The organism is Pedobacter psychrodurus (assembly GCF_032678585.1).
Taxonomy (GTDB): domain Bacteria; phylum Bacteroidota; class Bacteroidia; order Sphingobacteriales; family Sphingobacteriaceae; genus Pedobacter; species Pedobacter psychrodurus_A.
The window spans coordinates 1-230,686 of the sequence record NZ_JAVTSN010000001.1; the positions used below are offsets into that span (position 1 = coordinate 1).

Annotated in this window: 213 protein-coding genes, 4 tRNA genes and 1 riboswitch (1 of these 218 cut by a window edge); of the genes, 112 read left to right on the top strand and 105 right to left on the bottom strand. The window is 39.3% G+C overall.

The window, feature by feature from the left end; translation table 11 throughout:
* Positions 1-542 precede the first annotated feature (542 nt).
* Complete coding sequence (gene ltrA / locus R2S57_RS00005) at positions 543-1,790, top strand: group II intron reverse transcriptase/maturase (protein WP_316843074.1); 1,248 nt, start codon at positions 543-545, stop codon at positions 1,788-1,790.
* A 331-nt stretch (positions 1,791-2,121) separates the two neighbouring features.
* Entirely contained in the window at positions 2,122-3,408 is a 1,287-nt protein-coding gene (locus R2S57_RS00010; RefSeq protein ID WP_316843075.1) for an MFS transporter, read from the top strand.
* A 355-nt stretch (positions 3,409-3,763) separates the two neighbouring features.
* Here R2S57_RS00010 and R2S57_RS00015 read toward each other — a convergent pair whose 3' ends face one another.
* The 3 genes from R2S57_RS00015 to R2S57_RS00025 all read right to left on the bottom strand — a co-directional run bounded on the left by R2S57_RS00015 (position 3,764) and on the right by R2S57_RS00025 (position 9,036).
* Positions 3,764-3,979 (bottom strand): PLDc N-terminal domain-containing protein, encoded by a 216-nt coding sequence (locus R2S57_RS00015; RefSeq protein ID WP_316843076.1) that lies wholly within the window; start codon positions 3,977-3,979, stop codon positions 3,764-3,766.
* Between the two features lie 18 nt (positions 3,980-3,997).
* Positions 3,998-5,752 (bottom strand): ABC transporter ATP-binding protein, encoded by a 1,755-nt coding sequence (locus tag R2S57_RS00020; RefSeq protein WP_316843077.1) that lies wholly within the window; start codon positions 5,750-5,752, stop codon positions 3,998-4,000.
* 101 nt (positions 5,753-5,853) lie between these two features.
* On the bottom strand, positions 5,854-9,036 hold the full coding sequence (locus R2S57_RS00025; protein WP_316843078.1) for a TonB-dependent receptor: 3,183 nt from the start codon (positions 9,034-9,036) through the stop codon (positions 5,854-5,856).
* A gap of 804 nt (positions 9,037-9,840) precedes the next feature.
* Between R2S57_RS00025 and R2S57_RS00030 the strand changes: the two genes are divergently transcribed.
* The 5 genes from R2S57_RS00030 (at position 9,841) to R2S57_RS00050 (ending at position 12,977) form a co-directional block, all read left to right on the top strand.
* A complete protein-coding gene (locus R2S57_RS00030) occupies positions 9,841-10,515 on the top strand; it encodes a hypothetical protein (RefSeq protein ID WP_316843079.1) in 675 nt (224 codons plus the stop codon).
* Positions 10,516-10,633: 118 nt separating this feature from the next.
* A complete protein-coding gene (locus tag R2S57_RS00035; RefSeq protein WP_316843080.1) occupies positions 10,634-11,062 on the top strand; it encodes a KilA-N domain-containing protein in 429 nt (142 codons plus the stop codon).
* Between the two features lie 17 nt (positions 11,063-11,079).
* Positions 11,080-11,583 carry a hypothetical protein gene (locus R2S57_RS00040; RefSeq protein WP_316843081.1) on the top strand — a complete coding sequence of 168 codons (504 nt, stop codon included), beginning with the start codon at positions 11,080-11,082 and terminating at the stop codon, positions 11,581-11,583.
* Positions 11,584-11,653: 70 nt separating this feature from the next.
* Positions 11,654-12,322 carry a hypothetical protein gene (locus tag R2S57_RS00045; protein ID WP_316843082.1) on the top strand — a complete coding sequence of 223 codons (669 nt, stop codon included), beginning with the start codon at positions 11,654-11,656 and terminating at the stop codon, positions 12,320-12,322.
* Between the two features lie 109 nt (positions 12,323-12,431).
* Positions 12,432-12,977, top strand: coding sequence for a hypothetical protein (locus tag R2S57_RS00050; RefSeq protein ID WP_316843083.1), 546 nt, complete (start codon positions 12,432-12,434; stop codon positions 12,975-12,977).
* Between the two features lie 66 nt (positions 12,978-13,043).
* Here the strand turns inward: R2S57_RS00050 and R2S57_RS00055 are convergent, their stop codons facing one another.
* The 4 genes from R2S57_RS00055 to R2S57_RS00070 form a co-directional block, all read right to left on the bottom strand.
* Positions 13,044-13,193 carry a hypothetical protein gene (locus R2S57_RS00055; protein WP_316843084.1) on the bottom strand — a complete coding sequence of 50 codons (150 nt, stop codon included), beginning with the start codon at positions 13,191-13,193 and terminating at the stop codon, positions 13,044-13,046.
* A 77-nt stretch (positions 13,194-13,270) separates the two neighbouring features.
* A complete protein-coding gene (locus R2S57_RS00060; protein WP_316843085.1) occupies positions 13,271-13,816 on the bottom strand; it encodes a transposase in 546 nt (181 codons plus the stop codon).
* A 121-nt stretch (positions 13,817-13,937) separates the two neighbouring features.
* Entirely contained in the window at positions 13,938-15,248 is a 1,311-nt protein-coding gene (locus R2S57_RS00065; RefSeq protein WP_316843086.1) for an amidohydrolase family protein, read from the bottom strand.
* Position 15,249: 1 nt separating this feature from the next.
* Positions 15,250-18,270 (bottom strand): amidohydrolase family protein, encoded by a 3,021-nt coding sequence (locus R2S57_RS00070; RefSeq protein WP_316843087.1) that lies wholly within the window; start codon positions 18,268-18,270, stop codon positions 15,250-15,252.
* A 112-nt stretch (positions 18,271-18,382) separates the two neighbouring features.
* Between R2S57_RS00070 and R2S57_RS00075 the strand changes: the two genes are divergently transcribed.
* The 10 genes from R2S57_RS00075 to R2S57_RS00120 all read left to right on the top strand — a co-directional run bounded on the left by R2S57_RS00075 (position 18,383) and on the right by R2S57_RS00120 (position 26,443).
* Complete coding sequence (locus R2S57_RS00075) at positions 18,383-18,829, top strand: cytochrome B (protein WP_316843088.1); 447 nt, start codon at positions 18,383-18,385, stop codon at positions 18,827-18,829.
* Between the two features lie 428 nt (positions 18,830-19,257).
* The gene (locus R2S57_RS00080) at positions 19,258-20,655 is read left to right on the top strand and encodes an anthranilate synthase component I family protein (protein WP_316843322.1); all 1,398 of its coding nucleotides are present in this window, start codon (positions 19,258-19,260) and stop codon (positions 20,653-20,655) included.
* A gap of 52 nt (positions 20,656-20,707) precedes the next feature.
* Positions 20,708-21,292: an aminodeoxychorismate/anthranilate synthase component II gene (locus R2S57_RS00085; RefSeq protein WP_316843089.1), complete on the top strand. Its 585-nt coding sequence runs from the start codon at positions 20,708-20,710 to the stop codon at positions 21,290-21,292.
* An 82-nt stretch (positions 21,293-21,374) separates the two neighbouring features.
* Positions 21,375-22,157, top strand: a complete 783-nt coding sequence (gene trpC / locus R2S57_RS00090) for an indole-3-glycerol phosphate synthase TrpC (protein ID WP_316843090.1) — start codon at positions 21,375-21,377, stop codon at positions 22,155-22,157.
* Between the two features lie 62 nt (positions 22,158-22,219).
* A complete protein-coding gene (gene hflX / locus R2S57_RS00095) occupies positions 22,220-23,410 on the top strand; it encodes a GTPase HflX (protein ID WP_316843091.1) in 1,191 nt (396 codons plus the stop codon).
* Between the two features lie 91 nt (positions 23,411-23,501).
* On the top strand, positions 23,502-23,879 hold the full coding sequence (gene rbfA, locus R2S57_RS00100; protein WP_029274533.1) for a 30S ribosome-binding factor RbfA: 378 nt from the start codon (positions 23,502-23,504) through the stop codon (positions 23,877-23,879).
* A gap of 5 nt (positions 23,880-23,884) precedes the next feature.
* A complete protein-coding gene (gene trhA, locus R2S57_RS00105; RefSeq protein WP_316843092.1) occupies positions 23,885-24,514 on the top strand; it encodes a PAQR family membrane homeostasis protein TrhA in 630 nt (209 codons plus the stop codon).
* Positions 24,515-24,521: 7 nt separating this feature from the next.
* Positions 24,522-25,208 carry a peptidoglycan DD-metalloendopeptidase family protein gene (locus R2S57_RS00110; RefSeq protein WP_316843093.1) on the top strand — a complete coding sequence of 229 codons (687 nt, stop codon included), beginning with the start codon at positions 24,522-24,524 and terminating at the stop codon, positions 25,206-25,208.
* A gap of 170 nt (positions 25,209-25,378) precedes the next feature.
* Positions 25,379-26,032 carry an energy transducer TonB gene (locus R2S57_RS00115; RefSeq protein ID WP_316843094.1) on the top strand — a complete coding sequence of 218 codons (654 nt, stop codon included), beginning with the start codon at positions 25,379-25,381 and terminating at the stop codon, positions 26,030-26,032.
* 6 nt (positions 26,033-26,038) lie between these two features.
* Complete coding sequence (locus R2S57_RS00120) at positions 26,039-26,443, top strand: hypothetical protein (RefSeq protein WP_316843095.1); 405 nt, start codon at positions 26,039-26,041, stop codon at positions 26,441-26,443.
* On the opposite strand, the gene R2S57_RS00125 is transcribed toward R2S57_RS00120, so the two are convergent.
* Complete coding sequence (locus R2S57_RS00125; RefSeq protein ID WP_316843096.1) at positions 26,420-27,304, bottom strand: diacylglycerol/lipid kinase family protein; 885 nt, start codon at positions 27,302-27,304, stop codon at positions 26,420-26,422. The genes R2S57_RS00120 and R2S57_RS00125 overlap by 24 nt on opposite strands.
* Positions 27,305-27,360: 56 nt before the next feature.
* Between R2S57_RS00125 and R2S57_RS00130 the strand changes: the two genes are divergently transcribed.
* Complete coding sequence (locus R2S57_RS00130; protein WP_316843097.1) at positions 27,361-28,335, top strand: App1 family protein; 975 nt, start codon at positions 27,361-27,363, stop codon at positions 28,333-28,335.
* 303 nt (positions 28,336-28,638) lie between these two features.
* Here R2S57_RS00130 and R2S57_RS00135 read toward each other — a convergent pair whose 3' ends face one another.
* The gene (locus R2S57_RS00135; protein WP_113949056.1) at positions 28,639-29,007 is read right to left on the bottom strand and encodes a YccF domain-containing protein; all 369 of its coding nucleotides are present in this window, start codon (positions 29,005-29,007) and stop codon (positions 28,639-28,641) included.
* 62 nt (positions 29,008-29,069) lie between these two features.
* A complete protein-coding gene (locus R2S57_RS00140; RefSeq protein ID WP_316843098.1) occupies positions 29,070-29,606 on the bottom strand; it encodes a hypothetical protein in 537 nt (178 codons plus the stop codon).
* A gap of 110 nt (positions 29,607-29,716) precedes the next feature.
* On the opposite strand from R2S57_RS00140, the gene R2S57_RS00145 reads away from it, so the two are divergent.
* Positions 29,717-30,070, top strand: coding sequence for a hypothetical protein (locus R2S57_RS00145; RefSeq protein ID WP_316843099.1), 354 nt, complete (start codon positions 29,717-29,719; stop codon positions 30,068-30,070).
* A 59-nt stretch (positions 30,071-30,129) separates the two neighbouring features.
* Here the strand turns inward: R2S57_RS00145 and R2S57_RS00150 are convergent, their stop codons facing one another.
* Together R2S57_RS00150 and R2S57_RS00155 are read right to left on the bottom strand one after the other, a co-directional pair.
* The gene (locus R2S57_RS00150) at positions 30,130-31,329 is read right to left on the bottom strand and encodes a DUF1501 domain-containing protein (RefSeq protein ID WP_316843100.1); all 1,200 of its coding nucleotides are present in this window, start codon (positions 31,327-31,329) and stop codon (positions 30,130-30,132) included.
* A gap of 119 nt (positions 31,330-31,448) precedes the next feature.
* A complete protein-coding gene (locus tag R2S57_RS00155; RefSeq protein WP_316843101.1) occupies positions 31,449-32,891 on the bottom strand; it encodes a DUF1800 domain-containing protein in 1,443 nt (480 codons plus the stop codon).
* Between the two features lie 72 nt (positions 32,892-32,963).
* Between R2S57_RS00155 and aat the strand changes: the two genes are divergently transcribed.
* Positions 32,964-33,596, top strand: a complete 633-nt coding sequence (gene aat, locus R2S57_RS00160; RefSeq protein WP_316843102.1) for a leucyl/phenylalanyl-tRNA--protein transferase — start codon at positions 32,964-32,966, stop codon at positions 33,594-33,596.
* A gap of 2 nt (positions 33,597-33,598) precedes the next feature.
* Here the strand turns inward: aat and R2S57_RS00165 are convergent, their stop codons facing one another.
* The 4 genes from R2S57_RS00165 to R2S57_RS00180 form a co-directional block, all read right to left on the bottom strand.
* Positions 33,599-34,207, bottom strand: coding sequence for a TMEM175 family protein (locus R2S57_RS00165; RefSeq protein WP_316843103.1), 609 nt, complete (start codon positions 34,205-34,207; stop codon positions 33,599-33,601).
* A gap of 106 nt (positions 34,208-34,313) precedes the next feature.
* Positions 34,314-35,096, bottom strand: coding sequence for a DUF1080 domain-containing protein (locus tag R2S57_RS00170; protein WP_316843104.1), 783 nt, complete (start codon positions 35,094-35,096; stop codon positions 34,314-34,316).
* Between the two features lie 65 nt (positions 35,097-35,161).
* Positions 35,162-35,479, bottom strand: a complete 318-nt coding sequence (locus R2S57_RS00175) for a DUF2892 domain-containing protein (protein WP_316843105.1) — start codon at positions 35,477-35,479, stop codon at positions 35,162-35,164.
* 139 nt (positions 35,480-35,618) lie between these two features.
* Complete coding sequence (locus R2S57_RS00180) at positions 35,619-38,510, bottom strand: DEAD/DEAH box helicase (protein ID WP_316843106.1); 2,892 nt, start codon at positions 38,508-38,510, stop codon at positions 35,619-35,621.
* 340 nt (positions 38,511-38,850) lie between these two features.
* Here R2S57_RS00180 and R2S57_RS00185 point away from each other — a divergent pair, with 340 nt between their 5' ends.
* Positions 38,851-39,861, top strand: coding sequence for a type IX secretion system membrane protein PorP/SprF (locus R2S57_RS00185; protein WP_316843107.1), 1,011 nt, complete (start codon positions 38,851-38,853; stop codon positions 39,859-39,861).
* Here the strand turns inward: R2S57_RS00185 and R2S57_RS00190 are convergent.
* The 5 genes from R2S57_RS00190 to dapF all read right to left on the bottom strand — a co-directional run bounded on the left by R2S57_RS00190 (position 39,858) and on the right by dapF (position 51,264).
* Entirely contained in the window at positions 39,858-43,391 is a 3,534-nt protein-coding gene (locus tag R2S57_RS00190) for a gliding motility-associated C-terminal domain-containing protein (protein WP_316843108.1), read from the bottom strand. The two genes, R2S57_RS00185 and R2S57_RS00190, sit on opposite strands and share 4 nt — an antisense overlap.
* A gap of 831 nt (positions 43,392-44,222) precedes the next feature.
* Entirely contained in the window at positions 44,223-45,623 is a 1,401-nt protein-coding gene (locus tag R2S57_RS00195; protein ID WP_316843109.1) for an efflux transporter outer membrane subunit, read from the bottom strand.
* Positions 45,624-45,633: 10 nt separating this feature from the next.
* Complete coding sequence (locus tag R2S57_RS00200; protein WP_316843110.1) at positions 45,634-48,813, bottom strand: efflux RND transporter permease subunit; 3,180 nt, start codon at positions 48,811-48,813, stop codon at positions 45,634-45,636.
* 49 nt (positions 48,814-48,862) lie between these two features.
* Positions 48,863-50,032: an efflux RND transporter periplasmic adaptor subunit gene (locus R2S57_RS00205; RefSeq protein ID WP_316843111.1), complete on the bottom strand. Its 1,170-nt coding sequence runs from the start codon at positions 50,030-50,032 to the stop codon at positions 48,863-48,865.
* Positions 50,033-50,481: 449 nt separating this feature from the next.
* On the bottom strand, positions 50,482-51,264 hold the full coding sequence (gene dapF / locus R2S57_RS00210) for a diaminopimelate epimerase (protein WP_316843112.1): 783 nt from the start codon (positions 51,262-51,264) through the stop codon (positions 50,482-50,484).
* 402 nt (positions 51,265-51,666) lie between these two features.
* Between dapF and R2S57_RS00215 the strand changes: the two genes are divergently transcribed.
* The 4 genes from R2S57_RS00215 (at position 51,667) to R2S57_RS00230 (ending at position 54,793) form a co-directional block, all read left to right on the top strand.
* The gene (locus R2S57_RS00215) at positions 51,667-53,217 is read left to right on the top strand and encodes a trypsin-like peptidase domain-containing protein (RefSeq protein ID WP_316843113.1); all 1,551 of its coding nucleotides are present in this window, start codon (positions 51,667-51,669) and stop codon (positions 53,215-53,217) included.
* Between the two features lie 462 nt (positions 53,218-53,679).
* Entirely contained in the window at positions 53,680-54,180 is a 501-nt protein-coding gene (locus tag R2S57_RS00220) for a hypothetical protein (RefSeq protein WP_316843114.1), read from the top strand.
* 54 nt (positions 54,181-54,234) lie between these two features.
* Positions 54,235-54,456: a hypothetical protein gene (locus R2S57_RS00225; protein ID WP_316843115.1), complete on the top strand. Its 222-nt coding sequence runs from the start codon at positions 54,235-54,237 to the stop codon at positions 54,454-54,456.
* A 145-nt stretch (positions 54,457-54,601) separates the two neighbouring features.
* Positions 54,602-54,793: a cold-shock protein gene (locus R2S57_RS00230; RefSeq protein WP_010599638.1), complete on the top strand. Its 192-nt coding sequence runs from the start codon at positions 54,602-54,604 to the stop codon at positions 54,791-54,793.
* An 88-nt stretch (positions 54,794-54,881) separates the two neighbouring features.
* Here the strand turns inward: R2S57_RS00230 and R2S57_RS00235 are convergent, their stop codons facing one another.
* Together R2S57_RS00235 and R2S57_RS00240 are read right to left on the bottom strand one after the other, a co-directional pair.
* Positions 54,882-56,000, bottom strand: a complete 1,119-nt coding sequence (locus R2S57_RS00235) for a TlpA disulfide reductase family protein (RefSeq protein WP_316843116.1) — start codon at positions 55,998-56,000, stop codon at positions 54,882-54,884.
* A gap of 81 nt (positions 56,001-56,081) precedes the next feature.
* Entirely contained in the window at positions 56,082-56,717 is a 636-nt protein-coding gene (locus R2S57_RS00240; RefSeq protein ID WP_316843117.1) for a hypothetical protein, read from the bottom strand.
* A 339-nt stretch (positions 56,718-57,056) separates the two neighbouring features.
* On the opposite strand from R2S57_RS00240, the gene R2S57_RS00245 reads away from it, so the two are divergent.
* The 3 genes from R2S57_RS00245 (at position 57,057) to R2S57_RS00255 (ending at position 60,616) form a co-directional block, all read left to right on the top strand.
* Positions 57,057-57,737 (top strand): succinate dehydrogenase cytochrome b subunit, encoded by a 681-nt coding sequence (locus R2S57_RS00245; protein ID WP_316843118.1) that lies wholly within the window; start codon positions 57,057-57,059, stop codon positions 57,735-57,737.
* Positions 57,738-57,754: 17 nt separating this feature from the next.
* Entirely contained in the window at positions 57,755-59,734 is a 1,980-nt protein-coding gene (locus R2S57_RS00250; protein WP_316843119.1) for a fumarate reductase/succinate dehydrogenase flavoprotein subunit, read from the top strand.
* A gap of 111 nt (positions 59,735-59,845) precedes the next feature.
* Positions 59,846-60,616 (top strand): succinate dehydrogenase/fumarate reductase iron-sulfur subunit, encoded by a 771-nt coding sequence (locus R2S57_RS00255; RefSeq protein WP_109929539.1) that lies wholly within the window; start codon positions 59,846-59,848, stop codon positions 60,614-60,616.
* Between the two features lie 457 nt (positions 60,617-61,073).
* On the opposite strand, the gene R2S57_RS00260 is transcribed toward R2S57_RS00255, so the two are convergent.
* The 8 genes from R2S57_RS00260 to R2S57_RS00295 all read right to left on the bottom strand — a co-directional run bounded on the left by R2S57_RS00260 (position 61,074) and on the right by R2S57_RS00295 (position 67,279).
* Entirely contained in the window at positions 61,074-61,472 is a 399-nt protein-coding gene (locus R2S57_RS00260) for an energy transducer TonB (RefSeq protein ID WP_316843120.1), read from the bottom strand.
* Between the two features lie 26 nt (positions 61,473-61,498).
* Positions 61,499-62,122, bottom strand: coding sequence for a TonB-dependent receptor (locus R2S57_RS00265; protein WP_316843121.1), 624 nt, complete (start codon positions 62,120-62,122; stop codon positions 61,499-61,501).
* A gap of 12 nt (positions 62,123-62,134) precedes the next feature.
* The gene (locus R2S57_RS00270) at positions 62,135-64,120 is read right to left on the bottom strand and encodes a TonB family protein (protein ID WP_316843122.1); all 1,986 of its coding nucleotides are present in this window, start codon (positions 64,118-64,120) and stop codon (positions 62,135-62,137) included.
* The gene (locus tag R2S57_RS00275; protein WP_316843123.1) at positions 64,117-64,494 is read right to left on the bottom strand and encodes a BlaI/MecI/CopY family transcriptional regulator; all 378 of its coding nucleotides are present in this window, start codon (positions 64,492-64,494) and stop codon (positions 64,117-64,119) included. The genes R2S57_RS00270 and R2S57_RS00275 overlap by 4 nt, the downstream gene beginning before the upstream one ends.
* Before the next feature lie 220 nt (positions 64,495-64,714).
* Entirely contained in the window at positions 64,715-65,356 is a 642-nt protein-coding gene (locus R2S57_RS00280) for a response regulator transcription factor (protein ID WP_316843124.1), read from the bottom strand.
* A gap of 3 nt (positions 65,357-65,359) precedes the next feature.
* A complete protein-coding gene (locus R2S57_RS00285) occupies positions 65,360-66,127 on the bottom strand; it encodes a sensor histidine kinase (protein WP_316843125.1) in 768 nt (255 codons plus the stop codon).
* Positions 66,127-66,813, bottom strand: a complete 687-nt coding sequence (locus tag R2S57_RS00290; protein ID WP_316843126.1) for a hypothetical protein — start codon at positions 66,811-66,813, stop codon at positions 66,127-66,129. Before R2S57_RS00290 ends, R2S57_RS00285 begins: the two co-directional genes overlap by 1 nt.
* A gap of 10 nt (positions 66,814-66,823) precedes the next feature.
* On the bottom strand, positions 66,824-67,279 hold the full coding sequence (locus R2S57_RS00295; protein ID WP_316843127.1) for a hypothetical protein: 456 nt from the start codon (positions 67,277-67,279) through the stop codon (positions 66,824-66,826).
* 314 nt (positions 67,280-67,593) lie between these two features.
* Here R2S57_RS00295 and R2S57_RS00300 point away from each other — a divergent pair, with 314 nt between their 5' ends.
* Positions 67,594-67,824: a helix-turn-helix transcriptional regulator gene (locus R2S57_RS00300; RefSeq protein WP_316843128.1), complete on the top strand. Its 231-nt coding sequence runs from the start codon at positions 67,594-67,596 to the stop codon at positions 67,822-67,824.
* A gap of 101 nt (positions 67,825-67,925) precedes the next feature.
* On the opposite strand, the gene R2S57_RS00305 is transcribed toward R2S57_RS00300, so the two are convergent.
* From R2S57_RS00305 to R2S57_RS00325, 5 genes are all read right to left on the bottom strand, one after another.
* Positions 67,926-68,657, bottom strand: coding sequence for a M28 family metallopeptidase (locus R2S57_RS00305; RefSeq protein WP_316843129.1), 732 nt, complete (start codon positions 68,655-68,657; stop codon positions 67,926-67,928).
* An 89-nt stretch (positions 68,658-68,746) separates the two neighbouring features.
* Positions 68,747-69,493: a hypothetical protein gene (locus R2S57_RS00310; protein ID WP_316843130.1), complete on the bottom strand. Its 747-nt coding sequence runs from the start codon at positions 69,491-69,493 to the stop codon at positions 68,747-68,749.
* 115 nt (positions 69,494-69,608) lie between these two features.
* On the bottom strand, positions 69,609-70,406 hold the full coding sequence (locus R2S57_RS00315; protein ID WP_316843131.1) for an ABC transporter permease: 798 nt from the start codon (positions 70,404-70,406) through the stop codon (positions 69,609-69,611).
* A 1-nt stretch (position 70,407) separates the two neighbouring features.
* On the bottom strand, positions 70,408-71,316 hold the full coding sequence (locus R2S57_RS00320) for an ABC transporter ATP-binding protein (protein ID WP_316843132.1): 909 nt from the start codon (positions 71,314-71,316) through the stop codon (positions 70,408-70,410).
* Between the two features lie 5 nt (positions 71,317-71,321).
* On the bottom strand, positions 71,322-71,579 hold the full coding sequence (locus tag R2S57_RS00325; protein ID WP_316843133.1) for a hypothetical protein: 258 nt from the start codon (positions 71,577-71,579) through the stop codon (positions 71,322-71,324).
* A 337-nt stretch (positions 71,580-71,916) separates the two neighbouring features.
* Between R2S57_RS00325 and R2S57_RS00330 the strand changes: the two genes are divergently transcribed.
* Positions 71,917-72,873, top strand: a complete 957-nt coding sequence (locus R2S57_RS00330; protein ID WP_316843134.1) for a sensor histidine kinase — start codon at positions 71,917-71,919, stop codon at positions 72,871-72,873.
* 51 nt (positions 72,874-72,924) lie between these two features.
* Positions 72,925-73,674 (top strand): LytTR family DNA-binding domain-containing protein, encoded by a 750-nt coding sequence (locus R2S57_RS00335; protein WP_316843135.1) that lies wholly within the window; start codon positions 72,925-72,927, stop codon positions 73,672-73,674.
* 205 nt (positions 73,675-73,879) lie between these two features.
* Here the strand turns inward: R2S57_RS00335 and R2S57_RS00340 are convergent, their stop codons facing one another.
* The 4 genes from R2S57_RS00340 to R2S57_RS00355 all read right to left on the bottom strand — a co-directional run bounded on the left by R2S57_RS00340 (position 73,880) and on the right by R2S57_RS00355 (position 78,802).
* Positions 73,880-74,638 (bottom strand): lysophospholipid acyltransferase family protein, encoded by a 759-nt coding sequence (locus R2S57_RS00340; RefSeq protein ID WP_316843136.1) that lies wholly within the window; start codon positions 74,636-74,638, stop codon positions 73,880-73,882.
* 36 nt (positions 74,639-74,674) lie between these two features.
* Positions 74,675-75,136 carry an IS200/IS605 family transposase gene (gene tnpA / locus R2S57_RS00345; protein WP_316843137.1) on the bottom strand — a complete coding sequence of 154 codons (462 nt, stop codon included), beginning with the start codon at positions 75,134-75,136 and terminating at the stop codon, positions 74,675-74,677.
* 409 nt (positions 75,137-75,545) lie between these two features.
* The gene (locus tag R2S57_RS00350) at positions 75,546-76,100 is read right to left on the bottom strand and encodes an NUDIX hydrolase (RefSeq protein ID WP_316843138.1); all 555 of its coding nucleotides are present in this window, start codon (positions 76,098-76,100) and stop codon (positions 75,546-75,548) included.
* A gap of 215 nt (positions 76,101-76,315) precedes the next feature.
* Positions 76,316-78,802 (bottom strand): outer membrane beta-barrel family protein, encoded by a 2,487-nt coding sequence (locus R2S57_RS00355; RefSeq protein WP_316843139.1) that lies wholly within the window; start codon positions 78,800-78,802, stop codon positions 76,316-76,318.
* A 216-nt stretch (positions 78,803-79,018) separates the two neighbouring features.
* On the opposite strand from R2S57_RS00355, the gene R2S57_RS00360 reads away from it, so the two are divergent.
* From R2S57_RS00360 to R2S57_RS00370, 3 genes are all read left to right on the top strand, one after another.
* Positions 79,019-79,939 (top strand): 2-hydroxyacid dehydrogenase, encoded by a 921-nt coding sequence (locus R2S57_RS00360; RefSeq protein ID WP_316843140.1) that lies wholly within the window; start codon positions 79,019-79,021, stop codon positions 79,937-79,939.
* A 7-nt stretch (positions 79,940-79,946) separates the two neighbouring features.
* On the top strand, positions 79,947-80,405 hold the full coding sequence (locus tag R2S57_RS00365) for a hypothetical protein (protein WP_316843141.1): 459 nt from the start codon (positions 79,947-79,949) through the stop codon (positions 80,403-80,405).
* A 421-nt stretch (positions 80,406-80,826) separates the two neighbouring features.
* Positions 80,827-81,294: an OsmC family protein gene (locus R2S57_RS00370; RefSeq protein ID WP_316843142.1), complete on the top strand. Its 468-nt coding sequence runs from the start codon at positions 80,827-80,829 to the stop codon at positions 81,292-81,294.
* 435 nt (positions 81,295-81,729) lie between these two features.
* Here the strand turns inward: R2S57_RS00370 and R2S57_RS00375 are convergent, their stop codons facing one another.
* Entirely contained in the window at positions 81,730-83,610 is a 1,881-nt protein-coding gene (locus R2S57_RS00375; RefSeq protein WP_316843143.1) for a M1 family metallopeptidase, read from the bottom strand.
* A 364-nt stretch (positions 83,611-83,974) separates the two neighbouring features.
* Between R2S57_RS00375 and greA the strand changes: the two genes are divergently transcribed.
* Both greA and R2S57_RS00385 read left to right on the top strand, forming a co-directional pair.
* Positions 83,975-84,448 (top strand): transcription elongation factor GreA, encoded by a 474-nt coding sequence (greA, locus tag R2S57_RS00380; protein WP_025146397.1) that lies wholly within the window; start codon positions 83,975-83,977, stop codon positions 84,446-84,448.
* Positions 84,449-84,531: 83 nt separating this feature from the next.
* A complete protein-coding gene (locus R2S57_RS00385; protein ID WP_316843144.1) occupies positions 84,532-84,930 on the top strand; it encodes an HIT family protein in 399 nt (132 codons plus the stop codon).
* Positions 84,931-85,147: 217 nt separating this feature from the next.
* On the opposite strand, the gene R2S57_RS00390 is transcribed toward R2S57_RS00385, so the two are convergent.
* Positions 85,148-86,011 (bottom strand): hypothetical protein, encoded by an 864-nt coding sequence (locus tag R2S57_RS00390; protein WP_316843145.1) that lies wholly within the window; start codon positions 86,009-86,011, stop codon positions 85,148-85,150.
* A gap of 173 nt (positions 86,012-86,184) precedes the next feature.
* Here R2S57_RS00390 and R2S57_RS00395 point away from each other — a divergent pair, with 173 nt between their 5' ends.
* Positions 86,185-86,823 (top strand): sigma-70 family RNA polymerase sigma factor, encoded by a 639-nt coding sequence (locus R2S57_RS00395; protein WP_316843146.1) that lies wholly within the window; start codon positions 86,185-86,187, stop codon positions 86,821-86,823.
* Positions 86,820-87,992, top strand: a complete 1,173-nt coding sequence (locus tag R2S57_RS00400; RefSeq protein WP_316843147.1) for a hypothetical protein — start codon at positions 86,820-86,822, stop codon at positions 87,990-87,992. The genes R2S57_RS00395 and R2S57_RS00400 overlap by 4 nt, the downstream gene beginning before the upstream one ends.
* On the opposite strand, the gene R2S57_RS00405 is transcribed toward R2S57_RS00400, so the two are convergent.
* From R2S57_RS00405 to R2S57_RS00425, 5 genes are all read right to left on the bottom strand, one after another.
* Complete coding sequence (locus R2S57_RS00405) at positions 87,989-88,879, bottom strand: pirin family protein (RefSeq protein WP_316843148.1); 891 nt, start codon at positions 88,877-88,879, stop codon at positions 87,989-87,991. The genes R2S57_RS00400 and R2S57_RS00405 overlap by 4 nt on opposite strands.
* A gap of 519 nt (positions 88,880-89,398) precedes the next feature.
* Positions 89,399-90,499, bottom strand: a complete 1,101-nt coding sequence (locus R2S57_RS00410; RefSeq protein WP_316843149.1) for an NADH:flavin oxidoreductase — start codon at positions 90,497-90,499, stop codon at positions 89,399-89,401.
* A 12-nt stretch (positions 90,500-90,511) separates the two neighbouring features.
* Entirely contained in the window at positions 90,512-90,814 is a 303-nt protein-coding gene (locus tag R2S57_RS00415; protein WP_316843150.1) for a metalloregulator ArsR/SmtB family transcription factor, read from the bottom strand.
* 454 nt (positions 90,815-91,268) lie between these two features.
* Entirely contained in the window at positions 91,269-91,835 is a 567-nt protein-coding gene (locus R2S57_RS00420) for a hypothetical protein (RefSeq protein ID WP_316843151.1), read from the bottom strand.
* A gap of 81 nt (positions 91,836-91,916) precedes the next feature.
* Positions 91,917-92,309, bottom strand: a complete 393-nt coding sequence (locus R2S57_RS00425; RefSeq protein WP_316843152.1) for a helix-turn-helix domain-containing protein — start codon at positions 92,307-92,309, stop codon at positions 91,917-91,919.
* A 98-nt stretch (positions 92,310-92,407) separates the two neighbouring features.
* On the opposite strand from R2S57_RS00425, the gene R2S57_RS00430 reads away from it, so the two are divergent.
* Both R2S57_RS00430 and R2S57_RS00435 read left to right on the top strand, forming a co-directional pair.
* The gene (locus R2S57_RS00430) at positions 92,408-92,782 is read left to right on the top strand and encodes a DoxX family protein (protein ID WP_316843153.1); all 375 of its coding nucleotides are present in this window, start codon (positions 92,408-92,410) and stop codon (positions 92,780-92,782) included.
* A gap of 109 nt (positions 92,783-92,891) precedes the next feature.
* Complete coding sequence (locus R2S57_RS00435) at positions 92,892-94,580, top strand: arylsulfatase (RefSeq protein WP_316843154.1); 1,689 nt, start codon at positions 92,892-92,894, stop codon at positions 94,578-94,580.
* A gap of 122 nt (positions 94,581-94,702) precedes the next feature.
* Here R2S57_RS00435 and R2S57_RS00440 read toward each other — a convergent pair whose 3' ends face one another.
* The 4 genes from R2S57_RS00440 to R2S57_RS00455 form a co-directional block, all read right to left on the bottom strand.
* Entirely contained in the window at positions 94,703-95,269 is a 567-nt protein-coding gene (locus tag R2S57_RS00440) for an isochorismatase family protein (RefSeq protein WP_316843155.1), read from the bottom strand.
* A gap of 17 nt (positions 95,270-95,286) precedes the next feature.
* Positions 95,287-96,543 carry an MFS transporter gene (locus tag R2S57_RS00445; RefSeq protein ID WP_316843156.1) on the bottom strand — a complete coding sequence of 419 codons (1,257 nt, stop codon included), beginning with the start codon at positions 96,541-96,543 and terminating at the stop codon, positions 95,287-95,289.
* Positions 96,544-96,549: 6 nt separating this feature from the next.
* Positions 96,550-96,981: a MarR family winged helix-turn-helix transcriptional regulator gene (locus R2S57_RS00450; protein ID WP_316843157.1), complete on the bottom strand. Its 432-nt coding sequence runs from the start codon at positions 96,979-96,981 to the stop codon at positions 96,550-96,552.
* 108 nt (positions 96,982-97,089) lie between these two features.
* A complete protein-coding gene (locus tag R2S57_RS00455) occupies positions 97,090-97,281 on the bottom strand; it encodes a hypothetical protein (RefSeq protein ID WP_316843158.1) in 192 nt (63 codons plus the stop codon).
* A 152-nt stretch (positions 97,282-97,433) separates the two neighbouring features.
* Between R2S57_RS00455 and R2S57_RS00460 the strand changes: the two genes are divergently transcribed.
* The 3 genes from R2S57_RS00460 to R2S57_RS00470 all read left to right on the top strand — a co-directional run bounded on the left by R2S57_RS00460 (position 97,434) and on the right by R2S57_RS00470 (position 99,488).
* Complete coding sequence (locus R2S57_RS00460; protein WP_316843159.1) at positions 97,434-98,312, top strand: oxidoreductase; 879 nt, start codon at positions 97,434-97,436, stop codon at positions 98,310-98,312.
* Positions 98,313-98,439: 127 nt separating this feature from the next.
* Positions 98,440-99,243 carry an AraC family transcriptional regulator gene (locus R2S57_RS00465; RefSeq protein WP_316843160.1) on the top strand — a complete coding sequence of 268 codons (804 nt, stop codon included), beginning with the start codon at positions 98,440-98,442 and terminating at the stop codon, positions 99,241-99,243.
* Between the two features lie 95 nt (positions 99,244-99,338).
* Positions 99,339-99,488 (top strand): hypothetical protein, encoded by a 150-nt coding sequence (locus R2S57_RS00470; protein WP_316843161.1) that lies wholly within the window; start codon positions 99,339-99,341, stop codon positions 99,486-99,488.
* Positions 99,489-100,092: 604 nt separating this feature from the next.
* Here R2S57_RS00470 and R2S57_RS00475 read toward each other — a convergent pair.
* The 4 genes from R2S57_RS00475 to R2S57_RS00490 all read right to left on the bottom strand — a co-directional run bounded on the left by R2S57_RS00475 (position 100,093) and on the right by R2S57_RS00490 (position 103,282).
* Complete coding sequence (locus tag R2S57_RS00475) at positions 100,093-100,317, bottom strand: CDGSH iron-sulfur domain-containing protein (RefSeq protein ID WP_057931468.1); 225 nt, start codon at positions 100,315-100,317, stop codon at positions 100,093-100,095.
* 84 nt (positions 100,318-100,401) lie between these two features.
* The gene (locus tag R2S57_RS00480; protein WP_316843162.1) at positions 100,402-101,085 is read right to left on the bottom strand and encodes a GNAT family N-acetyltransferase; all 684 of its coding nucleotides are present in this window, start codon (positions 101,083-101,085) and stop codon (positions 100,402-100,404) included.
* A gap of 64 nt (positions 101,086-101,149) precedes the next feature.
* Positions 101,150-101,932, bottom strand: coding sequence for an alpha/beta hydrolase (locus R2S57_RS00485; RefSeq protein WP_316843163.1), 783 nt, complete (start codon positions 101,930-101,932; stop codon positions 101,150-101,152).
* A gap of 96 nt (positions 101,933-102,028) precedes the next feature.
* Positions 102,029-103,282, bottom strand: coding sequence for an ROK family protein (locus R2S57_RS00490; RefSeq protein WP_316843164.1), 1,254 nt, complete (start codon positions 103,280-103,282; stop codon positions 102,029-102,031).
* A 250-nt stretch (positions 103,283-103,532) separates the two neighbouring features.
* Here R2S57_RS00490 and R2S57_RS00495 point away from each other — a divergent pair, with 250 nt between their 5' ends.
* The 8 genes from R2S57_RS00495 to R2S57_RS00525 all read left to right on the top strand — a co-directional run bounded on the left by R2S57_RS00495 (position 103,533) and on the right by R2S57_RS00525 (position 112,870).
* The gene (locus R2S57_RS00495) at positions 103,533-104,819 is read left to right on the top strand and encodes a Gfo/Idh/MocA family oxidoreductase (protein ID WP_316843165.1); all 1,287 of its coding nucleotides are present in this window, start codon (positions 103,533-103,535) and stop codon (positions 104,817-104,819) included.
* A gap of 23 nt (positions 104,820-104,842) precedes the next feature.
* The gene (locus R2S57_RS00500; protein WP_316843166.1) at positions 104,843-108,316 is read left to right on the top strand and encodes a DUF1080 domain-containing protein; all 3,474 of its coding nucleotides are present in this window, start codon (positions 104,843-104,845) and stop codon (positions 108,314-108,316) included.
* Positions 108,317-108,345: 29 nt separating this feature from the next.
* On the top strand, positions 108,346-109,800 hold the full coding sequence (locus R2S57_RS00505) for a Gfo/Idh/MocA family oxidoreductase (RefSeq protein WP_316843167.1): 1,455 nt from the start codon (positions 108,346-108,348) through the stop codon (positions 109,798-109,800).
* 8 nt (positions 109,801-109,808) lie between these two features.
* Positions 109,809-110,894, top strand: a complete 1,086-nt coding sequence (locus R2S57_RS00510; protein WP_316843168.1) for a Gfo/Idh/MocA family oxidoreductase — start codon at positions 109,809-109,811, stop codon at positions 110,892-110,894.
* Between the two features lie 170 nt (positions 110,895-111,064).
* The gene (locus R2S57_RS00515) at positions 111,065-111,757 is read left to right on the top strand and encodes a YafY family protein (protein ID WP_316843169.1); all 693 of its coding nucleotides are present in this window, start codon (positions 111,065-111,067) and stop codon (positions 111,755-111,757) included.
* A gap of 75 nt (positions 111,758-111,832) precedes the next feature.
* Complete coding sequence (locus R2S57_RS00520; protein WP_316843170.1) at positions 111,833-112,216, top strand: hypothetical protein; 384 nt, start codon at positions 111,833-111,835, stop codon at positions 112,214-112,216.
* On the top strand, positions 112,156-112,284 hold the full coding sequence (locus tag R2S57_RS30450; protein ID WP_410479057.1) for a DUF1569 domain-containing protein: 129 nt from the start codon (positions 112,156-112,158) through the stop codon (positions 112,282-112,284). The genes R2S57_RS00520 and R2S57_RS30450 overlap by 61 nt, the downstream gene beginning before the upstream one ends.
* Positions 112,285-112,507: 223 nt before the next feature.
* Positions 112,508-112,870: a YdeI/OmpD-associated family protein gene (locus R2S57_RS00525; RefSeq protein ID WP_316843171.1), complete on the top strand. Its 363-nt coding sequence runs from the start codon at positions 112,508-112,510 to the stop codon at positions 112,868-112,870.
* 80 nt (positions 112,871-112,950) lie between these two features.
* Here R2S57_RS00525 and R2S57_RS00530 read toward each other — a convergent pair whose 3' ends face one another.
* From R2S57_RS00530 to R2S57_RS00545, 4 genes are all read right to left on the bottom strand, one after another.
* Positions 112,951-113,703, bottom strand: a complete 753-nt coding sequence (locus tag R2S57_RS00530; protein ID WP_316843172.1) for an SDR family oxidoreductase — start codon at positions 113,701-113,703, stop codon at positions 112,951-112,953.
* A 51-nt stretch (positions 113,704-113,754) separates the two neighbouring features.
* Positions 113,755-114,645 (bottom strand): helix-turn-helix domain-containing protein, encoded by an 891-nt coding sequence (locus tag R2S57_RS00535; RefSeq protein WP_316843173.1) that lies wholly within the window; start codon positions 114,643-114,645, stop codon positions 113,755-113,757.
* A 142-nt stretch (positions 114,646-114,787) separates the two neighbouring features.
* Complete coding sequence (locus R2S57_RS00540) at positions 114,788-115,705, bottom strand: helix-turn-helix transcriptional regulator (protein ID WP_316843174.1); 918 nt, start codon at positions 115,703-115,705, stop codon at positions 114,788-114,790.
* Between the two features lie 67 nt (positions 115,706-115,772).
* A complete protein-coding gene (locus R2S57_RS00545; protein WP_316843175.1) occupies positions 115,773-116,531 on the bottom strand; it encodes an alpha/beta fold hydrolase in 759 nt (252 codons plus the stop codon).
* Positions 116,532-116,755: 224 nt separating this feature from the next.
* Between R2S57_RS00545 and R2S57_RS00550 the strand changes: the two genes are divergently transcribed.
* Positions 116,756-117,493 carry a hypothetical protein gene (locus R2S57_RS00550; RefSeq protein WP_316843176.1) on the top strand — a complete coding sequence of 246 codons (738 nt, stop codon included), beginning with the start codon at positions 116,756-116,758 and terminating at the stop codon, positions 117,491-117,493.
* Between the two features lie 107 nt (positions 117,494-117,600).
* Here the strand turns inward: R2S57_RS00550 and R2S57_RS00555 are convergent, their stop codons facing one another.
* The gene (locus R2S57_RS00555; protein WP_316843178.1) at positions 117,601-118,203 is read right to left on the bottom strand and encodes an FMN-dependent NADH-azoreductase; all 603 of its coding nucleotides are present in this window, start codon (positions 118,201-118,203) and stop codon (positions 117,601-117,603) included.
* Between the two features lie 109 nt (positions 118,204-118,312).
* Between R2S57_RS00555 and R2S57_RS00560 the strand changes: the two genes are divergently transcribed.
* The gene (locus tag R2S57_RS00560) at positions 118,313-118,690 is read left to right on the top strand and encodes a helix-turn-helix domain-containing protein (RefSeq protein WP_316843179.1); all 378 of its coding nucleotides are present in this window, start codon (positions 118,313-118,315) and stop codon (positions 118,688-118,690) included.
* 66 nt (positions 118,691-118,756) lie between these two features.
* On the opposite strand, the gene R2S57_RS00565 is transcribed toward R2S57_RS00560, so the two are convergent.
* From R2S57_RS00565 to R2S57_RS00610, 10 genes are all read right to left on the bottom strand, one after another.
* Entirely contained in the window at positions 118,757-120,808 is a 2,052-nt protein-coding gene (locus R2S57_RS00565; protein ID WP_316843180.1) for a gliding motility-associated C-terminal domain-containing protein, read from the bottom strand.
* Between the two features lie 192 nt (positions 120,809-121,000).
* Positions 121,001-122,089 (bottom strand): PepSY-associated TM helix domain-containing protein, encoded by a 1,089-nt coding sequence (locus R2S57_RS00570; RefSeq protein WP_316843181.1) that lies wholly within the window; start codon positions 122,087-122,089, stop codon positions 121,001-121,003.
* Positions 122,070-124,733: a TonB-dependent siderophore receptor gene (locus tag R2S57_RS00575; protein WP_316843182.1), complete on the bottom strand. Its 2,664-nt coding sequence runs from the start codon at positions 124,731-124,733 to the stop codon at positions 122,070-122,072. The genes R2S57_RS00570 and R2S57_RS00575 overlap by 20 nt, the downstream gene beginning before the upstream one ends.
* A gap of 90 nt (positions 124,734-124,823) precedes the next feature.
* A complete protein-coding gene (locus tag R2S57_RS00580) occupies positions 124,824-125,744 on the bottom strand; it encodes a FecR family protein (RefSeq protein ID WP_316843183.1) in 921 nt (306 codons plus the stop codon).
* A gap of 75 nt (positions 125,745-125,819) precedes the next feature.
* The gene (locus tag R2S57_RS00585) at positions 125,820-126,320 is read right to left on the bottom strand and encodes an RNA polymerase sigma factor (protein WP_316843184.1); all 501 of its coding nucleotides are present in this window, start codon (positions 126,318-126,320) and stop codon (positions 125,820-125,822) included.
* 231 nt (positions 126,321-126,551) lie between these two features.
* Positions 126,552-126,623, bottom strand: a tRNA-Glu gene (locus R2S57_RS00590).
* Between the two features lie 30 nt (positions 126,624-126,653).
* Positions 126,654-126,729, bottom strand: a tRNA-Met gene (locus R2S57_RS00595).
* Positions 126,730-127,187: 458 nt separating this feature from the next.
* The gene (locus R2S57_RS00600) at positions 127,188-127,748 is read right to left on the bottom strand and encodes a hypothetical protein (RefSeq protein ID WP_316843185.1); all 561 of its coding nucleotides are present in this window, start codon (positions 127,746-127,748) and stop codon (positions 127,188-127,190) included.
* A 294-nt stretch (positions 127,749-128,042) separates the two neighbouring features.
* Positions 128,043-128,114 (bottom strand) — tRNA-Glu (locus R2S57_RS00605).
* 70 nt (positions 128,115-128,184) lie between these two features.
* Positions 128,185-128,260: transfer RNA gene (locus tag R2S57_RS00610), tRNA-Met, on the bottom strand.
* Positions 128,261-128,375: 115 nt separating this feature from the next.
* Here R2S57_RS00610 and era point away from each other — a divergent pair.
* The 4 genes from era (at position 128,376) to R2S57_RS00630 (ending at position 132,049) form a co-directional block, all read left to right on the top strand.
* On the top strand, positions 128,376-129,272 hold the full coding sequence (gene era, locus R2S57_RS00615) for a GTPase Era (protein ID WP_316843186.1): 897 nt from the start codon (positions 128,376-128,378) through the stop codon (positions 129,270-129,272).
* Between the two features lie 16 nt (positions 129,273-129,288).
* Positions 129,289-129,795 (top strand): TlpA family protein disulfide reductase, encoded by a 507-nt coding sequence (locus tag R2S57_RS00620; protein WP_316843187.1) that lies wholly within the window; start codon positions 129,289-129,291, stop codon positions 129,793-129,795.
* 155 nt (positions 129,796-129,950) lie between these two features.
* Positions 129,951-131,252, top strand: coding sequence for a ribosome biogenesis GTPase Der (der, locus tag R2S57_RS00625; protein ID WP_029274791.1), 1,302 nt, complete (start codon positions 129,951-129,953; stop codon positions 131,250-131,252).
* 287 nt (positions 131,253-131,539) lie between these two features.
* The gene (locus R2S57_RS00630) at positions 131,540-132,049 is read left to right on the top strand and encodes a GNAT family N-acetyltransferase (protein WP_316843188.1); all 510 of its coding nucleotides are present in this window, start codon (positions 131,540-131,542) and stop codon (positions 132,047-132,049) included.
* Positions 132,050-132,272: 223 nt separating this feature from the next.
* Here R2S57_RS00630 and R2S57_RS00635 read toward each other — a convergent pair whose 3' ends face one another.
* The 4 genes from R2S57_RS00635 to R2S57_RS00650 form a co-directional block, all read right to left on the bottom strand.
* Complete coding sequence (locus R2S57_RS00635) at positions 132,273-132,779, bottom strand: GNAT family N-acetyltransferase (RefSeq protein ID WP_316843189.1); 507 nt, start codon at positions 132,777-132,779, stop codon at positions 132,273-132,275.
* A 274-nt stretch (positions 132,780-133,053) separates the two neighbouring features.
* On the bottom strand, positions 133,054-133,650 hold the full coding sequence (locus R2S57_RS00640; protein ID WP_316843190.1) for a short chain dehydrogenase: 597 nt from the start codon (positions 133,648-133,650) through the stop codon (positions 133,054-133,056).
* 69 nt (positions 133,651-133,719) lie between these two features.
* Positions 133,720-134,853, bottom strand: a complete 1,134-nt coding sequence (locus R2S57_RS00645; RefSeq protein ID WP_316843191.1) for a histidine decarboxylase — start codon at positions 134,851-134,853, stop codon at positions 133,720-133,722.
* Between the two features lie 151 nt (positions 134,854-135,004).
* Positions 135,005-136,612, bottom strand: coding sequence for a S41 family peptidase (locus R2S57_RS00650; protein WP_316843192.1), 1,608 nt, complete (start codon positions 136,610-136,612; stop codon positions 135,005-135,007).
* Positions 136,613-136,801: 189 nt separating this feature from the next.
* Here R2S57_RS00650 and murQ point away from each other — a divergent pair, with 189 nt between their 5' ends.
* From murQ to R2S57_RS00695, 9 genes are all read left to right on the top strand, one after another.
* A complete protein-coding gene (gene murQ / locus R2S57_RS00655; protein ID WP_316843193.1) occupies positions 136,802-137,605 on the top strand; it encodes an N-acetylmuramic acid 6-phosphate etherase in 804 nt (267 codons plus the stop codon).
* Between the two features lie 169 nt (positions 137,606-137,774).
* Positions 137,775-138,341 (top strand): hypothetical protein, encoded by a 567-nt coding sequence (locus tag R2S57_RS00660; RefSeq protein WP_316843194.1) that lies wholly within the window; start codon positions 137,775-137,777, stop codon positions 138,339-138,341.
* A 38-nt stretch (positions 138,342-138,379) separates the two neighbouring features.
* A complete protein-coding gene (locus R2S57_RS00665) occupies positions 138,380-139,135 on the top strand; it encodes a Bax inhibitor-1/YccA family protein (protein ID WP_316843195.1) in 756 nt (251 codons plus the stop codon).
* Between the two features lie 113 nt (positions 139,136-139,248).
* A riboswitch (SAM riboswitch) is annotated at positions 139,249-139,354 on the top strand.
* Positions 139,355-139,492: 138 nt separating this feature from the next.
* Positions 139,493-143,209, top strand: a complete 3,717-nt coding sequence (metH, locus tag R2S57_RS00670; protein ID WP_316843196.1) for a methionine synthase — start codon at positions 139,493-139,495, stop codon at positions 143,207-143,209.
* 143 nt (positions 143,210-143,352) lie between these two features.
* Positions 143,353-144,306, top strand: coding sequence for a methylenetetrahydrofolate reductase [NAD(P)H] (gene metF / locus R2S57_RS00675; RefSeq protein ID WP_316843197.1), 954 nt, complete (start codon positions 143,353-143,355; stop codon positions 144,304-144,306).
* A 256-nt stretch (positions 144,307-144,562) separates the two neighbouring features.
* On the top strand, positions 144,563-145,954 hold the full coding sequence (locus R2S57_RS00680) for a pyridoxal phosphate-dependent decarboxylase family protein (protein ID WP_316843198.1): 1,392 nt from the start codon (positions 144,563-144,565) through the stop codon (positions 145,952-145,954).
* Positions 145,955-145,999: 45 nt separating this feature from the next.
* Positions 146,000-146,302, top strand: coding sequence for a hypothetical protein (locus R2S57_RS00685; protein WP_316843199.1), 303 nt, complete (start codon positions 146,000-146,002; stop codon positions 146,300-146,302).
* 74 nt (positions 146,303-146,376) lie between these two features.
* Positions 146,377-146,790 (top strand): tail fiber domain-containing protein, encoded by a 414-nt coding sequence (locus R2S57_RS00690; protein ID WP_316843200.1) that lies wholly within the window; start codon positions 146,377-146,379, stop codon positions 146,788-146,790.
* A 139-nt stretch (positions 146,791-146,929) separates the two neighbouring features.
* Positions 146,930-148,354 (top strand): sugar MFS transporter, encoded by a 1,425-nt coding sequence (locus tag R2S57_RS00695; RefSeq protein WP_316843201.1) that lies wholly within the window; start codon positions 146,930-146,932, stop codon positions 148,352-148,354.
* A 57-nt stretch (positions 148,355-148,411) separates the two neighbouring features.
* Here R2S57_RS00695 and thrC read toward each other — a convergent pair whose 3' ends face one another.
* From thrC to thrA, 4 genes are all read right to left on the bottom strand, one after another.
* Positions 148,412-149,722: a threonine synthase gene (gene thrC / locus R2S57_RS00700; RefSeq protein ID WP_316843202.1), complete on the bottom strand. Its 1,311-nt coding sequence runs from the start codon at positions 149,720-149,722 to the stop codon at positions 148,412-148,414.
* An 88-nt stretch (positions 149,723-149,810) separates the two neighbouring features.
* Positions 149,811-150,743: a homoserine kinase gene (locus R2S57_RS00705; RefSeq protein WP_316843203.1), complete on the bottom strand. Its 933-nt coding sequence runs from the start codon at positions 150,741-150,743 to the stop codon at positions 149,811-149,813.
* Between the two features lie 21 nt (positions 150,744-150,764).
* Complete coding sequence (locus R2S57_RS00710; RefSeq protein ID WP_316843204.1) at positions 150,765-151,163, bottom strand: DinB family protein; 399 nt, start codon at positions 151,161-151,163, stop codon at positions 150,765-150,767.
* A 58-nt stretch (positions 151,164-151,221) separates the two neighbouring features.
* The gene (gene thrA / locus R2S57_RS00715; RefSeq protein ID WP_316843205.1) at positions 151,222-153,675 is read right to left on the bottom strand and encodes a bifunctional aspartate kinase/homoserine dehydrogenase I; all 2,454 of its coding nucleotides are present in this window, start codon (positions 153,673-153,675) and stop codon (positions 151,222-151,224) included.
* Positions 153,676-154,665: 990 nt separating this feature from the next.
* Here thrA and pckA point away from each other — a divergent pair.
* The 28 genes from pckA (at position 154,666) to R2S57_RS00855 (ending at position 180,869) form a co-directional block, all read left to right on the top strand.
* Positions 154,666-156,261, top strand: coding sequence for a phosphoenolpyruvate carboxykinase (ATP) (gene pckA / locus R2S57_RS00720; RefSeq protein WP_316843206.1), 1,596 nt, complete (start codon positions 154,666-154,668; stop codon positions 156,259-156,261).
* Positions 156,262-156,561: 300 nt separating this feature from the next.
* Positions 156,562-157,392 carry a MotA/TolQ/ExbB proton channel family protein gene (locus R2S57_RS00725; protein ID WP_316843207.1) on the top strand — a complete coding sequence of 277 codons (831 nt, stop codon included), beginning with the start codon at positions 156,562-156,564 and terminating at the stop codon, positions 157,390-157,392.
* A gap of 78 nt (positions 157,393-157,470) precedes the next feature.
* Positions 157,471-158,085, top strand: a complete 615-nt coding sequence (locus R2S57_RS00730) for a biopolymer transporter ExbD (protein ID WP_316843208.1) — start codon at positions 157,471-157,473, stop codon at positions 158,083-158,085.
* A gap of 3 nt (positions 158,086-158,088) precedes the next feature.
* A complete protein-coding gene (locus R2S57_RS00735; RefSeq protein ID WP_316843209.1) occupies positions 158,089-158,595 on the top strand; it encodes a biopolymer transporter ExbD in 507 nt (168 codons plus the stop codon).
* Positions 158,596-158,613: 18 nt separating this feature from the next.
* A complete protein-coding gene (locus R2S57_RS00740; RefSeq protein WP_316843210.1) occupies positions 158,614-159,432 on the top strand; it encodes a TonB family protein in 819 nt (272 codons plus the stop codon).
* A 237-nt stretch (positions 159,433-159,669) separates the two neighbouring features.
* Complete coding sequence (locus tag R2S57_RS00745) at positions 159,670-160,572, top strand: substrate-binding domain-containing protein (RefSeq protein ID WP_316843211.1); 903 nt, start codon at positions 159,670-159,672, stop codon at positions 160,570-160,572.
* A gap of 77 nt (positions 160,573-160,649) precedes the next feature.
* The gene (locus R2S57_RS00750) at positions 160,650-162,368 is read left to right on the top strand and encodes a hypothetical protein (RefSeq protein WP_316843212.1); all 1,719 of its coding nucleotides are present in this window, start codon (positions 160,650-160,652) and stop codon (positions 162,366-162,368) included.
* Positions 162,369-162,450: 82 nt separating this feature from the next.
* Entirely contained in the window at positions 162,451-162,822 is a 372-nt protein-coding gene (locus R2S57_RS00755) for an NADH-quinone oxidoreductase subunit A (RefSeq protein WP_316843213.1), read from the top strand.
* A gap of 229 nt (positions 162,823-163,051) precedes the next feature.
* Complete coding sequence (locus R2S57_RS00760) at positions 163,052-163,594, top strand: NADH-quinone oxidoreductase subunit B (RefSeq protein ID WP_057931427.1); 543 nt, start codon at positions 163,052-163,054, stop codon at positions 163,592-163,594.
* Entirely contained in the window at positions 163,594-164,094 is a 501-nt protein-coding gene (locus R2S57_RS00765; protein ID WP_316843214.1) for an NADH-quinone oxidoreductase subunit C, read from the top strand. Before R2S57_RS00760 ends, R2S57_RS00765 begins: the two co-directional genes overlap by 1 nt.
* 3 nt (positions 164,095-164,097) lie before the next feature.
* Positions 164,098-165,312: an NADH-quinone oxidoreductase subunit D gene (locus R2S57_RS00770; RefSeq protein WP_316843215.1), complete on the top strand. Its 1,215-nt coding sequence runs from the start codon at positions 164,098-164,100 to the stop codon at positions 165,310-165,312.
* On the top strand, positions 165,305-165,820 hold the full coding sequence (locus R2S57_RS00775) for an NAD(P)H-dependent oxidoreductase subunit E (protein WP_316843216.1): 516 nt from the start codon (positions 165,305-165,307) through the stop codon (positions 165,818-165,820). The genes R2S57_RS00770 and R2S57_RS00775 overlap by 8 nt, the downstream gene beginning before the upstream one ends.
* Positions 165,821-165,895: 75 nt before the next feature.
* Positions 165,896-167,263: an NADH-quinone oxidoreductase subunit NuoF gene (nuoF, locus tag R2S57_RS00780; protein ID WP_316843217.1), complete on the top strand. Its 1,368-nt coding sequence runs from the start codon at positions 165,896-165,898 to the stop codon at positions 167,261-167,263.
* Positions 167,264-167,354: 91 nt separating this feature from the next.
* Positions 167,355-167,894 carry an ORF6N domain-containing protein gene (locus tag R2S57_RS00785; protein ID WP_316843218.1) on the top strand — a complete coding sequence of 180 codons (540 nt, stop codon included), beginning with the start codon at positions 167,355-167,357 and terminating at the stop codon, positions 167,892-167,894.
* Positions 167,895-167,965: 71 nt separating this feature from the next.
* Positions 167,966-168,976 (top strand): 2Fe-2S iron-sulfur cluster-binding protein, encoded by a 1,011-nt coding sequence (locus R2S57_RS00790; RefSeq protein WP_025146330.1) that lies wholly within the window; start codon positions 167,966-167,968, stop codon positions 168,974-168,976.
* The gene (nuoH, locus tag R2S57_RS00795) at positions 168,976-170,013 is read left to right on the top strand and encodes an NADH-quinone oxidoreductase subunit NuoH (protein WP_316843219.1); all 1,038 of its coding nucleotides are present in this window, start codon (positions 168,976-168,978) and stop codon (positions 170,011-170,013) included. Before R2S57_RS00790 ends, nuoH begins: the two co-directional genes overlap by 1 nt.
* Positions 170,014-170,015: 2 nt before the next feature.
* Entirely contained in the window at positions 170,016-170,519 is a 504-nt protein-coding gene (locus R2S57_RS00800; RefSeq protein ID WP_188416075.1) for a NuoI/complex I 23 kDa subunit family protein, read from the top strand.
* A gap of 135 nt (positions 170,520-170,654) precedes the next feature.
* On the top strand, positions 170,655-171,158 hold the full coding sequence (locus R2S57_RS00805) for an NADH-quinone oxidoreductase subunit J (protein ID WP_108197414.1): 504 nt from the start codon (positions 170,655-170,657) through the stop codon (positions 171,156-171,158).
* Positions 171,158-171,487: an NADH-quinone oxidoreductase subunit NuoK gene (gene nuoK / locus R2S57_RS00810; RefSeq protein WP_316843221.1), complete on the top strand. Its 330-nt coding sequence runs from the start codon at positions 171,158-171,160 to the stop codon at positions 171,485-171,487. Before R2S57_RS00805 ends, nuoK begins: the two co-directional genes overlap by 1 nt.
* A gap of 13 nt (positions 171,488-171,500) precedes the next feature.
* The gene (nuoL, locus tag R2S57_RS00815) at positions 171,501-173,402 is read left to right on the top strand and encodes an NADH-quinone oxidoreductase subunit L (protein ID WP_410479056.1); all 1,902 of its coding nucleotides are present in this window, start codon (positions 171,501-171,503) and stop codon (positions 173,400-173,402) included.
* A gap of 20 nt (positions 173,403-173,422) precedes the next feature.
* Positions 173,423-174,886, top strand: coding sequence for an NADH-quinone oxidoreductase subunit M (locus R2S57_RS00820; RefSeq protein ID WP_316843222.1), 1,464 nt, complete (start codon positions 173,423-173,425; stop codon positions 174,884-174,886).
* A gap of 3 nt (positions 174,887-174,889) precedes the next feature.
* Entirely contained in the window at positions 174,890-176,263 is a 1,374-nt protein-coding gene (locus tag R2S57_RS00825; protein WP_316843223.1) for an NADH-quinone oxidoreductase subunit N, read from the top strand.
* Positions 176,264-176,310: 47 nt separating this feature from the next.
* Complete coding sequence (locus R2S57_RS00830) at positions 176,311-176,964, top strand: DedA family protein (RefSeq protein WP_316843224.1); 654 nt, start codon at positions 176,311-176,313, stop codon at positions 176,962-176,964.
* Between the two features lie 8 nt (positions 176,965-176,972).
* Positions 176,973-177,524, top strand: a complete 552-nt coding sequence (locus tag R2S57_RS00835; protein WP_055908779.1) for an inorganic diphosphatase — start codon at positions 176,973-176,975, stop codon at positions 177,522-177,524.
* Positions 177,524-178,948, top strand: a complete 1,425-nt coding sequence (locus R2S57_RS00840) for a hemolysin family protein (RefSeq protein WP_316843225.1) — start codon at positions 177,524-177,526, stop codon at positions 178,946-178,948. The genes R2S57_RS00835 and R2S57_RS00840 overlap by 1 nt, the downstream gene beginning before the upstream one ends.
* An 8-nt stretch (positions 178,949-178,956) precedes the next feature.
* On the top strand, positions 178,957-179,661 hold the full coding sequence (locus R2S57_RS00845; RefSeq protein WP_316843226.1) for a 16S rRNA (uracil(1498)-N(3))-methyltransferase: 705 nt from the start codon (positions 178,957-178,959) through the stop codon (positions 179,659-179,661).
* 119 nt (positions 179,662-179,780) lie between these two features.
* On the top strand, positions 179,781-180,365 hold the full coding sequence (locus R2S57_RS00850) for a DUF4159 domain-containing protein (protein WP_316843227.1): 585 nt from the start codon (positions 179,781-179,783) through the stop codon (positions 180,363-180,365).
* 3 nt (positions 180,366-180,368) lie between these two features.
* On the top strand, positions 180,369-180,869 hold the full coding sequence (locus R2S57_RS00855) for an acetyl-CoA carboxylase biotin carboxyl carrier protein subunit (protein ID WP_316843228.1): 501 nt from the start codon (positions 180,369-180,371) through the stop codon (positions 180,867-180,869).
* A 100-nt stretch (positions 180,870-180,969) separates the two neighbouring features.
* Here R2S57_RS00855 and R2S57_RS00860 read toward each other — a convergent pair whose 3' ends face one another.
* Positions 180,970-182,664, bottom strand: coding sequence for an SUMF1/EgtB/PvdO family nonheme iron enzyme (locus tag R2S57_RS00860; protein ID WP_316843229.1), 1,695 nt, complete (start codon positions 182,662-182,664; stop codon positions 180,970-180,972).
* Positions 182,665-183,328: 664 nt separating this feature from the next.
* On the opposite strand from R2S57_RS00860, the gene porV reads away from it, so the two are divergent.
* Both porV and ispF read left to right on the top strand, forming a co-directional pair.
* Positions 183,329-184,516 (top strand): type IX secretion system outer membrane channel protein PorV, encoded by a 1,188-nt coding sequence (gene porV, locus R2S57_RS00865; RefSeq protein WP_316843230.1) that lies wholly within the window; start codon positions 183,329-183,331, stop codon positions 184,514-184,516.
* 22 nt (positions 184,517-184,538) lie between these two features.
* Positions 184,539-185,018 carry a 2-C-methyl-D-erythritol 2,4-cyclodiphosphate synthase gene (gene ispF / locus R2S57_RS00870; RefSeq protein WP_316843231.1) on the top strand — a complete coding sequence of 160 codons (480 nt, stop codon included), beginning with the start codon at positions 184,539-184,541 and terminating at the stop codon, positions 185,016-185,018.
* Positions 185,019-185,023: 5 nt separating this feature from the next.
* Here the strand turns inward: ispF and R2S57_RS00875 are convergent, their stop codons facing one another.
* The 12 genes from R2S57_RS00875 to R2S57_RS00930 form a co-directional block, all read right to left on the bottom strand.
* Positions 185,024-185,482, bottom strand: a complete 459-nt coding sequence (locus R2S57_RS00875) for a hypothetical protein (protein ID WP_316843232.1) — start codon at positions 185,480-185,482, stop codon at positions 185,024-185,026.
* Positions 185,483-185,626: 144 nt separating this feature from the next.
* Complete coding sequence (locus R2S57_RS00880; RefSeq protein WP_316843233.1) at positions 185,627-189,031, bottom strand: glycosyltransferase; 3,405 nt, start codon at positions 189,029-189,031, stop codon at positions 185,627-185,629.
* Positions 189,032-189,267: 236 nt separating this feature from the next.
* Positions 189,268-190,137, bottom strand: a complete 870-nt coding sequence (locus R2S57_RS00885) for a pirin family protein (protein ID WP_316843234.1) — start codon at positions 190,135-190,137, stop codon at positions 189,268-189,270.
* 68 nt (positions 190,138-190,205) lie between these two features.
* The gene (locus tag R2S57_RS00890) at positions 190,206-190,736 is read right to left on the bottom strand and encodes a YceI family protein (RefSeq protein WP_316843235.1); all 531 of its coding nucleotides are present in this window, start codon (positions 190,734-190,736) and stop codon (positions 190,206-190,208) included.
* A 229-nt stretch (positions 190,737-190,965) separates the two neighbouring features.
* Positions 190,966-191,553, bottom strand: a complete 588-nt coding sequence (locus tag R2S57_RS00895; RefSeq protein ID WP_316843236.1) for a Crp/Fnr family transcriptional regulator — start codon at positions 191,551-191,553, stop codon at positions 190,966-190,968.
* A gap of 11 nt (positions 191,554-191,564) precedes the next feature.
* On the bottom strand, positions 191,565-191,723 hold the full coding sequence (locus R2S57_RS00900) for a FeoB-associated Cys-rich membrane protein (RefSeq protein WP_230142220.1): 159 nt from the start codon (positions 191,721-191,723) through the stop codon (positions 191,565-191,567).
* Between the two features lie 438 nt (positions 191,724-192,161).
* A complete protein-coding gene (locus R2S57_RS00905; protein ID WP_316843237.1) occupies positions 192,162-193,349 on the bottom strand; it encodes a hypothetical protein in 1,188 nt (395 codons plus the stop codon).
* Between the two features lie 15 nt (positions 193,350-193,364).
* Positions 193,365-194,051 carry a hypothetical protein gene (locus R2S57_RS00910; RefSeq protein ID WP_316843238.1) on the bottom strand — a complete coding sequence of 229 codons (687 nt, stop codon included), beginning with the start codon at positions 194,049-194,051 and terminating at the stop codon, positions 193,365-193,367.
* An 8-nt stretch (positions 194,052-194,059) separates the two neighbouring features.
* Positions 194,060-194,887: a glutamine amidotransferase-related protein gene (locus R2S57_RS00915; RefSeq protein ID WP_316843239.1), complete on the bottom strand. Its 828-nt coding sequence runs from the start codon at positions 194,885-194,887 to the stop codon at positions 194,060-194,062.
* A 7-nt stretch (positions 194,888-194,894) separates the two neighbouring features.
* The gene (locus R2S57_RS00920; RefSeq protein WP_316843240.1) at positions 194,895-195,995 is read right to left on the bottom strand and encodes a carboxylate-amine ligase; all 1,101 of its coding nucleotides are present in this window, start codon (positions 195,993-195,995) and stop codon (positions 194,895-194,897) included.
* Positions 195,996-196,024: 29 nt separating this feature from the next.
* A complete protein-coding gene (locus R2S57_RS00925; protein WP_316843241.1) occupies positions 196,025-197,080 on the bottom strand; it encodes a hypothetical protein in 1,056 nt (351 codons plus the stop codon).
* 111 nt (positions 197,081-197,191) lie between these two features.
* A complete protein-coding gene (locus R2S57_RS00930) occupies positions 197,192-197,899 on the bottom strand; it encodes an esterase family protein (RefSeq protein WP_316843242.1) in 708 nt (235 codons plus the stop codon).
* Between the two features lie 181 nt (positions 197,900-198,080).
* Between R2S57_RS00930 and R2S57_RS00935 the strand changes: the two genes are divergently transcribed.
* Complete coding sequence (locus tag R2S57_RS00935; RefSeq protein WP_316843243.1) at positions 198,081-198,893, top strand: alpha/beta hydrolase; 813 nt, start codon at positions 198,081-198,083, stop codon at positions 198,891-198,893.
* Between the two features lie 373 nt (positions 198,894-199,266).
* Here the strand turns inward: R2S57_RS00935 and R2S57_RS00940 are convergent, their stop codons facing one another.
* The 7 genes from R2S57_RS00940 to R2S57_RS00970 all read right to left on the bottom strand — a co-directional run bounded on the left by R2S57_RS00940 (position 199,267) and on the right by R2S57_RS00970 (position 208,328).
* Complete coding sequence (locus R2S57_RS00940; RefSeq protein ID WP_316843244.1) at positions 199,267-199,944, bottom strand: TIGR02117 family protein; 678 nt, start codon at positions 199,942-199,944, stop codon at positions 199,267-199,269.
* 107 nt (positions 199,945-200,051) lie between these two features.
* Entirely contained in the window at positions 200,052-201,854 is a 1,803-nt protein-coding gene (gene uvrC, locus R2S57_RS00945; protein ID WP_316843245.1) for an excinuclease ABC subunit UvrC, read from the bottom strand.
* Positions 201,855-201,884: 30 nt separating this feature from the next.
* Positions 201,885-202,253: a type II toxin-antitoxin system VapC family toxin gene (locus tag R2S57_RS00950; protein WP_316843246.1), complete on the bottom strand. Its 369-nt coding sequence runs from the start codon at positions 202,251-202,253 to the stop codon at positions 201,885-201,887.
* Positions 202,254-202,256: 3 nt separating this feature from the next.
* On the bottom strand, positions 202,257-202,487 hold the full coding sequence (locus R2S57_RS00955; protein WP_316843247.1) for a hypothetical protein: 231 nt from the start codon (positions 202,485-202,487) through the stop codon (positions 202,257-202,259).
* A 76-nt stretch (positions 202,488-202,563) separates the two neighbouring features.
* Positions 202,564-204,783 (bottom strand): transglycosylase domain-containing protein, encoded by a 2,220-nt coding sequence (locus tag R2S57_RS00960; RefSeq protein ID WP_316843248.1) that lies wholly within the window; start codon positions 204,781-204,783, stop codon positions 202,564-202,566.
* Between the two features lie 44 nt (positions 204,784-204,827).
* Complete coding sequence (locus R2S57_RS00965) at positions 204,828-205,556, bottom strand: hypothetical protein (RefSeq protein WP_316843249.1); 729 nt, start codon at positions 205,554-205,556, stop codon at positions 204,828-204,830.
* Positions 205,557-205,565: 9 nt separating this feature from the next.
* A complete protein-coding gene (locus tag R2S57_RS00970) occupies positions 205,566-208,328 on the bottom strand; it encodes a gliding motility protein (RefSeq protein ID WP_316843250.1) in 2,763 nt (920 codons plus the stop codon).
* A gap of 110 nt (positions 208,329-208,438) precedes the next feature.
* Here R2S57_RS00970 and R2S57_RS00975 point away from each other — a divergent pair, with 110 nt between their 5' ends.
* The 9 genes from R2S57_RS00975 (at position 208,439) to R2S57_RS01015 (ending at position 215,995) form a co-directional block, all read left to right on the top strand.
* Complete coding sequence (locus R2S57_RS00975; RefSeq protein ID WP_316843251.1) at positions 208,439-208,663, top strand: AtpZ/AtpI family protein; 225 nt, start codon at positions 208,439-208,441, stop codon at positions 208,661-208,663.
* 321 nt (positions 208,664-208,984) lie between these two features.
* Positions 208,985-209,374, top strand: a complete 390-nt coding sequence (locus R2S57_RS00980; RefSeq protein ID WP_316843252.1) for a hypothetical protein — start codon at positions 208,985-208,987, stop codon at positions 209,372-209,374.
* A 14-nt stretch (positions 209,375-209,388) separates the two neighbouring features.
* Positions 209,389-210,519, top strand: a complete 1,131-nt coding sequence (gene atpB, locus R2S57_RS00985; RefSeq protein ID WP_316843253.1) for a F0F1 ATP synthase subunit A — start codon at positions 209,389-209,391, stop codon at positions 210,517-210,519.
* Positions 210,520-210,560: 41 nt separating this feature from the next.
* The gene (gene atpE / locus R2S57_RS00990) at positions 210,561-210,776 is read left to right on the top strand and encodes an ATP synthase F0 subunit C (RefSeq protein WP_055912908.1); all 216 of its coding nucleotides are present in this window, start codon (positions 210,561-210,563) and stop codon (positions 210,774-210,776) included.
* 89 nt (positions 210,777-210,865) lie between these two features.
* A complete protein-coding gene (locus R2S57_RS00995) occupies positions 210,866-211,360 on the top strand; it encodes a F0F1 ATP synthase subunit B (RefSeq protein WP_316843254.1) in 495 nt (164 codons plus the stop codon).
* A gap of 61 nt (positions 211,361-211,421) precedes the next feature.
* Positions 211,422-211,961 carry an ATP synthase F1 subunit delta gene (gene atpH, locus R2S57_RS01000; RefSeq protein ID WP_316843255.1) on the top strand — a complete coding sequence of 180 codons (540 nt, stop codon included), beginning with the start codon at positions 211,422-211,424 and terminating at the stop codon, positions 211,959-211,961.
* Positions 211,962-212,119: 158 nt separating this feature from the next.
* A complete protein-coding gene (atpA, locus tag R2S57_RS01005) occupies positions 212,120-213,694 on the top strand; it encodes a F0F1 ATP synthase subunit alpha (RefSeq protein ID WP_108197969.1) in 1,575 nt (524 codons plus the stop codon).
* Between the two features lie 87 nt (positions 213,695-213,781).
* The gene (gene atpG / locus R2S57_RS01010) at positions 213,782-214,666 is read left to right on the top strand and encodes an ATP synthase F1 subunit gamma (protein ID WP_316843256.1); all 885 of its coding nucleotides are present in this window, start codon (positions 213,782-213,784) and stop codon (positions 214,664-214,666) included.
* A gap of 201 nt (positions 214,667-214,867) precedes the next feature.
* Positions 214,868-215,995, top strand: a complete 1,128-nt coding sequence (locus R2S57_RS01015) for an ATP-binding protein (RefSeq protein WP_316843257.1) — start codon at positions 214,868-214,870, stop codon at positions 215,993-215,995.
* A 52-nt stretch (positions 215,996-216,047) separates the two neighbouring features.
* On the opposite strand, the gene R2S57_RS01020 is transcribed toward R2S57_RS01015, so the two are convergent.
* Positions 216,048-216,788: a hypothetical protein gene (locus R2S57_RS01020; protein ID WP_316843258.1), complete on the bottom strand. Its 741-nt coding sequence runs from the start codon at positions 216,786-216,788 to the stop codon at positions 216,048-216,050.
* Between the two features lie 190 nt (positions 216,789-216,978).
* On the opposite strand from R2S57_RS01020, the gene R2S57_RS01025 reads away from it, so the two are divergent.
* The 3 genes from R2S57_RS01025 (at position 216,979) to R2S57_RS01035 (ending at position 219,398) form a co-directional block, all read left to right on the top strand.
* A complete protein-coding gene (locus R2S57_RS01025) occupies positions 216,979-217,743 on the top strand; it encodes a 5'-nucleotidase, lipoprotein e(P4) family (protein ID WP_316843259.1) in 765 nt (254 codons plus the stop codon).
* A 57-nt stretch (positions 217,744-217,800) separates the two neighbouring features.
* Positions 217,801-218,019 (top strand): hypothetical protein, encoded by a 219-nt coding sequence (locus tag R2S57_RS01030; protein ID WP_316843260.1) that lies wholly within the window; start codon positions 217,801-217,803, stop codon positions 218,017-218,019.
* A gap of 485 nt (positions 218,020-218,504) precedes the next feature.
* On the top strand, positions 218,505-219,398 hold the full coding sequence (locus R2S57_RS01035) for a DUF4349 domain-containing protein (protein ID WP_316843261.1): 894 nt from the start codon (positions 218,505-218,507) through the stop codon (positions 219,396-219,398).
* 118 nt (positions 219,399-219,516) lie between these two features.
* On the opposite strand, the gene ruvC is transcribed toward R2S57_RS01035, so the two are convergent.
* On the bottom strand, positions 219,517-220,104 hold the full coding sequence (gene ruvC, locus R2S57_RS01040; protein WP_316843262.1) for a crossover junction endodeoxyribonuclease RuvC: 588 nt from the start codon (positions 220,102-220,104) through the stop codon (positions 219,517-219,519).
* 41 nt (positions 220,105-220,145) lie between these two features.
* Between ruvC and R2S57_RS01045 the strand changes: the two genes are divergently transcribed.
* Genes R2S57_RS01045 through R2S57_RS01055 form a run of 3 tightly spaced genes read left to right on the top strand, consistent with a single transcriptional unit; the run spans position 220,146 to position 223,379 of the window.
* Entirely contained in the window at positions 220,146-221,123 is a 978-nt protein-coding gene (locus R2S57_RS01045; RefSeq protein ID WP_316843263.1) for a lysylphosphatidylglycerol synthase domain-containing protein, read from the top strand.
* On the top strand, positions 221,101-222,237 hold the full coding sequence (locus tag R2S57_RS01050; RefSeq protein ID WP_316843264.1) for a glycosyltransferase family 2 protein: 1,137 nt from the start codon (positions 221,101-221,103) through the stop codon (positions 222,235-222,237). The genes R2S57_RS01045 and R2S57_RS01050 overlap by 23 nt, the downstream gene beginning before the upstream one ends.
* Positions 222,237-223,379, top strand: a complete 1,143-nt coding sequence (locus R2S57_RS01055) for an ABC transporter permease (protein WP_316843265.1) — start codon at positions 222,237-222,239, stop codon at positions 223,377-223,379. The genes R2S57_RS01050 and R2S57_RS01055 overlap by 1 nt, the downstream gene beginning before the upstream one ends.
* On the opposite strand, the gene R2S57_RS01060 is transcribed toward R2S57_RS01055, so the two are convergent.
* The 5 genes from R2S57_RS01060 to R2S57_RS01080 form a co-directional block, all read right to left on the bottom strand.
* Positions 223,376-224,728 carry a proprotein convertase P-domain-containing protein gene (locus tag R2S57_RS01060; RefSeq protein ID WP_316843266.1) on the bottom strand — a complete coding sequence of 451 codons (1,353 nt, stop codon included), beginning with the start codon at positions 224,726-224,728 and terminating at the stop codon, positions 223,376-223,378. The genes R2S57_RS01055 and R2S57_RS01060 overlap by 4 nt on opposite strands.
* Positions 224,718-226,964 carry a hypothetical protein gene (locus R2S57_RS01065; protein ID WP_316843267.1) on the bottom strand — a complete coding sequence of 749 codons (2,247 nt, stop codon included), beginning with the start codon at positions 226,962-226,964 and terminating at the stop codon, positions 224,718-224,720. Before R2S57_RS01065 ends, R2S57_RS01060 begins: the two co-directional genes overlap by 11 nt.
* A gap of 23 nt (positions 226,965-226,987) precedes the next feature.
* Positions 226,988-229,282, bottom strand: a complete 2,295-nt coding sequence (locus R2S57_RS01070; protein WP_316843268.1) for a hypothetical protein — start codon at positions 229,280-229,282, stop codon at positions 226,988-226,990.
* 96 nt (positions 229,283-229,378) lie between these two features.
* Positions 229,379-230,002 (bottom strand): response regulator transcription factor, encoded by a 624-nt coding sequence (locus R2S57_RS01075; protein ID WP_316843269.1) that lies wholly within the window; start codon positions 230,000-230,002, stop codon positions 229,379-229,381.
* A 42-nt stretch (positions 230,003-230,044) separates the two neighbouring features.
* Positions 230,045-230,686: the 3' portion of a two-component regulator propeller domain-containing protein gene (locus R2S57_RS01080; protein ID WP_316843270.1), read on the bottom strand. Its footprint extends 2,244 nt past the window's final position; 642 of the gene's 2,886 nt are visible here — the last part of the coding sequence; the start codon falls outside the window, past its right edge; it ends in the stop codon at positions 230,045-230,047.

A 230,686-nucleotide genomic window follows, 5' to 3' on the forward strand; every position in this document is an offset into this window, starting at 1 on the left:
GAGTGGCACGAATGCTAGTTGTGAAATAAGCAATGCTGTAGTGAAGATGAGGGCAGGCCCCTCGGCTCGGCATACAGGTGCCGAAGCCAAACCACCACTAAGTTGCTGTGGTAAAGAGCCATGGTGGCGAGCGTTAGTGGAAAAGGCATCGTAAGAGGTGCCAGGTGAGTGTTAAGAAGACGAGCGAAAGCGAACCGATCGATGAGGTGTCGAAAGGATTGGACGATGTCAGAACCGGGAACCAGTAGCTCCCCGGGATAAGTAAGGAAGTTACCTGTTTACTGACCTTACGGCATCCGGCATATAGACGGCGTGATCTCAACACAGGCTTTAATGCGGAACGTGCGAACCTGTCGTAGCGATGCCAAGGGAAAACCTCAAGCCGGAGTGCCAGCAAGAGGGAAAGTACCGATGCGCTTCACGGGGGCGGAACTCCTCGTACTACTGTTGAAGGCTCTGTAATGGGGCTGGAGGGAAGGGGGAGTATTATTCAAGTTTTAGAAAACATAGAAGGAAACTGCTTAACAGCAGGAGGTACAGAAATGAAGAAAACAAAACCATTTACAATTGGAAAACTAGAAGTAATGAATGCTTACAACAAGGTTAAAGCGAACAAAGGAAGCGGAGGCGTGGATCAGATGAGTTTACAAGACTTTGAGCTAGACAAAGCAAACCGTCTGTATAAACTGTGGAACCAGATGAGTTCTGGCAGTTACATTCCCAGTGCGGTGAAGTTGGTTGAAATCCCGAAGAAAGGTGGCGGTAAAAGGCCGCTGGGCATTCCTACTATAGTAGACCGAGTGGGTCAGACCGTAGTAAAAGACCTGCTGGGAAAAGATATGGACAAGATCTTCCATGAAGACAGTTACGGCTACCGTGCAAACAAATCAGCCCATCAGGCAATCGAGCAAGCCCGTAAGCGTTGCTGGAAATTTGACTGGGTGATAGACATGGATATCCGTGGCTACTTTGACAACATTCCGCACGATCTGCTGATGAAAGCTGTGAGAAAACACACGGACATCAAATGGGTGCTGCTATACATTGAGAGATGGTTAGTGGCACCATTGCAACTGGAGGATGGAACCATAGTGGCAAGAACGAAAGGCGTTCCGCAAGGATCGGTAATCGGGCCATTATTGGCTAACCTTTACTTGCACTACGTCATGGACTTATGGCTAAGCAGGAACCATCCTGACTGCCCGTTTGAGCGTTATGCAGATGACAGTGTGATCCATTGCGCAAGTAGGCCGAAGGCTGAAAGAGTACAGCAATTATTGGGAGAAAGAATGCAGGAATGTGGACTAGAAATGCATTCTGAGAAAACGAAGATCGTGTATTGCAAGGACAGCAACAGAAGAAGGAAGTTTGAACCCTACGGCGAGTTTGACTTTCTTGGCCATACATTCAGGCCAAGACAAGCTCAACACAGTGGCCGTAAAGAAACTTTCAGCAACTGGCTGCCTGCAGTAAGCATGAAATCGAAACAGTCTATGACTGAGAAGATGAAAAGCTGGACGATACTTCGGGCATCAGATGTACAGATCGAGGATATAGCGAAAGCAATAAACCCTGTTTTAAGAGGCTGGATCAATTACTACGGTAAGTTTTACCGAACAGAATTAAAGGACTTTATGCAAAATGTAAATCGAATGATTGCCCGCTGGGCACGTCGCAAGTACAAGAAGCTCCGAACGAGCTTGCTAAAAGCCATCATGTGGCTAAAGGGAATATCAGTTAGACAACCAGCCTTATTTCCGCATTGGGAGTTCGGTTCAAAACCTTTTTAAGAAATGGGAAATAACAGAGAAATCCAAGTCCAACCTTCGCACGCGGGATGCTTGACATGAAGTCGATGGTTGGATAATAAGAGCCGTATGAAGGGAAACCTTCACGTACGGATCTATGAGAATCTCGGGTTGAAATACCCGGGTTTACTTAACAAGTTAACCATGCTATATACCCGATGGATCATATGATTCATCGGGTTTTTTATGTCATAATATTTCGGCTGAGCAATCCGGTATTTTTACTTTTCAATAGAAAAAGAAATCACCTTAAATGTTTATCCGTTCCCGTTTTTAAATTTCATAACGTAGTTTTGCAGATAAACTTTTTTCTGTGGCAGATTCAGACCCCAATTCGGTTATCGTAAAACCAGATGCATTCGCCGCTTTGCGGTATAAAGAATTCAGATCATTCCTCGGCATGCGGTTCTTTTTTACACTTGCTTACCAAATGCAGGCTGTTGTTATCGGCTTTCATATTTACGATTTAACACACGATCCATTAAAATTAGGCCTGGTAGGTTTATGTGAAGCTATTCCTGCCATTGGGATTGCATTATATGGTGGTTACATTGCCGATAAGAGTGAAAAAAGAGGTTTATTGATCAAAATCTTTTCTGGCGTGTGGCTGGCTTCGGTTCTGATGCTCATTATTACCAGTAAATACCTTCATCTTAAAGAGGATCTGATTGTACTCATTATGTACGGACTGGTATTTTGTATTGGTATCGCCCGTGGTTTTTTTGGCCCCGCTACATTTTCACTAATGGCTAAAATTGTACCGAAAGAGTTGTACCCAAATTCGAGTACATGGAATAGCAGCAGCTGGCAATTTGCAACTATTATCGGCCCGGTTGCAGGAGGTTTCGTAAACTGGTGGTGGGGTATTACCGCCGCATATGCATTTATTGTTGTACTGGTTTCTATCTCACTGATCTGCATTTTCAATTTCAAGAAACACCCTTCTACCTATGTGCCGAAAGAGAATATATTTCACAGTTTAAAAGAAGGAATCCAGTTTGTTTTCAAAACCAAAATGATGGTTTGGGCGATGAGCCTCGATCTCTTCTCGGTATTCTTTGGCGGTGCCGTAGCTTTGTTGCCCATGTTTGCAAAAGATGTTTTTCATTTGGGTTCCTATGGGTTGGGCATGATGAGGGGAGCGGCATCACTAGGTGCTGTGCTAACTATGCTGGCCATGACACGCTTTTCGCCAATGGGGAAACCCTGGCGTAACTTATTAATTGCGGTAACGGGCTTTGGGTTGAGCATAATCTGTTATGGCTTATCTAAAAACTTCTATTTAACATTATTCTTTTTGTTTTTAGAAGGGTCTTTCGATAGTGTAAGCGTAATTATCCGTCAAACCATCATGCAATTGCTTACCCCTGATGATATGCGCGGACGGGTTTCGGCAGTAAACAGCATGTTTATCGGATCGTCTAATGAAATCGGCGAATTTGAATCAGGACTATCGGCGAAGTTATTAACGTTGGTACCTGCGGTGGTTTTCGGAGGAAGTATGACAATAGCCATTGCTGGCATTACCTGGTTAAAAACAAAATCGCTGACCAAATTGAGTTTGCAGGATATTAACGAGCAGACGACTAAAACTGTTTAAAGAGTTGTCAACTTTAATAACGCGGTTGTTAGAAAGTTGACAACTCTGAGATCTACGTTTTAACCACTCTTTTAATTTCAAATGACTTGGGCATGCCCCAAGCTGCGCAAGGGTCGGGCTATCCGTTCCAATCTTTTTTGATGAAGAATCAAAAAAGGATTTCCACTGCTATCCCTCATGCAAAAAAAAGTTGTGCCTTTGTTCCTTGGTGGTAAAAAATAAATGGTTCGTAAGGATACAGACCATTGCGATAAGAGTTGTCAACTTTAATAACGCGGTTGCCAGAAAGTTGACAACTCTGAAATACCTGGTGGTGAAAAACAAATGGTCCGTGAAGACACGGACCATCGCTACATTAAAACTTCTTATTCTTACCCCACATCAGATAAATGATTGAGCCTAAAAACGGCGCCAAGAGGATAATGATAAACCACAGTACTTTTACCGGGAAAACCATACTGCTGTTTCTCGATATATGGTACAATGCCGCCAATATCAATGCGAGCCAAAGTATGGCAGCGATAATGATGATAATTGCAATCTGATTGCTTTCTACTTGAGCTAGTAACATGATAAAATCTTTTTGTTCCTAAGCTTCAACAACTCTTTCGCCAATTTGTTGGCGCCACATGGCCTGATATAAACCATTTTGTGCAATTAGCTCTTCATGGCGTCCCTGCTCTATGATATGGCCTTTCTCTAACACATATATTTTGTCGGCGTGTTTGATAGTTGATAAACGGTGCGCAATTAAAATCGTAATGTGGTCGGTTAAATCTGAAACAGAGCGGATGGTTTTGGTAATTTCTTCTTCGGTAATCGAATCTAAAGAAGAAGTTGCCTCATCAAAAACCAGGATATCCGGTTGGCGGAGTAATGCCCTTGCAATGGATAAACGTTGTTTTTCGCCTCCCGAAACTTTAACACCACCCTCACCGATTAACGAATCTAAACCTTTATCGGCGCGGGCCAGTAAAGTCTGACAAGCAGCCTGGTTTAATACCTTATAACATTCTTCGTCGGTTGCATTTGGATTAACAAACAATAAGTTTTCCCTTATTGTACCAGAGAACAACTGCGTATCCTGTGTTACGAAACCGATTTTCTCGCGTAAGGCATCCAGATCAATATCGTTGCTTGCAATGCCGTTGTATAAAATCTCGCCATCTTTTGCAGGGTACAAACCAACCAGTAGCTTAACCAATGTAGTTTTTCCAGAGCCAGATGGACCAACAAAAGCAATCGTCTGTCCGTTGTGGGTTTTGAACGAAATATTTTCTAAGGCATTTCTATTGGCCGTTTGGTGTTTAAAACCCACGTTGCTAAAAGTTAAATCCTTAATTTTTGCAATTGAGGTTGGATTTTCTGGTTTCTTGTCGATTGGCGTGCTCAGGATCTTTTTAAAATTACCTAACGAAACTTCAGCCTCGCGCCAGGCCAATATTACATTCCCCAATTCCTGTAAAGGACCAAAAAGGAAGAAGGAATAAAATAAGAAAGAGAAATACTGTCCCGGGGAGATGGTGTTGTCGAATATTAACAATAACAATACAACAATCATCGAACTTCTAACCAGGTTTACCGTAGTGCCCTGAACAAAACTCATGCTACGCACATACTTTACTTTTTTAAGTTCTAAACCTAAAATTTTGTAGGTGGTTTTGTTTAACCTTTCTATTTCCTGATCGGCCAGACCTAAACTTTTAACCAGTTCGATGTTTCTTAGCGATTCGGTTGTAGAACCTGCCAGAGCAGTGGTTTCGCCAACAATAGAACGTTGGATGGTTTTGATTTTGCGGCTTAAAAACCAGCTCACAAAACTGATGATCGGGATTGCAGCAAAATACACCAATGTTACCTTATAACTGATCGAAACCGAATAAACGATTACGAAAACCATCCCAATTAAACTTACAAAAAGCACACTGATAAAAGAAGTGATAAACTTTTCGGAGTCTAAACGTACTTTTTGAAGAATGCCCAATGTTTCGCCACTGCGCTGATCTTCGAAAACCTGATAAGGTAATTTTAAAGAGTGCTGTAAACCATCAGCATACATTTTTGCACCAACTTTTTGAACAATTACGCTGGTAAAGTAATCCTGAAAGTTCTTCGCGATACGCGATACCATTGCCGCACCGATGGCAAGGCCAATGAAGCCTAAAGCACCCCAGATATAGGTGCTTTTATCACTGAAAGATGCTCTTTTGTTGATATATAAATCCAGAATCCTTCCGGTAAAGTAAGGATCCATTAAAGAAAAGCCAATATTTATACCTGCAAGCAATAGTGCCAAAGCCACAATCCACTTGTGGTTTTTGAGGTAGTTGATTAATAATCCCATTAAGTTTTGTTGTTTGTGAATGCAAACATAAAAAAAGGGAACGGATAAAAATCCATTCCCCTTTTTTATGACTTTAAGCTAAGATACTTAGCTAACATTTGTTAAAATCCATAACGTAAACCGATTTGCGCTTGCCAAGGGTTACCCGTTGGAATTACAATTCCTGTATTGTTTAAACGGTAGTTGTAGTTGGCGCTTGCAGCATCATATCCCGTAACCGCATATAGTGCTTGCGTACCCAAAGTTTCTGATGTACCCCAGGTTTTCTTAAATAAGTTGGCTACGTTAAACAAATCGCCTGAAATTTCAATGCTTTGTTTTTTACCCTGGCCAAATTTAAACTGATAGGCTAACCTTAAATCAACTGTTCCATAAAAGCCGTTAATACCGCCATTACGTTCAGCAAAAGTACCTTCGTATTTTGTAATGTAATCTTTTAAACTTTGGCTTGCATCACCATTTGCCAACAATGCCTGTAAAGAAGTTCTAAGCGCTGCCGGTACATTTGTATTTGATGGATTAAAGATATATGCCAAATCGTTTGTTGCAACAAAATCACCATTGGTATTGCCACCAGATAATAAACTATATCTGGTACCACCAATACCCGAATAGCGAATACCAGCTTTAATGCCATGGAATGATGGTAATGTTCCATAAATAATTACCTTATTCCGGAACTGACCATTAGAATAAGTCATTTTACTTAAATTCCTTGGATCATCAACTACTGGCAGCGATAGCGTTGCAGAGTTGGCTACGTTACCGTTGAATGAGGTATTGTCTTTGGCATCGTTCCAGGTATAACTTGCCGAAATTTCCCCATCTTTAAAGTATTTCCAGGAAGCATCTACAACAACAGCAAATTGATTTACTTTACCTTTACTATTCAATTCTAATACACGGCCAAACTGGTTGGTTAAGCGGCCCAGTTTCCAGTCTGTATTTCCGTTACCTGTATTAATCGAGTTTGCGGGTACATATACACCCCTGTTTCCTTCATTCGATAAGGTGAAGAAAGGATTGGCCACCATATTTCTATCCACATACATATAGTTATTACGGGCTAAAGTTGCATAACCGGTAATGCCGATACGTATTTTATCGTTGATTAATTTGTTATACGATAAGTTCGCTTTGTAAACCACTGGTACTTTGGCATCCTCAGCGTAAGTATTTATGGTTGGGATTTGTAATGCTGGTAGCGTTGGTGCGGTAGCGGTTCCGTTCCTGTAACCGATAAAATCTGGCTTTGGTACACCTGTACCTGTAACATCAACAGTAGCCAGGTGTTTACCATCAAACGTTAAGTTGTTAATGGTTACATAATTGTTTACATCTGATCCGAAAATCCCGGCGCCCAAACGTAAGTAATCGGTATGGTTTTCATTAACATCCCAGTTAAACTGGATGCGGGGCTGAATTAAAAATTGCTTTAATTCATGATCTGTTCTTACACCAATGGCATCAAACAGTTGTTGATTAAGCGGCGATGTTGGATATTGGCTATAATCTAAGCGTAAACCGCCTGTAAAGTCTAAACCTTTACCGAGTTTGGTTTGCATTTGGCCATAAATAGCAGAATTCCATAACTTGCCCACAACACTTGGGTCGGCAACTAAAGGTACTTCCCTGTAATAGCTTATCGGTATCAGGTTATCAAAATTTTGTAAAGCCTTTTGTTCGTTTCCTGCCGCAGCGGTACCCGATCTGTTAAATGTAAAACGTCCGTTCACCTCACTGCCGTATAATGATAGGGCATGGGTATACATAATATCTACCCCAAATGTGTATTTAATTTTGTCGGTATTATAGTATAAATTATCTACCAATTGGAAAACGTTATTGGTAAAACCTTCCTGCCCAAAGCGATGCCCACCAATTTGAACTGCAGTAGTTAATATACTTCCAGTTGGCAAAGTAGATTCTAAGTTAGAAACAACAGCCCTGGGGATAGCAAAACCCAGCTCATCGTTTTGTGTACTGGCCTGATAGGTGTATAAATGTTGCACCTTTAGCTCGTTGGTAACCTTACTGCTCACGGTAGAACGCAATGTAGCCAACAAACTGTTGTCGACATTTTTATCGGTGCCATAACTTTCGTAAAAGTTTATCGCAGTATTATCGGCCAAACCAAGTGGGTTTCTATCGTTGGTATAGTTATCACGTACGGTTAATAAGTTTTTATCGTTAATCTGCCAATCTAAACGTAAAAAGCCTGCATCTGTTCCTCTTTTCTTATCGAAAGAACCAAATTGAGGTGTATTGGCTACACCATATTTGCTTCTGGCAACCGCTAAAAAGTTATTTAGTGTAGCGTTTGTCACATTAAAACGGGCCTCATCTGCTGAAGAGTTGATATCGGCAATAATTAATGGTCGCGAATCTCTCTGATGATCCCAGGCAGCAAAATAATGTAATTTATCCTTAATAATTGGTCCGCCTAAACTAAATCCGTACTGGTATGTAGAGAAATCGTTTACTCTTTTATTTCCTCTAATGTCGTAGGTGCTGGCTAAAAAATCGGCCCTGTTATAAGCAAAAGCACTACCTGTAACTTCGTTGGTACCCGATTTTGTTACGGCACTGATTGTACCACCACCGGCACGGCCTAAACTTACATCATATTGGTTGGTAACCACTTTAAATTCCCGAACACTTTCGATAGAGATAGAGTATGGCGCACCGCTTCGACTAGTTGTACTGCCAGAAGATGTTGGGTTTTTTGCTGTCATACCATCAATAGTGAAGTTGGTAGAAGAGCCCAGCTGACCAGATATACCACCTGGGCCAGATAAAGGAGATAAATCTGTTAAACTAGAGAAATTACGGCCGTTTACCGGTAATAAGTTCATTGTTTTTGACGAAATTTCGGTAGATGCACCAAACTGTTGCACTTTGTTTCTTAACGAAGATCCATTAACCTCTACACCATCGAGGTTTTGAGCAGTTTCCTGCATGTTAATGGCCACCCTTACAGCATCGCCCTGGTTTAACATATAACCTGTTCTGTTTTGCTCTGCATAACCGATGTAAATGGCTTTAACCGTATAAGGGCCACCTAAAGGAAGCTCTTTAAAGGTGAACTCGCCCTGGGCATTGGTTGATGTTCTGGTGGTAAAACCAGTTGAGTTGTTCCGGATCTGTATGGAAACGCCAGGAATTCCTTTCTTTTGTTCATCCGTTACAATACCGGAGATTGATGCCTGGGTTGTTTGTGCCAGTACCCGGTTTGGGACAAGACAAAACAGCAGCAACACTGCAATAAGTAAATTTTTCATCATCGTTTGTGTTTTTTAGGGGTGAGGAAGCTTGCTTGAGTGTATTTATTTTTTTGCCGCTCAAGCAGGTTTCATCATGATTAGTTTTTTGGTTTTTTATGATCACAAAGATGTTACTATGCTGTTAACTGAATTCTGATTTAATATTAATAATAGGTTTACTCCTTGGCGGTTTTTAGTGCCGATGTTAAAATAAATGCCGCAGATAAATTAATATTTGGCCTTTCGTGTTAAGATAATGTTAGCTGTTTCTCTTTGGCAACATATTGATTAATAAATTTTTGATAAAATTATTTCCACTTTTATCAATAATGATTAATTTAGTTATACCATTACCAGCCAACAGGTCTGTTTCGCTGGCAATATTTCCCTAATAAGGTGTTTGAACACCGAATCTCATCCCAAAAAGGCGAAAGCCGAATTATCCCACATTAAACGTGCTTAGGCGTAAAGCCTGATGGTACGTTGTTTTAATAATTTTTTATGCTGGAAGCTGACCAAACGTCAGTTGAGGCGAAACATATGATGCTGTATGCTGACCAATTGACTGTGTAAACAAAGCAATTGAAGGTGGAAGTGTAACAATTGATAGTGGAAGCAGAGCATTGCGCACTGTAAGTGAAACAATCGGCACTTGCTGCTCAGCAAAGCACATTGTATAGTAAACAATTGAGTATGGCAATGAAACATACCGCTGTTATTGCCAAACATTGGAGACTGTTAATAAAGTACAGTGCTATGATAAGCAAGCGATACCAAAAGAGATAAAAGAAAACAGTTTATAACATATACCTAAAAACAAAAACAATGACACAAAAAGAAGAGAATTATCTAACCATGGCGAATGTAACGCTTCAGATATTGAATGCGAATAAATCCATCTGGTCTGATCAGGCCGCATTCGGTAAAATTGTAGGCGAAATTGAAGAAGATGTAAAAAGTATAAATTTAGCGATTAACCGCAGTGGTGTAAAAAGCACCGGAGCTACGGCAACCAAATACCAGGCTGCGGATGCCGCCATTAGCCGTGCGGTTAAATACGCTGGTTTGGCACAGATTCATGCACTGGAAATTGGGGATACCATTTTGTTCGATGCATTGAGTACATCGGTAACCCAATTCGAACGTTTGCCCGATCAACAATTGATACCGGCATTGGAAAATATTTATGCCCGCATTGAAGCTTTAGCAGAAGAACTAAAACCCTATGGCGTTTCGAAAGATGATCTTGAAATATTCCAGAAACATATTGAGAATTTTAAAAAGCATAAAGATAACCCGAGGGTAGTAATAGCCGAACGTAAAGGATTTAACAATGCCATTCCAACATTGCTGGTGGAGCTTAAAACCTCTTTTTTTAAGTTAGACCGGTTGATCAAAATCTGGGAAAGCACCCATGAAAAGTTTGTTGCCGATTATGAGAATGGGAGGATTGTGATTCCGCTGGGCGCGAGGCATAAAAAGGATGGAACTATATCCTAGCGTACGCGGGACACTTGCGCCAGCCAGAAAAAAGAGGTTAATTCATCAAAATCACTATCTCATTTGGGTTGATGCGATGGGCTCTTTTTTTGTAAAATTATAGGGTACAGAATTTATTATGGCAAAAACTAAAAAGATAAACGTTCAGGGAGTTGATATTATCTTGTATGAAGATAATGAGCATGATTTCATCTCGCTGACTGATATAGCACGACATAAAGACCCGGAAAATACTGATACCATCGTTCAGAATTGGATGAGAAACCGAAACACCATTGAACTTTTGGGCTTTTGGGAAACCATTTATAATCCAGGTTTTAAACCCCTCGAATTCGAGGGGTTTAGAAAAAAAGCAGGGCTGAATAGCTTTGTAATGACACCAAAACGGTGGATAGAAAAAACTAACGCTATTGGTATTGTTTCAAAATCGGGAAGGTACGGAGGAACTTTTGCCCCATTTCAAAAATCAACTACCAAATCCATACCGATCGATAAAAGAAAACCTGATACCAAAAACAATTACCAAGTAACAAGCGAGTTTTGTTAATCACTTTAGCCAGAGTCATGATTGAAGATTCAATAATACAATTAGAAGAAAACATTCCTTTAACAGATGCGGATCTAAAACACATCCAAACCCAGGAAGAAGGAATTAAAAGTGTTTTACCGGCTATTTTAGGCGGGTGTACACTCTTTATTATGGTGTTTATTACTTTTTTAATTTGGGATCACTTTGTAAATTTCAGGTACTACGAATATATCTTATTTGTAGGTGCTGGCTTTGCGATGTATGGTTTTTGTTATTTCTTCGCCTTGCTGGTGATGCGGTACGATAGTGCCAATTGGAAAAAGGATAAAGCCCAGGGTAAAAACAAATTGACAAGTGTAGTGATCAACCGCGATAAAACAGAACATGCGGAATATTTAACTTTTGCGGGGCCTGCTAAAAATGATAAAATCAGGATTAGGGTAAAGCCAGAAGATTATTCGCGTTACCCGGTAGGTGCAAAACTAACTGTTACCTATTTAAAGTTTAGCAAAGAAGCGCTTGAGCTTGTTGAACGATAAAATTACAGCCGCTGGCGCAGGCAAGCTCGGTGTTGGCTTAAACATAAACAGAATTTATTGGCAACAAAACATGAAGCTATTTAAAAATACACGTGACTTTAATTTAGAAGAGATGCAGATTTTAAATCTGCGTTTAGCCGGAGAGCAAAAGAAGTTGAAAGAAATATTAAAGTATAAGAAAATCCTGATCCATGGTATAATTGCATTGATATGCATTGCTTTAATTAAAATAACGGGGAATGAACTTTTGCTTATTGGTTTGGGTACCATCGCGATGATTTCTCTTGGTTATGTCCTTTTTACTCCAATATGTATTTATTACGACCAGAAATACTTGAGAGCTGAAATAAAAAAATTAAATGGCTACATTAATAATGGAAAGGCAACTGTTTTTGGTATACATTCGAAAAGGATTGCAGAAGTAGCGGCAGTTGTAGATGAATTTACAGGAGGAACACCGGCTTACTTTCTGGTAGAACTTGATGTTGAAAGCGTGCTGTTTTACCGGGATACTCAATACATATTTATAGCAGGCTTTCCTTGTTTAGATTTCGATATTTATGCCACCCATGATGCTTTTTTTCTGGGAAAACCAATATGTCCACTCAGCAAAATTATCGACCCAATTATTCTTGATGAAAAAGCTAGATGCTGTTATGAGAAAAAATTTGGAACGCCGACATTTGGTATTAAAGATATCAACTTCGATAAACTTATCGGCCAGTATAATAATTGCTAGCATTGGTTGATACATTAATTGAATAGGAAGTAACTCCATGGAAACAATTTTGATTATCGTAATAATTGCTGTAGTAATTGGTTTAATATACTATTTTCTAAATAGGCATATGGGAAACGCGTACACCAGAGAGATGATCAATCAGCTTGAACAGATGCCTGATGAGGAATGGACAAAACAGGTAAACGATAGACAGTCACAACTTGAAAAAACCAGATTTAAAAATATAGTAACAAAGGAATCTTTTGTTTATTTCGGACAGGGTAATTTTATACAGTCGGGAAGTAATGTCGCGCAGGCTAAATTTTTGAAAGTTGGCGAAAACCAAACTTATATAGAAGAGTTTTACACCGAGCCCCGCTACTCAGTTGTAGGAAGATACGATAACGAATACTATATTATATATTTCGATGGAAAAGCTTATGTATCGTTGTCGCTGCTACAGACTTTCTACCTTTTTGATGAATCGAAGTGGCGTAAGGTATTATATCCGGTTGAATATGTTGATGGCTTTGGCTATAATTTTATCGAATTTCTAAAGCTTTCACTTCCTGAACGACAGGCAGATCAAAAATGGTTGGAAGATACCAGTACTGAAACCTGTAATAGGTTTTACTTTAAAGACTTAACTGTTGAAGAAATTTTAAATATATAATTATGTTACCCGTAACCAGGGCTTAACTTAATGACTTTGCGAGTGCACCAGCAGAGTAGGTAGTAACTATTTTGCTGGGGTTAATTGGTTTTTCGACAAATATTCCTGAAACTGTTCAAAAGTCATCTTTTCAGTTTCTTTCGCAATTTTCTCTTTTATTTCTCTAAAAACTTTTACTGTATCGAACTTTTTTTCTGTTTTATTCTTCGTTTTCATTGTATACTATTTCTTTTGGTGAACGAATGTCATCGTTAGCACAAGCGGAACGCGTGCGCTAGAATAGCTAGGTAATATTACAGTTCGTCCAACGCTATCAGTCCTTTGCCTCCGCTATAATCTATTGCACTGCTATATTTCCAATGCCAGGCCTCATCAACATAGCCAGCAACAACCGGATTTTTGTGTAAGTAATTGACCTTTTGTTCAATAACTGCTGTACTCCACAATTCTATTGGTTGATTGTTATGCTGCCAAAATTGATATTCTGTAACATTACTGCTTTTTGAACCGGCCCGCTTAAACATCCACAGCAGCCATTCTCTTCTACTTTCCTTTTTGTTCTCTTTAATTGCTTTTACAATTTCTTTAGAAGTATACGATTTTATCCTGCCCAATAGAACGTCGGGATTATTATTCTTTGCACTGAATATTAAATGTAAATGACTTGACATGATGCACCAGCAATAAAGCTCTAAACCGAGGTTTTTTCTACAGTGAGTTAAGCTATCAACCATAATATCGCAATATAAACGCCTCACAAAAACATCTATCCAATATACCGTTGCAAAACTGACAAAGTATAATCCTTCCTTATTATGAAATTTGTATTTACGGCTCATTTACAAATTTTACATAAAGTATCAGAACTATAAAACAACTAATCGTTCAATGGTACAAATGGTACCATGGATCTGGCATTTCATTCCATAAAGCTGGCTGGCCCAGCCAGCTTTTAAAAATCTATTTCTTCTCAGCGGTATATTTATCACTGAACTTTTTATCCAACTGTTTATGCAGGTTATCTAAATTAATATCTCTGCCCTGTATAAAAGCTTGCTCTACCTTGTTGGTACGCATATCCAAAGCATCGCCTGCAGAAATAAAGAAAGTAGCATCTTTACCGGTTTCGATACTGCCCGTGCTTTTATCAACGCCCATGGCTTTAGCTGCATTTAAGGTAATGGTTGATAAAGCCTTTTCTTTATCTAAACCCCAGGCTGTAACCGTACCCGCCATAAAAGGCAGGTTGCGCTGTTGCCAGTAACCATCAATACTCAATACCACATTTAAACCTGCATTGGCCAAAACAGCAGCATTTTTGTAAGGCATATTTACATCATCATCATTGTTGTTGGGCAAGGCATGAGGTTGCTTTACTACCAAAGTGATGTTGTTCTCTTTTAAGAAATCGATAATCAGATAAGCTTCATCGGCCCCCGTGATTACCGGGGTAATGCCGAATTTCTTAGCGAAGTTAACCGCAGCAACAATATCCTTCTGACTTTCGGCTGCGATAAACAATTTCTCATTGCCTGCAAATACTTTCTTCATCGCTTCGAAACGGGTGTTAATTACTTCTGGTTTGCCCATTTCTGAATAGGCTTTGGCCTCTGCAAAGAAAGATGTGAGCTGTGCAATAGCCGCCTGTGTTCTTTCGGCCAGGCTTTCCGGCGATTGTTGTGGACGGCCGAAACCTCCAAAACCACCTCTAAAACGTGGCGTAACTGGCCAGGTCATATGCATGGCATCGTCGGTTTTAATTGCTGCATCTTCCCAGTTCCAGGCATCGAGCTGCACAACTGATGAGCTGCCCGAAACGGTACCACCCTGTGGGGTAGGTTGCGCCATCAATACGCCATTGCTACGCAATGTTGCCGGTACTTTCGAATCGGTATTGTATGCCACGATGGAGCGGATGTGCGAATTAAAATCGCCGATTTCCTGAAAATCAAGGGTAGCTTTTACCGCTTCAATTTCTGTTAAACCCAAATTGGTAGTGGCGGCAATAAAACCAGGGTAAATGTGTTTACCCGTGGCCACAATACGCATTACATCATCCTGAGGAACCTGGCCGTTGGCAGTAACCGAAATGATTTTTCCGTTGCCAAAAAGGATGGTGCCGTTTTCGATCACTGTTCCGTTACCAACATGTACGGTTGCACCCGTAATGGCGATGGTTTTGCTCTGTTTTTTAGCTGGCGAAATGTTTGCCTGTGCAAAACACATCAGGCTTGATGCCGAAAAAGCCAGACTGAATAAATATGTTTTCATGTTAGTGTGCATGTTCTTTCTCGGTTAATTCTGCTGAATAGTTTTCTAAAGTTTCGCAATTGTAAAGGCGTGGGGCATCACCCATCGGGCGTTGTGTACGGCCACCTTTGCTTTTGCTGTCTAACATTTTTTGAATCAGCCGTGCTTTTTCTGCCTGCTGTGTTTTGATTACCTGTGCATCTTTATCAATATCCCAGTAAGCAATACCATCAACAAAAGTTTTCTCTGCCCTGGCATAAATAGAAAGTGGGTTGGCTGTCCAGATCACCACATCGGCATCTTTACCCGCTTTTAAACTGCCCACCTTATCGTCGATATGCAACATTTTGGCCGGGTTTAAGGTTACAAATTTCAGTGCATCTTCTTCAGGAACGTTACCGTATAAAACTGATTTACCAGCTTCCTGGTTTAAGTGACGGGCCATTTCGGCATCATCAGAGTTGAAGGCTGTGGTAATGCCTACGTTGTGCATAATTTTTCCGTTGTAAGGGATGGCTTCGGCTACTTCATTTTTGTAGGCCCACCAATCGGAGAAGGTAGAACCTGCAATACCATGTGCTTTCATTTTGTCGGCCACTTTATAACCTTCTAAAATGTGGGTAAAGGTGTTGATCTTAAAGCCTAAACTATCCGCCACATGGATGAGCATGTTAATTTCACTCTGCACGTATGAGTGGCAGGTAATGAAACGTTTATTGTTCAGGATTTCTACAATGGCATCTAATTCTAAATCTTTACGTACACTGTTGCCTTTAATCGAAATTGCTTTTGCGTATTCTTTTGCACGGGTAAACTCATCTACGAATGTTTGTTCGACCCCCATACGTGTAACCGGGAAACGGGCACCTGAACCGAAGTTACTCTGTTTCACATTTTCGCCCAGGGCAAATTTGATGAAACCATCTGCGCCAACAAATTTTAGTTCTTCTGGCGATTTCCCCCAACGGAGTTTAATCAACTGCGACTGACCGCCAATCGGGTTTGCCGAACCGTGTAAAATATGTGATGTAGTAACCCCGCCGGCCAATTGGCGGTAAATGTTAACATCTTCTGAGTTGATGATGTCGGCAACACGAACTTCAGCTGAAACTGACTGCGCACCTTCATTAATGCCACCAGATCCTGCAATGTGCGAGTGCTCATCAATAATACCAGCGGTAACGTGTTTGCCGGTAGCGTCGATTACTTTCGCGCCACCTGCCGAAAGGTTTTTACCAACGGCTTTAATCTTGCCGTTTTCTAATAGCACATCAGCATTTTGCAGGATACCATCTTTCTCGTTCGTCCAAACCGTAGCATTTTTAATCAATACCGTTTCCTGTTTAGGAAGTTCGGTACTGCCAAAAGCAGAGAAAGGATAAATTACAGGCCCCAATGCTAGAGTGGCTTTTGGTTCTTCTTTTTTAGGTGTTTCTTTTGCTGCTTCTTTATAAGTAGCCGTAAATTTTCCGGTAGTACCATCTGCCAATGCTGATTCGCCTTTTAACGTAACCGGATTTGCCGAAATAATGTAACCGCTTAAACGGATATCACCTTTCGGGTTTTTCTTTAAATTAAAATTAATGCTTACCCAATCGCCGTTTCTGGTAAAAGTGGCCGTAGTTTTTACGCTATCTGCACCAACTCTTTCTATTGAAGCGGTAGAGCCACCACCGGTGCCTGTTATCTTTAACATTAAAGCGCCAACACCATCAACATTTAGGTTATAAGTACCGCGAACATCGCTCACATCCATTTTGTTTACAATGAAACGTTTGCCCTGTACCCAGTTTTCGAAAATAATGTTTCCGTTTTTAAAGAGGTTGTCTGAAGAGATCAGAAAGTTGGCTACTTTTCCTTTTTCTAAGGAACCTACTTTATCGCAAATGCCCAATAAAGAAGCCGGAATTTCGGTAACTGATAGTAAAGCCTGTTTTTCTGTCAGCCCGTTTTCGATTGCCGTGCGGATGTTTGCCCAGAAATCGCGGCTGTTTTCCAAACCGAAAGCGGTTAAAGCAAATTTAATCCCAGCTTTTTCTAAACTTGCCGGATTGGTTGGCGCCAGTTCCCAGCCTTTCATTTGTGATAAACTTAGGTTTCTGGCTTCCGCAGGATCTTCCACATCGTAAGCTTTAGGGAAAGTTAAAGGAATAATTAAACTTGCTCCAGTAGCTTTTACTTCATTAATGCGTTGGTATTCATCACCTGTTGATTTGATAATGTATTTCTTGCCAAACTCCTTGCCGATTTTATCCGCGCGGAGGATGTTCTGCCATCCATCCACTTCAAATAGCTGGGGCATGGTTTGCTGTTTGCCGAATTCATCCAAAGAGATATTGTACTCCTCTTTTTGTTTGCCATACCATTGCGCATCGTAATAGGTTTGGCGCAATAAAGCAATCGAGCCCATTAACGAAGTTGGGTAATCGTTTGATGAAGTGCCTTTGTTAAAAGAATAATTGGCTGCGGTTTGGTCTTTCAAAATCACGCTGTTATCTGCACCTTCATTTAAAGTTACGGCAGCAGAAACACCACGTGCAATGCCATCGCGACTGATTACATTCACGCTTCCGAAACCCACTTTGCGTAATTCGTCTGCCTTTTTAGTATCGGTAGAAAAAATATTTTTTACATAAGTTTCAGGTCTGATGGATTCATTCCAGCCATAAGCACCTTTTTTGGTCGATACAAAAATAGATTGCCGCTGACCACCAAAGCCACGTTGTTGTGCGGGTGCTTCAGCCAGGCCATAGCTGGTAAAAGCATCAACTAAAGATGGATACACAAATTTCCCTTTCAGGTCGATTACCACATAACCTTTAGGTACGGCTAAGCTGGCTCCAACGCCCTGAATAGTTTGTCCTTTGATTAAAAGTGTGGCATTTGTAAGGGTTTGGTTGGCATTAACTACTATTGTTGCATTGGTAAAGGCAAACATTCCTGGCCGGGTATCAAAAGAACCGTTAACAGGGAAGGTGGTTTGCTGTGCAAACAGAAATGTAGTAGAAATTACCAGCCCAATGGCGAGTAAAATTTTCTTCATAATAAGTTTTAGGTTTAATTTGTTTAAAACTAATATAAATTAGCGTTCATTCTGCTGAATATCCTATATTTTACAATTAATGTCTATTTTTGAAACATAGAAATTTATTGATATGAACGATATTTTAAAAAGTGCCCACTCTGGATGGCGCTATGTAGTGTTTCTTTTGTTAATTATTGCTGTTGTTAAGGCTTTATCTGGCTGGTTTGGCAATAAAACGTATACAGAAGGCGACAGAAAGCTAAATGTTTTTACATTGATTAGTGCACACATTCAGTTGCTGATCGGTTTGGTGTTGTATTTCAGCGAAGGATGGTATAAACTGAGCAGTGCAGGGGCGCCAGCAGTACGCTATTTTAAAATGGAGCACATTACAATGATGGTTGTTGCAATTATTTTAATCACGGTAGGTAATGCTAAATCGAAAAAAGTAGCCGATGCCGTTGCAAAACACCGTACCATTGCTGTTTTCTTCGGATTAGCTTTAATTTTGATTATTGTTTCGATCTTATTAATGACGAAAAGTGTACCTGGAAGAACGTTTTTCGGGATTTCATAATAAGTTTAGAAGCATAGGGCCCGGCGCATGGCGAAAAGCGTAGGTAATCAAGGTTAATCTTGTGTGCAATCGACTTCGGACTGCCGACTCCAGACTTCGGACTAAATTTATTTTCATAAATATTTCCATTTTTCAAAATTCTTTATATTTTTGTTGCTCATGATCAACAATATACATACATGGCTTTGGCAAAGTAATTCGAATGAATTGCGCTGGCTGCGTATGAAAAAAATATAGTTTATCAACCTAAACCTTATAAAAGAACCATTAAAGCCCGGCGTAGAACCACACGCCGGGTTTTTTATTGTTTAAAAAATAATTAATTCGTCATTGCGAGGCACGAAGCAATCCTACAACGATAGCAGGCGTTTCAACCCACCGCATTAAGATTGCTTCGTACCTCGCAATGACGACAACACAGTAAAATGATGTATAAAATAAATACCACTTACAAAAAAATGCTTGCCGATACCACCACACCAGTGAGCATTTATTTACGCTTACGTGATGTGTACCCCAACAGCATCTTATTAGAAAGTTCTGATTACCACAGTAGGGAAAACTCAATGAGTTTTGTTTGTGCAGATCCTGTTGCCGGGATTATTTTAAAGGGATCGCGGTTGGAAACCTATTTCCCTGATGGAACGGTAGAAATTACCGAAAGTAAAAACCTGATTGAAGAAATTGCCGATTTTAAGGATAAATTCAGAGAAACGGAATTGCCTGAGATCAAGTTTATTTCGAGCGGTTTGTTCGGTTACTTTACCTGGAATGCCGTGCAGCATTTCGAGGATATCAAGTTTACTTCCGAAACACCCGAAGGGGAAGAGATTCCGGAAATGCAGTACCATTTGTACCGCTACCTCATTGCCATCGATCACTTCAAAAATGAAATCACACTTTTCAAAAACACTTTTGAAGGAGAAGAAGAGGGCGGACTGGAAAAAATGGAATACCTGATCCAGAATAAAAATTATCCTGAATATAAGTTTCAATTGCGTGGTGAAGAGAGTTCGAACCTCACCGATCAGGGTTTTATGGATCTGGTAGAGAAACTGCAAAAGCACATTTACCGGGGCGATGTTTTTCAAATTGTACCTTCAAGAGCTTATAAACAAGCTTTCTCTGGTGATGAATTTAATGTGTACCGTTGCCTGCGTTCGATAAATCCGTCGCCTTACCTGTTTTATTACGATTACGGAAACTTTAAATTATTCGGTTCGTCGCCGGAAGCGCAGATCACCATCAAAAACAATTCGGCCAATATCTTCCCGATCGCCGGCACATTTAAACGCAGTGGAAACGATATTGAAGATGCTGAACAGGCACGTAAATTAGAGCAGGATCCAAAAGAAAGTGCCGAACACGTCATGCTGGTCGATCTGGCCAGAAACGATTTAAGCAGGCACTGTAACCGCGTTGAAGTAAAGTCGTTTAAAGAGGTGCAATATTATTCGCATTTGATCCACCTGGTAAGTAAAGTAAGCGGGCATTTGCAGGAAGATGTAAGCGCTTTTAAAGTAGTTGCCGATACCTACCCAGCGGGTACTTTAAGTGGTGCACCAAAATACAAAGCCATGCAACTGATTGATGAAAACGAAAAACTGGGTAGAAATTTCTACGCAGGAGCAATTGGTTTTATGGGTTTTAACGAAGATTTTAACCATGCCATCATGATCAGGACTTTTATGAGCAAGAATAACGAATTACATTACCGAGCAGGTGCGGGTATTGTGGCCAATTCTGTGCCTGAAACCGAAATGCAGGAGGTAAACAATAAAATTGCAGCATTGCGTAAAGCGGTGCAGATGGCAGAAGAAATATAGTTGGGAGTGATGAGTTTTTAGTTTGGAGTAAAATCCACTAGTAAGAAATACAATGAAAGATATAAATAAGAAAACAGTTCTGGTTATCGATAACTACGACAGCTTTACGTACAATCTGGTGCATTTGATTAATGAGGTAGGTTACGAAGCTGTAGTTTGGAGAAACGATAAATTCGACTTGGCCGATGTAGATCAATACGATAAAATTTTACTTTCTCCCGGCCCGGGTATCCCTGAAGAAGCAGGCTTATTACTGGATGTAATTAGGACCTATGCACCAACCAAAAGTATTTTTGGTGTATGTTTAGGTCAGCAGGCCATTGCAGAAGTTTTTGGCGGTACTTTGTTGAATTTAGGCAGACCCATGCATGGAATTGCCACTCCTGTGACGGTTGTAGATGGCGATGAGCCATTGTTCTGGGAATGTCCGCAAACCATAAATGTTGGCCGTTACCACAGTTGGGTAGTGAGTAAAGAAAACTTTCCTTCGTGTTTAAAAATCACAGCAAGAGATCATAAGAGTGAGATTATGGCCTTAAGACACGAAACATTGGACGTGCGGGGTGTACAGTTCCACCCTGAAAGTGTGCTTACTGAGTACGGCAAGCAAATGATGGAGAATTGGTTGACAACTTAAAAGAAATTCCGTCATTGCGAGGCACGAAGCAATCTGTTTGTGAGATTGCTTCGTGCCCCGCAATGACGATTAATCTAATAGAATGAACATTTTAGATAAAATCGTATTACGTAAGAAGGAAGAAATCGCAGATGCAAAAGCTTTGGTTTCGGTTCGGGATTTAGAAAATTCGGTGCACTTTAACAGAACACCTTATTCTTTTAAAGAGTTTCTTTTGGCAGAAGACCGTACTGGTATTATTGCTGAGTTTAAGCGCCGTTCCCCGTCGAAAGGTTTAATTAATGGCATTGCAGATGTTGCTGAGGTAACACAAGCCTATAATGCTGCAGGCGCATCTGCACTTTCGGTATTAACGGATGTAGATTTCTTTGGGGGTAAAACAGAGGATATTCTGGCGGCAAGGGCGGCAAATAATATTCCGATCTTAAGAAAGGATTTTATGATCGATGAATATCAGATCCTGGAAGCAAAAGCCTGGGGTGCTGATATTATTTTATTGATTGCATCCATATTAACGCCACAACAAATCAAAGATTTTGGGAAATTTGCAAAAGATTTAGGTTTAAACGTGCTGTTAGAAGTGCATAATCTGGAAGAGTTAGCGCGGAGCATCTGCCCGAACCTGGATGCCATTGGTGTTAACAATAGGAACCTGGGCGATTTCACAGTAGATATTCAGACCTCTTTTGATCTGGTGAATAAAATCCCCAATGAATTTTTAAAGATCTCAGAAAGTGCAATCAGCAACCCACAAACGATTAAGGAATTAAAAGCAGCTGGCTTTAACGGATTTTTGATCGGTGAGAATTTTATGAAAACAGATCATCCGGGTGCTGCAATAAAAGAATTTGTAGCGCAGATATAACCTGTAAAAACCTTTAAGGTTTGAAAGGTCGTTGGCAAATTTCGTATATTTGCCTCAATTACATGGGAAAACAAAAAACGTACGATACTGCCGTAGTGCAGGAGCGGGCAATTTTAGTTGGGGTAGTTACTCCAGGCGAAAAAGAAGCCCAAACAAAAGAATATTTAGATGAGCTGGCCTTTTTGGTGGATACAGCTGGTGGGAAGGTGGAAAAGATTTTTACACAGAAAATGCTTAAACCAGAACGTGCAACATTTGTGGGTACGGGAAAACTGGAAGAGATTAAGGCTTATGTAAAATCGGAAGAAATTGATGTGGTGGTTTTCGATGATGAATTATCGCCATCGCAGCTGCGCAATATCGACCGCGAACTTGGTGTAAAGGTTTTGGATAGAAGTAATCTGATCCTTGATATTTTTGCCAACAGGGCCCAAACTGCACAGGCAAAAACACAGGTAGAGTTGGCGCAATTGCAATATGTTTTACCGCGCCTTACCGGTATGTGGACCCACCTGGAACGCCAGAAGGGTGGTATCGGGATGCGTGGTCCGGGTGAAACGCAGATTGAAAGTGATAGAAGGATTATTTTAAACAAAATCTCTTTGTTAAAAGAGCGTTTAAGAAATATCGACCGTCAGAACGAAACACAGCGTAAAAACCGCGGTCAGTTGATTCGGGTAGCTCTGGTTGGTTATACCAACGTAGGTAAATCTACTATTATGAATATGCTGTCGAAATCGGAAGTATTTGCAGAGAATAAGCTGTTTGCAACCTTAGATACGACTGTTCGTAAAGTGGTGATCGAAAATTTACCTTTTTTACTTTCTGATACCGTTGGATTTATCCGTAAACTGCCTCACCATTTGGTAGAGTGTTTTAAATCTACCCTTGATGAAGTGCGTGAGGCTGATTTGTTGATCCACGTGGTTGATGTTTCGCATCCTAACTTCGAAGATCAGATTAATACGGTTAACGAAACATTAAAAGATATCGGCGCGATTGATAAAGACATGATTTTGGTTTTTAATAAAATTGATGCCTATGTTTCGCCAGAGCTTAATGATGAAGAGGATGATGGCAAACTCACTTTAGAAGACTTTAAGAAAAGCTGGATGAGCCATGATAAAGTGCCTGTATTGTTTATATCGGCCACAGAAAAGGAAAACTTAGAAGAGTTTAAAACACTTTTATACGATAAGGTTAAAGCTGCGCATGTGGCAAGATACCCGTATGATAGTAATTTGTTATATTAGATTAAATTCCGTCATTGGGGTGCAGAAATAAACCTCGCAGGTTTTAAAAACCTGCGAGGTTTCCATCACAATAACGATAGATAAATACATTATGGAAAGTAAACGTCAGCAGAAATTTGCAGGAGTATTACAGGAGGAGTTGGCACAGGTTTTTCAGCGTGAAGGTGCTGCATTTTTGCCTAATACATTGGTAACCATTACCCGGGTTAGGGTGTCGCCGGATCTGGCAGTGGCTAAAGTTTACCTGAGCTTTTTTAATACCAATAACACCACACTTTCTATCAATACGGTTAACGCACATTCGGGCGAGATCAGGTATAAACTGGGTAGCAGAATCCGCCATCAGGTTAGAGTGGTGCCAGAGCTTACTTTTTTTGTAGATGATACAAACGAATATGTAGAGCGTATGGACCATCTTTTCGATAAGATTGCAAAAGAACCAAGACAAAAAGACGAAGACAGCGAATAATCTTTGTGAGGAAGCTAAGGGAACCCGTTAATTTCTTCACTCATTTTATACCGGCATTAATCGCGATTCCGGCAGGGTATATATTGCTTCAAAAGTGCGATACCCCAATCGAATATACCGCCGCATGGATTTACAGCATCGGTACATTTATCCTTTTTGGTGTAAGTGCCATGTATCACGGCTATCCCGCTACCGATTATGGCGTGCGTTTTTGGCAAAAATTCGATCACTGTTGCATTTATCTGATGATTGCAGGCTCTTATACACCTACTGCTTTATTGGTTTTCGATGGGTGGTTGCGCTGGAGCTTGTTCGCCATAGTATGGATCATCGCTATTGTGGGTTGTTTGCTTAAAATCTTTAACCGGTTAAAAAGCACCGCTATATCCTTGTCTATTTATATTTTAATGGGCTGTTTAATTGTTCCTTTGTTACAGAAAATGCTGGGTACCTTACCAATTGGTGCTATTTTCTGGTTACTCTTCGGTGGTGTTTTTTATATTGCCGGCACCTATTATTATGCAAAGGACAAACAAATGTTCAGGTGGATGCACAGTCACGAACTTTGGCACCTGTTTGTAATTGGAGGAGCTTTATCTCATTATATTTACAACTTCGTTTATATTTTTAAGTAAATTATAGATGCAAACTTTCGAGCAGATTATCCGATCAAACATTTCATCGATTCAAAAAGTTGTTGATTTTGATGTAAAAAACGATCAGCTTCTGCCTTTGGATTTTACGGCGGCTAATAAGGAGTTAACAGCTGAAATTTTGGATGATACCGATCTGTTCTCCGATTGGGTGAATGAAAAGCTGGCAAAAAACAATACCCGTTATGGAATTGGCGGATACAACGAACACCGCACCATTTATGCCCGAAGTGCGCATTTTGATACGGGAGAAGAACCGCGCAGGTTACATTTAGGTGTAGATATCTGGGGGCCGGCAGGTACACCGATCTACAACTTTTACGATGCAACCGTGCAAAGTTTTGCCTATAACGATCACCCTGGCGATTATGGCGCTACCATCCTTCTAACCTACAATATAGATGGGTTTAAATTTAACGCCTTATACGGGCATTTAAGTCTTGCTTCGTTAAATGGTCTTGAAGAGGGTAAATTTATCCCTGCAGGAACAAAAATTGCTGAACTAGGTGCAAAAGAAGAAAACGGATCATGGCCACCGCATCTTCATTTTCAATTAATTGAAGATATGAGAGGGTTAAAAGGCGATTACCCAGGGGTGTGTAAGTTTAGTGAAAGGGGAAAATACCTGAACAACTGCCCCGATCCGAATTTTATTTTAGAGGCTACGTTTTCCTAGCTTTACCACCGAGAACACCGAAGGAAGGCACCGAGAACATGGAGATGTTTTTTTATTAGCCACGGACACAGATTAACACGGAATAATTTCTGTGCTTCCGTGACAAACTACTTCTCTTCCCTCTGCGAAAAACTTTGCGTGCTCTGCGGTTAAAACCGTAAATTAGTATTATGAAAAAGCTATTCACCATCTGTTTACTTTTCTGCTGTTCATTAGCTATGGCTCAGGTTCAGTTTAAATCAGGTAAAAGTGGTTTTACTAATTTCTTAAGAGAGAATATCATTTATCCCCGGTTCTCTAAAGATAATTGTATCCAGGGAACGGTGAATGTGAGTTTTAAACTTGATGAGCAGGGAAAAGTCTATTTTTCAAAAGTGAGCAAAGGCATATTATCTGATCTTGATGAAGAAGCACTACGTTTGGTTCGGATGAGCAGTGGCAAATGGCAGGTTCCGGCTGGTTATGATACCACGGTTTCGATCGTCGCACCAGTAAATTTTGTGCTTTCGGGTTACAATTGTGAAGGAAAATCGAGCGAATCCATGCAAGAATCCATCCGCAGTTATCAGGCCGAAGAAGCTTTAACCAATTCTGTGATTAATTTTTATAAAAATATTGATCAGGCAAAACCCGGGCAGGAAATTCAGATTATTCGAATCAAGAACCAGCTTGGTATTGATGATGAATATCTTGGCGACAGAATAAAAATGGGCTTAAAAAAGATAAAACAGGGCGATAAGCAGGGAGCTTGCGAAGATTTTACTTTTGTTAAATACATGGGCAGTAAACTGGCGGATGATTATTTAGCAAAGTATTGTAAGTAACTATTAATGAAAAACACCACCAAATTTTTTGCCTTACTAGATGTCATCAGCATTGTATTACTCGCCAGGCAGTTTTGGCAGATATTAACACATTTAAATGAAATTCCCGATCAAATCCTTTCACAGGCCAAGGTGATTTTGTTATTGCCTTTATTTGTGTCGTTGTTTATTTCGGCAATTGGTTTAGCCTTATTTAAGAAATTTGGCTTTATCACCTATTACATTCAATTCCCCTTCCGCTTAGTGGTGTGGGTATTTTCTATCGGTTTTATCACCTACCTGCCAGAAGTATTAAACCTTGGCGATCGGTGGTTTGATATCTTATTCCGTGTTTGTTTTATCGGCGAATTCTTTCGGCTGTATTTTACGATTAGGATTCACCGGGCATTACCCGAGGGCTATCGGGCCTGATCCGTTAGGTAAAACCACGGTAATGGCGGCGGGAAGAATGCTTGCCTCAACGGTATTTACCCGGCCGATATATTCTCCATCAACCTGAAAATGCGCTTTGTGTTTCGAAGAAATCTTTACTTCTGCCGTTTGGAAGACTTCAATTTTCTTCGGATTAAAAGGTAGTTTGGTGATCCAGATTTTTAATATTTCGAGGTAAGAATAGTCCTTTACCAAAACCACTTCAAAAAGTTCATCATCCAGTTTTCCGTCCGGGTTTATTTTTAAGCCAGAGCCGTACATGGTTGCATTGGCTATGGCTACCATTGCTGCTTTAGAAGTGATCGTTTCATCTTTAAGCTTTAACTGTACTTCCATTCTGCTATGGTTCCACAGGGCATGCCAGGTGGCTTTCGCATAACCCCACATGCCACGCTCGGGCAGGGTATCAAATTTCTTAACCAAATAGGCATTAAAACCTAAATCGGATAAGTGGATGCAGATTTCATCATTCAATTTAACCACATGGATTTTCTGAAGTTTACCTGCGTCTAAAATGGCCAATGCCAGTTCAATATCAGTGGGTATACCCAGTTCCTTAGCCATGCCATTGGCCGAACCTGCAGGGATAATTCCGATTGGAGTTTCGGTATTCAGCAAACATTCGGCTACCAGTTTCAAGGTTCCATCCCCACCCACGGCTACCACACGGTCTGCCTTCGAGCTGGTAATCTTTGCCTTTATTTTCTCTAAGGAACAATCTTTTGGCAATTCGAAAAGATCGACCTCGGTTTTTTTTGCACTAAAATGTGTAGAAATTACTTCCTTTAAATTAATATCGTGACTGCCAGAGCCTGGATTGATGATGAATAGTAATTTCATGTGGTGGCCTTATGTTTAATCACAAACAACTTTTAATAAACTCTGTTTTAATAACGATGAATAAATCTGTTAGTGTAAAAGTATATCACGGTTATGGCCATACCCAAAATTTGGTAGTTTATGGTCATGTTTTTAAACGCAAGGCAAAAACGCAGCAGATTTACAGCAACAACATCTTTGTAAATATTGTACATCTGTTTAAGCTTTTTATCTTAAAACCTTATGCTTTTGTTCGTGTACGGTTAAGGTTTTTTGAACAGGTTATTGATAACAAAACTGAAGCCGATGGTTTTTTTAAGTTCGAATGGAAAGCAGATTATGATATTCCGGCAGGCTGGCATGATGTAAAAGTGGAGGCGCTTGATGAGCATGGGGAGATTTTAAATGTTGGGGAGGGGAAAATTTATGTGCCACACATTACCCAATATGCTTTTATTTCGGATGTGGATGATACGGTGATGATTTCGCATTCGGCAACCATCGGGAGACGACTGAGAGAGTTGTTTATCAAAAATCCACACACCCGGAAGACCTTTCCTGAAGCCGCCAGTCATTACCAGCAATTGGCGCTTTCTCATACCGAATCCAATCAACCCAATCCTTTTTTTTATGTGAGCAGCAGCGAATGGAATCTGTACGATTATCTGATCGAAACTTTTAAGTTTAATAAGTTGCCGGATGGTGCGTTTCTGTTAAATACGCTAAAACGGTGGAAGGATTTAATCAGAACCGGCAAAACCGGTCACGAGGGTAAATTATTGAGGGTAATGCGCATTCTGGATGCTTTTCCCAATCAGAAGTTTATCTTTTTTGGCGATAACTCGCAACAAGATCCTGAGATCTACTCATCTATAGTAGAAAAGTATCCCGAAAATATTGAAGCAGTATATATCAGGAATATTCGTCCGGAGAAAGAAGTAGAAAGCCGCGGCTTGCTTAAGAAAGTTGAAGATAAAGGCGTGAGCGCTTGTTTATTTAATAGTAGTGAAGAGGCGATTGAACATTCTAAGGCAATAGGGTTGATCCAATAATTTTTGGAGCGCAATGCCTGTGCGCATCGGTTTCGATAGTTCCGCTTTCCTTCCTCCCGCCTTTGTCGGAGTCCATTCAATCGGGGCTAGGCACAAAGTTTTTGCTCATGGGACCAGACCACCGTGCAATAAACCCGACAGGAGCGACAGCCCCGTCCCGATTTTTCATCGGGATCATGAGGGCTACAGCAAATGGCGGGATTGCAGCGGCTATGGGATACTGGCTTTCATTTTCAAAAAAAATATTAAATTCTGATTAAAAAACGGATGCTCTTAGCTGAAGATATTTCGGTTCCTTTCGGTTTAAGAAATCGACTTCCCAAAAGGAGTAAATGCCAAATTCATTAACTTAAAATGCTGGCGGCCAAACGGAATACCAATAATGGTTATACAAAGCAGGATACCAAAAAATAGGTGGGTTAAGGCAATCCAGAAACCACCACAAAAAATCCAGATCAGGTTCATGATGGTAGAAAGGCAACCTGTATTGGATGAAGTATCGGTAATTTTAACGCCAAATGGTGCCAGACCAACAATGGCAAATTTAAAACACTGAATACCAAAAGGAATACCTACAATGGTTAGGCAAAGGATTAAACCTCCGATGATGTATTCGAAGAAAATAAAGATGCCGCCAAAAATAATCCAGATAATATTGCCTAAAAAGTTCATTGTGTTTTTAAGTTAAGATTTCATAATTGGTGTTTTGTTACAGTAAACATATTATTGACCTGCTAATTTCTTATTGCCGACCAGTTCGCCTTTTTGAAATACATATTGCCAAACTTTTCTGAATGGAATATCAATATAAAGTCCCAGTTACTTCTATAAATGGTAGGATCGCTTGCTAAAATATGATGGCTTTGATCTTTCATCTCAATCATTAAACTTTCCGAATTATAAGGTTTAATGGTAGCAATGGAACCTTTTAAAGTTTTATTAATCTTTTCTCCATCTGTGATCTGAAAATATATTGAATCGTTAGGTTTAATTTCGAAGCGAAAATTATTGTATTGCCAATCAGCCTGTCTTCCCTTAAAGTAAGATCTATCAATAACATACGTTCCATAAAAATCGTGCTTTTTGAGTTTCTTTTTACTCGTTAGAAATCTTATTGTATAGGATAAAAACACAATTCCGATGGTAAAGATCCATAACCCAGCTAATATTCTGATTGCGTATTTATTGCCTTTTACGAGATAGAAAACAAAAAGAATAATGCTTAAGGGAGTCAGTAAAAATGCAAAGAACAGATTGAAGCCAAATCCCATTTTATCGTTCCCTCATAGTGATATTATTAAAATCTAATTTTCTCGATTATACATCTTAAAAGTATAAATCATTCTTCGTAATTTAGAATCACACACAAAAGAAACTCAATATGAAAAAATTAATTCTTGCAGCGGCATTCGTCGCTTGCTTTGGTCTGTCGCGCGCCAAAGCCCAAAATGTAAATGGTGTAAAACTGACTGATATACATGCAGATTATATCCAGGTCCGTGCAGCGAAAAGTTTTTTAGCCGATAGGCAATGGATCGCGCTGGAGTATGGACAAAAGGTAGATGATTATAGCGAACTCTACATCAGGGATGATAATGGCAAAAAACTAGAATTTAATTCAGCCATTGATGCCGTAAACAAAATGAAAGCTTACGGTTATGAACTGTTTAATGTTTATACGGAGCAGGTGGCCTCAGATTCCAATCGGCCAGTGTATGTATTGAAAAGGAAATAAATATAAAAGAAGTCAAGTTTAAATGGACAACGTGCTATGAAACTTGACTTCTTAAATAACTATATAAAATCAAGCATGTTAAATTTCTTGTTTAGGATGTCCGCATTATTCACATCCAGCCATTTATCTAAAATGGTACCATAAACCTGCCTAAAATCCAGTTGATATTTTAGATCCCCGGTATCTAAATCACTTAGATTTGGCGCAGCATTAAAAATGCCCTGTTTCTTCAGTTTTCCGCCGAAAACAAACATATTATTTGCTGTTCCATGGTCGGTGCCGTTACTGGCATTTTGTTCCACTCTACGACCAAATTCAGAGAAGGTAATCACCAAAGTATCTTCGAGTTTATTGTTCGATTTTAGGTCTTTCAGAAAAGCGGCCATGCCTTCACTATATTGTTTAAGCAAGTTTCCTTGTTGGCCGATTTGATTTACGTGCGTATCGAAACCGCTTAACGAAACATAATACACCCTTGTTTTTAATCCCGAAGAAATAAATTTGGAAACCGTTTTCAATTGGTTGGCAAATCCAGAAGTTGGGTAGGTAGATTTCGACCGGTAGATTTTAGAGGTATTTTGGATATAGTTGGCAGAAGATGAAGTTTCGATCATGGTTTTATATAAATAACCCAGATTGTCTTCATCTAAATGTTCTTTGTCGTTCTGCAACATCGATTTAAAAAAGGGATCGTTGGTATTGCGGAACAAAGCTGCGGGATCTTTCAGGGCAATACCTTTTTTGGTCTGCCCCTTCATGGCTAAAGAAAGCGAATCATCTACCTCAATTGCAGTGTAAGGAAATTTGCAGGTTTGGCAGTTGCTATCTAAGTAGCGGCCAATCCACCCGGTTGAAAGGAATTGATTGCTATCGCTACCGGTTTGCCAGATATCCATTGAACGGAAATGCGAACGGTCTGGATTCGGGTAACCCACATCGTTGATGATGGTCATCCAGCCTTGATCGTATATTTCTTGCAGGGCAGCCATATTTGGGTTTAAGCCCTGCATATCATTCAGTTTAATTACCTCTTCGGGTTTAATGGCTATGCTCTTTCTTTTTTGATAATAGATGTCGTTTCCAAATGGGACAACTGTATTTAAACCATCATTTCCCCCAGAAAGCTGTACCACAACCAGATTTTTATAAAGGCTCAGTTCATCAAGCGCCATAGCCTCCAGAGGCTTCATAAAAGCGGGAACGAATAGCGAACCTGCTGCAACAAATCCTGTATTTCTTAAAAAGTTTCTTCTGTTCATCTTGTTAGTTTTAGCTGATTGCTTATGGTTAATGGTTTATAGTCAATGGTTCATTGGTTGGGTGTTTAACTAACCGGCTATCAACTATGAGCCATCATACCATCAACCAAAATAAGCGACTAGCACAGTTGATACTCGGGCATGCTGGTAATTTCGACTGCTGTACTGCGCAATCCTTTATTATCGCTAACCATTGTTGTTATTTTAGCGTTTAATTTTGGTTGTAATAAAAATTGGGTGAGTTGCAACGGTGTTAATCCTTTTGGTAAAGTATCCAAAAATTTAGGCCAGTCGGCATTTGCATTTACATACGATTTTGGTTTCATATTGGCATTTGCGTTGTTAGTGGCGGTACGGCTTAATGCAATTACGGCTTCATCTTCAGGATCGGCTTTACCACTAAAATCGATTTCCCCATCATTTAAAACCAGTGAAGGAATGCGCATCCTCAACATTAAAGAGGAACTATCGATCCAGTTTTGTCCACCTGGCCAGCCCGCTACGTTTGGTGGGTTAAACAGGTACTGCCCTAAACTGCTCTGCAACTGAATTAAAACCTGAGGTTTGTTATAGGTAACGTAAAATTCGCGACTTAAGCCCACCAGAAATTCGGCGGGTGATTTAATTTTGGTGCCTACATTCTCAGGACTATAAAACCAATCGGAAGTAAACATTTTTTTCATCATCGAGGCGATGTCGTATTTCGAGTTGTAAAAATGTGTGGCGAGTTCTTTAACGTGAGCCTCATCTGGGTTATCGTTTACAAAGAATTTATATACTTTACGGGCGATAAACTGTGAAGTTTCTGGTTTCTCTAAAATAATATCAATAATGTTTTCGCCTTCGAAATTTCCGATTTTACCAAAGAACGTTTTTGTTCCGGTATCGTGCAGGTTCTGTCTGAAAATAAATGAGCCATCTTTATCATACATCCAACCGGTAAAAGAACGGGCAGATTCTTTAATATCCTGTTCCGAATAATTTCCTCTCCCCAAGGTAAAAAGCTCCATGAGTTCGCGGGCGAAGTTCTCATTGGGTTTGCCTTTTTTGTTTTGCTGGTTATTTAGGTATTGCAACATTGCGGGCGACTTAGAAACTTCAACCAATAAAGTTTTAAAGCTCCCCAGTGCATTTTCTCTCTGGATATTGTTTAACTGTTGCGCGTAAAAAGGATTGTTGCTGCGGCAGGCAAAATGGCCATGCCAAAATAGCGTCATCTTTTCTCTTAATGGCGCATCTGTATTGATCATTTTATTCACGAAGGCGATGTTCAGGTCGCGGCTCACTTCGTTTTGCTCGCGGATAATCTGCTGGCGCATTTTCTTCTCCTCATCGTTCAGGTCTTTTTTCGAATATAAACCCGCCTGTACCAAAAGCTGCCGTTTCGATTCAAAATCATTCACTAAAGCGATGGGATCTTTTTTTTGACCTTCTTTAAGCATGTTATCTACAACCTTCTCGAGGCTTTTTCTGCTTAATTTTTCCAGGTCTGTATAGGAAATCCCGAAGCCTGCCCGGTTATAAAGATGTTTTACTTTTAAGAAATTATCTTTTGCGCTCATAGTAACCTGTTTTACTTAAGACATCTTTAAAACGCAAGGGTTTAATCTTTGTTTTCTTTCTTATTTTTGTTGATGTTTTTTCAATTACTAGATGATAACCCTGGCTTCCCAGATCCGGCTTTGGCAGAAGAGGACGGTTTATTGGCCATTGGTGGCGATTTGAGTACGGAAAGACTATTAATTGCTTACTCAAACGGCATATTTCCATGGTTTAGCGAGGGTGAACCGATCCTCTGGTATTCGCCACATGAGCGTTGCGTTATTTATCCGGATAAAATCAAAATCAGCAAGAGCATGCGAAAGGTTTTAAAAGAGGAGATTTTTAAAGTCACCTTTAACGAAGCTTTTTCTGATGTAATTTTGAACTGCGCAAATACCGAAAGAAAGGGACAAGACGGTACCTGGATCACCAACGAAATGCAGGAAGCTTATATTAATCTACACCAACAAGGTTACGCACACAGTGTAGAGGTTTGGCTTAATGACCAATTGGTAGGCGGTTTATATGGTTTAAAGGTTAACCGCGTTTTTTGTGGCGAAAGTATGTTTAGCCATGTAAGCAATGCCTCGAAAGCCGCACTCATTTTTTTAAGTAAAATGAATATCGATTTAATAGATTGCCAGTTACCCAACGATCATTTAATGAGTTTGGGCGCAGAGATGATCAGCAGGGAATTGTATATGGAAACGCTTCAGATGGCTTGATACTAATGTGAGTTATCCCCATCAATCAAACCCTGTTCGCGCATGGCTTTTTCGATCCTTCTGTCTGGAATAAACCAAATGCAGGCCACGGTGGAGTAAAGCGCTACCCCAATCCATGGATTTATAAAACTGAAGCCAATACCGGCAATATAAAAAAGGAGTGAGTATTTGCCTTTTGCATCATTCCCGATGGCATTTACGACCAGTGAATGTTGCCCTTCTGTCTTTTTGATTACGATCACCAATAGGGTGTAAGCAAGTGCAGCCAAGAAAAGTACCACACCATACATAATAACCGGCCATAAGGCAAAATGATGTTCGCCCATCCAACCGGCAGCTACAGGGAAAAGTGATAGCCAGAACAGGAAATTAAGATTGGCCCAAAGCATTGATCCATTTACTTTTTTAACCGCATGCAATAAATGGTGGTGGTTGTTCCAGTAAATGCCTACATAAATGAAACTTAAAATGTAGCTGATGAATTTCGGGATAAGCGGTTTTAAGCTGGCTAAAATATCGCCATGTTCGGGTACCTTAATCTCTAAAACCATAATGGTGATGATAATTGCAATTACACCATCGCTAAATGCTTCTAATCTGCCTTTGTTCATAAAATCCGACCTTAAATAATCCATTACAATTATCAGTCAAATTATATTATAAAACAAAACCTGCAAGTTTTTGGCCTGCAGGTTCCTTATTGTTGTTTTGTTGAAATTATAATTCCCTAACCCAAATGTTTCTAAAGCTAATGGCCGGACTTGGGTCGCCATGATCTTGTAACTTGATTGAAGCCGGGCCATGTTTTTTATATTCAGGGGCTCCGATATACCTGGTTTCGCCTTTTAGTACATAACCGTTCTGCAAAAGCACACCATTTAAAAACAGGGTAACGCTTGCTGGTTTTTGTACTGTTCCATCTTCATTAAAACGTGGTGCGTTCCAAATGATATCATAATATTGCCACTCACCTGGTTTCTTGTTGGCATTTGCCAATGGAATAGCTTGTTTGTAAACACTACCCGTTTGTCCGTTAACATAGGTTTTGTTGTTATAAGCATCCATAATCTGGATTTCGTAACCGTCATCACCTCCACCTGTTGAAGCTAAAAATACACCGCTATTTCCGCGCGCCTGGCCTTCGCCAGATATGTTTTCAGGAATTTTCCACTCCATGTGTAATTGATAATCGGTAAATTTTTTATTTGTTTCGATATTTCCGGTGCCTTTTTTTACCGTGAAAAATCCGTCGTCGATTGTCCACGCAGCTGGTTTTGATGGATCTTTAACCGAATGCCATGCATCTAAATTTCTACCATTAAAAAGAATGGTTGCATCAGATGGTGCATCCTGAGGCAATTTACCTGGTGTAACGATGCTTGGAACGGGTTCCCAAACCTCGGTTGTTTTTGGGTCTTTGGCAGGATCTGGTTTTTTATCTTGTGCCATAGCTTGCCCTGCAAATAAAACAGGAATAAATAATAGTGTGTACTTGTTCATAATTGTGGTTTAACTTTTTAAAGTTAACCAGTTTATTAAGAAATGGAAATTTAGTATTTAAAATTTTACCCCAAATCGTCAACAACGTAGGTTTCACTTATAATTACTTCATCAGGGGCGAGTTCTTCTCTTCTCTGTTCGGCTAAATCGCGCATAGGGCAATAACCTGTAATGCCACGGTATAATAGTCCCGCGCCAATTGCTGCGCCTGTTAAGCCAATAACCGGATGTGAAAAAATACTGGTGATGCCTTTAAAAAGGAGATAGGTACCGGCTGCACCAGATAACCAACGTTCAGATTTTGAAACGTTTTCGAATAATTCAGGGTATTTCCAGGCCTCTTTAACATTATTAACTGCTCTATTAAAATCTTGATTTGTCATGATGGTAGAATTTATGTACTACAGTATAACAAGTAAGAGAGGAATGAGTTTTGAAAAGAAAATTAAATGTGAGATCCATTAAGATAGATCTCTCCATTCCACTGTGTTTCAGTCGAGATGACGAGCTAATATTGAATGCCTAGTTCAATATATCCCTTATATCGTCTTTACTCAGTGATTTAAAGAAACTTTCCTCAGTCGTAATTAAAGAATTTGCCAGCGACTTTTTCCGGTTTTGCAAAGCAAGGATTTTCTCCTCTACTGTATCTTTGGCAATAAATTTATAGATAAAAACCTTTTTATCCTGACCAATGCGGTGTGTTCTGTCGATCGCCTGCTGTTCTACCGCTGGGTTCCACCATGGGTCGAGGATAAAAACATAATCGGCCTGTGTTAAGTTTAAACCTACACCACCAGCTTTTATCGAAATAAGGAAAACCTTTAGATCGGTATTCTGCTGAAATTCGGAAACAATTTCGCCACGGTTACGGGTTGAGCCATCTAAATAAGCAAAAGGAATATTTTCAGCTTCAAAATGTTTTTTGAAGATATCAAGGTGTTTTACAAACTGAGAAAAAACCAAAACCTTATGTCCGCCTTTAAGCACGTTATCTAAAGTGTGGATCACGTTTTCAAACTTTCCCGAATCGGAGATATATTCTCCATCAATCATTACCGGATGGTTGGCCAATTGACGTAAAGCCGTTAATCCCTGTAAAAGCTGAACCTGTTTTTGGGCAAAAGTTCCATCATCCATACTTTGCAACAAATCGTTGCGGTATGCAGATTTAGTTTTTTCGTAATAAGCCGCCTGATCTTCGCTCATGTCGCAATAAATTACCTGCTCCGTTTTAGGCGGTAATTCTGCGGCCACCTGTTCTTTCGTTCTGCGGAGAACAAAAGGTTTGATGATCGATTGCAGTTTGCGCGCTTTTTCTTCGTCTTTTTTCTTTTCTATTGCCTGCACATATTCTTCATAGAAAAATGCCTGGGTACCCAATAAACCTGGATTTAAGAAAGTTAACTGCGACCATAAATCGCTTACCGAATTTTCTACAGGCGTACCGCTCAAAATCAGTTTATGTTTCGATTTTAAACTTCTAACGGCTTTAAAAGATTTAGATGCCGGGTTTTTAATGTTCTGACTTTCATCGAGAATAATGTAGTTGAAATAAAAGTTCTTTAATTCATCTACATCTACCCTGGTTACACCGTATGTGGTGATGATAATGTCGTAATTGGCAAAATTGGCCACATCCTTATTTCGGTTGGTACCCGTATGGGCCAGTATTTTAAGCTTTGGAGTAAATTTTTTTGCTTCCGTTAACCAGTTGTAAATTAAGGAAGTTGGCATCACAATCAGTGAGGTGGATTGCGTTTCCAGCAACTGATCATCTTCCTTCACTTTTTGGAGCATGGCTAAGGTCTGGATGGTTTTACCCAAACCCATATCATCAGCCAAACAACCACCAAAATTGTATTCGCGCAAAAAGCTAAACCAGTTATAGCCGGCTTTCTGGTAATCGCGCAAACTGCCTTTAAAATGAACAGGCATCTGTGTATCGGCAATATCTTCAAAGTCTGATAGACGCTGAAGCTTGCGCTCCAGGGTTATATTTGCCAAACTATCTTCAGCCAGATCATTGATTAAACCAATATGGTGTTTCTTTAATTTTAGCGTTTTTCCGGCTTCTGCCAGACTGAATAAACTGCCGTATTGGGTAAACCATTTGTCAGGAATAATGGCCACTTCACCATCGGGCAATAAAAACTCACGCTTTTTATGTAAAATATGTTGTTTTAACGATAGAAAAGGGATCTGGTATTTACCAAACCATACTACAGCATTAATATCAAACCAATCGTTTCCTTCTTTAACTTCGAGATCGATTTTACTGGCGCCGAATACGAATTTTTTCTGCCCGGTAGCCTGTTCAATCTCAAAACCTGAGGCCTCTAATATTTCGATGTGCTCGTTTACCCAGTTAATAGCCCCATAACTTGGATTTTCATCAGCAGCAGCCACTTCTAAGTTGCTAAACAGAGAACTTGTTTTTTTAAGTCCTAAAGATAACAACAGATTGAATTGTTTTTTCTCCCATTCTGCCGAGCGTTTTACCCGGTGGAAAATATAGTTATCGGCCGTTTTTTCTAAACGTACGGTAACTTTATGTGCATTTTCTACCGGGAAAGTATATTCGCCGTATTTGAAATAAAGTTGGATCTGAGAAAGACCGCCATCAACATATAAAACTTTAATTACGGGTATGGCCTCAAATTGTTCGGTCCTGATTTCGAAACCCTCTGCATACACATGGTGTTTCTCGATTAGGGGTGCTACAAATTTTTCGAAATAGGTTGCTTCGGTAGTTTTAGGTATGGCAATGAAACGTTTATTTAAAAAGGGCTGTAATTTCTTGCCTTCTATATCCTGATCGAAAAAGTACAATACATCGTTGAGCAATAACCAGGCAGGTTTGTTGCTAATAATCTGTGCCTCTTTGAACATAAATTCGATGCGCAGATTCTGATATTTGATGGTCGGGAAATAACGTGTTTCGGTTTCATTCCTGCGGAAATGGAAAAGAATAGACGCAGGTTCATCGGCGAGTTCGATCTTGCGTTCTACCGGCCAACCATCTTTGTCCATCACATATAACTCGTTTTTAACCTTTAAAATTTCTAAAGCTTCGGCAAGTTTCTTTTCAATTTTAGGACGTACATTTTCATAAAACTTATCGTCGAAAATTTTGGTAAAGAACTCTGTAGGCCTGATTAATTTTTTATAATACTTTTTAATCAGCGAGTCTTGCTCTATATCATCTAAAATTTTGATCAGCTTATAATCAATTTCGCTCAAACAGGCATTAAATTCTTCTGCAGTATGGGTAAAAACTCGCTGGTAGGTAAAGGAGAAATCGCCCTGTGGATTAAGCTGAACTACATGTGGTTCAATTAAATAGCCCAAGTACTCATGTTTGCACAAAGAGTACACCACTTTACAAGCTTTAGAACTATCGACACGTAACATTGATTGGAATTGAAATTTTTATAAGCTAAGCGCTTAAAAAACTTTAAACTTACAATATTTTGAGGTCACATCAAAAGAACTGGTCTTTTTTGGGATAAAAATTATAGTTTTTTTATCAATATGAAAAAAGACAATTGAAATGCAGGTATTTAAGTCTTAATCTTGATTAAGAATGGTACTTCCTTGAGAAGTTATTCCATAATATCATGTTGAGTAAATACGAGGGGCCAATTAACAGATAAATATTAAATACTTTAGAATTGGCTACAACTTATTATCTTAGCCCTTGCATTGATAGGCTTTTTATTATCAATCAATTAACGCATCACTATAAGTTTAAATGAGATTTTTTTACGCGCTCTCTCTGCTCGCTTGTCTTTCTTTTTCTGGCTATGGACAAGAAATTCCCCGAAGCACCCAATATATTTTTAATAACATCCTGTTAAATCCTGCATTATCAGCAATTGATAACTATACCGATTTGAAAATTGGTTTACGTAAACAATGGAGTGGTTTAGAAGGTGCGCCAAGTACACAGTACCTCTCTTTAAGTACGGCAATTGGCGAAGACTTTGTGCGGAGTAATGTAAATTCATTTGCTGGGAATGGAGAAAACCCGATGAGCAGGAGTTATGTAAATAATTACATGGCGGCCGAACCGCATCATGGTATAGGATTAGTGGCCATGACAGATAAGGCGGGTTTGGTGCGACAAACTAATGTAAACATAACGTATGCCTATCATCTTGGCCTTACCAACGAAGTCAATTTATCGCTGGGCATATCAGGCGGTTTTAAGTCGATTAGTGTTGATGTGCGTGAAATTGTTGCAGACGAATCTGGTGATCCATTATTTTCTGCCGACTATAACAACAAAATACGACCAGATATTGGTGCGGGTGTTTGGTTATATAGCCCAAGGTTTTTTGCAGGTATTTCTGCAAAGCAACTTGTGGGTAGTAAAAGTACCATCGTAAATGATAAGATTAAAACTGATGCTTATCAGGCTGCTACCTTTTATGGAACGGCAGGTTACAAAATATTTCTGGATGAAGATATTGCCATGATCCCTTCGGCTTTGATTACCTATTGGGCCAATTCGCCTGCTACATTCGATGCCAACTTAAAATTTGCCTATCAGGATAAATTTTGGGTAGGTACAAGCTTTAGAAACAACGATTCTTTTTCTCTTTTGGCCGGATTTAACATTGCATCATTGGTAAACCTGAGTTATTCTTATGATGTAAATACTTCAGGTTTACGCTCGGTAAATAATGGTACGCACGAAATTGTACTGGGCATTTTGTTGAATAACCGTTATCAGGTAGCTTGTCCGAGCAGGCAATTCTAACGTAAAAGTGTTATACTGCCGCCTAGCGGTTTACATTCGGCCCTTAAATCGATCACATAATAATAAACCCCGGCAGGTAATTCCTTACCCCTAAATAAGCCATCGAATGGTTTAGTATAATTGCCGATTGATTCGAACACCAGTTGGCCGCCACGTGTGTAAATTTTAATGTTTGTACCCTTGAAATCTGGTAAGCCCCTTACTTGCCAAACATCATTCATCCCATCACCATTTGGTGTCATGGTATTGGTGATTTCCAGATTATCATGCGTTACTTCCACGTGTACTTTGGCAAATTCGCTGGTACAAGACCCTAATTTCCTTCTTACGAGATAATCGGCTGTTTTGGCTACCTTAAATTTGAATACACCTGTAGTACTTTCTAAAAATGGCTTGGAATCGTCGATTTTTTCAAATAACTGATACGTTCCTTCTTCGGGTGCAATTACAGGTAAAACAATATCGGAAACATAACAAACACGGAGATCGTTAATGATTGGTGTTAGAATTTTGAAGGGTTCATCAATAATGGTATACGCCTCGCTAATGGCATAGCCACAAGATGTTTTATCGCGAACTTCTAAACGGTAAGTACCCGCACCGACATTGATCAGTTCTTGGGTATACTGAACGGCTTCACCAGCTTCATTTATCCATTTAAAATCGTAGGCCGGAATGCCCCCGATTACTTGTATGCCTTTAACGGAACCTCTCTGTAAGGTGCAGCCATCTTTAATTACGGTTGCAGTATTGGATACGATGTTTAGTTTTGGCGTAACATTGATTGGATACGGGCCTAAAATAGTTTCGCAATTGTTAACGTCGTAAGCGAACATTCTGTAATTCCCGCCGGGTAAATTTTTAAGCTCGATGATATTTCCAACCTTGGTTGCACCAGTAATCATGGTGCCCGATTCATCTCTCCATTCGAACCGTGAAGGCAACGTAGAGCTAAAATTAAGGTTAATACTGCCATTGATCAACTCGCAAGTGGTATTATTTACTGTAGGTGTTAAGGTGTAAATTGTTGGTTGTAAAGCCTCAACTCTAAAATACCTGTCTAAAGTGCAGATATATAGCGAATTGCTGGCCCTGAGCGTGTAAGTCCCGGGAGCAAGGTCTGTCATTTTTAACGACATGCCCGGCGAGTATGGTCCTTTTTTTATGCTCTGCAAATCCGGCCCTATCCATTCGTATGTATCGGCATTGCTAATTGAAATACCATCAATACTACCATTGTTAATGCCACATCTGGCTGGGGTAATCGTACCGCCGTTAATCGCAACATCGCTATAAGTGGGAATAAAAAATGATTGTGAAGGAACAGGAGAACATTGGCCTTGATCATAAACGTATAAGGTATAACTACCACCGCCAACATTTTCGAGTTCCAATGATGTCGATATTACATCAGTGCCTAAAATTCCGGTCAACGGATTATATTTAAACCATTTATAACTTAATGTTCCTGTTGCATCTGTGATGGTAATGCCGGTAATGGAACCGTTTTCCTTGCCGCATGCAGCAGGATTTGTATTGGCTGGCCAACCTATTTTCGGTTGAGGTTTTCTTTTAACCGTAATCGGATCAGAATTTAATGCACAACTAGCTTCATCTGATACTTTTACATAATAAGTGCCTTCAGGTAAGCTAGCTGGATTTGTATTGCTTACCACAGCACTTGTCGCTGAATTTATCCATTCATATTTTAATTCACCTTTTCCCCTTAAAACTTCTGCTGTAAACGTAAAGGAGGTTTGTCCGCATAAAGGAGAAACTGGTAGAATTGTTGGTTTGGTTAACTTTTGGTCTTTGATAATGAATACTGTTGGGAATGCTTTACAGCCGTCGTTAACGGTTACCTCATAAGTGCCTACATCTAAATTGGAAATACTTTGGGTATTGCCTTTAGGTATGCGGCTGCCATTGATTTCTATTTTAACCCAGGTAAATGTAAAACCTTCGCGCACTTCGGGGATGGTGATCGATCCATTGGCATTACAGGTTACGGGCTCCACTATCGCTTCATTTGGTAACAGTTCTGCCGTAGAAAAAGGAGAGGTGGTGGCGTTTAATAAACTGGCAGTGGCGGTAACCATCCCGCTAAGACTTCCATTGTATTCCCATCGCCCATCACTACCTGCCTGTACCGTGGCGATGTAGGTTTTGCCTTCGCAGATGCCCTGGCAGTTCACAGTATAAAATAATTCTACTTCCGAGTTTGGTGTGGCCTTACCAGAAACATAATTATTTCTTTTTTTGAGCACTTGAATATAAGGCTGTAGGATAGTCAAGGTTTTCCCAATTCCAAATGTTTTGTTGCAAAAGAAACTGTTCCTGGTAATTTTTACGGGTTTTGACGATACTGTTTCCACCCCGTAATCATTGTTCGCAATTAAGTTCGCTTCTGCAGGAGTTGCACCACCGATAGTTCCACCAGCTCCAGATTCTATTTTCACACCGACACCATTGCCCATTACTACTGTTCCGGTAGCATCGGTACCAATAGCATTTCCGGTTAAAATGAAATCTGAATTGCTGATCAAAATACCTGTGGTTCGGTTACCACTGATAATGTTGTTACGGACGTATAGCGCCGTATTTACAGCATTCACTTTTAAACCTGCAATTTCCAGAGAAGATGAGGATAGAAAGATGGGTAACTCATGGAAATCTTTCTTTCCTGTATAATCGACCCCAATTTTATTCTTGATCACATTGATATCAAATCGCGCATTAGTAGAGTAAGATGATCTGGTAATGTCTACATTGATGCGGTTTGCGGCAATTACGTTCCCCTCGCCTGCATTATCACCCCCAACATCTAATGCGCAATCATAAAGACTGGCCGAAATCCCGTTTACGTTCGTATTGGGTGTAACCCCATCATAAATTACGCCGATTAAATTCGATTGAATTTTAATTTTGGTCGATACCGGGTTGCTGTAGAAATAACTGTTCTGGATGACAATCCCATTGATATTGCCACCAATTACGTTTCCTCTTCCGGGTGCGCCAATGGTGACATTGTTTGCACGGTAATCGAGTACAATACCCGATCCCTGGCTCATATTTACATTTTGCAGGTTGGTGATGTTTGCGAAATTGCGGATATATAAACCATAAATTTCAACTCCTGTGGTTTGGACCTGAGTACTTGCGTACTGACCGATAACTAATCCTGAGAATGTAGTGTTGGTGTATTCTGGTTCCAAAATTACTTTCGCCCCCGAAACACCGAGTGCCGGCCATGCTGCCTGAGAGCTGCCATCTATTACAACGTTAGAAGATACTACCGGAAGTGCTGTGCGTAACCTGATGGTTCGGTTGGCATTATCGCTGGGATTTCCCGGTAAGTTAAAGTTGATGGTAAAAGTAGCAGTCCGGTTGGCTGCAGCTGCCTGTGTTAATCCCTCTCTTAATGTTCCAGGGCCACTGTCGGCATTACTGGTTACCAGGTAAGTTTGAGCGTAGATATTATTGAAGAAAAATAAGCCCATAAACAGGGCCAGAAGTTTTGAGAGACGCATAAATTTGTTTGGTTCAGCCAAAATACAAATAAACTGTGTAGTGGCTAACGTTTTAGTGAACAAACCTACATTATTTTTTTTGAAATAATTGTTCGTTTTTTAACCACTGAGCTCACAAAGTAGCGGCACAAAGAACATGGAGTGGGGATTTGCATGGATTAATAAAAAGAATTTAATTACAGACACATTAGTTGTTTTACTTTGATTTGTCGCCACCCAAGGTGGGAAGGTTTCAAAGTAACTAATGATTTGCCGCCACCCATGGTGGGAAGGTTTCAAAGTAACTTTGATTTGTCGCCACCCATGGTGGGAAGGTTTCAAATTAAAATGCGATTATACATCTGTTTGGAGTGAACGCCCATTGAAACGTGTTAATCAACTGCCCTATTAAAATCTTTCTAAATCTGCGTTGTTTATCTGCGACCTCAGCGGGAAAGAATAAATATGGGTTTAGGTTTTTCCCGCAGATTTAAAATTGATCAGCGACGCAGATTAAACAGATTTAGATACATCAGGCGCTCGATCGCTAAGATTTTCGCTAGATGGTGATGCAGCACGATTTCCTCCCCTGAACTTATTTCCGGATTTATCCAAATTTTAAAGATCCTTCGTTGCACTCAGGATGACAAACCACAAAATCTTCCGTGATTTCTGTGTTTCCCTGCCTGGTCGATCGGGCAGGCGTGGCAAAATGGTTAGGCCGATATGGCAAAATAACCCTAAAAATTTATATGAAATGCCCTTCGACTCCGCTCAGGATGACAATCCGATACTATATAAAAAAGGCATCCTGAAAATCAGAATGCCTTTTTTATGCTTGTTAATTGTAATCTATTTCCAGCCACCACCTAATGCGCGGTAAAGGTTCACTACCGATTGCAGTTTCTGCAGTCTATCGTTTATGCCGCTTAATTGAGCGGTTAACAAACTCTGCTCTGAAGTTAATACATCAGTATAGTTTGTTGCCGAACTGTAACGTAATAATTCTTTGGTAAAATCGACTGCCTTGGTAAGTGAAGCAATCTGTTTTGTCCTTGTTTCTTCTTTTTCAGTAGCCGTTTGATAGGCATATAAAGCATTTGATACTTCCTGGCCACCGGTTAAAAGAGTTTGCTGGAAAGCATAAAATGCGATCTGCTGATTGGCTTCAGCTGTTTTTAAACGGGCCTTATTTGCACCTTTGGCAAAAATAGGTTGCGTTAATCCACCAACTAAATTATAGAAGATCGATTTGCTAAAGAAATCCTGCAATTGCAGACTCGATAATCCACCAGCTGCGGTAATGGTTAAGGCAGGGTAAAAATAAGCCTTAGCTACATTGGTGTTTTCGAAAGCGGATCTGAACCCAAATTCAGCAGCAATTACATCAGGACGGTTTTTTAACAATTGCGCAGAAACACCAGTTTTTAAATCGGCATAAGGCGTTTGTTGATCTAAAGTGGTGCGGTTAATCGCATTTGGTGCTTTTGCAACCAATACGCTTAATGCATTTTCAGCTTCTTTAATGCTTCTCTTTAAGTCGGGCAAGGTTACCTGTGCAGCATATAAATTGGCCTCACTTTGTACAACGGCAGCACCATTTACCACTGCACCTTCTTTTAAGGCTTTCATGGTTTCTACATCCTGCGTTCTCACCTTAATGGTTTGCTCGGTAATGGTCAGTTGCTTATCAAGCGCCAATAACGTATAATAGTTGTTGGCAATGGTTGCGATCAACTGGGTCTGCACGGCTCTTTTTGCGGCATCACTTTGCAGTAAAGTGGCATAAGCGCCACGTTTTGCACTGCTTAACTTTCCCCAAATATCGGCTTCCCAACTTGTGCTCAGCTGTGCCTTGTAGGTTTGGGTTTCCAGATTGATGTTAATCCCTGCCGGAAAGTTTTGCGCTGCTGCCGAAGCCTTGTTATCGGTTACGTTTACATCAGCCTGTAGGCTTGGCAATAATGCGCCGCGACTTTGGATTAAAGTAGCTTCAGCGATTTTGATCCGCTCAATGGCCTGTTTCAGGTCTAAATTTTCATTTATACCCTGTTGGATGAGCGATTGTAAAGTAGTATCCGAAAACAAGGTTTTCCATTGCAGATCCGCAATGGTGGTGGTATCGGTTGTATTGTCGTCCCGGTATAAACCTTCGTTCTTCACCTGAGGGCGCTCGTATTTTTTAGTTACGCAGGCACTAAGGGTTAAGATGGCTAAACCGATTAAAATGGAATGTTTATATCTAAAATTCATTTTCTTAATATTAATGTTTGCTGTTAGCAGTAGCCAATTCGTATTCTTCTGGTGTTTGCTCATGCTCAATTCCTTCGTTAAAAGGTGATTTATTGCTTACACGTTCTTGCAAAGATTGGAATATGATAAACAAAGCCGGAATTACGAAAACGCCAAACAAGGTTCCAATTAACATCCCGCCAACGGCACCTGTTCCGATTGATTTATTTCCTGATGCACCTACTCCTGAAGATAACATCAAAGGCAATAAACCTAAGATAAAAGCGAAAGAGGTCATTAAGATCGGGCGTAAACGGGCGGTTGCACCATCAATAGCAGCATTAACAATGCTCATGCCTTTTCTTCTTCTATCTACTGCATACTCTACAATCAGAATCGCATTCTTCGCGAGCAGTCCCACAAGCATAATCAAGGTAATCTGGGTATAGATGTTATTATCTACACCGAAGATTTTATCGAAAACGAATACACCAGCCAAACCGATTGGTAGCGAGAATAAAACCGCTAACGGTAAAATATAACTTTCGTATTGGGCTGCAAGTAAGAAATAAACAAAGATTACGCAAAGTAAAAAGATGAAAACGGTTTGACTTCCTCCAGCCATCTCCTCACGCGATAAACCTGAAAATTCATAACCATAACCTGTAGGTAAATGGATTGCTGCTTCTTCCTGTACTGCTTTTAATGCATCACCTGAGCTATATCCTGCATTTGGGTTACCGGTTACCGCTATTGAAGTAAACAAGTTGAAACGCGAAATAGCCTGCGGTCCGTACACTTTTTCCAAATTGATAAACTCAGAAATAGGTGCCATTTTTCCACTTGCGTTACGGACATAAATGCTCGTTAAACTTTGTTGGTTGGCACGGTATTGGGCATCTGCCTGGTAAATTACCCTGAACTGTTTTCCGAATTTGTTAAAGTTTGAAGCATAAACACCACCATAATAACCCTGAAGTGTAGCCAGTACATCACTAACGGTCAAACCCGCTTGTTTAACCTTTGCCACGTTCACATCAATTTGGTATTGTGGGAAATTAGGGTTAAATGAAGTTGATGCATACTGGATTTCTGGGCGTTTACTCAAGGCCGCCAAAAATGAGTTACCCACATCGTTGAATTTTTTAATATCGCCACCGGTTTTATCCTGTAACTGGAACTCAAAACCACCACTGGTACCAAAACCCTGAATGGTTGGCGGAGCAAAGAAAATAATTTTTGCACCTTTTATACTTGCTGCCTTGGCAAAAAGCTCACCAATAATGGCTTTAACATCGCGTTTACGCTCATCCCATGGGATTAACCTACCGATTACCATCCCGTATGAACTTCCTGAACCGCTGATTAAACTCCGGCCAACAACTCTTAACGAGTTTTTAATTTCTGGAACGGTGTGCGCAATACTGTCGATCCTTTTGATTACAAGATCAGTTTCTTCTAACGATGTTCCTGCTGGTAATGAAATATCAGAGAATACTGTTCCTAAATCTTCATTTGGTACAAAACCTTTAGGCGTGGTATTCATCGTCCAGATTAACAATCCAGTAAAAAACAGAATCCCTACCCCAACAATCCACTTCGTTCTCGAAAGGAAACCGACCGATTTTTTATATTTTCCGGTTACCGCATCAAAAGAAGTGTTAAAGGCATCGTAAAAACGGTTTAAAAAGTTTTTAGATTTTTCGTGTTCTTCTTTATGTGGTTTTAAGAAAATCGCACACAATGCCGGACTTAACGTTAATGCGTTAATCGCTGATAGAATAATGGAAATAGCCAGTGTTAAACCAAACTGTTTGTAAAATACCCCAGATGAACCTGAGATAAAACTCACGGGAATAAATACCGCCGCCATAACCAATGTGATCGAAATAATCGCACCGCTGATGTCGTCCATCGCGTCTATAGTTGCCTTTCTGGCATCGGTATACCCCTCATCCAGTTTAGCGTGCACCGCTTCTACCACCACAATCGCATCATCTACCACAATACCAATGGCGAGCACGAGCGCAAATAAAGTTAATAAGTTGATGGTAAATCCAAATAAACTCAGGAAAAAGAAGGTACCGATAATCGCTACCGGAACACTGATGGCTGGAATTAATGTTGAACGGAAATCCTGTAAGAAGATAAACACTACCAAAAACACCAGGATAAAGGCCTCGATTAAAGTGTGGATTACTTTTTCAATTGAAGCATCAAGGAAATCGTTTACGTTTACCAAAGTGGTATAGTGAACACCTTTAGGAAAAGATTTTTGCGCTTCATCTAAAGTTTTGATCGAGTTTTCGATAACCTCTTTCGCATTCGATCCTGCCGTTTGGTTAATCGCTATACCTAAAGCTTGTTTACCGTTAAATTTAACCGTACTGGCATAACTCTGCGCACCCAATTCGATCCTTGCTACATCTTTTAAGCGGAGAATCTGTCCATTAGCGTCAGCTTTAATAATGATGTTGCTAAATTCAGACTCATCTTTTAAACGACCGGTATATTTTAACGTATATTGAAATGCCTGATTGCCCTGCTCTCCAAACTGACCTGGGGCAGCCTCTACGTTTTGTTCCGCTAAAGCAGCATTAACATCACTAGGGATCAAACCGTAAACAGCCATCACATCTGGCTTAAGCCAAACACGCATGGTATAATCCATTTGTCCGAAAGCACTTGCATCACCCACACCGTTGATACGTTTAATCTGCGGGATGATATTGATGTTTGCATAATTCTGTAAGAATTTTTGATCGTAAGAAGGATCGTCGCTATAAATACCAAAAATCAATACGTTACTCGCTTGTCTTTTTGCGGTAATTACACCCGATTTTGTTACCTCTGCAGGCAATAAACTCGTTGCACGGGCCACCCTGTTCTGTACGTTTACAGCAGCAAGATCGGGATTGGTTCCCAACTTAAAGTTTACGGTAATGGTTGCAGTACCATCATTACTGGCACTCGAAGTCATGTAGGTCATGTCTTCCACACCATTTATTTGTTCTTCGAGCGGAACAACAACGCTATTCATTACCACATCTGCGTTGGCACCCTGGTAGGAGGTAGAAACCTGAACCGTAGGAGGCGCAATTTCTGGATATTGTGAAACCGGCAACGTAGCTAAACCTAAAACACCGAGAATTACGATGATGATGGATATAACCGTTGATAAAACCGGTCTTTCTATAAATTTCTTAAACATAATTAATATTGATTACACTGATACAGTGTGATTGTCACTGATTATATTGTTATTTTTTGATATCAGCATATACTGAGTCGGCACTTTTTTCTTCAGGTTTGATTTTTGTTCCATCTTTTAAAGATTGAAAACCCTCCAGAACAACTTTGTCGCCAGTTTTAAGCCCTTTGGTTACCACGTAGAATTTGCCTTTGGCCAATTCCATGATCTGAATTTCTGTACTGATTGTTTTTGCCGAATCGCCTAAAACGTAAACGAATTTCTTGCCCTGTAAATCGATAGTTGATTTTTGGGGAATTAAAATGGCATTTTCTACATGTTGAGGAATCCTAACTGAAGCACTTGCGCCATTTTTTAACAATGAAACCGGGTTGGGGAAGGTTGCCCTTAAACTTGCCGAACCAGTGCTGGTGTTGATCTGACCATTAATGGATTCGATTTTACCGTTCTGTGCGTAAATGGTACCATCTGCCAAAACCAGGCTCACGGCAGGAATATTTTTCATTTGTTGTGCAAGGGTATTTCCTTTATAAATGTTGGCAAAATCTAAAAGCTGTTTCTCATTTAAAGAAAAATATGCATAAACTTTAGACGTATTGGAAACAGTTGTTAGCGGTTCTGTGCTCGAGCTGCTTACCAAACTTCCATTTCTGAATGGGATACTGCCAACTACTCCATCCACCGGACTGGTAATCGAGGTATAACCCAGGTTAACCTGCGCATTTGCCAGTTCTGCTTTAGCCTGAGCCAATGCAGCTCTTCTGCTTTGAAGTGTTAACTGCGCAGCATCCAGATCATATTTACTGATAATATCTTTATCTACCAATGGCTTGGTTTTGTTTACCGTTAACTGAGCGGCATTAACATCAGCTTCTGCGCTACTAATGGCTGCTCTTGCTGTTCTAACCTGTTGCTCGTATTGAGGGGCGTTAATCGTGAAAAGTAACTGGCCCTTTTTAACCACTGCACCTTCATCTACCAATATCTTTTCGATAAAACCATCAACCTTTGGGCGGATATCAATGTTTTGAATCCCTTCAATAGTTGCTGGGTAGTCAGAATCTAAGGTCGTATTTTGTGTGCTTACGGTAAAAACCGGATAGGCTTGTGGGCCCGCGGCAGCAGCTGCGGCAGCTTTTTTAGCTTCGTCGTTATTTCCGCAGGACGCTAAAAGCATACCAATGCTTACGCTAAAAAAGAGAGTTGTTACTTTTCTCATGGGGTATTTCTGTGTGTTTAAATTTAAATTTCCGGGATTAAGGGCGTTGTCAAAATATGGGACTTTGATTTTCGCCAATAATTGCCCAAAAATAGAGCCTAAAAAAAAATAAATCTGTCCGAGTTCTGTCATTTAATCAATCGATTGATTTATTTTTTGATTGAAAACAGGTCTGGACAGCTTTAAAATATTGTTTTATAGTACTTTAATGTGGTTTTTGACATAAAAATAAGAGTGTAAATATCTTGCGACAGATGTTAAAAGCTGTTAAATTCAAAGGAAATATACGATTTTTAACACAACAAATGTTGTGTGTTTTAGCCAACAGCCCTTATTGGTTTTGTATGTTTTACTCGATATATTTAAACGTACATCCCGTTAACAGATATCCTATTTTCATGATAGTTAAACCTCGCAGGTTTCGAAAACCAGCGAGGTTTATATATAAATTATCCCACTTCTCCCTCAAAAACCAGTTTCGCAGGGCCGCATAAAAATACGTTGGTAAATGTTTTGCCATCGTAATCGAACTCGATCTTGATATCACCGCCTAAAACTTTAATATCAGTTTTAATATGACCGGTTTGGTTGTTATGTTTTGCCATAGCCATGGCCACTGCAGTTACGCCTGTACCACAAGCGTATGTTTCATCTTCAACACCACGTTCGTAGGTGCGTACAAACAAATGATCGCCTTTATCTTCTACAAAGTTTACGTTGATGCCTTTTTCTGCATAAGTTGCATTATACCGGATGCTTTTTCCTGCAGTAAAAACATCAAAATCTTTTAATTCGCTTTGTAAAGCAACATAATGTGGCGAACCTGTATTCAATATATAAGCGTCATCATCTTTGGTAATGGTGTCTACATCAATCATTTGTAAATCAACCCACTCGCCATTTTCTGAAATTCTGGCGTAATGCGGTCCATCAACTGCCAAAAAGTTGGTTTCGCGATCAATAATGCCAAGCTGTTTGGCAAAGGCTACGATACATCTGCCGCCGTTTCCGCACATGCTGCCCAGTTTACCATCGGCATTAAAGTAATGCATCTCAAAATCGTAATCATCGTGCTTCGTAATGAACATTAATCCATCAGCACCCACGCCAAAACGTCTATGGCATAGTTGTTCAACTAATTGATTATCAATATTTTTTAATGGATTCATGGTATGATCTATCAAAATAAAATCATTTCCTGCGCCCTGGTATTTATAAAAATTAATTTTCATGAAAGCTTCATTTTTTAATGCAATATTTGAGTTGCAAAAGGCAATAAGGGGTTTGTGTTTTTTAATTTAACATTTTTTAACACAAAACTAAGTGCTTTGAGGATACAAATATCGTTTATATGGTATTAAATTTGAATAAACTTACGAAAGAAAATTTGAGCAGATAAAAACTGCCGGAGCATTCTGCTTAAATCAAAGTGAATACGCTCCTGCAAATAATTACATTTAACAAAATGAAATATTATAGGCTAACCAAACAATTCGCTAGCAAACCAGCTTATAATAAATCATGGCTTTAAAAAACAATATATAAACACATGAAACCATTAAAAGCTATCAAAAAAAAAAGCAACATTCAGCTTTTAATAGCTTCATGACCATTAAAAAACAATATATAAACACATGAAAAAAATATTAGGAATTACCGTGTTGGCTGCTTTTATAGGTGGGGCAGCTGCAATAGGGGGTTACAAACTATTTGAGCGTAACCAAACAGGCAGTACAATTTCTGAAAAACAGAATTTATACTTTGCGAACAATCCACTTAAAGTTACATCCGCAGGAGCAACCGATTTTACTCAGGCAGCAGCGGCAGTTGCTCCAGGTGTGGTTCACATCAAAACAACTTACGCGGCATCAAAAGGCCAGGGTTCTTCCTCTCCATTTGATATGATGGAAGACTTTTTCGGTGGTGGCGGCGGTCGCCAGATGCAACGTCAGCCAAGGGCAGCATCAGGATCTGGTGTAATTATCAGTCAGGATGGTTATATCGTAACCAACAATCACGTAGTAGAAAATGCCGAGAAGGTTGAGGTTGTTTTAACCGATAGACGTAAAGTAGAGGCAAAAGTGATTGGCCGTGATCCAAATACTGATTTGGCTTTGATTAAAGTAAATGCAACTGGTTTACCTGTAGTGAAAATGGGCAACTCGGATAACGTTCAGGTGGGCGAGTGGGTTTTGGCTGTTGGTTTCCCTTTAGATTTAAATACAACAGTAACTGCTGGTATTGTAAGTGCTAAAAACCGCAGTATCGGTATCATTGGCCGTGAGCAACAAGGCAATGAAATTACGGAAGAAGAATACCGCGAATACCAACGTACTGGTAAAAGACCAGATCGTCCGGCAAATACCAGCATCGAGTCGTTTATCCAAACAGATGCAGCCATTAACCCAGGTAACAGCGGTGGCGCATTAGTAAACGCAAATGGCGAATTGGTGGGTATCAACTCTGCTATTGCTTCACAAAGTGGGTATAACCAAGGTTATGGTTTTGCAATCCCTGTTAATTTAGCCCGTAAAATTGTTGACGATTTTATGAAATATGGTTCTGTTAAACGTGGTTATATTGGTGTTAACTTTGTGCCTCTAAGTGGCGAGGAAAAACCAGAAGGCATTAAAACCAACGAAATTAGCGGTTTATATGTGAATGATGTGGTTGCTGGTGGCGGTGCTGCTGCTGCAGGTATCAAATCGGGCGATGTAATCAAAAAAGTGGATGGAGTGGTGATTAACGATTCACCCGATCTTCAGGAAAGAGTTGGCCGTTTAAACCCAGGTGATAAGGTTAAATTGACGGTGTTACGTGATGGTGCGCTTAAAGATTATAGCGTAACGTTAAAAGGCGAAGCAAGTGTTGGTTTAACAGCGAAAAATACAACAAGCAAAGGTGCTGAGGTTTCTAAACTAGGTGCAACTTTTGCGCCTGCAACTCAGGCACAAAAGTCAAAATATGGTATTAATAGCGGCGTGGTCGTAACCTCGGTTACCACTGGAAAAGCTTTCGATAACATTGGTGTAGAGAAAGGTTTAATCATCACTAAAGTGAATGGGCAGCCAGTAAATTCTGTGGCTGATGTACAAAAAGCATTGCCTTTAGGCAGAAACAATATGGTGAGTATTGCTGGCGTTGGCGAGCAAGGTTCGTATAACTACAGTTTCCCTGCGCAATAATTAATTGGAATAAAATAGTTTAAGAAAGCTTTCTGAGTCTAACTCAGGAAGCTTTTTTTTTAGCCTTTTTGCCGTGGAATGCACGAATTGCACGAAGAATTTGTCATTGCAGAGCATCCGTCATTCCCGCGCCTGCGCGAATCTTAATACTCCAGTTATTGGTTCCTCTTTATAAGATTACTTTCCCTAAGATTCGGGATTCCTCCTCGCCATCACGATGTCTCAACTAGCATCTGGCATTAATTGGGAAGTCGAAGGCCTATTAAATATTTCAATATGTTAAAATATCTTAAATCACAATCAATCGGTCTTATTTCCTGTACTCAAAACAATATTCATCCGTTTTTCATAATCAAGATTTAGTTTCGCCATTTATCGATTGATAATCAGTGTTTACCGATACTCTATAAATTTAATTTTTTTATTGTTCCATATTTGAATCAGCAACAAAAACCGAATATTATGGCTTTAGCTCACATTAACCTCAGTGTAAAACAATATTTCAATTTCATGTGCAAAACCGATTTTGAAAGACGGATATTTCACGATACCTACAAAGAATTTCAAAAAAGGTCAAAAATATATAGCTTAGATCAGCATCTTCATACTTTTTCGCAAATGCAAAATGCCAATGAAAAGGCAAATTCATTACATCAAAAACTTCAGTATTCGGTAATGAACAGCATAGCTGCCCTTGATTATAAAATACCTGTTTTAAGCGATCTCGAAGATCAACCTATTCGATTTGATTGGGCAGAGCTGCATATTGATTCCTCAGATCTGTTAAACAAGGGTGCCCACGTCGTTTCCATTACTTATACCTCTCCGAAATTAACATTACACGAAATCATAGGCGATCTATTGATTTTAAGTTACAGCGGAAGTGAGCAAACATTGATGGTTAAAATTACCGGGAACCTATTGGTGAATTACCAGCAGAGCGAAAACCTGGTGTATAGCTAAATTTAACCATTGCTTCTTTCCTGAAGGGTAGAAAAAATATCATTAATTTGTAGCATGCAACAATTTAAAACACCAACTTTCATTATCCATGTGGCAGATTTACAATCGAAAACATATGCTGCGGCTTCCAAATATTTTTCAAGGGTAGCAGCCTTATATCCATTCGAATGCGATGGCAATTATATATTGGGCTGGGCATTGCTCTTTTCAGGCAGAAAAGCTGTAGCCAAGGCCTGTTTTGAGTGCGCTTTATTGATAAAACTGGGCGATATTTAGAGTATTGATGACGTAAATCGGGCCGCTAAATAGGGCTTAAAGGGCAAATAGTCAATATATTTAGCATTTATTTGTATAATAAAAAATAAAAAATTGATTTATAGGTATTTAACTCTATCTTTGAAACAAATTAAAATACAATATAATGCAACAAGGAACAGTAAAATTTTTTAATGAAACTAAAGGTTTCGGATTTATCACTCCATCTAATGGCGATGCCGAAATTTTTGTTCATGCTTCAGGCTTAATCGATAACATTCGCGAGAATGATACCGTAAACTACGATGTAGAAGAAGGTAGAAAAGGCCTAAACGCGGTAAATGTTAAAGTAGCTTAAGAAAACTCGAACACATAAATCGTAAAAAGTCCCGATGCAAATCGGGACTTTTTTTGTGGCATTAACTTTCTGATTAGACTTTTTATCCTTACCTACCTGCCAGGTTTTTGCTGATTTCGCTATCAACAAAATCTAAAGAAAGATCGTTGTTACTTAATACCGTGCCGTTTTTGTCGATTAAAAAGAAGTACGTAACGTTATAATTGCTCAGGTTTTTGGCATTGGGAGATTCAGCGCCTTTAAAATCGGCATATTGTGGCCAGCTTAGTTTATCTTCTTTTATGGTTCTTAACCACGAATCACGTTTCTTATCAAAGGATACACTGATAAATTCAACATCCTTATTTTTGTATTTTTCGTAAAGTGAGCCAAGCGTTTGATTATCTCTGCGGCTCTTTCCGCTATAAGATGCCCAGAAACTGACCAGGTTTATCTTTTTCAATATTTTTAAGTCGAATTTGTTTCCTGCAGGGTTTTCTCCCTCAATTGCCGGCATTTTACTTCCAGCCATCATTTGGTTGGCCTGTTTAATCTCGGCTAAAAGGGCTTTGCCCTTTTTACTTTCCTGAACTTCTTTATCTAAGCGATTAAAAATCGATAAGTAGTTTTTTGCTTCCGCTTCTACGGTTCCCAAACGTTCCAATAAAAAAAGTGTATGCGTTGAGCTTGGATACTTTTTGGCAAAGGCGCTGATAATTTCCAATTTAAGCTTGAGTTGTTTTTCCCGCCACAGATCTGCTTTTTTTGCTCGTTCCATAATGTTGTTTGGATTGGCCTGATCAAGTTCCAGTTCTGCTACATTCAAACTGTCGAGTATGCTTTTACTCATGTGGTCTGAAAGTTTGTAGAAATCAACAAATTCTTCACCCTCCTCGTCTGGAACGCTTTTTAGCGGATAAATGTTATTATTCCCATCAAGAACGCCCTTGTAATTACCATCATCCAAATAGAAAAAATATTCTGCTTTATGGATACCGTCTTCGGTTTTTAAAATCGCGTAACCCTTTTTAGGGATATTGATTTTGAAAGTTTGGTTACTATTGGTGATGTTTTCAACTTTCAGTGTCTCGCTATTCTCAGAACTTTGAATGGTCATCACGGCATTTGGACCAAAGTTTTTCGTTTCGAGATTAAATGTAGCAGGAGCTGGATCGCAGCCAGAAAATAAACCGGCCAGGAGCGCGATAAAATAGAACTGTTTTTTCATTGTTATAATTTGATATTGCAATATAACGAAAAACTTAGTTGTTTTTTTTGAAAAAGATATTTCAAAAAACTAAAATAAAATTTATTTACATCTACTTTTAAGTGCAACATCATAGCCTACAGGAATTGGTTTACCACCAAGTTTTTTACATTCGTCGAAATATTTTTTTGCATTAGTGCAATCATCAATAAAAAAGTAAAGTGCAGACATTTTAAACAAAGTGTTTTGGTTCTTTGAATCGATGAGATACGATTTTTTATATAAAGAAAGTGCTGTACCCAGATCTTTTTTGTTTTTGCCATCGCTATATTTTGTAGCGAAAATGGTGGCTTTATCCGTTAATATATTTGAACTTTTGGAGTTAAGTTTTAATCCTTCCTCATATTGCTTGAGTGTATTCTCATAATCATTGAAAAAGAAATATACAGAACCGAATGCCCAATTCACATTTTCGTTAGTTGGGTCTATTAGCCAAGCCTGGTTAAACCTAAACATTGCAGTTTTCAAATTCCCTTTATAATAAAAATCAAAGCCTCTTTTTATTAAATAATCCGACGCCTTACGTCGATCAGGTTCGTTTGCTAAGGTGCTTGTTATAAAATTCTGATCTAATTCTATTTGAGCAGGTGTTTTTTTTATTCCTCCGTATTTCGGCAATAACCTAATTTCTTCTTTGGTTGCAGCTTTCCATTCTTGATAGGTTATTTGTTGAGCCATTATCGGAAAGGAAAAACAGCTGAATATAATAATGAATATTTTTTTCATTGCGCAATTAGATTGATGTTAAGGTAAGATTAAATCACTTAATTTTTTACGCACTTTAAATTATTGTATTTAATATTTGTATCGGTTATAGTTGACCGTATTCAATCCTAATTAAAATCTATACTAAGCAACATTATACTTGTAAAATGGAACATGTTCTTTCACTTTCTTACGAATATGCTTTAGAATGTTTCTAAATAAATGTTTTATCGTTGTTTTGTCATATTCGTTTATAAATTAAACTCATAATTAGATACTTTTGCAAGAAATTTAGATATAAATCCTAATCAAATGAGTGGTTTCGGAAATGCATTTTCTTCATCAATAGGGAAGAAATTCATCATGGGTATTACAGGTTTGTTCCTGATACTTTTTTTAATTGTACACTGCGGTATTAACGCTTTAATTTTTATTAGCGACGGTGGTTTAACATTTAACGTAGGCGCACATTTTATGGCCACCAACTGGATTATCCGGGCTGGCGAGATTGTGTTATTTATTGGTTTACTTGCGCACATTTTTCAGGCCTTGCGTTTAACGTTGCAAAATCAGAAAGCAAGACCGGTTAAATATGCGGTAAATGATGGTAAGGCAAATAGTAAATGGTATAGCCGTTCTATGGGCTTATTAGGTACACTTTTACTGATCTTTTTAGTAGTTCACCTGAAAGATTTTTGGGTAGTTTCCCGTTTTACTGGAATCCCAACAGTTGATGCCAACGGGCACGAAGACCTATATGCAGTAATGAAAGAGAAATTTCAGGATCCGATAAGGGTTGTGGTGTATATTTTGGCTATGTTTTCTTTATGTTATCACTTATTACACGGTTTTGCTTCGGCTTTCCAAACATTAGGATGGAACCACTCAAAGTATAACGGGATCATTAAAGGCGCCGGCGTATGGTATTCGGTTATCATTTCGATCCTTTTCGCAGCCATGCCGATTGCAGTTTATTTCGGTCTTATTCAATAATTTTTAGCACAAAAGATATGTCAGATATTAATTCAAATATTCCAGAAGGCGAATTAACCAGCAAATGGACAAAATATAAGTCTTCTGTGCCTTTGGTTAACCCATCGAACAAAAGAACTATTGAGGTAATCATTGTAGGTTCGGGTTTAGCAGGTGCTTCGGCAGCCGCTACTTTGGCTGAGATGGGTTACAAAGTGAAATGTTTTTGCTTTCAGGATTCACCACGTAGAGCACACTCAATTGCTGCTCAGGGTGGTATCAATGCCGCAAAAAACTATCAAAATGATGGCGATAGCACTTATCGTTTATTTTACGATACCATTAAAGGTGGCGATTACCGTGCCCGCGAAGCAAATGTGCATCGTTTGGCGGAGGTAAGTGCCAACATTATAGATCAATGCGTAGCGCAGGGTGTTCCTTTAGCACGCGAATATGGTGGTTTGTTGGATAACCGTTCATTTGGCGGTACACAGGTTCAACGTACGTTTTATGCTGCAGGTCAAACTGGTCAGCAGTTATTGTTAGGTGCTTATTCTGCTTTAGAACGCCAGATTGGTATGGGTAAAGTAGAAATGTATACCCGTCACGAAATGCTTGAGGTGGTTAAAATCGATGGTAAAGCACGCGGTATCATTGCCCGTAACTTAATTACGGGAGAAATCGAACGTCACTTCGGTCATGCGGTAGTATTGGGAACAGGTGGTTACGGAAACGTATTCTATCTTTCTACCAATGCAATGGGAAGTAACGTAACTGCAGCCTGGAAAGCGCACAAACAAGGTGCTTATTTTGCAAACCCATGTTATACACAGATCCACCCAACCTGTATCCCGGTTTCAGGCGATCACCAGTCAAAATTAACCCTGATGTCGGAATCGTTACGTAACGATGGACGTATCTGGGTACCTAAAAAGAAAGATGATAACCGTAAAGCTTCAGAAATTCCTGAAGATGAAAGAGATTATTACTTAGAGCGCCGTTACCCTGCTTTCGGTAACCTGGTTCCCCGTGATGTGGCCTCTCGTGCTGCAAAAGAGCGTTGCGATGCAGGTTATGGTGTAGGAGCTTCTAAATTAGCAGTATACTTAGATTTTAAAGCCAATACCGAACGTTACGGTAAAATTGAAGCTTCAAAAGCGGGTAACCACAATCCTGATAAAGAAACCTGTATGCGTTTGGGTACTGCGGTAATTAAGGAAAAATATGGTAACCTGTTCGATATGTACGCACAGATTACAGGCGAAAATCCTTACGAAACGCCAATGCGTATCTATCCTGCGGTTCACTATACCATGGGTGGTTTATGGGTTGATTATAACTTAATGACATCTGTCCCTGGTTTATATTGTACAGGAGAGGCTAACTTTTCTGATCACGGTGCTAACCGCTTAGGGGCATCTGCTTTGATGCAAGGTTTAGCTGATGGTTATTTCGTTCTTCCTTATACTATTGGTGCTTATTTATCAAAAGAAATTTCAGTAAAAGCAATTCCAACTGATCACCCTGCATTTGCAGAGGCTGAAGAAAGAGCGGTTGGTATTTTAAATACCTTAATCAACATTAAAGGAACTAAATCAGTAGATCATTTCCACAAACGTTTAGGTCACATTATGTGGGAGAAATGTGGTATGGCCCGTAACGAGAAGGGGTTAAACGAAGCAATCACAGAGATAAGGGCATTACGCCACGAATTCTGGAGTGATGTTCGCGTACCTGGAACCGTTGATGAGTTGAATACCGAGTTGGAAAAAGCTGGTCGTGTTGCAGATTTTATCGAACTGGGTGAGCTGATGTGTATTGATGCTTTAAACCGTAATGAGAGTTGTGGTGGTCACTTCCGTGAAGAGTATCAAACAGAAGAAGGTGAGGCCTTGCGTGATGATGAAAATTTTGCATACGTAGCTGCCTGGGAATTTAAAGAAGGTGTAAACTTCGAACTTCATAAAGAAGAACTGAAGTTTGAAAATATTAAAGTAGCACAAAGAAGTTATAAATAGTAGCAAGATGGCAAGTATCGAGATGTAAGTATCAAGTATAAAGACTGCAAACGGTCCTGATACTTGATACACACTACTTGATACCCATACTTGATACTTAATCTCAATATCATGAGTACAGGAAATATGAACTTAACGCTAAAAGTTTGGCGTCAAAAAAATAACAAAACCAAAGGTGCTTTGGTAGATTATAAATTGGCCGATATTTCACCGGATATGTCTTTCTTAGAGATGTTCGATGTATTGAACGAGCAATTAATCAATAAGGGCGAAGAGCCAGTTGTATTTGATCACGATTGCCGCGAAGGCATCTGCGGAATGTGCTCGATGTTCATCAACGGCCGTCCGCACGGACCAAAAGATTTGGTTACTACCTGCCAGTTACACATGCGTTCTTTCAAAGATGGCGATACCATTGTGGTAGAGCCATGGAGAGCTGCAGCTTTTCCGGTAGTAAAAGATTTGACGGTTGATCGTTCCGCATTTGACAGGGTTATTGCTGCTGGTGGTTTTATTTCGGTAAACACAGGTAATGCCCAGGATGCAAACAATTTGCCAATCCCTAAAATGCAGGCAGATGCGGCTTTTGAGGCTGCAGCATGTATTGGATGTGGTGCTTGCGTGGCCACTTGTAAAAACGCTTCTGCGATGTTATTCGTATCGGCCAAGATCTCTCAATTGGCATTGTTACCGCAAGGTCAACCTGAGCGTTACCGTAGGGTACAGAGCATGGTTGCGCAAATGGATGCCGAAGGTTTTGGTAACTGTACCAATACAGGCGCTTGCGAAGCAGAATGCCCTAAAGGAATCTCTTTAGAAAACATTGCGCGCATGAACCGTGATTTTGCATCTGCAAAATTCATATCTGAAGAAACGGTTTAAAAGATATACTGTGCATCCGGTTTAACCGCTGGATTCTTGAGCCTCCACGTTGTGGGGGCTTTCTATTTTTATAGCTAATGGGTTTCACTCCCATTATAGATTGCTTTAGAGCTAAAATAATGATCAATTAAATGATGATGATTACTTAGGCAGATTACAGCTGAAACTGATACAAGATTTAACATTTGTTTTATGTTTTGAAAACATATGAAACTTTATGCTTTGAAATCGAAAGCTTGTACAACATAGAGGTGGCGAAATAAAAGTTTGCGAAAGTTGTAATAATCTTATGTTGGCATATTAAAATTTTGCTTAATTAAAAATTTTATTCTGTAATATTTGCATATACATTAAAATTTTTCTAAATTTAGTCTTCCGAGACAGGAGAGAAAACATAAAACCCCGGCAATTTTTGCTGGGGTTTTGTGTTTTTAATGGGGTGTACTAGAATACGTTTTTATACCATAGTAAAATTAACTGCAATGTTATATTTCACACGAACTGCTACACCTTTCTGTAAAGCTGGTTGCCATTTAGGAGATTTCTTTAACACCCTTAATGCTTCCGCATCGGTTTCTGGAGTAAGGCTTCTGATTACTTGGACATCTGTTAGTGATCCGTCTTTCTCCACAATAAAAGATGCAAATACTTTACCCTGGGTTTTGTTTTTCTTGGCTGCATCAGGATATTTCATTTCCTTACCGAGGTATTCATAAAATTTTGTAATGCCACCCGGATAGGCAGGTTGTTTTTGCACGGATACAAAATCATACACTTTGTTTGGGTTTTCTTGTCCCTTTGCCTGATTTAAGCACATGGCGATGCCCAATAGGGCTAAAAAGATTAGCTTTCTCATTGTTTTTTATTAAAAGGTTTAATTATTTAGTTTTTCTTGGATATGGCTTTTTTAGTCGTGATAATGACCACCCCGTTTTTGCCCTTGTCGCCATGTAAAGTTGTAGCCGACGAATCTTTAAGCACTTCTATCGATTGAATGGATGCTTGATTTAAACTGTTAATATCCGATACTTCTTTTCCGTCGACAACATAAAGTGGTTTTGCCTTAGGATCAAAATCCCTGTTCAACAGATCCCGTATCTTAACCGGCATTTGACCATCGGGTAACGGACGAATGGTAAGTCCTGATACTTTTCCATTCAGATGCAGATCGACAGGTTTTATGGGTTTAGCTTTTAAAAGACTGGTGCCCACCGATTTTGTTTTGGTTTCTATCTCTATTACTCCTGCAAAGCCGTCTGCACCATACTTGGCAATAGCCAAACTGTCTTTTAAAACAGTAATCGCTTCGATATCGTTCTGATTAATTTCGTTTAGTGATATTGTACCCCTAGATTGTTTATTTCCATCGATTACCATCAAAGGCTCATTGCCAGCTATTGGCGTGCCCCTAAGCCTAATTTTAGGTGTCTTAATACTATCTGCCTTTTGGGCAAAACCAGCTAAACTAAAGCCCAGCAGCATGGTAAATACGATTATATTTTTCATATTCAATTTTGGTTAGAATTTTTTTCTGAGCTCAAAAAAATTGCTTGTTTTATCTATTGAAAGTTCTCTCGATTCAAGTGGCCGGAAAGTATTACTCTTTGTACCTTTGCTTGTAATTAAAATAACTCCGGCTTTCGCTCTTGGGCCATACAGATTCATTGCCGTTTGATCTTTTAACACTTCTATTGATTCGATACTGTTTGGGTTTATCGTATTCAATTGACTGTTTTCTGATAATTTAACGCCGTCTAAAATAATTAACGCATCAAGATTTGCACCATCTTTGAGTTTGATCCGGTCGGATGGAATGCTACCTGTTTTAATTTCTTTCGGTGGATCATCATTGAGCGTGAAATTAACATTGATATTGTATTTAACCCTAACAGGCTGGCCATTCGAGATACCTGGATTCCATTTTGGTGACTCTTTTAAAACCCTTATCGCCTCTTCATCTGTACCGCTTCCTAAACCACGTGTAATCTGAACATCCGACAGGGTACCACCTTTTTCGACAATAAAGCTGAGGAAAACTTTACCCTGAACATTATTCTCCTGAGCCATTTTGGGATACTTAATGCTCCCACCAAGATATTTGTAAAACTTAGCTATGCCACCTGGAAATTCTGGCTGTTTCTCGATCGAAACGAAGTCGTAAACTTTATCTAAATTTTCCGATTTAATCGCTCCGGTTTCTCTGTTTTTAGGAATATAAGATATAATGGTAATTTTGTTCAGGTTTACATATCCCGTCGGGTTCGGCAACAATTTATTCTTAAACTCTTCTGTAGATTCGGGAATGCTAAAGCTAACCGTTAATGCATATCTACCATCCGCTACATCCTTAAATCCTTTATAAGATAAAATGGTTTTCATTACTTCCTCGTCACAGCCTGCGCCTAATGCAACATTCGAAATCATATTGGTTACCCTACCGCCTTTTAAATTAAACTTTACCTGTGCATTTCCTTGAATTTCATCGCTATTGGCGGCAGTAGGATATTTAATGTTTCTTCCCAGGAACTGGTAAAATCCTTTCCAGCTAACTTCTGTTTTTCCATCCACCGAAACTTTGGGGTCAAGAATCACCTCTTTTGGGGTTTCCGTAACCATTTCCTGCACCATTTCGATCGGTTTATCTAATGGGATCTGATCGGTGATAGAGATTAATTTTTCACTTTTTCGTACAGTTGCAGAGGAAAATACAATTAGAACCGCAAAGAGGGGGATGAAAATTCCATACTTCATAATCGCGATCTTTTTTGACCGCTCTTTATGAAGCATGAAAATTCTTTTTTTGATCAGTGATTTTTCCAAAAAGCCATTTGTTAGTGCATTTGGCGAAATACCAAAAGATTTGCTCAGTAACAATAAGGCATATTCGGCCTTATCGCCCTGAAATTCGGCAGCCAGTTCATCGGCTAAAAACTCGTGGATATTTTTTATCGCTTTTTTATACAGGTAAATCACTGGATTTAACCAGGTAATAATGCCTATGATTTCGAAAAATAAAATATCAACAGTATGCCATTGTTTAATATGGGCTTCTTCATGGATATCGATCACATCCATCTGTGGCAAATCCCGATCAATTACCTTTTTTCCGAAAAAGGCAAAAGCTGCGCCGGTTTTACTTGATGTGATCAGTTTTTTAACCGCTAATAAGTTAAATACCAACTTACCTAAGAAAAACAGTATACCTGCACAATAAATATAAACGAATGCATTGGCCCAGTTAAAGCCGGCACTGCGCTCTGTTACTATTGTTGCTTGTTGCAATACGGCTTCCCAATTAACTGAAGTATAAACCTGTTGTGCTGCCTTTTGCTCTGTTAGCCATTCTAAACGGATAAACGGTATGCATAGCGATAAAACTCCCGCAGATACCAGGTAAATGCGGTTTAACGTAAAGTAGGTCTCCTTATCTAACAGTAATTTATAAAAACCGAAAAAAACAATTAAGTATAAGTTCACCTGTAATAGGTAGTGGGCAAAACTCATTTTGGTTGATTTTTAATTTTGTTAATCATTTTTAAAATTTCATCAACATCACTTAAATCCAGTTTTTCTTCTTTAACAAAGAAAGAGAACATACTCTCAACCGAATTTTCGAAATAATTGCCCAGTAGTTTTTCTGTGGCATGGCGCTTATATTCTTCTCTGCTGATTAATGGATAATACTGATGCGCTTTTCCGAAAGCTTCATGACCAATAAAACCCTTGGTTTCTAAAATTCTAATGATTGTTGATACGGTATTATAAGCAGGTTTAGGGAGGGGAAGTTCATCAATAACTTCTTTAACGAATGCTTTTTCCAATTGCCATAAAACCTGCATGATCTGCTCTTCGGCTTTGGTTAAATCTTTAATTTCCATAATAGTTAATAATAATAAGGATGATGACAAATCTCTTTGCCTTAACTAAAGTTAAAACTAATTAGTTAGTTATCCAAATTTTATTTGATAATTTTTTTAGAAATCGAAGAGGTAATACTTTTATAGATGAATTAACACTTATCCGTAATAGAGATAGCTATATGAAATTTAATTATATATCTGTTAATGAGTTGGTTGTATTTGTTTCAGCTGTTTAAAGTTAGATGGTGATGAGGTTGTTTTTGATGCCATATACCACTAAGCCGGTGCGCGATTTGATGTTTAGTTTGGCAAAAAGAGATTCCCTGTAGTTGTCGACCGTGCGTGGACTCACATTCATAAGGTCTGCAATTTCCTTATAGGTAAGTTCAGTGCTGCAGTGTTGGAGAAATGTAAGTTCTCTTGATGAAAATATGGGTTTAACATCGCTGTCTTTTAAGGCTACCAGGAGTCTGCCCGATACCAGTTCGTTTACAAAGAATCCTTTATCCACTACTACTTTAATGGCGGTAAATAAATCGGATGGTGTAGATTCCTTAAGCATATAGCCACCAGCACCAGCCTTGAGCATTCCTATAATTGCTTTTTCATCCTCAAGCATGCTTAAGGCAAGAACATGAACGTTTGGGTGATTGGTTTTAACCCATTTGGTGGCAGCAAAACCATCCATAACAGGCATATTAATGTCCATTAAAATAAGCTGGACTTCTGGATGCTGATTGATTTTAGTCTGAAGATCTACCCCGTTAATGGCTTCGAAAATCACTTCTATTTCATCAAACTCTTCTAATAAGCTGGCTAATCCCGAACGGAAAAGGGTGTGATCATCAACAATTGCGATAGAAATACTTTGATTCTGCATAAATTAAGGGTAGGGGATTTCAATTGAAATGGATGTGCCTTCGCCAGGCGCCGAATTTAGCGCTAATTTTCCATTGATCATCTCAATTCTTTTATAAATAGAGTTAAGGCCCATTCCCGCCTTTTTAGCTTTAATTTCATCCTGATTAAAACCTACCCCATTTTCTGTTACCTTTAAATGTAAAACATTTTTTTCAAGATAAGAATCGATTTGTATCCGTTTTGCCTGAGCATGTTTGATGATATTATTGATGATTTCCTGCAATAAACGAAGAATAATCAGGTCCTTATCAGGTGAAGTGATTTGTAGCGCTACCAACTGATTGTTAACTTCTAACTCATATGCTCCAGTCTTGTTCAGCCAGTTGATTTCCTGATCTATCGCATGCCCAATTCCATTTTCTACCAATTGCTCGCCATGCAGCAATTTGGCCAGTTCTCTCAACTCTTTAATGGATTTATTAACGAGTGAAAGCGAGTTCTCGATTTTTTTTTTTGCTTTTTCTCCATCACTTAAATTGATAGAATTTAAGGTTAAGGTGGTGAGGCTCAGTAACTGACCAACATTGTCGTGCAGTTCTGTGGCAATGCTCTGCATGGTCTGGTCTTGCACCTCTACCCGTGTTTGAAGCATTTCGGATTCGAATATTTGCTGCATATTCTGCTTTTCCAGAACGTGGTTCTTTTTGTGCTGGTTATACGACCTGATATAAAGTAAAAGGAATATTGGCATCAAAAGAAAAACAAATGATGCCAATAATATGAGTGACATTACTTCCGTTGACGAGCTCTGCATATAAATGAATAGGCCCAGAGGCCATATAAAAAAAAGTTAAGTGTTGTGTAAATAATAGCCCTTGTATTGTATTTGCCTAAAAATTTTTGCTGTATAATATCATCAAAGAAATTAGCGAGTGTGCTGCCAAAATAAAATATTAAGACCCCGCCAACCCACCAAAATGCAGCATGAAATTTTAAATCGATATAATCTTCGTCTTTAAGCAGTAAATAAAAATACAATAAGCCATAAATAACAAAAACCACCGACATTATACTTATGGTAAAAGCATTATATACATGGATACCGTATATAGCGGTAAATGTGATGTAAATTAATATAATTGCTCCATAAGTTGCAATTATCCATTTTTTGATATCAGCATACTGTTTTGTAAAAGTATAAAATCCGTAGGTAACATATGATACCTCAAATAAGGTATAAATGTTATACGCAAATAAATTTGTACGGTAAGTTATAGCGCAATACCTTCCAGCAATTTCGGTTACAATTACGATTACCAGGTACCATATGGTTATCCGCCAAAATGGGTTCTTGTCTTTTGATAAAAAATATATAGCAAAACCAAGGCAAAGCAGCTCGGCATACGAGCTACTTGTTGGCAGGATATATTTTAGGATCTTGAATATATCAAGTGGGGCGTCAATTTTTCCTGTCATCTATTTGATGTTATAACATCAATTTACTGGTATCATCGCATTGTTGCGGGCACAATGCAGATCTGTTTTCAGGATCGGTTGGTTGTGGCCCCCCAACGTTGTAGGCTTCATCGGTATCAATAAAATAATCAGTGCGGGGTTTACCATCAATTAATTTGGTAACCACAAGAAGTAGGGTATTCATGTCCAGATAAGTTGAAGGAATTTTATCGCCGTATTCCAATTTGTTGATCTGATCTATGATCTCGCTGGTATACCTTCCGAAATAAATCCTAATCCCGTCGCCACCAAGGTCAATCATTTTTTTTATTAAGGATGACATCTGCGCCGCAGGAAACCAGGCCGCTTCAGTATAGGTGCCTTTATCTGTATCCTGGCTCTTGCGAAAAGCCTCCGTCATCTGTTGCGCAATGTTTACCGGGATGGTGTTGTTTTTACCATCCTTCGTTAAAAAAGCTTGTGTCATAAAATTATTTGGTTTTAACCCAAATATAGATAATAAGTGATGAGCTAATGAAAGATGAAAAATAAATTCTGTAACCACTCAAAAAGCCGTTTAGCGATACCGTAAAAATACCCTTTAATTTAGGGCATTTTGTGCTAACACTGAATTGCGGGCTACCACTACTTTTGGTATGCAATAACAGCTCAATAATTTATGGTTAGAACGTATTACGCTGTTTGCCTTAGAAAAACAAGTATTTTGAACTTATTCGAATATGAGTCTATTTAAGGAAAATGTTGATTATTAAAACATTAACCCACTTAATTCTCTCAAAAATGATAAACAATATCCTACTAAAGGAAAACCACAGTTCGATCAGCGAAAGGGAAGTTGAAATTGTACACCTGTTATCGATGGGGTACAACAGTAAAGAGATTGGCGAAATGCTTTTTATCAGTGAGCATACGGTTAATACGCACCGAAGAAATATGGTGAGAAAACTCGATTTAAAAAACTCTTATCAATTAATTGTTTGGGCGTTTAAAGAAAGAATATTATCCTTTTAAGGATTAAAAGCACATATAACCTCTCATTTCTAAACAACAAAGCCTGCTATTTGATACTAAAGTCAAATGAGCAGGCTTTTGTTTGATGTATTCCTTTTTATTTATGGTCTTGCAGGTTGCGGGGCTGGTAATTCTTTTCGTGGAATTTGTGCCTCACGTTGCGAAGTATTGTAAACAAAAGAAGCAATGATGGTTGCTGCCTGCTTTAAGTCATCTTCAACAAGTCTGTCGTAAGTATCCATATTGCTGTGGTGGGTTCTGGTATTGTAATCTGCGGGGTCTTGAATAAACTGGAAACCTGGGATGCCTACCGCATCAAATGCCTGGTGATCGGTACCGCCTGTGTTATTAATAGTGATGGTTGTTGCGCCTAAATCATTAAAAGGAGTTAACCAGCTTTGAAAAATTGGGCCAGCAGCTGCGTTACCTTGTAAATAAACACCGCGGATTTTCCCTGTTCCGTTATCCAGATTGTAATAAGCTGATATTTTTTTCTGATCCGGCGTTAATACCATTGTTTTTGGATCGCCAAAGTGTTTTGCAACATAACCTCTTGAACCAAATAAACCCTGTTCTTCTGAACTCCAAAGTGCGATACGGATGGTACGTTTTGATTTAAAATCTATCGCTTTTAAGATACGCATGGCTTCCATCATTACGGTAGAGCCTGCTGCATTATCTGTTGCGCCTGTTGCCGCGTGCCACGAGTCGAAGTGACCGCCAATCATCACCACTTCATCTTTTAATTTTTTATCGGTACCAGGTATTTCTGCAATTACGTTATAACCTTGTGGATCCTGATCATAAAATGATGTTTTAATATCAGCCTCCACTTCTACTGGTTTACCTGCACGTAAAAGACGTAATATATGTAAGAAATCCTCCGCTGCTACTTCGAGTTCTGGTGAAACCGGTTTGGCATCTAAAGCATAAGAAGCACCGTTGCTGGTGAAAAATGTTCCTTGCCGCCACGCGCATAAGTTAAAATTAAGCCAACTTTTTCTTCTACGAGCATTGCGCCTATTGCCGCGCGAATTTCGCGCATTTTCATCATTTGGGCCATTCTATCGGCCATTGGCCCACCGGTAGGGCGCTGCCTTGCACCGGCAGCTTGTGGTTTTGTAGCGGCCATTTGAGCCAATGTGCTATCTGCATAGCGCGAAAAATCAGCTTTAATGCCACTTGTTAAGGGTGTACCCTGATCCATCATAATGATTTTTCCGGCCAATTTGCCTTTATATTTTGCCAAATCGGTAACGCTATCGGCTTTGATTAAAATGACTTCTGATTTTATAGGTCCGTTTGTGCCTGGTGTCCATGCTTTTGGTGAAGCAATAATGGCGTGATAATAAGGAATTGTAGTGGCAGCATAATACTTATCGATTTGCCAGCCTTTACCAAAAGTTCCCCATGCTTCGAGGTGCGCGTTTTTTAATCCCCAATCGCTCAGTTGTTTCACGGCCCATTCTTGTGCTTTTTTTAATCCGGGTGAATTTGATAAACGCGGTCCGCTAACATCGGTTAAATTAAAAGCAATGTCCATTGCCTTCGAATTTTCTAAACCTTCCTTTCTTATTTTTTGAACTACAGCTGCATCAGGGGTATCTTGTGCAAATGCTGAAAAACATAGGCCAAAGGCCAATGCTGTGGTGGTAAATCTTTTGATCATTTTTGAATAATTTGTTGGTTCTGATCTAAAATACGCTTTAAACCATTTCAAATTATTTTCCAATGGAATTTTTACATGATTATTCTATTTCCTGCTGAAGAAATTGCTCCTCAATCTATTTTATACTCTTTTTGGTTACGATAAAATAGCCAATGATGAAAAGAGCTGTGGCATAAATTAAACTTGTCCATATTTCCTGAGTGAAAACAGGGAAATCTAGTGGATCAGTTCCTTTTTTTACCTTCGTAATTCTTAATGCCAATGTAGGTAGTGAATAAGGGTTAAGATAGGCGTATTTCCATCCTACATTTGCGGTAATAATGCCCATAATGGTTCCAACAAAACCTATTCCCATTGGCTTAAGAAAATCGGCCCAGAGCAAACTCAAGATAAATTGGAGTGATAAAATACCTAATGACGACAAGAACAATTTCGTATAGGAGTTGGTCAGGATAGTTGAAGGATTGTACTGTTTAAAATTATACTCGGGAACTAAAACCTGTAATAAATGGCCAAATGCATAGGTGAGGGTGGCAAATAAGAGTAAGCAGATGAATATTAAAAATACTGCAAACAGATATTTTGCAGCATAGATGGAGAATTTATTCAAGGGCTGGGCAAACAGCATTTTCCAGGTATCGTTTTTATGTTCGATATTATTTACTGAAAAAGCCATAAATATCACATAAAATGGCATAATCAATAAACCCATTACACCTAGCGCTGCACCGATGTAATTGACCCAAAGCAGCATAGGCGGGTAATGCCTTTCTAAAATTTTTTCGGATCCCGAATAAAAACCAAAACTGATTAAGCCACATATAATAACAGGCAATAATATCGCCGCCCAAAAAGCCAGGGTTTTTCTTGATTTATAGAATTCGGATAACAGAGATATATAAAGCGCGCGCATGTTAGTTGGTTTTGGTAATGTCCAGGAATAAATTTTCGAGGTCTTTTCTTTGTTGGTAAAGACTACTCACCGTAAAGCCGTTTTGAATGAGCAGTGTATTTAATTCACCACTATTTTGAGCGGAAGTAAATGGAACGGTAATTTTTTTATCGGTTTGGGTGATAATTTCGTAACCCGATTTTGTAATCAGTGCGCTAGCGTTTCCGATATTGTCTACCTCAATTTCGAGCACAGGTTTGCTCAGTAAATGAAGTTCCTCAATGGTGCCCTGAAACAAGAGTTCACCTTTATTGATGATGCCGACATGCGTGGCTGTTCTTTCTATTTCTGCCAATAAGTGGCTCGATACCAATATTGTTTTTTGATGTTTTACGGCCAGATCGATCATGAGGTTCCGCACCTCGATAATGCCATTTGGGTCCAGGCCATTGGTTGGTTCGTCTAAAAGTAATAATTCGGGATCTGAAATCAGTGCCTGTGCAATGCCCAGGCGCTGTTTCATGCCTAATGAATATTTACTGGCTTTTTTGTTGGAAGCTTCTGTTAAACCCACAAGTGCCAACATTTCGTCGGCTTTGGTTTTTTTGATTCCCAGCAGGATACAACGGTTGATCAGGTTTTCCTTGCCTGTTAAGTGGCCGTAAATAGCTGGTTGCTCTACCAGGGCGCCTACGCGTTTAAGGGTGGCTATCCGGTTGCTGTTTATTTCTTTGCCAAATATAAAAACCTGATCTGAAGGCGACTTCAGCAGGTTAAGCAAAATTTTTATGGTGGTTGTTTTTCCGGCTCCGTTTGGTCCTAAAAAGCCATAGATACTGCCTTTTGGCACTTGTAATGAGAGATCTTTTACAATAACCTGGTTGCCGAAGTTAAAGTTTAAACCTACTGTTTCGATAGCGTAATTGCCCATTGTTTCTATTTGAAAATAGCTGTTGCTTGTTTCACGATAGAGCCAGATGTTTTAGCAGGCTTTACCACTATTTCTGCATCATTTTGATTGGTGCTAATAGTAAGTGTTAAAATGATCATCATAAATACTGGTAATAATAAAAGTAAAAATGGCGATGTGTTTCCTAACTTTTTCATGATGGTTTGTTTTATTTGAGCGGCTGTGAATTGATCATCAGCCATTACTGCTTGATTGTTTAAGTTGATTGCTGATGATGTTTTCATTTTGTTTTCGTTTTGATGATTCAAAGAAACTCAAGAAAATCAACCTGCTAAAATCTATTATACCAAGTGTTCAAGATTCTAGATCAACAGCCATATTTGGCGTTTGTCGATAAAATTTGCCCATTGGGCCGTTGGTAGAAAAAAAATGCCCGTTGGTAGATTGTGTGAGTAAATCGATAAAAGTTTATTTATTTTGTGGCTTGAATAATATGCGTGAGTTAAACGTATATCAGCTTCACTATTATTTAATACATTTCGAATGAAACAAAGCAGGGGGCCTTTAATACTTCACTCTATTTTTTGGGGATTTATATTTCTTTTTATCATTGTTGTCAGTATGCTAGAGAAAGAGACGCATACTATGAAAGATTATTTTCTGTCGTATTTTGTTTTTGGGATCCTGAATGTTTCTGTATTCTATATCAACTATATTTTTCTTATTCCATCACTGATCAAGAAGAGGAAAAAATATTGGTTGTATATTATATCATTTCTGCTCTTAATTGCTGTGGCATCATTGGTAAAGACTGTTATAGCCGTTTTAAATCCTAATGAACTGCTCCATTATACCAATATGGAAGGTAAGAAGGCTGAGATGTCTGTAAATAACTTTGCTATAAATAGGGTTTTTATAATTGGTTTTTTCCTGGTTTCGAGCTGTATTATCAAATTCACAATCGATTGGTTTGCAAGCGAGCGGATCCAGCGTAACTTAGAAAGTGAGCGCCGCGAAATGGAACTCCAGTTTTTGAAATCGCAGTTAAACCCGCATTTCCTTTTTAACTCACTTAACAATATCTATTCATTGGCTTATCAAAAATCGGATAAAACAGCCGATGCCATTATGAAACTTTCGGAGATTATGCGGTACATGATTTACGAGAGCAATACTCCAACCGTGGCATTAAGCAAAGAAGTAGATTATTTAACCAGTTATATTGAGCTACAAAAAATAAGGTTTAAAGATGGGGCTTATATCGAGCTTACTTTAAACGGCGAAATTGATAATCAGAAGATTGTGCCTTTAATGTTGATATCGTTTGTAGAAAATGCATTTAAACATGGTGTGGTAACCGATCCGACAGAGCCTGTTAAAATCAATATTATTGCCAATCAAAAGATTCTGCATTTTAGTGTCATCAACAAAAAGAACCAACAGAATAAAGATGCACAGGGTGGTGTGGGTTTAACCAATGTAGAGCGAAGATTACAATTGGTTTATCCCGACAGATATAAATTAAATGTTGTAAATTCGGCTACTCATTATACCTGTGAACTGATGATTGATATCTAATCTGGAAGCCCGATATAGATTGCAATCATGAATTAAAAATAATAACCAAAAATGAACTTAAACTGTATTGTTGTTGATGATGAGCCTTTAGCGCTTGATATTTTACAGGATTATATATCGAAAGTGCCTTTTTTAACCATGGTTAAAAGGTGTGAAAACCCGATTGAAGCTTTGCAGATTGTTCAGGGCGGAGGGATTGATCTTGTGTTTTTGGATATCCAGATGCCGGAGCTGACCGGGATCCAGTTTTTGAAAATTGCTGGTAACAAATGCCACTATATTTTAACTACCGCTTACCCACAATACGCTTTAGAAAGTTATGATCTGAATGTTTCGGATTATTTGTTAAAGCCCATTGCATTCGACCGTTTCTATAAAGCAGTAGAAAAAGTACATAACCAGGTAAAACCTGCTGAAACCCCGGTAAGTGTAACACAACCAATCGTTACGCCAGCCCCATTTTCGGGTTCACCAAACCCGGTTCAGGATTATATTTTTGTAAAAACGGAGCATAAGATCCAAAAAATCTATCTGCACGATATTTTATTCATTGAGGGTTTAAAGGATTACATTTCGATTTTTACCAAAGATGAGCGTGTAATTACGCTGCAGAGTATGAAAAAGATGGAAGAAGCACTACCTCAAAGTCAGTTTATCAGGGTGCATAAATCTTATATCGTTGCGGTCGATAAAATCGAAAGCATCGAGCGCAGCCGCATAACCATTAATCAAAAAATTATCCCTGTAGGCGATACCTATCGTGATGAATTTTTCAGGGTGATTGGGAATAAGAATATTTAGTGATGTAAGATGGAAGATGTGGAATGGATGATGGGCGCTAGGGGTATAGCGTTTGGCGTCGATTAACCCATTTGCCGAAATCTTTAGTGAACTATTTTTGCAAGGGAATACAGATGCACATAATATTATTTTAGTTTGTCATCCTGAGCGGAGTCGAAGGATCTTTTCAGAGAGATTTAGGTGAATATTGTTGAAAAGGCGAAAACTATAAAGTAGCAGGCTGTGCCATCGGCTGACCTAATACTTTCCTGATTTCATTTTCTACTTCTAAGGTAATATCGTTTGCTGTTTTTACACCTGGTTCAATGGGTTTTAGAACCGTCCATTTTAAGGCGTTGCCTGTGGTTAATGGAAACATTCCAAAACGGACAATTTTCCATGAATTTTCTATCGCTACCGGAACAATCAAAGCGTTTGGTACAACTTTTAAGATCGTGGCAATTCCACCAAACTGAAATGTTTTCAACTTACCATCTTTTGCCCGTGTTCCCTCCGGGAAAATAACCGTACTCCAATTGTTCTCTTTCATTCTGCGGCCCAATTTGATGATTTCGGAAATAGCTTGCTTGTTGTCTTTTCGGTTGATGTTTGCGCCACCGCCTAAACGTAGGTTAATGGAGATGGATGGAATGCCTTTGGTGAGCTCAATTTTGGAGATAAATTTTGCACTGTGTTTTCTTAAGAACCAGATCAGCGATGGAATATCATACATGCTCTGGTGGTTCGCCGCAAAAATAATAGGTCTATCTGTTGGCAGATCGTATTCGTTTTTAAAGCTGATCGAATTGAAAAGAAAAATCTGGCAGTAGGTGAGGAAGAAATTGAGGATATCAACAGAAACCTTATGGGCTTTATAGCCAAAAAGCTTAAAACAAAGCCATTGTATGGGATGGAAGATACAAAGGGTTAATCCGAAGAAAATATAAAAAATTGGGCTTAAAATATATCCAAAAAGCTTGCTCATCTGGTTGATTTAATAGACCGCAAAGATAATAATAAATTATTCTGGTTCTTTGAAGATGTATTTTTCTTCGTATCCAATCTCAAACGTTTTTAAAAAACTGGTGTACTCCTGCAAAAAGGTTTCTTTGTTATGGTGCTGCTCTTGGTTTTGAATATATTGGATCACTTGTTGAACATGTTTTTTTGAGTAGGAGAATGCACCATAACCTTCTTGCCATGCAAATTTGACTTTACAGAACTGCTGATCATTAATCCATTTAGAACTTTCTGTCTTTACATTCTGGATCAGACTGGATATAGATTGGTGAGGCCGCATACCAATAAAGATATGGATATGGTCGGGCATACAATTGATTTGTATCATTTTATGGTTGTTTGCCTGGAATATCCCCGTGATGTATTTCAATAGTCTTTCTTTCCAATGCGATTGTATTAATGAAGCCCGATATTTAACGGCAAACACAAATTGAATATGCAATTGGGTATAGGTATTCGGCATGGCGTTTTTAAATTTAAATATCAAACGTTCTACCGGGGATTTTGCCTCAAAAAAGACACAAGTAGGTTTATTCTTGGATTGCAAAAGGGTTTTCTTGCAATTGTGAATTAAATTAGAAATTATTTTTTGATTTTCATAATACGCCCGATTTTTGATTAGATCACGACACGTTCCTATGGAACGAAAATTCCCAAATATATTATTTTCTACCCAGGAGTTGTTCCTACGGAACAGATCAGCAGTTCGTAGGGTAAATATTTTAATGGAAGGCTAGGATTTAAAGACGATCAGTTGATTTTAATGGTTAGATTATATTAAATTTCTTTCAATGTCCCATCGGGACATGTCATGGGTAGAAAAAAATATGCAATATTTTTTATGTTCCGTTAGGAACATTTGGTGTTTATGATTACAATTCACCATTGATCATCATGAGCTTAGCTTTTAAAATTGCGGCGACGCTCATCGAATCGGTAATTTTGCCATTGAGAACCATTTGATAGGCTTCATCAAAGGGCAGTTTTTTAACCACGAGTTCTTCTGTTTCTTCAGGCATGGCAATGCCTTGTATTAAATCGGTGGCCACATAAATAATGCTTAGCTCGTCGCTTACCGAGTTGGATAAGTGCATCCTTTGGATCTCCTTCCAGTTTCTGGCACTCATGCCAGTTTCTTCTAATAATTCCCTTCTGGCACTTTCTAAAGGGGCTTCGTGGAACGGTCCGCCGCCTTCCGGAATTTCCCAGCTGTAAGCATTTAAAGCATATCGGTATTGACCAACCAGCCAGGTATTGTAGTGCTCATCTAAAGGAAGTATTCCGATGGCCAGATTTTTAAAATGAACAGTACCATAAATCCCTTTTCCACCAGAGGGATTAATCACCTGGTGTTCGGTTATGCGGATCCAGTTGTTATCGTATTTTACATCGCTTTCCAGCGTTTTCCATGGGCTGATCTCTTCCATGTTGCAAGATAACAAATATGATTTATTACAGTGGTTTTACCGATAGTGGTGTTGGAATTTTATTATGATAATTTAAACTAAAGGAAAACTACAGCAAGCGCAGCAATAGCGTTGGGTAAAATAAACAAGCTAAAACTAAGCTTGGGCAAAATTTATCCAATACCCGGTTAGTTAAAAAAGGGGCTTAGAAATATCTTCTAAGCCCCTTAGGGTTATTAAAATGATCCTTCGTCAGGACGGTTTTCCTGATCTTCTTTTTTCTTTTTATTCGTGCCGGTAAAAGTGGTTTTTCCAAACCGGTAAGAGAAGGTGAGGTTACCCATTGTTCCCTGAAACTGGCGTTCAAAATCAACAATTGTGGCTCTGTCTTCGGTGGTCATGCTCCATCTTCTGGTGTTAAATACATCGCGGACATTGAAACTTAAAGAGGCTTTTTTGTTTGGGAAATCATATTTCGCTCCACCATCAATTCCGTACATGGCGTTACGTTTTCCCTGTGCCATTACCTCTGGCGCCCTGTAATCGCCACGTACCTGTAATGATAAGTTTTTAACTACGGTTAAATTTCCGGTCAGGTTGGCATTCCAGCTAAAGCCACTGCTAGATGGGATATCAAATCTTGCATCACCGGCAAACTTGGCCTGGTATAAATTCACATTTGTGGTGAAATTTAAAGCTTTAATCAGGTCAAAACGGCCGATTAATTCTAAACCACTATTGATCTGGTTGGTTAAATTTTGAGGGGTTGAAGTAATAATGCCGTTAACAGGTGTGCTTCTTACGCGCTGAATCACATCATTGGTTTGACGGAAATACAAACTCGAAGTTAAGGTTACTTTTTTCCAGTATTTACTATAAGCCAGTTCGAAAGAGTGCACGTCCTCAGGCAATAAATTCGGGTTACCGCCTCTATAGTTTAAAGGATCTGAAACATCCAAAAATGGGTTGGTATCCCAAGGACGTGGACGGTTTACGCGGCGGGTATAACTCAATTGAAGTTGATTATCGCCTTTCAGTTTCTGTGTTAAGAAAACACTTGGGTATATCCTTTTATAGTGGATATTTCCTTCCGCAGTAGTTAATACATTACCTGTGTAACCTTCCAAATGGGTATCTAAACGTGCATCTTCGCCCCTTAAACCAATTTGGTAACCGAAATCTTTAATCTGGTTTTGATAATTGAAATACAGTGCATGCACCTGATCTTTACTATCAAATCCATTAATTAACTTATTATTACTGATATAAACATTGCTATTTGTAGGGATCGAATCGGCATATTGATCATTTTCTCCTAAACGGATCTGACTGCGGTAACCCACTTCAATTTTACCAGCTTTACCCACAGGCAATGCATAATCCGTTTGGATGTTGTAATTGGTATTGTTACCAGTATTAAATACGCGTTGTAAACTTAATGTTTCATCAATTGGCGTACCGTTACGGTTAGTAGTATTGGTGCTATAATACTGATCGCTATTGTTTGTGCCGTAAGAGTAACCGAAGTTAAAGGTTAGTTCTTCTTTCGGTTTTTTAAACTTCTGTACGTAATCCAGGTTTGCATCATAACTATCTCCAAAGCCATCAGTGCTATTGGTTCTGTTGCTTAATAACACCGGTGAGTGGTTTTTATCCAATTGTTTGATATCGAGCTGTTCGTTACGCTCATTTTCTCTTGAGTTAAACCCACCTGATAAGCTGATCACGCTTTTAGGGGCCAGATAATAATCGATACCAGCTTTGGCATTGTGCCCTTTATCCAACGATTTGGAAACCGTGTTCTGGTTGGCAAACCTTGTTCTTAATGAATCTGATTTATAAGTAATATCCTGAAAACCGCCACCAACACGGTTGCCATAACGGTAGCCATAATTTCCATAAATGTTTACCTTTCTGTTCTGAAAACTTAAATTGGTATTGGCATTATAGTTATCACGGTTACCAGCAGTTAAAGCAACTGAACCGTTAAAGCCCAATTTTGTGTTTTTCTTAAGCACAATGTTGATGATACCTGATTGGCCTTCGGCATCATATTTTGCCGATGGGTTGGTAATTACCTCAACACTTTCGATAGAACTTGCCGGGATAGATTGCAGGATCTGTGCAACGTTACCGCCTGCAATTAATGATGGCTTACCGTCAATTAACACTTTTACACCGGTAGAGCCGCGTAAACTTACGTTTCCATCCATATCAGTAGAAACTGATGGTACATTCTGCAATAAATCTCCTGCTGAACCGCCTTCGCTGATTACACTTTGATCTACAGCGAAAATCTTTTTATCGATGCCCATTTGCATGCCCTGTTTCTGGCCTGTAACGGTAATTTCGCTTAATACATTTCCTTTAGCTGGGTTCATCTTGATCTCGCCAAAGTTTAATGTTCCCGTTGTGGCGGTAATGGCCACGTTATCCCTAACCATGGTTTGGTAACCTACAAAACTTATTTTAAAAGTAAAAGTTCCTGTAGGGAGATCGGTCATCACAAATGCACCATTTACATCTGTTTGTACAATTTTGGCATTTTTTGCAGTCGCTTTGTTGATTAAAACAGCTGTAGCAAAGGGAATGGTTTCTTGTGTTTTTGCGTCTTTAAGTACTCCGGTAATTTTTGCTTTCCCACCTGTTTGGGCGAAAAGACTACATGATAAGCTTAAAAGTAAGAGGGTAATCTGTATTGTTCTCGATTGTAAAAGTCTCATTAAAAAATAAAGTTTCGTGTGTTTTTGTAAAGGGAGACAAAGTAACGGCAACTAAGTTTAATAAAGGAGCCGTAACTATTTTATTACAGCCATTTTATAGTAATATTTTTGTGTGATAATCTAGAGTGGATAGATAACCATCAAACGTTTCAGTTTTGGTAAAACAATAAGGAATATTACAATTGAACAATTTGCAAAATGTTACTTTTGTTTATTATGAATAAGATATTAATTGTTGATGATCTGCACCCTGCATTTAAAGAGCAGGCCATTGCCATGGGTTATGAGGTTGATGACGAGCCACAGATTACGCGTCAACAAACATTAGCTAAAATAAAAGAGTATACTGGCATTGCCGTTCGGACGAAATTTAGGATTGATGCCGAAATTTTTGCTGCAGCACCAAATTTAAAGTTTGTGGCCAGGGCAGGGGCAGGTCTGGATAATATTGATGATAAAATTGCTTTTGAGCGGAATATTGAATTGATTAATGCACCCGAAGGCAATTGCGATGCGGTTGGCGAACATGCCACAGGTTTACTTTTGTCGTTGATGAACAACTTCCGCAGGGCCGATATCGAAATCAGGAATGGCATTTGGGACCGGGAAGGAAACCGTGGTTATGAACTGAAAGGCAAAAAAGTTGGGATTATTGGTTATGGTTTTATGGGGCAAAGTTTTGCAAAGAAACTTGCTGGTTTCGAAGTAGATGTAATGGCTTATGATAAATATAAAACCGGTTTTTCTGATGCTTTTGCACGTGAGGTAAGCATGGAAGAAATTGTGAAACATAGTGATGTATTGAGTTTGCACATTCCACTAACTGCCGAAACCAAACAAATGGTTGATGATGAATATTTCTTTCATTTCAAAAAGCCTATTTTTTTTATCAATACGGCCAGGGGAGAAATTGTAAATACGGAAGCGGTTTTGAATGCCATTAAAAACGGGAAAATTTTAGGCGCTGGTTTAGATGTTTTACAGACAGAAAAATTCCCGGCCTTAAGTGAACAAGTTTGGTATGATGAATTAAGGCAGAACGATCAGGTGATTTTAACCCCACATGTTGGCGGCTGGACATTTGATTCGTACCGCAAGATTTCGGAGGTTTTGGCGGAGAAGCTACGGAATATTTAGTCTTTGTATGGCAAATCACACTATTCATTCAAGAGAATATATTAAAAGTATCGATTTTGAATACATTGAAACCTATTCCTTTCAGCAAGATACTTATTACTCTGAAACGAATAGAAATACGGATAAAATATCCTGGCATGATCAACGTATAACTGATCAGGATAAAAAACTAAATTCTTCTTCCAGAAAAATCAGTTTATTTCAACGTGCTGATGCTGAGTTACTGACATTGATTCGCATTTTGGAAATCGATATTGTGAATTTGCCGTCGTGGATGTGTGCGCCTGTTTATAGAGATGCAATTATTTTTTATAATAAAGATCACGAAATTATTTCAGCACTTAATATCTGTTTTGAGTGTTTATATATGGAGAATAATACGGGTATTAATATTGATGCAGACGAGCGTACATATGATCTGCTTAAAACGTTTTTAATTTCAAAAGGGCATAACATTAGGATGTAACTTGCAGAAATAGAAAGACCTCGCAGGTTTAATTCGGGTTGATTGATATTTTCATAGCCTCATTGAGCGCTACGCCGTTTAAAAACCCGCGAGGTCTGATGATCTATAGACTTCCCGGGGTTCTTTTCCTCTGATACGCCGCAGGTCTTTGCAAACTAAACCTGATATAGCGGAAAGCCCGCATCCCGATTTTTTCATCGGGAGAGGACTTGAAGCGATAGCAGGACTTTCGGAAGCGAAGCACACCGAACCCTGCTTTACATAATATTGACCTCCTTAGTCACCTTAGGCCATCTAGCGATATGTTTAATTTTTTCCTACAGGATCCTGTCTTAGCTTTTTAAAACCTCATAGGTCTAAAAAGAAAATAAATCTCAATTTTATTTTCTTAAATTGGCTATACAATCTAACCAATTTTACCATGCCGAAAGATCATTTATATTCAACTACAGTTACCTGGACGGGCAATAAAGGCTCGGGCACAATGGATTACCGTTCTTACGATCGCGATTATGTAATTTCAGTAAAGGGGAAAGCCGATATTTCAGGTTCATCAGATTCTGCCTTTCTGGGTGATAAATCTAAATACAATCCCGAAGATCTTCTACTGGCCTCGATTTCGAGCTGCCATATGTTGTGGTATTTACACTTATGCTCTAAAAACGAGATCGTAGTAATCGATTATAAAGATGAGGCTATTGGTACGATGGAAGAATTGGCTGATGGTAGTGGCAGGTTTAAAGAAGTTACGTTGCATCCGCAGGTTTTAATCGCCGATAAGGCACATTACGAGCTTGCCGCATCACTGCATCACGAGGCCAATAAAATGTGTTTTATTGCCAATTCATTAAATTTTCCGGTTAAACATGAGCCCGTGCTCAGTTATTAGTTTGCAGTTCTCCATTAACGTTTTCATTTAGCGGTCGACTTTGGCTTAGTACACGCCATATTTAAGGTTTTTCCGTTTTTTTGTAAGTTGCGGGAGCGTTATTGATAATTGCAGGAGCTTTGTTGCTAATTGAAGGAGCCTTGTTGTAAATTGCAGTAGCTTTGTTGCTAATTGAAGGAGCTTTGTTGTAAATTGCAGTAGCTTTGTTGCTAATTGAAGGTGCTTTGTTGTAAAAAGCGGGTGCCTTGTTGTAAAAGGCGGGTGCTTTGTTGTAAAAGGAGGGTGCTCTGTTGTAAAAGGAGGGTGCTCTGTTGTAAAATGCGGGTACTTTGTTGTATAGGACAACACCTCGATAATCCTCTTTACAAATAAGAACTATAAAATTTTCAGTTGGTAGCCATACCTAACCACCAACTGAAAATGGCAAAGGGTTAACTATTTAGCTAACCAAACATTATCTGCTGGTGTGGCATCCATATAAATGCCGTTATCCAAACTGATCGATTTGACTTTTTTAGTGGAATTAACGGTTATGCTCACTTCTTTCTGGTTTGCTTTCCAAACCGCAGGGCTTTTGTGGAGGGTATCTGCTTTTCCATCGGTATAAGTAACCACCACATCAAATGGAATGGCAAAGCCGCCAACATTTTTAACGGTTACCGTCGATTTTCCTTTTGCCGGAATTACTTTGGTAATGGCCAAATCGAGATAATTATTGGTGAAAAACCAGTTTTGGAAAAACCAGTTTAAGTTTTGTCCGGCACCTGCGTTCATCGAGTTAAAATAATCCCATGGAATTGGGTGTTTACCATTCCAGTTGCTCATATAGTTATGCAACGCTTTTTTAAATAAATCATCACCAAGCATATCTTTTAAGGCTAAATAAGATAATGAAGCTTTTCCGTAGGAGTTGTTACCGTAACCTGCACCCGAAACCTGATCAGACATCGAAATTACCGGCTGGTCTTCTTCTGCCGATTTATCGTTGATGTATTTGTTTACCCTAAAGGTTTTATAAAACTTATCGGCAGCTTCCTTACCATGTTCGGCAATACCAATTAAATATTCGAATGTAGTGGCCCAGCCCTCGTCCATATAGGCGTAACGGGTTTCATTAATACCCATATAAAAAGGGAAATAAGTATGTGCCACCTCATGGTCCTGAACCAATTGAGCAAAAACAGGATCGCCAAATTGAGAATCGTTTACCATCATTGGGTATTCCATATCTGCAAAACCTTGAAAAGCAATGGTTTTTACATAAGGGTAAGGAATACCTGGCCAATTGTTCGAAAACCAGTCTAAAGCATTGAGGTTATATTTGACCGAGTTTACAAAATCTTTTCCGGTAGTTGGGTTATAAGCGGCCTGTGCACTGGCCCTGCGGTTGGTCTTTTTATCAACAATTACACTGGCGCCATCCCATACATAATGGTTGCTTAGCGCAAAAGTAACATCGGTAATGTGATTTACGGCGAATTTCCAGGTGTTCCAATCTTTTTGCAGTGTTACCTTGCCATCTTTCATTTCCTGCTCGGTAGCAATGTGGATCACTTCATCGCCATTGTATGATTTCTTTAAACGTGTAGCAATTTCAGGTTGTAACACCTCATCTGGATTTAAGAAATCGCCTGTGGCATAAACCACATAGTTTTTGGGTGCTTTGATCGAGAATTCGTAGTCGTTAAAGTCGTTGTAAAACTCGGCCCTATCGGTGTGTGGAATGCGGTCCCAGCCATTATAATCGTCAAATACAGAAATACGTGGATAGCTATACGCCACAAAGAACGAATTTGGATCAATCTGTCCTTCGCGACCGCTTTCTTTTGATAATGGGTAATCCCATTCTATTTTAACGGCGATTTTCGATTTTGGCAATAGTGGTTTTTTCAACATTACATTACCTACCGTTCCCCAGCTTTTGCTATCTACCTTATACGTTTCACCATCAACAGAAAAGGCGGTGATATTCAAACCTGTGCTCAAAAAATCTTCACTTACCGCGCCGCCTCTTGGGGAGGTTGGTTTATGCAGGTTATTTACAAAACGGATGGCCAGGTTTTTCAAGGTATCGGTGCTATTGTTGCTGTATAAAATTTCTTCCGTACCGCTAACCACTTTCGTTTCGGCATCTACCTTAATATCCATGTTGTATTTGCCATGGTTTTGCCAATAATTGGCTCCAGGTTTTCCGCTCATTGAACGGGTACCTTTTGCATATGCCGCCTTAATATTTCGTGGCATATAAAGCTCCTGGGCAGAAACAGTATAAGTACCCAAACAGAAGAGTAGGGCAATAGGGAATATTTTTTTCATTTTTTAAGAATAATTTAAGCTAAAATAGAATTAATGATTGAATTAGAAAATGATTGAACTAGAGAATAATTGAATGAAGGAATGATTGAATGAGAGAATGGTGGATTTTTGAATGTGTTAGGGTTGAAATGTTATATTTTTAATGGTTAAGTCTGAGTATATGTAGATGGTATCTGTTCTCATTCATTCTATTTTAGGGAATATTAAATCCTGTTCATCCTTAAATCATAAAAATCATGAGTATTTATTTGCTTTTGTAATTTCCACAATTTATCTTCGTTATAATTGAAGCAAGACTATGTAGCAAACCAACTATATAGTCTTGTTTGTTTTTTATAGCGTTTGAATAAAAATTAATAGAGCAATGACAGAGGTAACGTACTACACCCAAGAGGGGTTAGATAAATTAAAAGAGGAAGTTCATTATTTAACTACCACCGGTCGTCAGCTAATATCTAAAGCAATTGCAGAAGCAAGGGATAAAGGTGATTTATCGGAGAATGCAGAATATGATGCGGCCAAAGAGGCGCAGGGATTGCATGAAGCAAAAATCTCAAAATTAAAGAATACGTTGGCGAATGCACGTTTAATTGATGAGTCGAAAATGGACCTGTCTAAAGTGCTTGCATTATCTATCGTGAAGATAAAAAATGTTAAAAACGGTGCTACCATGACCTACCAGTTGGTAGCCGAAACAGAAGCAGATTTAAAAACAGGAAAAATTTCTGTTAAATCTCCCATTGCACAAGGTTTGTTGGGTAAATCGGTAGGCGAATTTGCCGAAATTGAAGTGCCTGCAGGTAAAATGCAGTTCGAAGTTTTAGAGATTTCGAGATAAGGTTAAAGGTGGAGGGTATAGGGCTTAAGGCCTATCCTCCGCTATAAAAACCCTAAACCTCACACCCTAAACCATATACCTTAATGACTATCTTTTCAAAAATTGTTGCTGGAGAAATCCCTGCACACGTTGTTGCCGAAACAGTAGAGTATTTAGCTTTTTTAGATGTTCAGCCTTTAACGGCAGGCCATGTTCTGGTGATCCCGAAAATTGAAACCGACTATATTTTTGATATGGACGAAGATTTATATGTTGGGCTTTGGATGTTTGCCAAAATTGTAGCTAAAGGGGTAAAGATCGCTTTCCCTTGTAAAAAAGTAGGCGTTTCGGTAATCGGACTGGAAGTGCCGCATGCACATATTCATTTAATACCGATGAATAATGTGAGCGATATGAACTTTAGCAAAGAAAAACTAAAGCCAAGCAATGAAGAATTGGCTGAGGCTGCAGAAAAAATTAAACATGCCTTACTAGAAGTATAAAAAAGGCCGGCTGTAAAAACAACAACCGACCATTCTACCCGCCTAAGCCCCAATAAGCTTTTTGCCACAGATGTTCACCGATAAACACAGATTTAAATCTTACATCTGTACTTATGCCCACCTCTGCTGTCGGGCATTTTATCTCCCGAAAAGTCTGTGGTTAGTTTTCTTTTGCTTTCAGCCTAAATGAATAAATTTTGGCCTAACCCAAGTGTTTTTATGGTGCCGGAGCAACAGCAGTTGTGGTAGCAACATAAGGCCAAAGTGTGCCGATACCGCCAACGGTAATTCCTTTATTATCCCCCCTTTTTGCATCAGGTGCAAAATAATATAATGGCCAGCCTTTATAAGTAAGTTGCTTTTTGTTAATAGTAGCTACAGTAATTACACCAACATCAGTTTTTGTAATAGCTGAAGGTAAATTAAGTACTTCAGATTGATAAACTGGCCAGATTCCCTCTTGTGCTGTACCTTTTGTATAGTTATTTACCCCATTTTTATCTGGCGCAAAAGCATAAAGTGTTCTACCAAAGGCGTCCGTAAAATATTTAGTATTTCCTGTTCCTTCTATGTATGCGCTGGTATAACTTTTACCGTTAGAGCCCACCAATTGCGCATTGGCCAACATTAATGAATAATCGGGTTTGGCTACAAACCAGATTCCACCAACACCATCTCCCTTGGTATCACCTTTTGCCACATCGCCTGCAAAGTAATAAAGCGGATAACCGCGGTAGGTGCTTTGCTTACGTCCATCAGCTCTGGTTACTTCGCCAACTTCGGCTTTGTTCAGGTTTAAATCTGTACTCGCATCAGCAGAATAATAAAGTGGCCAGGTTGTTTCGCAACCTCCTGTACAAGTTGGCGCACCAGCGGCATCAGATGAAAAGAAATATAAGGTTTTACCATCTTTATCCGTTAATACCGATCCAAATTTAGCATCAGTGGCCAATTGGATTCCCTTATTGTTATTGGTAACAGGTGGAGTTGTAGGTTCGTCGGAACTGTTTTTCTTGCAGGCTGTAAATACCATGGCTATACACAGTACAACCAATAGGTTTTTTTTTAAGTAGATTAGCATAAGATTTTTTGTTTTAAGTTTTAACTTTAATAAAATGATGCCGCTATTACGCCGCCAGGTTGTAAATGGTTGCTTGCAGAAAGAAGATTTTTAACCAAAACGAACAAAATAAAATAATTATTAAAAAAGTATTTTTTGAGGCAACCTTTTGTAATTTCTTACCGTAATGTGTTTTGAAAGGAGAACTTGTGACCGCTAACCGCGATAGTGAAGATATTATACAAAAGTATATTCAGGGATGCATTAGGAATGAAAGAGATAGTCAAAAGGCACTATACAAACATTTCTATAGCTTTGCTATGGGGATCTGTTTGCGTTATGCAAATGATCGGTTAGATGCTGCAGGGATACTGAACGATGGCTTTTTTAAAGCTTTTAAGAATATAACCAAATATGAAACTTCTAAGGCCTTTTTACCCTGGCTTGGGCGGATCATTACCAATACAGCTATTGATTATTACCGCGCCAATTTAAAATTTGCCGATCATGTAGATATTCAGGATTACGAAAATATTGCCCAAACAAATTCGGTGTACGATAAACTGGCCTACCATGATCTTTTGGCCTTAGTTCAAAATTTAAGTCCAGCCTATCGAACGGTTTTTAACCTTTTTGCTATAGATGGATATGCACACGAAGAAATTGCCGAAATGCTGGGGATATCGGTAGGAACATCAAAGTCGAACCTGTTTAAGGCCAGGCAAAAATTACAGGAAATGCTGAAAGCTACCGATGCGAAAACTTACCAGGTGAGGAGTTCGGGGGTAGATAGAAACCTTTTACAGGTGAGGTTAAACACAAACATGCAATGAAAGAGGGAAAAGATATAGATAAATTATTTAAAGATGGATTGGAAAACCCCGATCTGCCTTTTAATGATTTAGATTGGGATAATCTGGAGGAAAGATTGCATCCAGCACCAAAAAAGCGTATTGTACCTTTGGTGTGGCTTACTGCTGTGGCTGGGATAGCCGCAATGTTACTGGTGGTATTTTTATTGGTTAAACCAACGGTTAATAAAACTGATGTGAAAGCGGGGGTAAAAAGCGATAAGAATAATAATCAACCAAAAAATAATACAGGAAGTTTAACCGAAGTGCCAAAAAGCAGGGCTGATGGAACAGGGATTGTAGATTCAACTTTAGTAGCCATAAAGCAAAGTGGCAATGAAGCAATTGACAAAGGGGAGAAAAAAGGTCTTTCTAATCTAGAAACTGATCAAAAGGTGACCGCAACTGAAGCAGGCAATGCCAATTTATTGGCCAATATGGTATATAAACTAAGCTTGACCTCAGCAATTGATCCTGTAGAATTTAAAGATCAGAATTTAACCACAAGTGTGGCAGCAGGTAAACCTCAGCGGATTAAAGCTCCGGTGGTGAAACAGAAATCGCGGTTTGTGCTGAGTATTTTGGCTGCACCAGATTTAACCAGTGTGCAAAAATCGGGACAAAGTAGTTTAAGTGGTGGTTTTGGGGTAGAAGCAACCTATCTCATCACCCAAAAACTGAGTATAACTACAGGGGCATCTTATGCCAAGAAAATTTATGATTCGGATTTTAGTTTATACAATCCCAATACCAGTTATGTTTTTAGTGTAGCACCATCAAATATCCATGCCAATTGCGACGTAATTGATATTCCGATAAATGTAAATTACAAGGTTTTTGGTAATAATAGAAATTCGATTTCGGTGAGTACCGGACTTTCGAGTTATTTAATGCTGAAGGAAAAATATAGTTATTCTTATGCTGGCGACTACAAGGGGCCTCAAGATTTCGAAGTAAAAGGTCAAAACCAGCATTATTTAGGCATAGCTAACGTAGGTGTTGAGTTTCAGCACAAAATAAACAATAACTTAAGCATCAGTGCCAAACCTTTTATGAAAATCCCATTAACGGATATTGGTTATGGAAATTCGAAATTATCCTCAACAGGTGTGGCGGTTTCGGTAAATGTGAATCTATTTAAACGGAATTAATGTTTAATATTCCTGATTGGATCAGGTAGCGGCACAAAATCAGTTTCGCCCGGTACAGGTTTAAAACTTTGTTCAAGCCATTTTTGCTTGGCTTTCTCAATTAATTCTTTATCTGATGCTACAAAATTCCAATAGATAAAACGTTCTTCAGGAAAAGCTTCGCCTCCGAAAATATAAACAGTGGTATTTTCGTGCATGGTGAACTCACAAAGTTTGGCATCGTTGGCAATTAAAATCAAGCGGGGTTCGAAAATATGGCCATCACTTTCAATCGCACCTTCTAAAATGTATAAGGCACTTTCACCAAAGAGATAGTCGCCAATGCTTACTTTTTTTCGTTCGGTGCTTTTTAGTTCCAAAAAATATAGTGGGCTATAAACGGGAACAGGTGATTTATGGCCAAAAGCTTCGCCCGCGATCAATTTGATCTCAACACCATCTTGCGTCCAGGTTGGAATATCGGCACCTTCAACATGGCAGAATTCAGGATCCATCTGCTCTAAGTCTTTAGGCAGTGCCACCCAGATCTGTAAACCATGCAACATTTTATCGGTATGGCGAAGATATTCTGGTGTTCTTTCTGAATGTACAATGCCACTGCCGGAGGTCATCCAGTTTACCTGGCCAGGTTTAATTACGATGTTTGAGCCTAAACTGTCTTTGTGGGTAATTTCACCTTCGAAAAGAAAAGTTAAAGTAGACAGACCAATGTGTGGGTGCGGCGGAACATCCAGGTTTTCATGGTCACTCATCGCTGCGGGTCCCATATGATCGATGAATGAAAAGGGGCCAACCATACGTTTCTCTCTAAAAGGCAACAGTCTGCCAACCATAAAATTGCCAATGTTTGCGGGTCTTTCTTCGATAATGAGTTTAATGTTCGACATGGGATGATCAAATTTTTAATGATGTGAATTTAAGGAAAAATATCGTCAATGGTAGATTGTTTAGTAATATCTGGGGACATGAAAAAAGCTTTTTTGTTTTTGGAAAGCAGTTGCTGAAGCTTTTGGGTTATAGTGTTCCCGCTCCCGCTTCTGCCAATTTGAAGGAAATTGGCATCTCACTTTGATCGCCTGCCTGCTGCAGGCAGGGGTTTAGGTGGCTACAATAATGCTACTATCAATGGTGAAATAATGCCCGGTCTTTTACAGATAGGCGACCGACAACGTTATCGACGTGCAGTCGGATGTTACCATCTGACTGGATAAAATAGTTCAAATTGAAATTAAAGACTAATTGAGATAATTCTCAGAGGGTAAAATCTGAAACCGCGAGGACTCCGTGATTTCTGTGTTTCCGTGGCAAAATAAATATAATGTCAGATGGTAACATCTGACATCACAACCAACAAAAAAGCATCCCTTTCGAGATGCTTTCTAACTTAAAAAGAAAAAATATGGTTTTTATACCAATTCCATTAAAGCTTCTTTGCTAAAGCCTTTTAATTCTTCAGTGCGGTTATATTTAATTTTTTCTACCCAGTTTGGGTCTGCTAAAAGCGGACGGCCAACGGCTACCAGGTCAAAATCACCACGGTCCATTCTGCGTACCAATTCGTCTAAAGAGCTTGGTTGTGAACTTTGACCTGCAAAGGCGCCAAAGAAATCGCCATCTAAACCAACCGAACCTACTGAGATGGTTGCTTTACCGGTTACCTTTTTAGCCCAGCCTGCAAAGTTCAAATCAGAACCTTCAAATTCAGGCTCCCAGAAACGGCGTTGCGAACAGTGGAAGATATCAATTCCGGCTTCTGCTAATGGAGTTAACCACTGCTCCATTTCCTCTTCATTTTTAGCCAGTTTAAAATCGTAAGCAGCGGGTTTAAATTGCGATAAGCGGATAATTAAAGCGAAATCTTCGCCCACTCTTTTGCGTACTTCTTTAATTACTTCAACACCAAAACGGGTACGTTCGGCCAAAGTTTTACCACCATAAATGTCGGTGCGGTTGTTTGTGCCATCCCAGAAAAACTGGTCGATTAAATACTGGTGTGCACCATGTATTTCTACCGTATCAAAACCTAAAGCTTTGGCATCTGCAGCAGCCTGACCAAAAGCAGCAATCGTATCAGCAATGGCAGCATCTGTCATCGGTACTCCATTTTCGAAACCTGGTTTGTTTAGACTTGATGGGCCTTCAAAAGGTGTGCTTGGCAGCCATCCTGAAGCATGGTTATCCATAATACCCTGGTGCCAGATCTGTGGGCCCATTTGTCCGCCAGCCTGGTGAACACCTTTAATTACATTTTCCCAGCCTGCTAATGCTTCTGTACCATAAAAATGAGGAATGTTAGGGTCTGCGGATGAAGATGGGCGGTTAATTACGGTCCCTTCTGAAAGGATTAAACCTACTTCGCCAGCTGCTCTTTTTGCATAATACGCTGCAACATCAGGTGTTGGTACGCCACCAGGAGAAAATGACCGCGTCATTGGGGCCATTACTATTCTATTTTTGGTATTTAATGTTTTAAGGCTAAAAGGCCTGAATAAACTATCTGTGTTCATATTTTTTAAAAATTATAATGCTGTATTGATGATTTCGCTTAATTTTTCTAAACCTTCTTTGTTACGTTTGTAATAAGTCCATTGCCCTACCCGGGTAGAACTGATCAAATCTGCACGTTGCAGGATAGAAAGGTATTCGGAAATGGTACTTTGAGATAAACCACTTTTGATCTGGATCTGCCCCACACAAACACCCACGGTATCAAAATCAGCATTTGGCTGTTCCGGAAAATTTAAATCTGGTTCTTTTAACCAGCCTAAAATCTGCAAACGTGTTTTGTTCGAAAGGGCTTTGAATATTTCTACGTGATCCATGTCACAAAGGTATATCGACTTTTCCCGATATGCCAATTAAAAGCATAAAGTTTACAATTGCGTGTAAAACGTATGGATGTGAAAAATGAATGATAGCATGAGCCGAAAGATTCTTCGCTTGCTCAGAATGACAAAATATGTAAAGGAAAATCGGCCCAAAAAGAACGGGGATAAATCATACCGACCTATCCCCGTCATCTAAATTAACGCTCTCGTATATATAAACAGCAAAAAAGCCGATTTATTATATCCGATGTAAAATTTTATGATTTTATTCAAAATTGATCTCTACAGATGAAAGAAGAGATGATGTGGGGGCATTAAATTATTGAGCAAATTTTGCCAAAAAGAACGGGGATAAATCATACCGACCTATCCCCGTCATCTAAATTAACGCTCTCATATATATAAACAACCAAAAAGGCGATTTATTATATTCGATATAAAATATTTTTTATTTTTTTGCAGCAGCCTTTTTAGGTGCCGCTTTTGCTTTCTTTTCTACAGCTGGAATTTCTTCCGCAACTTCTGCTTTTTTCTTGGCTGGTGCTTTGGTTTTCTTCACTTCCACAACGGCTTCTTCAGCTATTTCAACTTTCTTTTTTGCAGGTGCTTTTGCCTTTTTCTCAACAGCAGGAGCTTCTTCAGTTATAGTTTCTTTTTTCTTCGCTGGTGCTTTTGCTTTTTTAACTTCTGCTGCCGGAGTTTCAACAGCCGGAGCCGCCACAATTACCTCTTCTTTAACTTCTGCTGCTTTCGGAGCATGGTCTTGTTGCAGGTAGTTGGCTAAAATCTGTCTCAAATACACCTCTGGTTTAGGCATATTGATGATTGTTCCAGGTTCTTTATCCTGAGATTGTTTAATGTAAGCTGATTTTATTTTGCCCCAATCTTTAGAGTAAAGTTTGATAAACATCTCTACAAATTGTTCGTCTGTATATTTTTTAGGCAACCTACCCAGCACTGCCTGAATTTTTTCTTCTTTTTTATGTAATACCGCCATCGATTTTATTTTGTACAAAGATAGCCGAATTTTATCATTATCAGGTTTTTGCTTTTTTAACGCAATATCTCAGCTTTTTGGCCTGATTTAAAGGAATAGTTAAGCGCTCATGGCTGCTGCAACAGGTTCAGTTCTTCTGTTTGTCACCAACCGCTCGCGGTGTTTTAATCCCCATTCTCTTAACTCGTTAATCACTTTGTCCAACGATTCGCTATAAGGCGTCAATTCGTAGGTTACGGTTACCGGAGTAGTAGAAAATACTTTGCGTACCACAAATTCGTTTAATTCGAGGTCCTTCAATTCTTTCGATAAGATTTTGGGTGTGATTTCGCCAACCGATTTCTGGATTTCATTGAAACGTAGCGGTCCTTCCTGTAAAGAAATAATCAGAGGAAGTTTCCATTTGCCGTTTAATACATAAAGTGCATCTTTTACTGCGTTTAAACTCGCAGTGCAGGTTTCTTTATTGCGGTGTTCTTTTCTTGGTCCCATAATACAAAGGTATAAGCTTTCTTAAAGGATAGTACTATCCTTTGGGATACTAGTATCTTTTGGATAGTAAAATTGCATATTTTCGTCAAAAAAATAGCATGAAAACTAAAACAACGAAAATTATTTATTGGATATCTACCACTTTAGTGGCGTTAATGATGACTTTCTCGGCCTATTCGTACCTCACAAACGAAACCATCAAACAAGGCTTTCATCACCTTGGCTTTCCGGATTACTTTAGGGTAGAACTCGCCATTGCTAAAATTTTGGGAGCCATTGTGTTATTGGTTCCGCTAAAAGGCCAATGGAAAGAATGGGCATACGCTGGTTTTGCATTTACCTTTATTTCGGCATTTATTGCCCATAGTGCTTCTGGCGATCCAATCAATAACCGCATCGGGCCGGTGGTATTTCTGATCGTGTTACTGCTATCTTACTTTACATACCACAAGTCGAAAACGGTATCGCTTTAACGATAAGTGCCAGGAGAAATCCTGGCGCTTATAAAACGATTTAGTTGTGTTTGCAACAAATTAATTGATAAAATGAGAAAGTCGTTTTTTTATTTTAATTTGGATTATTATGCGTACATCGACCAAATATTCAGCACTGTTTTTAATTGTTCCCTTAACTATTTTAACTGCTTTTACCTATAAGCCCAAACCTAAAAAAGCTGTAGATAAACGCCCTAATATTATTGTCATCCTGGCCGATGATCTGGGTTTTTCTGATATAGGCTGTTATGGCGGAGAAATTAAAACGCCCAATATCGATTATCTGGCCAGTAAGGGTGTACGCTTTAAAAATTTTTACAATACTTCGCGCTGTTGCCCCACACGGGCGGCATTATTAACCGGACTGTATAACCACAATGCAGGAATCGGTGAAATGACTACAGATCGGTATGTAGAGGGTTATCGCGGTGCCATTACCAAAAATACCGTAACATTGGCCGAGGTTTTAAAAGACGCAGGTTATAGAACGGCAATGTCGGGCAAATGGCATGTTTCTAATACGATTGAGCAGCCCAGTCCACAGGCGCAGTTGGATTGGCTGAACCATAAAACCTCTTTTCCATTGTTTTCGCCGATTGATCAATACCCAACGAGCAGAGGTTTCGAAAAGTTCTTCGGCACACTTTGGGGAGTAGTCGATTTTTTTGATCCTTTTAGCCTGGTAAGTGGCACTACGCCAATTAAAGATGTGCCTGAAGATTATTACCATACTGATGCCATAAACGACACCGCTTCCACTTATATCCGCGAGTTTAGCAAAGGAGACAAGCCTTTTTTCTTATATGTGGCCGAAAATGCGCCGCATTGGCCATTACAGGCGAAACCTGAAGATATTGAAAAATATAAGGATACCTACAAAGTGGGCTGGGATGCCATCCGGGAAGCAAGATATAAACGTATGGTTGCCATGGGTTTGATTGACCCTAAAACAGCTCCGATGTCTCCACGTAAATCGACCATGAAATGGGAAGATAACCCCACAAAAGCATTCGATGAAATGGCCATGGCCGTACATGCTGCAATGATCGATCGGATGGACCAGGGGATTGGCCGCATTATTAAAACCTTGAAAGAAACCAATCAACTGGATAATACTTTGATTATCTTTTTGAGTGATAACGGCGCTAGTCCTGAAGATGCCATGCGTTATGGGCCGGGCTTCGACAGACCGAGCGAAACAAGGGCTGGTGAAAAAATTGCCTATCCAATTTATAAGAAAGTAATGCCAGGTCCACAAACCAGTTATACTTCAATTGGGCCGATCTGGGCAAATGTGGCGAACACACCATATCAATTAGCAAAAGCACAATCGTACGAAGGTGGTGTGCATACACCGATGATTGCTTTTTGGCCGAAAGGATTAACGGCAAAAAAAGGCAGTTATACCAATCAGGTAGGGCATGTGATGGATTTTATGACCACATTTGTGGAATTGGCCAATGCAAGGTATCCAGGTAGCTATCATGGCAATACCATTAAACCCATGCAGGGAATGAGTTTGGTGCCAGCCTTAAAAGGGAAGGTATCAACTGGACACGAAATTTTATTTAACGAACATTTTAACGCCAGTTTTGTACGTTCTGGCGATTGGAAAATGGTGAATCTCTCTAATGATTCTACCTGGCATCTGTATAACATTAAAAATGATCAGACGGAACTGAATGATGTTGCGCAGCAACATCCGGATAAGGTAAAAGAGTTGGATGCAAAATGGCATGCCTGGGCAAAGCAAAATCATGTGTTACCGAAGAAATAGGTCATTTCTTTCTACTGGAGGAAATCTAAAGTATCGGTCGGTGAGACACCGACCGATAGATTAATAGCAAAAACAATGAAAGCCCTTCGACTACGCTCGGGGTGACAATATGTATATTGAAGTTATATGGCTTCCAATAATTCGATAATCCGATCCGTATCATCAACCTCGCCCAATCGTGGGAAAATACGTTTCACGCTATGTTCATAGGCATCAGCATTGGTATCCGTTGTGGCATCTTTTGCAAAAGTGATGTTATAGCCCAATTCGCTTGCTGCTCTTGCTGTTCCCTCAACACCTACACTAGTCGAAATACCTGCCAATACAATACCAGTAATGCCTCTTTTTTTAAGCTCAATATCGAGGTTAGGATTTGTAAAAGCATTCCACGCATTTTTGGTGATGAAGATATCATCTTCTGTGGTTTCAATTTCAGGTGCAGTTTCGAACCATTCGTCAGGGAAGCTTGTAAATTTTGCATTTGCATCAGTGCGCATATTGTTGAGTAGTGATTTGGTTGGATCTACATGTACAATCACAACAGGCAAATTTGCCTTGCGGAAAGCTGAAACCAGTGTTGCAGCTTTTGCTAAAATTTCGTTTGCTGGTTTTATAACTGGGAATTGTACAATACCTTTTTGAAGATCGATTAAAACCAGGGCCGTTTTTTTATCTAAAGAAGTAATCATTTTTATATTGATTTAAATTATATTTTTTCTACGAGTGGGTTAATTTCTGGCTTGATAGCAGTGTTTTTTATTTCATCCTTACGAAGTTTTCGATAAAGAAATGTACCGATGATCAGCGCAATTGCGCCTTCCAGTAACACTGTATCGGGTGTTCCAATCCATTGTGAAATACCACCAACCAACAATCCGCCTAAAGGCTGCATCCCAAAAAATGCCATGGCATAAAAACTGATTACACGGCCACGCATGGCAGGATCGACGGTGGTTTGAATTAAAGTGTTGCTAATGGTAATCTGCGACATCATGCCAAAACCCGAAACGGTAGCAAAAACCAGCGCAATTGGATAATAAGTGCTGTGCGAAAATAAAATCAAACCAATCCCAAATACAAGTGTGTTGATGGCCAATATTTTTCGGAGGTTTCTTCCGGGTTTAAGCGAAGCGAGAAAGATGGCGCCAGAAAAGGCACCCAGGCCAATCACGCTATCAATTACTCCAAAAGTTGATGCGGTACCTTTAAATATGTCTTTTGCATACACCGGTATGAGCGTACTGAAAGGCAAAACCGTTAAACTAATCAAGGCCAGCATCAAAAGGATAATGCTGATTGACGGGGTTTTCCTGATATAGGCAAAACCTTCCTTGAGCTCTTCGATTACATTTTTGGTAACGGGTTTGGCTATGTATTTCGGGAGTTTCATCATGAGTAGAGAACCAATTACAGCAATAAAACTTACCGCATTTAATCCAAAACAGATGTCATCGCCAAATTTTTCTAAGGCCAAACCTGCTAATCCAGGGCCGATCAACCTTGATAAGTTTACCATCGAAGAATTTAATGCTAAAGCGTTGGGCATATCGGCCTTATCATCAACCATTTCATATACCAGCGATTGCCTTGCGGGAACATCGAAGGCATTGATGAGACCAAGCAGGGCGCTCAAGGCTATAATTTCCCAAACCGAGTAGTGTCTGAAAAAGATCAGCAATGTTAACAATACGGCCTGTATCATCGAGGCAATCTGCGTGATCAATAATAATTTGTAACGGTTATACCGATCGGAAGCTACCCCTCCAAGAAAAGAAAAAACGAATGATGGGAAGAGGCTGGCGAAAAGCGTTAAACCAAGCATGAATTTCGAATGTGTTTCGGAATAAATAACCCAGCTTACCGCAGTTTTTTGCATCCAGGTTCCGATTAGCGAAACAGACTGGCCACCGAAATACAACCTATAGTTTCGGCTTTTAAAGGCATTGAAGGTGCTGATTTTCATTTTTTCTTAAAATTCTACCAGTTTGGCCAATGGACCGATTGCTGCCTTTAAAATTTCCTGCTCCTGTGTATTGCAAACTTTAGCAATAGCATGGCTTAGCCATTCGTCGCGCTCGTTTCTAACCTGTTGGATCATATCCTGTCCGGTTGCAGAAATGGAGATATAAATCTTGCGCTTATCGGTTTCGGATGGCGTTTTGTCGATCAGACCGAGCGAACTTAAATGGGTAATCACCTGACCCATGGATTGCGGTGTTATTTTTTCGATCACGGCGAGTTCTGCAGCCAGCAGCTTTTGGTTTTCTAATGAAACCAATACGGCACGCTCAGTTTGTGATAGGGGGGTGTTTATTGGCGAAAGCTTCCGCATTTTTCTAACCAACCTGGTTAAAACGGGGCGAAGCTGTGCAGCAATATCGTGACTTTTTTCTGTGTTCATTATTGTAAGTAAAACTTATAAGTTTACCTTACAAATATAGTGCTAAATTGAATTTATAAATGAAGTTGTGTACTATTTTTGAAAAACAGACAATGGGTTTACAAATGTTTACTTCTTCCAGCCTTTCTGCATTTTCTTATAGGCCTTTTTACTGATTTTGGATTTTTTCTTCGATCTCGATTTCCCTTTTTTCTTACGCGCATTGATATTGTTAACCAATGAATTTTTAACACCTAGCTTGTTTTTACTGGCTTTCTTTTTATCCTTTTTCTTTTTGCTTTTTTTCTTCTCTTTCGCCATAAAGTATATGATTATCTATTAATCAACATGAAATAGAATGGAAAAGTTCTGGCAAGTTGTAATGAGCTTTTTAACAAAGTAAATTGAGCCTTTAAGCAAAGCGTTGCCCCTGATAATCAACCTACCTTTGATTTAACAAAAAGATAGAAAAAATGAAAAAAGTTTGGTTTATAACCGGTAGCTCCCGTGGATTGGGACGTGACCTCACAGCAATGGTATTGGCAAAAGGCGATTTAGTAGCTGCGACTGCAAGAAATACGGATGCTTTAAAGGACTTTGTAGAAAAATATCCTGATCAGATTTTTCCACTTACTTTGGATGTGACTGATTACGATCAGGTTCATTTAGCGGTTGAGGCGGCAGTAGAACATTTTGGTAAAATAGATGTCCTGGTGAATAATGCTGGTTTTGGTATTATTGGTGCTGCCGAAGCCTTTACTGATGAGCAAGTGAGAAGTCAATTGGAAACTAATTTATATGCACCGATAGAAATTACCCGAGCGGTATTGCCATTTATGCGCAAACAGCGTTCGGGCAGGATTCTTCAGATCAGTTCAGTTGGTGGCCGTGTGGGTAATGCCGGATTGAGTATGTACCAGGCGGCAAAATTTGGCCTTGGTGGTTTTACTGAAGCCCTGGCAAAGGAAGTGTTGGATTTGGGTGTTTATGTAACCAGTGTAGAACCTGGTGGTTTCCGTACCGATTGGGCAGGTGAGTCGATGAGTTACGCGCCGCATGTTGAAGGTTATGAAAATACTGTTGGACAGCGTACCGATTTTTTCAAAAGCGGTAATTTTGTGCCAATGGGCGATCCGAAAAAGGCGGCCAAGGTGATGATCGATTTGGTAGAAAACCCTGAACCGCCTATGCATTTGGTATTGGGAAGCGAAGCTTATGGATTACTAAAACAAGCTGATGCCGCAAGAAATGCTGAAATGGAAAAATGGATGGAGGTGAGTTTATCTACAGATCATTACGAGGCGGAGAATTTCCTGGCAACCGATCTGGGTAAATCTTTTACTAAGGGATAGTTTTATAAATTTTACCTAAATAACATATTAGCCACAGATAAAAAGGATGCACACAGATAGGTACATTAGTATTAAAATCTGTGTTGATCCGTGTCCATCTGTGGTTAAATTTGTAAATTTGATTAACATGCAAAAGCAAGAGAAACGCCCCAACATCCTGTATTCCTGTTATGCGCAAAAAAGCAGCGAAGGGGAACAGTTTATCCCCAACCATTCGGTAGGATTGGTTATCGCAGGTACTTCTGAGATTTTTATCGGAGGCGAGAAATTTGTATTTTCGGATGGTGACTTCCGTTTTTTCAGGCGGAACCAATTGGCTCGGTATACCAAATATCCACCAGCTGGAGGGGAGTTTAAATCGATCAGCATCAATATCGATCAGGAAATTTTGCACAGCATCAGCAATGAATACGATCTGCACATACAAAAGCCCAATCACGATCTGAAAGGTTTGGCGCTCGAAGCCAATAGTCTGCTAAAAAACTATATCGATTCGATTTGGCCATACCTGGATGGCAATAATGGATCGAACCAGGCTTTGATCGATTTAAAGGTTAAAGAGGCGGTCATGATTTTATTGCAGACCAACCCCATATTAAAAGATGTGCTTTTTGATTTTTCGGAACCTGGAAAAATTGATCTGGAAGCTTATATGAATACCAATTACAAATTCAATGTAGACATTAACCGTTTTGCTTATTTAACGGGCAGGAGTTTGGCCACCTTTAAAAGGGATTTTGAAAAAATATTTAATCTTTCGCCCAATCGCTGGTTGCAGAAAAAACGTTTGAACGATGCCTACTATCTGCTAACGGAAAAAGGTTGGAAATCATCCGATGTTTATCTGGAAGTGGGCTTTAAAGATCTTTCGCATTTTTCATTTGCGTTTAAGAAGGCTTATGGCATGGCACCATCCAGAATCGGTTCTTGATTTATTCGCCTCACCATAAAACAAAAGTTGGGATTGATGCTTATGGGAAATCTATATTTCAGCTTACATCTTTTAAATTTATTTAAGAGCATACGATGAAAATCAGGTCTTTCAACCCTAAGCCCGATTGTACGGATGCCGTTTTTATCGATTATTTTCTTTTCCCAAGTTTTAAAAACGGCAGGAGGGAAAGCGGGGCTATAGGCCGCCATGAAGAACGGAACCTTTCACTTTCAAAAAGATAAGATGATGTTTTGGAAAGCAGAAGCACTGCCCATCGGTTAGCTCAGTCCTGCTTTCCTTACAGCTTTTTGGTACTGCTTTATCAAAGAAACTGTACCAGCTTTCACCCAATCAGGTTTATTTGGCAGAGGCAATGCAAAGCACCCCGCTCAAGCCTAAGCCCGATTGTACGGATGCCGTTTTTATCTATTATTTTCTTTTCCTGGGTTTTTAAAATGGCAGGAGGGAAAGCGGGGCTGTAGGCGGCCATGAAAAACGGAACCTTTCACTTTCAAAAGGATAAGATGATGTTTTGGAAAGCAGAAGCACTGCCCATCGGTTAGCTCAGTCCTGCTTTCCTTACAGCTTTTTGGTACTGCTTTATCAAAGAAACTGCACCAGCTTTCATGCAATCAGGTTTATTTGGCAGAGGTTATGCAAAACAACTTGCTCAAGCCTAAGTCCGATGTCCATTAAGTTAGGGTTTTTAACCACAGATAAAAAGGATACATACACCTGCCAAGCCGTTCAAGCGGGGATATAAAGATCCGTATGTATCTGCGTCCATCTGTGGTTAAATTATATTTGCTTTTTGGAAAACGAGACTTAACTGAAATAGTGTATTAATTAAACCTTTTTAGGAGGAAGATCGAATGCAATCGCCTCATGTTCGAAATGGCCGTTATGTGCACCATCGCAAAAAGGTTTGTTTTTAGATAAACCACAACGGCAGATCGAAAGTACCTCTCTGCCCTGTAGGCCATAAATGTTTCCGTTTCTATCTACAATTTCGAAATCGCCCTCAATTTTAACAGAGCCGTTATTGTTAATGGTAAGTTTTGTTTTAGACATGTATGTGTTAGTTTAGCGCAAAACTAAAGCATATTAATCGTAATTTTTGATCAGTTTTCTATTTAGAAACATTCTCTTGTTTGCTTAAGCCTCTTTTTTGATGACGTAGGCAATCATCTCTGTTCTGATCTTAAAGCCCAGTTTCTGATAAAGTTTAATGGCACCTTCATTATCATTTCTGACATGAAGAAAGGGAATTTCGTCGCGGAGCAATATCCGTTTAATCTGTTCCTGTAGAATTTTGAAAGCATAACCTTTACCTAAATGATCGGGATGTGTGCAAACGGCACTCACCTCGCGATACGGACTCGGGAAAAAACGGTGCCCAGCCATAGCCGCCAGTTTTCCTTCTTTAAATATGCCTGTATAATTGCTCAGTTCGATGGTTTTGGACAGAAATGGGCCTGGTTTGGTTAACTCTACAAGATCGGTCATTTCTGCCACATGTGCCAAATCCAGATCTGTGATGGCAGGCGCATCAATCGCTGGAATGTCTTTTCCGCGAAAAATAAACTGGAACATTTCAATGTGAGTCAGTAATTTCCATTGTGCAGGTATTTCAACTGGTGTTTTGGCGAAAAATACAAAAAGGCTTTCTGCAGGAGTAATCTGATAGAGTGTATTTAAGTTCTCCTGCGAATTATCTTTTAAACCCGCAAATGCCGTAATGTCTTCAGTATAATATTTCACCTCATCTACACCTTTTGCAAGATGGCGATGACCAGATGTTAAGGCATGATAAATCGGATTATCCAATACGTGTTCCATACGGCAAAGATATTAAAAGCTAAATCAGCCGAGGGTAATATTTGGATGGACGAACCCTAAATCCCTATTGATTCAAGAAAGTTTCCACAAGATGCGCAGTAATTCCGATCGTTTTATCGCTTACATTCGGATTAAGGTTTTCACCGATCATCGCACCATGTAAGCCAGGTAAAATAACCAGCCTTGCATTTGTTATCAATCTCGACATTTTAACCACATGTTCGGGTCTGATCACATCGCTATCGGCAGCCATTAGCAAAGTATCACATTTTATGCTGCTAATGTCTTCGTCATTAAGATCAACAAAATCAAGCATCCGCTGTTTGTCCTTTTCGAACATAGTTTGTAATGCATTTTGATCTGGGTTTACCGCTAAAAAAGCTGTTTTAAGTGGTGCAGGCATATGATCGATGGTGGCATCGCCAAAACCATTGTAAAATCCTTCGATTAAACCTTCTCGCTGATAATTGGCCGAAATCACAATAATTTTATTCACCAGTGCCGAATGGTGCGCTGCAATGTGCAAAGTTGTTGTTCCGCCGTTGCTGAAGCCTAAAAAATTGGCCTTTGTTATTTTGAGCTGATTTAATAATGTGCTTACATCCTTTGCATCCTGTTCAAAAGATTCGGCCTGGTCCCGATCGCTGGTGCGACCGTGTGCCTGTAGCTCTACAGCGATTACCTTGCCCGATTTTGCCAGAAAAGAAATAAGTCTGCCAAAAGTAGATTGAATAGTAGAACCGCCGCCATGTATCAAAACCAGCGGGATTTCACCCTCGCCATAAATTTCATAATACATGTTAATGCCATTCACTTTTTCGTGACCTGCTTTTTGATACGTATCCATTGGTTTTAAGTATTTGCTATACAAATCTAAATAAGCTATCGGAAAAATAAGGTATCAATAACAGACAAGTTTAGGGCAGTTTGAGCCATTTAATCCTTATTTCTTCAGCTTTTTAACTTTTTTGATAAAAGCTTCCATAAACTGATCGATGCCACTTGCTGCGTAACCCAATAATCGAGAGTCTTCGCCAAGTTCAGAAGATACAATAGTTGTTTTTTCCCTGATCTGCGTCATGCAGTAAGTATTGATGGCCTGTTGCATCGGGAGTGTGATATACTGTTTCGCACCCGCGATTTTACCACTTAAAATAATCAGTTCAGGATTAAATAACTGGATAAGTACTGCAATTCCTTTGCCCATATGGGTGCCCACATTAGAGAGCAGCTGAATGGCATATTGATCACCTTTGTTTGCCGCTTTAATAATCAATGCAGGTTCAATTCTTTCCAGTTCTTCGTTCGAGAGGTTATTGAGCATGGAGTTTTTTCCGGATAAAATACCCTCCCTGGCCATTTCCGATAGCGCATTTCCTGAAGCAACAGTTTCCAGGCAGCCATGTTTCCCGCAGTAACACAAAGCCCCGTTTTCTACAAAGGGCATGTGCCCCAGTTCTCCCGAAAAACCACAGGTGCCCTGTCTTAGCTTGCCATCCATAATAATGCCGAGGCCTACGCCCCAGTCCATTAATAGTACGAGCACATTTTTTCTGCCCCTGGCCATGCCGTGTGTAAACTCGGCCATCGACGAGCCATTTACATCGTTCTGTATCACAACAGGGATATTTAATATTTTTTCAAATGCGCCTGTTAAAGAGATATTTTTCCCATCATTTAAGAAATAACTATAGTTTTCTCCCTTTTCGGAATCAATTAAACCTGGCATGCCCACACTACATCCAATCAATTGTTTGTGATCTATGTTTGCGGATTTTAAGATATCCTGAAGCTGAGTATTTAATAGACTGAAGAAATCTGTCCTGCTTTTCGAAATGGGTAATGGAATGGTTTTAACATCAAGAATGAAATTATAGTTATTGTCTATAATCGTGATTTTAGTATGGAACAACTCAATATCGATACAAAGGATCAGGATTTTTTTATCCTTTAAGCAGTAAAGGTCAGGTTTTCGCCCCCCGATCGACTGCCCATAACCTTTTTTTTCTATCCAGCCCCCATCAATCAAACCTGTTAAAAGTTTTAACAAACTCGGTGTGCTCATTTCCATGATCTCACATAAGGTAGAAACTGAGGAAGCGCCTAAATTAAAAAGATGTTTGATAAGCTTGTGTTTATAAACCAACTGCTTGTCGTTGCAATCCGATATTAAGTGATTTAATAGATTAAGATTCATGAGGTTAATTATACTATTTTGATAAATATAGATAACTTCTGTTAAAATTTTATTAAAGTTTTTTTAATACGTAAAGAAATTGGTGATGTTTTGTCTTTACAATAATTTCTTGCTAACATTAGGTTACTAATTGTGCTATAATGTTCCCTAACCAAAACTTTATTAGATTAGTTTCAACACAACAGATAAGCATTAACCCGCACGGATCATTCATCGTGTAAGTTTTATTTTCTACAACACCAATAACCAAATGAAAACTAAAGAAGAACCACAAAAACAACAAAACTCCAGACGGGATTTTATCAAAAAATCTGCAATCGCTCTGGCTACTTTCACCATTGTTCCGCGTTATGTAATGGGCGGACAAGGCTACCTTGCTCCAAGCGACAAGTTAACCAAAGCCGTAATCGGTGTTGGGGGTATGGGGAGGGGTCATTTCGAATATGAGGGCACTCAGGTAGTGGCCATTTGTGATGTTGATCAAAACCATCTTAAACAGGCTGCAGGTATGCTGGATAAAGGGGTGAAAACATTTAGCGATTATAGAGAACTGATACAATTACCCGAAGTAGATATTGTACACATTGCTACCCCGCCGCACTGGCACGGGATAATGGCTGTGGATGCCGCAAATGCTGGGAAAGATATTTGGTGCGAAAAACCAATGACGCATACCATCGGCGAGGGCAAAAGAGTTGTGGAAGCCGTAAAACAGAACGGCAGGATGTTTAGGTTAAACACCTGGTTTAGATTTAAAGATACTTTTTACGGAATGGGTACCACTGTTAAGCCGATCAAAAAACTGGTTGACAGTGGCATGCTGGGCTGGCCTTTAAAGGTAACGGTAAGTAAACATACCGGTTACGACTGGAAATTTTACTGGGTAGGAAAAGATCATTTGGAGCCTCAGCCTATACCGCCAGAATTGGATTATAACGCATGGTTAGGCCCTGCACCTTATAAACCTTATAATGCACACCGTGTGCATCAAACTTTTAGGGGATACTGGGATTATGATGGCGGCGGCTTGAGCGATATGGGGCAACATTATATCGATCCAATACAGTACTTTTTAGGAAAAGATGATACCAATCCGATTTCTGTAGAAGTGGATGCACCACAGCAACATACCGATGCCGTAGGCATTTGGCGCAGGATTACTTATACCTATGCCGATGGTTGTCAGATTATTTTGGATGGCGAAGGTAAAGATACCAATGTGCCTTATATCGAAGGGCCAAAAGGTAAATTGTATCCTGGTTTTAAATCGGATATCCCTGACCTCGAACGGAAACTGGCACAATTCCCTGATCCCGATCCGGAGATTGTAGAATTTTCTGAGTCGGTTAGAACCAGAAAGAAATTTGCGCTGAATGAAGAAAACGGACATCGTTCATGTAATATTGTAAATATTGGCCTGGCTGCCTTGCGATTGGGAAGATCGTTAAAATTCGACCCGGTTAAGCAAGAGTTCATCGATGATGAAGCTGCAAACAGATTGATTAATCCTGTAATGCGTGCACCATTTTCCATTTAAATCATTCCAAAATACAAACCATCATGAATAAAAAAATATTATTGGTGCTGTTGGCCATTGTAATGCTTTCGAATGCATTATTTACCTTAACAGTACTTGCCCAGGATAAAAAAGACGAAAGAACCACCACCACACGTATTGCCGATTTATTGGCACAATTGCCGGCCAGAAACGCCGCACAGTTAGAACGCAACATGAAAGAGGTTGCAGAACTTGGCGAGGATGGATACGTAACTTTAATCGGTGGTTTAACGACTTCAGAAAAAGGAAACAATGCTTTAATCGAATATGCGGTAGGCGGTTTTACCGCTTATGCTACAAAGACCGGTCAGCAAGCTACTCGGAATATGGCAGTTAGTGCCTATTGTAAGTCATTGGCCAAATTAACCGATAAACAGAATAAAGCTTTTATCATCAGTCAGTTCGACCTGGTAGGAAACGATGCTGCGGTAACTTGTTTGGAAAGTTACCTTGCAGATGAGCAATTAGCCGACGAGGCAACGCGGGCACTGGCCAAAATTGGGACTGCTTCGGCTACTACTGCCTTGATTAACGGATTAGGGAAAACAAATGGTAAAGCCAAAATCGCTATTGTAGAATCCTTGGGTCATAGCAATTCAAAGGCGGCAGCTACTGCTATTGCACCATTGGCCACAGGTGCCGATAAGGCATTAAGCAAAGTGAGCTTGTACGCCCTGGCCAATATCGGCGATGCATCATCCAAAGAAATTTTGGTAAAAGCAGCAGAACAGGCGGGTTACAAATACGATCAAACCAATGCTGTAGCGGCTTTATTGGTGTATGCACAGAAAAGCATTGGGACAGATAAAGCCAGCGTAGAAAACATAGCCAAAACCATTTTAGAAAAGGCAACTGCCGATGATCAGGTAAACGAACGCATAGCAGCCTTAAAATTGCTTTCAGCTAGCCAAACCGACCAGCAGGCATTATTGGCTGCTATGGCCGATAAACAATTTGAGTTCCGCGCGGCGGCGGTTAAATTTGCAGCGGCTGGTGTAAATGATACCAATAGTGCAGCTTGGGTAGGTCAGCTTAAAAAAGTTGATGGACCTACGCAGGTTTCCATCCTGGACATGTTTGCTAACAGCAAGGCAAAATCTGTGCTGCCTGATGTGTTAAAACTGATCAAAAGTGATGATCAGCAGGTAAAGTTGGCCGCTATCAACGCAGCTGTAAAACTGGGTCAGGAAGAAGTTTTGGATGACCTTTTAAAATTGATGGCTAAAGGCAACGCGGCTGATATTGCAGGCATTTCGAACGGCATTTTAAGAATAAAAGGCGAAAGCGTATCTACTAAGGTTGCTGCATTTATCCCTAAAGCCAAATCAGAAGTACAGGTTGCTTTGATCAATATTTTAGCTGCCCGTGCAGCCACAAAGCAAACTGCGGTTATTTATACTTCATTAAACAGCAAAAATGCTGAAGTGCGAAAAGCAGCATTTCTTTCGCTACAACATGTTGCCGTAGCCGAAAACAAGGCACAGTTATTTGATCTTTTAAGTAAGACCACCGATGCCGCTGAGCTTACCGCTGTGCAGGATGCCATTATTGCCTCCGTAAAAGGAAGCACAGATAAAGATGCACAGACTGACGCCATTCTTCAACAGATGGGCAGTACAGCTGCTGATAAGAAATTATTATTATACAAAGTTTTGGGCAGTCTGGGCGGACAGAAATCTTTAAAAGCGGTTTCAGAAGCTTATGCCGCAGGCGATGATGCCACCAAAAAAGCAGCTATCGAAGCATTTTCTTCATGGTCGGATGCCGGCTCAACAGATGCGCTGGTCAATATTGCGCGAACTACTACCAATGCCGATTTTTTAAACCAGGCTATTGTTGGTTATCTAAATTTAATCAGAAAAACAAACTACCCTGCCGAGCAACGTTTATTGTTGTTGCGCAATGCGATGGCGGTAGACAAAACTCCAGCTCAGCAACAGCAGATTCTTAAAGATACCGAACAGGCCAAATGTTTTAATGCAATTGTATTTGCAGGTCAGTATTTAGATAACACAGCTTTACAACAAGCTGCGGCAAATGCGGTGATGAACATTACCATGGCCGGAACCTACAATGGCGACATTGTAAAAAACTTATTGAATAAAACCATTGCCGTAATCACCGGTGGTGATGCAGGCTACCAGAAAGAAGGCATGCGCAAGTATATTTCAGAAATGAAAGCTGGCGAAGGTTTTGTTCAGGTTTTTAACGGAAAAGATTTATCCGGTTGGAAAGGACTTGTGGCTGATCCGATCAAAAGATCAAAAATGGATGCTAAAACCTTAGCCGATGCACAGGTCAAAGCGGATGCCGAAGCGCAGGAAAGCTGGAAAGTGGTAAATGGCGAACTGCAGTTTCAAAGCCATGGCAATAACCTGGCAACCGTTAAAAAATACGGTGATTTTGAGATGCTGGTTGATTGGAAAATCATCGACGATAAAAAAGGAGAGGGCGATGCCGGTATTTACTTACGTGGCACACCACAGGTGCAGATCTGGGATCTTGCCCGTACCAATGTAGGCGCTCAGGTAGGCTCTGGTGGATTATACAACAACCAGACCAACGAAAGCAAACCGCTAAAAGTAGCTGATAACAAATTAGACGAATGGAATACTTTCAGGATTTTAATGAAGGGTGACCGTGTTACCGTTTACCTAAACGGGGAATTGGTTACCGATAACGTCATCTTGGAAAATTACTGGGACAGGAGCCTGCCGATTTTTGCAGAAGAACAGATTGAACTACAGGCACATGGATCGCCGGTGGCTTACCGGGATATCTATATCAAAGAAATTCCCCGCCCAAAAGCTTTTGAACTGAGTGCGCAAGAGAAAAAAGAAGGCTATAAAGTATTGTTCGATGGGACCAATATGCACAGCTGGACAGGCAATACAACTGATTATGTGATCGAAGATGGAAACATCGCCATCCGTCCAAAACCAGGCAAAGGGTCAGGTGGTAACTTGTTCACCAAAGAAGAATTCAGCGATTTTGTATACCGTTTCGAGTTTCAGCTAACGCCTGGCGCAAACAATGGATTGGGCATAAGAGCCCCATTAGAAGGTGATGCAGCTTACGCGGGTATGGAATTACAGATTTTGGATAATGATGCGCCAATTTATAAAGATCTTAAAGTATACCAATACCATGGTTCGGTGTATGGAACCATTCCAGCCAAAAGGGGATTTTTGAAACCTACCGGAGAATGGAACTACGAAGAAGTAATTGCCAAGGGGGCTAAAATTAAAGTGATCTTAAATGGTACCGTAATTTTAGATGGAGATATCGAGCCTTTCAAGAAAAACGGTACACCCGATCATCAGGAACATCCAGGGTTGTTGCGCGAAAGTGGGCATATTGGCTTTCTTGGTCATGGTTCGCCAGTTCAGTTCCGCAACATCAGGATTAAAGACCTGAGCAAAGCAACTCCAGCTAAAAAAGAAACAGAAGCGAAAGCAACAACTAAAAAGAAATAATTAAATTTAGCATTATAATATCTCAAATAATGATAGAAGATAAGGCAAATTCGAAAACCGAAAATTCGAGAAGAAACTTTATTAAAACAACGGCACTTGCTGCGGCCGGATTTATGATCGTACCCCGCCATGTATTGGGCGGGCCAGGTTTTCTGGCACCGAGCGATCGTTTGCAATTGGCTGGTATCGGTGCAGGCGGAAAAGGAGAGGGCGATATTGCCAGTATTGTTAGAGGCGGTAAAACCGATGTTGCTTTTTTGTGCGATGTAGACGATAGAAGAGCTGCAAATTCCCTAAAAAACTTCCCGAAGGCAAAATATTATAAAGATTACCGTGAGTTACTGGATAAAGAAGGCAAAAACATTGACGCCGTAACCGTATCCACACCCGATCATACCCATGCGCAGATTGCGATGGCCGCCATGCAGTTGGGCAAACACGTATATGTGCAAAAACCGCTAACGCATGATATTTATGAAGCCAGGATGTTAACCGAAGCCGCAAACCGTTATAAAGTGGTTACGCAGATGGGAAACCAGGGCGCATCAGGCGATGGGGTAAGAAGACTTCAGGAATGGTATGATGCAGGCCGGATCGGTAAAGTGCATACGGTTTATTGCTGGACCAACCGCCCGGTATGGCCACAGGGAATCTCCTGGCCAACCGCCAAAGAAGAAGTGCCAAAAGAATTGGATTGGGACCTGTGGTTGGGTAGTGCACCTTATAAAGATTACATCAATAAACTGGTTCCTTTCAATTGGAGAGGATGGTGGGATTATGGAACCGGAGCCATTGGCGATATGGGTTGCCACCTGGTAGAACCACCATTTAGGGTATTGGGATTGGATACGCCGATCAGTGTAGAATGCAGTGTAGGCAGTGTTTATGTAGATGAATTTAAACGCGCCTATCTGCCAGAAAGCTGTCCGCCTTCGAGCCACGTAATCATGACTTTCGCCAAAACACCAAAAACCAAACACGAAGTACAGGTACACTGGATGGATGGTGGGATTAAACCCGAACGCCCTGAAGAATTGGGCGCAAATGAAAGTTTTGGTGATAATGGCGTGCTTTTTATCGGTACAAAAGGAAAAATGATCTGTGAAACTTACGGCAAAAACCCAAGGTTGTTGCCTTTATCGCGCAACGAATCAGATAAAACCAAAATCACCATTCCGCGTATTGTGAGCCAGGAAGAAGGTCATTATACGCAGTTTGCCGAAGCTGCAATTGCCGGATATGGCAAAATGCAACTCAGCTCACCATTTGAAATTGCCGGCCCGCTTACCGAAACGTTGTTGATTGCCAATTTAGCCATTAGAGGAACAGATGTGCAGCGCAGAGATACGGCAGGCAAAATCAGTTTTCCAGGCAGAGATATCAAAATGCTTTGGGATAAGGTAAATATGAAGGTGACCAATTTTGATGAAGTAAACCAGTTTGTGAAACGCGAATACCGCAAAGGGTGGACTTTGGGCGTTTAGGATTTAATATGTTAAAGGAAAATAAGAATTTAAAAGTGTTAGTGGTAGGTTGTGGTAATATGGGCGCATCCCATGCCACGGCTTACCATACTTTGCCGGGTTTTGAAATATGTGGATTGGTTTCTACAGGGAAAAGTAAGGAAATCCTCAACGAGAAATTAGGTGGACAATATGAATTGTACACCGATTTTTACGAAGCACTGGCCCTTACCAAACCCGATGCAGTTTGTATTTCTACCTATCCCGATACGCACGAGGCTTACGCGATTAAATCTTTCGAAAGTGGATGCCATGTGTTTATCGAAAAGCCCCTGGCAGATAGCGTTGAAGGGGCAATAAAAGTAGCAGAGGCTGCAAAAAAAGCCAATAAAAAGTTATTGGTGGGTTATATCCTTCGCTATCACCCCTCGTGGGAGAAATTTACCGAACTGGCCCAGGAAATGGGAAAACCTTTGGTGATGCGCATGAACCTGAACCAACAGAGCCACGGCCCTAAATGGACGGTTCACCGTAACCTGATGAAAAGTTTAAGCCCGATTGTAGATTGTGCCGTTCATTATATCGATATCATGTGCCAGATGACGCGGTCGAAACCTGTACAGGTAAGTGCCATTGGTGCGCGGCTTAATGATGATATCCCTGAATGGAATTACAATTATGGTCAGTTGCAGATCCGTTTCGAAGATGGTTCCGTAGGCTGGTATGAAGCAGGATGGGGCCCAATGGTAAGCGACAATGCTTTTTTTATTAAAGATGTTTTTGGTCCGAAAGGATCGGTATCCATCACGGCCAAAAAAGCAGGCGCAGCCGGAAACTCCGATAACATTGATGCCCATACCAAAACCGAATCGATTAAGGTGCATCATGCTGATTTAGATGCTCAGGACGAATTCAGTAAAGCTGATGAATGGATTGACCTGACCGATGAACCCGATCACCAGGAACTTTGTAACCGCGAGCAGCGCTATTTTTTAAAAGCCATCGCCGAAGATATCGATTTAACTCATGCAACTGATGATGCGGTGAACAGTTTAAGGATTGCTTTCGCTTGCGACGAATCCGTTAAAACTGGCGAAATGATCCGGTTATCGTAGTCTTTCTCGTCATTTCTATTTCCTTTACCGTTTTGCTGAACTTGTTTCAGCATCTATCATATGATGCTTGAGTCAAAAAAGCACCGATTTTATGTATCATTGATTCACGAAGTCAGAAATGGGATTGCGCTATGTAAGCACTTCGTTAGTCTTAATGAAAAATCAGGAACATGAACGATAACGATACCAAAAGGCTTTCGCGGCTTACTGCAATTTTAACCCAATTGCAAACGAAGCGACTTTTGACTGCGCCGGAGCTGGCCAAAAGATTTTCAGTTAGCGTAAGAACCATTTATCGCGACATTAAAGCCTTAGAACAGGCAGGCATTCCTGTTTTTACCGAAGAGGGAAAGGGTTATCGCTTAATGGAAGGTTATAAAATACCCCCTGTTATGTTTACCGAAAGCCAGGCCAATGCCTTGATACTGGCCGAGCAACTGGTGTTGAAAAATAAGGATGCTTCTTTTATTAAGGATTACCTGGAGGCCATCGATAAAATCAAAGCCGTATTGGTGCATCAGGTAAAAGATAATGTGAATCTTTTGGCCGAACGTACCCGTTTTACCCAAAACTTCAATAACGAAAGGAACAGCAATAACCTGTCTGATTTACAATTCGCCCTCACTAATTTTTATGTTACCAGGATAGAATATACCAACGAAGCCAATCAAACCAGCAACCGTTTGATTGAGCCTTTTGCACTATTGAGCACGCAGGAAAATTGGCTACTCGTGGCCTGGTGCCGTTTAAGAAAGGAATTTAGGTTCTTCCGTTTAGACCGGATTAAAAAACTGGAAATGCTTACGGAAAAATTTAGTCCACATAAAATGACCCTCCAGGAATATTTCGATAAAAATCATTAATGTAATTTATACCCCTGACATAGGGCTGTCGTTAGGCTGCATTAGTTTTGTATGGTAAACAAAAAATTAATGAACATGAACAATCTATTCAGCCCATCTGATACCACAGCCATTTTAGCCCGGATCGAAAAACTTACTCCAACCGCAGAGAAACAATGGGGCAAAATGAATGTAAACCAGATGCTGGCCCATTGTAATGCATCGCTCGAAACGGCCATGGGGTTGCATAATCCCGAAAGACTTGGTTTTGTTGGCCGCCTGTTTGGTAAATTATTGAAGCCGAAATTTTTTAGTGAAGCACCCTTCCCTAAAAACAGCGCAACCGATAAAAGTTATATCATAAAAGGTTACCCCGATTTTGAAAGCGAAAAGGCAAAGGTAATCAAACAGATCAAAGCATTTTCAGCAGGTGGCCCGCCAAATGCACCAGGTATCCGCAGGCATTTTTTGGACCTCTAACACCGGAAGAATGGGCATTGATGCAATGGAAACATTTTGATCATCATTTAAGACAGTTCGGAAACTAATTCGCAGATGAATACGCAAAAGGCCGAAACTTTTTGTCCGGCAAGCCAAGCCGATTGGAGGCAGTGGTTAATCGAAAACCATGCCTCAAAACAATCCGTTTGACTTGTTTACCACAAAATAAAATCCAACGTCCCGTCCATTTCATGGAGCCAGGCGGTAGATGAGGCCCTTTGTTTTGGCTGGATAGACAGTATCGCAAAACCAATAGATGACCGCACATTTATGCAGTTTTTCTGCAAACGGAAACCGAAAAGTGTATGGTCGAAGATAAACAAGTTAAAAGTTGAGCGGTTAATCAGCGAAGGATTAATGACCCCGGCAGGTTTTGAGTGTATAGAAAAAGCAAAAGATAACGGTTCGTGGATCATTTTGGATGAGGTAGAAGCGCTGAAAATCCCTAAAGATTTAATCGCTGCATTTAAAACCCAACGTGGGGCGAAACCTTTTTTCCTGAGTTTGAGCAAATCGGTTCGGAAAAGTATTTTGCAATGGTTGGTGCTTGCTAAAAAATCAGAAACCAGAGCAAAAAGAATAAACGAAATTGCAGCATTGGCTGGTCAAAAGCGCAAGCCAAAACAGTTTTGATCAATTGTATCAGATGGGCAATTTAACGAAACGGGTTTAAGCGACTGTTAAAATCACTGTCACTTAAACCAATTAAATAATTACCATGCACTAATTCCAGTCTCTGGCGCATTGTCGTCGCTAAAGAATTGTCCGGTTGGCCCATCAGCGCCTAGCGTTGCGGCTTTTACCACCCTTGCTGCGGCATCTGGTAGAGTTCCGGGGCCAGAATGGTGATTAAAATCTGTAGCTGTATAACCCGGATCAACCGCGTTTACCTTAAACGGTGTACCTTGCAAGTTATTGGCCAACACAATGGTATAGGCATTGAGCGCGGCTTTTGAAGAAACATAAGCTGCTGGTTTCACACCGAAGTATTTCCATGTGGGATCGTTATGCAAGGTAAGCGAACCCAAGCCCGAGGTTACATTAACAATTCTTGGCTCGGGCGATTGCCTCAATAAATCGATAAAGGTTTGTGTTACTTCAATTACGCCAAAAAAGTTGGTCTCCAATACCTGTCTGAATATAGTGATGTCTGTTTCCAAAGCTGTTTGTGGCATATTGCCACTGATGCCTGCATTATTGATCAATACATCGAGTACTTGCGTTTTTTGCGCAAGCCATGTTCCTGCGGCTTTAATGGATTCGGAATTATCTACATCAATTTCAATTGGTTCGACCTCATTCAGTCCTTCAGATTTTAATTGTTCTATGGCCTGCGCCCCTTTTTTGATATCCCTACAGCCTAGAAATACATAATATCCCTGCTGTAATAATTGTCTGGCTGTTTCAAAGCCAATGCTTTTATTTGCTCCTGTAATCAATACTGTTTTCATATTTATATTTTTCATAGTACAAATGTATGGCGGGTGTATCGTCTGTATAGCACACATCCAACGGTATTAATGGTACATTTCGCGGATACTGGCCCTATACGCTGCGGGCGTTAACCCGGTTTCGCGTTTAAAAAACCGGTTAAAATAAGAGGTATCGGAAAAACCGAGCTCAAAAGCAATTTCTTTTAAGGATTGAGGAGTGTGAAAAAGCAGGCGTTGTGCTTCCAATACCAATCGTTCGTGGATATGTTTAATTGCTGGTTTGCCACTCTGTATTTTCACCACCTCGCTTAAATGGCCGGCAGAAATATTTAATAGCGAAGCATAATCCCCTACCTCGCGCAGTTCGCGGTAACATTCGTTAATTTTTGCCTGAAAACTTTTCAGCAAAAGCCTGTCTGTTGAATGCTCAGCTTCTTTAAACTGCTCAGTATATAACCTGCTTAAATAAGTAAGCAGTACGGTAAGATAGGCGGTAAGCATGCGCTGTTGCCATTCGCTAGGTTGCAGATATTCGGTATTGATTTTGGTAAGTAAGTCTTCCACAAAATTAAGATCAGCTTCGCTTAGGAGCAATTCGTGCCCATCGTACAGGTTCTCGATGATGGGCAGTTTACTCAAAGAAGCATTTTCCTGAAAAGAAAGAAACTCCTTGGTAAAAGCAATGCCGGTGCTCCACAACTGTGTAAATCCTTCCTTTACGATAATGTGGTTTGGACCAGAAAAGTAAATGGTATTATTCTTTAGTTTATAAGGCGTCATATCAATCCACTGGCGGCTATCTGCCTGTCGGATCAGAACAATCAGGTAATGGTCTTTCCGGTGGGGGATGAGCAGTTCCGACTGGCTTGGTAAAGTACCTACGAACTGATAAACCCTAAAATTTTTATTAGCCGCTATCTCATCGGGTTCTATGGTATAAATGGGCAGCTGTTGATTGGGATGGATTGTTTGCATCACTTAAACATAATAAGAAAGGAATTTTCTAATGTTTCTGAATTCCTATGTGCAATTATAGGTATAAGCTGTCGAAATGCATGCAAAAGGCATCAATAGATTGAAATTGATGCCTTTTGTGATGATATTGATGTTTTGACTTTTAATTAAAACTTGCCCTGAATGCCAAAGGAGAAAAATTAGTTTTCGTTTTAAACAGCCTGCTAAATGATTGTGGATGGTCGAAACCTAATTCGTATGCGATTTCGCTTACGGATAAATTTGTTGTGGATAATTTCTCTTTGGCATTTTCAATCACCTTGTCATGGATGTAATGTTGTGTACTTTGTCCCGTTAGCACCTTGAGCAGTCCGCTTAAGTAACCCGGAGATACATTTAATGAGGTAGCAATTTGCTGTACCGTAGGGATTCCATCTGTTGCCAAAGCCTCACTTTTGAAATAGGTATTCAATAAATCTTCGAGTCGGTTTAAAATGCTATGGTTGGCAATCTTTCTGCTAATAAATTGCCGCTGGTAAAACCTATCGGCATAGGTAAATAACAATTCAAGCTGGGCAAGGATTACCGGTTGACTGAATTTATCAGTATTTGCCTGGTACTCCTGTACTATATTTTGCATTATGCCCAAAATGGCCGTTTCCTCTTTCTCGGATAGAAACAAAGCTTCATTAGCCGAATAGCTAAAGTACTCATATTGTTTGATCGTTTTTGCCAGGGATGTAGCCCATAAGAAATCGGGATGTACAAGCAATAACCAGCCTGAGCGATCGATCATTTTTCCTTTATCTACATCAATTTCAAATACCTGTCCCGGGGCTATAAAAAACAAAACACCTTCATCAAAGTCTCCCTGCTGTTGCCCATATTTCATCCTGCCTTTAAAATTCCGGTCGAGTGATATAGAATAAAAATCGAACATTAAACTCATTTGAGCTTTGCAAGGCAAGTTTATAGAATCATAATTGATTACGCTGATCAATGGATGTTCTGGTTTTGGAAGTCCCATCGCTTTATGATATTCACTAATCGTCTTTATCTTATGAAGTATTTTGCTTTCCATAACTTAAGTTAATCATTATTCGGGAATAGATTTCGATAAATGCTGTACGGGTAACCTGCTTTGATTATTATTTATGCTGATCTTGTAAGATTTCTTCTAATTTTTTAGCGAGGTTAGCAGGTTGTTCGCGCATCGAATAATGCCCGCCTTCAAAGGTATAAACTTTCCAGTTTCTTTCCTTTGCCCTGTCGAGCCCCATTTTATCGGTGCCAATGTTACTTTTGCCATCTTTTGTCATCGAAATAAAAACTGTAGGGATCTTTTTTACTGCTGGGTTTGTTATTTTTAAGGGTTCGGTAAATGTTTTTAAGGGTTGGGGCACATCGGTAGGTGTGGTAAGTTTTGTAGCGCCAAAAGGATATAACACCAAACCAGCCTTTATTTTGTCTTTTGTCATAGGAGCCCATATTTCGCCACAAAGATCTTTAGCGCTTTCGCCATTGTTGGGTACCATAGCATCGAGATACACGAGCTCTTTTATACGATCGGGCATTTGTTCTGCTACCCCCGAAATAACCATGCCGCCATAACTGTGCCCTACGAGGATAATATTGTGCAGGTTTTCAAATCTGATCACATTTGTGATGTCGTTGACATAGGTGCTAAGGTTGATGTTTGCATTGGATAAATGTACCCTCTCACCTAATCCTGTAAGTGTTGGACGATAAACGATATCTCCATTTGCCGTTAAAATAGAATCTACCTTTGCGTAGTCCCAGCCACCATCCCATGCGCCAGGAACAAACAGAAAAGTTCGTGGCTGATGCGTTTGGCCATAACTAAGGGTAGAAAATGCAATGCTTAAAATAAATAGTAGCTTTCTCATGATATTTGTATTTAAATCAATTGTTTGATGATGCAAATTTGAGAAAGAACAAAATGGCCGGCGTAACCAAATCTGCTTTTGTTGTAACAAAAAATGGATAAGAAGATGATCCCTAAGAAATATCGAACTTATGAGATAATCTACTCAACAAAATGGAAAGATCAATTTTGAATTTAAAAATTCTTTATATCTTTAAATCAAATCATTTAACCCTCAAATATTTAATGAAACGGATCTCTTTATGTGCCAAACATGGTTTGGGTGCATTGCTCATCGCATCAGCAATTATATCCTGCAAAAAAAATAGCACTACGGAAGAAAACACTTCTGGCTCTGGCAAGATCTCTTATTTTGCTAAAGCTAACGGAAACAGTGCTGTCACGAAAAGAGGTGTAATACCAGATAGCTCAGTTGCTGTCAATTGGTCTTATGCCACCGTTTGGGTAGAAAAGATTTCACTTGCTGCTCAAAACGAAGGTCTGCTCGATACCACTATCATCGTAGGTAAAAACCTAAATATTTTTAGCTCAGATGCTTTAGCTGGCGTGATTCAATTGCCTGCAGGCTCATATCAGGATGTGAAAGTGAAGCTGTTTTGCAGGAAATCTCCACGCTCAGAGTTTGCTTTCCATTTTAAAGGTACTTTCACAAATACCTCAGGCGGTGTTGATAGTTTACAAGTTGGTAGTTCTTACCCATTTGAAGCAAATCTTGCCGTTAACAATTTAGTAATTGGTGTTGCCGATAATTATAAAGCCACATTCAGCTTCAACCTCAATAACGTATTAACAGGGATCAAAACCAAGTCGTTGGAGCTTTATGCCCGTAGCTATGTTGGAAAGGACAATAAAAAGCTTTATTCCATTTGGAAAGGCGGTTCTGCAGATGAACCCTTTTACGATCAGGTGATTCAAAACTGGCAAAATGTAGCCAGTGTTGTGATTACCAAAGGTGGAGAATAATATATATTGAGGCAGCAATACTGTCTAGATATGTATTGAAATACCCAAAGGTCGTCTGATCTTTGGGTATTTTACTTTAGGCATAAGCCTGTCTTTCAATTAAAGAATTAATCAATCGTGATGCTTTCAACAGCCCTTGCGAAGGCATGATCTTTAATACCTGGCACTTTTAACCCTTCGGCACGGAATACGGTAAGATCTGTCATTCCTAAAAATCCAAGAAATGCCTTTAAATAAGGAGCCACAAAATCGTTGGCTTTCCCTGGGCCTTCAGAATAGACACCACCCGACGACATGGCAACATAAACTTTTTTACCGGTAACCATTCCAATAGGACCATTTTCACCGTAGCCAAATGTTATTCCTGCTCTGGTAATGTGATCAATCCATGCCTTTAATGATGAATGAATGGTGAAATTAATCAGCGGTGCACCGATTACAATGATATCTGCAGATAATAGTTGTTTAACCAATGCATCTGAAAGGCTGATTGACGTTTTTTCTTCTTCAGTCAGTTGATTGCCGGGAATAAAAAATGTCCGCAATACTTCAGGTTTAAGGTGTGGGATGTCAACATCTACCAGGTTGAGTTCTTCGACCGTACTGTCAGGATATTTGTGCTGGATTTCTTCAACAATAGCATCGCCCAGTTTAACGCTGTACGATATTGCGCCCTGTATGCTTGATTTTAAATGAAGGATATGTTTCATAATTTATTAATTAATGATCAGGGCAAAACTAGGCTTAGCTGCTGATAAAAAGTGTCGCATTACCTAAAGGTAAGCGCTTACATTGGGGTAAGTGATTATCTTTGTAATTATGAAAGTCATTAAAAATCAGTCATTACCAGATAAGCTGGCCTGCGAGGGATCGCTTAAAAACGTAATTGATGCACTGTATGTGCTGAACGGAAAATGGAAGCTGGCTTTGATCCTTTCCCTGGTGCAATCATCTAAACGGTTTAATGAACTTCAACATGAAGTGGTGGGAATATCGTCCAAAGTATTGGCTAAAGAATTAAAAGATTTGGAATTAAATGATTTTATCAAACGGCAGGTATATCCCACCACGCCGGTCAGTATTATTTACGAAGCAACCAACTATAGTGAAACGTTGAAAGATGTATTGGCCGGACTCAGCGCCTGGGGCAAACAGCATCGGGAAAAAGTTAAAGAAAGTATGCGGAAGCAGTACTAGGGAGGGAAAAATCCCAAATCATTTTGTCTAATATTTGAAGAATCAAGTTCCAAAAGTTGAGAATAATTACCTTAATATGGTAATCCAACCCGTTTCGGGCTTAGTACTATTTTTAAGATCGATTACATAATAATAGGTGCCAACAGGAGTATCTACGCCTTTAAACCTCCCATCCCATTGCCTGTTATAGCCAACTGAAGATAATACTTTTACTCCCCAACGATTAAATATATTAATCGTACAATCCTTATAATATTCAATGTATTTTATCACCCATGTATCATTTATGCCGTCTCCATTGGGACTAAAAGTATTGGGGATAACGATATGGGCCGGCACAATAGTAAGTAAGCCAGGTGAATAGCGAATAACATAATCTGATGATGCAGCATCACCTACAGCAATAAGATACTGGCCTAAAGGGGAAGTAACCATTGCAGTTGTTGTTATAATCGGAGTGTTTATTAAGCTTGATACATCATCATCATTTACGAAACCATTATAGCTAACGGTAAGTGCAGGGTTTTCTGTGTTAAACGGTTTAATTTTATTATCGGCAGTAATTATCAATGGAGCAGGTTTAACCGTACTCACGGGTACGTTAATGCTTGCTGTTACCGCGCCGGAAGATAAAACAATGTTGCCACTATAGTTGCCTGCATGGCTTGCTTTAGCCAACCTCAGATATACCGTTACATAATTAAGACTACCTGTAGTACCTACGGTAACTGTAGGGCCAAAATTAATGCCATTCGTACTCACCTCAAATGCTGATGGAGGAGTGATCAATACGCCAGTTACCAGATTAGCGCCTGAGATGCTGAAGCTGCCCGCTACAGAAGGGGTACCGTAAACCGTTTCAAGTGCGGCTAAATTTCCTGCGGGCGTAATAGTTGGTGATGGCGCCGCATTAACGGTAATGTTATAAATAATAGACGTTGTTGAACAGGTGGAAGACGAAGAAATAAATTTGCCATAGGTATGGGATGGGGGTATTGGGAGGTTAATGGCAGTTAAGGCATTGGTAGCGGTATTTATAACTGATAAATTATCATTCCCCACATGTTGGGTAACCACATAAAGCTTGCTGCCATCGGTTGAGAAGCAAAGTCCCTGAGGGTTTATGCCCGTATTTATGGTGGTAATTTCGCTATTGTTTGAGGTGTTTATCACAGAAACGGTGTTCGCTACACTGTTGCTTACGTATAGCCTGCTTCCGTCCAGACTTAGCGCCAAATCGGAGGGGCCTTGACCCGTATTAATGGTAGCACTAACCACGTTAGTTTGCGTGTTAATAACAGATACCATATTGGATCCGTAATTTGTTACGTACAAAAATTTGCCATCGGCACTGATGCAAATATTAAATGGTGCTTGTCCTAAGGATATGGTGGCCATTACACTATTGGTCTGTGTATTTATAACTGTTATCGTTCCATCTCCAGCACTTACTGTATACACAAACCTTCCATCAGGACTCACCACTACGCCCCATGAATTATTACCAATGGGTATAGAGGTAATCACACTGTTATCAGTTGTATTGATAACCCTTAAAAGATTAACATATTGATTATAGTCTGTAACATATAGTTTGCTGCCATCCGGGCTTAATGTTAAACCTGATGGTTCGCCAACACCAAAATCAATAGTGGTAACAATCGTGTTTGTTATACTGTTTATTACAGAAACGCTGTGTGATTGCTGGTTGGCTACATATATCCGGTTGTTTGCGTTATTTACGACAACAGCCATTGATGACACACCAACGGGTACTCTTGCCACAACTGTGTTGGTAGCCAGGTTAATAACCGATAGTTGTCCCATATCATCACTGATATAAGCAAATGATGCTGCAGCTTGTGGGGTGGCGGTAATCGTTGCGATAACCGGTGCATTGCCATTATTAACAGCTGTAAATGACGGTATATTGCCCGTGCCACTTACTGCAAGCCCTATGGATGGGTTGTTATTCGTCCAGTTAAATATACATTCAGCCGGAAAAGTTATGGGCGTGGTGTTTTGACCGCCGGTAACGGTCTGGTTTTGTCCGTTTACCTTTTTAGCAAACGTGAGAAAAAATACAAATGTGCAAAAAAACAATAAAGACTTGAGCATAATTTAGGTTTAGCTCAAACATAATCAGTTAAACTAAAACAGATTGCGAAGATATTATTTTAAAGAGTAAAAATTAATGAAAAATATAATTTCCTGAATTAACGAAGCAAAAAGAGTTTTCAATCTAATGAAGCCGCACTTAATAACTTCCATAAATAAACTTTGTTTTGTTTTTTGGCAAGACATTATAAGTTAATGGTTTCGAACTTTCTTTTTTTGCCAGAACCAAATTAAAAATCCTGTTATAGGAAGTGATGCTGTAACCAAACCAGTAATGCATACTAGAAGTTTGCCCCAAAACCCCAAAATGCTGCCGGTATGTAAATCATAATTGAGTGCTTTTACCTGATCTGACATCGTCAGAGAAGAAAAGGATTTTCCTTTTAATAAGAGCTTTCCACTATACTGGTCAAATCTATATTGCACTTTCTGATGGATGCGATGAGGATCAAGATAAGCTGAAACATTTACCGTTCCGCTCTTAGTGCTTGGAAGATTATATAAAAGATAAAATGGTTTAATCTCAAAAGATTTGATTTTAGCCAGTATGCGCTCATTTGGCGTTGGCCTGATCAAAGATGTGGTGTCTGAAACTACTTTCACTTTTTTATCAGCAACCAGATCGAACGACCACATCAGGCCGGTAATAGAAATGATCAGCATAACTAAAAAAGCATAAAAGCCCAGAACCTGGTGTAGGTCGTAATTCAGCCGCTTTGGCTTGGCGCTCCATTTTACCTTAAGTTTTTGTTGCCATATGCTCATTTTCCATTTTTTTGGCCACCAAAGCACAATGCCCGAAAGGAGTAATATTACAAAACAAACTACCGACCAGCGGATGATGAAGTGGCCAACAATATCGCCCAGGAGCAGCGTGCGGTGAATAGAAAGCACTACGTTGAAAAATTCCTTGTTGGCATCCTCATGAAATACGATTTGTGCGGTGTAAGGATTTAAATATACTTTTTCGAAATACTGTCCAGCTTTATACGCCCTGAACATATAAGCTCTATCTGGCGCCTGCTGGATTTCTACTCTGGATATTTTTTTATCCTTGCCTAGTTTTTTTTGCGCCACAAGCAAAAGTTGGTCAAAAGAATGCTGTTTTGAACTTTGTGGAACGATTACATATAGTCGGTCATGGTATACAACCGCTTTTAGTTCATCAGAAAACGAATAGATAGCACCTGTTAAACCGATTACAAACACCACTAGCCCAGACGCAAGTCCGAGCCAGAGGTGTAATAGGTAGATGATTTTTTTAAAACCTGTACGAAACATTGGCAACAAAAGCTCTTGGCATTTGGGCGCTCAGTACACCCTGTCCGGTAAAATACAATTGATTGGTAAGATTGTCCACTTTAAATCCCAGGCGGTATTTTCCAGTATCGTAAAATGCTGTTGTATTGATCATAACATAGGATGGAAGGGTAAAAATGCCGGTTACTGCAGAATTGGAAGTCAGATGTTCGCCAACATAATTTGTACCGAATCCAAGTCCCAATCCTTTCAGCGCTCCGGAAGGAAGAACATAACTTATCCAGCTATTAATTAATGTAGCAGGACCAGCCGAAGCTGGTCTTCTACCTTCGAGCGCAACAGTTGCTTTGGTAAGTTTACTGTCGTTGTAACTATATCCTGCAATAATATTTAATCCCTTTAACGGATTGGCGATCAGTTCGAGCTCAACACCCTTACTACGCTGAGTGCCATTTTGAATAGTAATATTATAAGTTGTGCTTCCTACGGTCAGGTCTTCGTTGCGGGTGAGGTTGTCCACCTTAATATCGTACACACTCGCTGTGAAGCTCAACAGTCCATTAAATAGATCCGTTTTTATACCTGCTTCAAACTGGTTGGCATGCTGCGGTTTAAATGTACCGGATACACCAGAACCCTCGGGTTGTGCAACTGGGGCTACATTTGCAAAACCATTCATGTAATTTGCAAAAACAGATACCTGATCCTTGATCACATGATAAACCAGGCCAAGCTTTGGCGATACCGAAGTTTGCATGTATTTGCTGTTGGTAACGATTGTGTTTGTGGCTTGGTTCAATGTTCCTTTGTTCTGGAAACGATCAACGCGTAAGCTTAACATGGCCAATAAACGATCGGTAATGTTGAGTACATCCGAAGCGTAAGCACTATAAATATTGCTTTTTCCAATATTTTTGGTCGGTGCTGCAGTACTCGCTGCTAATTTTGCCTCAACAGCTGTTCTGGAAAGTTTTACGTAATTCGGATCGGACGGGTTTAAAGCACTTACATTATCAAATACAATGTATGGCGAATTGTTGTTGTTTGCTGTTTGGTTCAGGTAATCCAGGCCAACAATTAATCTATTTCTAAATCCTAAAACCTTGAAATCTCCTATAAAATTTTGCTGGATATCACTTGCTATATTGGTTGAGTTCTGAAGACTGATATTGCGTTCCAACATTTCATCACTGGTGGCACCTCTTATAAATTCGTATTGATAAAAACCATCTGATTTTCGCGAATTGTTCGAGTAGATAGTTTGTGAGCGCCATTGATCAGAGATTTGGAAGTTTATCTGAGCTTTAAGGTTTACAGTAGGGTTTCTCATGGTCAGATCGTTCGAATTGTAGGATCTTTTCCAGTCATAATTCAATTCCGCTGGAGTGGTAGCGATAAATTTTCTTACCCTATTCAAAAAGATTACGGATGAGCTGGTTGCCTCGGTTTGATAGAAACTTGCGTTAAGGCTAAACGTTAAGCGGTTGGAAGCACGATATTCTGCAGAAGGTGCAAAAAATGTTGTTCTCCTAAAACCAGCATCCTGAAAGCTACCCTGGTATTGGTAAGCTGCGTTCATTCTAAATAATAACTTTGAATTCTTTTTAGCCGGCCCATAAACATCAGCTGTTAGTCTGTTCAGACCATAGCTTCCGGTGAGATAAGATATCTCTCCACCTGCGGTGTCAATAGGTTTTTTGGTCACAATGTTAATTAAACCACCAAATGAAACCACTGCGCCCCCAAAAAGTGTTCCCGAAGGCCCTTTAATCAGTTCTACCCGCTCGATATTGGACGGGTCGATTTCGCCATTAGTTTGTGATGGCAATCCATCAACTAATGCGGCTTCAGTTCTAAATCCCCTCATGCTATAGTACGATGCACCATCGCTGTTAATCCCTCTCGATCCCTGGATTTTGTAAACACCAGGCGAATTTTTTAATGCATAGCTGAAATCCGTAATCATTTGTTCATTTAACAAAGTTTTAGGGATGGTGGTGTAGATTTGAGGGTTATCTAAATTTGCCAATGGCATTTTTGCAGCCGTAGTCGTTTTTTTTACAGAAAAACGATTGGTTTCACCTCCATTGATAACCACTTCATCCAGTTGTGAATGGCTTTCGCGTAAGGTGAAATCTGCGTTAATTCTACTGCCAGGTTTAATGTCGATTTCTCTGCTCTGGCTTTCCAGTCCAATATAACTAACATAAAGTGTATGTGTACCCTCTGGTACATCACGAAACCGGTAATTGCCATCTGCATCAACAATAGTACTACGTAAGCGATCGAGGCCAACGCTTACAAATTGTGCAGGTTTTCCTTCTGCAGTAATTACCTTACCACGAATCTCACCCTTTGCCTGTTGTTTAATGGTAATGTCTTTTCCGCTTGCGGTAAAAGTGAGACCGGTTTTTTTAGCCAGTTCACTAAGAATTTCGTTAACCGATGAAGCTGAAGGAGCAAGGGTGATCGATTTGTCTAGCTCAGTGTTAAGGTCGCTATAGATAAAATTCAATCCCACTTTTTTTTCCAGCTGTTCGAGTGCGGCACGAAGTTTTAGTGTTCGTGGAGAAATGTTTACAGCTGCATGCTGGGCAAAGCCATTGTTTGACAGCAGGAGGCATAGCAAAATAGAAAAGCCTGAAAGAACAGACTTTAAATTCATAAATTTGTAATTGATCATTGATTGTGAGAATTGATGGTAATTTTAACTATCGGGGTGTTAGCGCACTTCCGGTAGTTTTTTGTTTAATTTTTATTTATAGACTTCAATATATTTTCCTGAATTTTTGAATCGATAACCAGATGCCTGTTCCATAAGCTGTAATACCCTGCTTATCGGTTGTGTTCCGAACTTTCCGCTAATGGGTTTATCAAGGTTGCAGTTAATTTTGAACTTGAATCCATATCTATTTTCGAGTGTCTCCAATACCTCAGGCATTGGGGTGTCATTAAAACGGATGATTCCCGTTTTCCACGCTGTTACCACATTGGTATCTACCTTCACAATGTTTAGAAGGTGTTGATTGATTTTGTGGAAGGTTAAGCTTTCACCTGGTTTTAGGATGCTTAAAACACCCTTTTTTGCTTGAAAACTGATTTTGCCCTGGGTAAGGGTAACTTGAAGCATAGGTGCCGATTTTAAATTGCGCACGTTAAACCGTGTACCCAAAACTTTAATTTTGCTGTTGGCACTATTTAAGATAAATGGTTGATTCGGGTGATGTTGAATAATGAAAAATGCTTCGCCAGAAAGCAAACTTACATTCCTTGTGTTTCCAACGAATTGGCTTGGATATGAGATTTTACTACCCGGTTGAAGTTCTACTTTACTGCTATCGGGCAAGGTAATGGTGCTTGGTTGTCCGAATGGAGCATTAAAGACTATGTTTTGAGTATTATTGTTTTTTGGGTTGAAGAAAAAGAATCCAGATGTGAGGATAAGACTTGCAGCTATTGATCCATACATCAGCCATTTTATGCCTATTTTTTTTTGAACTGGTTTTAACCGGGCTTCAATAGCTGAATAAATTTCCTTTTGAACAGCCTCGTTTTGAATTTTAACTCCATCCGGAAATTGTTCATCAGCAAGCCATTGCTCAACTAGCTTTTGCTCCGAAGAATTACATTTGCCTTTGGCATATTTTTCCAGTAGGCTGGCATCGATATCTTCCATATCTATATCTACCCTTAATGGCAGTTTACCCTATGCAAATTCTGAAAAAAAATATTTGGCGGTATTATTGATCTGTTAAGCAGGATTGAGCACCGCTCTAAATTCTTTAAGTACACGGGAAATATGTTTTTCAACTGTTTTTACAGCTATTCCCAATTCTGACGCAATTTCTTTATAACTAAGATGCTGTTCTCTACTCAGCAGAAAGATACTCTTGGTCGGTTCCTCAAGATTTGATATAAATAGCTCAAGCTCACCTGATAGTTCTTTGTCAAGGAGGATCGCCTCCGGATTGTACCTCAAAGCCTCAACGCCATCACTAAAATTAACATCAGTGATTTCCTCATGATGCTTTTTATTCCTGAAATAATTAAGAACCTGATATTTGGTAGACCGGGCAAGATATTTTGATGCTTCTACGTCATTTTCAAATATCATTTCCCTTTTCCAAATGGATAAAAAGATATCTTGACAGATATCTTTAGCAATCACATCATTGCCACATTTTGAGAGTGCCAGACCATAAACATTGCCCCAATGTAGATTAAAGAAATTAATAAAATTTTGGTTGTTCATATCTATTTGGGGATATGCGGCAAAGATAGTCTTATTTAGACTTGTTACAAATAGCGATTGTATTTTTATTTGAAAGTTTATAGGGGCGCTTCTATAGCATAAAAAAAGCATCAAACTTTATCAGAATGATGCTTTTCGTAGGCCGAAGGGGTGCCGATAGCTATCGGGGCGAACCCCTGTTCCAAAATATGAGAAATAAAAAAAGCCGCCTCGGATTGAAGCGGCTTTTTGTAGCCCGTAGGGGAATCGAACCCCTGTTTCCAGAATGAAAATCTGGCGTCCTCACCCCTAGACGAACGGGCCATTAAATATTAGAGTGTCTTTCAACTCTTTTGGTAGCGGGGACACGACTCGAACGTGCGACCTTCGGGTTATGAGCCCGACGAGCTACCAACTGCTCCACCCCGCACTCTATATCTTCAAATATTACTCGTTTGAAGGAGTGCAAAGGTAAGATTTGTTTTGATATTTGCAATACCATTTAAGAATTTTTTAATAATATTTTTAATGCTAAAACCAAGGCTAATTTCTGTAGGTAAATTTTACTTTGATAATGAGTGAGTTGTACGGTTTAGGTGTGACTTTAACTCTTTTTTTATATAACCAGTTTGGCTAATTAAATTATGGTGGGTAGCTCACGATTCAGCTTCCTGTTTTACAAAAACGTAATTGGTATGGAATTTATCAGTGATTTAAAATTAAAGCCAGGTTATCCTTAATGATGGGATAAGTTTTAAGAACAAAAATCCCGCTCTACTTCGTCGTAAAGCGGGATCGTAGCCCGGGCGTTGCATTTGTTTAACACCTTTCATGGCAATTTGACGCTTTTGGCGGACATGGAAGGCGATCTGTTAACCGGGCTTATCCTCAGCAATGGTTATTTTTGCTAAAATCACGTTTAAAAAGTATCTTGTTATTTAGTTCAATATAATCGCCCGATAGAATCAAATATGGATGATTAGGCGAATAGCCTGCGCTGCGGCTTCTTATAATGATTTTGTCGTTAACTTTCAGGCTGTTTAACTGCTTAAAATCCACAGGAACAAATTGCATCATGTATTCTTCGTCATTAATCCTGACTATAAGCCATTTTGGTCCTGATGATTTCGCATTTGCGCGCTGAAAAGTAACAGAGGTTACCACGGCCTCCATATTGGCAAAAGCCTTTATGTATTTCCTTATTTTATCATGACTGGCATGCACTTTTTTGCCTTCAGGAGAAATCTCCCATTCTTTGTACTTTATGCCGTCAGGGGAAGCCTCCCATTTTTTCTTGTCACTCACCATGCGGGCTTTCCTTTCAGCGGTAGACAAAGGCTTTAATGATGGCCCAGTTTCGTTTTTAATTTCACGATTGGCAAATACCAGTCCGCTCACCACAACCAGCGGTAAGATCAGGGCATAGATCACATTTTTTTTATTTTTCATATCCTTTCAAATTGATTCAACGAATCTACATTGATATTTTTCCGGTCGAGTGGTTTGGATTGTAAATAAAAATGTAAATTTTGTAAATAAATGATAAATAATAGTGGAATCGTAGTTCTGGAGTGATCTGGAATGAAAATCAGGCGTCTCTTATCCGCTGTCTTTACTCGCTGTAGCTTATTGCAATCCGTAGTTTTAGCGCTTTGCCGAAAGTAGTAATTCGGAGATGGGAAGTGGGGATTTACTAGAATAGAAAGCATAAAAAAAGCCGCTTCGGATAGAAGCGGCTTTTCGTAGCCCGTAGGGGAATCGAACCCCTGTTTCCAGAATGAAAATCTGGCGTCCTCACCCCTAGACGAACGGGCCATTTTTCAGTTTTAAATTTCCAATTTTCAGTAGGCAATTAAAATTGCTGACTGAGAACTACCAACTGAATTGGTAGCGGGGACACGACTCGAACGTGCGACCTTCGGGTTATGAGCCCGACGAGCTACCAACTGCTCCACCCCGCACTCTATACAACTCGTTTTTTTGTTTGAGTTAAATCCTTAACTCTGTTTCCGAATTGGAATGCAAAGATATAATTCGTTTCTTTGTGCTGCAAATTTTTTTTAAAAAAATATTTTAATGGCGCATAAAGCAGGTTTTGTTAGTATAATAGGTAAACCAAATGTAGGTAAATCCACCCTCATGAATGTGCTTGTAGGCGAGCGACTTAGCATTATCACTCCTAAGGCACAAACCACAAGACACCGCATTTTGGGGATCGTAAATGAAGAAGAATATCAGATCGTTTTTTCTGATACACCCGGTATAATCAAGCCAAAATACTCTTTACAAGAGAGTATGATGAGTTTTGTTAACGGATCTTTGACCGATGCCGACGTACTTTTGTTCGTAACCGACATTAATGAAGAGCACGATGAGGAAGACGTTTTGGAGAAGATCCTGAACCGCAATATCCCAACAATTGTACTCATTAATAAAATTGACCAAGCGAAACAGGAAAAGGTTGAAGAGAAGATTGCTTACTGGCAAGAGAAGTTAAATCCGGTTGCGATTTATGCAATTTCGGCTTTACATAAACACAATGTCGACGGATTATTGGAGCGCATGCTCGAAATGTTGCCTGAACATCCGCCATATTACGACAAAGAAGATTTAACAGACCGTTCAGAACGTTTCTTTGTTTCGGAGATCATCCGCGAAAAAATCTTCCTGAATTATCAGAAAGAAATTCCTTATAGCACCGAAGTAATCGTAAAGAGTTTTAAGGAAGAGGAGATGAAAAATGGTAAAGGTGCCATGATCCGGATTACTGCAGAAATCGTGGTAGAACGCGATTCGCAAAAGAACATTTTAATTGGTACTGCTGGTAGTATGCTGAAGAAAGTGGGTACTGAAGCCCGTTTAGAAATCGAGAAATTTTTAGATACCAGGGTTTTCCTTGAAATGTTCGTTAAAGTGATCCCAGATTGGAGAAGTAAAAAGAATTACCTGAAAAGCTTTGGTTACGATAATTAATTTCGATTTTTATTAAATGAAAAAAAGTCTAACATTTCTTTTGCTGCTTATCTGTACAGTAGCTTTTGCTCAGGAATCAAACAATGGTAAAAAGTTGTGGGCAAAATCCATTCTGAATGAAAAAGCGCCAGAACTTGTGGTTGAAAAATGGATTTCAAAACAGCCCGATACCAAAGGAAAGTTTGTGCTGATCGATTTTTGGGCAACCTGGTGTGGACCCTGCAGGGCGTATATCCCTACATTAAACGATATCCAGAAAAAATACGCCGATAAGATCGTGATTATTGGTGTTTCTGATGAAACTGCAGAAAAAGTTGAAGCTTTTAATAATCCAAAAATCAACTATTTCGAAGCGATAGACACTAAAGGTACCGTTAAAGATTCGCTTCAGGTTAAAGGCATTCCGCATGCGATTTTGATCGATCCGAAAGGAATTGTACGATGGGAAGGCTTTCCTTTATTGCAGGGGAACGAGTTAACCGAAGAAGTAATAAAAGTACTTTTAGATAAGTATAAAAATTAATATTAATAAAGGTTACGAAAAATTACCGTACCTTTGCAGCCCGAAATAAATCGGTTAGTAGTTGATAGTCAATGGCTGATAGCCAAATAGTTTGAGCAGCTTGCCCAAACACCACGACCGTTAACTATAAGCCATTAACTATCAATAGAACACCCATGAGTAACATTATAGCCATCGTAGGCAGGCCAAACGTAGGCAAGAGTACCCTTTTTAATAGACTAACAGAAAGCCGCAAGGCCATTGTAGATGATATCAGCGGCGTAACCCGCGACAGGCATTATGGAGTAGGTGAGTGGACCGACAGACAATTTACCGTAATTGATACTGGTGGTTATGTGGCCAACTCAGAAGATGTTTACGAGGCTGCCATCCGCGAACAGGTAATGATCGCTATTGAAGAAGCCAGTGTATTGATCTTTATGGTTGATGTAACTACAGGCATCACCGATTTGGACGATGACATTGCACAGGTATTGCGTAGAAGTAACAAACCGGTTTATGTTTGTGCCAATAAAGTAGACAATACCGCTTTATATAACGAAATCCATACTTTTTATGGTTTCGGATTAGGTGATGTATATGCATTATCATCGATGACGGGCTCTGGAACAGGTGAGTTGCTGGATGAGGTTGTTAAAAACTTCGAAGACATTCCTGAAGAAGAAAATCAATTGCCTAAAATTACCATCGCAGGTCGCCCAAATGTGGGTAAATCTTCTTTGGTTAATGCATTGATCGGTAAAGAACGTAACATCGTTACTGCAAATGCAGGTACCACCCGCGATTCGATCAAAATCCATTATAACCAGTTCGGTCATGAATTTATGCTGATCGATACCGCCGGATTACGTAAAAAAACCAAGGTTAAAGAAAACTTAGAGTTTTATTCGGTCATGCGTACCATCAAAGCTTTAGAAGAGGCTGATGTTGTGGTATTGATGATCGATGCTGTTGAAGGGATCGAAAGTCAGGATATCAATATCTTCCACCTGGCTGAAAAGAACAAAAAAGGTATCGTAATTTTGGTGAACAAATGGGATCTGATCGAAAAGAATACCCAAACCATGAAAGCTTTCGAAGAGCAGATCCACGAGCGTATCCGTCCTTTTACCGATGTGCCGATTGTATTTACTTCGGTATTAAACAAGCAACGTATCTTCAAAGCAATTGAAGCTGCCTTAGAAGTTTATAAAAACCGTAGCAAGAAAATTCCTACATCTAAATTAAACGATGTAATGTTGCCGTTGATCGAGAAATTCCCACCTCCGGCATTAAAAGGTAAACACATTAAGATTAAATATATCACCCAGATTAATGCCACTTCGCCAATGTTTGCCTTTTTCTGCAACTTGCCACAGTACATTAAAGATCCGTATAAACGTTTCATCGAAAATAAATTGAGAGAGAACTTCGATTTTTCCGGAGCACCGATCCAGATTTATTTCAGACAGAAATAGTTTGAAGGTTTAAAGCTTTGAAGCTGATCACACCGGATTAATATATTTAAAAACAGGGCTGCTTTTGTTAAAAAGCAGCCCTGTTTTGTTTTATTGTCATGCTGTCGTCGAGATTTGCAATCTCGTCGTGTTGTGCTTTGGATTTGAAATCCACAAAAGTTTAAACTCCAAAGACGGGATTGCAAATCCCGACTAACCTAAGGTTAAATTGAGAAATCGGGGTTGTCTTTTATAATCTGTGTTCATCCTTCCTATTTGTGGTAAGAAAATACCCGTAACTTTGCTACATGCAACTTCAAGTACAGAATAGCCTTTCAAGCGATATCGATACCATTTTTGAATTTTATGATATGGCTATTGCCCACCAGAAAAAAGTATTCAATAAACATTGGCAGGGTTTCAGCAGAGTGTTGGTGCAGACTGAAATCGACGAAAACCGACAATATAAAATCTTGGTTGATGGCGTTGTAGGCTGTGTATTTGCCGTTACGTTTAATGATCAGTTGATTTGGGGCGACCGCGACCATGATGCCATTTATATCCATCGGATTGTAACCCATCCCGAATTTAGAGGTTATGCTTTTGTTAAGGAAATTATCAAGTGGGCAAAAGATTACGCCGGACAGAATAGCATCAAATTTATCAGAATGGATACCTGGGCGGATAATGAAAAACTGCTCGAATATTATACTGGCTGCGGCTTCGATTATGTTGGCGTAGTCACCATGGAAAAAACAGATGGATTACCCAAACATTATGAAGGCATCAGTTTAAGTTTGTTTGAGATTGTAGTGTAGCAATTACTTTTAGCGGCAAATTCCTGGTCAATATCCTTTTTTACTATCGTCCTCGTTTGCAACGAGGATGTACGAGTATGCCGATTGCATCGGCTTCACTGATTTAAACACATTGCAAATATGTATTTCATTCATCCTCGTGGCAAACGAGGACGAATGAAAATTATACCTCACTCCGTGATTTTTCGTGTATCCGTGGCAAAATTATTAGCAACACCAAAACTTACTTCAACTCAATTTTCCAGCTCAACATGTCGTCCACTTCGCCAATATGGATAAAGTTGTTTTTCTCTAAAATAGAATAAGAAGCCACGTTGTCTTTAGTGGTAGCCGCGAAAACCGATTTCACTTTGGGTTGTTCCTTTGCCCACTCAATTAATCTGCCAACAGCCTCGGTCATAAATCCTTTGCCTCTAAATTCTTCGTAGGTACCATAACCAATTTCTATTTCGCCGTTTGGATCAGGCTCGCCAACAAAACAGATGTCGCCAACTACCCTATGGTCGGGTTTTGAGATGATTGTCCATAAAGTATGATACAGGTAATCTTTATCCTTATCAAAAACGTTAGGTAAAATGGTTTGCGCTAAGGCATCGTGTAAGGAAGCAGAAATATTTTTCTTTGTGGGCAAAAGACCAAATTCTTTTTCTAATGAATGATCATCCTTAATATATTTTAAAAGTTGATCGTGTGTGAGGGGCTTTAAAATGAGGCGTTCGGTTTCTATCATACTAATAAATTATGGAAGCTAATTTAATGGTTTTTATGAATGGCATGTAGGGTGTAGCTTTAATTTTTCTTAACGGTTTCGTTAAATTATAATCGGATCTGAAACAGACGCTGTTCGGGTACAATTGTCACAGCTCCGTCTGGGATCCGAAGAAGATCCGAAGAGGCTGCGAGCCAACCCATAGTTTTCCAGTCCACGCCGATCGTAAAATGGCCTGGTTACAAGAAAATATAACCATGAATCTTAATCTTTTACAGGAAGACCGGGTATTACACTAATACACTTTTATTACCTGACCAGTAACAATGCCCAAAACACTTTTCTCAAAAGCTTTAACCACTTTATCCATCGTAACCGGAATTTCACCTGGAAAGGAATCGAAATAAGCTGGCGAATCTTCGACCACGTTCGGACTGATTACATTTAACCGAACGCCATTTCCGAGTTCGGGTGCTGCAGCAAGCACAAAAGCATTCAGGCCTCCGTTTATGGCACTTAATGCAGAGCCGGCAGCCACCGGATGATCAGCCAGTATGCCTGAAATTAAGCTGAACGAACCACCCTTGTTAATGTAATGCTGGCCGATCAGTACCAGATTAACCTGCCCCAATAACTTATCCAATAATCCGCTTTTAAATACCTCGCCTGTCATCTGGCTTACTGGTGCAAAAGGGCCTTTTCCGCTGGTACTGATCAAGGCATCAAAAGGACCAACCTTTTCAAACATGGCTTTGATTGATGTTTCATCGGTAATATCTACCCGAACATCACCTTTGGTATTCCCTACACGGACTACTTCATGTTTTTGCGCAAAAGCCTCAGCAACTTTTTTACCTAATGTTCCTGTTGCGCCTACAATTATTATTTTCATGGTTATTGATTTTATAGCTAAATTTAGTGTAGATGTTAAACATTTAGGTCGTTCAAATTTTGTTTCCCGCTAATCTTGCAACACCATTTCGGCCTTTATATCAGCCATAAAAAGATCGATATGTGCCTTGCTTACATTGGGCATACAGATGATGTGCGAATTTCCCTGTTCGGCTGCCAACTGCCATTTTTTACAGATGGCCATAGATGGAGTAGAGAAGTTTACGGTTATGGCATTGGGGTTCCGCCATGCTGTAATACCGATCTCTTTAAGTTTTTCTTCCGTGTAAGCTGCAGTAGCCAAACTGTGCAAGGCCCTGCTTTTTAAGCCTGCAAGGCCCAGGCGTTTAATGGTGTGCCACAAAAACAGTGGACTATGCCCATTCCGCGATCCGGTAATGGTGGTATCTACACTGCCGATATAAGCCACAGAACGGGCAATCCGGTCACGGTTAGATTTTTTTGCAACCACCACTCCGCATGGCATTGGTGAGCCGAAAAATTTGTGTCCGCTAATGGCAATGCTATCAGCGCCATCTTCAAAATCGAAGGCTGGTCTTGGTTCGATCAATGCGCTGTAGGTTCCGGAAAGTGCCGCATCGGCGTGGATATAATAAAGTTGTATGGCTAAGCTTTTTAAAATACTTTTAATTTTCGCTACATCATCGCGGGCCTCCGTCATGGTGGTGCCGATATTGGCCATAATGATTACAGGCATATGGCGGTTCATCCTGATGGTATGTTCTAGGTCTTCGTAATCGATCTCTCCATTTTCCTGGGTACGGATAACGATGTTAGGCATATTGAGCAGGTGCAGGTTTTTTTGCACGCTGTAGTGGGTTGCTTCTGAGTAATAAACCATTGCCTTGGGATGCAGCTCGCGTGCAAGATATAAACCGTATAAATTCCCCTCAGAGCCACCATTGGTTACATAACCCCACCAGTTATCGGCAGGTGCGCGAAACAGTTCGGCAAAAAACTGGACCACTTCTTTTTCCAGTTCACGCGATCCAACGCCATAGGTAGAGGTTACGAAGGGATCGCCAAGGTTGTTCATCGGATATTTTAAGAAATCGGACAAGGCCTGGTAGTCGAAATCTTTCGAAACCGGATAACCTAAAAATAAATCAGTCTGTTCCTTAACTTTTTCTAAAAGGTCGTTTAATACCTGTTGATCTTTTACCTGTAATTTATCCGCTTCCATTTTGATATGATTTGCGGACAAAATTAGCTAAACGAAATATAATATTATATATAATATTTAATTAAGAATATTATATTGATTAATGTGTTAATTTGGAAATTAAAATTCTTTTTGAACTGTTATACCATGCCTGAAGAAATATAAAATATGGCTATTGAAGGTTAAGAAGCGCCTGCCTTACCGCGTTATCATTTTGATTGGCCGCTTTATAGTAACCCACATCCCCTAAATAATAGCGACAAAGCAAAGCTTTTAAATCGTTAAGGATAACCGTTTTCGAGCTGTACAGTTGAAAGCGGTCTATCGGAACATTTTTGCGCTGAAGAAATCCGATAAAATCTTTAAAGTCGTTATCGTTTATGGTGAAGATGTTGATATTCTGCTCTACAAAACTGGCGCTGTATTTACTGGTCAACACATTAAACACATAATCAGATAGTACTTTTTTACTCACCAGATTGCTGTAAAATTTATTGTAGCCGTTGGTATCTAACTTTACAAAAACATCTGGTTGTATTCCGCCAAGAGGTTTGATCTTTCTGATGGGCTGAACATTTACGCCTTCCGTTTTTTCAATAGAATCCTGAAAAGAGGTACGGTCGCCGGTTAACTCGCCATCTGTCATGCGTTCGTCCAGTTCATGTTTATAAGCATCGTAACCTTTTTTATAAGATTTTTGAATGCTGCGTCCCGATGGGGTATAATAACGTGCGATGGTTAAGTTGAGTGCAGAGCCATCGCCAAAGGCAAATTGCTCTTGTACCAGGCCCTTACCGAAAGAGCGGCGACCAACAATAATTCCACGGCCTAGATCCTGAATGGCCCCAGCTACAATTTCACTGGCAGAAGCTGTATTTTCGTTAATTAATACCGCCAGTTTGCCATTTTGAAAAGCACCTGTTCCGGTCGAAAAATAATCGGTACGCGGCTCGTGTTTCCCTTGTGTGTACACGATCAGTTTATTTTCAGGCAGGAACTGATCGGCCAGACCTGTTGCTGCGGTAAAATAGCCACCGCCATTATCGCGCAGATCGAGGATCAGTTTTTTCATGCCCCGCCCTTTTAAGTTGTTTGCGGCAACAGAGAAATCGTTATCGGTATTGGCGCCAAATTTACTGATGCGTACGTAGCCCGTTTCATTGTTGATCATGTATGCGGCATCGATACTGCTGATGTTTACTTTGCCGCGGGTTACCATAATACGGTTGCTTTGCGCGATGCCCGGGTGCAAAAGCGTTACGCTCACACCTGTTCCTGATCGGCCCTTAAAGCGGCCTACAAGCTGGTCTTTCGGTAAGTTTCTTCCACTCACTACAGTAGTGTCGATACTCAGGATCTTATCGCCTAGTTTTATCCCCGCCTGGTAAGCTGGACCATCTTTAACCACACCGGTAACCATCATGGTATCGTTAAGCATATAATATTCGATCCCTACGCCCTCAAAGTTTCCTTCCAGGTTATCGGTCATATCCTGCGCATCGGTTGGCGGCAGATAAACACTATGTGGATCGAGTTGATGTAAAACGCTATCGATTGGTAAGTTTTGAAGCGAATCTGTATTGATGTCATCAACATAATTACCGTTGATGATGTGGAGGATTTCATTTAGTTTCTCGTCGCTGTTATTGGCGAGCTGAGGACTCTTTTTTACACCAAAGCCTTGATCTTTAATGAATTTTATACCCAAAAACATACCCGCTATTAAAATTACAGAATAGCTTAAAGCGATCAGTGCGTTATTACGGGTATTTTTTTTCATCAGCGTTATGCAAATTTATGAAAATTAGCGGGTTGATATATTTTTTAACTGCATTTTCGTGTCTTTTGTTTATAATATTTAACATTAATTAACGGCAGGAAGAGTGGAATTGAAATTTAGGATAGATATTTTTGGATTTTTAGGGTAGTTTTTAGAAAGAATTTACCGAATTTTATCAAAATTAAATTTATGAACAGAGTTACCGAGCAAGAATCTAATTACAACCACATCGATCAGATGTCGGTATTAGAAGTTCTGCAGGATATTAATAACGAAGATAAAACTGTTGCATTTGCAGTGGAAAAATCTTTGCCTCAGATCGAAAAATTAACTTCGGCGGTTGCCGAGCGGATGAAAAAAGGTGGCCGTCTTTTTTATATAGGTGCAGGTACAAGCGGCCGTTTGGGCGTGGTAGATGCATCCGAATGTCCGCCTACTTATGGCGTGCCGTTTGATTGGGTGGTGGGGATTATCGCCGGTGGCGACACAGCTATAAGAAAAGCGGTAGAATTTGCTGAAGATGATGCCGAGCAAGCCTGGAAAGATCTGCAGGAATTTAACATCAATGAAAAAGATTGTTTAGTGGGTTTGGCAGCCTCGGGCACTACACCTTATGTAATCGGTGGATTAAACACTGCCCGCAAACATGGTATTTTAACGGGTTGTATTGTGTGTAATACCGGTGGACCTATTGCTGCAGAATCGGATTTTCCGGTTGAAGTGGTGGTTGGGCCAGAATTTGTTACTGGTTCTACCCGCATGAAATCGGGCACAGCACAGAAACTCGTATTAAACATGTTGAGTACTACCGTGATGGTGCAGTTAGGGCGTGTAGTAGGTAATAAGATGGTGGATATGCAGTTAACCAACCATAAGCTGGTCGACCGCGGAACACAAATGGTTGCTGATGAATTGAATATTGGTTACGATAAAGCCGCCGAATTGCTTACCCGTTACGGAAGCGTACGTAAAGCAGTAGAAGCAGGACACTAAGAATGAGAGAATGATAGAGTGATGGAATTAGAGAATGCTGAATGAGGGGATTAGAGAAGGATGGAAGTTTGAATGTAGAAATAAACTTAACATTCAATTATTCAAATTCACTCATTCAATATTTATCCACTCTCTCATTCAAAATTCACTCATTCAATAATTAAGAATTATGCACGAGATTGAGCCTTATTACCAGTGGAGAGATGATTATATTTCGGCAGAAGATGAGCGATCGCCATTTTACAATACCGAGTATTCAGAACTTTACTTCGATAAGCAGATATATAACTTTTTATTACATCCACAGTGGGACGAATTTGGGTCAAACACCCTTTACATGAAGGTATTGTATGCCGATTACGACCGCAGTTATGCCATTATCGAATTTATAGGGGAATGGAACGATGCCATTAACAACGATATCATGTTAATGAAGCGCGATATTTTAGAACTGATGATGGATGAAGGCATCAATAAATTTATCCTGATAGGTGAAAATGTATTAAATTTCCATGCTTCTGATGACAGTTATTACGAAGAATGGTTTCAGGAAGTAGAAGATGGCTGGATTGTTGGGGTAAACTTTCAGGAACATGTAATTGCCGAATTCAGGGATAATAACATCGATTATTACATTAACTTTGGCGGAGCTTTTGACAACTTGCCCTGGCGTACGTTAAAGCCCTTACAGTTCTATAAAAAAGTTGAAGAACTGCTGACAAAAAGATTAAACTAAATATTTATTTTTATATAGTTAAATACACAAAATTTAAAATGGAACAACAAAATTATCAATATCAAGACAACAGTGTTTTTGTACAGGAAAAATCTGTTTCTAAAAAATTCTTTGCAAACGTTTTCTTATGGATGTTCGTTGCATTGAGTTTATCTACAGTTGCTGCATATCTTTTCGGAACAAACGCGGAGTTAATGCAGTATTTATTAAATATTAATCCTGCAACAGGTAAAGTGAGTATGTCAGTTTTTGGCTATGTTGCTATGTTTGCCCCGCTGGGTTTGGTGATGTTAATGGGCTTTGGCTTAAGCAGATTGTCGTTACCCGCATTGATTGGGGTATTTGTACTTTACTCAGTATTAACTGGTGTAAGTTTAAGTTTTATATTGTTAACTTATACTTCTGGATCAGTAGTAAGCTGTTTTGCAGGTGCTGCCGGTATATTCGGTATAATGGCATTTATGGGTTATACGACCAATATCGATCTCAGTAAGTTTGGTCCAATTTTAATGGTTGGAGTAATCGGTTTAGTGATCGCCATGGTTATTAACATGTTTATCCAGAGCGAACAGTTCAGTTTGTTTATGGCATTTATTGGTATTGCAATCTTTACAGCGTTAACTGCTTATGATGTGCAAAAAATTAAAAGAATCGGCGAAGGCATTGAAGCGAGTGGAGAGCAGGTTCTTCAGATCGAATCAAAGAAAATGGCTATTGTTGCCGCTTTATCTTTATACCTGGATTTCTTAAATATCTTCCTTTTCTTATTGCGTATTTTCGGAAGCAGAAAGTAATCTTTAACAGAACAATATTCTTAAGGCTGCGCAGTTTTGCGTGGCCTTTGTAATTTTATTTGGCGGCAAAGCGATAAATTTTGGAATTGATGTAGCTTTGTTGCATTTTTGTATGCTTATTAAGAAAGACGGAGGGATTAGACCCAACGAAGTCTTAGCAACCTGTAACCGTACAAGGTGCTAAATTCTATCCCGGATACATTCGGGACCAGATAAGTTTAGGATTACGATTCACGTACCAACTTTTTAGATAAGCCTTTTTTTGAGATTTGAGAGGATAGACATGAGATTTGAGACATCAGTTGTGCTTAATAATGCTCATATCGCCTATCTCAATTCTCATATCTAACGACAAGAATGAGCATAAGAGAAGAATTAGAGAAACGTATTTTGGTGATTGATGGTGCAATGGGTACCATGATTCAGCGATATACCTTAACCGAAGAAGATTTTAGGGGCGAGCGATTTAAAAATCATCCCTGTGATGTAAAAGGCAATAACGATTTGCTCAACATCACACGTCCGGATATTATTAAAACCATACACCTGGAGTACCTGGCTTCTGGCGCCGATATTATCGAAACCAATACCTTCAGTACCCAGCGAATTTCGATGGCTGATTACCAGATGGAAGACCTTTCTTATGAAATGAGTTTCGAAGGGGCGCGTGTGGCAAAAGAAGCTGTTAATGAATTTATGGCTGCAAATCCTGATCGCAAGTGTTTTGTTGCCGGTGCCATTGGTCCAACTAACCGTACCCTTTCTATGTCGCCAAATGTAAACGATCCTGGTTTCAGGGCGGTTTATTTTGATGAGTTGGAAGCCGCTTATTACGAACAGGTACGTGGTTTGGTAGATGGTGGTTCGGATATATTACTGATCGAAACCATTTTTGATACTTTAAATGCTAAAGTGGCTATTGTGGCCATTAAAAAATACGAAGAGGTAATTGGCCGTAAACTGGAGATCATGATTTCCGGTACCATTACCGATGCTTCGGGCAGAACACTTTCTGGTCAAACGGCTGAGGCTTTTTTGAACTCTGTAATGCATGCAAAACCGCTAAGTATCGGTTTTAACTGTGCCTTGGGTGCGAAAGAAATGCGTCCACACATCGAAGAGTTGGCTGCAAAAGCAGGCTGTTATGTATCAGCTTATCCAAATGCAGGTTTACCGAACGAGTTTGGCGCTTACGACGAACAGCCACACGAAACGGCACATTTGGTTGATGATTTTATTGCATCAGGTTTCGTGAATATTGTTGGCGGCTGTTGTGGTACTACACCAGAGCACATTGGCTGTATTGCTAAAAATGCCCGAAAAGCTGAACCCCGTAAAATACCTGTACTTGAGCATTTTATGCGTTTAAGCGGATTGGAGCCTGTAACCATTACCCCTGAGAGTATTTTTGTAAATATCGGCGAAAGAACAAATATTACCGGATCTCCTAAGTTTTCCAAACTGATTTTAGGTGGCGATTACGAAGCCGCACTGGCCGTGGCCTTGCAACAGGTTGAAGGCGGTGCTCAGGTAATTGATGTGAACATGGATGAGGGGATGTTGGATTCGGAAGCCGCAATGACCAAGTTTTTAAACCTCATTGCTTCTGAACCTGATATTGCGAAGTTGCCTATCATGGTCGATTCATCCAAATGGTCGGTGATCGAAAATGGCTTAAAATGTTTACAGGGGAAAGGAATTGTAAACTCCATCTCTTTAAAAGAGGGAGAAGATAAATTTCGTGAGAGTGCGCGTAAAATTATGCAATATGGTGCTGCTGTAGTGGTAATGGCTTTTGACGAGCAGGGACAGGCCGATAATTACGAGCGAAGAAAAGAAATTTGTAAAAGAAGTTATGATATCCTGGTTCACGAAATCGGTTTCCCGCCTGAGGACATCATTTTCGATCCGAATATTTTAACGGTTGCAACCGGATTGGAAGAGCACAACAATTATGCTGTCGATTTTATAAATGCCACCCGTTGGATCAAAGAAAACCTGCCCCATGCAAAAGTAAGCGGAGGGGTTTCTAATATTTCATTCTCTTTCAGGGGAAACAATACCGTTCGCGAGGCGATGCACTCTGCATTTCTTTATCACGCCATTCAGGCGGGTTTGGATATGGGGATTGTAAACGCAGGAATGCTGGAGGTTTATCAGGAAATTCCACCCGAATTATTAGAGCGGGTAGAAGATGTATTGTTAAACCGCAGAGATGATGCAACAGAGCGGCTGGTCGAATATGCTGATACCGTAAAATCGAAAGGCAAAGAAATTGTTAAGGATGAAGAATGGCGGAAAGGTCCTGTTGAAGATAGATTATCGCATTCGCTGGTAAAGGGAATTGTAGAATATCTGGATGATGATGTAGAAGAGGCCAGACAGAAATACGCCCGTCCGATTCAGGTAATTGAAGGTCCGCTGATGGATGGAATGAACATTGTTGGGGATCTGTTCGGTGCCGGAAAAATGTTCCTGCCGCAGGTGGTTAAATCGGCAAGGGTAATGAAAAAAGCAGTGGCCTATTTATTGCCGTTTATCGAACAGGAGAAACTGGATAATCCAGATCAAAACCAGAGTTCTTCAGCAGGAAGAGTATTAATGGCCACCGTTAAAGGCGATGTGCATGATATTGGAAAAAATATTGTGGGTGTGGTTCTAGCCTGTAACAACTTCGAAATTGTAGATATGGGCGTGATGGTACCTGCACAGGAGATCATCAAAAAAGCCAAAGAGATAAATGCTGATATTATTGGTTTGAGTGGATTGATCACGCCATCGTTGGATGAAATGGTGCACTTTGCCAAAGAAATGGAACGTGAAGGTTTTACCATTCCATTGATTATTGGTGGCGCGACAACTTCAAGAATCCATGCTGCGGTTAAAGTAGCCCCCAATTATTCTGGTCCAGCTATCCACGTATTGGATGCTTCGAGAAGTGTTACCGTTTGCAGTACCTTAATGAATCCTGAAACAAAAGATGATTATGTGGCAGGTATCAGGGCCGAATATGATAAAGCACGTGAAGCGCATTTGAATAAGCGATCGGATAAACGTTTTAAAACGCTTGAAGAAGCACGTGAGCATAAATTTAAAATCGATTTCAAGCAAGACTTACCCGTTCCGGAATTTACAGGCACTAGGGTTTTCGATAATTATCCTTTAGAAGAATTGGTACCTTATATCGATTGGACACCATTTTTCCACACCTGGGAACTTCGCGGCAGTTATCCGAAAATTTTCGATGATAAAAATGTAGGCGATGAAGCAAAGAAACTTTTCGATGATGCACAAACTTTATTAAAACGCATCCTGGATGAAAAATTACTAACAGCGAGAGCCGTAATCGGTTTTTGGCCTGCAAATGCAGTAGGAGACGATATTGTTTTGGAAGTCCGGAGTCCGGAGTCCGAAGTCGGAAGTCTGCCTGTCGACTCAGGACTAGAGACTGAGGACTCAAGACTAGTGACCATCCATACCCTCCGCCAGCAGGCTGAAAAAGTAGATGGACAGCCTTATTATGCCTTATCTGATTTTATTGCACCAAAAGAAAGCGGTATTCAGGATTATTTTGGTGGCTTTGCGGTAACGGCAGGTATTGGAATCGACGAATTGGTAAATGAGTTCGAATCCAACTACGACGATTACAACAGCATTATGGCTAAAGCGTTGGCCGATCGTTTGGCTGAAGCTTTTGCAGAACGTTTGCACGAACGTGTACGTAAAGAATACTGGGGTTACGCACAGGACGAAAACCTGAGCAATCAGGAATTGATTAAGGAAGAATATGCAGGTATCCGTCCGGCACCGGGTTATCCTGCCTGTCCGGAGCATACCGAAAAAGGTACCTTATTCCAATTGCTCGATGCGGAGAATAAAATCGGATTACATTTAACCGAAAGTTATGCCATGTATCCAACGGCAGCGGTAAGTGGATTTTATTTCGCACACCCGGATTCGAAGTATTTCGGTTTAGGAAAAATTACCAAAGACCAGATTGAGGATTACGCCATCAGAAAAAATATGGCAATTGAAGAAGTGGAGCGGTGGTTAAGTCCGAATTTAGCTTATTAATATAGTTTCCTTGTCATCCTGAGAGCAACGAAGGATCTCTGGAGAAATGACATATAAATTGATGTTAGCAGTCATCAGAAAATAGGAACTGCTAAATGTTAGAGATGCTTCATTAGCATTCAGCATGACAACCAAGATAGGTTATGAAGATCACAGACCATATAAAAAACGCAAAGGGTAAAACCTTATTCTCTTTTGAATTATTACCACCTGTAAAAGGGCAGAGCATCCAATGGATTTACGATGCAATAGAACCACTATTGGAATTTAATCCACCCTTTATCGATGTGACTTCGCTCCGCGAGGATTATATTTATAAAGAACAGGCGAATGGTTTGCTGCAAAAGGTATCTTACCGCAAACGTCCGGGTACCATTGCCATTTGTGCGGCTATTATCCACAAATATAAAGTTGATGCGGTTCCTCATCTGATCTGTGGCGGCTTTACCAAAGAGGAAACCGAAAATGCACTGATCGACTTACAGTTTTTAGGTATTGATAATGTTCTGGCATTGCGTGGTGATGCACGTAAGGCAGATGGAAATTTTGTTCCTACTCCGGGCGGACACTGTTATGCCACTGATTTAATTGAGCACATTAAAAACCATAACGAAGGTAAGTTTCTGCACGAAGATGTAGAAACCTTTAAAAGCGATTTTTGTATCGGTGTTGCCGGATATCCTGAAAAACATTTTGAAGCGCCTAACCTGAGTACCGATTTCAAATATTTGAAAAAGAAGGTAGATGCAGGTGCGGAGTTTATTGTGACCCAGATGTTTTTCGATAACCAGAAGTATTTCGATTTCGTAAAGAAATGCAGAGAAAATGATATTAATGTGCCGATTATACCAGGTTTGAAACCAATAAGCACTTTATCGCAGTTGAATGTGCTGCCTAAGATTTTTCACATCGATTTACCTGATGAATTGACGGATGCCCTATCGCATGCTAAAAACAATAATGAGGCGAAAGAAATCGGTACTGAAGCCATGATCAAACAATGTAAAGAGCTGATCGATTTTGGCGCTCCGGTATTACACTTTTATACCATGGGCCGCCCCGAGCAGACTAAAAAGATTGCGAAGGCTATATTTTAATAAATCTTAGAAAGACCTTGCAGGTTTTTAAAACCTGCAAGGTCTGAACTAACTCAAATCCCAGCTACCTCGGCTTTGCAATCCCGTCTTTGGATTATCTTTTAGTGGATTTCAAATCCACAGTATGGTGCGAAGAGATTGCAAATCCCGACGAACAAAAGTTATTATCGCTAGTCGGGATTTTTAATCCCGTCTGATGAGCTAAGGATTTTTAATCCTTCTAACGCTTGCAGAACAATACCAAATTGCAATAATCATGAATAAGATCAATACCGACCAACAAAGCCTTGATGCCATACTCACAGAAGTTAAACAACAAGGAGTAGAATATTTAAACCATATTGACAAGCGATCAACGGCGAACCAGGGTGAAGTGGCGATTGTTGGTGATTTAAGCGAACAAGGTACAGGTACTGTTGAAGCCTTAAAACAATTTAACCAGCGTTTCGAACCCATTATGGTGGCTTCTTCTGGTCCAAGATACTGGGGTTTTGTAACGGGGGGAACCACACCGGCTGCGATTGCAGGCGATTGGCTTTCGACTATCTACGATCAGAATACACAAAGTGCAAATGGTGGTGGCGATGTTTCGGCGATTATTGAACTCGAAACCATACAGTTATTGCTTTCGTTATTTAATCTGCCTAAAGATTTTTTTGGTGGTTTTGTAACTGGTGCTACCTTATCTAATTTTACCTGTTTAGCCGTAGCCAGACAGTGGATTGGCAAACAGCTGGGAAAAGATTTTGCAAGGGAAGGGATTTCTGGAAATGTAAAAGTATTATCGGCTACACCACATTCATCGGCTATCAAATCGTTGTCGATGTTGGGGTTAGGTAGCGATAATGTGATACAGGTAAAGGTAATGGAAGGCAATCGCGAGGCCTTGGATGTTACCGATCTCGAACTTAAAATCCAGGCCTTAAATGGAGAACCTTTCATTCTGATCTCCAGTGCCGGAACGGTGAATACAGTTGACTTTGATGATTTTGAAGCCATTCATGTTTTAAAAGAAAAGTATAATTTCTGGTGGCATATTGATGCAGCTTTTGGAGGTTTTGCAGCCTGTTCGCCAAAATACAGTCATTTGGTTAAAGGTTGGGAGCAAGCAGATAGCATTACAGTCGATTGCCATAAATGGTTAAATGTACCTTACGAAAGTGCCGTGTTTTTTGTTAAGGAAAAACATCAGTTGTTACAGGTAGAAACTTTTCAGAATGCTAATGCGGCTTATTTAGGCAATCCGTTGGAGAATTTTAGTTATTTAAACTTTCTGCCAGAAAACTCCCGCCGCCTGAAAGCTTTGCCGGCCTGGTTTACCTTAACCAGTTATGGAAAACAAGGTTATCAGGAAATTGTAGATGGTAATGTCGAAGTGGCCTTACAGCTTGCCAATTTCATCAATGAAAATCCAAACTTCGAACTGCTGGCGCCTGTTCGTTTAAATACCGTTTGTTTCTCATTAACCGATGAAAACTTAGTTCCAGCATTTCTGAATAAGTTAAATGCGGTTGGAAAGGTATTTATGACTCCTACATTTTATAATGGAAAAAAGGGAATCCGTGCTGCCTTTGTAAATTGGCGGACATCAGTAGCTGATATTGAACTGGCAACTGCCACAATGCTCGAAATTCTTACAGAACTTTAACCTTAAATTTATTGTTTTTAAGGCATAGGACTTATATTTGCAATAATGAAGTTTTTTGCTTTTAAATACATCCTTATTAGCTGCATTGCACTAACTTTTTTTTTAAAAGTGAGTAATGTAGTTTCGTATTTAAGCTATTCTACTGATGATGTTGAAGTTTTATCAGTCAATGATGATGCAACAGAGAAGGAAGAAAAGAAAGTGGAAACCGAATATGCAGTTCAGCAGATCATGTTTCACGACGAAATGTATATTCCCCTTCAAACTTCAAATAAGGTGATCATTCACGGTCATTCTTTTCAATTGGCATACTTTCCTGAGGTTTTAACACCGCCGCCTTCAGCATAAACTGATCTTTTATGTTATTTCCCGCTTTGAAAGCGCGGAACCCATTTCTATTTAAAAATTATAATATCATATATATGAAACGAGCAATTTCATTTGCAGTATTGTTAATCGCTGCTTCTTTAAAAATCAGTGCGCAAGAAGTTGTGCAGAACAATGTTAAACCAGTAGAAAATGCCCTTATCCAGGTTACAAAACTTCAGCCGGTAAGTTTTAATTATGATAAAACCTGGGCAGAAAAACTGAAGTTATCTGCCCGGCCACAATATGGCTTTGTAGGGGCTGATGTTAAAGCTGTGGTTCCGGATATCGTTTCGGTACAATCAAAAGCTTACCCGTTGGGTAAAAATGCGTTTAAAAACGCGACCATTACCAAGGTAGATTACGAAAGTTTAATTCCGCTCTTGGTAGCGAGTATAAAAGAACAGCAGCAACAGATTGAGGCACTTCAGCGTGAGTTAAATACGCTAAAATCACAGAATGCTAAATAACGATGGGTCCCGATGAAAATCGGGACTTTTTTGTCTGATATTAATTACTGAAAGTAAAAAATTGGTAACTAATCTGTGGTTAAAGCCAGCCAGCGTAATTATTGGACTAGCTTTACCAGATTAAATAATAAAAATATAAATGAATAACAAAATTGCCGAAAGCCAGTCTAGACCAAATTACGCCGTTCCCTTAGTTACCATTACCCTTTTATTTTTCATGTGGGGATTCATCACCTGTATGAACGATATTTTGATTCCATATTTGAAGCAGCTTTTTAAATTGAGCTTTTTTGAATCTATGCTGGTGCAATTTTGTTTCTTTGGCGCCTATTTCGTTGGTTCGCTAATTTACTTCTTAATTTCTTATACCAAAGGCGACCCGATTAATAAGGTAGGTTATAAAAAAGGGATACTTTTTGGAATTGTATTGGCAGCTATTGGTTGTGCCTTGTTTTTCCCTGCCGCAACTTATTCCGTTTATCCGTTGTTTTTAGGTGCATTGTTTGTACTCGGATTAGGTTTTACCGTTTTACAGATTACCGCCAATGCCTATGTTTCTTTGTTAGGCCCTGAAGACAGTGCATCAAGCCGTTTAAATTTAACACAGGCCTTTAACGCTTTCGGAACCACCATAGCTCCGATTTTAGGTGGTCACCTGATTTTCGAATTCTTTTCAGAAGCCGATGGGAGTTTTAGTGCTTCCGCAACACGTATTCCATATTTAATTTTTGCAGGCATCTTGTTGCTTGTGGGTTTGCTTATTTTTTATGTAAAACTTCCGTCTTTTCAGCCTGAAGAAGAGGAACAGGTAAAAGGACTTGGAGTACTAAAATTTCCGCATTTAACCAGGGGGATTGTTGCCTTATTCTGTTATGTAGGCGCTGAGGTTGCCGTGGGTAGCTTTATCATCAGCTTTTTAAGATTACCTGAGATAACCGGATTGGATGAAGTGGTGAGTAAAAATTACTTGTCGCTTTATTGGGGAGGGGCAATGATTGGCCGTTTTGTGGGATCAATTTCTCTTAACCATACTTTAAGTCAATCGAAAAAGATTATTTATATGTTAGGCACAGCCATATTGGTTTTTGCTTTAATTTATGGTATTGTTGATTTAACTTTTGCACAGATCAGTTTCTTTCTGGTATTTATCGCTTTAAATTTTCTTGGATTTTTAGTCGGCAAATCAGCACCTGCAAGGACTTTGGCCATTTTCTCTGCCATTAATGTGTTGTTGCTTATTTCAGCAATGGTAAATAAAGGAGAACTGGCGATGTACAGCGTTTTGGGTATCGGAATTTTCAACTCCATCATGTTCTCGAACATATATACTTTGGCAATCGCAAAATTAGGCGCTTATACCAGTCAGGGATCCTCGCTGTTGGTAATGGCCATTTTAGGTGGTGCCATTATGCCCCTTATTCAAGGTGCTGTGGCCGATAAAATTGGTGTTCATCACTCGTTTATACTACCATTGGTATGTTACCTCTTTATCTTGTATTTTGGCATTTATTGCTCGAAAAGGTTAAAAGGCATTGAGCAGACGGGGATGAAATCGGGACATTAATATAAATGCTAAAGAAGTCAAGTTTTTATTTTAAAACTTGACTTCTTTTTTATGTTTCTAATAGCCTTTAAGCAAATAATTCTTAAACCCTTCAAAATCAACACCCAACTGGTCAGCATGTTTTGGCTTGCTTTCTAAAGCTTTTACTTGTTCAGGGATTTCAATTTTAACTGCGATATCAGCAGGGAAAATGTCCGGGAACTTACAGGCATGTGCGGTTGATAGAAAAACTGCAGCACTTTCGTCTGCTGGATTTTCACTTCTATATTTTTCAATAGCCAAATAAGCTATGGCGGTATGTGGACAGGCTACATAATTGAGTTTACTGTCGAGCACTTTGATGCCTTCTAATGTTTCATCGTCAGTAAAGCGATATGAGGTAACCACCTTTTTAATGGCTTCTACATCCTGATCAAATAAATCCATAATGCGTACCCAATTGCTTGGAGCGCCAACATCCATGGCATTAGAATAGGTTTGTGTTGATGGTTTGGTTTCGTACACACCGCTTTCTAGAAAGCGTGGCACAGTATCATTCACATTGGTAGCCGCGATAAACTGTTTAACAGGCAAGCCTAATTTATAAGCCAATAAACCTGCCCCAATATTGCCAAAGTTTCCGCTCGGTACCGAAAATACCACATCGGGTAAGCCTTGCTTTTTCAGTTGGGCGTAAGTGTTGAAATAGTAAAATGTTTGCGGGATCAATCGGGATATATTAATCGAATTGGCAGAAGTCAGCCTGAATTTTGCATTCAGCTCATCATCTGCAAAAGCTTGTTTTACCAAAGCCTGGCAATCATCAAAAGTACCTTTCACTTCAATAGCCCTGATGTTTTCGCCATTGGTAGTTAACTGTAATTCCTGTATCGGACTTACTTTACCTTTAGGATAAAGGATGGTTACCCTGGTATTCGGTACACCTAAGAAACCTAAAGCCACTGCTCCTCCGGTATCACCTGATGTAGCTACCAGGACATCTAAGAGCTGTTCGCCGTCTTTTAAGAAATAAGCCATTACACGGCTCATAAAGCGGGCACCGAAATCTTTGAAAGCCAGAGAAGGTCCATGGAACAATTCGAGCACAAAAGTTTTGTCGTCCAGTTTAACTGCTGGTGCTTCAAAATTTATGGCGTCATCAATTAAAGCTTTTAAATCTTCTGCCGGAATTTCATCTTTTAATAAAGTTGAAGCTACTTTGTAAGCGATTTCTGGTAAAGAATATTTTTCGATATTCTGAATAAATTCGGGATCAAGCTGTGGGATTTCTACAGGCATGTATAAACCTTTATCCTGTGGCATGCTGTTAAAAACGGCGTCTTTAAAAGAAACGCGTAAATCTTTATTGTTGGTTGAGTATAGTTTCATTTTGAGGTATAGGGTTTAGGTGTGTAAGGTTTAGGGTTATGGCGCCGAGTACAACCCTATGCCCTTAACCTTCTACCTTAGGCCTTATTTACATCACCCTTGGTCCTTCGGCGTTAACCGGAGAAACGAAAGCTTTGCTGTTAATATTTATCTTGTGTAAGTGTTGTTGTTGCGATTTGGTTATTTTTCTGGCGGTTTCCTCATCTTTAGTCAAGGCAAAAACGGATGGGCCAGAACCTGAAATTCCGAAGCCGATTGCGCCGTTTTCCATGGCCAGTTTCCGCATTTCTTCAAAACCTGGGATCAGGATCGAACGTGTTGGCTCTACCAAAACATCTTTCATGCTTCTTCCGATCAGATCGAAATCGTTCATGAACAATCCGCTTACCAAACCCGCCACATTTCCCCATTGAGTAACGGCATCTTTTAAGGCCACTTTACTGCGGATCATCTGACGCGCATCTTTAGTAGGTACATCCACTTCCGGATATACAATTGCCGCATACATACCAGCTGGTGTTGGCAAAGAAATCACATCGAGAGGTTCATAACTTCTAACCAATACAAAACCACCTAACAAAGCAGGGGCAACATTATCGGCATGGCCATAACCGCAGGCAAGTTCTTCACCTTTCATCGCAAATGGAACCAGTTCTTTAGCTGTCAATAAATCGCCCATTAATTTGTTAATGGCAAATAAACCTGCAACAGTACTCGCAGAGCTCGAACCCAATCCACTGCCAATAGGCATTTTTTTATGAAGTTCAATTTCTACACCCACATCTAAGCGGTTAATGTGTTGCAAATAATGCTGAACACTCGCACTAACCGTGTTTTTGGCGGCATCTAAAGGCAAGCGGCCATCATCACCGGTTATTCTTTTGATCACCACGCCGGGTGTATCCGTAAACCGCATGTCAACCTCATCGCCAGGTTCGTTTACGGCGAAACCCAGCACATCAAAACCACAAACTACGTTTGCAACGGTTGCAGGGGCGAAAACTTTTATACTATCTTTCATTATGATTTAGCTTAGCTATTGTTAAGCGGTTATTTGGTTTAAATGATATTTTAGATGCACAAGGTAGTCGTCGATAAAAAAGGAAAGGCTGTGCATTTCTATTTTCCCTTTTCCTGTATCACAGGTATTTTGGAGCTTTTCTTCCGGAATATTTTCAATTACCTGGCTAATCCGGTAGTTTAATAACTTCCAAAGCATTATTACTTCTGTAATATCCGTTTCCTGATAGTTTTGGTATTTTACCCATTCATCCTGGTGATAAACAATTTTTACGCCTTGCTCATATTGTCCAACCACCAAACGGCGGATGTTATTACTTGCGCTATCAATCAAATGGCCTAACAATTCTTTTTTAGACCATTTTAATGGTTGTGGTTTATCATTCCAAACCGCTTCCGGAATATTTTTGAAATCTATCATCGCCTGATTAACCAGGCTGATGATTTCATTTTTTTGACTCAAAACCGAATTCACTACATTATTTATTTAAAGTACCTACATTGATGATATCGGCAAAAACACCGGCAGCGGTCACTTCAGCACCTGCACCGGGACCTTTTACCACCAATGGGCGCGATTTATATCTGTCCGTAGTGAACGAAATAATGTTGTCGCTCCCCGATAACATATAAAAAGGATGGCTGTCATCAACCATTTGAAGGCTGATTTCTACATTACCATCTTCTAACTTGCCGATGTAACGTAAAACTTTTCCGTCATTTGCAGCAGTTTTCTTCAAGTCTTCAAAGTAAGCGGCGTTGGCCTGTAATTCTGAATAGAAATCTTCTACAGATGTCGCGTTTAAACAAGCCTCAGGCAAAATATTATCGATTTTCACATCGCTGGCTTCTAGTGGATATCCTGCATCGCGGGCGAGGATCAACATCTTGCGCATAAAATCTTTCCCATTTAAGTCGTCGCGAGGATCTGGTTCTGTATAACCCAGTTCCTGTGCTTCCTTTACCGTTTCGTAAAAACCCGCATCACCTTTAAAATTATTGAAGATATAAGAAATGGTTCCCGACAAAATTGCTTCAATCCGCGCAACCTTATCGCCGCTCATCATCAATTCGCGCAATGTGCGGATAATCGGTAAGCCTGCACCCACATTGGTTTCATAATAAAAATCGACCCCGAATTTACGGGCTGTATCTTTAAATGATTTATATTGGGCATAATCTGCCGAGTTTCCTTTTTTATTACAGGTTACCACCGAAATGCTGCTTTCGAATATACCCTGGTAAAATTCTATTGGCGATTCGGCTGCGGTATTGTCAACAAAAACACAGTTTGGTAAATTTAATGCTTTCATTTTCGCTACAAAACCAGCTAAATCTGCCTGTTCGCCATTTGTATCCAGTTCTGTTTCCCAATTTTCTACCGATAAACCCTCTGTATTAAAGATCATTTTCCGGGTATTGCTGATTCCCGCAACCTTAACCTGTAAATCGTTATTGGCAGCCAAGAAAGGCATCTGTTCTTTCAATTGGTTAAACAAGGTTTTACCAATATTTCCGGTGCCTAAGCAGAAAATATTCAATGTTCTTTTTAAATCTGTAAAGAAAGCATCATGCACGGCATTAACGGCTTTCGATAAATCATCTTTGCTGATGATTACCGAGATATTATATTCGGACGAACCTTGGGCAATGGCCCTTACATTGATACCGTTACGACCTAAAGCGCTAAACAAACGTCCGCTCATCCCGGGGGTACGCTTCATGTTTTCACCTACTATGGCCAAAACTGCCAGGTTATTTTCAACTTCCGGTAATTCTAATTTTTTTGCATCCAGTTCAAGCTCGAACTCTTTTTTAATCAGAGCAATCGCTTGTGAGGCATCTGTTGGTTTAACCGCAAAGGTGATGCTGTGCTCTGATGAAGATTGGGTAATCAATACCACATTGATCTGCTCGCGTGACAGGAGCGAGAATAACCTGCCGCTAAATCCTGCCTTACCCACCATGCCGCTTCCGGTGAGGTTGATAATGCTGATGTGATCAATAGATGAAATTCCTTTTATCGGTAAACTTGATGCTTTTACATCGCTTTTGATATAGGTTCCAGCAAAATCAGGCTCGAAAGTGTTTTTGATCACAATCGGGATTTTCTTCATAAAGGCTGGGATCATTGTTGGCGGATAAATCACTTTAGCACCAAAATAACTCAGTTCCATGGCTTCGGTATAGCTTAACTCTGGTAAAGAAAATGCTTTTTTCACAATGCGTGGATCGGCTGTCATCATGCCGTTTACATCCGTCCAGATTTCTATTTCTTCAGCATTTAAGGCTGCACCCCAAACCGCTGCTGTATAATCAGAACCACCGCGACCTAAGGTCGTCACCCTGCCTGCCGCATTACTCGCGATAAAACCAGTCACAAAAAGTACTTTGCCTTTATTCTCCTCGTAAAAATTGCCGATCAGCATTTCTGTTAATGCTGTATCTACTTTTGCCTGACCAAAGTTGCTGTCGGTTTTAATTAGCTCGGAACCGTTAACATAAAGTACATCGCCAATATTCTGCGAGGCAATATGGCTGATCATAAAGGTAGAACAGCGTTCGCCATAACTTAAAATCTGATCTTTGGTTTGTAAGCTCAGTTCGCGCAGGTTGGTTACCGCCTGTAACAGATCTTCTAATTCGTTAAAAAAGATTTTTAAACGCGTAAACACCGGGTTTTGTGCTGCCGCTGGTAAAAGCGAGCGGATCACCGCGAAGTGTTTGGCTTCAATTTCTTTTAATTGGGTATCGTAATCTTCACCACGCTCGGCCATTTCGGCCATATCGGTAAGCAGATTGGTTACACCACTCATTGCCGATAATACAACTACCGGGCTATTCTTCTGTTTTTCTTCACCAACCAGGCGTAAGAGTGTTTTAATGTTCTCGGCCGAACCTACGGATGTGCCGCCGAATTTGAGTACTTTCATTAGTTTATATTGGTTTTAACTGTTTGATGCTGTGCAAATTGTTTCATCGTTTAAGGTTGCTCGTGCAGCTTTCATTCAGCTTGGGTTTAAAAAAAAAGCGTCCCGATTTTCATCGGGACGCTTTCTGTGTTTTATGTTTTTTCAATTTACAACAAATTAGCCCCGCTGGTTTATACCGGTGGTAATAATAATCGTTGTAATAATCGAAGTGTTAAAATTCATCTTGTCTTTGTGTACTTTGTACACCGTAAAGTAGGAGATTATTTTTTTAAAATGCAAATGTTTTTTGAATTTTATTTCGAGATTTCTATTAAAACGTTTAAGTAGATGAAATAGCTGCATTTTTTGAACCCGAAACCAAATCATTCCCTCTTGAGGTGTGCCCGCAGGGTGGGGTGGTTTTTATGTTATCTATATGCGAAAAGGTAGTTCAACATCTCTCCACCTTTTCAAGGAGGGAGGAAACGGGGTGGGCTGGTTAATAAGAAGTTTTAAATGGTTTGGAAAGATCCTGCCGTAATCCTTGGGAGAAAGCAGTCCTGCTAACCGCTATAGTCCCGATGGAAGCGCTCTTTGGTTGATGGTGAGATCGGGAGCTGCCGCTTTTATCAGGTATAATTAATGGAAGGTTTTGGTACTATTTAGGTTAGTTGCCTTTCCAGCGTCTAATTCCCCTCCTTTGGATAGCCTGCTCAGATTCTTTTCGGAGGCTGCCTGCAAGGCGGGGGGGTTAATATTTAGTGAAATAGCAAACCGTCATTGATTATTAAAACCTTATCTCTCAAAAATTTAACACACTAAAACCATTTACCATATTTTACTTAGTGTATGTTTTTGATTTTTTTTACGTTTAAAAATGAATATTAATATATTGTAAATGAGATTGTTGTGTCATAGTGTATTTGCTACAATATGTAAAAAATTACATTTTAATCCTCGTTTTTGTAGCGGATAAGTCTTTACCTTTGCTGCACTAACTAACTTATTGTTATGAGCAAAAAGAAACTGCAAATGCCAGATTTAAGCTATTTAAATCTAGGTGGAAATATTGCTGTAAAGTACCAATTATCCCCGATGGAGTTAATTGATGAAGCCTTATTAAATAAAGAAGGTACACTGGCAGGTTCCGGAGCTTTGGCGGTTGATACCGGAAAATTTACCGGACGTTCGCCTAAAGACAGGTTTATTGTGTGCGACGAGGTAACCGAAGATCAGGTTTGGTGGGGTGATGTCAACATTAAAATCAGTTCGGAGAAATTCGATCAGCTGTTTTATAAGCTGACCAATTACCTGGAGGATAAAAAAATCTATGTCCGCGATTCTTCTGCCTGTGCTGATCCGGATTATTCGATATCGATCAGGGTAATTACAGAAACAGCTTACCAGAATCTTTTTGCGCATCATTTATTTATCCGCCCGGAAGAAGAGGGTTTGGGCATAACCCCAGAGTGGACCATTATTGCCGCTCCTGGTTTTGTGGCCGATCCAGCTATTGACGGAACCCGGCAGGAAAATTTTTCCATTCTCAATTTCACCAGGAAAATGATCCTGATTGGTGGAACCGGTTATACAGGTGAAATTAAAAAAGGAATTTTTTCTGTTTTAAACTTTATCCTTCCTATATATAAGAAAACACTTTCTATGCACTGCTCTGCAAACGTAGGTAGGGATGGAGATACAGCCATATTCTTTGGTTTGTCAGGTACAGGAAAAACTACCTTATCTGCCGATCCTGAAAGAGGTTTGATTGGCGATGATGAACATGGCTGGGGTACCAACTCTGTATTTAACTTCGAAGGTGGCTGTTATGCCAAATGTGTTGATCTAACGGAAGATAAAGAGCCTCAGATTTTTAAAGCAATCAAATTTGGTTCATTGTTGGAGAATATCAACTTTTTTCCGGGAACAAAGGATGTTGATTATGCAAACATCGATAAAACAGAGAATACGCGGGTGGCCTATCCTATAGATTATATTGATAATGCCATTTTGCCTTCGATAGCGGCCGTACCAAAAAATATCTTTTTTTTAACTGCCGATGCTTTTGGCGTATTGCCCCCAATTTCTAAATTAAATGTAGAACAGGCCATGTTCCACTTTATGAGTGGTTATACAGCAAAGGTTGCCGGAACAGAAACCGGTGTTACCGAGCCTCAGTTGACCTTTTCGGCCTGTTTTGGTAAGGCATTTCTTCCATTGCACCCTTCAAAATACGCGGCTTTATTGGGCGAGAAGATGAAAAAGCATAAGGTAAACGTTTGGTTGGTAAATACCGGCTGGAGCGGGGGGGCTTATGGTGTGGGTAAAAGAATGAAATTGAGTTATACCAGGGCGATGATTACTGCAGCCTTAAAAGGAGAGCTCGATCATCACAATTATAAACAACACCATGTGTTTAAATTAATGATGCCTTTAAATTGTCCGGGAGTTCCGAATGATATTTTAGATCCATCTAAAACCTGGGATAATCAGGAAGAATATTTTTTAAAAGCCTATCAGCTGTCAGATGCCTTTTCAGAAAATTTTAAGCAGTTCGAACTGACAAAAGTACCAAAAAGCAGACACGAAGCGTTAAAATTATGTTAAATGCACTTTAAAATGCATTTTTTGCACGAAAAATTTGCAATTCGATTTTTTTTTAGTTTTTATTGTGAAAGAATTGCCTCGGCTGGGGCAATTTTTTTGTTATACACCCTTGGTGGTTTACCGAAACTAAATTCTAAGTAACGATTTAATTGCTTATTGATTTATTAATTTGTAATTTAAAATCAATTTATAAATTTGTTTTTCGCAACAATTTCGGATAAGAAACGTTGTGTGTAGTACAAAAGAAAAAAAAACAGCTAAAAATTAAAAACAAGAACTAAAACTAAAATTTCAAAAAAAATGGCAAACGCACCAAAACCAACAACTGTTAAAAAAGAGAGCTCTTCTAGTGCTTCAAATGTATTTGCAACATTCGTTATTCCAATCTGTATTGTTATTGGATTCTGTGTTTGGAGATTCGTATTCGGAGAAGGAAGTAACTTTATCGATGGCGACAGAGAGAAATTACCATTACCTGGTAACTATCTTGGAACAGCATACAAAGGAGGTCCTATCGTGGCAATCTTAGTTGGATTACTATTAGTGGTAATTGTATTCTCTATCGAACGTTTCATCGTTATTGGTAAAGCAAGTGGAAAATCTAGCTTAGATACTTTCATTCGCAAAGTACAAGGTTTATTAAGCGCAGGTAACATCGAGGCTGCAAAAGCTGAGTGTGATAAACAAGAAGGTTCAGTTGCTAACGTAATTAAATCAGGCTTGAAAAAATACAGCGAAGTTGAAGCAGATACCAATATGGATGTTGAGCAATCAATCGTTGCGATCCAAAAAGAGGTTGAAGAAGCTACAGCTTTAGAAATGCCAATGTTAGAGCAAAACTTAACTGTAATTGCAACTTTGGTATCAATTGGTACATTGGTAGGTTTATTGGGTACAGTAACAGGTATGATCCGTGCATTCGCCGGTTTAGCAAACTCTGGTGCACCAGATCAATCAGCATTAGCGGTAGGTATCTCTGAGGCGTTGATCAATACTGCAACAGGTATCTTGGTATCAACTGTAGCAATTATCATGTACAATGTATTAACTTCTAAAATCGATAAGTTAACTTACGCTATCGATGAGGCTGGTTTCAGCATCGTTCAAACATACGCTAGTTCGCATAAATAAGAATTTTGAAAAAATTTTTACCGGCTTTATGGAAAACCGGAAAAAAGATCATCATTATTAAAACTAGTAAAAAATATTATGCCTAGAATTAAAGTTAAAAGAACAAGTACAGTAACAGATATGACCGCCATGTGTGATGTGGCATCATTGTTACTTACTTTCTTCATCTTAACTGCTACAGCAAGGCAACCAGAACCACTAGCCGTCTCTACACCCTCATCTACGTATGAGTTTAAAGTGCCGGCAGAAAACAATGCGATTTTAACAATCGGACAGGGGCAGGTATTCTTCGAGGTAGCAGGAAATAGAGTAAGAGCAAGAACATTAGAACTAATGGGCGAGCAGTACAACGTGAAGTTTACACCTGACGAAATTCAACGTTTCTCAGTAATCTCAACTTTCGGTGTACCATTTGCAAACTTAAAAGGTTTTATTGCCATGAACGGATCTGACCGTATGAAACCAGGAGTACAAAGAGGTATTCCTACAGATTCTACAGATAATCAGTTAAACTCATGGGTTTTAAATGCTCGTAAAGCAACTAAAGAGATCAACAACGTAGACATGCGCGTTAGTATCAAAGGTGATGCTAAGGAAGAATATCCAGTTGTGAAAAAGATTATTGATGTGCTTCAGAAACAGAGTGTAAACAAATTTTTATTGGTTACCAACTCTGAAGCTAAAAAGAAATAAGAAATGGCAGAATTAAATACAGGCGGGAAGAAAGCCACACCAAGGGTTGATATGACTCCAATGGTGGATCTAATGTTTCTTTTGGTAACTTTCTTTATCTTAACAACATCAATATCTACACCACAGGCGATGGATATTGCAAAACCAGATAAAAACGATAAGTTACCTGAAAACAGATTAGAACTGAAAGCAAGTAAAACCATGACCATCTTATTGGGTAAAAAAGATAAGATAGCTTGGTACATGGGCGTTGCAGGTGCAACAGCACCAACAATCGAATCAGGATCACAAGTGGAAGCAGCTATTGTTAAAAATAGAAAAACAGCCGATGCATCAGGTGTTCCGGGAGATTTCGTAGTGTTGGTTAAACCAACAACAGGATCAACTTTCCAGAACTTTGTTGATATCATGGATGAACTGGAAATTCTTAAAATTAAGGTTCGTCAGATTGATGATGATAATATCCTTGATAGCGAGAAAAGTTTCATGAAAGAGCAAGGAATTTTATAATCAATAAAACCAATAGTTATGTCGAAGTTAGATATATTCAGAAAAGAATGGCTTGAAGTGGTTTTTGCAGATAAAAACAAAACCTATGGTGCGTACCAGTTGCGTAAAACCAATGGTGCAAATACCTCGAAAGCATTAATTATTGGCTCTATTATATTTCTAGTGTTATTTTTCTCTCCTAAAATCTATAGCCTTATCAAAGGTTCTATGGATCATGAAGATGAGCAATTAAAAGCACAGGAAGTTATTTTAGCGCCGCCACCTCCAGTGGATCCTAAAACACCACCTCCACCACCGGTAGAGCCACCGCCACCGAAAGTTGACCAGGTGAAAATGCCACCTCCAATTGTAAAACCGGATATCGAGGTTCGTGATGAACCACCTACGGTAGAAAAATTGAAGGAAGCTGATCCAGGTCAGAGAGATATCAAAGGTGACCCAACAGCTGATATTGTAATCGCTGAACCAGTAGGTGAAGGACCAAAAAGAGAAGCTGCTGTTGCGGTTGATGATAATAAGGTTTATGACTTTGTTAGTATCGAGAAACAACCAGAATATCCGGGAGGTATTGCTAAATTCTATAAGTATTTAGGAGGTGCAATTAAATACCCACCAATGGCACAAGAAAACAATGTACAGGGTAAAGTATTTTTATCTTTCGTTGTTGAAAAAGATGGTAAATTAACAGATATCCAGGTTACCCGCGGTTTGGGTAGCGGAACTGATGAAGAGGCTATCCGTGTATTGAAAGCTAGTCCACGTTGGAACCCAGGTATCCAAAATGGTAAGCCGGTAAGGGTAAAATACAACATCAACGTAAACTTTACATTGAACTAATAGTAAATGTTAAATTTTGATATTTTTAAGCAAAAATCGCCTAAACAGCGGTTTTTGCTCATTTTAGGCCTTGTCATGTTTGTCTTTTATGTGGTATTGGGCCTTGCATTTATGTTTTGGGAACCGATCGCCCTGCGTTTACCCGCAATTCCGCACTGGGGCAGGATCGTCATTGGGATCTTCTTAATTATTTATGCATTTGTACGACTATTAAGCCTAAGCAGGCGAGACTAATCAATGAGAAACTTCCTTTTTATATTTTTAATTCTGGCACTTGTATCCTGCAAACGCAAAAACAAGACCGAAGCAGTTAAAGAAACCCGCACCAGCGGTACGCTTAAAATGCTGGTTGATGAAAGCGTTGGACCAATTGTACAAGACCAGATTGACATATTTAGTCTTGATTATCCACAGGCAAAATTTGAAACCACGGTAAAACCCGAACAAAAACTGTTACCTGCTTTTTTAAACGATAGCGTAAGGGTAATTGTGCTGCCAAGATTATTAACCAAGGCCGAAGAGAAATATTATAACCAGCGGAATATCAAAATAAACACGTCAAGATTTGCTGTAGACGGTATTGCTTTAATTACAAATCAGGGCAATATTGATAGTACAATTAACGTTAAAGATGTGATTGATATATTACAGGGGAAGAAATCAGATAAAAAACTGGTCTTTGATAACGCTTATTCAAGTACCTTTCAGTATTTTAAAGATTTGGCTAAAATCAGCCAATTTCCCACTACAGGTGTTTACTCTAAAAATTCTAGCAATGAAGTAATTAAACTTATTGCAGAAGATAAAAATTTTATTGGTATTTTGGGCGTGAATTGGATTACCAATAAGAATACCGATGTGAGTGAGTATCTTTCGCAGGTAAAAGTATTGGGCGTAAAGAATGTGAAGGGTAGCCCGGGAGATGATCAGTACTATAAACCAACCCAAGATAATTTGATCAATGGCATTTATCCTTTCTTAAGAAATATAAATATCATAGATTGCGAAGGAAGAGATGGTTTAGGCACAGGATTTGCAACATGGTTAAGAAGTCAGAGAGGGCAGTTGATTGTACTTAAATCTGGACTCGGTCCACATAAGTTAATGCCGCGGCAAATTAACCTGACAAAAGGGAATTAAATTAAAAAATTATAAATTGAACCACGAAGTAAATCTAAAGAGACACTTCATTTTTATTAAAAAAAACAGAATATCCGATGAAAATTTTAAAGAAAGCAATAACCTTAAATGTAGGTTTGGTGTTGATGGGTTCTGCAGTTTTTGCTCAAGATTTAAATGACGCGAAAAAAGCCATTGACGCTGAACAGTATCAAAAAGCATCATCAATGCTTAAATCGTTGGTGACCTCAAAAGCATCAGATGGTAATAACTATTACAATCTTGGTTTGGTTTATTTGAAAACCGGTTATATCGACTCTGCAAGAGCCGTATTTACCAAAGGTGTTACCGCTGATCCTAAAAACAACTTAAACCTGATTGGTTTAGGTGAAGCAGATATGTTGTCAAATAACCCAACGTCTGCTAAAACTAATTTTGATAAAGCCGTGGCTTTAGCCGCAAAAGATTACAAAACCTATTTGTATATCGGTAAAGCGTATTTGGCACAGGATAAACCAAGTGATGATGTATCTAAACCTGATTTCACCAACGCTTTAGCGAACATTACTAAAGCAGATGAATTAGATTCGAAAGATAAAGATGCAGAAGTTTTCCTGGCTTTAGGTGATGCCTATGCTTTGCAGAAGAAAAATTCGGAAGCTTTAGGGCCATACATGCGTGTTGGTGATATTGATCCAAATAACAGAAGAGCTAAAACGCAGACTGGTAAAATGTACAAAGAGTCAAGAGCTTTTCCAGAAGGTGAAAAAGAATTATTAGATGTAATTGCTGCCGATGCCAATTATGGTCCAGCTTACCGTGAATTGGGCGAGTTGTACTTACAATGGAGTAGTTTTGGTACAGATAAAGAAAAAGCAAAAAAAGGAATTGAGAATTATAAAAAATACATGGATTTAACTGATAAGTCTTTGGAGTCTCAATTGCGTTATGCTCAATTCTTGTTCTATGCTAAAGATTATCCAACATTAGAACAAGTGGCAACATCTATACAAGCTCCTGCTAATGATCCTAAAAGTGCAATTGTTTCTAGGTTAAAAGGATGGGCAGCTTATGAAAACAAGAATTATCCCGCTGCTTTAACCAGCATGAACGAGTTTTTTTCTAAAGAGAAAGATCCAAATAAAATCTTAGGATTTGACTACTTATATTTGGGTAAAGCGCAATTAAAGGCAGGTCAAGATAGTTTAGCTTTGATCAATATTACCAAAGCTGTAGAGAAAGATTCAACAAATGCAGATGCATTGGCTGAAGTTGCTAAGAGTTTCTATGATGCTAAAAAATATGCTAAGTCATCTGAAATTTATGAAAAAGCAATAAAAGCTAATCCAAATGGAAAAGGTGCTTTATACAACTACTATTATAATGCAATGGCGAATTATTTTGATTATGCAGCTAAATTAACTGCCAAACAAAATCCTTCAAAAGATATCTTAGTAAAAGCGGATTCTTCAATTGCTAAAGTAACTCAATTGGCTCCTGAAACTTACGATGCTTATTTAACTAGAGCACGCATTAATAGTTTATTGGATGATGATAAAGAACCTAAAGGTTTAATGCTTCCGTTCTACGAAGAGTATATCAAAAAGATAACTGAAAAGCCAGAATTAGCTACAGCTAACGCTAAAAAACTTTCTGAAGCTTATGATACCATTGGTGGTTATTACTACTACAAAGACAAAGAAAAAGCTAAAGAATATTTTAATAAAAGTGTAGCTGTTTATCCAACAGGAACCTTCGCAGCAGCTAAATTAAAAGAGTTAGCCGCCCCTGCACCAGCAAAAGGTAAAGGCAAATAATTCGAAAGTTAAATAATTTAGAAAAGGCAGAGTTTGGTTACTCTGCCTTTTTCTTTTACTTTTGCATCATAAAATAAATAATATGCAAGCGCAAAGTTCGGCTATAGATTTTTTACCAATTATATTTCAAGTAATTGTAGCTTTAGGTTTTGTGGTAACCACATTGGTTGCTACCCATCTTTTAGGTCCAAAACGTAAAACGCTCGATAAGTTAGAAACCTTTGAGGCCGGTGTTAAATCTGTCGGTAATGCGCGTCAGCCTTTCTCTATTAAGTACTTCGTTGTGGCCATTTTATTCGTATTGTTTGATGTTGAGGTGATTTTTATGTATCCCTGGGCCGTTAATTTCCGCGCATTAAAAATGGATGGTATGATCGAAATGTTCATTTTCATGGGTACATTGTTACTAGGTTTCATCTACGTCATTAAGAAAAAAGTTTTAGACTGGAACTAATCAGTTGGCAATTATCAGTTTGCAGTAGGCAGTTTACGGTTGGTAGTTTTGAAACTGTAAACTGAAAATTGAGAACCGAAAACTGCATGTGTATCACTTACACTAACTGTATCTACTTTAGAGTTATTTAGAAAGGTTCTAAATCTGGTAAAGCTAGTTTAATTGCCTTTAAAATATTGTAAATTTGTTGCTCATTCTGCAAAGGGATGAGCATTTTTTGTTTATAAACATGAGTGAAATTAATATAGTTGATGCGCCTCCAGGAATAGAAGGATCTGGCTTTTTTGCCACTTCTCTTGATAAAGTGATCGGTTTGGCTCGCTCAAATTCATTATGGCCATTACCTTTCGCAACCTCTTGTTGCGGAATTGAGTTTATGGCAACCATGGGTTCTCACTACGATCTAGGTCGTTTCGGTGCCGAACGCTTAAGTTTTTCTCCACGTCAGGCTGATGTTTTAATGGTTATGGGTACTATCGCTAAAAAGATGGCTCCGGTATTAAAACAGGTTTATATCCAGATGGCAGAGCCACGTTGGGTAATGGCGGTTGGTGCTTGCGCAAGCAGCGGTGGTATTTTCGATACCTATTCGGTATTACAGGGGATTGATGAGGTTATTCCGGTGGATGTTTACGTTCCGGGTTGCCCGCCAAGACCAGAAGCCATTTTAGATGGTTTTCAGCGTATCCAGGATTTGGTGAAAAGCGAATCAGGCAGAAGACGAAATTCTGATTATTACAAAGAACTTTTGGGTCAATACGGCATTAAATAATGGAAGAAACGACGCTAAATAACGACATCCACGTTAAGCTGACTGAAAAGTTTGGTGAAAAAGTTACTGCCGTTTCTGAACCTTATGGTTTATTAACTTTTGTAACCTATAAAGATGTAATCATCAACGTGCTTTCGCATCTTAAAGACGAATTAAAATTTAATTTCCTGACTGATATTACTGCCGTTCATTATCCAGGTAAAGACCACGGTATTGCTGTAGTTTACCATTTGCATAACATGGTAGAAAAAGTAAGGATTAGGATTAAAGTTTTTATTTCAGAACAAAATCCAACCATCCCTACCGCAACAACGGTTTGGAAAGGTGCCAACTGGATGGAGCGCGAAACTTACGATCTGTTCGGAGTTAAATTTGAAGGACATCCTGATCTTCGCCGTATTTTAAATATGGACGATTTAGGTGTTCACCCGATGTTGAAACAATATCCATTGGAAGATCCGAACAGAGTAGATAAAAAAGACGAATTTTTTGGAAGGTAAACTATGAATCATAACCATCCGGTATTTACAGATAACGACCCGCAAAGTGAGCTGGTAACCCTAAACTTAGGTCCAACACACCCTGCAACACACGGCGTTTTTCAAAACGTTTTGCAATTAGATGGCGAACGTATTGTAAGCGGCGTTTCTACTATTGGGTATATTCACCGTGCTTTCGAAAAGATAGCTGAACATCGCCCATTTTATCAGATTACACCACTTACCGACCGTTTAAACTATTGCTCTTCGCCGATTAACAATATGGGCTGGCACATGACGGTTGAGAAGTTGTTGAATATTCAAATGCCGAAACGTGTAGATTATCTTCGGGTAATCATTATGGAGCTTTCGCGTATTGCCGATCACATTATCTGTAACACGATTATTGGTCAGGATACCGGAGCAACTACCACTTTCTTATATCTTTTCCAGTTCCGTGAGCATATTTACGAAATCTTTGAAGAGGTTTGTGGCGCACGTTTAACAACAAATATCGGCCGTATTGGTGGTTTTGAAAGAGATTTCAATGATATCGCCTTTGCTAAAATCGATAAGTTTTTAAAAGAATTTCCTAAAGCGTTAAAAGAATTCGAAAACCTGTTAAGCCGTAACCGTATCTTCATCGATAGAACGGCTGGTGTTGCAGAGGTAACAAAAGAAACTGCTTTAGAATACAGCTGGACAGGTCCGCTTTTGCGTGCTACCGGTGTAGATTACGATGTGCGCGTAAGTGATCCTTATTCTTCTTACCAGGATTTCGATTTCGAAGTACCTGTAGGAACAAGTGGCGATATTTACGACAGATATTTAGTGCGTAACGAAGAAATGTGGCAAAGTCTTCGCATTATTGAGCAAGCTTTAACGAAAATAAAATTAGAACCTAAAGGCATTTTCCATGCCGATGTTCCTGAGTTTTACCTGCCTCCAAAACAAGAAGTTTACAACAATATGGAGGCATTGATCTATCACTTTAAAATTGTGATGGGTGAAATTGATGCACCAAAAGCAGAAGTTTATCACGCCGTAGAAGGTGGAAATGGTGAATTGGGTTTCTATCTGATTAATGATGGCGGCCGTACACCATATCGTTTACACTTCCGCAGACCAAGTTTTATAAACTACCAGATGTTTGCACCAATGAGCGAAGGCATGTTATTGTCGGATGCCATTATCAACATGAGTAGTATGAATATTATTGCAGGAGAATTAGATGCTTAAAGTAGAAGAACAAACACCTGTAGTGTTTTCATCAGAATTGATAGCCAAATTTGATGATATAAAAAGCCGTTATCCGGCAGATAAGAGCAAATCAGCTTTACTACCACTTTTGCATTTGGTACAGGCTGAGTTTCTTTGGGTGCCAACATCGGCTATGGATAAAGTTGCTGAGTATTTAAATATCCAACCGATTGAAGTATATGAAGTAGCAACATTTTATAGCATGTACTTTTTAAAACCACAGGGTAAATATGCTTTGGAGGTTTGTCGTACTGGCCCTTGCTGTCTGGTTGGTGCGGAAAAAATATTAAGCCACTTGGAAAACAAGTTGGGTGTTAAAGAAGGTGAAGTTACTGCCGATGGATTATTCAGCTTTAGAGGAGTTGAATGTTTAGCAGCTTGTGGTTTTGGTCCGGTATTACAGATCAGCCCGGAATATACTTTCTACGAAAACCTAACCGAGGAAAGTGTAGATAAATTGATTGAAGATTTGAAAATTAAGTCTTAAGTCGAGAGTCTTAAGTTGAGAGTCGTTATGACTTAAGACTATGGACTATGGACTACAGACTATAGACTAATTAAAATGTCTCGAAAACTGTTACTTGAGCATATAAACGTACCAGGCATCAATACACTTGAAGTCTATCGCCAAAAAGGTGGGTACCGTGCTGTGGAAAAAGCCCTTAAAACTTTAACACCTGAAGAGATTGTTGAAGAAGTTAAGAAATCAGGCTTACGCGGTCGCGGAGGTGCGGGTTTCCCAACCGGGATGAAATGGAGCTTTTTGGCCAAACCAGAAGGTATTGCACGTTATTTGGTGTGTAATGCTGATGAATCGGAGCCTGGAACTTTCAAAGACCGTTATTTAATGACCTATATTCCCCATGCTTTAATTGAGGGAATGATTGTGTCGAGTTTCGCTTTAGGTGCTAAAGTTTCTTACATCTATGTGCGTGGCGAAATGATGCCCCAGATCCGCATTTTAGAGAAAGCAATTGCAGAAGCTAAAGCTGCCGGATGGTTAGGTAAAAATATTTTAGGAACAGGTTACGATTTAGAATTATATGTTCAGCCAGGTGGTGGTGCTTACATTTGCGGTGAAGAAACTGCTTTGTTAGAATCGCTAGAAGGTAAAAGAGGTAACCCTCGGATTAAACCACCATTTCCGGCAATTGCAGGTTTGTACGGTTGTCCAACAGTGGTGAACAACGTAGAGTCGATTGCTGCAGTTGTGCCGATTATCAATGACGGTGGAGATGAATATGCAAAAATTGGTATCGGTAGAAGTACGGGTACAAAATTAATCTCGGCATCTGGTAATTTAGTAAAACCAGGCGTTTACGAAATCGAATTGGGTTTACCAGTAGAAGAATTTATCTACTCTGATGAATATTGTGGTGGCATTGCCAACGGTAAACGCTTAAAAGCAACGGTTGCGGGTGGATCATCTGTGCCTATCCTGCCAGCCAATTTAACTTTAAAATATGCCAACGGTGAGCCTCGTTTAATGAGTTACGAATCTTTATCAGAAGGTGGATTTTCTACTGGAACCATGATGGGATCTGGTGGTTTTATTGCTTTTGATGAAGATCAGTGTATCGTTAGAAATACCTGGAATTTCGCCCGTTTTTATCATCATGAAAGCTGTGGACAGTGTTCACCTTGCCGTGAAGGTACTGGATGGATGGAAAAAGTATTGCACAAAATCGAACATGGTCATGGTAAAATGGAAGATGTTGATTTATTGTGGGACATTCAACGTAAAATTGAAGGAAATACAATCTGTCCGCTAGGTGATGCTGCAGCCTGGCCAGTAGCCAGTGCGATCCGTCATTTTAGAGATGAATTTGAATGGCACATTAAAGAACCTGTTAAAAGCCAGAGCCAAAATTATGGTATTGCAAATTATGCAACGCCGATTGAAAAAGCACCGGTAACGGAAGAGAAATAGATATTTAGGTATTACGGTTTGTGATACTAAAATTCTAAGGTCGCAAAATGCGGCCTTAGAAGATTTAACTTAACACAATGAATTTATGTAAATGAAAGAAGAAATATCACCAGCAATCATCCCCAACGAAGTAATAGTTAATAAAATATATCTTTTTAGAGGAGTTAAGGTGATGTTAGATTCTGATTTGGCAGAACTCTTTGGCGTTGATACTAAAAGATTAAAAGAACAAGTTAGAAGAAATATAGAGCGTTTTCCGGAACACTTTATGTTCGAATTAACAAAAGAAGAAAATGAAGTTCTAAGGTCACAAATTGTGACCTTGGAACAAGGAAAATATTCAAAATACCTTCCGTTTGCATTTAGCGAACATGGTATTTTACAATTATCAAATGTTTTAAAAAGTAAACAGGCGATAGAAGTAAGTATTAAGATTATTGATGTGTTTGTACAGCTTAGAACGATGGTTTTAAGCAATAAAGAAATCAGATTAGAAGTAGAAAAGATTAAAAAGAAAGTAGATAATCAGGATAAAAATATTGAAGTCATATTCAGGTATTTTGATGAATTACTGGAACAGAAAGCACAACCAAGAAAGCAAATTGGTTACAAAACCTCGAGAGAGAAATAATATAAAATAGAACTGGTTTGTGATAACACGGGCCAGGGCGAGATAAAGAAATAAAAAGAATATCATTAACCATGAGTGAAAAAGTTAAGGTTACGATAGATGGGATAACAGTGGAGGTTGATAACGGAACAACCATTCTGAATGCTGCAAGGCAAATCGGAGGGGATATTGTGCCGCCAGCCATGTGCTATTATTCTAAATTGCAAGGCAGTGGTGGCAAATGCCGTACCTGTATTGTAAAAGTGACTAAAGGTTCGGAGAAAGACCCTCGTCCTATGCCTAAGTTGGTGGCTTCTTGTCGTACAACAGTAATGGATGGGATGGAAGTGCTTAATATTACTTCTCCAGAAGTTTTGGAAGCACGTGCCGGAGTTGTGGAAATCCTATTGATTAACCACCCTTTAGACTGCCCGGTTTGCGACCAGGCTGGAGAATGTGATTTACAGAATTTAGGTTATGAGCATGGTTTGCAAAAAACACGTTATGAGTTTGAGCGCCGTACTTTCGAACGTATTGACATAGGTGATAAGATCCAGTTACACATGAACCGTTGTATTCTATGCTACCGTTGCGTTTTCACTGCGGATCAGATTACCAATAAACGTGTTCACGGAATCTTAAACCGTGGCGATCACTCCGAAATTTCTACTTACATCCAACAAGCTGTTGATAACGATTTCTCAGGAAACGTGATCGATGTTTGCCCGGTTGGTGCTTTAACCGATAAAACTTTCCGTTTTAAAAACCGTGTTTGGTTTACCAAACCTGTTGATGCACACCGCGATTGCGATCACGAAAAGTGCAACGGTAAGGTAACGCTTTGGTACAAAGGAGCAGATGTTTTGCGTGTTACAGCACGTAAAGATCAATTTGGAGAGGTAGAAGAGTTTATCTGTAATACTTGCCGCTTCGATAAAAAAGCGACTGCTGATTGGGTAATCGAACACCCTACTCATATTGATGATACTTCGGTAATTGCATCAAACCACTACGAAACATTAAAACCTTTGCACGTTATTCAGCCAAATGAGGCTTTACAGGCTGCAAATGAAATTGAATTACATAAAACAGTTAAATACTAATGGATAGCGCTTTTGTTATAGAAAAATTTATCCTGGTAGCTGTAATTTTCGGCATCAGTTTAGTTATTGCCATGTATTCTACTTATGCTGAACGTAAAGTTGCAGCATATTTACAAGATCGTTTAGGACCAGATAGAGCTGGCCCCTTCGGAATTTTACAGCCATTGGCCGATGGTTTAAAAATGTTTATGAAAGAGGAAATTATTCCGACATCATCAAACAGATTTTTATTTATCGCTGGTCCGGGTTTGGCATTGCTTTGTGCCTGTATAGGTACTGCAGTTATCCCATGGGGCAGTCCTGTTCTAATTGCTGGTAAAACGGTTTCACTACAGGTAGCAGATATCAATGTTGGTGTTTTATACATCTTCGGAGTGGTTTCTTTAGGTGTTTATGGTGTAATGATCGGTGGATGGGCATCCAATAATAAATACTCTTTGTTAAGTGCCATCCGTGCAGCTTCACAGAATATCAGTTATGAAATTGCAATGGGATTATCAATCATCGCTTTGCTATTAATGACCAATACTTTGAGCTTAAAGGAAATCGTTGATCAGCAACATGGCTGGAGATGGAATGTTTTATATCAGCCACTGGGATTTTTAATCTTTATGGTTTGTTCTTTTGCCGAAACCAACCGTGCGCCATTCGACTTACCGGAGTGTGAAACTGAGTTAATTGGTGGTTATCATACGGAATATTCGTCAATGAAATTGGGTTTTTACCTATTTGCTGAGTATATCAACATGTTCGTATCATCTGCTGTAATGGCGGCTCTATACTGGGGAGGTTACAATTATCCAGGTATGGATTCGATGGCGGTTTGGTTAGGACCAACTTGGGCACCACTTTTTGGTACAGCAGTTTTCTTTGCGAAGATATGTGTTTTCATCTTTTTCTTTATGTGGGTACGTTGGACAATCCCTCGTTTCCGTTACGATCAATTGATGAATTTAGGTTGGAAAGGTTTGATACCTTTGGCTATTGCCAATATTATAATAACAGGTGTTGTGATTGCGATTATTGAGAAGTTTTAATTATGGAATCATTAAGTAATAAGAAAAAAGTACTGGAACAAAAGCCACTGAGCTTTATGGAGCGGATGTACCTGCCGGCAATTGCTAAAGGTATGGGCATCACCATCAGTCACTTATTTAAGAAAGAGGCTACAATAAGATATCCTGAAGTAGAACGCGAATTTTCTGCTAACTTCAGAGGAATGCACTCGCTTAAACGCGATGAGAATGGTAAAGAGCGTTGTACCGCTTGCGGTTTGTGTGCTTTATCTTGTCCGGCTGAAGCCATCACCATGATTGCAGCTGAACGCAAACCTGAGGAGAAAGATTTATACCGCGAAGAAAAATACGCAGCTACTTACGAAATCAATATGTTGCGCTGTATTTTCTGTGGTTTATGCGAAGAGGCTTGTCCGAAAGAGGCCATCTACTTAGATGGGCCGATTGTACCTGCTGATTATTTACGTAAAGATTTTATTTACGGAAAAGACAAGTTGGTAGAGGCGCCGTTGGAAATGAAAAAATAATTATTGTCATCCTGAGCTTGTCGAAGGACTAAACAATAAAATGGCATTAAGCCTCGGAGCGTGTTTTCACGAAACGAAAGATAATTAATGGTTTGTGGAGACACAAACCATGGAACATAAATAAATAAACAATTAATGAGTACACAAGTATTCTATTTCGTAGCCACATTAAGTATCATCTTTTCGCTGCTGGTGATTTTTGCAAAAAATCCGATCCACAGCGTTTTGTACTTAATCCTTACCTTTTTCACCTTCACTGTTCACTATGTGCTGTTAAACGCACAGTTTTTAGCAGTAGTAAACTTTATTGTTTACATGGGGGCAATTATGGTACTTTTCCTTTTCGTACTGATGCTCCTGAACTTAAATAAAGAAACTGAGCCGAGTAAATCACCCCTGATTAAAATTGTTGGTGTTATTGCCGGCGGTTGTTTGGTCGTAACCTTGATCGGTTCTTTAAAATCAGCAAGCATTACAAGTCCGTTGATTTTGAAAAACCCAGGACTAGGTTTGGTAGAAAATTTAGGTAAAGAGCTTTTTGGCCCATTCTTATTACCATTCGAATTGTCATCTCTGTTACTATTGGCAGCAATGGTTGGAGCCGTTTTATTATCTAAAAGAGATGAGGTAGAAGCATAATGGAAAATTTAACATCACAACTTCAGAGCGTTCCGCTAAACCACTACATTTATTTAAGTGCCATCATCTTTTCAATTGGCGTAATAGGTGTACTTACCCGCAGAAATGCCATCGTAATTTTTATGTCGGTTGAGCTGATGCTTAACGCGGTTAATTTACTTTTAACAGCGTTCTCTGTTCATAACAATGATCCATCAGGACAGGTTTTCGTATTCTTTATTATGGCTTTGGCAGCTGCAGAGGTTGCAGTGGGCCTAGCGATTATCGTAATGGTGTACAGAAATACGAAATCGATAGATATTAATGTTTTAAATCGCCTTAAGTGGTAAATATATAATAAGAATGACAATAGAACAATTGATTTGGTTGGTTCCTTTACTCCCTTTTTTAGGGTTCGTAATTAATGGACTAGGCAGAAACTCTTTATCTAAAGGACTTGTTGGTATCATTGGAAGCGGGGTAATCCTGGCATCCTTTATCATCAGCGTAGTTATTTTCTTTAGTTTACAAGGCGACACACAAAAATCTCACGAAGTATTTTTATTTGATTGGATCAGCGCTGGGGCATTACACATTCCTTTATCTTTCCTGGTTGATCCTTTAAGTTCGATCATGCTTTTGATCATAACCGGAATTGGATTCCTGATCCATTTATATTCTACCAGTTACATGCATGATGATGCTGGATTTGGTAAATTTTTCAGTTACCTGAACCTGTTTGTATTTTTCATGCTTTTATTGGTATTGGGCTCAAACTACATCGTGATGTTTATCGGTTGGGAGGGCGTAGGTTTATGCTCATACCTGTTAATCGGTTTCTGGTACACCAATACCGCTTATGCATCGGCAGCTAAAAAAGCTTTTGTGATGAACCGTATCGGCGATTTAGGCTTTTTACTGGGCGTATTCTTGCTTTTCAATTTCTTTGGAAGTGTTGAATTCTCTAAGATTTTCCCTCAGGCGGCTAACATGTTGCCAGGTAACAACACCTTGGTTTTAATCACCATTTTATTATTTATTGGTGCTTGTGGTAAATCGGCACAGTTGCCATTGTTTACCTGGTTACCAGATGCAATGGCCGGACCAACGCCAGTTTCTGCATTAATTCACGCGGCAACGATGGTAACCGCTGGTATCTATATGATTGCCCGTTCGAGTGTATTGTTTGATCTGGCGCCATTAACACAGCATATCATTGCAATTGTTGGGGCAGCAACAGCTTTAGTAGCTGCAATAATTGCCTTAACGCAAACAGATATCAAAAAAGTATTGGCTTATTCAACAGTATCACAACTGGGATATATGTTTTTAGGTTTAGGTGTTGGCGCATACACGGGTTCGTTCTTCCACGTATTAACGCATGCATTCTTTAAAGCGCTATTATTCTTAGGCGCTGGTTCGGTTATCCATGCCATGCACCATGAGCAGGATATGCGCCATATGGGTGGATTGAGAAAGAAACTTCCGGTTACTTTTTTAACCATGATGATCGGTACTATTGCTATATCAGGTCTACCACCTTTCTCAGGTTTCTTTTCTAAGGATGAAATTTTAGCACATGCATTCCAGGCTAGTCCGATTTTATGGGGAGTTGGGGTATTAACTGCATTCTTAACGGCTTTTTATATGTTCAGGATGATGTTCTTAACTTTCTCTGGTAAATACCGTGGAACACATCACGAAGAAAGTCATGTACACGAATCGCCAACAGCGATGACCTTGCCTTTAATCATATTGGCTATTCTTGCGGCAATTGGTGGAGCAATTAATTTCCCTCATATTTTTGGTGGAAACGAGTGGTTGGCACATTGGTTGTCAGGAGCTGGAGTTGCACAACACGAGTTAGATTTAAGTCATTCAACTGAAATAGGTTTAATGGGGATATCGGTAACGGCCGCTGTAGCTGCTTTATTTTATGCTTATGGCAGATATGTAAGAGGAGCCCGCGTTCCTGTTGCTGATGAAGCACCACGTTCTGTACTGGCAAAATTATCGTACAATAAATTCTATCTGGATGAGATTTACGATTTCATCATAACCAAACCATTAGATGCACTTTCTAGATTTTTCTATAGAGTTATCGATAACAAGTTTATTGATGGAATTGTAAACGGCTTGGGATGGAGCACAAACGAGGCCAGTAAAGGTATCCGTTTGTTACAGAGTGGAAACGTTGGTTTCTATATATTTATGATGGTATTCGGTATCGTCGCATTGCTATTATATACATTTTTATACATATAAAAAGGGTTCAAAATTAAATAATGGAACAACTTTTACTACTTATATTTCTTCCGCTTGCAGGTGCAATAATCACAGCATTTGCGGGTAAGTCGGCTAAAATAGTTTCGACCGTATTTTCGGTTGTTTCTTTGGTGTTGGCTTTGGTTATCGCCTGTAACTTCATTCCAAATGCAAGTACTCAATTTGAGGTAAACCTGCCTTGGATTGCAGATTTGGGAATCAATTTCCACGCGGGCATCGATGGCATCAGCATGCTGGTGGTATTGCTAACCAATTTATTGGTGCCGATTATCATTTTATCAAGCTACAAGCACGAGTATAAAAATCCTGCTGCATTTTATGCCCTGATTTTGTTTATGCAATGTGGTTTATTATTGGTATTTACCGCATTAGATGCCTTTTTGTTTTACATTGGATGGGAAGCGGCATTAATTCCGATTTACTTTATCTGTGCCATTTGGGGCGGAAAAGATCGCATCCGTATCAACATGAAATTTTTTGTGTATACCATTGCGGGTTCATTATTTATGTTGATGGGGATTATTTATCTGTATCTTCAAAACCCGGCACACAACTTTGATATTCAGGCTTTTTATGCTTTAAACTTGGATGGTGCACAACAAGGATGGATTTTCTGGGCTTTCTTTATTGCTTTTGCGATTAAAATGCCAATTTTCCCTTTTCATACCTGGCAGCCTGATACCTATACTGCAGCACCTACACAAGGAACCATGTTGTTATCAGGTATTATGTTAAAAATGGGTATTTATGGGGTGATTAGATGGTTATTGCCAATTGTTCCGGCTGGGGTTCATGATTGGGGACAAGTAGCGATTGTTTTATCCATTATCGGCATTGTGTATGCATCAGTGATTGCTTTCACACAAAAAGATGCAAAACGTTTAGTGGCTTATTCATCAATTGCCCACGTTGGATTGATCTCCGCAGGTATTTTTGCTTTCAACCAACAGGGTATGCAAGGTGCAATGGTGCAGATGTTGAGTCATGGTATTAACGTTGTAGGTTTATTTTTCGTATTAGATATCATCTTCTCCCGTGTTAAAACCAATAAGATTGAAGAATTAGGTGGAATTGCTAAAGTAGCACCACAATTGGCCATTACTTTCCTGATCATTGTTTTAGGTACAGTAGCTTTACCAGGTACGAACGGGTTCATTGGCGAGTTTTTATTGTTAATGGGCGTTTACAACTATGGCATCTGGGCCGCTGCAATCGCAGGATTGACAATTATTTTTGGAGCCGTTTACATGTTGCGGATGTACCAAAATGTAATGCTTGGCGAAACCAACAGTTTAACCATTACTTTCACCGATATTAAAGGAACTGAAAAATTGGTTCTTTATAGCATTTGTGCACTGATCATTGTTTTGGGTGTTTATCCGAAACCGATCTTGCACTTAACAGAGGCATCTGTACAACATTTATTAGAACAGGTAAATCAAAAATTAAACACAGTAAATTAAGGAATGAATATTATTATAACCATTAGTATAACAGCTTTTATAGTGCTTTATGCAGGTTTGTTTAAAGCAAATAAAGCATTACTACCACTTACCGTTGTTGGCTTACTTACTGCGCTAGGATTTACCTTTTGTGCATGGAATGGCAATGCCGTTCATTTCGGAATGATGCAGACTGATAACTTTGCCCTTGCATTTTCAGGAGTTTGTATTATCGGGACCTTATTGATCTTTTTATTAACACAGAATTATTTTCACGCCAAAAGCGATAACATCGCCGAATATTATACCTTGATCCTTTTTGCACTGGCCGGGATGATCATGATGGTATCGTATAAAAATATGGCGATGCTGTTTGTGGGACTGGAAATCATGTCGGTGAGTTTGTATATACTTGCCGGTATCCGTAAAAAGGATTTTGCTTCTAATGAGGCTTCGTTAAAGTATTTTTTAATGGGTGCTTTCTCAACAGGATTTTTATTGTTCGGTATCACTTTAATTTATGGTGCAACAGGATCATTTGATTTAGACAAAATCCAGGAGTATTTAGTGAACAACACCGCCTCAGTTTCTCCGATATTTTATCCTGGGGTAATTTTGATGATGATCGGCTTAAGTTTTAAGATTGGTGCTGCGCCTTTCCATTTCTGGACTCCGGATGTGTATGAGGGTTCGCCAACACTGATCACTACTTTTATGAGTACCGTGGTTAAAACCGCTGGTTTTGCTGCTTTTTTAAGGTTATTTGCAGGTTCACTTGCGCCACTGCACGATTTTTGGGTTGCCCCATTAATGGTAATCGTATGTTTAACATTGTTTATCGGAAACGTAACGGCGCTGTTCCAAAAGAATTTCAAACGCATGTTGGCTTACTCAAGTATCTCGCATGCGGGTTACCTGTTGTTTTCACTTATTGTACTGACTAAAAATTCAGGTAATAATGTTTTGGTTTATGCCGCGGCATATACATTCGCATCCATTATCGCATTTGCGGTATTGATCCTGGTTAAACAAAAAACAGGTAGCGATAGCTTCGAAAGTTTTAACGGTTTAGGCAAGAAAAATCCGCTTGTTGCTTTGTGTTTAACTGTTGCCATGCTTTCTTTGGCCGGAATTCCGCTAACTGCAGGTTTCATCGGAAAATATCTAATGTTCCTGAATGTAATGACGGAGTATAATACCTTATTGGTTGCTTTTGCAGTTTTAAACGCACTGGTTGGATTCTATTACTATTTCAAGGTAATTGTGGCCATGTGGTTTAAAGACGGCGCAGAAACAGAGCTTTCTACACCGGCGCAATATAAAGTTGTGTTATTGGTATCAGTAGTAATTACAATTATCTTGGGTATTTATCCTGCAATTATTTTAAACCTGATATAGGTATGCTGTTGTTTAATAATTATTTGTAGTTTTACGAATAATTGAATATGCACGATTTTTGGAATAACCTGCATCAACTACTTGATCCCGAGAAATTATTGAGGGAGGGCGGATTCTATCTCGTCATATTCGTAATCTATGCAGAAACTGGCCTGTTCTTCGGTTTTTTTCTTCCCGGTGATTATTTATTGTTTTTGGCCGGGATGTTCGTGGCAACTGGTAAGCTTGATGTGAATATTGCCGTACTTTTGGCTGGTTTATGCGTAGCTGCAATTTCTGGCAATTTTACAGGCTATTGGTTCGGTCGTAAAACCGGTCCCGTACTGTACACCAGAAAAGACAGTTTCTTCTTCAAGAAAAAATATTTAAAGGCCGCAGAAGATTATTATCACAAACAGGGCGCCTTTGCACTGATTATGGGCAGATTTGTGCCAATTGTTAGAACTTTTGCACCGATTTTTGCTGGTGTGGTAAAATTGGAATTTAAAAAGTTCGCATTATACAATATTGTAGGGGGAGTGCTTTGGATCTGTTCCTTAACTTTACTGGGCTACTTTTTGGGCAGAAGATTTGAAAAAGAAATAAACGATTATTTATTATATATTATTATTGGCTTTATCCTTATTACAACTATACCATTATTAATTACCTTTGTAAAAAGTAAAGTAGTGAGTGGTCCTGAAGAGGATAAAACAGATTAAAATTGAAAATGGCAAAAGACGATCATCACGCATGGCATAGCGTATCTCCTGGTTCAAACCTTCCAGAGGTTGTAAACGCAATTATTGAAATTCCAAAAGGTTCGAAAGCAAAATACGAAATAGATAAAGAATCAGGTCTGATCAAGTTAGATAGGGTTCTTTTTTCGTCAGTAATGTATCCTGCAAACTATGGCTTTATTCCGCAAACGTATTGCGATGATAAAGATCCATTAGATATTTTAGTACTTTGTTCAGTGGATGTATATCCAATGACATTGATCGAGGCAAAAGTGGTGGGTGTAATGCACATGGTAGATAACGGAGAGCAAGACGATAAAATTATCGCTGTAGCTGCGCACGACATGTCGGTAAACTACATCAACGATTTAGATGAGTTACCTCCACATCAAATGAAAGAGATTGTTCGTTTCTTTCAGGATTATAAAGCATTAGAAGATAAAAATGTAACTATCGAACATTTACTTGGTGTTCGTTATGCGCATAAAGTAATTAAAGAAAGCATAGAACTTTATAACACAACATTTAGAGAATTGGCTTAATGGATTTACCCACGGTATGTTTGTTTTTAAATTTTGAGCTAAGTGCAATCCTGCCCACAAACGTAGTTTTGGTTGCTTTACAAGAACCCGATACCGCTTCAGTAGGCTGGCGATTATTCTTTGCATTATTTTTGGTGTTACTAAACGGATTTTTTGTTGCAGCAGAATTTGCAATTGTAAAGGTCCGCGCATCACAGATTGAAATTAAGGCAAAATCAGGCAGCCGCGTTGGTAAAATGGCCAAAGGCATCATCCATAATCTGGATGGTTATCTGGCCGCCACACAGCTAGGTATAACGCTTGCATCACTTGGCCTCGGTTGGGTAGGTGAAGGCGTTATGCATACCATCTTCAAAAATCTTTTCGACAGTCTTCAGTGGGGACTGAGCGATGCGACGATTCACACTGCCTCTACAATTGTGGCATTCTCATTAATTACGATTATGCACATCGTTTTTGGTGAATTGGCACCTAAATCTTTTGCAATACAGCGTCCGGTGGCTACAACTTTATTTGTTTCTATTCCACTGCAAATCTTTTATGTGGTTTTCAAGCCATTTATCTGGACTTTAAATAGCTTAGCGGCGATCATTTTAAAGCCATTTGGAATTGACACTTCAGGTGGCCACGAATCGTTGCATAGTACCGAAGAACTTCAGTATTTATTGGATCAGGGTAAAGAAAGTGGTGCCTTAGACAATAATGAACATGAGCTGATTAAAAATGTATTCGATTTTAACGAGCGTGTGGTTAAAAATATCATGGTGCCCAGAACTAAAATTTCGGGCATTGAATTAACTTCACCTAAAGAAGAGGTGATTAATACCATCATTAGAGAAGGATATTCACGTTTACCAGTGTACGATGAGATTATGGATAAAATCGTTGGTATTATCCATGCAAAGGATATTTTGCCTCTGGTTGCTGCTGGTAATCAACATTGGACATTAAACGATATCATCCGTAAACCTTATTTCGTAACAGAAACCAAGAAAATTAATGATCTGATGAGCGAGCTGCAAAGTAACCGCATACAGATTGCTATTGTATTGGACGAATTTGGCGGTACAGCTGGTATGGTTACTTTGGAAGATATTGTGGAAGAACTGGTTGGAGAAATCCAGGATGAATACGATGAAGAAAAACCATTGGTTGAAAAAGTTTCTGATAATGAATTTATCGTAAATGCATTTGCTACAGTTTATGATGTAAATGAACACTTACCCCACGATTTACCTGAGGATGAAGATTTCGATACTATAGGTGGTTTGGTTTCTCACGTTTTCGAACGTATTCCGGAAGTTGGTGAAAGCAACGAATCTTATGGATATCTGTTCACCATTCTTAAAAAGACAGAGCAGAATATCGAAACCATTAAGTTAGAATTGGTTATCAATAAAGGAGATATGGTTGATAATCATTAATTTCAACTATGCATATTTTTTACACACCAGATATCACCCAAAATACCTATACGCTTAACGAAGAAGAAAGTAAACACTGTGTTAGGGTACTTCGCCTTGCTGTTGGCTCACTCGTTAATTTGGTTGATGGGAAAGGTGGGTTTTACACTGCTGAAATTACCTCCAACAATCCGAAAAAAGTTTCTCTTGCAGTATTAAAAGTAGAAACTGAATTTCATAAAAGAAACCACTACCTCCACATTGCTGTTGCCCCAACCAAAAATATCGATCGCATCGAATGGTTTTTAGAGAAGGCAACTGAGTTGGGGATCGATGAAATTACCCCAATTATTACCGATCGCTCAGAGCGTAGGGTGGTTAAGGAAGACCGGTTAATTAAAGTGATCACTTCTGCGGTTAAGCAATCTATAAAAGCTTATCATCCCAAATTAAATGATGTTATTTCATTAGATGCTTTTTTAAAAGTACCTTTTGAAGGTGATAAGTTAATTGCTCATTGCATCGACAATGGAGAAAAACAATATATCTCCGATCTTGTAACCCCACATCAAAAATATCTGATTCTTATTGGTCCCGAAGGAGATTTCACACCAGATGAAGTTAATTTGGCTTTGAATAAAGGCTTTAAAGCACTAACTTTAGGTGATAACAGATTGCGCACTGAAACTGCGGCATTATCTGTTTGTTTTGAAATCAATTACCTTAACCGATAATCAATTTGAAGTTTTCAGTTTTTAATTTTCAGTTTTCCAGGTTTCAGCTTTGGTTTTTCAGCTTTAGTCTTTTAGCACTCAGCCTTGTGTTTTTTGCCTTCATTCCGCCCACTTACCGCATGGGAAAGCTAAAGTACAATGGTGGTGGCGATTGGTATGCAGATCGGACGGCTTTGCCTAATTTGATCGCCTATTGCAATGCCAACCTCAAAACTAACTTCTATGCCGAAGAAAGTATTGTGGAGGTGGGTTCGAAAGAAATCTTCAATTATCCTTTTATCTATATGACGGGGCATGGGAATGTGGTGTTTAGTGATCAGGAAGTGAAAAATTTAAGGCAATATCTTACGGGTGGAGGTTTTCTTCATATCGATGATAACTATGGTCTGGATAAATTTATCAGGCCTCAGATGAAAAAGGTATTTCCTGAGCTGAGTTTTGTAGAATTGCCCGCAAACCACGCGCTTTACAATCAAAAATTTAAATTTCCCGGAGGTTTGCCAAAAATCCATGAACATGATAATAAACGGCCACAGGGATTTGCATTGATGTATAAGGGTAGGGTAGTTTGTTATTACACCTATGAATGCGATTTAGGGAACGGCTGGGAGGATTTTGGTACTTATCCTGAAGATACACAAGAAACACGGACAAAGGCGCTTAAAATGGGCGCAAATTTGGTACAGTACGCTTTAACTCAATAGCCCATGTATAAAGTAAAAGTAAACGATCAGTTTGTATTTGAGGTTGAAAATAAAGAGTCAGCCATTTTAGTAAATGGATTGCCTGTCGAACTCGATTTAAGCGCGCTGGGAAACAGCAGTACACATGTTCTATATCAGAATAAATCATTCAATACAGAAGTAGTTGAGCTGAATAAAGCCGATAAAACCTGTAAGATTAAGGTTAACGGAAATATTTACCAGATCAATATCGAAGATGAGTTTGATGTTTTATTAAAACAACTTGGACTGGATAATTTAGCGGCTAACAAGGTTTTGGAAATTAAAGCGCCTATGCCTGGATTAGTGCTGAAAGTATTGGTAGAAGAAAATGCTGAAGTGAAAAAGGGGGATAATTTAGTAATCCTCGAAGCCATGAAAATGGAAAATATCTTGAAATCATCAACAGATGGTGTAGTGAAGAAGATATTGATTAAACAGGGTGATAAGGTAGAGAAGAATCAGATTTTGGTTCAGTTTAAATAGTCTTTGCCTCGAGATGACGGGCCCCATTTAATTTAGTTAAAGTAGACTGCAAAATATAATGCATAAAAAAGTCCCGATTTAGCGTCGGGACTTTTCTTTTTTATTTACCTCTGCTTACCCTGTAAGGTCTTTGAGGCGGGTTTTTAAAACTTCTTTTTCCTGAAGTACTAATTTCTGGAGCACCAAGCATCGTCATGGCACAACGGAAGCCAACTTCTGCAGATGATTCATCCTGCTGCATAAAACGGCGTGTTGCTGGATTTAACCAGTAAGCCATGTCGTTCCACGAACCACCTTTATACACTCTTGATTTATCGTTCACAAGTGTTACACCTTCTTCGTTAAGTAATGTATTTTGTCTGTCGCGATATCCGCGCTGATCGGCTTGATAACCTGTTGAAGCAATAGCCGCTGTAGCCTGTGGATCAGTAGATTTTGAGATCGAATCAGAACGTTTCGCCTGAGCTTGTTTTTCTGCCCAGGTTTGTTTTCTGCCGGCATAAGCATTTTCCTTAATCGGATTGCCATACTTATCCAACGCAATTTTACCGCTTTGCGAGTCTTCTAATTTCTTGTTTGTAAAATAGTTACCACGATAAGGATTAAATGCATCTGCATCAGTAAAGGTAGCTGTTCTGTACACATCATTAACCCACTCATTAACATTGCCAGCCATATTGTATAAACCAAAATCGTTTGGTGTATATTGAATAACCGGAACAGTTAAATCTCCTTTATCATTTAATGAACCACCAACACCCATATAATCTCCAGGTGCTCTTTTAAAGTTGGCCTGGATCATACCTCTGGTTTTCTTTTTAGCTGAACTCACACCTAAACCGTTCCAAGGGTAGATTTTATTTTGGTTAATGTTTTCGTACTCTGTATTACCAATTAAACCTAAAGCTGCATATTCCCATTCAGCCTCTGTTGGTAAACGGTAAGGTTGCATAATTACACCATCTTCTAATGTAGCAGTTCTTCTAGGTTGGTTGTTTCTACCTCCGCCTGTTGCGGCAGGAGTAGCTGTTCCTCCAGCAGTAGAAGTTGCCGCTCCAGCTTGCGTATTGTAGTCGATCGGTGCATTTTTACCTTTATCGTCATACTGATTGTTTAAATATGCATCAGTATTAAAAGGTTTGGTTGGTTTTGGAGCTGCAGCTGCCGTAGTGGCTGTGTTTCCTTTTCCATTACCTGCCAGTGTTTTATAATCCGTTAAGATTCCTTTTTCACGTAAAATAAATTCGTTTGCTCTGGAAGTCCTCCATTCGCAATAACGCGAAGCCTGCTCCCAAGAAACACCTACAACCGGGTAATCGCGATATGCCGGGTGTCTTAAATAATTATCAACATAAGGTTCGTTATATGATAATGCCTGGCGCCATACCAATGTATCTGGCAGTTCATTGTAATAAAATTCGCGGTCTTCAGGGAAATTGTATCTGATCCAATGCAAGTATTCTAACCAATCAGTATTGGAAACTTCAGTTTCATCCATGTAAAAAGATGGAACGGTAACCTGTCTTTTATAATTGTAAATATTCGGTTCAACACCTGGTACTTCGATGGCACTACCACCCACTACCAAAACACCACCTTCAATTGGAATTAAACCTGGCCCTGGCGCCCTTTTATATTTAGTAGCTACAGCAAAAGCACCCGATTGATTGTTTTTACTTTTCCTATCGGCATAAGGAATACCTGTTTTGCTGGAACTCGCGCTTTTTGAGCTACAACCCGAAAGTAAGGCGGCCAATGATAAACAGGTAAAAGAATATAGTAATAGTTTTTTCATATAGTACGTTGGAATATCGCCCCTATAGGGATTCAACCGATAAAATTAAACAATTATAAATGAATATATAAATAATATGAGAATAAAATATTGATTATAATTTTAAGCCTTAACGTCTTATTTTATATCGTATTGCGTCTGTTTATTTTTTAAACGAAATTTTTGCTAAATAATTATAAATAAGGAAGATAAAATTTTCGATTGCTCAATCTGGATATTGTTTTAGCTGTTGATTACAATTTGATTATACAAAATTTACAATATTATAATTTGTAGTGAAATAGAGCGGTTGTTTTGATAATTTTAAATTATCTGTTAATAAAGCCTATAATAGTCGAAAAATAAATGTCGTGCGCAAACATTTTGATAGAGTTTATCAAGAAATTAACCATATTTGGTTTATTGCTTCGTATCGATTAATCAGGTAGAGGGGTGCAATAAATATATATAATTGAATAGATATGGATTCAGTTATTTAGCTAAATGGCTATGAATTTTGTACTTACAGTTTGGGCAGTCACACCCGTATGTAAAAATCGTAGCTTTAATTAGTAAATAATTATAGAATTCGTATTTTGGTGAAATATAAGTTTTGGTTTTACGTTACTGATATATTCTGCTTTAGTGCTAAATACCAAGATCTAAAATTACGTACCTTTAAAGGATGAATTTCAAGTACATCAGTAAACTTGCTTTTTCTGCACTCTCAATGGCCCTGGTGTTTGCTAAAACAAACGCACAGGTAACCATAGGCAATACCCAAACAAATGGTAGCGAGTCGAACAATATTGTAACGGCAGTTCCATTTCTGTTGATTACGCCCGATGCCCGTGCCGGTGCAATGGGTGATGCTGGTGTGGCCGTTACAGGTGATGTAAATTCAGCCAGTATTAATGCTTCTAAACTTGCTTTTTTAGATAAACCATACGGTTTTTCTGTTTCTTACAGTCCATGGTTAAAGAGCCTGGTACCTGATATTAATCTTGCTTATTTAAGCGGGTTTTATAAATTAGATGATCGTAATACTATCGGGGCATCATTAAGGTATTTCTCTTTGGGTTCGATTCAACTTACAGATATCAATCAACAGGATTTGGGGATTTCCAATCCAAACGAACTGGCTTTTGATGTTTCTTTTGCGCGTAATTTTGGCGAAGAGTTTTCATTGGGAACTTCATTAAGATATATCTATTCCAATTTAGCATCCGGACAATTTTCATCTTCGGGCCAGGTACATGGTGGAAATGCGCTTGCAGTTGATGTTTCGGGGTTATACAAAACAACTACAACTATGTTTGGCCGGCAGGCTGTACTTTCGGCAGGTGCTAATATTTCGAATATTGGAACAAAAATGAGCTATTCTGATGGTGGGGAGAATTTCTTTTTACCAACGAATTTTAAAATAGGTGGTGCGTCTACAATCACTGTAGACGATTTCAGTACTTTAACCTTTGCGCTTGATTTTAATAAGTTGCTGGTGCCAACTCAGCCCATATACGATTCGAACAACAACATTGTAAGCGGAAAAGATCCGAACCGCTCGGTGCCTGCCGGAATTTTTGGTTCGTTTAGCGATGCACCAGGTGGTTTTAGCGAAGAATTGAAAGAAGTAGGAATTTCTACAGGTTTAGAGTACTGGTACAATCAACAGTTTGCTGTTCGGGCAGGTTATAACTACCAGAGCCCAATGAAAGGCGATAGCCGTTACTTTACTTTGGGCCTTGGCTTAAAATACAATGTTTTTAATATAGATTTCTCTTATTTAATTGCAAATGCGCAAACCAGTCCGCTTGCAAATACCTTACGTTTTGGTCTATTGTTTAACTTTGGCGAGAATAAAAGCAAAAGATAAATAAGACTTAAACAAAATATACATGAAAATTAGAGTAGGTTTCGGATTCGATGTACATCAATTAAAAGATCAGCATCCTTTTGTTGTTGGTGGGGTTACCTTAGATCATCATAAAGGTGCTTTCGGGCATTCAGATGCCGATGTTTTACTTCACGCCATTTGCGATGCACTTTTAGGTGCTGCCAACCTACGCGATATCGGTTTCCATTTTAAAAATACCGACGACAGATGGAAAGGCATTAGTAGCCTGATCTTATTGAAAGAAACAGTTAAATTATTGACCGAAAAGGGATGGCAGATTGGTAATATCGATGCAATGCTTTGTTTGGAAGCCCCAAAAATTAATCCCCATATCCCATCCATGCAACAGCATATTGCAGATGCAACGGGAATTTCTACTGAAGATATTTCGATAAAAGCAACCACCAACGAGCAAATGGGCTTTGTTGGTAGGGAAGAAGGCGTGGTTGCTTATGCCGTGTGTTTGATAGAAAAACCCTAATCAGATTAAAACTTTCGGGCAGTCAGATATGAAATCGGTAAGCCAATACAGAAAATCAGAATAACAGCATTTAAAATTGCCCTTTCATAATTAAAAGGTACGCCAGGTATTTTCGTAAGTGGAACAACCAGCAAATTCATGATGGCCCAAACCACGATGCCGTAGATTATGCCCGATAGGATAATGTGCTGTCTTAATACAGAGGTTTTTGTCGATGCTATCGCAAAAACCAGGGTAAAGCTAAAAGCGATAAAATAGTGTAAAGCCAATCCAATGAGTGCAGTTTCAATCCCGCCAGTAAAAGCCTCTTTTCCGAAGATAGCACTGGCGATATATTGAAATACCCCCATAAAATTCATCTTTCCTAAAAATATCACTGCTGCAAGTCCATCTAATGTACCAGCTATAAGTGTCGTTAATAAAATCCTTTTAATAGAAAATGGAGTTTGGTTAGATTTTTCCATAAACAATAATAGCTGTTTTTTAAATAGCTTGTTATTAATTGTTTATGTTTTTTTATTATAGTTGGGAAGTATAATTAAGAAGTCAAGTTTTAATGGACGAGGTGCCATAAAAACTTGACTTCTTTTGTGAGGAATTGAAGTGTATTAAACTACCTGTTCTTTCACATTACCTGTTCTTTTTATTGTTCCCCAGGTTTCCAGTTCACCTTTGATGGCTTTTCTGAACGAACGGAACAATACCACATACATTAATTGTCTCCAGAAAAAACGTTGTGGAAAGATGTAAAGTAAATTGCCGTACTTTTCTTTTTCCATTCGGAAAGCGATTGCAGCAAAGATCATATCTACAATAATGAAGATGATATAATAGAAAAGTACCTGGCCAAAACCGTTGTGTAAGCTTAAAATCCCTGAAAAACCAGTTAAAGTTAAATTATTGATGGCACTCAAAGAAAACAGGCCACTAATCAATGAAATAAGCATAAATAGATCAGCAAGAGGTGAAAATAATGGTAAAATGATCTGATAGATCAAAATATTTGGCATTCCTACCATTCCAAAATAGCCATACTTCTTGTTGAGCAATGTTTTTCTGTTTTTCCAGAAACTCTGCATTACACCAAAACTCCAACGGAAACGTTGTTTTAAAAGCATGTTTACCGTTTCTGGCGCTTCAGTGTAGGCAATTGCATTATCGCAGTTTTTAACTTTGTAACCTGCCCTTAAAATGCGCATGGTTAAATCGCAATCTTCGGCAAGGGTGTCGATGGTAAATCCGCCTACTTCAAGGATCACATTTTTTCTAAAAGCACCAATGGCCCCAGGTACAACAGTAATGGTATTTAAGAGATCGAAAGCTCTTCTATCCATATTCTGAGCAGTAATATATTCAATGGATTGCCATTTGGTGATGATGTTGTTGGCATTCCCAACTTTTACTGTTCCTGCTACGGCAGCTATTTTATCGCTATAGAAATAACGCATCAATTCAGTAACCGCATCATCCTTTAACTGGGTATCGGCATCAATACACACCACAAATTCAGCACTCGCTTTGGTGATACCATAATTCAATGCGGAGGCCTTACCTCCATTTTCTTTTCTGAAAACCTTTACCTGAGGATGGTTGCCAAAATGTTGGTCAATGATCTCAAAGGTTTTGTCTTTTGAGCCGTCATCAACAAAAATCAGTTCAAAATCAGGGTAAGTCGTTTTTAAAAGACTGTTAATCGTTTGCACCGCGGTAACCTCTTCATTATAAGCCGGAATGATAATACTCACTTTCTCTGATGGGTTTGTGATCAATTTACCCACATTACGTTTCGCTCTTTTTCGCTGTCTGATGGCCAGATAAGCAATAAATATTGTCCTTAAAATGGCAAGCACAATAGCAACAGAAAATATGATGTTTAAAATCATGTTTCCGTAATAAAAGAAATTGATGAAAAAATAATCACCCGAACCTGAAAAACCACTATTTGCGGTTGATTTAACAGCAGGCATCAGTTCAGATCTTTTTTTGCCCATTAAATCGCCAACGGTTGTAAAGGTATATCCTTTGGCTTTGAAGAATTTAATAATTCTAGGCAAAGCTGCAACGGTAGCTTCGCGGTTTCCGCCAGCATCGTGTAATAAAAGAATATTACCATTGTCTTGCTGTTTCACCACTTCGTTAAAAATCTGATCAGCGGTTTTACCAGGTTCCCAATCTTCAGGGTCGATATATTCTCCGATATTGATGTAATTCTCTTTACGGCTTTGGGCAACAGGTAAAATTTCAGAAATATTTTGTGGCTCCGCATCGGCGTTAAAAGGGGCGCGAAATAAAATGGTACTGTGTCCGGTAACGGCTTCAATCAGTCTACGGGTGGCGTTCAGCTCAAACTTTACACGTCTTGGGCCAATAGACGACATATCTGGATGGAAGAATGTATGGTTTCCAATCTCGTAACCATCATTATATTCCTGCCGAAGCAGTTCCATGTTTTTTTCAGCCATAATGCCAACCACGAAGAAACAGCCAGGTACTTTTTCCTGTTTTAAAATATTGAGTACCTGTGGAGTATAAACAGGATCAGGCCCGTCATCAAAAGTGAGGGCAATTTTCTTATCTGCCTCACCGAATCTTTTAATTACATATTGCTCAGGGAGCCGGGTATATTTTTGATCAGCGATTGAAAAATTGTCTTTGTTTAAAGTGAATTTTACACTTCCTGGCGTTGGTGTAGAAATCAGATCTAATATTTCGCCATCACCTATATAGGATATTCCGCCCATGTTTAAAGAAGCAATTTTACGCAGATCGAATGGTTTTTTCTTTAAGGTATCCAGACTAAGGTCGTTAGAAATAAAAGACCATAAACGTTTGTCTTCTGAGCCTAAACGCCATAACGCAATACCCGCAATATCCCAATCATCAGCCTTGCGGATTAAATTAAAATAAGTTGCTGCATCGGTAAAATAAACTTCGTGTTTAATTCCACTGCCATCATTATAAGTATAGTTTAAATTGGCCGACGCGGGATTGTAGTTTATTTTACTTTTGTAGTTAACAGCAGTAGTCATGGCCTCTTCATAGGTTACCGGTTTGCCAATGCTGTTGTTTGGCCAGTCGTAACCATAGCAGGCTAAAGCAAGTATTACTTTGCTGGCATCTACCTTGCTGCAGATGTCGTCTAGTTTCTCTTCTACCCATTCCTGATGCGAAATGTCGCCGGCATTACTCTGATCGGTATGCTGATCGTAGGCCATCAATACGATGTAATCGTTGTATTTTTGAAGGATTTCCGGTTTATAATCGTCGTTTTCCGGTGAAATATCTTGCGAAACAATCAATTTTTCAGCATGAAACTGAGTATAAAGATTTTTCATGAAAGCGTGAAAGCTATCACTATTTTCAAGATTCAGCTCTTCAAAATCAATATTAATACCACTGTAACCATATTTCTTTGTGATGGCGATGAGGTCGTAGATTAATTTTTGTTGTGCAGGCTGATCGTTCAGTAACCGCCTTACTGCTGCCCCGTCCCAGTGATCTTTATTGTAATTGGAAACTACTGCAATAGCCGATTTTTTGGCGGTATGGATTACTTTTAAAGCAGCAGTATCGGCTTTGTCTACAATAGAATCGCCGTTTAAAAAGAAAGATTCTGTAGCCACCATATCCAGGTGGCCAATGTTTCTTTTGAGATCGGGCAGTGACTTGCCAACTGTTGATGCCCAGCTTACATAAAAAGCCATATTGATCCGTTTGCTATTGCCGCGATGGGTTAAAATGCGGTGCTCCCGGTCTTTTTTGATTTTTTGCAGCTGTGATTTTTCGATTGTGAAGTCCTTGTATTGTTGCGACTTTTTTAACTTCTCTAGCTGTTTCTGTGTTAATGGCGAATTGGTATTGATAAAAGGTAAATTGGGTTCCTGTACTGATGAAAGCGTGTACACCACGCAGATGATTGCGCCTATGAAAACTAAAAAAAATGTACGGCTTACCCATGTAAAGGTATGCCAGCGTCTTTTAGTCTCAGTTTGAAAGATTTGTTTTCCGGACATTTTTCTATTCTGATTTATGATCAAATGTCACTAACGAATATGAAGATTGGATGAATGAATTAAAATTAAGCATCGGGCGCATAAATCGTCAGTTCTTCCCTAAGATACTATTTTTATATGTCTATTGATCAGCTTTATAAACAGCTGAATAAAAAGAATGCGCAAGTCTTACCTATAAAAAAGCCGGCAAATTTCACAAAAAATGCCGGCTCAAAAATATAATTTATTTAAACCTCTTATTCTTCCAAGTAACCAAATCTTCCCTGGTTATAATCTTCGATAGCCTGATGGATTTCGGCTTCGTTATTCATCAAAAACGGACCATACTGAACAATCGTTTCATTGATAGGCTCACCACTTAAAATCAGCACTACACTGTTTTCGAGGGCTTCAATCCGAATTTCTTCACCTTTGTTTTTAAAGTAAACAAAACTATCTGCGGATGCCGTTTCGTTTCCGTTGATTTTAACTGAACCTTCGATTACCATAAATCCGGTATTGAAATTTTCAGCGAAATTGAAAATAGCCTCACCACCTTTATTCAACCTGGCGTTATACAATTCGATGGGGGTAAAGGTGCTTGCATTGCCTTTAGTACCCTGATAATTGCCTGCAATAATCTCGATTTTGCCTCCATTTTCTGGTAGATCAAAATGGGCCATATCTGCTTGCTTAATGGCCTGATACCTGGGTTTGCCCATTTTATCCTTAGCCGGGAGATTAATCCAAAGCTGAACCATCTGAAATGGGCCACCTGTTAAGCTGTATTGTTCCTCGTGGTATTCTTTGTGTAATACACCACTTGCAGCGGTCATCCATTGTACATCGCCCGGATAAATCACACCGCTGTTCCCAGAACTATCGTGATGCGCAACTGCACCATGGTAGGCAATCGTTACGGTTTCAAAACCCCGGTGTGGATGTACACCAACGCCCCTTGGTTCTTTCCTTGCAGAAAACTCGATCTTTGAGCCATAATCCATTAAAAAAAACGGACTCATATTGATTTCGTATCCACTGGGGAAAAAGTTATGTACCCTAAAGCCGTCACCAACCATATGTGGGGCAGGAGCTTTTAGTACTTTTTCTATTTGTTTTGTTTCCATGATGGGAACCTTTTTGTTACGCGTTTGGCGTTTGGCGGGAAATACGCTTGTCGCCAAACGCCTATCGCTTATACGCTTTTTACAAACTGTAATTCGCCTAAAATGCGAACTTCTTCACTCACCATTACACCGCCAGTTTCTAATGCAGCATTCCAGGTTAATCCAAAATCAGAACGGTTAATTTTTCCGCTTAAGGTAAAACCAGCTTTGGTATTTCCCCATGGATCGGTAGCAATACCACCAAATTCTGCAGTTAATTTTACCGGTTTAGTTTCGCCTTTAATGGTTAAATCACCTTTAACGATATAATCATCGCCATCTTTATTTACTGAATTGGATTTGAATTCGATGTGTGCAAATTTTTCAGCATCAAAGAAATCTCCGCTTTTTAAGTGGTTATCACGATCAGTGTTTCCGGTATCAATCGAACCGATTTCTCCTTTGAATGAAATTTCTGCGTTTTCAAATTCATCACCTTCTGATGATAATTCTGCCGAGAAAGATTTTAAACTACCGGTTACAGTAGTAATCATTAAGTGTTTTACTTTAAATTGTAATTCGCTGTGGGTTGGATCTAATGTCCATTTTGTAGTTGCCATATCTTTTGTTTTTTGAGATGTTTAATATTTACAACACAAAAGTACAGCGCAGGTTTTGATTACAGATTGATGTATGGTAAGAAAGGAAATGATTGAATTGTAGAATGATTGAATGAGAGAGTGATTGAATGATAGAATAATTGAATGAGAGATTTAGTGAATGATTGAATGTTGCAAGGTTAGATTACTATAGCCATTCACTCATTCAAAACTCAACATTCAAAATTACCTAAGGCCTAAAGTGTTTATTGGCCAGTTCTTTTCTCACACGGCTTAGCGATTCTGGTGTGATGCCTAAGTATGATGCAATCATCCATTGCGGCACACGTAGCGTGAGGTTAGGGTAGAGTTTAATGAAATCGAGGTACCGCTCCTCGGCCGTAGCACTCAATAACATGTTGATCCTTTTTTGCATAAAACGGATCGAATTGTGAAGCATGGTTACATTTAAAGCCAACAAACACGGAACTTTACGCGAAGCCTCGCTCATAAAATTATCCGGAACAATAACAGCTTCTGTAGCTTCTATGGCTTCGATAAAAAAATCGGATGGCTCATCGTGCATTTGGTTGCGATCGGAGACAAACCAATTCTCGGGCGCAAATTGAATAATGTGCTCTTTCCCTTTCGCATCGATAGAATAAGCCCGCAATAAACCTTTGCCAACAAAAAAGCCATATTTTAGCATGTCGCCTTTAAATTGTACGATTTCGTTTTTATCGAATTTCTTCACCTTCAGTGGAGCAGAAATGCTATCGAACTGTTCATCAGTTAAATCTATTTTAGACTGAAAGTAACTTTTAAACTGATGAATCATAAAGGTGGCTATTATTTTTTTACGGGTTTAATATCGGAAAAATCTACACCACATTTACAATTTCCACCGCAACCATCTTTTTTTACCTGTAAAGACTTAAAAACCAAACGGCCAACATATACCAATGCTACCGCAAAAAGTAAAAAGACTAAAATCGTTTGAATATTCATAATACAAATATAAGGGCTTTTAGTGCTTTGGTGTTCAGTTGAATGTAAATTATTGATCGGTTTTTACCACAGAGCGAACAGAGTTTTACACAGAGAGCACAGGGCGAACGTTATTCAATTCGTTACTGTTTTATGTTTTTTGCCATGTCTGCCAAATAGTTCGGGCGGGTGTCGCAGAGCAAAAGGACGAATTATATCTTCTGTTCCTCAGTTTTTGCATATTCGGGGATTAAATATATAACTATTAATGTTCGTGGAGACACGAACCTTGGCGAACTAATTTTCTTTGCTTGCCTGTTACTTTGCTAACTTTATGATTAAGAGCGCATGTAGTGAATGTTATTCAATTCAGTCACGGATTCACAGAAAACACGGAAAGATTATCCTCTTTGTATCTCTGTGCCTTTTTCTCCGTGATCTCGGTGGTTAAAACGAGCATTATTCCTCCATAAAACCAATTGTGCCACCAACCCAATCGAAATCGGCATTGTAACGCACACCGATCATTTTGCCCTTGCTTAGTCTTGACAAATTAATGCATAACTGTGGTTCACCTCCATCAGGCCATAAATACATCATCCTGATTTCGGCTTTTACGCCACCATCAGGAGCCTGAACAGCTGGCTCGTAATTTACTTTTCTTTGCAAGATCCAGTTTTCGGGATCTATTATACTGGAAATATCTGATTCAGTTACGTCTATAATCACACCCATTCCGGCGAAAGAGAACAATGGTTTAAGGACGTAATTTTCCAGGTCTTTAGGGATTGCAGCTAGCTCATTTAAAAAACGGGTTTCGGGTACAAATTCACTTTTTAGAAATGGCATGGTGTACTTGCTGATGCGGTAGAACCAGTTGGGGTGTGTAACCCATTCAATATCCAGCTCTTCACGTGGATCGAAACTATTTTTAAAAATCTCGGTGTTGTTCGCAACTTCGTCAAAAATAAGGCGGTTATAAATTCTTTTTAGCTGGATTTGTTTGCCGTTTTCTTCGTAAAAGAGCTGTTTTCCTACTTTTTTAATGTCTTCCAATGCTAAAATTTTAATACCCAACAATTTTTTGGTGACAAAAAAATCGATAGCCGTTTTTTGATTCGGGGCATCTACGTCCATCAGCGCCACTTCTTCTGGTTGATGTTTACCGATAATCACTTCTTTAAGCAATTGGATATACTTTTCTTCGCTAAAGCCATTTAATAAATGATTCACAGAACTGTCTATCTCAAAATTAGCCTGAAAAGTTTTGGCCAGATGATGTTGAAAGCCATATAACGATGGGAAACCCTGCATTTCGATCAGCATGGGAATAAGCTCCCCCGCATCATTTTTACAGATCCCAAAATCGAAGGTTAAAAAATGGGGCTGCTCATTTTCGTTGGGTACGTTCCACTCATCGGGAATCGACTTTTGTGTAAGTGTTTTAAAGTTGGGCTGCTTAATCAGGTTGATGATTTCTTCTCCCGCCGCAATCAATTTTTCCTTTAATGCTTTCGGAACAAAAACCGGAGTTTCTGCAACCCTAAACGGGATTTCCGGATAGCCATCTTGCAATTGGATAAGGAAGTTTTTGTACTTCTCTTCCGTAAATTGTTGATTAAATTTTTGGCGTTGGGCAGGTATCATACGTTTGTAATTTGGTCAACACTTAGAAAGTAACGCATCTTGATATAAATCTGTCGGTTTTAAATCGTGGTCGGCTATAAAATTACATTGAATAACCTTTGTGATTTCTCTTTTATTTATAGTATCCTGATTTCGTCTCGCCTGCAAATAATTTTCTCTGGCTATTTTTTTAGCAAGATTTCCAATTGAAATTAATTCAATTTCCTGTTGAAGTTTAGTTGCGATCCAATTAAAAATCAAGCAGCTCAAAACTCCTGTTAAAGCAAATTTCCAATTAAAGAAAAAAGCTACCAATGAGATTAGGAAACCAGCAATAATGGAAAGCACAAGCCATGTTTTCATAGTTAAAAAATTAACAGGTATAGCTAGTTCTTTTTGAAATTTTTTTATTTTCTTTCTACGCCCAATTCTGGGGAAAATTTCATCTAAGCGAGTGCCGGGGCTAATATTTTTCCTGTCTATTTTTTGTGAAATAGCAATGGCGTTACGGATTTTATAAAAGGCCTGTTGAGTAGTGCAGCTTTCTTCGTGTTGGTATTTAATGTTCTTTTGAAAAACTTCACAGATGTCTCCAAATGTTTTTACTTCTAAAAATGCATCTGATGGCAGTGTAATTTTTAAAGATGTAATTATCTTAGCAATAGTGTGTTCAATATCCTCTAAATCGATATTTTCAAGTTTATAATCTTCCTCTATTTCCATAAATAAAACTATACCTCTTGCAAATTCCCAATTGCTTTTTGTAAGAAATTAGGTAGAATAACACTTTGTGTAAGTACAATCCTTGCCGGATCGTCCAAACTGTTTAACATATCCAGGTATTTTTGTTCGCCATGCATATCCACAATTGCTTTTTTCTTTTCTTCCTGAAGTAAATACATTTTCATGCCTACCGGATCGGCCTCCGGATGAAATTGCGTACCGATAATTTCGTCAGAAAAACGGATCGACATCATGCAGCGTTCTAAGTCTATATGTTTACGTTCTTTTTCTATGGCCAGTAATTTAGCGCCCTTTTTCTCGAAGGCAGCAAAATCTGGCTCGATAACCTGCCAATCTCTGCTGTCGACCGAAAAGAAAGGATTGGTGATGCCGTTGAAGATCTCATCTTTTTTTCCATCTTCGGTTAAGGTAATTGGGAAAATGCCAAAAGCATTCGATCGCCTTTCGGTTACATTGCCTAATCCATATTTTCTACAAGCCAATTGGAAGGAATGACAGATCAAAAAGGCATATTTTTTTCTCTCCTCATTTTGATGGTTAAATGCTTCTATCTGATCCAAAAGATTAAAGAAATCATTTTCCCATTTCTCCCCTTTACTTTCAATCGGACTGCCTGGGCCGCCACTCGAAATATAAGCATCATATCCGATGCCTGGTATTTCTCCTTTTTGCCTTAAATCAAAAATATCAAAGCTTAAATCGATATTGTTATCGTTTCTAAAACGGGATAAAATTTCCTGAATTCCCCGCATACCCTGATTAGGTGCCCCGTTATTCAAGTCAATAACGGCCACCTTTAAGCCACTTTTATCCATTATAATATTACTTTGCGCCTATAAGTGTTTGAGTAGTAATGTAATCTACTACCGCCTCAAAGTTACCAGTTTGTTGGTAAACCGCCAACTGTCTGTCTGCGCCTGTTCCGTGTTCCAGGATTTTGTGCACATAATTGATGTCATCACGGCAACCTAAATCATCTACCACATCATCTACAAAATCCAATAATTCTAACACAAGGTTGCGGCAGTTTACTTCCATTTCTTTACCGAAATCGATAAGATTCCCGTCAATTCCGTAACGGGCAGCCCGCCATTTATTTTCGTTGATCAGCGCTCTCGAATAACTGATAAATTCCATATTCTGCAAGCGCAGTTTATACAATTTGGCACATAAGGCCTGAAATAATGCTGTAAAAGCCATCGTTTCATCAATCAGCATCGGGCAATCGCAAATGCGGAACTCAACGGTATCGAAAAACGGATGTACGCGGATATCCCACCAGATCTTTTTTGCATTATCCATGCAATTGGTTTTGATAAGGAGTTTTACATAGTTATCGTAATCTTCGATACTGTTAAAAATATCCGGAATACCTGTACGCGGAAATTTATCAAAAATCTTGGTCCGAAATGATTTGTAACCAGTATTTCGCGATTCCCAAAAAGGTGAATTGGTAGATAAGGCAAAAACATGGGGTAAGAAATAGCGAACCTGATTGGCAATGTGAATAGCCAGTTCGCGCGATTGAAAACCCACATGTACATGCAGACCAAAAATGAGGTTAGAGCGGGCAGCTTCCTGCAGTTCGTTCACAATCTCATTGTATCGGGGATGCTCGGTAATCAGCTGTTTTTCCCAGTGTGAAAATGGATGGGTACCCGAGGCACCTATTCTTAGTCCTTGTTCTCCGGCAAGTTGCGATACGGTATAACGCAATTGCGAAATCTCTTTACGGGCTTCGGAAGTATTTTTACAGATTCCCGTACCCACTTCTACTACTGCCTGGTGCATTTCTGCCTTAACCTGGTCTTTGTGTATTTTTTGTGCGGCCTCTACAATTTTTTGGTCGTGAGAAGTAAGTTCTCTGGTAACGGGATCAATTACCATGTACTCTTCTTCTATGCCCAGCGTAAACTCGTTCATCCTCGTATTGATTAAATTTTAAATCCCAATTATTTTTTAGAAGCAGCTTTTTTAGGTTTTGCAGGTGCTTTTTCAGCTGTGGCAACTTTCTTCGGCGCAGCCGCTTTAGTGGCTTTTGGAGCAGTCTTCGTGACTAATGGTTTACCACCAACCGACGATTTAATGTACTCGCCCCAGGTTAAATTATCCTGACCGTCTTTTTGCGCTTTAGCCCTTTCTATGGCATAATTGGCAGTGGTTTCTACTACCCAGTCGAAGTTTTCCTGGCCAACGCTTTTAATATCGGCATCGGGTGCAGGGTTACAGAAATCAATTGCGATTGGCACGCCATCACGCACGGCAAATTCTACAGTGTTAAAGTCGTAGCCTAAATACCTGCATAATTTCAAGGTATATTCTTCAACAGTTTTAAGCAATTTTGCATCCGGCGATTTGCCTTCAGTTGCGTAACGCAAGTGATGCGGATTTCGTGGGTCGTACTGCATAATGCGGACGTGTTTACCGCCAATGCAATAACACCTGAAATATTCTTCAAAAATGATTTCTTCCTGCAAAAGCATCACCAATTGTTGTGTGCCACTGTGTTTGTCAAAAAAATCTTCTTTATCATGAAGTTTGTAAACATCTCTCCAGCCACCACCATCATAAGGTTTCATGTAAGCGGGAAAACCGGTGTATTCAAAAATAGCATCCCAATCTAGAGGCATAGCTAAGTTAGAGAAAGATTCGCCAGTAGTTCCTGTTGGATGTTCTCTTGAGGGGATTAGAGCCGTTTTCGGTACCGGCACGCCAATTTGTTCGGCCAGTGCATTGTTGAAAAATTTCTCATCAGCACTCCACCAAAATGGATTGTTGATTACAGCGGTTCCGGTAATTGCTGCATTTTTTAAAGAAGCACGGTAGAAGGGCACATCTTGCGAAATACGGTCGATGATTACCGAATAGCCTAAAGGTGCGTTCTGGAATATTTTATCGATTTTAACAGCTTCGGCGGTAATGCCTTTTTCTGCTTTTTGATTGATCCTTTCGATTACGGCTTCAGGAAAAGAACGTTCCTGTCCAAATAAAATCCCTATTTTTTTCATTGGTACTATTTTAGTTTAATTTAACCAATAGGTTAACTGGTAAAACGGTTAATTGTTTGATTATTATAGTTTAATCGGCTCAGTACTTCTTACTGCCGACTCTGGATTAAACTAAAGTTGTGCAATATAATTTGGGAACATTTCTCTCCAGATGGGCCAGTCGTGATCTGCATTTTGCCTGATATCCAGCCAATGGTCGATGCCTTTTTTGCTTAAAATATCTGATAAACGCTCGTTATCCGGCCTGCACATATCCCGGTCGGTGGTGCCGAGCACAATTTTCATGTAGTGCAGTTCAGGATTGCTGTTGTTCAGCAGATTGTCTACAGGATTGTTAAAGTAAACATCATCATTGTAAAAACCATCCAGCTGACCGGAGATATCAAAAGCCCCGCTCATGCTAAACATATGGCTCACCAACCATGGGTGGCGGAACGCGAAATTTGCGGCATGATAGCCACCAAAACTGCAGCCGGCAGTAATGATTTTGCTGTGCCCTGTTTCATGCCTGGCCAGAGGTGCTACTTCTTCCAATAAATACTTGTCGTACCAGATGTGGTTTTTAACCCGCTCTGCAGGATGGATACTTTTGTTGTACCAGCTCAATTTGTCAACACCATCCGGGCAATAGATTTTAATTTTTCCTTCATTGATAAATCCCTCAACAGAATCTATCAGTTTGAAATCCTTATTTTCAAAATATCGCCCCATGCTTGTCGGGAACAGTAGGATAGGGATACCACCGTGACCAAAGATGAGCATGTCGATTTCGCCACTTAAATTCGGGCTGTACCATTTCTTATGTTCTTCTTTAACCATAATAAAAATTGAATGACTTAAGGTATAAATTAAAATCTACAAAAAGAATAGTTTAAGTGCTAAAAATGAAGGAAATAAAAGCCTATTGTAAAAATTAACCTATGATAATTAATAGTTTAGCAAGATTTGTACCTTTGCCCCGAATTCTGAGGCGATAGCCATGTGATAGGGGATTTTGAATATGATGTACACAACAATTTTATCGGTAAAAGTTAACAAAAGCAATTTTAAAATACCATCTGCTTATTTAAAGCACGAGGTAGAAATAGATATTTATACACCCGAAGGAATTTTGGGGAACGAGAAAATAGAGCTTCTTTTATTGAACGATGGGCAGGATGTTGCCAAAATGGATTTCAGACGGATTTTAGAAGATGCCCACCATGGCAAAAGAAACCATAGGTTGATTGTGGTGGCGATTAAAGCTTCAGAAGACCGTTTAATGGAATATGGTGTGGCAGGTGTTCCCGATTTTAAAGGACGCGGCGCAAAAGCCGGCTTATACACCGATTTTGTGATCAAAGAACTTTTGCCTTTTGTTAAAAAGAAAATTGCGATGCCGATTACCGGTAAAGTCGGTTTTGCAGGGTTTTCGTTAGGCGGTTTATCTGCTTTCGATATTGCATGGAATAACCCTTCTGCTTTTGATGCGATCGGTGTTTTTTCGGGCGCGTTTTGGTGGCGGAAAAAAGACCTGGCAGAAGGTTATACCGATGCCGACCGCATTATCCATGCGCAACTGGAAAGTACCTCTACAAAACCTGATATGAAATTCTGGTTAATGACCGGAACAGAAGATGAAAAGGCCGATCGCAATAAAAACATGATTATTGATTCGATAGATGATACCATTGATGTTCTTAAAATCCTCTTGAATAAAGGGTATAAACGGCCCGAAAATGTTTTTTATTACGAAAAAGTTGGCGGTAAACATGATGTTCCAACCTGGGAAAGCGTAATGCCCGCGTTTTTAGATTGGGCATTTGAGGTTTAATGGATTAAACTGCTTAATTTAATCCAAACGCTCAACCCCAAATTCCCAACTCAAGAAATCGACTCTGGACTCCCAACTAACCTCTACCCTTTCTTGGTACCAGGTTAACCCCTGGTTAACCCTTTGCTTACCTATTCTCTACCTTTTCCTTACCTATTCTCTACCTATTGGTTACCTATTCTTTACCTTTTGCTTACCTAAAAGGTAAAGCCAGGGTCTGCTTTTGGCCTTTTTAGGGTCAGCCGGGGGTGATGCAGCCCATCATCAGGTACGGAGAACACCAGTTTTAAGCGTAATTTTAAACTATGGGAAAAGATAGGTTCATGCTGTAAAATGAACACGCTACCACGGCGCTGGTAAATAAAAACTTCGTCTACCGATACTTTAAAAAAATCCCGGTATCAAAGATGGTCCATAAACAGCTTCTTTGTCCACACGATTTTAAAGCCGCATTTGCCCAGGTGTTGCAAGTTTTGAAAATGCTATAACTGCCCTTTGCTTCATAAAAAGCATCGCCAATATCGTAATGAATATTCGATTTAACAGTGATTAAATGTTCGGCCACATCCTTTTTAAAGCTGTTTAAGATATAACGGATCAACTGCTGGTACTGCGTTTTGCTGATCATAATTTTTCTGCAGTTCGCATCTTCCTGTATATTTTTGTAATAGGTAGTGTGCATGGCCGATGTGCTTAAGCCAGAGATTGCCCGCAGGCCATTGCTTAATTTAAGATCCGAAAATTCTGGTGTTTCTAGGTAGAATTTTTTGTCGCCCCAACCCATAGCCAGGTATTGATAGGTGCTATCCGCTTCTAAAGTGTTTTTATAGGTAATCTCCTTAGTCCAGTTGATTTCATCGCTAACTGCCGGAACCACAATGTCGGTATGTACACCATTCGTCATGATGTAGATGGCAAGCTCTCTTGGGTTTGAAGGATGTGCGTTTATGGTAATGCGCGAACAACAAAAAGCGGTGATAAAGTAAATGCCAATCAATGTGATAAAAACAATGAGGCATTTGCCACTAATCTTTAAAAACCTTTTGTTCATTTTGATCGGATTATTTATCCTTAATACAGCATTGGTATTTTTGGTAACCCATTTTGTTTTGGATAACCGTTTTTACCATCTGCGTAAATGAAAAGGTTGGACTGAGGCTAGGTGTTTTTGAAATATTCCTGCAAAGTGATCATCTGCTTTTTATTCAGCACTTCGGCTAATTCTTTCTCTGTAGCTTCTTTAATCTTTTTAACCGATTTAAAGTGTGTTAACAGTTTATCGGCAGTTGTTTTACCGATGCCCTCAATTTGCTCCAGCTCGGTTTTAAGCGTGCCCTGATCGCGTTTTTTGCGGTGAAAGGTTATCCCGAAACGATGGGCCTCATCACGCAATTGCTGGATTACCTTTAAGGTTTCTGATTTTTTATCTAAATACAAGGGATAGGAATCACCGGGATAGAATAATTCTTCCAAACGTTTGGCAATACCGATCACAGTAACTTTTTTATCTATGCCCAATAACTTTAAACTCTTCATGGCTGACGAAAGCTGGCCTTTACCGCCGTCAATGATGATGAGTTGAGGCAATGTCTGGTCTTCATCCAGCATTCTCCTGTAGCGACGGAAAACGGCCTCTTCCATGGTCGCAAAGTCGTTAGGACCTTCTACCGTTTTCACATTAAAGTGGCGATAGTCTTTTTTTGATGGTTTGGCATCTTTAAAAACCACAATGGCCGAAACAGGGTATTTACCCTGAAAGTTGGAGTTATCAAAACATTCGATGTGTTTTGGCAGCTGGGTTAAACGCAAATCTTTCTGCATCGTGGTTAAAATCCTATCCGTGCGTAAATCCGGATTCAGCTTCTCGTATTGATTGAGTTTCTCTTTTTTAAAGAACAACACGTTCTTTTGCGAAAGCTCTAACAGTTTTTTCTTTTCGCCCAGTTTTGGAACCGTAAATTTTAAACTTTCATCTTCTAACGAGGGTTCAAAAGGAACAATAATTTCTTTCGAAGTACTGCTGAATTTTGTTCTAAATTCCAGCATCGCCAGGGTTAAAATCTCATCATCACTCTCATCGAGTTGTTTCTTAACCTCAATGGTTTGGGTCTGGATAATTGTGCCGTTCATTACCTTCAGGTAATTTACAAAAGCATAACGTTCGTCGGATGCAATGCTTACCACATCTACATTGGTGATGGCACTGTTTACCACGGTCGATTTGCTCTGGTATTTCTCCAGGACCTGTAATCTACGGGCGTATTGATGCGCCAGCTCAAAGTTTAAATCTTCTGATGCCGATTTAATAATTCCTTTAACATCGCGGATTACATTCCCGATTTTACCGTTTAGGATTTCTTTAATTTCGCCGATATTTTTATCGTAGTCGGTTTCCGTCTGGTAATTTTGGCAAGGACCTTTACAGTTACCAATCTGATACTCTAAACAAACTTTAAATTTCCCTTCGTCTATATTTTTCTCCGTTAGGGGCAGGCTACAGGTACGCAGGGGATAAGTTTCTTTAATGAGGTCTAAAATCGTGTGCATCATGCCTATCGAGCCGTAAGGGCCAAAATAAGTAGAGCCGTCTTTAATCACCTTCCTTGTCCAGTAAATACGTGGGAAATTCTCGTTCTTCACAATTATCCAGGGATAGGTTTTATCGTCCTTTAAATTGATGTTGAATTTCGGCTGGTGCTTTTTAATTAAACTGTTTTCAAGCAACCAGGCATCAATCTCTGTGTCCACAATCGTAAAAGTGATTTTACGGATTCTGGATACCAATACCCTCGTTTTCCCATTAAACTGGTTCCGGTCGGTGTTGAAATAAGAACCTACACGGTTACGCAGATCTTTCGCCTTACCGATGTACATTAGCTTCCCATCCGCATCCCAATATTGGTATACGCCGGGTTTATGCGGAATTGCGGTTAATGCTGTTTTATGGTCGAAACTGCTCATGAAAATTAAAGGAGCAAAAATATGGTATTTTTAATAAAGAATAATATCAGGCATGAAATCGAAATCCTTCTTATTGTAAGTAAACAGTTCAATTTTATTTACAATCGCAGTTGCTCCGATAATTGCATCAGGGATTTGAAGATGATGACTTAGTTTAAAACTTTCGATAAGTTCTATAGATTTTTGAGATATCTGAGTGTCAAAATGAATAATATCGTAATATTTAATCTTTTTCTTCATCTGTGCCAACTCGGTTTTATTCCCCATTCCCTGCAACAATTCCATCGTTGTAACAGATGAGAGCACAATGTTTTCGAAGCCGATTTTTTCTAATGATTCTATGGTTGAAATGTTGCCATTAAAAGCATGTATAAGAATATTCGTGTCGCATAAAACCATAAACTATTTTTTACGATCCCACGATTTGGCTCTTATATCTTCTATGTCTTTTGGATTTTCTTTCCAGATTCCAAAAAGCTCTTTGGGATTAATCGACTTATTTCCTTTGCGTATATTAGGATTTGCGTTGTTCTGCGGAGAAATAATTTCAATATTTTCTAATTTCATGGACTGAAATAAAGAAAGGAGTTTTTTCATCTCATCAAAATCTGATATTTCTAATGTAACTCTCATATATTTCAATTTTCTAATACAAATTTAATATTTATCTTCTAAATATAGTTGAAAAATTTGGCTTGGATCTCTTAACCTAAAAACCCAACTTCTCATCCAGTTCGGTTGCGCCTTCTTCCTGCTGTTGGTATTGGTTGCAATCGAAGGTAATGGAAACGCCTGATTTTGGTGCTTCGAAGTCGGCGTGACTGATCTTTAAGGCCGGATTGGCATATACCCTTTTAATAAAACCTGCAAAAATTGGCAAAGCGGTATTGGCACCTTCGCCCTGACTGGTACTGATAAAGTGGAATGCCCTGTCTTCGCAGCCCGTCCAAACTCCTGTAACCAGTTGAGGCGTAATGGCCATAAACCAACCATCAGAGTTATTTTGGGTAGTACCTGTTTTTCCTCCAATTGGTGCATTAACTTTGTATTTGTAATTGAGCCTTGATCCGGTTCCGTTGGTTACCACGCCTTTAAGCATTCTCGTCATTACATAGGCCACTTCTTCACTCATAACTGGTTTTGGTATTTCCTTTTGCGAAAATAATACAACACCGTTTTTATCCTCAATTCTTAATAAATAAATTGGTTTGGTATAGGTCCCTTTGTTTGCAAATGCACCATAAGCGCCTACCATATTATAAATCGACGAATCGAATGTGCCCAAACAAATAGAAGGATATGCGGGAACATTAGGGATTCCCATTTTGGTAGCCAATGCTGCTACCGCTACCGGACCGACCTGTTTCATTAAATAAGCTGTAACATAATTTTGAGAATAGGCTAAGGCTTTTTGTAGCGTAATATTGCCAGGTAATGGTTTTCCCGAAGACCCCGGTGCGTAAGGCTTTCCATATCCTTCGATAGTTACCGGAACATTAGCAACAGTATAACAAGGCGAATAACCATTTTCGATGGCTACCGAATAAGTAAATGGTTTTGCCGTTGAACCTACTTGTCTGGTTCCCATCTTCACCTGATCATATTTAAAATGTTCGTAATTAATGCCGCCAACCCATGCTTTCACATGTCCGTTGGTGGGATCCATCGTCATCATGGCATTACGCAATAACATTTTGTAGTAACGCACCGAATCGATTGGTTTCATTACCGTATCGATATTACCTTTCCAGGTAAAAATGCTCATTTCGGTTTTGGTGTTGAAATCGTCTTTAATTTCATCATCCGATTTACCTTCTAATTTTAACGATTTATAACGGTCGGAACGTTTAATACCCTGTTCAATCTGTAAAGTTTTATCCTTAAAAGGGTTTCTGCCTTTCCAGCTGGCGATGAACTGTGCCTGAAGGATTTTCATATACTCCTTTTGCGCTTCTTCGGCATATACCTGCATGTCGTAGTTTAATGTGGTATAAATTTTCAAACCATCGCGGTCTAAATCGTATGGTGTGCCATCAGGTTTGGTAATCGATTGCTCCTGAAAAATAGTTTTGATATCATTTTTCAATACCGAACGGAAATATGGTGCAATACCGTCGTTAACGGTTGCAGCGTTGAAATGCAGGTTTAAAGGTTTTTCTTTTTGTTCGTCAAATTCCTGTTGAGTTAAGAGTTCGGATTTAACCATTAAAGCCATCACCGTGTTCCTGCGGTCTCTTGAACGTTCAGGGTGGCGGGTTGGCGAATACATGGTAATTCCTTTTTGCATCCCTACCAGGGTTGCAGCCTGTGTTAAAGTCAACTTATCGGGAGTCGTGTTAAAATAAACCCTTGCTGCCGATTTGATCCCATAAGCCTGGTTACCAAAATCGACCGTGTTTAAATACATGGTAATGATTTCTTCCTTGGTGTAATTGCGTTCTAATTTAACGGCAACAATCCACTCTTTAAACTTGGTTAATACCAATGAGAAAAAGTTAAGGTTCGATTCGCGGGGGAAAAGATTTTTGGCCAATTGTTGCGTAATGGTACTTGCACCCTGTTTTTTGCCGATTAAATTGTAACCGATAATAGAAAAGGTACGTTTAAAATCTATCCCCGAGTGCTCTTTAAAACGGGTATCTTCTGTGGCAATTAATCCGTTAATTACATTTTCAGAAATATCTTTATAGGTAACATTCGATCTGTTCTGAACAAAGTATGTGCCCAATGGACGGCCGTCTTCGGCAATAATTTCGGAAGCCTGATTGCTTTTCGGGTGTTCTATATCTCTGAAAGAGGGTAGGGCACCAAAAAGACCTAATCCGATCATGGAAATGAAAATAGCAAAGAGCGCAATTCCGCCGATCAGTATTTTCCAGATGATTAAACTATATCTTTTTGTTTCTTGTGCAGAAAGGGATTTGTTCATTTTAATAAATCAGGTTAATATATTTGTTGTTATAATTCATTAAATCATGGTTTGGTTTCATTCTTCCGTGATTCCAAAATATGGTTTACTTTTTTCTGAATTATTTTTGGCAGTGTTTTCCAGTTTTTGTCGTAATCTACATGATACTCATCTTCTTCATTCCCTGCCGGATAATAGGCTGTTGCTTTTACCTTGTTGAAATGATAATAGGTAATTACTTTTAATGGTTTTGCATCTAATCCGTCGCTTTCACCAAAATAAGTGAGATAGAATTCGGGCTGTCCGTCGTTGTCTATATCCTCTGCCAGGCAATATTTATATTCAAAGGTAGGATAATAAAGTTCGTTACCCGAATCCTGGAAAGTGCACTTTTTTATATATGTATTGTTTAGTTCTTTAATTATAAACGCACTTAGCATTTTTGTCGTATCGGAAACGGGCTCAACGTAATCCTTTCTAACGGGTTTATTATCTAAACCATATACATCCACACTATCGCCACCATAATTACTTATTTTGATGATGTTTTCTTTGAATGCAAAAATATAATGCTCCAAAGACTTAGTCCTAACATCGATCAATAATTTTGTTTTTCCTTTGCCAATATTTACAATGGCATTATTAAGCAGCTTAAAATCCGGGTCTTTTTCGTGGAGATACCTAATCTTTAATACTGGTTTTACATTTTTATCCCCGCTGTCTTTTCCGTCTTCAGAAAATTTACAAGAGCAAGCAGTCGTAATAAACAGCACTGAAATAAAAAACAGTTTCATGTTGTTTTTTTAGTAATTGTCTTTTAAAAACTCCAGATATTCATTAATCCGCTGTCTATCGGTAAGCTTGCCAAAATTCTCTTTACTGATGATAAAAGCCTTGTACAGGTTGGCCGGAACCTTCATAATGTTCTTTAGCTGGCCTGTAATGCTCGATTCGTAAATTTTTGCGTCTTCTAAATCGATAAAACTGGTGATGTAGATCAACTGGTCGTTATCCAACTCCACCAATTTATGTTCCAAATCGTTATCAGGGTAATTACCACGATTAAACTGTCCGATTCCAAAACGTGATGAACTCAGTGTTAAAGTTGCATCTGCCACATCGATTACATAATAGTATTCTTCTGATTTTGCAGCACTAAAAATACTTCCCGGTTTGGTCACATCGGCAGGCTTAACCTCAACAGGTTTGGCTACCGGAGCTGGCTCTACTGTTTTCACAACGGCATTATCGGTTACCAAAGGTTTTACCGGAACAGCGATTGGTGTAGCCTGACTTACAAAACGTGGCGTATTGGCATCAAAATCAACAAGGGCAACCGGCCGTTGTTTAAATTCCTCAAGGTTTGCTTCAATATATTTTAAATGATCGCGTACCAGTGGGGTAATAATTTTATCGTTTGGATAAAGCGTGGTAATCAGGTTAAATTCGGTAAGCAGGGGGTCAATCTTAGCGGTACGGCCAACTGCAATCGCTTTTAAATAAGCATACTGAGGTGCTAAATCATTGTTTGGGAATGCAGCGATATTATCATCCGCCTGTTTAACCACGTCTGGATAATCTTTTTTCGCATAAGCATCAAAAGCCACATTATAGTTGTTAATGGCAATGTTCTCCATCTCTGTTTGTTTGGCAGAGTATGATGGATCTAAAATGTTTTTTGCAAAATTAGATTCCGGGAATTTGGTAAGGACCAATTGTTTATACTGGTCTGATTTGACCTCATCAACACCCTTGTAATTGAGGTGTAAGCTGTAATAAATGGCAACAAGGTGGTTGTTCTCAGGATATCTTTTAATCAGTTCCAGATATATTTTATTTGCTTCCGGTTTATCGTTCAGTTCCTGCTGGTAAAAACTTGCAATTTCAAAGTAGGCATCAATAATTTTCTGGTCAGATGTGGCCAATAGGGCAGGGGTAGTTGGAAGCCCATCCAAAAACTGTTTTTCTAAGGAAGTTTGATCCGCTGCGGCCTGATCTGTTTCTCCATTTGCTGGTGTTATTCCCGTGGCTACATTTCCACCTGCTAAAACCTGGGCGGTTTCTTGTGCAGAAGATCTGTTGCTCTGTCGCCAGTTATCTTCCAGTTGTCTGTTGCCCCAACGTTTTCTAAAATCGCCGAAACCATTACTTATCGCAGCATTATTGTTAAAGTAAAAGGTATTTCCAGTGGTATTATTGGATGCATTCAACGATTGATTTGGGAAATCGAGATCATTTAAATACTGGTTACTGATTACCCCGCCCGTGTTGATTACCTCAACTTTAGGGGTTAAATAAGCTTTAACCTTTGCCTCGCGCTCTCCTGCGGGAAGTTTGGCAATGGCCTGTGCGGTATCTTCTTTTGTGATAATGGTGTACCTATCGGTTAAATATTTCAGGTTATCAGCCTTTTTAACAATGTTATCGTAATCAGGGAAGTTTTTGGGTAAAATCATTACCGTACTATCGTAATATAACTTCGCTTTGATATAATTGTTAAATTCTTTAAAGTTTAAATCAGCAATTCTTAAATAGGACAGTGCTTTTTGATTTTGGTTCCTTGTACTTTTTGCAACCGATTTATGGTAATTTTCTTCGGCTTTTACAAAGTTCCCTTCAGCAGAGAAAAGTTCTCCAACCTGATAATAAATCTGATCAGTATAGTCGAAATTCTTATCGTCTTTTAACAACGCAAGCAATTGATCTTCCTTATTTAATTTTACGCCACTCAATAATGCCTTGAGTTTAATCCGGTTTAAATTGGCATGAAAATACATTTCGAAAGGGGCATTGCTTTTTTCGACTCTGGTGAAATTGGCATAAGCATCCTGAATATTTTTCTCTTCTTCCTGCAACTGGGCAAGTATAAAGCGCCAGCGGATACGCAGCTGTTTTTCGGCAGGGAGTGTAATTGCTGATTCCAGAAAAAGTATAGCTTCCTTATTTCTCTTTTGATAGATCCGCATCTGTGCAGCAGTGGCCAATGGCTCTGCCAGATCCTTTTTCAGTTGATCAGAAGCACGCAACATGGTATCGAGAATTTTATCAGCCAGCACCATATTGTTCAATTGCATTTGGCTACGCGCTTTCCAGTTCATCGCCATAATGAATGTTTTTAAATCACTGTTATAGGTTTTTGCTGTATAATCGAAGTATTCGGAAGCGATAAAATAATTGCCTTTCAGGTAATTTGCCTTACCTAAAAGCATGTAGGCATCGTCGATATAGTTGCTAAAACTTTTATCGTTGATGATGGTTTGTCCTTTTGTGATTACATCGTCCAATTGTTTATTGGCAACGCCAGGTGTTAAAACCAGGTTGATTTGGGGCTCAGGATCGAGATAAACAGGGAGCGTTTTTTCATAATTATCTGCATAACTTTGCAACAAACTCTCATTGTATTCTGTAAGTAACACATTGGAGTTATAGATATAGTTATACCTTGCCGTTAAGTTTTGAAACCTACGGTCTACCGCGGTATCTTTATTTGCGACGCAACCATAAATCAGGAGCACACTAAAAAAGATGAGAAAGGGATTTAAGTTTTTGCTAGCGTAATTTTTCAAGTATGATCAATCTCTTAGGTGGATATACAATAAACAATATATATAGAAAAATATTTTATTTGGCAACAAATTTTAATTATTCAAAGTTAATTTAATTATTGCATTAAAAAATGGAAAATCCGAAAGAAGAAGATACAAAGAAAAAGGTAAATACGGCCGCTAAATATTCTGCCATTGGCTTCCAGATGTTCGCCACCATTGGCCTGCTTACTTTTATTGGTTATAAGATTGATGAGCATAGAAACAGCAAAACTAATCTCATTACTGCAGCTTTTGCTTTGGCAGGAGTGGGCATTGCCTTGTATCAGGCCATCAGGCAGGTTACCAGAGATTAGTTTTCAGTTTTCAATTGGCGGTTTTCAGTTAATCAAACCAGTAACCTAACAATTGAATAATCTATCACAGTTAACCGATTAACCAGTTTGAACAATTAACCAGATTAACAATCAGGCTATTGCTTCAGTTAACCGGTTAACCATTTTGAACAATTAACCAGATTAACAATTAGACTGTTTGCTTCAGTTAACCGGTTAATCAATTTAACAGTTAACCTGCTAGGCTGTTAACCATCCAAACAATAATTCTCTTTCGCACTAGTTACTTGATACTAAAAACCTTATCTTTGCAAAAGTTTTTATCTGCTAAGAAATTATACATTGACTCTAGCCAAATTTACCAGTATCTATTTCATTTTTGTCGGCTTATTAATAGGCGTTATTGCTGTTTTGCCCCTAATATTTCCTAATCAACAATTACTTATAAACAACTTTTGGGTGATGTTTGGCTTTTTGGCTGGCATAACCTATATCGCTTACATGCTTGTTGATATCGGCGTAAAACGTGATCCTGAGGTTGGTGTAATGGCGATTATGGGATCGATCGCGGTGAAGATGATTTTTTGTATGGCTTTTGTGTTGATTTACAGTATAAAAGCTAAGGGAATTGGGCTTGTATTTATGCTTAATTTTTTTTCTTTATATTTATTGTTTACGGCCTTTGAAATTTACTGTTTGTTACGTAACTTGCGCCACCAAAATTTAAAGTAAAAAACTGCCAATAAATGGATTGTAACCGAGTTTTTGTGTCTAAAGTTAAAAGGCTAACTATTGTTTTTACGCTTTTAATCGCGTTTTTATCTATCAAAATTGATACTTTCGCTCAGGTTGATAGCGCTGTTGTTCCTGTTGATAGTGTTGTAGCCGACTCTGCTCATGCAGCAGTTGGTGAGCATGGTGCTGCTGGGCATGAAGAAAAGAAATTCGAGCCTACAGCTGTAATCATGGAACACATTGCAGATTCGCACATGTGGCACCTTTGGGGGCATACATCGTTTCCTCTTCCGGTAATTTTATATACGCCTAATGGCTTAGAGCTTTTCTCTTCGGCTAATTTTCATCATGGAGAGCACGATTATAATGGTAAATTTAATAATTACCGTTTGGAAGAAGATCACATTAAAGTGGTTGGAGCAGATGGAAAAATTGATGAGGAGGCCAGTAAATCTATTTTAGATTTCTCTATTACCAAAAACGTTGCGGCAATGTTCGTAGCTATACTGCTGATTCTAATTGTATTTATCTCAGTAGCCGGAGCCTATAAAAGACGTGTTGGAAAAGCACCAAAAGGGCTACAATCTTTCATTGAGCCTGTTATTGTTTTCGTTAGAGACGATATCGCTAAGCCAAATATTGGTCACAAGTATGCTAAATTTATGCCTTATTTGTTAACGATATTCTTCTTTATCTTATTTAACAACTTATTGGGTTTGGTGCCGATTTTTCCAGGTGGTGCTAACGTTACGGGTAATATCGCCTTAACATTTGTAATGGCTTTGGGTACTTTGCTTATTGTAAACTTAAATGGTAATAAGTACTATTGGAAACACATTCTTTTACCTGATGTTCCGTTTTGGTTGTGGCCATTAATGGTTGTTGTAGAAGTTGTTGGTATCATCTCTAAACCATTTGCATTAATGGTACGTTTGTTCGCAAACATTACTGCAGGTCACATTATCGTATTGAGTTTAATCTCGTTAATTTTTATTTTCGAAACTTTGGCCATTGCTCCGGTTTCTGTAGCATTCGTAATATTTATGGATATACTGGAATTACTGGTAGCATTTTTACAGGCCTTTATTTTTACATTACTTACTGCCTTGTTTATCGGAATGGCAGTAGAAGAACATCATTAATAGAAAACTATTTTTTACAATTAATATAAATTAAATTAGTTATGGTAGGTTCAATCGCGGCAATTGGTGCCGGTTTAGCAGTAATCGGTGCAGGTATCGGTATCGGTCAAGTAGGTGGTAAAGCAATGGAAGGTATTGCTCGTCAACCAGAAGCTGCATCAAAAATTCAGACTGCAATGATTATCGCTGCTGCCCTTATCGAGGGTGTTGCTTTATTCGGTGTGGTAGTTGCATTATTAGGTAACAGCCTTAAATAATTCAAACTGAAAAATTTAGGCAGGGTATTTAACGATTGGTTATTTACCCCGCCTTATTAACAAGATTAAGATTAAAAAAAATAGATAAGATGGATTTAGTAACCCCAAGCATAGGATTAGTTTTTTGGACTGGAATATCGTTTCTGTGTTTATTGATATTACTTAGGAAATTCGCATGGAAACCTATTTTAGGTGCCATTCACGAACGTGAGCAAAGCATTGATGAGGCCCTTAACAAAGCTGAATTGGCTAAACAGGAAATGGCCCGTTTAACCAGCCAGAATCAAGATTTGATGCAACAGGCCCGTGCCGAGCGCGATGAGATTTTAAAGGAAGCTAAAACCTTAAAGGATGGTATCTTAAACGAAGCTAAAAAACAAGCTCAGGTTGAAGGTGCTAAATTGATTGAGAAAGCTAAAATCGAAATCGAGAACCAAAAGAAAGCAGCTTTAGCTGAAGTTAAAGACCAGGTTTCTTCTTTATCATTAGAAATTGCCGAACGTGTTTTGCGTAGTCAGTTAGACGATAAAACTAAACAGGAAACTTTAGTAGCGAACTTGTTAAAAGACGTTGAATTAAACTAAGCGTATTGCGTAAAGCGATAGGCGTGCTAAACGCCAACCGCTAAACGCCAACCCAAAAGATATGTCAGAAATTAAAGTTGCAAGCAGATACGCCAAATCATTAATAGACCTAGCCGTTGAAAACAACGACTTAGAAACTTCTTATAATGATATGGTTTTGTTTGAGAAAGTGGTTGATGAAACCCCTGAACTAGAAGCAATATTAAAAAACCCGATTGTACCTTTAGATAAAAAGACTGGTATTTTAAACGGTATTTTTGCTGATAAAGTAAATAAACTAACCATCACATTTTTCAATATTGTGGTGAGCAAAGGCCGTTCGGCAATTTTATTTGCCACAGCAAAACAGTTTATACAACAATATAACCTAATTAAAGGTATTGTTACCGCAGATGTAACTACTGCGAGTGCTCTAAGCCCTGAAGCTAAAGCACAGATTATTGAGATTGTAAAAAGAGAATTAAAAGCTAACCAGGTGATTGTTAACGAAAAAATTAACGAGAAACTGATTGGTGGTTTTATATTAAAAGTTGGCGACAAACAATTTGATGCAAGTATTGCCAGCGGTTTAAGTAAACTGAAAAAAGAATTTGCGCAGTAGCGCGGAGTTATAAGCACCAAGTGCTAGGCTTAGGCAGCTAAAACGCCAACCACCCTGCGCTATGCACAACACAAGAATTGCGATAAGCGGATGGCGAATAAATGCCAAGCGCCATGCGCTAAGCACTAAACATTTACAAAAAGATATAAAGTAAAATTATGGTAGAGGTAAGACCAGACGAAGTATCGGCAATTATCAGACAGCAATTGGCGGGCTTCAAATCAGAAACCGAACTGGAAGAAGTTGGTACCGTGTTGCAAGTGGGCGACGGTATTGCCCGTGTTTACGGTTTAACTAAAGTTCAATCGGGAGAATTAGTTGAATTTGCAAACGGCCTGCAAGGTATTGTATTAAACCTTGAAGAAGATAACGTAGGTGTGGTACTTTTAGGTGCTTCAGACGAGATCAAAGAAGGTGATACGATTAAACGTACCAAAAAAATTGCCTCTATTAAAGTTGGTGAAGGTATGCTTGGGCGCGTAGTGAATACTTTAGGTGAGCCTTTAGATGGTAAAGGACCGATCTTAGGTGAAACTTACGAAATGCCTTTAGAGCGTAAAGCACCAGGTGTAATTTATCGTCAGCCGGTAAATGAGCCTTTACAAACAGGTATTAAAGCAATCGATGCAATGATTCCAATCGGTCGTGGTCAACGTGAGTTGGTTATTGGCGACCGTCAGATTGGTAAAACTGCCGTTTGTATCGATACCATTATCAATCAAAAAGAATTTTATGAAGCAGGCCAGCCTGTGTTCTGTATTTATGTAGCTATCGGTCAGAAAAACTCTACTGTAGCCAACATTGTACGTACATTAGAAGAAAACGGCGCTTTACCATATACAGTTGTTGTTGCTGCTTCGGCTGCAGATCCTGCTCCAATGCAGTTTTATGCTCCGTTTGCAGGTGCTGCAATTGGTGAGTTTTTCCGTGATACAGGTAGACCAGCTTTAATTGTTTATGATGATTTATCTAAACAAGCTGTTGCTTACCGTGAGGTATCTTTATTGCTTCGTCGTCCACCGGGCCGTGAAGCTTATCCAGGTGACGTTTTCTACTTACACAGTCGTTTGTTAGAAAGAGCTGCGAAAATCAACTCTAATGATGATATCGCTAAAGCGATGAACGATTTACCAGAATCTATCAGACACATCGTAAAAGGTGGTGGTTCATTAACTGCTTTACCGATTATCGAAACTCAGGCAGGTGACGTATCAGCATATATCCCAACCAACGTAATTTCGATTACCGATGGTCAGATTTTCTTAGAGTCGAACTTGTTCAACTCAGGTATCCGTCCGGCTATTAACGTAGGTATCTCGGTATCACGTGTAGGTGGTAATGCGCAGATCAAATCGATGAAAAAAGTTGCAGGTACTTTAAAATTAGATCAGGCTCAATACCGTGAGTTAGAGGCGTTCTCTAAATTCGGTTCTGATTTAGATGCAGCAACGAAATCGGTTTTAGATAAGGGTGCACGTAACGTACAAATGTTAAAACAAGCTCAGTTTACACCTTTTACAGTTGAAAAGCAGGTAGCTATCGTTTATGCAGGTACTAAAAACTTAATGCGTAGCGTACCGGTTGATAAAGTAAAAGAATTCGAAACTGAATATTTAACTCAATTGGAAATGCGTCATCCAGAAACTTTAGCGGCACTAAAAGCTGGTAAATTCGACGATACCATTACCGGTGTTTTAGATACAGTAGCAAAAGAGATTTCAAGTAAATATTAATAAGATTTGAGACATGAGATTTGAGATCTGAGATTGGGCCGGAAACGTCTCACATCTCGTATCTCACATCTCACATCTAAATAAAGAATGGCTAATTTAAAAGAAGTAAGAAACCGGATTGCATCGGTACAGTCGACACAGCAGATTACCAAAGCTATGAAAATGGTTTCGGCAGCTAAGTTGAAACGTGCTACCAATGCAATTATCGCTTTACGTCCTTATGCAACTAAACTGAAAGAGATTTTAGGTAATCTATCAGCAAGTTTAGAGGGGTCTTCATCGCCTTTTATACAAGAGCGTGAACCCAATAAGGTTTTAATTGTAACTGTATCATCAAACCGTGGTTTGGCTGGTGCTTTTAACATGAACGTGATTAAAGCGGCCAACAATTTAATTGCTGAGAAATATAGCGAACAGTTGAAAAACGGTAACGTAAGCATTATTTCTATTGGTAAGAAAACTCAGGATTTTTATGAAAAACGTAATTATAACGTAATTGGTAATAATAACGAAGTATATGCAGCGTTAACTTTCGAAAACGTAACCAAAATTACTGATGCAATTATGGCCGGTTTCATTAAAGGTGAGTTTGATAAAGTAGAGGTTGTTTACAATCGTTTTAAAAATGCAGCTGTTCAAATTATTACTTCTGAACAATTGTTGCCTTTACCAAAAGCAGAAGAAACAAAAGTTGAAACTAAAACAACTAATGTTGATTACATTCTAGAGCCTTCACAAGAAGAGATTGTAGAGCAGTTGATCCCTAAGTCAGTTAAAATCCAGTTATATAAAGCCGTGTTAGATTCTCACGCTTCTGAGCATGGAGCACGTATGACATCAATGGATAAAGCAACTGAAAATGCTGGTGAATTATTGAAAGCCTTAAAACTTTCTTATAACCAGGCACGTCAGGCTGCAATTACAACTGAGTTAACGGAGATTGTAAGCGGTGCAGCAGCATTGAACGGATAGTTTGAGTCTTAAAGCCGAAAGTCTTTAGTTCTAAGTCAAATATACAAGGCCCATTTCTTAATTGAAATGGGCTTTTTTGATGTCAATATTAATCATAATCCAAAATTATTATGTTTTTTATGGATTGTAATCCAAAATTATTATGTTTTTTATGGATTGTAATCCCAAATTATTATACTTTTGTGGTATGATTAATTTATTATGATTATCAGAAAACAGTTGGATTATGCTTTCGCAAGGCTTTTTAAAGGGAAAGCTTTCATCATATTCGGTCCCAGGCAAACTGGCAAAACTACTTTTGTAGAGCAGTTGCTAGCCAGAGTGGATAAAAAGACATTATACCTCAATGGTGATGATGCAGATGTAAGAGAAGCCTTAGCCAAACCTAATGCTACGCAGATTGCGCAGATGCTTGGTGATTATGAAGTGCTTTTTATTGATGAGGCCCAAAGGATCACTGATGTTGGCTTATTAATTAAAATTATCGTCGATCGCTTTAAGCAAGTTCAGGTTCTTGCTACGGGTTCATCAGCTTTTGAATTATCGGGTAAAATTAATGAACCTTTAACTGGCAGAAAATATGAAATGATGCTTTTGCCTTTTTCGTATGCCGAGTTGGTAAACGATACCGATTTTCTTACCGAAGAAAGATCATTGGAGCAGCGTTTGATTTATGGCTCTTATCCCGAAATTATTAACGATCCGCACAATGCAGAGGAACATTTAAAACTACTTGCAGATAGTTATTTGTATAAAGATCTGTTTGCGTTAGAAGATGTGAAAAAGCCGCTCTTGTTCGAGAAAATTGTAAAAGCATTGGCCTTGCAGGTTGGGAGCGAGGTTAATTTTTCGGAGTTGGCGCAACTGGTAAAAGCAGATCAGAAAACGGTTGATAAATATATCAACCTGCTCGAAAAATCTTTTGTGGTTTTTACCTTACCAGCCTTTTCGGGCAATGTGCGCAATGAGATCAAAAAGAACAAGAAGATTTACTTTTACGATACCGGAATTGTGAATGCCATTACACGCAACTTTAATCCTTTGGCGAATAGGAACGATGTTGGTGCACTGTTTGAAAACTACATGATTGCAGAGCGGATGAAGTTTCTGCACCAGAACCAGATAGAAGCCGAATGCTTTTTTTGGCGTACCACGCAACAACAGGAAATAGATTATATAGAAAAAACAAAGGATAAATTTTTAGCCGTTGAGTTTAAATGGAGCGAAAGAGGGAAAAATAAAATCCCGCTTACATTTACACAGGCCTATCCCGATGCCGAGACATTATTGGTGTCAAAAGCAGATCGAGGAAGTTTTTTGAATAGTTAAAGTTTCTGGTTAAAAACAACCCCCATTTCTTAATTGAAATGGGGGCTTTTCGTTAAAAATAAAGGTTGTCAGGATTAATCTTAATTCTGATGTAACCATTCTCAATTTTTTTAATGTGTGTACCATCTCCCCAATAAACAGAAGCATTAAATTTTGCTTCTAAGATATATTTACCCGATTTAAGCTTTTGAAGATTTGTGATTTCAAATTTTGAACCATTTTGTAATTCTGGTTTTAATAATTGGTGATATACTAGGCTACTGTATCCATGGGTCTGAAATCCATAATAATCTCCTTGAAGCTCAAAAACGATACCGCTTTGAGAATTATTTCTTGTGAAGTCCATCGCAAATTTACGCTCGCCAACGGAAAGTAAATCTAATTTATCTCTAGGTATAAAAAAAATGCCTTGATTGGCCTGTTGCTGAGCTTGATTTTTATTGTATTTTTTTAGAAAAGATATCTCAATTCCGTTTCTTTCCTCATCTTCAAAAAGAAATCCTCTCCCAAACATTACGGAATCCTTATCTCCTGAAGTATATTCTTTTTGCTTAACTAACGAATCAAGCTTTACATTAGCTACAGCATTTCTTAACGAGTTGCTCCTATTTTCTGATTTTCTTTGAACTCTTAGCTTTCCGTCAATTATGTATGAAACAGAATCTTTTAGCAATTCTAAAGGATCTGGTTTTTCAATTGGCGTAGTTGGTGGTTCAATAACCGGACTGTCTTTCTTGCAGGCTGCAAGAAAAAATAGGGCAATGGCTATCCCTAATAAGCTTTTAGATTTCATAATAAATGATTTTATTTGTGTGTGCCCAAAAATAGTTATTTTTATAACTAAAAAATTAATTGTAATAAAATTATTCTGTTTTCAGGGTAGATATGTAGTTTTAATACTTCGTAGCTGTGTTTTTTATGTCGAATATTTTAAACTACCGTTAGTTATAGGCTTTTAATATCTTTGTACCGTAATATCAATTATGAAAAAATACATCCTCATTATCCTGTTTCTCGCTCCATTTTTTGTGAAGGCCCAAAACCCGGCACGCGATTATACCAATGCGGTGCTTTGGCAGCAAACTTCGGGCGAATACAGGGCCCTGTGTTTTCAGGCTTACAACTTTGCCCGTTTATCGTTAAAAGAAGCCTTATGGGCCGATACGAGTAAAAAACCAAACTGCGTGATTGTTGATATTGATGAAACAGTTTTAGACAATTCTGCTTTCCAGGGACACGAAATTAAAAAGGGTTTGAGTTATGTACAGGAGGATTGGACGAAATGGACAAGTTTAGCCCAGGCTGATACTGTACCAGGAGCATTGGCCTTTTTAAAATTTGCCGCCTCAAAAAACATCGAAACTTTTTATGTAAGCAACCGCGATGAAAAGGATTATGCCGCAACATTGAAAAATCTACAACATTTTGGCTTTCCTTATGCAGATGATGCGCACTTGATCGTATCTAAGGGAACGTCAAACAAAGAGCCCCGCCGACAAAAAATAACCGAAACGCATGATATTCTGATGTTATGCGGTGATAATTTAAGCGATTTTAGCAATATTTTTTACCGTGAGCAGAAAAACACCTTTGAGCAGGTAAACGCAAACCAGTACCTGTTTGGAACAAAATATATTGTATTGCCAAACCCCATGTATGGCGATTGGGAAAAGCCTTTGTATCAGGGCGAAAAGCTTAGTGATCAGGATAAAGCTAAACAAAGATTAGAACGATTAAAAAGTTACTAAGTTTTAGCATTATTCGGCAATAAGTATTACTTTTGCAGCATCATAAAAATAAGCATTATGGAGAACAACGAATTAAAGCACAATACAGAAAGCATGAAAACGGCTAACCAGCCAGGAATTTATAAATTAATAATTTTTGGTGTAGTGGTTTGCATGGTGGGTACTTATGCACGTTTCGCTTACGATTCATGGCAGGTATCATTGGCATCTTGGATTGTTTTGTTCATCGGTGCAATTATTGCCATTAAAGGTGTATTCAAAATATTAGACGCATAAGCAATTTGCTTATCAAAAATATAAAGGCCGGTCATGTTTATTCATGACCGGCTTTTTTGTTATGTGCATAACCTATCAGGTTTTTAAATCCTGATAGGTTTAAGTAAAATTAGCACGACCTGTCGGGTTTAGGATAGAAAGGTCTGCCCAAGTGATTTAAACCTGACAGGAGCGGGCACCGAACGCAGAGAGGTAAAGAGGATGGCAGGACTACCGCAACCGATGTATACAGTAACCTGCTTTTCAAAAAAGACACAATAAAGACTCTATTCAAACCTCGCAGGTTTTCAAAACCTGCGAGGTTTATAATGATCGAAATCCTCTCCGAAATCCCCTCTTGCTATCCCAACCGAATATTGGGTTACCTTAATACAATTATTGTATTAAGGGAAAACACAGCGTTAAAAGCTAACCAAAACGCTGAACTTCTCATGGCCATTTGAAGCAAATATTTAAAATGATTATTTATTTAGAACCACACAATCATGAAAAGGAATATTATTGCTATTGCCATAATTTTAACAATTTTTGGCTGCCAAAACGAAAACAAAAAATATGCGAGCGCTGATACCGTAGAATTAGAGCCATTAAGCAAAGAATCGGCTGATAGTACCGCTGCAGAAAAAATCATCAAAACTGCAGATATGCGGTTTCGGGTGAAGAATGTTCAAAATACCAAGGAACAGCTTAGCAAAACCATCAAAGCAGAAGGCGGCACTGTTGTCGAATTCTCCATCGAAAGTTCCATCCAGGAAACTGATAAGGTTAAACAATCTACCGATTCGCTAAAAGAAATTACTTCCTATCGTACCCAGGGTTATCTGGTCGCTAAAGTGCCATCAGAGAAACTGGACGAATTTACAAACACCATCGCAAAAATGGCTGTTTTTGTAGATAACCAATCGATGAAAATGGACGATCAAAGTATCGCTTATTTGGCCAATAAATTAAAGGCCCAGAACCGCATTGATGCGATCGAAAAGATCAATAAAGTAGCCTCGAAAAAAAGTGCCAATGTCGAATCCTCCCTATATATCAAAGATGATTATGTGGATAAGAGAATAGAAAATATGCAGATCGATAACCGGGTTAAATTTAGCACCATTACGCTTAATTTTTATCAGGACAATACGGTTAAAACCATGATTGTAGCCAATGATAACCTGTACGATTACCGCCCGGCATTCTTAAACAGGTTTTGGTTGGGTATTGTAAACGGCTGGACGATTTTTAAAGAAATTATCATTGCCATTTCCAATTTATGGATGCTGGTATTGGTGGGTATCGTGGTATTCTTCACCATAAAATATTTTATCAGAAAAAATAAGCTGGCAATGGCTGAAGCTACCAAAAACATGATCGATCAGGCTAGGCAGTAATCATCTAGTCTACCAGTTGTCAGTCTGAGCGTAGTCGAAGACTTTTTATAATCGAAAACAAAGATAATTTATCCTTCGACTACGCTCAGGATGACAATTATTTTTGTTTTCTCCTCGATTATTTCTTAGGCTTAACCGCTATACCTTTAACCTTGGTTTTGTTGTCGCTTACAAAAGATTCCCAGCCTGAATAGGTTTTGGATTTACCACCTGAGGTAATTTTTTGAAAAGAATGACACATGGCAACAGCCAATCCATCGGTAGCATCTAAAAATTCAGGCGTTTCCTTAAAATTTAACAAGCGCTGCAACATCGCGGCCACCTGCTCTTTAGTGGCATTACCGCTGCCTGTAATCGATTGTTTGATCTTACGGGGAGAATATTCGGTTACCGAGATATTTCTGGAAAGTGCAGCAGCAATGGCAATGCCTTGCGCACGACCAAGTTTTAATAATACCTGAATGTTTTTTCCATAAAATGGGGCTTCAATAGCCAGAACATCGGGTTTGTACTGATCGATCAAAACTACTGTTTTTTCGAAAATGCGCTGAAGTTTAAGAAAAGGATCGTCTAAATGGGTCATTTTCACTACCCCCAAACTGATCAGTTCTGTTTTATTTCCCTTCTCTAAAATTACGCCATAACCCATTACCGCAGTTCCGGGATCGATGCCCATAATTACCCGTTCCTTTTTTTCGTTCAACATTACAGCAATATTAAGCATATTTGCAAAAAGAAAGACTAATCTTGACAGGCAAGAACAAAAAAATATTATCACTTCTGATTAAAGCCGCAATTGTAATATTTGCCTTTTGGTTTATTTACCATAAGCTTGTTGCGAATAAAAACCTGCACGATTTTAGTACGCTGTTAAAAGGTATTCCACAGGTAGAAATTATCACGGTAATAGGCATTGTGGTGCTACTGATGTTTGTGAATTGGTTTTTAGAAGCTGGCAAGTGGAAGTACCTGATGAGCCAAATTGAGCCCATTACTTTTTACAGGGCCATCGAGTCTGTTTTCTGTGGTTTAACATTGGCTATTTTTACCCCTAACAGGTTAGGTGAGTATGGAGGAAGGGTATTTTTTCTGTCGCCCAAAAGAAGGATTGTCGGAATAGTGGCCATGAGCGTAGGCAGTATTGGTCAATTGGTGTTAACGAATGTTTTTGGTGCTATTGCAGCTTGTTTTTTTGTTTACCGTTTTATCCCGATAGATCGTGTACTTTTTATTGCAGTGGTAGTTCTCGCGGTATTCTTTTGCCTGTTTTTTCTGATCTTCTATTTTAACATCCGATGGTTAAACGGCATTTTGCTTTCATTTAAATTCACCAGGAAATACAAAAAGTTTTACAGCATTTTAGCCAGGTACCGAAAAAGGGACTTGTTCAAAATTATCACTTACTGTTTCGCCCGTTATCTGGTGTTCAGTTCACAATATTTCATTTTGTTTGTGTGGCTGGTACCAGGCTTGCATTATGCCGATATCATAATGATGACCTGTTTACTCTTTTTGGTACAATCGGCATTGCCATCACTTGATCTTTTCGATGTGGGGATCAGGAGCGTTACGGCTGTAGAATTATTCAAACATGTAACCGATCAACATATAGCCGTTATTGCATGTACTGCGAGTATTTGGCTGATAAATATTATAATTCCTGCTATCTTAGGCACTTATTTCGTTTTTAAACTCAATTTTTTTGGAAATCTTAAATCTAATTAGTCTATTATCCGCTGCTTTAACCTTAGTTTATGGTTTTTTAGTCCTTAGTTTTATCAGAGGGTGGCATAAGCTGATTTATTTTAATCCACAAAAATCTGATCCTCAAACTAAAGTTTCTATCATTGTGGCTGCCCGCGATGAGGAACTGAACATTAACCAAACCATTGATGATCTGATTGCGCAGCAATACCCTAAAGTTTTAACAGAAATCATTATTATTGATGATCATTCTACCGACCGCACTGCAGAAATTGTATTAAGTTATGCCGATCAGAATGTGAAACTGATCAGGCTAAATGAAGATAAGGCCTTAAATTCATACAAAAAAAAGGCTATACAAACTGCAATCGGAACCTGTTCGGGTGATCTGATTATCACTACGGATGCCGATTGTAGGATGGGCGCAGATTGGCTGGCTACCATTGTGAACCTGTACGAAGTGAAAAAATATAAGATGATTTCTTCGCCAGTAGCTTATTTTCAAGAGAAAAGTTTATTTGAAAGGTTGCAATCATTAGAGTTTTTATATCTGATCGGTTTGGGGGCCTCTACCATTGGAAACAAGCAGCCATCAACCTGTAATGGTGCAAATCTGGCCTATGAGAAAACAACCTTTTACGAAGTTGGGGGCTTTCAGGGGATAGATGACCTGGCATCAGGTGATGATGAGTTGTTACTCCATAAAATTGCCGCTAAATATCCCGATCAGATCGGTTTTTTAAAGAATAGAGAGGCCATTGTATATACCCATGCAAAAGAAACTTTGGGTTCTTTTATACAACAGCGTAAACGCTGGGCCTCGAAGAGTACCCGTTATAAGAACAAAGCCATTATCGTATTGGGCGTGCTGATCTGGATATTCAATCTTTCTATCCTCGGAAATTTTATTACCGGCCTTTTTATCCCCGGTTTTCTAAGCATCACATTTTATCAGTTATTGGTTAAAATGATTCTAGAAACATTATTTTTATGGGACGTTACTGGCTTTGCAAAAAGACGCAGTTTACTGATATTAATCCCGGTTTTAAATGTATTACATGTACTTTATATGGTGTACATCGGTATTGCCGGAAATAGCGGAAAATACAATTGGAAAGGCAGAATGGTCAGATAATGGATAATAGCCCATCAAAAAAAGTATGGTTAAAGTTTAAACGGAACAGGTTTGCCTTTGGTGGATTGGTGTTTATTTTACTTTTGATGGTGATGGGCATTTTAGGCTATCTGATTATGCCGGATGATTCTCCCAATGCGAATGTTCAGACCCTTCAGCTCAATAAAAAGAAACCTGGCAGTTCGTTTACTTTTTTAATTATCGGTAGAAATCCAAAGATTGAAAAAGTCAATTTTTTTGAAAGGATGTTAAATGGTCAAACGCCATCTTTTAAAAGTATCCCGATTACTTCCTATAAAATAAAAGATCAGGCTGTTTTTGTACAGGAATATATCGGAGAGGATGAAAAAGCCAAAGAAACGAAGTATGATCTTAAAGATTTATGCCTTTCTTGCGCATTGCCCTCAAAAATAGGTACAGCGCAAGCGCTCTTCAAAGAATATAACATCTACCAAAAGACCTATATTTTAGGAACCGATATTTATGGTCGCGATTTACTAAGCCGGTTGATTTTGGGAATCCGCGTTTCACTCTCTGTAGGTTTAATGGCTGTACTCATTTCCCTTTTTATTGGGGTAAGTTTAGGTGCTGTAGCAGGTTATTTTGGTGGACGTATTGATGCGGCAATTAGTTGGTTTATGAACGTGGTATGGTCCTTGCCCTCCTTATTATTGGTTATCGCGATATCATTCGCTTTAGGTAAGGGTTTCTGGCAGATATTTATTGCTGTAGGTTTATCCACCTGGGTAGATGTGGCCCGATTGGTGCGTGGCCAGGTAATGGCTTTAAAAGAAGTCGAATTTGTAGAGGCAGCGAGGGCTCTGGGCTTTAGTACGAGCAGAACCATTATAAAACATATCTTACCAAACATCGCTGGACCGATTTTAGTGGTTGCCTCCTCTAATTTTGCTTCAGCCATCTTGTTAGAAACAGGGTTGAGTTTTTTGGGCTTTGGTGCACAACCACCTATGCCAAGCTGGGGAAGCATGATTAAAGAACATTATGGCTATATTATTATGGATGCCGCTTACCTGGCTATTTTGCCGGGATTGGCCATTATGCTTACAGTGTATGCCTTTAATGTGCTGGCCATAGGTTTACGTGATGCTTTTGACGTAAAAGGACAGAACGTAACGGTTTAATTAATCTGTTGTTTGCCAATACTAACTGTCATACTAAAGATATTGTTTTTCTTATTGCTTTCCTTGTACCAATGGTGCGGGTCAATTTCGATCTCGAGGGTGTAATTTCCACTTTTAAGGTTTTTCGGGAGAGCTAAGGATTGACCTTCGTATAACATGCCATAAGTATCATACCCGCCAACACTGATTCCCTGTTTATCAAAATTGCATGTTGGATAATTCCCTAAACCATAATTGGGCATATTTTCTCCATACTGTTTGCCATCAATCGCACTAAAAACGTCAGAATTGTAAAGGATACCCGTTGTAAATAAACAATAGCTCACTTTTGAGCCTTTTGCAATCAGTATTTTCTTTTTATTTACCGTTTTAACCAGTCTGAATTCTACCCAATCATCTACATGATAATGGTTATGTCCGGGTTTATTTTCAAAATACATGGTTCCAGCGGGAAATTCTTTATAAGAAAGAATAGCATTTTTTCGACTATAAACTTTTTGGTTTACCAGTAACCTGTTTATTTTTCCATTGGGGCATATTTGCGAACTGTCAACTTTTGTTGTGCCACAAAACCAGTTTTTGGTTCCGGTTATTTCCATTGGTCCATAACCTATATTGGCAATGGTAGCAGCCAATCTTAACTGTCCGGGATATTGTTTGTCATCCCAGGCATATTCCTGAATCTGATTTTTGGTAAAAAAAGGAATAATGACCAGATCTGGCAATAATTCGCAATCGTTTTTCCCATTGGGACAGTTGCATAGACCAATATTTTCGAAGGCACATTTCTGTGTGATGATGGCCTTGGCAGGATGATGGCCAAAAATAAGTTGGATACTATCTAAAATGCCATTAAAATCACTTTTTAAATCTTCTATGTACAGTTTCCATGTGCCGTTGGGATTTTGTCCATGGTTTAAAAACTCCAGTTGCCCGTCAGGACGGTAATTTCCTGTAAAAGGTGCAACAGCAGCACTGATTAAACCTGATTTTCCAAATTGGGAGAACCGCGTATCGATATAGTTTGCGCCAGAATCTTTTCCGTTACGGTTGCTTAGCCAGATACTTGTTCCATCAGGACTTTCGAGTGTTATTTTTAAATCGCTAACCCGTTGGTGATGCAGGTTGAGCAAAACAGATTCTAAACCAAAGGTGCTATCGGCAACAGAAGCTAAACCGTTTACTTCAATTTTAAATTTCTGCCTGAAATAATATCCGTAATAATCGTACAGTTCGGTGCCTTTTGTGGTAAAGGTTTGTGCAGATAAGGATGAAAACCAGAGGATGAAAATAAAACCCAGCCACCATTTTTGATGGCCGGGTTTTAATGGGATGATATTAATGTTCAACTTTGAATGTCTTAATGTTACTGTTTTTGATTGGTGATGCCACATCTCCATGGGTATCTTTTGGTGGGTTTAAGGCAAATTGGCCACACACCATCTGCACACATTCGTTGCAGTTTGCATCTTTAAAAGTAAACTTTAAGCATAAATAAACCTTCACCTCACAACAGGTTAATTCGGTAATGGTTGGGAGTGATAATTTAATATTGAAATTACCTGGATTTAAACTGATAGGGGCATTGTTGTTTAAAACTGCTTCACGGTAATCTGCAGCAATACTTCCTGTTACCGGACCAACATAGCCACTTAAAGTCATGGGTTGTGCATTTAAACTGGCCGATAAAATATTGCCCCATGTTACCGGACGGTTGTTACAGTTTAAACAGTTAGGAGAAGAAGCAATCAACCTAAATTCTTCTACGCTTACCCTAACCTCGCTCATTGGCGTAGTGCTGAAAATGCTGAATGTTGCTGTGCCGGTAGAAAAAGCATTCGGATTGGCCAGGTTGGTAGCAACATTAAATGCAGCCGAGGTTTGCTCGATCTTAATTTCGGCCTTGCAACAGCTTGGTGGTTCGCAGATGATAGTGATCGGTATGGTAAGGCTACCACAATCACTGTTGCCACATTTGGCTTTAATCGTCAACGTATACTTTCCGCAGGTTAACTTGGCGTTATACTGTGCTAAATCTACAGGTAACGTTGTTCCGTTTGCAACCAATACGCCGGACGCGGCAGTTAATTGCCAGGTATAGGTTGCACCGCAATTGCCATTGCAGTTATATACCGCATTAATTAAGCCCGATACATTTCCCTGGATAAATTGTAGAGGATAATTTAAAGGTAACTGGATCGGCTGTGCATCGCCTACATTCCCTGGTGGAACGATTTTTTGTGCTGTTTTACCCAATTCGAAATCGGGGTGTAAAATGATCGGAACGCCCGGTATCGGATTACCGCCCAATGTTGGCCCGCCCTGCCATTGACCACAAGAGCAAGGATTGCACTCTAAAGGTTTTTTGTAGACTTCGATATCGCCCAATCTGCTTTTATCCTGAATAGCACTATCGTCATAATCAATTAAAATAGAATTGGGCACCGTACCACCTGCTGCACTATAACCTTCTACACCGTAAAGGGTAACACTTGAATTTAAAGCATCGGAGGTAAACCAAACAGACGAATCACAACTATAGTTTGTACTGCTTCCTTTAAAAACGTTATAGGAATAAGAAACTCCACCGGTGGCATTTGTTTTACTGGAAAAGCCGCCCGACGGAAACAAACTTGCCGAAGAAATCCAGCTTGCCGGGCCTGACGATAAAAATTCTACCACTTTCGAATCGTGTGCACCCAAAGCGCCAAAGCTATACCAGGTTTGCTGGGCAATCAACATTCTATTGCCGTCTTCAGAAAATGCGATATCCGCAATGGGCTGAAGGGTACTAACTGCAGGTGTAGTTTCCAATTGTTCTGTTAATGGTAAAAAATCGCCATTGGCATCTAACTGTACCGAATAAATCTCGTTGGTACTGTAAGGAATTGCTGTCCTTATTTTTGCATAGTATAATCTGTAAACACCCAGTATTTTCCTGATGGCCAAACCGTAGGGTATAGAAATAGGGTCATCAGCTGTAGCGGCAAATTTTGGATTAAATGCATTTTGCTTGGTCCAAAGGGCGGTACCTGCCGGGTTTCCGGTTAACCTTTCGATGCTGCCATTATCCCAGTTGGAAACGTAAATGTTATTGGTAATACCTATTTTTTGATATTTAAGGTTTCCTAAAGATCGGGTGGTATTTAGAAAATCAAAAACTAAGGTATGTGCTCCAGTAGTATTATCTAAACGCCATACTTTACTGGTGTTTTGGTTCGAACCCGAAAAAATCTGTGTATTGGAAACATAAATATTGGTAAGTGGTTCTTTATCAAGGGTGATCCCGAAAATGATACCCAGTTTAGCGTATGTCCAATTTGCGGCGCTCCAGTTGGCAGGTTTAGTGCCTGGAGGAAGCATAGTGGGCGTATTCCAATTTACACCCAAGGGCGCAGTTTGAGTATCGTTGGTTTTGATGGTTTTTAATACAAACGAGTTTGGATCCATTGGGCCATAGTTATAACTCGGACTATGCGAGGCAACTGCGTCGCCATAAATTAACGGCAATTGCGCCCTCGTTACATTTGTTGCAAAAAGCGCTAAGGCCAGCAACAAGAATATTTTATAAATGATATTTTTCATCTTAATTTCTTTTGAAAGGTTAACTATCTGTGTTTTCTGGTTACTTGGTAGCATTTAACAAAACTGCAAGTCTGACATTCGCTATTGGTAAAGCTATACCTGATACAGAACCGGATTACATCGTCGCAACAGGCCAGTGTGCTAAATGGCGGTGCCGAAATGTTCAGGTTTATTTGCGCGCCTGCCAACTGCGTTGTTGGAGGAGATAGTGAAAACCAGCTCAGGGTGTGGTGCGTATTTCCACCACCCGCCGGGATAACCGGAAACAGTCCGTTTTGGACGCCCCAAGCAGTTGAAGTAAAGGTACCTGATGTGAAATTTCCAAAAGTTTGACTGTCTTTATTACAGCCGAAACATTCTTCGGTACCATTTGCAGAAACATGGATGAAACTGATTAACTCGGCCTTAAAATTTTTGATGAGTACATTTGGCGAAGTTATGGTCGTCGCTACATTGATGTTATTGTTGGTTAACTGAGTGGTAGCGGTTACCTTATCATCCCCAAACTTCCATATAATATTATCACAATAATTGCAGATGCAGGGCTTTACCGGAATGCAGTTAAAGGTATTATCGTTGATAGTGGTAGAACCCTGTTGGCTGCTGATGTAGATATCCAGATTTAGACAGGTGGCATTGGCATTTGTTGGGGTATAATCGATCGTAAAAGTTTGTTGTGCGCCTGGTGCCAGTGTAGGAGGATAAACTCCCGATGTAAGGTTTATGGTGCCGCTGGCACCTGCATAAACTATGTTTGCAAGAATGTTACCTGGAATAGCCGCATTCTGTACCACGTTGGCTGCATTGTTAAAATCGTAGGTTACATTTTCGGCAACAGTGCTAAAATTTTTAAGCGTAATGCTGATGCTATAAATTGGTTTTCCTGCTGCATTAAAGCCTTTACATTTTGCGGTATCGATTAAAACATCTAAACGGTGGAGGCCAGATGTGACCACAAAAGATACAGATTGTGCATGGCAGGTTCCTGAGCCTATCATTGCCAGATAAGTTCCTTTTTCTAAACCATCAAGCGATGACTGGTATTCTGCCCCGCTTTTACTCAAATTTTTAACTATTGTGCTGCTTTTTGCGTTACGGTTAGCAGATGGATCTACATTTGTCTGCGCATTTAAACTGGTTCTTTCATCAGGGCTTAATTTGCCCAGGAGATTTTCATCGTCTGAGATTTTGTAAATACGGATTGATTTTTCTCCGCTATATTCTGAAGGGATATTAACACCTATGTCTATTTTTTCCTTTTCGCTAAACCGTTGTCCCTGTTTGGGAAATAATATAATAGGTTCGCATGGCTGTTTGTTATTTTTTCTGCCTTCCAGTACTGATTGCGGTATCGCTACATCGGAAACAGGGTTTTCAGTATTATTGACAGCAGGAGGTAGCGGATTTTCGGTTTTGATGGCCTGCGCTTCTGATCTTTTAATCCCTTTTTCGGTGATGCCTTTCCCTAGTCCTAAACTAACGCCAAAATTAAAGCCAAGGTTATTGTACTTCGTGGTTTTTACCGTGGCGATGTTGCCGCCATTTAACATTTGATCAATGTTGTAAAACCCCTTTCCATCGGCTACGCCCTGTGGCGTAAAGGTTGCAGTTTCATTTTTTATGCCTGGTCCGATGGTATAATTCCCATCAACAAAAAAGCCCAGTTTACCAGGGAAATAAGCCAAACGCAACTTTGGAACAAAAGCAAAACCACTGGTCTTGGTTTCTGCCTGGGTATATAGGTTAAAATCACGGTTTTGCCCATTAACCGAACTACTTTGTGTGATGGCAAAAGCCTGTTGTTTAATGTTGAGATAGGCTGCATTTAAGATAGGCGAAATGGTAACCTGACCAAAGGAAAAATTAGACTGTACGCCCAGTTCGGCTTTAAAACCCTGTAGTGTTGGTTTTCCCGATCCCCTTGTAGCAAGGCCCGGGCTACTGCTCTGCCCAGTAATGTTGTAGGGAGTAAAATTGCCAGTCTCATAATCTTTGTTGCTCCCGAAGTATTCGCCACCGGCGTTGGGACCAACAGAGAAAAAGTGATCGGTTTTACCGGCAAGGTTATCATTGCCACCCCTGGCAAATAATGGAACGTACACATTTGCATTAATTGCATAACCCTTGGCTATGTTTGCATTTTGTTTGGTCGGTGTGCTGGGGTTTGTTATGCCTCCGCTAAGAGAAATTAATGCATTTCCTCCCGGGTTTTTGCCGCCCTTTACAACAATGCCGCCTATGGGCTGTCCCGGTATCTGCGCCATTACATTAAGCGCTATCCCGGTAATGAACGAAAGTATAGTAAATGTTTTTTTCATAATGATTTACGTTAAGTCATTATGAAATTGGAGATTTAAGCGAACTTATAAATCCCTAAATATAGGGAGGAGAGAATAAGCGATCTAAACGACTTGTTATTCTTTAATGTTTTTATAAAAATAGGCAATGGCTTCGCCCAATGAGGAAATATGTAGTTTTTCGTAAATGCGTTTGGTGTGTGTGTTGATGGTGGTATAACTTACGCCTAGTTTATCGGCAACCATTTTATAACTCAGTCCTTCTGCCAAAAGAGATAATACTTCATTTTCTTTCGGACTTAACGGCGATTCCTTTTTGGTTGGTTTAAAGTAGTCTAATACCTTTTGTGCAATGGCTGGATTCATCGCAGCGCCACCTTCAAATACCTCTTCAATGGCCTGTAAAATGCGTTGTGGCTTGTCGTTTTTTAAGATATATCCACTCGCCCCATTTTTAATACTTGTAAATATCTTTTCGCTGTCGTCGTACGCCGTTTGCATCAATACCTTCACCTGGGGAAAATTATTTTTGATCAGTTTTAATCCCTCTAATCCATCTACCTCAGGCATATTAATATCCATAAGCACTACATCTGGGTAAAAGCTTTCGATATCGTGTATTACACTTTTGCAGTTGGGTGCTTCACCTACAAATTTAAGGTCTTCGTTTAAGCTTAACAGGGCCTTTAAGCTGTCTCTCCTGTCGCTGCTGTCGTCGTAAATAAAGATGCGGATAGCCATAATACAAAGCTAAAAGGATAATTCACAAAAATTGCCCCTAAATTAAGGGATAACCGGAATGCTGATTAAAATTGAAGTCCCGTTTTTTATCTCCGAATGCATGGTAAAAGTACCATTAAGCTCTTCGGTTCTTTTACGCATATTGGCCAGGCCATTTCCTTTATCCTCACAGATATTGAATCCGTTTCCGTTATCCTCGATCTTAAGGTGGATCTGCTTGCCTATAATTTTTAAACTGATCAGCACTTCGGTGGCGCAACTGTATTTTGCAATGTTATTTACCGCTTCTTTGGTAATCAGCACCAGATTTTTACGCGTGGTAATATCTTGCACTGTTTTATTAATGCCTGTATCGACTGATATTTTATAATTGATGTTTGTTGCGCCCAAAATATCATTGGCGAAATTTTTTATCCGGCTGCCGATTGTCATAAATTCATCTTTGCCGGGTTTCATACTCCAGATAATGTCGCCAATTTTATCAGCAAGGTTCTTGGATTGATCTTCAATTTTATGGAGGATTTTTTTTGCCTGCTTGGTATCGGTACTGATCAACTGGTTGGCTATAGCACTGTTTAACTGTAAACTGCTCAAGGTTGCTCCGATATCATCATGCAGATCGGCAGTGATTTTTTTCCGCTGCAGTTCTAAAGCCAGTTTTTGTTCAAAAATGGTTTTTTGTTT

Excerpts from the sequence above, each read along its gene's own strand:
- R2S57_RS00190 (WP_316843108.1), bottom strand. The coding sequence starts at position 43,391 with ATGCGTCTCTCAAAACTTCTGGCCCTGTTTATGGGCTTATTTTTCTTC.
- R2S57_RS00845 (WP_316843226.1), top strand. The coding sequence starts at position 178,957 with ATGCATATTTTTTACACACCAGATATCACCCAAAATACCTATACGCTT.
- R2S57_RS00805 (WP_108197414.1), top strand. The coding sequence starts at position 170,655 with ATGAGTACACAAGTATTCTATTTCGTAGCCACATTAAGTATCATCTTT.
- R2S57_RS00150 (WP_316843100.1), bottom strand. The coding sequence starts at position 31,329 with ATGAACAGAAGAAACTTTTTAAGAAATACAGGATTTGTTGCAGCAGGT.
- R2S57_RS00255 (WP_109929539.1), top strand. The coding sequence starts at position 59,846 with ATGAGTACAGGAAATATGAACTTAACGCTAAAAGTTTGGCGTCAAAAA.
- R2S57_RS00730 (WP_316843208.1), top strand. The coding sequence starts at position 157,471 with ATGCCTAGAATTAAAGTTAAAAGAACAAGTACAGTAACAGATATGACC.
- R2S57_RS00340 (WP_316843136.1), bottom strand. The coding sequence starts at position 74,638 with ATGAGCAAGCTTTTTGGATATATTTTAAGCCCAATTTTTTATATTTTC.
- R2S57_RS00830 (WP_316843224.1), top strand. The coding sequence starts at position 176,311 with ATGCACGATTTTTGGAATAACCTGCATCAACTACTTGATCCCGAGAAA.
- R2S57_RS00505 (WP_316843167.1), top strand. The coding sequence starts at position 108,346 with ATGATAGAAGATAAGGCAAATTCGAAAACCGAAAATTCGAGAAGAAAC.
- R2S57_RS00745 (WP_316843211.1), top strand. The coding sequence starts at position 159,670 with ATGAGAAACTTCCTTTTTATATTTTTAATTCTGGCACTTGTATCCTGC.
- R2S57_RS00840 (WP_316843225.1), top strand. The coding sequence starts at position 177,524 with ATGGATTTACCCACGGTATGTTTGTTTTTAAATTTTGAGCTAAGTGCA.
- R2S57_RS00260 (WP_316843120.1), bottom strand. The coding sequence starts at position 61,472 with ATGAGAAAGCTAATCTTTTTAGCCCTATTGGGCATCGCCATGTGCTTA.
- greA (WP_025146397.1), top strand. The coding sequence starts at position 83,975 with ATGACAGAGGTAACGTACTACACCCAAGAGGGGTTAGATAAATTAAAA.
- nuoL (WP_410479056.1), top strand. The coding sequence starts at position 171,501 with ATGACAATAGAACAATTGATTTGGTTGGTTCCTTTACTCCCTTTTTTA.
- R2S57_RS00275 (WP_316843123.1), bottom strand. The coding sequence starts at position 64,494 with ATGGAAATTAAAGATTTAACCAAAGCCGAAGAGCAGATCATGCAGGTT.
- R2S57_RS00465 (WP_316843160.1), top strand. The coding sequence starts at position 98,440 with ATGCAAAAGCAAGAGAAACGCCCCAACATCCTGTATTCCTGTTATGCG.
- R2S57_RS00165 (WP_316843103.1), bottom strand. The coding sequence starts at position 34,207 with ATGAACAAAGGCAGATTAGAAGCATTTAGCGATGGTGTAATTGCAATT.
- nuoF (WP_316843217.1), top strand. The coding sequence starts at position 165,896 with ATGTCTCGAAAACTGTTACTTGAGCATATAAACGTACCAGGCATCAAT.
- R2S57_RS00485 (WP_316843163.1), bottom strand. The coding sequence starts at position 101,932 with ATGGATACGTATCAAAAAGCAGGTCACGAAAAAGTGAATGGCATTAAC.
- R2S57_RS00665 (WP_316843195.1), top strand. The coding sequence starts at position 138,380 with ATGGAACAACAAAATTATCAATATCAAGACAACAGTGTTTTTGTACAG.
- R2S57_RS00030 (WP_316843079.1), top strand. The coding sequence starts at position 9,841 with ATGACACAAAAAGAAGAGAATTATCTAACCATGGCGAATGTAACGCTT.
- ispF (WP_316843231.1), top strand. The coding sequence starts at position 184,539 with ATGAAAATTAGAGTAGGTTTCGGATTCGATGTACATCAATTAAAAGAT.
- atpA (WP_108197969.1), top strand. The coding sequence starts at position 212,120 with ATGGTAGAGGTAAGACCAGACGAAGTATCGGCAATTATCAGACAGCAA.
- R2S57_RS00960 (WP_316843248.1), bottom strand. The coding sequence starts at position 204,783 with ATGAACAAATCCCTTTCTGCACAAGAAACAAAAAGATATAGTTTAATC.
- R2S57_RS00445 (WP_316843156.1), bottom strand. The coding sequence starts at position 96,543 with ATGAAAATCAGCACCTTCAATGCCTTTAAAAGCCGAAACTATAGGTTG.
- R2S57_RS00535 (WP_316843173.1), bottom strand. The coding sequence starts at position 114,645 with ATGCAAACAATCCATCCCAATCAACAGCTGCCCATTTATACCATAGAA.
- R2S57_RS00860 (WP_316843229.1), bottom strand. The coding sequence starts at position 182,664 with ATGAAAAAACTATTACTATATTCTTTTACCTGTTTATCATTGGCCGCC.
- R2S57_RS00405 (WP_316843148.1), bottom strand. The coding sequence starts at position 88,879 with ATGTCGAACATTAAACTCATTATCGAAGAAAGACCCGCAAACATTGGC.
- R2S57_RS00430 (WP_316843153.1), top strand. The coding sequence starts at position 92,408 with ATGAAAACTAAAACAACGAAAATTATTTATTGGATATCTACCACTTTA.
- R2S57_RS00460 (WP_316843159.1), top strand. The coding sequence starts at position 97,434 with ATGAAAAAAGTTTGGTTTATAACCGGTAGCTCCCGTGGATTGGGACGT.
- R2S57_RS00500 (WP_316843166.1), top strand. The coding sequence starts at position 104,843 with ATGAATAAAAAAATATTATTGGTGCTGTTGGCCATTGTAATGCTTTCG.
- dapF (WP_316843112.1), bottom strand. The coding sequence starts at position 51,264 with ATGAAAATTAATTTTTATAAATACCAGGGCGCAGGAAATGATTTTATT.
- R2S57_RS00785 (WP_316843218.1), top strand. The coding sequence starts at position 167,355 with ATGAAAGAAGAAATATCACCAGCAATCATCCCCAACGAAGTAATAGTT.
- R2S57_RS00740 (WP_316843210.1), top strand. The coding sequence starts at position 158,614 with ATGTCGAAGTTAGATATATTCAGAAAAGAATGGCTTGAAGTGGTTTTT.
- R2S57_RS00925 (WP_316843241.1), bottom strand. The coding sequence starts at position 197,080 with ATGAAAAAAATAGGGATTTTATTTGGACAGGAACGTTCTTTTCCTGAA.
- R2S57_RS00350 (WP_316843138.1), bottom strand. The coding sequence starts at position 76,100 with ATGGAAGAGATCAGCCCATGGAAAACGCTGGAAAGCGATGTAAAATAC.
- R2S57_RS00620 (WP_316843187.1), top strand. The coding sequence starts at position 129,289 with ATGAAAAAAAGTCTAACATTTCTTTTGCTGCTTATCTGTACAGTAGCT.
- R2S57_RS00355 (WP_316843139.1), bottom strand. The coding sequence starts at position 78,802 with ATGAGACTTTTACAATCGAGAACAATACAGATTACCCTCTTACTTTTA.
- R2S57_RS00900 (WP_230142220.1), bottom strand. The coding sequence starts at position 191,723 with ATGAATATTCAAACGATTTTAGTCTTTTTACTTTTTGCGGTAGCATTG.
- R2S57_RS00735 (WP_316843209.1), top strand. The coding sequence starts at position 158,089 with ATGGCAGAATTAAATACAGGCGGGAAGAAAGCCACACCAAGGGTTGAT.
- R2S57_RS00115 (WP_316843094.1), top strand. The coding sequence starts at position 25,379 with ATGAAAAAGCTATTCACCATCTGTTTACTTTTCTGCTGTTCATTAGCT.
- R2S57_RS00560 (WP_316843179.1), top strand. The coding sequence starts at position 118,313 with ATGAAAGTCATTAAAAATCAGTCATTACCAGATAAGCTGGCCTGCGAG.
- R2S57_RS00490 (WP_316843164.1), bottom strand. The coding sequence starts at position 103,282 with ATGAATCTTAATCTATTAAATCACTTAATATCGGATTGCAACGACAAG.
- R2S57_RS00285 (WP_316843125.1), bottom strand. The coding sequence starts at position 66,127 with ATGTCACTCATATTATTGGCATCATTTGTTTTTCTTTTGATGCCAATA.
- R2S57_RS00915 (WP_316843239.1), bottom strand. The coding sequence starts at position 194,887 with ATGGATAAAAGTGGCTTAAAGGTGGCCGTTATTGACTTGAATAACGGG.
- R2S57_RS00555 (WP_316843178.1), bottom strand. The coding sequence starts at position 118,203 with ATGAAACATATCCTTCATTTAAAATCAAGCATACAGGGCGCAATATCG.
- R2S57_RS00685 (WP_316843199.1), top strand. The coding sequence starts at position 146,000 with ATGAAGTTTTTTGCTTTTAAATACATCCTTATTAGCTGCATTGCACTA.
- atpE (WP_055912908.1), top strand. The coding sequence starts at position 210,561 with ATGGTAGGTTCAATCGCGGCAATTGGTGCCGGTTTAGCAGTAATCGGT.
- R2S57_RS00875 (WP_316843232.1), bottom strand. The coding sequence starts at position 185,482 with ATGGAAAAATCTAACCAAACTCCATTTTCTATTAAAAGGATTTTATTA.
- thrA (WP_316843205.1), bottom strand. The coding sequence starts at position 153,675 with ATGAAAGTACTCAAATTCGGCGGCACATCCGTAGGTTCGGCCGAGAAC.
- R2S57_RS00775 (WP_316843216.1), top strand. The coding sequence starts at position 165,305 with ATGCTTAAAGTAGAAGAACAAACACCTGTAGTGTTTTCATCAGAATTG.
- era (WP_316843186.1), top strand. The coding sequence starts at position 128,376 with ATGGCGCATAAAGCAGGTTTTGTTAGTATAATAGGTAAACCAAATGTA.
- R2S57_RS00065 (WP_316843086.1), bottom strand. The coding sequence starts at position 15,248 with ATGAAAACATATTTATTCAGTCTGGCTTTTTCGGCATCAAGCCTGATG.
- R2S57_RS00790 (WP_025146330.1), top strand. The coding sequence starts at position 167,966 with ATGAGTGAAAAAGTTAAGGTTACGATAGATGGGATAACAGTGGAGGTT.
- R2S57_RS00975 (WP_316843251.1), top strand. The coding sequence starts at position 208,439 with ATGGAAAATCCGAAAGAAGAAGATACAAAGAAAAAGGTAAATACGGCC.
- R2S57_RS00570 (WP_316843181.1), bottom strand. The coding sequence starts at position 122,089 with ATGTTTCGTACAGGTTTTAAAAAAATCATCTACCTATTACACCTCTGG.
- R2S57_RS01070 (WP_316843268.1), bottom strand. The coding sequence starts at position 229,282 with ATGAAAAAAACATTTACTATACTTTCGTTCATTACCGGGATAGCGCTT.
- R2S57_RS00995 (WP_316843254.1), top strand. The coding sequence starts at position 210,866 with ATGGATTTAGTAACCCCAAGCATAGGATTAGTTTTTTGGACTGGAATA.
- R2S57_RS00515 (WP_316843169.1), top strand. The coding sequence starts at position 111,065 with ATGAACGATAACGATACCAAAAGGCTTTCGCGGCTTACTGCAATTTTA.
- R2S57_RS00330 (WP_316843134.1), top strand. The coding sequence starts at position 71,917 with ATGCTAGAGAAAGAGACGCATACTATGAAAGATTATTTTCTGTCGTAT.
- R2S57_RS00205 (WP_316843111.1), bottom strand. The coding sequence starts at position 50,032 with ATGAGAAAAGTAACAACTCTCTTTTTTAGCGTAAGCATTGGTATGCTT.
- R2S57_RS00015 (WP_316843076.1), bottom strand. The coding sequence starts at position 3,979 with ATGTTACTAGCTCAAGTAGAAAGCAATCAGATTGCAATTATCATCATT.
- R2S57_RS01055 (WP_316843265.1), top strand. The coding sequence starts at position 222,237 with ATGGATAATAGCCCATCAAAAAAAGTATGGTTAAAGTTTAAACGGAAC.
- R2S57_RS00135 (WP_113949056.1), bottom strand. The coding sequence starts at position 29,007 with ATGAACTTTTTAGGCAATATTATCTGGATTATTTTTGGCGGCATCTTT.
- R2S57_RS00045 (WP_316843082.1), top strand. The coding sequence starts at position 11,654 with ATGAAGCTATTTAAAAATACACGTGACTTTAATTTAGAAGAGATGCAG.
- R2S57_RS00695 (WP_316843201.1), top strand. The coding sequence starts at position 146,930 with ATGAATAACAAAATTGCCGAAAGCCAGTCTAGACCAAATTACGCCGTT.
- R2S57_RS00360 (WP_316843140.1), top strand. The coding sequence starts at position 79,019 with ATGAATAAGATATTAATTGTTGATGATCTGCACCCTGCATTTAAAGAG.
- R2S57_RS00365 (WP_316843141.1), top strand. The coding sequence starts at position 79,947 with ATGGCAAATCACACTATTCATTCAAGAGAATATATTAAAAGTATCGAT.
- R2S57_RS00410 (WP_316843149.1), bottom strand. The coding sequence starts at position 90,499 with ATGAACACAGATAGTTTATTCAGGCCTTTTAGCCTTAAAACATTAAAT.
- R2S57_RS01035 (WP_316843261.1), top strand. The coding sequence starts at position 218,505 with ATGAAAAGGAATATTATTGCTATTGCCATAATTTTAACAATTTTTGGC.
- R2S57_RS00495 (WP_316843165.1), top strand. The coding sequence starts at position 103,533 with ATGAAAACTAAAGAAGAACCACAAAAACAACAAAACTCCAGACGGGAT.
- R2S57_RS00235 (WP_316843116.1), bottom strand. The coding sequence starts at position 56,000 with ATGAAAAAACAGTTCTATTTTATCGCGCTCCTGGCCGGTTTATTTTCT.
- R2S57_RS00750 (WP_316843212.1), top strand. The coding sequence starts at position 160,650 with ATGAAAATTTTAAAGAAAGCAATAACCTTAAATGTAGGTTTGGTGTTG.
- R2S57_RS00070 (WP_316843087.1), bottom strand. The coding sequence starts at position 18,270 with ATGAAGAAAATTTTACTCGCCATTGGGCTGGTAATTTCTACTACATTT.
- R2S57_RS00310 (WP_316843130.1), bottom strand. The coding sequence starts at position 69,493 with ATGATCAAAAGATTTACCACCACAGCATTGGCCTTTGGCCTATGTTTT.
- R2S57_RS00325 (WP_316843133.1), bottom strand. The coding sequence starts at position 71,579 with ATGAAAACATCATCAGCAATCAACTTAAACAATCAAGCAGTAATGGCT.
- R2S57_RS00930 (WP_316843242.1), bottom strand. The coding sequence starts at position 197,899 with ATGGTTAAAGAAGAACATAAGAAATGGTACAGCCCGAATTTAAGTGGC.
- R2S57_RS01025 (WP_316843259.1), top strand. The coding sequence starts at position 216,979 with ATGAAAAAATACATCCTCATTATCCTGTTTCTCGCTCCATTTTTTGTG.
- R2S57_RS00660 (WP_316843194.1), top strand. The coding sequence starts at position 137,775 with ATGCACGAGATTGAGCCTTATTACCAGTGGAGAGATGATTATATTTCG.
- metH (WP_316843196.1), top strand. The coding sequence starts at position 139,493 with ATGAGCATAAGAGAAGAATTAGAGAAACGTATTTTGGTGATTGATGGT.
- R2S57_RS00265 (WP_316843121.1), bottom strand. The coding sequence starts at position 62,122 with ATGAAAAATATAATCGTATTTACCATGCTGCTGGGCTTTAGTTTAGCT.
- R2S57_RS00390 (WP_316843145.1), bottom strand. The coding sequence starts at position 86,011 with ATGCTAATCTACTTAAAAAAAAACCTATTGGTTGTACTGTGTATAGCC.
- R2S57_RS00635 (WP_316843189.1), bottom strand. The coding sequence starts at position 132,779 with ATGATAGAAACCGAACGCCTCATTTTAAAGCCCCTCACACACGATCAA.
- R2S57_RS00640 (WP_316843190.1), bottom strand. The coding sequence starts at position 133,650 with ATGAAAATAATAATTGTAGGCGCAACAGGAACATTAGGTAAAAAAGTT.
- R2S57_RS00545 (WP_316843175.1), bottom strand. The coding sequence starts at position 116,531 with ATGAGAAAGCTACTATTTATTTTAAGCATTGCATTTTCTACCCTTAGT.
- R2S57_RS00680 (WP_316843198.1), top strand. The coding sequence starts at position 144,563 with ATGAATAAGATCAATACCGACCAACAAAGCCTTGATGCCATACTCACA.
- R2S57_RS00280 (WP_316843124.1), bottom strand. The coding sequence starts at position 65,356 with ATGCAGAATCAAAGTATTTCTATCGCAATTGTTGATGATCACACCCTT.
- R2S57_RS00225 (WP_316843115.1), top strand. The coding sequence starts at position 54,235 with ATGCAACAATTTAAAACACCAACTTTCATTATCCATGTGGCAGATTTA.
- R2S57_RS00645 (WP_316843191.1), bottom strand. The coding sequence starts at position 134,853 with ATGGAAGCGGATAAATTACAGGTAAAAGATCAACAGGTATTAAACGAC.
- nuoK (WP_316843221.1), top strand. The coding sequence starts at position 171,158 with ATGGAAAATTTAACATCACAACTTCAGAGCGTTCCGCTAAACCACTAC.
- R2S57_RS01065 (WP_316843267.1), bottom strand. The coding sequence starts at position 226,964 with ATGAAAAATATCATTTATAAAATATTCTTGTTGCTGGCCTTAGCGCTT.
- R2S57_RS00400 (WP_316843147.1), top strand. The coding sequence starts at position 86,820 with ATGAAAGAGGGAAAAGATATAGATAAATTATTTAAAGATGGATTGGAA.
- R2S57_RS00565 (WP_316843180.1), bottom strand. The coding sequence starts at position 120,808 with ATGCTCAAGTCTTTATTGTTTTTTTGCACATTTGTATTTTTTCTCACG.
- R2S57_RS00425 (WP_316843152.1), bottom strand. The coding sequence starts at position 92,309 with ATGGGACCAAGAAAAGAACACCGCAATAAAGAAACCTGCACTGCGAGT.
- R2S57_RS00475 (WP_057931468.1), bottom strand. The coding sequence starts at position 100,317 with ATGTCTAAAACAAAACTTACCATTAACAATAACGGCTCTGTTAAAATT.
- trpC (WP_316843090.1), top strand. The coding sequence starts at position 21,375 with ATGAACATTTTAGATAAAATCGTATTACGTAAGAAGGAAGAAATCGCA.
- R2S57_RS00825 (WP_316843223.1), top strand. The coding sequence starts at position 174,890 with ATGAATATTATTATAACCATTAGTATAACAGCTTTTATAGTGCTTTAT.
- nuoH (WP_316843219.1), top strand. The coding sequence starts at position 168,976 with ATGGATAGCGCTTTTGTTATAGAAAAATTTATCCTGGTAGCTGTAATT.
- R2S57_RS00650 (WP_316843192.1), bottom strand. The coding sequence starts at position 136,612 with ATGAAAAAAAATACCCGTAATAACGCACTGATCGCTTTAAGCTATTCT.
- R2S57_RS00530 (WP_316843172.1), bottom strand. The coding sequence starts at position 113,703 with ATGAAAAATATAAATATGAAAACAGTATTGATTACAGGAGCAAATAAA.
- R2S57_RS00450 (WP_316843157.1), bottom strand. The coding sequence starts at position 96,981 with ATGAACACAGAAAAAAGTCACGATATTGCTGCACAGCTTCGCCCCGTT.
- aat (WP_316843102.1), top strand. The coding sequence starts at position 32,964 with ATGTTTTTTCAATTACTAGATGATAACCCTGGCTTCCCAGATCCGGCT.
- metF (WP_316843197.1), top strand. The coding sequence starts at position 143,353 with ATGAAGATCACAGACCATATAAAAAACGCAAAGGGTAAAACCTTATTC.
- R2S57_RS00020 (WP_316843077.1), bottom strand. The coding sequence starts at position 5,752 with ATGGGATTATTAATCAACTACCTCAAAAACCACAAGTGGATTGTGGCT.
- R2S57_RS00315 (WP_316843131.1), bottom strand. The coding sequence starts at position 70,406 with ATGCGCGCGCTTTATATATCTCTGTTATCCGAATTCTATAAATCAAGA.
- R2S57_RS00470 (WP_316843161.1), top strand. The coding sequence starts at position 99,339 with ATGAAAATCAGGTCTTTCAACCCTAAGCCCGATTGTACGGATGCCGTT.
- R2S57_RS01075 (WP_316843269.1), bottom strand. The coding sequence starts at position 230,002 with ATGGCTATCCGCATCTTTATTTACGACGACAGCAGCGACAGGAGAGAC.
- R2S57_RS00880 (WP_316843233.1), bottom strand. The coding sequence starts at position 189,031 with ATGTCCGGAAAACAAATCTTTCAAACTGAGACTAAAAGACGCTGGCAT.
- R2S57_RS00050 (WP_316843083.1), top strand. The coding sequence starts at position 12,432 with ATGGGAAACGCGTACACCAGAGAGATGATCAATCAGCTTGAACAGATG.
- tnpA (WP_316843137.1), bottom strand. The coding sequence starts at position 75,136 with ATGCCGAATACCTATACCCAATTGCATATTCAATTTGTGTTTGCCGTT.
- rbfA (WP_029274533.1), top strand. The coding sequence starts at position 23,502 with ATGGAAAGTAAACGTCAGCAGAAATTTGCAGGAGTATTACAGGAGGAG.
- R2S57_RS00770 (WP_316843215.1), top strand. The coding sequence starts at position 164,098 with ATGAATCATAACCATCCGGTATTTACAGATAACGACCCGCAAAGTGAG.
- hflX (WP_316843091.1), top strand. The coding sequence starts at position 22,220 with ATGGGAAAACAAAAAACGTACGATACTGCCGTAGTGCAGGAGCGGGCA.
- R2S57_RS00085 (WP_316843089.1), top strand. The coding sequence starts at position 20,708 with ATGAAAGATATAAATAAGAAAACAGTTCTGGTTATCGATAACTACGAC.
- R2S57_RS00295 (WP_316843127.1), bottom strand. The coding sequence starts at position 67,279 with ATGACACAAGCTTTTTTAACGAAGGATGGTAAAAACAACACCATCCCG.
- porV (WP_316843230.1), top strand. The coding sequence starts at position 183,329 with ATGAATTTCAAGTACATCAGTAAACTTGCTTTTTCTGCACTCTCAATG.
- R2S57_RS00855 (WP_316843228.1), top strand. The coding sequence starts at position 180,369 with ATGTATAAAGTAAAAGTAAACGATCAGTTTGTATTTGAGGTTGAAAAT.
- R2S57_RS00025 (WP_316843078.1), bottom strand. The coding sequence starts at position 9,036 with ATGATGAAAAATTTACTTATTGCAGTGTTGCTGCTGTTTTGTCTTGTC.
- R2S57_RS00335 (WP_316843135.1), top strand. The coding sequence starts at position 72,925 with ATGAACTTAAACTGTATTGTTGTTGATGATGAGCCTTTAGCGCTTGAT.
- R2S57_RS00935 (WP_316843243.1), top strand. The coding sequence starts at position 198,081 with ATGATGTACACAACAATTTTATCGGTAAAAGTTAACAAAAGCAATTTT.
- R2S57_RS00140 (WP_316843098.1), bottom strand. The coding sequence starts at position 29,606 with ATGGGATTTGGCTTCAATCTGTTCTTTGCATTTTTACTGACTCCCTTA.
- R2S57_RS00940 (WP_316843244.1), bottom strand. The coding sequence starts at position 199,944 with ATGAACAAAAGGTTTTTAAAGATTAGTGGCAAATGCCTCATTGTTTTT.
- R2S57_RS00510 (WP_316843168.1), top strand. The coding sequence starts at position 109,809 with ATGTTAAAGGAAAATAAGAATTTAAAAGTGTTAGTGGTAGGTTGTGGT.
- R2S57_RS00145 (WP_316843099.1), top strand. The coding sequence starts at position 29,717 with ATGAAAAAATTAATTCTTGCAGCGGCATTCGTCGCTTGCTTTGGTCTG.
- thrC (WP_316843202.1), bottom strand. The coding sequence starts at position 149,722 with ATGAAACTATACTCAACCAACAATAAAGATTTACGCGTTTCTTTTAAA.
- R2S57_RS00320 (WP_316843132.1), bottom strand. The coding sequence starts at position 71,316 with ATGGGCAATTACGCTATCGAAACAGTAGGTTTAAACTTTAACTTCGGC.
- ruvC (WP_316843262.1), bottom strand. The coding sequence starts at position 220,104 with ATGTTGAACGAAAAAAAGGAACGGGTAATTATGGGCATCGATCCCGGA.
- R2S57_RS00580 (WP_316843183.1), bottom strand. The coding sequence starts at position 125,744 with ATGGAAGATATCGATGCCAGCCTACTGGAAAAATATGCCAAAGGCAAA.
- ltrA (WP_316843074.1), top strand. The coding sequence starts at position 543 with ATGAAGAAAACAAAACCATTTACAATTGGAAAACTAGAAGTAATGAAT.
- R2S57_RS00705 (WP_316843203.1), bottom strand. The coding sequence starts at position 150,743 with ATGAAAGATAGTATAAAAGTTTTCGCCCCTGCAACCGTTGCAAACGTA.
- R2S57_RS00370 (WP_316843142.1), top strand. The coding sequence starts at position 80,827 with ATGCCGAAAGATCATTTATATTCAACTACAGTTACCTGGACGGGCAAT.
- R2S57_RS00125 (WP_316843096.1), bottom strand. The coding sequence starts at position 27,304 with ATGAAATTACTATTCATCATCAATCCAGGCTCTGGCAGTCACGATATT.
- R2S57_RS00240 (WP_316843117.1), bottom strand. The coding sequence starts at position 56,717 with ATGGCTCAACAAATAACCTATCAAGAATGGAAAGCTGCAACCAAAGAA.
- R2S57_RS00920 (WP_316843240.1), bottom strand. The coding sequence starts at position 195,995 with ATGAACGAGTTTACGCTGGGCATAGAAGAAGAGTACATGGTAATTGAT.
- R2S57_RS00435 (WP_316843154.1), top strand. The coding sequence starts at position 92,892 with ATGCGTACATCGACCAAATATTCAGCACTGTTTTTAATTGTTCCCTTA.
- R2S57_RS00230 (WP_010599638.1), top strand. The coding sequence starts at position 54,602 with ATGCAACAAGGAACAGTAAAATTTTTTAATGAAACTAAAGGTTTCGGA.
- R2S57_RS00850 (WP_316843227.1), top strand. The coding sequence starts at position 179,781 with ATGGGAAAGCTAAAGTACAATGGTGGTGGCGATTGGTATGCAGATCGG.
- R2S57_RS00055 (WP_316843084.1), bottom strand. The coding sequence starts at position 13,193 with ATGAAAACGAAGAATAAAACAGAAAAAAAGTTCGATACAGTAAAAGTT.
- murQ (WP_316843193.1), top strand. The coding sequence starts at position 136,802 with ATGAACAGAGTTACCGAGCAAGAATCTAATTACAACCACATCGATCAG.
- R2S57_RS00575 (WP_316843182.1), bottom strand. The coding sequence starts at position 124,733 with ATGAATTTAAAGTCTGTTCTTTCAGGCTTTTCTATTTTGCTATGCCTC.
- R2S57_RS00905 (WP_316843237.1), bottom strand. The coding sequence starts at position 193,349 with ATGATACCTGCCCAACGCCAAAAATTTAATCAACAATTTACGGAAGAG.
- R2S57_RS00835 (WP_055908779.1), top strand. The coding sequence starts at position 176,973 with ATGGCAAAAGACGATCATCACGCATGGCATAGCGTATCTCCTGGTTCA.
- R2S57_RS01015 (WP_316843257.1), top strand. The coding sequence starts at position 214,868 with ATGATTATCAGAAAACAGTTGGATTATGCTTTCGCAAGGCTTTTTAAA.
- atpH (WP_316843255.1), top strand. The coding sequence starts at position 211,422 with ATGTCAGAAATTAAAGTTGCAAGCAGATACGCCAAATCATTAATAGAC.
- R2S57_RS00910 (WP_316843238.1), bottom strand. The coding sequence starts at position 194,051 with ATGGAAATAGAGGAAGATTATAAACTTGAAAATATCGATTTAGAGGAT.
- R2S57_RS00550 (WP_316843176.1), top strand. The coding sequence starts at position 116,756 with ATGAAACGGATCTCTTTATGTGCCAAACATGGTTTGGGTGCATTGCTC.
- uvrC (WP_316843245.1), bottom strand. The coding sequence starts at position 201,854 with ATGAGCAGTTTCGACCATAAAACAGCATTAACCGCAATTCCGCATAAA.
- R2S57_RS00195 (WP_316843109.1), bottom strand. The coding sequence starts at position 45,623 with ATGAATTTTAGATATAAACATTCCATTTTAATCGGTTTAGCCATCTTA.
- R2S57_RS00755 (WP_316843213.1), top strand. The coding sequence starts at position 162,451 with ATGCAAGCGCAAAGTTCGGCTATAGATTTTTTACCAATTATATTTCAA.
- R2S57_RS00820 (WP_316843222.1), top strand. The coding sequence starts at position 173,423 with ATGGAACAACTTTTACTACTTATATTTCTTCCGCTTGCAGGTGCAATA.
- R2S57_RS01030 (WP_316843260.1), top strand. The coding sequence starts at position 217,801 with ATGGAGAACAACGAATTAAAGCACAATACAGAAAGCATGAAAACGGCT.
- pckA (WP_316843206.1), top strand. The coding sequence starts at position 154,666 with ATGAGCAAAAAGAAACTGCAAATGCCAGATTTAAGCTATTTAAATCTA.
- R2S57_RS00955 (WP_316843247.1), bottom strand. The coding sequence starts at position 202,487 with ATGAGAGTTACATTAGAAATATCAGATTTTGATGAGATGAAAAAACTC.
- R2S57_RS00540 (WP_316843174.1), bottom strand. The coding sequence starts at position 115,705 with ATGGAAAGCAAAATACTTCATAAGATAAAGACGATTAGTGAATATCAT.
- R2S57_RS00075 (WP_316843088.1), top strand. The coding sequence starts at position 18,383 with ATGAACGATATTTTAAAAAGTGCCCACTCTGGATGGCGCTATGTAGTG.
- R2S57_RS00120 (WP_316843095.1), top strand. The coding sequence starts at position 26,039 with ATGAAAAACACCACCAAATTTTTTGCCTTACTAGATGTCATCAGCATT.
- R2S57_RS00800 (WP_188416075.1), top strand. The coding sequence starts at position 170,016 with ATGGAATCATTAAGTAATAAGAAAAAAGTACTGGAACAAAAGCCACTG.
- R2S57_RS00710 (WP_316843204.1), bottom strand. The coding sequence starts at position 151,163 with ATGATAGATTTCAAAAATATTCCGGAAGCGGTTTGGAATGATAAACCA.
- R2S57_RS01020 (WP_316843258.1), bottom strand. The coding sequence starts at position 216,788 with ATGAAATCTAAAAGCTTATTAGGGATAGCCATTGCCCTATTTTTTCTT.
- R2S57_RS00965 (WP_316843249.1), bottom strand. The coding sequence starts at position 205,556 with ATGAAACTGTTTTTTATTTCAGTGCTGTTTATTACGACTGCTTGCTCT.
- R2S57_RS00060 (WP_316843085.1), bottom strand. The coding sequence starts at position 13,816 with ATGAGCCGTAAATACAAATTTCATAATAAGGAAGGATTATACTTTGTC.
- R2S57_RS00040 (WP_316843081.1), top strand. The coding sequence starts at position 11,080 with ATGATTGAAGATTCAATAATACAATTAGAAGAAAACATTCCTTTAACA.
- R2S57_RS00215 (WP_316843113.1), top strand. The coding sequence starts at position 51,667 with ATGAAAAAAATATTAGGAATTACCGTGTTGGCTGCTTTTATAGGTGGG.
- R2S57_RS00520 (WP_316843170.1), top strand. The coding sequence starts at position 111,833 with ATGAACAATCTATTCAGCCCATCTGATACCACAGCCATTTTAGCCCGG.
- R2S57_RS00270 (WP_316843122.1), bottom strand. The coding sequence starts at position 64,120 with ATGAGTTTTGCCCACTACCTATTACAGGTGAACTTATACTTAATTGTT.
- R2S57_RS00525 (WP_316843171.1), top strand. The coding sequence starts at position 112,508 with ATGCAGTTTTTCTGCAAACGGAAACCGAAAAGTGTATGGTCGAAGATA.
- R2S57_RS00895 (WP_316843236.1), bottom strand. The coding sequence starts at position 191,553 with ATGATTCATCAGTTTAAAAGTTACTTTCAGTCTAAAATAGATTTAACT.
- der (WP_029274791.1), top strand. The coding sequence starts at position 129,951 with ATGAGTAACATTATAGCCATCGTAGGCAGGCCAAACGTAGGCAAGAGT.
- R2S57_RS00250 (WP_316843119.1), top strand. The coding sequence starts at position 57,755 with ATGTCAGATATTAATTCAAATATTCCAGAAGGCGAATTAACCAGCAAA.
- R2S57_RS00175 (WP_316843105.1), bottom strand. The coding sequence starts at position 35,479 with ATGACAAATCAAGATTTTAATAGAGCAGTTAATAATGTTAAAGAGGCC.
- R2S57_RS00200 (WP_316843110.1), bottom strand. The coding sequence starts at position 48,813 with ATGTTTAAGAAATTTATAGAAAGACCGGTTTTATCAACGGTTATATCC.
- R2S57_RS00290 (WP_316843126.1), bottom strand. The coding sequence starts at position 66,813 with ATGACAGGAAAAATTGACGCCCCACTTGATATATTCAAGATCCTAAAA.
- R2S57_RS00415 (WP_316843150.1), bottom strand. The coding sequence starts at position 90,814 with ATGGATCACGTAGAAATATTCAAAGCCCTTTCGAACAAAACACGTTTG.
- R2S57_RS00155 (WP_316843101.1), bottom strand. The coding sequence starts at position 32,891 with ATGAGCGCAAAAGATAATTTCTTAAAAGTAAAACATCTTTATAACCGG.
- R2S57_RS00585 (WP_316843184.1), bottom strand. The coding sequence starts at position 126,320 with ATGAACAACCAAAATTTTATTAATTTCTTTAATCTACATTGGGGCAAT.
- atpG (WP_316843256.1), top strand. The coding sequence starts at position 213,782 with ATGGCTAATTTAAAAGAAGTAAGAAACCGGATTGCATCGGTACAGTCG.
- R2S57_RS00080 (WP_316843322.1), top strand. The coding sequence starts at position 19,258 with ATGTATAAAATAAATACCACTTACAAAAAAATGCTTGCCGATACCACC.
- R2S57_RS00950 (WP_316843246.1), bottom strand. The coding sequence starts at position 202,253 with ATGGTTTTATGCGACACGAATATTCTTATACATGCTTTTAATGGCAAC.
- R2S57_RS00220 (WP_316843114.1), top strand. The coding sequence starts at position 53,680 with ATGGCTTTAGCTCACATTAACCTCAGTGTAAAACAATATTTCAATTTC.
- R2S57_RS00180 (WP_316843106.1), bottom strand. The coding sequence starts at position 38,510 with ATGTTACGTGTCGATAGTTCTAAAGCTTGTAAAGTGGTGTACTCTTTG.
- R2S57_RS00440 (WP_316843155.1), bottom strand. The coding sequence starts at position 95,269 with ATGATTACTTCTTTAGATAAAAAAACGGCCCTGGTTTTAATCGATCTT.
- R2S57_RS00375 (WP_316843143.1), bottom strand. The coding sequence starts at position 83,610 with ATGAAAAAAATATTCCCTATTGCCCTACTCTTCTGTTTGGGTACTTAT.
- R2S57_RS00455 (WP_316843158.1), bottom strand. The coding sequence starts at position 97,281 with ATGGCGAAAGAGAAGAAAAAAAGCAAAAAGAAAAAGGATAAAAAGAAA.
- R2S57_RS00600 (WP_316843185.1), bottom strand. The coding sequence starts at position 127,748 with ATGAAAAATAAAAAAAATGTGATCTATGCCCTGATCTTACCGCTGGTT.
- R2S57_RS00130 (WP_316843097.1), top strand. The coding sequence starts at position 27,361 with ATGAATAAATCTGTTAGTGTAAAAGTATATCACGGTTATGGCCATACC.
- R2S57_RS00890 (WP_316843235.1), bottom strand. The coding sequence starts at position 190,736 with ATGGCAACTACAAAATGGACATTAGATCCAACCCACAGCGAATTACAA.
- R2S57_RS00480 (WP_316843162.1), bottom strand. The coding sequence starts at position 101,085 with ATGGAACACGTATTGGATAATCCGATTTATCATGCCTTAACATCTGGT.
- R2S57_RS00385 (WP_316843144.1), top strand. The coding sequence starts at position 84,532 with ATGACTATCTTTTCAAAAATTGTTGCTGGAGAAATCCCTGCACACGTT.
- R2S57_RS00725 (WP_316843207.1), top strand. The coding sequence starts at position 156,562 with ATGGCAAACGCACCAAAACCAACAACTGTTAAAAAAGAGAGCTCTTCT.
- R2S57_RS00765 (WP_316843214.1), top strand. The coding sequence starts at position 163,594 with ATGGAAGAAACGACGCTAAATAACGACATCCACGTTAAGCTGACTGAA.
- R2S57_RS00170 (WP_316843104.1), bottom strand. The coding sequence starts at position 35,096 with ATGAACAAGTACACACTATTATTTATTCCTGTTTTATTTGCAGGGCAA.
- R2S57_RS00185 (WP_316843107.1), top strand. The coding sequence starts at position 38,851 with ATGAGATTTTTTTACGCGCTCTCTCTGCTCGCTTGTCTTTCTTTTTCT.
- R2S57_RS00760 (WP_057931427.1), top strand. The coding sequence starts at position 163,052 with ATGAGTGAAATTAATATAGTTGATGCGCCTCCAGGAATAGAAGGATCT.
- R2S57_RS00885 (WP_316843234.1), bottom strand. The coding sequence starts at position 190,137 with ATGGAAACAAAACAAATAGAAAAAGTACTAAAAGCTCCTGCCCCACAT.
- R2S57_RS00690 (WP_316843200.1), top strand. The coding sequence starts at position 146,377 with ATGAAACGAGCAATTTCATTTGCAGTATTGTTAATCGCTGCTTCTTTA.
- R2S57_RS00630 (WP_316843188.1), top strand. The coding sequence starts at position 131,540 with ATGCAACTTCAAGTACAGAATAGCCTTTCAAGCGATATCGATACCATT.
- R2S57_RS00035 (WP_316843080.1), top strand. The coding sequence starts at position 10,634 with ATGGCAAAAACTAAAAAGATAAACGTTCAGGGAGTTGATATTATCTTG.
- R2S57_RS00300 (WP_316843128.1), top strand. The coding sequence starts at position 67,594 with ATGATAAACAATATCCTACTAAAGGAAAACCACAGTTCGATCAGCGAA.
- R2S57_RS00110 (WP_316843093.1), top strand. The coding sequence starts at position 24,522 with ATGCAAACTTTCGAGCAGATTATCCGATCAAACATTTCATCGATTCAA.
- atpB (WP_316843253.1), top strand. The coding sequence starts at position 209,389 with ATGGATTGTAACCGAGTTTTTGTGTCTAAAGTTAAAAGGCTAACTATT.
- R2S57_RS00245 (WP_316843118.1), top strand. The coding sequence starts at position 57,057 with ATGAGTGGTTTCGGAAATGCATTTTCTTCATCAATAGGGAAGAAATTC.